The organism is uncultured Arcticibacterium sp. (assembly GCF_964021845.1).
Taxonomy (GTDB): domain Bacteria; phylum Bacteroidota; class Bacteroidia; order Cytophagales; family Spirosomataceae; genus Arcticibacterium.
Map to the genome: position 1 here is coordinate 230,687 of NZ_CAXHZC010000005.1, position 167,608 is coordinate 398,294.

Consider the following 167,608-nt stretch of genomic DNA (forward strand, 5'->3'; position numbering starts at 1 on the left):
CAATAAGAATCCAGTATTTATGGTTTAACCGAATTCTGATTTCATATTTTTTGCTCTAAACTTTTATCACAATAAAGTATTGATTTACTAATGCATTAGAAGTATAAAATCAAGAAATTCATTATATCGCCCTGTGCTGTTTGAATACGGTCTAAATTCAATTTCTAAAATTATAATTACACTTGGCTTTTTAAATGAATTTTGACTGTGTGAGTTTACAGGGTGTTGCTTTTTTTGGTTCGTTTTTTTACAATAAAAAAATGAAATCCCGGCCGGAAGGCCAGTGAAGAAATAGAAGCGAAGAATTCTTGAGATTTGCTGAAAATATTTCCTTGTACCAAATAACTATTATTGACTTTTTGATACTTATTTTTATCACAAGAAAAACCCTTTAAAATGAATCCAAAAGTTGACGACTATCTAGGCAGAATAAAAAACTGGCAAGCAGAGCTAGAAAAGCTAAGAGCCCTACTACTAGAATGTGGCTTAACAGAAGAATACAAATGGCGAGTACCATGTTACACGTATGGCGGAGCCAACATAGTCTTGTTTGGTAACTTTAAAGAGTCTTGCACTCTAAGTTTTTTCAAAGGGGTTTTGTTAAACGACGAGAAAGGAATACTAGAATTACCAGGGGAAAACTCTCAGTCGGTGAAGATGGCTCGTTTTACCAGTTTACAGCAGATAGTTGATTTAGAACCTACGCTTAAAGCCTATGTATTTGAAGCCATAGAAGTAGAAAAAGCAGGAATAAAAATAGAAAAAGCCAAAAGCAAGAAGCTAGAATTTCCAGAAGAGCTATTAAATAAATTTGAGGAAGACAAAGCTTTTAAAGAGGCATTCGAAGCCTTAACTCCTGGTCGCCAACGAGCCTATAATTTACACTTCACAGGTGCCAAACAATCAGCTACACGCACCTCCAGAATAGAAAAATATACCGACAGAATCATGAACGGAATAGGCATTAACGACTGCGTATGTGGCCATTCTAAAAGAATGCCTACTTGTGATGGCTCGCATAAGTATCTTTAATTGAAGTACTTAATGTGGGACAAAAAGTCGCACTTTGTCAGCATATGTACCATTTTTCGTGATTTTGGTACACATAGTGAATGCAGAATTATATAATGCGAAGTGATTAATTGCACTCCATAGGGAGATAGGAGTATCATTAATGGTTATGAAACTTTCACAAACGGATAATTATTTAGCTAACAGTGCTTTCTAAGGAGCTTAAACCAGTAAAACTATTAAATTAGTGTATCAGGCATGAGGGATATAGTTAAGGTATATTATATCTTATCCTTGTAACACATTAAAAAAGCACGTACAGTGTAGTTTCTTAAAAAGGAAACTTTTATCTTTACTAAAACGATTTGAATGGCAGATAAATTTAAAGTCGAATTTTCTGAAGAGGTTTTTAAATTCCTTGACTCACTTGACGAGAAAGCAAGAGATAAAATTCTTTTCAATATTGACAAGTCCAAAATTAAAGATGATAATACGTTGTTAAAAAAACTAACTTCTGAGATTTGGGAATTCAGAACACTTTTCAATAAAAAACAATATCGACTTTTTGCTTTTTGGGATAAGAGTAATAAACAAGCAACAATTGTGATAGCAACTCACGGAATTATTAAAAAAACGCAAAAGACACCCAAGAAAGAAATTGAAAAAGCTATACAAATTATGAATCAATATTTTAAAACTAAATAGGTTATGAAGACTTACAGCTTTGATGAAGTAAAAGACAAGTATCTTGGTGAAAGAGGTTCTGAAAAAAGAGAGCAATATGAATATGAACTTCGAATGGATTTAATTGGTGAGGCAATTAAAACGGCTCGAAAAGAAAGAAATCTAACACAAGAACAATTAGGGAAGTTAGTTGGTGTTCAAAAAGCACAAATCTCAAAAATTGAAAACCATTTAACTGACGCAAGATTTGATACTATCTTGAAAGTTTTTAAAGCATTAAATGCAAAAATAAATTTTCAAGTAGAATTATTAAACCAAAACGTTAAACTGGGTTAGAAATTAATAACGTTATAATATTAAGGCTCGAATACAGCAACGCAAGGCTTCGGTTCATTTGAGCCTATGTTGGGCTCAAGCCTCTAATTATAGATCTCGATAGTTATTGGGAGGGATTCAATAAAACTTCTTGTGATATATGGCTTATGAAGGGCCTAATGTTGCTTCTATTTTTAATGTTTTTTTTGGTTTCACGCGGGCTATTGGTACCCATTCATTTGCTATTCAACCATTCATAATTTCCCTTATTTTCACTCATTACTATAAATATTTGGTGAGTAATTAAGTTAAGGCTCTCTTATTATAAAGGCTTTAGCTACCTTGGATTGAATTCAATAATGTTTATAAAAATAGGCGATATAGTGCTAAATCCGAGGCTTTTGGCTCGTATCTAACTTTGTGCTTAACCGTAAGTTTCGTGTTTCGAAATCGCCTACTTTTCATATACTAACCGTTAACCACAATGAACAACCGAAATATTATGAACAAAATAATTTTATTTCTTCTAATAACACCATTTGCAAGTTTTTCTCAGAGCAAAGTGTCTTCCGAATTTATTGATTCGATAGTTAACGTATCTATGAATAAATTCCCTCAAGCAGGTGTCGCAATAGGAGTTGTTCAAGATGGTAAAATCACGCATTTAAAAGGATACGGAATCGCCTCAAAAAACTCAGAAACTTCAGTGGATGAAAATACGTTGTTTGCCATTGCTTCTAACAGTAAAGCATTTACAGCGACTGCCTTGGGTATTCTAGTTGATCAAGGTAGAATAAATTGGGAGGACAAAGTGATTGACCACATTCCAGAGTTTAGAATGTATGATTCGTACGTAACTGCCAACTTCACGATTCTGGATCTCCTAACGCATAGAAGCGGACTCGGCTTAGGTGCAGGAGATCTAATGTTCTTTCCTGATGGAGCGGATTTTACAATAGATGACATAATCGCTAGCTTTCAATATCAAACTCCTGTTTCTGATTTTAGAACTAAATACGATTACGACAATCTACTTTACATGGTAGCCGGTGAAGTGGTAAATAGAGCTAGTGGTAAGAGTTGGGACAACTTCGTACAGGACGAAATAATGGCAAAATTAGGAATGAACAGTTCTGTCGGGCTTTATCAAAATATTTCCGATAATCTGAATGTAGCTTTTCCGCACAAAACCGAAAACAACGAGATTGTAGAAATTGGAGCATACTCCAACATTGATGGTGGTTTTGGTGCAGCAGGCGGCATTTATTCTAATATTACTGACATGAGTAAATGGGTTCAGATGCATCTAAATAATGGCTTGTATGGAGACAGCTTAAACGATACTTTAATTTCAAAAAGCAATCATAAAGAACTGTGGAAGGTTCATACAAATATCAATTCCGATCCATACGGATGGGGAGTTTATAAAAGTCATTACCTAGGTTATGGACTTGGTTTTTTACTTCAAGATCAAGGAGGATATAGCGTTATTAATCACTCAGGAGGATTACCTGGTATGTTATCAATGGTGACAATGATTCCTGAATTGAATGCTGGAATTATCGTACTTACCAATTCTGCTCCAGGAGGTTTAAGTCTAGTCACACTTACGAATGAGATAAAAGACGAAATTATCGGGGCTGAAGAATTTGATTGGTTAGTCTGGGCGGAAAAGCGTTTAGCACATTCCGCTTCCGAAGCAGATTCTGTGGTTAACGCGGTTTGGGAACAAGTTGAGAAATCGAAGAAAACGAAACTTGATTTCAATAACTATATAGGCCGTTATAAAGACAATTGGTTTGGCGAGGTTGTCGTTTACGAAAAAGACGGCGTTTTGTGGTTCAAATCTCTGAGGTCACCAAAGTTAGAAGGTAAAATGAAATTTTACAAGGCGAATACATTTGCCATCGCTTGGGAGTACCAAGACATGGACTGTGATGCATTTATATCCTTCCAATTAGATGAAAATGGGAACGGAACATCTGCTTCAATGAAGGGGATTTCTCCAGCGATAGATTTTAGTTTCGACTTTCAGGATTTAGATTTGATAAAAATTATAGACTAAAGTGGTTAACAAAACCTAAACTGCTTTAAAACGGAGTTTAGACAAAACGTTATACCAAACGTTACTAAAACATTCGAAAAAACTACCACCTCTCCCAAGGGTACCTTTTCTTTACCTTTTTGCCGCCGTCAGCTCCCGGTACAAAATCCGTGTCTGGGTTACTTTCGCCTTTAATATAAGTGGCAGGCCACCCGCACCTCAAGAATTGAAAATTACACCCAACGAATCATGAACGGAATAGGCATTAACGACTGCGTATGTGGACACTCCAAGAGAATGCCTAGCTGTGATGGCTCGCATAAGTATCTTTGAGCTTGTTGCGTAGACAAGACTGGTAATTTTATCTGCTGAAATGAGCTTGTTTTATTAAAGACTGGGTTCTATAATTTGTGGGAATTTCTCATAGGTAGGGATATCTAAGAGTATAAAAAAAGGGGTCTCAAAAATGAGATCCCTTTAATCTTCTACTTGATTACGTTCTCACAAGGAGAAGAGGCTTTAACAAGTCTATATGCTACAAATGTACCACTTATTTATAATTTTAGATTTGAAATTTTTAGGAATTAATCTAGCAAGTGAAGATTGACCAAAGGTTTATTCTAATCTTGATGATGTCGGATTGAATGAATTTATTACCGCTGAAATTCCTATTCAAAATCATCTCGTAAGATGACTCATTGCTAATCTTGAGAAGATTAAAAGCATTATTAACAGTTAAGAAACGTTTACAAACGGATATTTATTTAGCTTAAAGTGTTTCCTATGCAGTTTAAATGAATAAAAAACTATTAGCTTAGTGTATCATACAAGATGGATATAGTTAATATGGATTATATCCGATCGTTGTGGTTAATGAAGAAAACAAAGAAACTAAGTGAATAAAACAATATTTGAAATCACCAAAATGGACTGTCCTTCAGAAGAAAATCTGATTCGAATGAAATTGGACGGAATTTCGGGTATTGCGAATTTGGACTTTGATATTGAGAACCGAAAAATGACGGTTTTTCACAGCGGAGAAATTGACCAAATCGAAAAGTCTATTATCGAACTTAATTTAGGTGGGAAGAAAATATCGACTGAACAGACCGATCAAACTGACTTTGAAGAAAACAAGAACCAAAAAAAGCTTCTTTGGTCTGTACTTGTAATCAATTTTGCTTTTTTCATAATCGAAATGACAACAGGACTGTTTTCAAAATCTATGGGACTTGTTGCCGATAGTTTGGATATGCTTGCGGACAGCTTTGTGTATGGAATTAGCCTATTTGCTGTTGGAGGAACGCTGATAAAGAAAAAGCGGATTGCAAAACTTGCAGGATACTTTCAAATCACACTTGCGATTATCGGATTTGTAGAAGTTCTAAGAAGATTTATCGGAGACGAGAAACTGCCTAATTTTTCAACAATGATTATCGTTTCGATTTTTGCACTTATTGCAAATGGAATTTGTCTTTACATTTTACAAAAGTCAAAAAGTAAAGATGAAGCACATATGAAAGCAAGCATGATTTTCACTTCAAATGATGTGATTATCAATTTAGGTGTAATAATCGCAGGAATTATGGTGAATTGGTTAAGTTCCAATAAACCTGATTTGATAATCGGAACTATCGTATTCGCTTTGGTAATTCAAGGAGCTTTTAGGATATTGAAATTAAGTAAATGAAAAACACTAACCACAACAATTAGGCTCGAATGCAGCGAAGTAAGGCCCTTCGATAAACTCAGGACAGGCTCTGGTTCATTTGAGCCTATTGATTAAGATTTAATAAGAGTTTTCGTTTTTTGTAAAAAGCCCCCTACCACCTCTCCCAAGGATACCTTTTCTTAGCTTTTTTCTTTTTACCATCTTCACCAGGGACAAAATCTGTACCCGGGTTATTTTCGCCTTTGTCTTTATCCCATAAGTAATGCACACGGTGGGGTAGGCCGTATCTCGGAGAGAAAACGCCCGCTACTTGGTCGTTATGCCTATGTTCGTATTTTGACCTACAGGTATCCATAGGGCATCTGGGTGCCCAGCAAGACGCCAAAACTCCCATTAGAAATAACAAGGAAACCGAATATTTTATAACCTTAATCATAGTGTACTCTTTTCTATATCGGTAAGCATAACCTAAAACCTGCGGTCTTACTTAAAAACAAACCTTTGGAGGCTAAATCTCGGCTAGGTCTTTTAAAACTAAAACTATTTTTTACCTGAACGGCCTCTAAATCATTAGTTTCAGAACTGTATTGACCTACGCCTATGCCCACAAAACCATCAATGAAAAACCATTTGGTAATAATAAAATGGTTGCCAAATTTGACATGCAAGGCACGCTCTATATAATTGACATCAAAGGGGCCAATACCTTCTACCTGCGTACCGCCATAGTTTTCTAAGTTTGGCGTAGCAGCATATTTTAAGTCTTTCTGAACGTATTCTAAAGCATAATATCGGCCAAATGGCTTTTTATCTAAAGCGTAAAAAGGGTACCAGTCAGAAAAGTAACCTCTTATCTCTCCTCTAATTATTTTGGTCTCTTGCTCAGGGTGATTTGCTTTTTGGTCTTTATTAAACGACCAGTCGCCTTTTCCTTTTCCGTAATCAAAACCGAAACTGAATTTTCCAAATGGAGGAGCAAGTTCTACGCCGTATTGCAGCACATTATCTCTACCTAAAACTGCCGTAGGCGTGACTTTAAGCAGTAAAAACGGCTGGTGCGAAAAAGACACAGGTTTCTTTCTGTTCGTTTCCAGGGTATTGTCCGTTTGACTAAAGAATTGAGCCTGAGCGGTATTAAAAATAAGAAAGCAAAAAAGTAGTCTGATAGTCATTAATTATGGAAAGTCGGAATACGGTAAAAACGATATTGCTCATCGTTTTATTTCCAAATAAGATGCCATTTCTTGCAAATCTTACAATTGGCAAGGATTTAGATGTAAACTTTATGAAATAAGTTTTCGTTAAATTTGTAGCATGAAGAGAACGGTTCTCAAATCATTGGCGGTTTTTATGGCTCTAAATATACTTTTTAGTGCCACAGGACTTGCTATGTTTGAGCATACCTGCCATGCTATTGGGCTTACTACCAACAGTTTTACAGAAGAAGATTCCTGCTCTATGGAATCTCATACGGTGGAGGCTAATGATGGCCAGCTAAGCTTTAAGCAAAATGAATGCTGTGAAACACACGCTCATTTTAAAAATGTTGACTTAGAAATCAGTTCATCTTTTCAGCAGGTGGTGTGGCCAGCATTAAAATTAGAAGAAATTTCTAATTATTTCAGTTTCGCTACAGCTCCAAAGGCGTTCCAACTTCAACCTTCTTATGACTTCATGGCCAATGCTCCACCAGAGAGCGGGCGTCAGATATTAATAAAAGTCCAGTCATTTCTGATATAGAGATAATTCTTATTCGATTGTAAATCAATTGTTTAATTAAATTATCTCATGAAATATATATTACTTTTTACAGTATTAGTTTGTAATACTTCGGCCTTTGGCCAACAAATAAACGGCTCTGTTTTAGAAAACAGTCAACAGCCTTTAGTAGGAGCAGTGGTAAAATGGCTTTCAGAGCCAATCAATGCTACTTTAACCGACGAAAACGGTGAGTTCTCCATGCCCAAAACTACAGGGCAACATCAATTAATCATCAGCTATTTAGGTTATAAAACCGACACTGTGATGGCAGACGGTGAGGGGCCTTTTACGTTTTATTTGACCCAAGATAATAATGATTTGAACGAAGTGGTGGTCAAAAGCAGCAGCACTGTTATTGATAGAATATCGCCTATTCAAACGCAAATTATTACCACCAAAGAGTTGGAAAAATCTGCCTGCTGTAACCTTTCAGAGAGTTTTGAGACTAATGCCACCGTTTCTGTGAGTTTTTCGGATGCCATTACGGGGGCAAGGCAGCTTCAAATGCTGGGTCTGTCGGGTAAGTTTATTCAAACCAACATTGAAAACATGCCTGGCGTAAGAGGGCTGACTATACCTTTTGGGCTAAATTATATTCCTGGTACTTGGGTGCAGTCTATTGATGTTATAAAGGGTACTTCGTCTCTAGTTAATGGCTATGAGTCTATGTCGGGAACTATAAATGTGGAGCTGCAAAAGCCAGATTTGGCAGAGCCTGTTTACCTAAATTTATATACCAATGAACTAGGCAGAGGAGAGGTAAACCTTAATTTGGCTAAGAGTTTAGGCGAAAAATGGTCTGTTGGCTTACTAAGTCACGGTTCTTTCTTGAAAAATGAAGTTGATAGAAATAATGACGGTTTCAAGGATTTGCCAACGTACGACCAGTTCAACCTACTAAACCGTTGGAAATATCAAGGAGAGCAGTTTGTTGGACAGTTTGGTGTAAACTATCTAAAAGAGAACAGAGAAGGTGGGCAAATGAATGATGGCCGTTTCGCTAATCCATATTTGTTTGAAAACGAGAGTGAAAAGTTGACCATGTTTGCCAAACTGGCCAAGCTCTTCCCAGATGCACCTTTTAGAGGTTTGGGTTTGATAATGAATGCCTCTTTTTATGATTCTGAGTCTACTTTTGGGCTTAATCCTTATATAGCAAAAGAAAATAGCTTTTATAGTAATTTGATTTATCAAGACATTTTAGGGAACACTAATCACGCCTATAAAACGGGTTTCAGTTTCTTGGCAGACGAGTATGATGAAAGCTACGCCAATTTTAATAATCCTATGGAGCTAAGTCGTCAAGAATTAGTACCTGGGGCGTTTTTTGAATACACGTATAATAAGCTAGAGAAAACCATTTTGGTGGCAGGTATAAGAGTTGACCAGCATAACCTTTTTGGAACACAAGTGACTCCAAGACTACACTTTAAGCAGGATTTTGGAGATAACAGCACTTGGCGGCTGTCCGTAGGAAAAGGCTTTAGAGCACCTACACCTTTGGCGGAGAACTTCGGGAAGTTGGTAAGCAATAGAGTAGTTACTTTTGATGACCCTATTGCCCCAGAAATTTCTTGGAATTATGGTACCAGCTGGACCAAGGATTTTGGAAGAAATTCTTTTACGGTAGATGTGTATCATACAGAATTTAGTCAGCATTTAATGATGGATATGGAAGAGGTAGGGCAGCTGTTATTTTATAACACTACTAACCGTTCTTTCTCCACCAGTGCTCAGGCAGAGGTCAATATTATTCCTAATGACAGATGGGAGCTAAAAGCCGCTTACAGGTGGCTGAGTGTGAAACAAACGTTTTTGGGAGGCTCCGATGGGAAGAGTTTGCGAGAAAAAATGTTTGTGCCTAAGTCATTGGCCTTGATAAATGTGGCCTACGCTTTACCTTATAATAAATGGAAGGCTGACGCCACACTAACCTATAAAGGGAAGCAAAGAATTCCGGATATTGAATTGGATAAATACTCTGATGGTTTTGTAACATTAAACAGTCAGGTTACAAGAAATTTTGTGAGGTGGGAATACTATTTAGGTGCTGAAAATATATTAAATTATAAGCAAGACAACCCGATAATTTCAGCCGGAAACCCTGATGATGCTACTTTTGATGCAGGGCAAATTTGGGGACCAGTGGTGGGTAGAACAGTTTATGTAGGCGTGAGATATAAACTGAAGTAAAATTAGGGTCACTTTTGAATAAAGAAATAATTTTGATGAATTCCTTATATCTCCCTGTACTGTTTGAATACGGTCAAAATTTTGGCTTCTAATATCATAACAATACCTAATTTCTTTAGAAATTTTGAGTGTATGAGTTTACAGGGTGCTGTTTTTTTTGGTTCGTTTTTTTTCGAAAAAAAATGAAACCCCGGCTGGGAAGCCAGCAGAATAAAAGTAAGCGATTTCTCATAAAATTTGAGGAAGATTATCTATTTAGTAGGATGACAGTGAAATGAAGATAAAATGCAGACACTAAAGATAAAAAACATGGTTTGCGACCGATGTATTATGAGTGTGAAAACACTTTTAGATACCTCTGGTATAGCCTATGGCGATATAGAGCTAGGTAGCGTTCCGCTCAAAAAAGAATTGAGTGCAGCGAAGCAAAAGAGCTTAGCAGAGGAGCTTGAAAGTTTGGGATTTGAGTTACTTTTAGATAAAGATTATCAATATGTGGAAGCTGTCAAAAATGCTGTTACCAAATTGATTCATCAACAAGAAAGTGCATTGAAAAAATATACTATTTCTGCATATATTGAAGAAATGGTAGGCAAAGACTATAAATGGTTAAGCAGTCTTTTTTCTAACAAAGTGGGGGATACCATAGAGCATTATGTGATAGAGCAAAAAATAGAAAGAGTAAAAGAACTTATTACATATGATGAATTGACAATAAGTGAGATAGCTGAAAGTTTACATTATAGCAGTGTGGCACATTTGTCAAACCAATTTAAGAAAATAGTAGGGGTGACCCCAAGTAATTATAAAACAACAGGCAAGCGTAAACCGCTTGATAAAATTTAAATACAATGATGAAAAGCAAATTAGTTTTAAGCGTTCTTTTTTTAGGTCTTTTGGGTGCCTGCTCAAGCGAAAGCGGCGATACAGAAATGTCTGGTTCTGAAGAACTAGCTCATGTGCACTATGCCTGCCCAATGGAGTGCGAAGCTGACAAGGTTTATGAAGAAGCTGGCAAGTGCCCAGTATGTAAAATGGATTTAGCAGAAGTTAGTTCTGATGGCGAATAGCCATTTGATTAACAGTTTATTAGTAAATGTTTAAATAGAAAATAAGTAGATTAGGATATGAAAAAAATAATAGGATTTTTAGTTCTTGGGTTTTTGATGAGTTTTGGAGCTAAAGCTCAAAGTTTCGCTAAATATGATAATGTAGTTAGCATTCAAACATCAGCTATATGTAAAATGTGTAAGGACAGAATTGAAAGAGATTTGAGCCTTACCAAAGGGGTAGAAAAAGCGGACCTAAACCTAGATGATAAAGTGGTGACAGTAGCTTTTAATGCCAAGAAAACCGATGCCGCTAAAATCAAAGAAGCCATCACAAAAATAGGGTATGATGCAGACGAAATAGTAGCCGACCAAAAAGCCCACGACAGATTACCAGACTGCTGCCAAAAAACAGCAAAGCCGCATGATGATTAAGTAATATTCATCAAAAAAAATAATAGATGGGTACATAGACAAATCATATAGGTAGATAGACTACCGTTGTGATTTTGTCTAAGTACCCTTTTTTTTTAAGCGTTAGGTCTTATTTTTGAAAAACAACAAAACCAATTCTAAATGATTCGTATTCTTTTTGTTCTTATGTTTTTCAGTTGCTCGGTAATGGCACAAAGCCTAAATGACCAAGTGGGTGGCTGGTATATGTATTTCTGGAATACAAAATTTAAAAACTCGCAATTTGGCATGCAGGGCGATATACAACACAGAAACTGGGCTGTGGCAGGTGATTTGGAACAGCTATTATTACGAGGAGGATTTACGTATTCCCCTAAAAATAATAATGTGAAATTCACCTTAGGTTATGGACATATAACCTCAGGAGCCATGGGAAAGGGTGATAAATCTACAAGTACAGAAAGCAGAATTTATCAGGAAGCTCTTTTGCCTCATAAGGTAGGCAATCGGTTTTATTTTACACATCGTTTTAGGTTTGAGCAGCGTTGGGTAGCAGACCTAGATACCAGAACTAGATATCGCTATAACCTTTTCTTAAACGTGCCATTAAATCAGCCAGATTTAAAGAAAGGTGCGGTGTATATAGCTTTATATAATGAGTTGTTTGTAAACGGCCAAAAAGGAAAAGAAACTAACAATTTCTCTGTAGAGCTTTTTGATAGAAATAGATTCTACTCAGGTTTAGGGTATTCAATATGCGATAATCTACGAATGCAAGGAGCATTTATGACACAGACGACCAATAGTGTTAAGAAAAGACAAATTCAGCTTAGTTTGCATCACGCTTTTTAGGCTTGTTTGAAATATTTGTCTTTAAGAATTATAGGCTCACACTATTATTAATTCTATTTGCCATCTTAATTATTTGTCACAATTTTGGCTTTATATGCCAAAATTCCGCCAAATGGATGGTATTTATAAGGTGCTTTAAGAGGGGTTTTACCCCTCTCTATTAGTGTTATACCCCGCTGGGGTATTGATGATTTTAATTTTATCAAATTTGCTTTAAGCTGAATTAAAAATAGCTCCAGCGGAGCGATATGTTAGTAGCGAGGGGTGTAACCCCTCGTGAAAGCCAAAGGAAAGATTCCGTTTGGTGTGATTTTTTAATACTATCATCTGAGAAGAAAGAGAAACGGAATGAATCTTTATTTCGCCCTGTACTGTTTGAATACGGTCTAAATTCAACGGAAAAGTTATAAATAAAGGAGGATTGTAATAAGAATTTTGACTGTGTGAGTTTACAGGGTGTTGCTTTTTTTGTTTCGTTTTTTTACAATAAAAAAATGAAATCCATGCTGGAAAGCGAAACGAGTAAATGGGGCTTTGTAACGGATTTAATTTAAATAACCTCCCCCTTAAACCCAGCTTTTTCTAGGGTATTAACGATTACCTCTGATGTAATATCATCTCCCTCTATCGTCAAAATTTTATAAGGGTTTTCCGTATCAACTTTCCATTGGTCTACTTCATCTAATTGATTCAGGAAAGGCGTAACTGTTTTGATACAGTTGCCACAGTTTATGTTGGTTTTGAATTGTAATTCTTTCATTGTCTAAAGTTTTATTGCTTTTAATCTAAGGCTGTTTAACACCACGCTTACAGAACTAAATGCCATGGCGGCACCTGCTATCATTGGGTTTATCATAAAACCATTTACAGGATATAAAATTCCTGCAGCTAGCGGAATTCCAATAATATTATAAATAAATGCCCAAAAAAGATTCTGCTTCACGGTGTTCATAGTCTTTTTAGAGAGTTTGATGGCATCGGGTATTTTGATAAGGTCATTAGAGATGATAGCTATTTTTGCCACATCTAGAGCTATGTCGGAACCAGAACCCATGGCTATTCCTACATCCGCCTGAGCAAGTGACACGGTGTCATTTATGCCATCACCTACCATAGCCACTTTTTTACCCTCGGCTTGTAGTTTTTTGATGAATTCACTTTTGTCAGAAGGGAGGCAATTGGCTTTAAAAGTTTCAATGCCAACAGACTTTGAGACTGCCGCAGCCGTATTTTTATTATCGCCTGTAAGCATAATGACATCAAGGCCTTGCTGGAGTATTTTAGAGATAGCGGCTGCAGAAGATTCCTTGATGCTATCTTCTATGGCTATAATGCCAAGTATTTCGGTCTGGTTTGATAATGCCACCACGGTTTTCCCCTCGTTTTGAAGTTGGCTTATGTCTTGTTTAACGCTGTCAGACGAAATGTTTTCTACATAAGAAGGTTTAGTGATAAGGTAAGTTTGATTTTGGTAGCTTCCTTTTACACCAACTCCTGTGATAGATTCAAAATCAGAAATTTCAATACTTTCTTCCGCTTTGAAGTGCTTAGCTATGGCAGTAGCCAAAGGATGTTCAGATGCTACTTCTAGGCTTTTTACTAAGCTTTTTTGAAAACTTAATTCCTTATAGAATTTAACTTTGGTGACAGAAGGTTTGCCTTCGGTTATGGTTCCTGTTTTGTCTAAAACTATGGTGTCTATGTGTTGAGCATGCTCTAAGCTTTCGGCGTCTTTAATTAAGAAACCATTCTCAGCAGCTTTACCTACGCCCACCATAATAGCGGTAGGAGTGGCCAGTCCCAATGCACATGGACAGGCTATTACCAAAACAGATAGAGCTGAAAGCATCCCTAAAGCCAATTTGTTTTCTGCACCTAGGCTTAGCCAAAGCACAAAAGTCAAAATGGAAATTAAGATTACTGTAGGTACAAAAATACGGGCGACTTTATCCACTGTTTTTTGAATTGGAGCTTTGCTGCCTTGAGCATCTTCCACCATACTAATGATTTGAGAAAGGTAAGTGTCTTTGCCAATTTTCTTTGCCAAGATTCTCAGACTTCCTTTTTGATTGATAGTACCTGCAAAAACCTTGGATTTCTTTGATTTGAAAAGGGGCATTGGTTCGCCGCTAATGCTGCTTTCGTCTATGTAAGATTCTCCTTTTTTGACCGTGCCGTCTACAGGTATTTTTTCACCTGGTTTCACCACCAAAAGGTCACCCTCTATCACATCTTTTATAGCTAAGGTTTCTTCTTCGCCATTTCTAATGACTATTACTGTTTTGGGCTGTAAGCCAATCAGTTTTTTCAAAGCATCTGAGGTTCCTGACTTTGCTTTTTCCTCTAACCATTTACCTATCAAAATAAAGAATATCACCACCCCAGCGGCTTCGAAGTATACATGAGCTTCTAGTCCCTTGTTTGTGAAGTAGGTTGGGTAAAAGGTATTGAAAAGGCTGAAAGCGTAGGCTATACCCGTACTGAGAGCCACTAGGGTATCCATATTGACTTCGCCACGTTTGCCATGTTTCAAGGCATTGATAAAAAATGACCGTCCGAATATGAATAAAACGGGTGTGGCCAAAGCAAACATGATATAAGATGCGTAAGGCCAGTGCATACCAAACATGCCAATTATCAATAGCGGAACAGAGAATATACCTGCCCAGATGGTGTTTTTCTTAGCTTTTTGAAGCTGACTTTCTTTCGCTTCTTCGAAGGACTCGTCTTCATCAATCACGAGGTCATAGCCTATGGCTTGTATCTGTTTTTTTAGGAGACTTAAATCCGTGCTTTCGCTGTCTATAGTGATATAAGCCTTCTCGTTGGCATAGTTTACGGCTGCTTTTGTTACTCCGGGAGTATCTTGAAGCAGACGTTCCACACTTCCTGCACAGTTTGCACAGGTCATGCCTAAAACGGGTATTTGGTGATTGGCTTCCATATTAATCTTCTATTTTTACAAAACTAAGAGGCTTTCTGTTCGTTCTTGTTATACTATTCACTTTTAGAATTGTAAGATTTACTTTATGAAAATTTATCATTTAAGCATTTTTTTACTCGCTCCTTTTGCGGAGTCTTGCATGTATCCTCAGACGCAATCCACAGGAACCACCACAGAAGAGGTGATAGTGCGAGGCGAAGCATCTTCTGAAAACGCCAGAGTAGGAAAAGGGATTTCAATTACAGACCAAGAAGCTTTCACAAAGGGTGAACTCTATCTGGAAAGTGGGGCTAAAAGTTTGAAAACAGCCTCACTGCTAAACCTTAAAGTTGATTCTCGTGAAAACCTTTTATTGACAGACAGCCAGTGGGATGAAGTTTGGAAAGACGATTTAAATCATAAGAAGGTTGTTTTCTGGGAAACCGAGCATTTTAGAGAGGTAAGAGATAATAAGCTTAAAGATGCCAATGTGGAAGCCATGCGAGGTTTTGATTTTGCTCCGGTGGTTTTACAAATGGAAAATATCCTACCTTGGAATGGTGGGCCTTTTGTTCAGCATTTTGTACATATTCCAGGTGAAAATAGAAACCACTGGAAAGAAGGAAACTTGGAGTACTTCTTTATGCCGGATGATTTTCCTGATGAAATAAGTAATACACATTTACCTCAATTTTATAAGTATTTTCCCGACTATAGTTTGCCAAAAAACAAGTTAGGCATGACTAGTTTCATGATATACGATGACGAAAGTAACTCCGCAGGCAGAAAAGGCTATACATTTACCAACAGTTTTGTGTCTCCTAAAGAGCAGCGAGTTTATTATGATTATGATGAGTGGCTTTATAAAAGCGGAGCACCGCCAGCCTATTCGGTTTCGCAAGAAGAAGTGAATGCATGGCTAGATAAGGTAGATGAGGATTTACTATACAGGAATTTTGAAAAGTATGTACTTAATAGGTATCAAAATGTAGGGCATTTAGTGCTTAATTGGGAAGCTTTACGTAGCCCGTACGGCAAATCCATTTATAAGTTAGAGCGTTGCTTGAACGCTTTCAAAGCAAAATACCCAAACACTACATTGTCACTTTGGCCACATGGTTTGTTTTTTCTGAATAGGGTTAACATAGAAGGGAATAATTATAAGTATGAGTTAACTAACGATATAAAGTTTACTGGTAATCTGGGTCAATGGGATACGCAACAAAACGCAAAGAGTCCGTTTTCTATTAACAGTTTTTACCTGAATAATGCCGATATCAATTATGTGGGAGGCTATTTAAATTATCCTACCAATTATGGCTACGTACAGCACATGCTTCTGCAGCACATGATGAATAAGAAGTTTCAACCTAATAAACAGAGTATTTTGATGTGGTGGCATAATCAAGAATACGTTGGGGGCTTTGAAATGGGTAAAGAATGGTTTACAGATAGTAAGGGAAGAACACTCTCTGTGGATACTAAACCTATGGTGTTTCCGTCGGCTATGCATAATGCTGCTGTTTGGGCTTTTGCTTTTTGCGATGGTGGAGAGTTATGGTCGGTTCCGTATAGCAGAAGAGAACAAAATGATTATTTAGGAGCAGCCACGGAGGTTTATGATATCAAAGGAAATAAAGTTGCTACTTCATTTTCTCCTAAACTTACAGGGCAGTATGCTATTCAAAATTATAGAAATATTGACCGATGGGAAGGAGGCAAATGGGCAGTAAGTGTCAATGCCGATATTATTGAAGCTAATACTAACTGGGAATTTGTTTCATCTGCTAGAGAAAATGGTAGATTTACTGCTGGCGATGCAATTTTACCATCTTATTCACTTTATGATAAAACTCAGCTGGTAGCTGTAAAATATAACGAAGCAGGTACAGAGGCGTTACTTTTAGTTTATGATGCATGGAATGACCCGCTGAAACAGGAAAAGATAAAAGTCAAATTAAACGGAAAAGTGGTTTCTGTAGATGTTTTTGGGCGTTATACGTCGGTAGTAAGAGTAACCGATTTATAAGAACACAATTAAGTTAATGAAGAAAACAGTAGAACTAAAACAATTAAAATTTTCAAACTTAGAGGCGAATTTGCAGTCGTTTTTACGCTTATCTGTAAACGCAACTGAAAAATCCTTTGCCCCATATTCAGAGTTTTATGTAGGCTGTGCTGTAGAGCTAGAAAATAGTGAGGTGGTATTGGGAGCAAACCAGGAGAATTCTTCTTTCCCGTCTGGCTTATGTGCTGAGCGAGTAGCTCTTTTTCAATGTGCTAAAGACCTTCATAATAAAGTAAAACGAATAGTGGTACACGCAAAATCTGAGAAGTATGAAGTGCCAAATCCATTGGTACCGTGTGCTGGCTGCTTACAGGTAATATCTGATATTAGAAACCGGCAAAAACAGCCCATTGAAATATGGATGTGGGACGGCAAGGATGACGTTTTTATGGCAGATGACGTACAGGAGTTTCTTCCTTTCCATTTTGAGTTAAAGAAAAACGAAGCCTAGACTGGTTTTAATTCTATCCTTTGAAATGAAGATTCCCGTTTAATGTTTTCTGGTGTAATGTAGAGTCTTATCAAAGAGAATTTCAATTCACCAGGAAAACTATCTTTTTCTATGGAATTGCTAATATAAGAATGGAAATAATCATCAGTAGGAAAGAGGAAGTAGTCTAAAGGTGTGTTTTCTATTTCTTGCAGTATGCCTTTATCTGCCTTGCTCTTATTGATAACTACTAGCTCATATTTGATGTCTTTTAAGATACTATCTATAGTTTCTCTAACTTCTAGGAGTTTAGTGTTGGAAAAGGATGTTTCTGAAAGGATTAATATCTTTAGGCGAGCGTAATGAAACCTGAAATATTCTTCATATTTCCTTAAGGCGTATAAGTAGTGCAAATGTTCGTATTGCATGCCTATCATGCCCTTATTCTCTATTTTGACCTCATGGTTAATAGGAATAACTGCCGAGTCCATTTCTAAGTTTTGATAGAGTTCTTTAATGAAAGCACTCATGATAGAATCACTTTTAAAGGAGGTGATTCCTATAGAGACTGAAATATAATTTCCCTTATTAAGGAATTCTATTAGTTTCAGTGATTCTCCTTTTTCAAAAAGGAAAGCTTCTACGTTTTGATAGCTATCAAGAGAGTTACTTAATTCCTCTTGAAGTTGGCATAGTCTTGCATAGGAATCATCTCGGTTGTCGTCTTCTACCAAATGGAAAAGGTGAATGTCACATTCAAAGCTCCATACGTTAAATAGTAGTGTTTCTAGTGATATTTCAGAAGATTTAGAAAAGTCTGTACAGAAACCAATCTTAACAGCTTTGCTCATGAAATAACATAATTTAGTCTGATTCTTGGGTAAGGGTCAACACCGTTTTTTATGTTTTGAATAATTTCAGGATTAACGTAGCTTCGATATAGTGAAAAATTCCACGTCAGATTTTGATCATTATTTTTTATTAAGTTGAGCATGAATTGTTCAAAGTAGTCACCTTTGAAAACAATGAGGTAATCTATACCATCTTTTCTTATTTCTTCTTTAAGGTTTTCCAAGCAGTTACTTCTATCATGATTTATTATTTTGTAATCAAGGTCTGGCATAATCGTCTTGATTTTTTCCTCAAATTCTGCTAAAACCTTTTTTTCAAGAACTGTATCTGATAGAAGGAAGATGGTGATTTTGGTATGTAAAAACTTGTAAAACTCCTCAAAAAGGCTTGTCAAATAGAGGTTATCCAGGTTTTCAGAATCAACAACTATGGTTGAACGGTTTTCTATTTTAAGTTGGTGCCCCTGAGGAATAAGTGTTAAGTCTTTATTGACTTTTTCAGTTAGAAGGGAAATAAAAGAACTTTTTTTCCCTGAAACTTTAAATGGCATTCCTGAAGCAATAATTTGATAATTAGAGGTATTCAAAATATCAATCATTTGGTCAAACTCATCTTTATTAAATAGTTTGCCGAAAATGTGCTGGCTTTCACTGGCTGAATACTTAGTTTCCTCTACCAAGTTATCTAACTTTTCCTGAGCCTCAAATTCCTCTTCATTTTGAACAAAGTGAATCAGATGGATATTACATTGAAAATCCCAAGTATTAAACATAATACTCTCCAGAGAGTCTTTTGAAACATCCGAAAAGTTAGTACAAAAAGCAATATTTATAATTTCTGACATGGTTCTCTTGCAACCCTTAGCGATTAATAAAAATACGAAGCATAAAATTACCTTTCTAATAATGCAGACCAAATCCAACCAATAGAATGGGTAGTAAGTGTATTATTCTAATTATTAGGTAAAGCGGTTTATAGCTTTTGATAAATGCAAAGATATGTTGTAACTTGTTAATATTCAATCTATTTACTGTTTTTTGTTGTTTTGGATTACTTTAAGCTGAAAGCTTTTAAATAGACTTTTCCTGTTTGAATTTCTTATTTCGCAATCTTGAATTATTTAACGGTAACATTCTTTGTGGGCATTTTTTTTGATATTGTTCTTGGTTTCATGCAATTTTTAAATTTTCAAATGGGTGAGAAGTATTAGTTTTTCGTTTATTGTATTCGTTCTAGGCATATTAGTTGTATTATTCCTATATTCTTTTTGTCTGATATTTTGATTATAGCCTTTTCAAGATCACCTGAATGGTCAAGATTTTAATGGGTTTCTTCCTTAGTTAAAGGTGATTCTATGAAAAGCTATGAGCAGTATAAAGTTTTCTAGACTGTAATTGTTACTAGCCTAAATAGATAGTGGAAGCAAAAAAAAGTGTAGACCAGTTAAGGTCTACACATAGTTTGTGAAGTGTTTTGTTGATAAAGTGTACTTTTTTATTGTGAAATGTAATCCTCCTCAAAGGTTTTTAGTTGGAGTTTTTCAGTTGCCGCTTCGCCGTATTTGAGATTCTCTAATAATTCGTCATTTATCCAAACTCTTGCTAAAGTGAATTTGTGTATACCGGGTAAAATAGCAGCTTCTAATTTACCATGAACCACATCTTCTAAGTAATCATCATTAAAATATATAAAATAATCAATAGGTGATTCTAATACGGAGTATAGGATTAACTCTTGTGTAACAGCTTTCTCGAAGTTAACAATTTGAATATCTATTCCTGGTAAAATTTTGGCAGTAAATTCAGTTATCATCTCATTGTCATCTTTTGATAACAAATCATCAGAGATTATAACTAATTTGAGTTTGGCAAAATAGAATTTAAAGAACTCTTCAGACTTTTTTAATGCATATAATTTTTCAAGGTTCTCAAATTCCAAAGCGATCATACCTCTATTTTCTATTTTAACTTGATGACTTAGAGGTATTATGATTAAATCTTTTTTTATGTGATAATAAAAGTTGTAAAGAATGTTACCTGGCTTCCATTCTGTTTCTGAGCTGGAGACCCCAATCATTAAACAAAAGTAGTCTTCATTATTTAAATGACTAAGAAGTAACTTTTCTTCTTCTGTGCTGAATATCTTCGATTTAATTTGATGTCCGTTTTCTAAATTAAAGTCAAGCTCTTTTTTTAAACCTTCCATTTCTGACTTAGAATATTCCATATTATCCTTTTCTGAAAGGCATAAAATATCCAAATCAAAATCAAATCCCCAAGTGTTAAAAATAAGAGTATTTAAAGCTACCCGAGATTCATTTGAGAAGTCGGTATAGAAAGCTATTTTAACTTTGTTAGACATATCTTTAAGTGAATGTTTCTACAAAGGTATTTCTTTAATTGGTTGAAAACAAGGGTTTAATGAATTAGAAGGTCGACGAAACATGAAAATCAGGAGATGATAAAATAGAAAAAATCTCATGAACCTTATTTAGTATACGAGATGTTCTGCGTAAAATTCAATTTCAATCGATTGCGTAGAAAACTTGAAAAAATCAGTTTTTTTTTAATGTTTTTTATCCATTCGTCGAAAAAAAAGGGGGAACTGTATAAAAGTGAAGATTTACACAAGCGGATTTTATCATCTTTGTAAATCACAAATCAAGATATTTCAATATGAAGAATTTTTCGTTAATCGCCTTTTTCGTTTTTTGCTCTTTTATAGCTAGTGCTCAAGTCTGGAATGTTGACAAATCACACTCGAGTGTAAGTTTTGAAATTACACACATGATGCTTTCTGATGTGAGTGGAAAGTTTAAAGTGTATGATGCAAAAATCACTTCTTCTAAAGAAGACTTATCTGACGCTGTTTTTGAATTCAGTGCAGATGTTGCCAGTATTGATACGGACAATGAAAGAAGAGACGGACACTTGCAAGCTGAAGAATACTTCAATGCTGCCGATCATCCAAAAATCACCTTTAAAAGTACGTCTTTTAAGAAAGTGTCGGGCGGAAAATATACAATGCTCGGTAACCTTACTATGAAAGGTAAAACGGCTCCTGTAACATTAGCGGTAACACTTAAAGGACCCGTTACTCATCCAAGAAATCAGAAACTAATGATTGGTTTGAAAGCAATTGGTGAATTGGATCGTACCACTTTTGGTATTGGTGATAGCCCAGCGGCTTCTTTAGGTCATGAAGTTCAGATAGTAGTAGCAGGTGAATTTGTGAAAGAATAATGACAAAATATTATTTTATAAGCCAGTGTCTTTTGACGCTGGCTTTTTTTGTTTAAAAGCTCAGAAACATAATGTAGTTTGGATTGGAATGCCTAGCCGAGATTTGGAAATCATACTTTCCTACTATTTCAAAGCCTATTTTTGAGTAAAAACCGATTGCTTTAGAATTTTCTATCCATGTAGCGAGCCATATGCCGGTTTGCTTTTCTTTTTGAGCGTAGTCTCTATTAAATGTAAAAAGCTCTAGCCCCAGCCTTTTGCCATGAAAATCTTTACTGAGGTATATTCTGTCTAAAGAAGCCGTGTTCGGCAATTTCAGATTGGCTGGTTTTTTATTAAGAATCAATTTAGAAAAGCCAGCAGGTTCATTATTGTGGTAAATAATGTGGTAGATGTTTTCTTGGTCTCGTAATTCTTTTTTAAGAGCGTCTTCTGTGTAATGTTTATTTATATAGAGGTCAATATCCTCTTTCTTGGCACTGCGACCATGCGTTTCTAGCCATGCGGTCTTTCCTATTTTTAGAATTTGAGAGGAATGCTCTTCTGTAGCTCTAATTATTAATGTCATAAAGCAGGTTGTTCTTAAATCAAGAGCCGATAATAAAACAAAAGACTTTATAAAAGAAAAAAGCAAATAGGTTTCCCCATTTGCTTCCAATAAAATATTGTTTAATTTCTAAACCACCGGTTTCCAACCTTTTTCATAAGACCTGCCCCAAAGCTGCATAGCTTCGGCATCATTTGGTTTTCCTGTAGTAGTGTCACATGTAAGTGTTTTGCCAGTTTTTTGAGCCATGTTTCCTAAATGGCAAAGCAAAGTACTTTTTACGGCCTCATCTATAGGTGAGTTAAGGGCTTCTCCTTTTTGGATGGCATCCACAAAGTTTTGCATATGGTAATTGTCCATTCCAGTAATACCTAAAGTATCTACAGAAGAGCTACTGTTTCGCTCGTTTTCAGACTTTATGATATTGTTGGCTTTGTCATAAATAATATAACCGCCTCTATCTACCACAGCTGTTCCGTTGGTGCCGTAAATCCAGGTTCCTCTTCCTCCCGGTCTGCCATGTACGTCCATACCGTTAGCACTTTTTCCTTCCCAGCTTAGCATTTTACCTTCTGCAAACTCAAAAGACACATTTTGAGTATCGTAAAATTCCCAATCGTCTTTCTGTGTAAATCTTCCACCTGCTGATGAAACTTTTGATGGCAAGTCTACACCAAGAGCATATCTAGCAATATCCATTTCGTGCAGACCATTGTTGCTTATTTCGCCCGTGCCCCAGTGCCAAAACCAATGCCAATTATAATGTACATAATTGTCTTTATATTCTTTTCTAGGTGCTGGCCCTTGCCATAAATCCCAGTTTAACTCACTTGGTACTGGTGCTATTTTTCCTGTGCCTATACTTCCACGGTTGTTTTCATACCATGCCTTGGCATAATATACATCGCCTATTATTCCTTCACGCAAATCACGAACAAGGCTTCTAGAAGTAGGTGCAGAGCGTTGTTGATTGCCAATTTGCAATGTTTTGCCCGTTTTGGCAACTACATCTTTTAGCCAATAACCCTCTTCTGGGTTATGACAGCAAGGTTTCTCTAAATAAACGTCTTTACCTGCCTGCATGGCTAAAATAGCCATAGGGGCATGCCAATGGTCAGGGGCAGCAATGGTTAACACGTCCAAATCTTTATTGTCTAAAACTTTTCTAAAGTCTTCGTATATTTTGGCATTGCCTAGAATGCTTTTATAGTCAGATTGAACCCTGGCAAAGGTTCTAGCGTCAGGGTCTATAAGACCAATCACATTAAGTGATTTACTTAAAGACTTTGCCATGTTTAAATGGGCTCTACCTCGTCCGTTTAGACCTGCAGTTGCCATGTTGAGCCTGTTGTTAGCACCTATAATACGGGCATAACTTTTGGCTGAAAAAGCTAAACCAGCTGCTCCCAGAGCAGATGTTTTAAGAAACTTTCTTCTAGAGTTAACGTTTGATTTCATTTTTAATAAGTAATTAGTATAACCTAGATTTTTATAAAGTTTAGGTTATGGTTGAATTTCATTTCAAAAATTAGGGATTGTATTTGACTATTGAAAATAAGCACATTCAAAAAATCCAAATCGGTAAAGAAAGAATCTGAAATCGCTTTAATATTATCATAGTAGATGTAACTCTGTATGGGAAAAAGCTTGGCGAGGTGCTAAATGGTTTTTGCTGAGCTATTATGATACGTACATCTTATACTTCTTATTTGTCGACAATTTAAAGGCCTAGCTATCAAAATATGCTCAAAATGCGTAGTATTGATGTTAGAAATTAAATAACCCTTATGAAGAAGAATATTTTTAGAGTTTCCTTGTTTGCATTTGCTGCCGTTTTGGTGTGGTCTTGCATGAAAGTCGCCAATAAACCAGGCGGTATTATTTCCAAAATTGCGGATAGCTCTAATGCACAGCTGACAGAGGATATAGAAGGTAGTACACCTATTACATTGGCAGAAGGTTTGAAAATAAACCTTTGGGCTACAGACTCGCTAGCACCGGACCCTATTGCTATGTCAATAGATGACCAAAATAGAATATATTTGACCAGAACCAATCGTCAAAAGAACTCTGAGTTTGATATTAGAGGGCATCGCGACTGGATGACAGAATCAATTTCTTTGCAGTCTGTGGAAGAGCGAAGGGCTTTTTTACGTAGGATTTTTGCTGCAGAAAACTCAGAAGAAAATGAATGGCTAAAAGATTTAAATGAAGATGGAGTTCATGACTGGCGTGACTTAACCGTGGAGAAAGATGAAATCTGGCGATTAGAAGACACCGACGGTGACGGAAGAGCGGATGTGTCTACTCAAGTGCTAAGAGACTTTCATGAAGAAATTACTGACGTGGCTGGTGCAGTTTTAATTAGAAGAAATGACGCTTTTATTGGAATTGGTCCTGATTTATGGAGAATAGAAGACACAAATAAAGATGGCTTTTATGACAAAAAAACGTCAATTGCCACTGGATTTAACATTCATATTGGCTTTGGTGGCCACGGAATGTCAGGTTTAATAGAAGGACCTGATGGAAAGATTTATTGGGGAATAGGTGACCCAGGATTAAGCTTTACAGACCAAGCCGGCAAAAAACATCATTATCCTAATCAAGGAGTGATAGTAAGGTGTAACCCTGATGGTTCAGACTTCGAGGTTTTTTCTCATGGTCACAGAAATACGCATGAATTTGTTTTTGATGCCTACGGTAATATCATAAGCTCAGATAATGACGGTGACCACCGTGGGGAGTCTGAAAGATTAGTACATATAGTAGAAGGAAGTGATTCTGGATGGCGTATTAACTGGCAGTTTGGTAAATATACCGATGACAAAAATAATGGCTACAAAGTATGGATGGACGAAGAAATGTACAAGCCACGATGGGATGGTCAGGCCGCGTACTTTTTACCACCAATCAGAAATTATCATAATGGTCCTACAGGAATGCAGTTTAACCCGGGGACAGCTTTGGGGTCAAATTGGCTTAATAAGTTTTTCTTAGTTGAGTTTACCGGAGCTCCTTCTAGAGCCCACATTTGGTCATTTGACTTAAAACCTAAAGGTGCCAGTTTTGACTTTAATTCTGAGGTTGATATGGTAGGTGGTGTTTTGGCTACTGGTATCCGATTTGGAACAGATGGAGCTCTTTATGCTGCGGACTGGATTAACGGTTGGGATACTAAGAATTACGGCCGCGTTTGGAAGATTGACACGAAAGAAACAGACCTTGCCACAGAACGAGCAGAAACGAAAAGGTTGATGACCCTAGATTATGCATGGCAAACGCCAGAGCAATTATATAAGTTACTTTTCAATCCAGACATGAGGATTCGTCAGAAAGCTCAGTTTGCTTTGGTTGATGCCAATCAAACGAAGACATTGCTGAAAGCCATTGCTCAAAAAGAAAATCAACTGGTTAGAGTGCATGGATTGTGGGGAATGGGTCAAATAGCAGCGAAGGATAAGAATGCAGCAAGTCAAATAGTAACTTATTTGAATGATGGTGATGGAGAGATAGTTGCTCAAACGGCCAAGGTAATTGGTGATGTGAAGTTTGAAGGTGCGGGTGAAAAACTAATCGGATTATTGAAATCTTCAAACCCTAGAGTTCAGTTTTATGCTGCTCAGGCTTTAGGTAGAACCATGGCAATAGCGGCGGCGGATGATTTAATTAAAATGATTGAGGTCAATAACGATGAAGATAATTACCTGAGACATGCTGCTGTTTTAGCATTAAGCAGAATAGGAAATAAAGCACCAGTTTATGCTATGCAAAAAAGCTCATCAAAGGCTGTTAGAACTGCTGGTGTTTTGGTGCTAAGAAAATGGCAAGACCCTAAAGTGGCGGAGTATCTTAATGACTCCGAAGAATATATAGTAGCCGAAGCGGCAAGAGCTATTAATGATGATTTCTCAGTAGAAGCTGCTTTACCAGCATTGGCAGAACTAATAAATAGACCAAATTTAACATCAGAGGTTATTCTTAGAAGAGCTATTAATGCTGCACTAAGAGTAGGTGGAGATAAACAACTAAATGATGTTTTAGCTTATGCTCAAAGTAGTACAGCTCCAAAGGCCATGAAAGCAGAAGCTTTAGCCGCTCTAGGAAACTGGGCAGAACCATCTGTTTTAGATAGAGTAGACGGAAGATACAGAGGCGAAGTAAAAAGAGATGGAGAGAAAATTAGAAACTTGGTTATTCCTAAAATGGCCAGCTTCCTAGATTCTAAAGATCCTGCGGTTTTAGGAGCAGCATCTCAATTATTGAGAGATTTAGGCATTAGAGGTTTTAATAATTCACTGGCTGATATTTATGACAAAATTTCTTCAAGTGATGTAAAATCGAGTATTTTGACATCATTGGCTGCATTGAAGTATCCTCAAATTAGCAGCATGGTTAATAAAGCATTAGCAGATAAAAGCAGAGCGGTCAGAACAACGGCTCTAGGTATGCTAAGTGAGGTTAACATCTCAATGGAGTTATTACCAGAAATGGTAAACAGTGTATTGGAAAAAGGAAGCCAAAGAGAGCAGCAGAAGCTAATTCAAAGTTTGGGTATGATGCCAGCAGAGAAGACGTCAGAGGTTTTGAGTAGTTTGATAGACAAGTTAAGTGCTAAAGAATTGCCAGCAGCCCTTACGCTAGATTTATCCGAAGCTGTAGGAGCAGGTGATTCACATGCCTTGAAAGAAAAATTGGCTGCGGCTATGCCTAAAGGTAATATTTTAGATGAATATGCAGGTGTGATGAATGGAGGTAACCGCTATCAAGGTGGAAGATATTTTAATAATAACTCTACGGGGCAGTGCATCAGATGTCATGTGGTGAATGGTCAAGGTGGCACCGTAGGACCAGATTTAAGCAGCATTGGTAAAACACTTACACGTGAGCAAATAGTAGAAGCACTGGTAGACCCAAGTGCAAGGTTATCCCCTGGTTACGGTACTATTTACTTAACCTTAAAAGATGGTCAAGAAGTTACAGGAATCTTAGCAGAAGAAAGAGCAGATGAGCTTATAATAACTACGGGTGATGCCGAACCGCTTGAAATTCCAATATCGAGAATAGCAAAGAGAGAAAATATGCCATCAGGTATGCCGCCTATGGGTAGCATCATGAGCAAAAGAGACATGAGAGACGTGGTAGAGTACTTAGCGAACTTGAAGAAATAAGAAAGGGCTCTTTAAAATGAAAATCCGCATTTCAGTAATTCTGAAATGCGGATTTTTTTGTATTAAAATGCTCGTGTCTAATCAATGAAATCTTAGTGCTATATTCAAAGAGCCAGAAAAGCACTCACTCAAAAATATACATCTCATTCACATTCTTTTTAACCCTAAAAAGCCGAATAACTCCAAAGATTAAAATAAAGGGAAAGAGGCTTATAAATGTCCAGCCAAGCCAACTGATTTCTGTAAAATAATCAAGTTTTAAAAAGGTGAGTCCCGTCACTAAAAAAACAAAAGATGTTCTGAAGTACGCGAGGAAAGTTCTTTCATTTGCTAAATGCGTTCTTTCAATAGCCAGTTTGTCACGGAGTATAAGTTCAGATTTTTCTTGCATGACGTGAATATAATAATTCACTTTTAAGATTTAGCTTTGAGTTATTGATAAACACCTGATTTTAATCAAAAATACGCTTTGCAGCCCTGTTGCATGGCTTTCTGCTATAAATTTGTGATGGTTACTAGGTCAAAAGACGTAAGACAAAAGAGAGAAGACTCTTGGGGGTGTAAGACGGTGGTCTATAAGATATAAGACGAAAGACATCGGACTTGTTGGATAAAGACATCAATCATGATACCCCCAGCATCTAGCATCAGGCATCATTCACCAGACATCCAACAACAAACATCAAACAAAAAAATCATGTCAGGACATCATCATCACGGACAAGCTCATGGACATCATCACGGTACGGAGAATATTTCAACTGCTTTTTGGTTGAATTTGTCTTTTACCATTATTGAAATCATAGGTGGTTTTTTTACAAATTCGGTTGCCATTCTTTCTGATGCTTTGCATGATTTGGGCGACAGCCTTTCATTGGGTCTTGCTTGGTATTTTCAGAAGAAGTCAAACAAAGGAAGTGATAAAACTTATACGTATGGTTATAAGCGTTTTTCATTAGTTGGGGCTTTGGTAAATTCCATTGTACTGGTGGTAGGTTCAGTTTTTATGCTGACAGAGGCTATTCCTCGTATTATGAACCCTGAAAGTTCTAATGCCAAAGGAATGATGCTGCTGGCTGTTTTGGGTATTGCGGTTAATGGTGCTGCGGTTTTTAAATTAAAGAAAGGGACTTCTTTAAATGAACGGGCGGTGATGCTTCACCTAATGGAAGATGTGCTTGGCTGGGTTGCTGTGCTAATCGGTGCAGTTTTGATGTATTTTTTCAAATGGAAAATAATTGACCCGCTTTTGTCAATTGGCATAACAGCTTATGTGCTTTTTAATGTTTACGGAAACCTGAAAAGCGTTTTTAGAGTGATTTTACAAGGCACACCAGAGAATTTTGAAGTGGAAGATATCAAAGCAAAGCTTAAGACTATTCAAGGTGTTTTAGATGTGCATGATTTACATGTTTGGTCTATGGATGGCGAGTTTAATGTCATGACTGTTCACGCAGTAGTTAAAGAGAAAGCTAACCGTGCCGCTATGAAAAAAGCAATCAGGCATGAGTTACAACACATGGATGTAGAACACGTAACTATAGAGATGGAATTTGAAAACGAAGACTGCGGCATGGAAAATTGCTGTGAAGCTTAACTCTTAAAACACTATTTTATAGGTACTCTGCGTTAGTTTGGCGAGAATTTTGTCTTTATTTCAAAAACAAATTATGACACATGAAAACGCTAATTACGGCTTTACTTCTTACGCTAATGTTTGGCTGCAAAGCTGACGAAGACCTCCCCAAGGGCACGCTAGACGGCAACCTTTATTTTCCTTCTGAAACAGAATGGGAAAAGGTAGATAAATCTCTTTTAGGTATTTCCGACCAAGAACTGGAGGCTTTAAAGGCTTTTTTAGAAATCAATAACACCAGAGCTTTCCTGATTTTAAAAGATGGTAAAATAGTGGTAGAGGAGTATTTTGGAAAGGAAATTTTGACCTCGAATGACTTTAGCCAAGAAAGTTTATGGTATTGGGCATCTGCTGGTAAAACTTTAGTTTCTTTTTCTGTAGGCTTGGCTCAGGAGCAAGGTTTACTGAATATTGAAGATAAAACCTCTAAATATCTAGGGGAACACTGGACGGCACTTCCATTAGAAAAAGAGAACCTTATTACTGTTAAAAATCAACTCAATATGACCTCCGGTTTAGATATTGACGTAGCAGATTCTCATTGTTTTGAACCAAACTGTTTGCAATATAAGGCCGATGCAGGCACCCGATGGGACTATCATAACGGTTCTTATACATCGCTACACAATGTGGTGAGTAGTGCCGTGGGAGAGAGTTTTGATTCTTTTTACCAGGAAAACCTTAGAGATAAAATAGGGATGACAGGCTTTTGGCAGTTTGTGGATAATGATAATGTCTACTTTTCTGATGCGAGGTCATTTGCAAGGTTTGGTTTGTTGATGTTAAATAATGGTGATTGGGATGGTGAAACTATCATGTCAGATAAAACCTATTTTAATGAAATGATTAATACCTCTCAAAACCTTAATGAGGCCTATGGTTACCTGTGGTGGTTAAATGGAAAGTCTAGCGGGATGGTGCCGAGTATTCAAACCGTTTTTCCTACAATGTTAAGCCCCACGGCTCCGGTAGATATGATAGCCGCTATGGGTTTAAATGGTCAGTTGTTAAACATAATACCTTCTGAAAACTTGGTGGTTTTAAGAATGGGAGATTCTCCAAGCGGGCAGATTGGACTTAATTTTCAAAACGACCTTTGGAGAGAGCTGAGTGAGATGCTCGATTAGGTATTATTTCTGAATCCGTATCTTTAAAAGGTATTTTCTAAATTTGGTTTAAAATCATTGAAATGACCTTTAAAGAAATAGTAGAAAGCCGGCGTTCTATCAGGAAATTTGATACGGAACATGTGTTTAAGCATGAAAGGGTGACCGAAGCACTTCGATTAGCGATACTTTCGCCTAACTCTTCAAACCTCCAGACTTGGGAGTTTTACAGAGTGAAATCGGCCGATAAACTTAAAGAACTTTCAGAAGCTTGTTTAAATCAGGGTGCGGCCAGAACGGCATCTGAGATGGTGGTTTTTGTGAGTAGGCAAGACCTATGGGAAAAGCGAGCCAACTGGAACGCTCAGCAGATTAAAAACAAGGTAGGGGATAGGCAGGAGCTCAGCAAGCGAGAGAAAAGAGGTATTCATTATTATGAAACTATGATGAAGCTCTTTTATGATAATTCGCTATGGCCGCTAAATTCTATTTTCAGACGTTTGGTTTTGCTCTGGAGAGTGCTAAACGGTAAGCCAATGATGCGTTTCACGAGAAAGCAGGATAGTAAAGTAGTTTCTAATAAATCTGTGGCAATAGCCGCCCAAACATTCATGCTAGCCATGAAAGACCAGGGATATGACACATGCCCTATGGAAGGCTTTGATTCGGCTTGGGTTAGAAAGGCTCTTGATTTACCAAAGTCTGCCGACGTAAGTATTATAGTAGCCTGCGGCAAAGGCCTGCCAGAGGGAATTACTAACGAACGCTTACGATTACCTTATGGAGAGGTTGTTTTTGAGGTTTGAAATAATGATAAAAGCTCCATTTAATTTAATAAATGGAGCTATAGTCGGAAATTATTAAGCGACCTTTAGGAATTTATTTTACTGTTCCTGGTTTTCTTTTATTAGCTCCTTCAATGGAAGATAAGTCGTCTCCTAAGTCGGCCCTCGCTTCCTCTGCTAAAATCATTAACCTTTCTATTACCTCAGGAAAGTCTTCCTTTAAATCATAAGTCTCACCTGGGTCTGTATTTAGGTTGAACAACTGCATTTCGTATGGATGGTTCCTTTTAGGGGCACCCATAAAGCCGTCCTTACCAAACTTGGTGTTTTCATAAGTTAAGCCTGGATGAGGCAATATTAGTTTCCAATTTCCTTCCCTAACTGCTTCCAAATTATTCTTACCATAATAATAGTAGAACTGCTTTCTTGGATTAAGAGAAGTATCCTCGGTTAAGGCAGAAAGCAAATTAATTCCATCAATTTTTTTCTCGGGAAGCTGAGCTCCGACGGCACTTGCTAAAGTTGGAAAAAGGTCAATAGTGCTACTTAGTTTATTGAATACAGCTCCACCTTCAATCATTTTAGGCCATCTGATTAAACAAGGCACTCTCATACCACCTTCAAAACTAACTTGCTTTCCTTCTCTGAAACCGCCAGCTGAACCAGCATGGTTTCCAAAAGTTAGCCATGGACCATTATCACTAGTGAAAATAACTATAGTGTTTTCGTCCAAACCATTTTCTTTTAAACTATTCATTATTTGTCCTACAGACTCATCAATTTCCATCATTAAATCACCAAATAGCCCTTGGTTACTTTTACCTTCAAATTCGGTTGGTACAGCTATAGGAACATGCGGCATATTATGAGCTAAGTAAATAAAGAAAGGGTTTTCTTTATTTGCCTTGATATAATCGATAGTACCATTTGTATAGGTTGAGACTAGTTCAGCTTGATCTTCTAAGGTTTTCATCTCTTTCACTTTTTCTTTTCCGTCTAAGAGATATAATGGCGGCATTTTAGACCTCCAATGACTGGTATCTGTAGCCACTTTTCCATCAAAGCCAACGGGCCACATGTCATTTGAGTATGGCAAACCTAAATACTTGTCGAAACCATTATTTAAAGGTGAAAACTCATCGTTATCACCTAAATGCCATTTACCAAACATTGCGGTATTATAGCCTACACTCTTAAACATTTCGGCAATAGTGGTTTCTTCTTGATTTAGACCAATTGGCGAATTAGGAAATAGTGCCCCTGTAATTCCAACTCTATTTGGATAACAGCCTGTTAAAAGAGCGGCTCTAGAAGCTGAACAAACGGCCTGAGCGGCTAGAAAATTTGTCAACCGCACACCTTCAGTTCCTAATCTGTCAATATTGGGGGTACTAAATCCAGTAGCACCATAGCTTGATAAATCTCCATAGCCCATATCATCCATAAAGATGAGAATGACATTCGGTTTCGAGTTCTTTGTTTTCTCGGTTGTACAAGATTGAAAAATGCAAAGAGCGAATAAAGCAATTAATATATTTTTCATTATTTTTTCTTAATATCCGTCGTTTTGAACCATTTTTTCATTAGAATCTATCTCTCTCTGCGGTATTGGAAACCTTTGCATATGGTCTTTAGCGGGTTTACCTCTTTCTACAGCACTTGAAATGAAGGTTCCATATCTTATTTGGTCTTCTCTACTTTTACCTTCAAAGAAGAATTCCATGGCTCTTTCCTTGATAAGTGCTTGTCTGAAGCTTTCTGTATCTAAGGAAGCCATTTCTAATGACCCAATACCCGATCTGTTTCTAACTTGATTTAATATGTCGACAGATTCTTGATTGATGCCGTTTAGCTCGTTCAAAGCTTCTGCTCTAGCCAAAAGTATGTCTGCATATCTTAATTCTGGAATATCTATACCATTCTGAGCACTTGCTTGGTCAGGGTCTAACTCATATTTATAGGGGAAGGATTTATTATTACCATAGCCATATATGGTTTGGCCAGATACATTGACATATTCTGTAATAAATAACTCCTTTCTTTTATCATTTTCCTCAAAGGAATCTATAAAGGCGTCATAGAAGTAAGTATTAGCCGCGTAAATAGTTTGACCAGGGAGGCTAGGGTAGTCTGTTGGAAGGGTTAAAGCAGTGGTTTGGTTCCCTGCCACATTTACCACCGAAGGGTGTACCATAATCATTTCTTTATTTCCTTCATTGGTTATTTGGAATAGACCTTTATAGTCAGGGAACAATTCATATTGATTTAAGTCTATGACACTTTTGGCAGTTTCAGCTGCCCGAGTCCATTCTTTTTGGTTTAAATACCATTTAACCAGTGTACCAAGTGCCGAACCCTTCGTAGCTCTTCCGTACTCACTTTGAACTAGCGGCAGGTCGTTTGCTGCTTCCGTCAGGTTAGTTTCCACAAAGTTCTGGAATTCCTCTTCACTAGCCTTGGCTTTAATTATATCAGGGTCAGTTGATGAGGCGAATAATGGGCCAGGACCAAAAAGTTTGTAAATTCGACTATAGCTGAAGGCTCTAATGAATTTGGCTTCAGCGGTTCTTGTTTTTATAAACTCAGCGGAAGCCGTTACGTTTTGAATGTTGTCCAAAACTAGGTTTGCATCCCTAATAGCACTGTACTTCCTATTCCATTCTGAGTTTAAGGCTGAATTATTTGCATCCCAAGTGAAGTTAGAAAGAGGTGCAAGCCATGCATTGACACTACCGCCTAAACCCCAGCATTCTCCAGTAGTAAAGCCAGATAGCGTTAAAGATTCAAAGGCGTCGTTTCCGCGGGACGAAAGAGCATTGGCGTAGGCTGAGTTTAAAACTTTGTCTACTCCACCTGAGGTGGAAAGTATAATTGAAGGATCTAATTCAGAATAAACTTCTTCCTCCAAAATATCTTCACAAGAATTTAATGATGTTAAACTGAGGGCACATAAGGCCGTCAATATTATTATTTTTCTCATAATATTATTACTTAATGTTTTGAGTTAAATTAAAAACCAATGTTAGCCCCTAACTGAATAGATTTGGCTACTGGGTAGGCGTTGTAGTCAATTTTCATATTGTTACGCCCAAATGCCGAAGCTTCAGGATCCCAACCTAGATAGTTGGTGAAAGTCAGGAGGTTTTGCCCTGTGAGACTAAGGTTTATACTAGAAAATTTTCCGTTAGGTTTGATTGGAACACTGTAGTTCAGTTGCAAGGTTTTTAATCTCAAATAAGAGGCGTCTTGAACAGTTAAGGAGTTAACCATTCCTCCTCCATAAGATGTTGGCAACACTCCTGAAGGCCATTTAGCATCTAAATTTTCAGGGATCCATCTATCTAGGTATATTTCGGCTATTCTGTTTCTTCTAAAGTTTATAGGGTACATGGCCTCTATTACGTTCACGTTTACTAGTGACTGCTTAAATGCTCCGTAAAAGAAAATGTCAAGGCTTAGGTTTTTATAAGCTAAGTTATTCCTCAGACCAAGTGTTAGTTTCGGAAATGGGTTACCTAATATTTTTTGATCTTCAGGGTTAATTTTACCATCATTATTTAAATCAGTAAAAATAGGATACCCTGGTTTAGAGTTAGGCTGTGCCGAATTGTCAATTTGCTCCTGATTTTGGAAAATTCCAGTTAATTCGTACCCATAATATGAGCTTACTGGAGAGCCTGGCTCAATGATTCCAGTATTTCCAACATACTCAATGTTACCAACTCTAATGCTTGATAAATCACCCAGAGAAGTCACCTCGTTTTTAATAGAGGAAATATTGAAGGATGATATCCATTTAAAATCATCGTTATTAATGTTGGTAGAATTTATCATAAATTCAATACCACTATTTCGCATTGCACCTACATTACTAAGAATAGTAGAATATCCAGATGAATTTGGAAGAGGAAGGTTGAGTAATAAGTCTTTAGTGTCTTTTATGAAGAAGTCTAAAGAACCGTTAATTCTACTATTTAGCATGGCGAAATCTAAACCTGCATTATATTGCTCAGCAACTTCCCATTTTAAATCAGGATTCGCAATCCTGGAAGGGGCAATGGCACTTGAAGTTGAATTGTTTAAAACTGCAGCGGTAGCAGGGATTAGGGTAGAAATGGAGTTATAGTTACCTACATCTTGGTTACCTGTTTGCCCCCAACTTAAACGGAGTTTTAAATCATCAAAAGTGCTTCTAAGTATGTTGTCTTCGCTCATTCTCCAAGCAAATGCGAATGAAGGGAAATAACCGTATTTGTTATTTGTACCAAACTTAGATGAACCATCTGCTCTTATAGAAGCTGTGAAGAGATATTTCCCATTTATGTTATAGTTAACTCTACTTAAATAAGATAGCAAGGTGCTTTCAATAGTATTACTTGAGAGGTTGTCATTGTTGGTGTCACCAAAGTTCAGGTTATTGGTAGATAAATTATCAGACGGAAATCCCTGGATTTCTCCAGAAAAAGAACGTGTTAAGAAGTTTTGATAAGTAACCCCAGCAAGTACATTTAAGGTGTTCTTATTGAATTGTTTATTATAATTCATGGTGTACTCTCCTAAGTAATTAGACAAGTCAAGCGTAGAGATGTTGGCTATACCATTTGCTGAGCTTCCAAAAATGGTTTTCGTATTGTTATAAATATCTCTACGAACATTTGTAACATCATTTCCGAGGTTAAGTTTAGCACTTAGAGAATTATTGATTTTATAATCCAGAACTAAATTCCCGAAAGTTCTACTTGACTTAGTATCAATGTCTATACCTTCCAAAAGAGATACTGGATTATTGACAGTAATATTAGCAGAGCGAGTTAAATTACCATCTGCATCGTAGATAGCTTCTGTTGGGTCATATGCTAGAGCCGAGTTGATTGGTCCACTTCTTTCGTTATTATGAATACCATCAGAGTTTGATTGGTCTTTAATAGTGGTGGTGTTAAGGTTAAGTGATACACTGAATTTATCCGTAATCTCTTGATTTAAGTTCAACCTTGTTCCAAATCTACCCATTCCGGAATTCTTCACGGTACCCACCTGGTTAAAGTAATTCATAGAAACATAGTAACCTGTTTTCCCAGATTTTCCCGAAATGGAAACATTGTGACTGTTAATTGCAGCTGGCCTAAAAATTTGACTTTGCCAATCTGTCCCAGCACCTATTTTACTTATTTCATCTGCCGTAAATGCAGGCACGCCATTTATTTCTTGCGAAAGGCTATTGGTTACATCAATGTATTCCTGAGTATTAAGAACATCCATTCCTTTAGGTTGCAGTTGAATACCCGTAGTCATATCATAGCCGACTTTTGGTTTACCGCTCTTACCCTTTTTGGTCGTTATTAAGACCACGCCATTTGCACCACGTGCACCATAAATAGCTGTGGAAGATGCATCCTTTAAAATCTCTATAGATTCAATGTCATTAGGGTTTAAAGCATTAAGTGGGTTCTTTGGGTTAAGATTTCCGCTTACACCGGCGGTAATTCCAGTTCCTGTAGAACCTAATGTGGTGGAGTTATCAATAGGAAATCCATCAATGACATAAAGAGGCTCATTACTAGCATTAATAGAGGTAGCCCCTCTAATTCTAATAGACATTCCACCTCCTGGTTCTCCGCTTGTTTGAGAAACCTGAACACCAGAAACCCTACCTTGAATAATTTGGTCAGGAGAAGAATTTGCCCCTTTGTTTGCGTCTTCTGGTTTGAGGGAAGAAACAGCACCAGTAACATCACTTTTTTTAACGGTGGCGTATCCTACTACTATTACTTCGTCTAAAAGGCTAGTTTCCTCTTTTAGAATAATATTTAGTACGATATTACTTCCTACTTCGATTTCTTGCTTAATGTAACCAATAAAGCTAACCACCAGTACATCTCCATCTTCTACATTACTCAGGCTGTAGTCTCCATTAATGTCTGTGGATACACCATTGGTAGTTCCTTTGATAACCACCGTGGCTCCAATGACAGGTTCTCCAGATTCGTCTTTTATATTCCCTTTTAGGTTTTTAGCCATGGTTATAAGAAGGTCAATTTGCTCAAAGCGACTTTTTAATTTGAGCTTACTGGTATTCTTTCGAATAGGTTTTAAAACCACTTTCTTTCCTGATATGATATAGGTGATATCCAAGGGAACAAAGAGCTTATTAAAAACAGTTTGAAGTTCTGTGTTTTCAAGGTGTAAAGTTACTTTTCTATTGGAGTTTATAAGTCCTGAACTGTAAATGAAATTTACAATGGACTTATTTTCAATCTGTTTAAGTACGTTTTCAATAGGTTCTTGAACAGCGTTGATACTTACTTTTTGTTCAAGGATATCCTGAGTATATCCGTCATTTGCAAAGGACATACTGAAAAAAACTGCTGAAAGAATAAGCTGGCTTATTGTTATTCGCATTAATTTTTCAAATAATCTACGCGGTCGTAGTATTTTATTCATAATTTTAAATGTTTATGTTAAGATATTTTTAGCAAAAACCTCCGTTTCACTCTGAAAGGCCAATTTCTAGTTACGGAGAGTAAAATTTTGGGGTATTTAATACCCCAAAATTTACTATGAGGAGTTATTCATCATAATTATTTTGGTTAGGGTTGACAGCCGTTTGACTTTATGGTTATTATTTCATGTGATACTTCGTATTCGGCATTTAAAGCAAAACAAATGAGTCTAATCTTCTCTAATAGAGGCTCATCAGTAAGAAGTGCTGTAAGTTTACAGTTTTGTAGCTCTTGTTTGTTATAGTTTATCTCAACACTATATACGTCCTTTAATTTTTCAAGCACTTCTATTGCCGGGGTCTTTTCAAAATTAAACTTGACGGATTGAATAGCCACATCTGACTTTTTAGGAATTATAGAAGTGGGAACTGATAATTTATAATCCTTGCGTTTAAACGAAAGACTTTCATTAGGCATAAGGATTAGTCCTTCCAGTTTTTTAATTTTCATCTTTTTCGCCTTGTTTTTATCTTTTTGCGTAAAAACTTCAACCTGACCAGTTTTGACGATAACATGAGTTTCCTCACTTTCTGGAGCCGCTTTAATGGTAAAACTAGTGCCCAAAACTTTTGTTATGATTTCGTTTGCAAAAACATAAAAAGGCTTTTCCTTATCTTTTGTAATTTCAAAGAATGCCTCACCAGACAAAATAACTTCTCTGTTGATGGTATTAAACTTTTTAGGAGAGTAGCTTATTTTGCTATCTGGCTGCAGTAAGATGGAGCTTTCATCTGGTAAACTAACTAAAATGGGACTGTCAGTAAGGTTTATTTTTTCATAAATCTCTCCGGTTTCTTTTTGCGAACTTTGGATGAGTTTATTATATGAAACCTTATTGTTCTTAAAGTCATACTTCTTCATAATAAAAATAGAAGCTATAAAAAGAGAGGCGGCGGCAGCTAAAAAAAGTATAGCTTTTAGACTCCAAGGTTTTGGTTCAATAATTTTTATAGTTTCATTTTCATCGGTGTTATTAATGGTATCTAAAAGCTTGGAAAATGCAACGTCCGCTTCTGTTTGGATTTGAGGCTGTGAAGACTCCCATTCGTCTAAGTATTGAAAGTAGACTTCTTGGTTTGCGGTATCATGAAGCCATTCTTCAATAAGCTTGTTTTGAAGAGAGGAGGTTTTCCCGTCAAAGAAGTCGAAGAAAATATTTTTTGTAAGTGATGAATTCATTTGCTTTTCTCTATAGGACAAGTTTTTGTTTTTAAACCCCACATTGATATAATCAATTATGGGTTATGCGGTCCATTCGGTTTTTAGTTGTTCTTTTAGTTTGGATAGTGCTCTACTTATAAGTCTTTCTACTGCACTGACAGTTATATCAAGTTCCTTTGCTATTTCTGAGTATTTTTTTCCTTCTAACCTGTGGAGTTGAAATGCTTTTCTTGATTGTTTTGGTAGTTTTTGAATAACTCTATCAATTTTTGTTGTGAGTTCTTGAAGCTGTAATATTTCATCCGGTTTCAATAAAGAGCTCTTTGTATTAGAAATGGGGATATTCTCGAGAGAGTCTGGTTCTCTGGCGGTTTTGTTAAGCTCGTGTTTGATATAATTATAAGCTCTATTTCTTACTGAAGTATATAAATATGAGCGGTATGAGGTTTTTATATCAAGGTAAATGTTTTTCTGCCAGAACTGAGCAAAAACTTCAGAGACAATGTCTTCCGCCACTTGCTTGGCATATACAAACCTAATTGCTTGGTTACAGAGATTTTGGTAATACTTACGAAACAAAAGTTCAAAGCCTTTGGCAGGAGACTTTATGAATTCTTGTTGAATAAGATATTCGTCAGAAATTAATTTTACAGCATTACTACCCTCCTCAAATAGAGAAATCTTTTGACTTCCTTCGATTTCTCTTTGATTAGATTTTTTTTGCTCGTTAGGTAACATGTAATATGTTTTTGTACTTAAGTAAGACAAAATTAAACTATTCTACCCCACACTGCTTTCTGTTTTTTTTGAGAAAAAGTTTTCAGCTCACCTTTTAGTTTGTTTATACTATCAAATATTAGTTGAGCGAGCTAGGATGTAGTTGTGAACTATATAGCTCTTGCTCAAACAAATAGGTGTCGTACTTTGAAAACTCGGAAAATGGGTATAAGAAATTTGGATTTGGACAGACATGAATTTCTTAAAATGAATAAAAGTACTACGGAGTGAAAATCAAAAATGAAGCAAGTTTACACTCTTCTTGATTCTGACGAAGGCATTGTCATGTACCAATAATGAGATTAGCTGATCTTTCCTCCAAGCTAAAAAAGTACATCATGAATATCAGGATGCTTATCAAAATAGCTTTTCGCGAAAGGACAAAGCGGCATTATTTTGACATTTTCCTTTCTGGCAAAAGCTACACCTTCTTTAACTAGTTCTTTGCCAATTCCTCTGCCATTAAATCCTTCATTTACGCCAGTATGGTCTATGATGAATTTTGCTGTTCCAGCCCAAGTGTAGGTCATTTCGCCGGCCTCTATTCCATGCAGGTATGCTTTAAATACACCTTTACTTTCGCTACTGGCAGTTTGTATAATTTCTAAATCCTTATTCATTGACTATACTTAAGGCACCAGATGGGCATTTGGCTACTTGAGCTATGATTTCTTTGCCAGAAGCATTTTCGGGTGTAATCCAAGGTCTCGCTTTTGGATTATAAACTTGAGGCAATGTTTTAACACAAACTCCTGCGTGAATGCATTTGTCTGCTTGCCAGAGTATAGTAACTTCTCCGTTAGAATATGTTTTGTTTTTCATGGTTTGAATATTTTAAAATGAAATTACAATATTCTACCTAGATTATTTAATAAAACATCAGGGGTTTAAACCTTACTTCACAAAACAATCAATCTCCAATTTGGCTGTATCGCTGATAAGGAAGTTACCCATACTGTCACCAATTTTATAGGCTTCTCTGCTTACCTCTAGTTCACCATTAAAGTGGTTGTCTGTATATGTGAAATTGATTATTTCTTCTTTTGTGATGCCATGCATGCTCAGTTTTCCTTTGGCTTCATAGCCTTCTGGTGTTTTGAAAATGTCATTTGACACAAAACATATTTTGGGGTAGTTTTCTACATCAAAGAATCCTGCTTCTGTTAGGGTTTTATCTCTGCTTTTGTTTTTGGTACTTACCGTAGCGGCATTTACACAAACGTTAAAACTAGCATTTTCTAAATTGGCTTCGTCAAATTTTATGGTTCCGCTCATGTCTGAAAATGTTCCTTTTACGGAGCTAATTTTCATATTACCAATCTTAAATTTGACCAGTGACTTTGTTTTGTCAATGCTTTGGGCTTGAAGATTAAGAGATAATGCAGCAGTAAATATTATTAGTAGTAGCTTTTTCATATAGAATACTTATTGAATGATATTTTGAATTGATATAGGTTAAACGTTTCTAAGCCTTTTAACATTCAAATTGCATCTAATTTTTGCAAGATTACTTTGGAATGATTTCGAATAACCTTCACATTCCAAAGTGCCATCTACTATTTCGATTGCAGCCTGGTTCAAGTCTTTTGATATACTTATTCCACAAGCTAATCTGAAATTGTTGACTAATTGACTAAATATTTTTCCAATGTTGTCTTATCGGTGAATTTCAGGATGCTTGTTTTTTGAATTGTGAAATACCAAATAAGGCCAGAGAAATGATTTTCAGGGCTTCTACACCTACATAGTAAAAGTGAAGGTTTGATGGAGGTACTACTTGGTTTAGAATGTGCATTTCTGCTCTAGCATCTAATGCAGGCAGTAACCATATAGTCTGAATTATTAAGGCAATGAGCGGGATGTAGAAGCTAATCTTGTTAAAACTTAATAGGGCCCTGGAGTTTATGAATGTGGATATAAGAATTGCTATGGCAAACACCCATTCTACTTTATTTAAGGCATTAAAAACTAATCTACCTATTCCTAAACCTAGCGAAAGTGTAATGCCGGGAGCTTGGAATTTTAGCCATGCTTCTAGAAAGCTAATAGAGCATACAAAACCAATCCAGAGGAAAACAGAAATAACAATAATAGGATTTTTGACAGTACTCATAATACCTTGTATTGAGGATTGTTCCTGAAATATTCAATTTTAGAATGAAACATTTCGGCCATTCTTTGGCCTTGCTTCTTAGCTTTTACGGCCTTTTTGCCGGTATAAAGCTCATCTACTGTTTCATAGAAGAGTTTTAACCATTGGTCAAAATGTGATTTGTCAACAGGTAACTGAGCATGAGGAACAAAAGGGCTTCCGTGGTAAGTATGCTCTTCTAATAAAACAGTTTGCCAGAAGCGGTACATTTTGTCAAGATGTTCTGGCCATCTATCTTTTATCCGCTCATTGAAAATAGGCCCTAGCGTACTATCTTCCCTTACTTTCTGATAGAAGCCGTCTACCAAAATTTTGATGTCCTCAATATTTGAGATTTCTCTCTTAGTAGTGTCCATATTTAATTTTGGATGGTTTTATCCAGTATTATTTTTCCCACTTTATTTCGTTTTTTATTTCTTCGCCAGTGGCCAGTTCCTTGATGTTATGAATTGTCGTTATTGCAATTTGGTCAAGAGCCTCTTTGGTGAAAAAGCCTTGGTGGGAAGTTATCAAAACATTAGGAAAGCTAATAAGACGTTGAATTTGTTCGTCTTGAATAACACTTTCAGACAAATCTTTAAAGAAAAGCTTATCTTCTTGCTCGTACACGTCTATTCCTAGATAGCCCAATTTCTTGCTTTTCAAGGCCTCAATGGCCGCTGCCGTATCAATCACTCCACCACGACTGGTGTTAATTAACATGGCACCTTCTTTTATTATTGAAAATGCTTTCTCGTCAAAAAGGTGAAAAGTCTTTGGCGTAAGCGGGCAGTGAAGAGAAATAATATCCGATTGTTTAAGAATGTTATCCATGCTTTCAAACTGAACTCCCGCCTTTTTGAGGTTGTCAGATTCTACCATGTCAAAAGCCAGTACTTTACAGCCAAAACCCAACATTATTTTACAGAATATAGCTCCTATTTCTCCCGTGCCAATCACCCCTATGGTCTTATTATAAAGGTCAAAACCTGTTAAGTTTTGAAGCGAAAAGTTTCCTTCTCTTACTCTGTTGTATGCTTTATGAGTTTTCCTGTTTAGGGTTAAAATGAGGGCTACGGCATGCTCCGCTATGGCGTGAGGAGAATAAGCCGGCACGTTCACTACTTTGATGTTATGGGCGGCGGCTGTCTCTAAATCTACATTATTATAACCTGTACATCGCATTGCTATGGCCTTTACGCCATTTTCAGCAAGTGCCTCTATGGTTTGCTTATCTAGTTTGTCATTAACAAAAGCACAAACTACATCATAACCTTTGCTAAGGGAGACTGTGGCGGTATTTAAGGCCGCTTCAAAATAATTGATCTCAAAGTTTTCCTTAAATTTTTCTAAATATTCTTTGTCGTAAGACTGTGTACTAAAAACTGCTATTTTCATGGATTGCGTTTATCGGATTACAATACACGAATTTACCAATTTCGATTTTTAACAGCTCAAGAATAGTCTATAAACTATAGCGAATATGACCAAAGTCATTTAAGAGCCAGGTTCATTTCGATAAATCTCAGATTTTACCTTTTGAATTTGATTATAGAGCCAAAAACTATATTGCCCTGCCCAAAGAAGAAGTCTTGGCTAGCCTTATCGGCAGAAGACTGCGTAGTGGTAATGTCTGGCATGTTAATATAACCGCCTTTTAACTCAGATTGTATAAAGAAACCATCAAAGAAAGTTATGTTTAAGCCTACCGTTCCATCCAGTCCGAAGCCGGAAAGGTGAAACTCGTCATTTCTTTCTCTGTTAAGTAAAGTAGTGTTGGTTCTTGGGTATAAAACACCTACACCAGCTCCTAAAACAGCGTTTACGGTTACTTTGTTAAAATCTAGTAATTCTTGTGAACGCCTCAAAGCTACGTTTATATAATTTAGGCCATCTGTGTGTTCAAACTTGAGAAAGTCCTCCGTGAGTTTAATATCCTCATTATCATAAGAGCCATCATAGTAAGTGCCAGAGTTGGCAATGTCACCAGTAATTTTCACGTTTTGGTCGGCTTGCATAACATATTTCATGTGGTCTACGCCAAACGAAATATGCCAGTTCTTTTTAATGAAATACCCTATTCTGAAATTATACTGCGGAATAGTGATGTTTTTTGGGTTAATATATTGATCTACACTAAATGGTGTTTGTCTGTCTTTGGCAATCACATCTTTTAACAAGAAGTTATAATCAACTCCCGAAAAGGTAATGTCAGACTTTGAAAAAGCACCTGCGTTCCAACCGCCATAAAAATAAAACCTATGGAACTCTTCTTTCTGGTCACTATAGTGAGGACTTTGGGCAATACTCTTAAAAGAAAACATACTTAAAAGAGTTAAAATGATAGTGAATCTCATTAATTTTTCTGCGACGACCTCTTTAGAAGGTTATAAATATTTAAGTACTACAAAAAAAATGAGATGCTAGTTTCAAATTGTACTATAATTATAAATCGGTCAATTAGCGAATATGAGATTTTTCTAAAATATGGATCTAAAAAATATGCAGTAAACCCTTGATATAGAAGGAGTTTTCTGTTGGTTGATTGTAGTTGTAAAAGGAGAGACTCTATAAAAAAAACAAAAATATATTAGTGAAGCTCATTATTTAGGCTGTATTTAAAATGCTTAAAATATTTCCTATTTCAATTCACTAATTCGCACTTTCTTGGTTTTTAGTTTTGTATTATTTAGAGAAGCTATAAGTTTATGAGCTTTGGCCGTAGGCACTGCCACAAAAGCACAATCTTGTTTTAATTCAATATTGCCTAGTTCATCTCTTTCAAGTTTTCCTTGTTTGAAAAATAGTCCGGCTATGTCGCCTTTAGAGATTTTATCTTTTCTACCACCAGACACAAAAAGCGTAGTCCATTCTTCTTGATCTATTTCTTGCTCGATGCTCTCCAATTTCAGTTCTTTTATGCCCTGAATAAACTGTGGTAGGCTTTCGTCTTTTCCTCTTAAAACATAGGCTGTCCCTTCACTTTGCATACGTGCGGTTCTTCCGTTTCGGTGTGTAAATTCATCTTCTCTTGGCGGAAGCTGGTAATGAATAATATAATCCAAAGCTGGTACATCTATTCCCCTAGCAGCTAAGTCTGTAGCGACTAAGATTTTACTTGACCCATTTCTAAATTTTATCAAGGCCCTTTCACGGTCTATCTGTTCCATTCCACCAAAAAAGCATTCATGGTTAATACGTTTTCTTTCCAGAAAGGTGCTCACACTTCCAATGGTGTCTTTTAGGTTACAAAATATAATACCATTTGCATTTCCTACATGAGCTATAAGATTGGCAAGGGCTTCCAGTTTATTTTTAGTAGGTGAGTTTACCAATTGAAGCTTTAGCTTACTCTGTACTTCATCTAAAAAGTTAATTTCCTTAGGCTCTTGTAGTTTTAAAAAGGCCGGTATTTGTGCTTTTTGGGTAGCGGAGGTTAATATTTTTTTGTCTAAAAAAGGTAGAGCTTCCACAATCTCCATCATCTCTTTTTCAAAACCGGTTTCCAGCGATTTGTCAAACTCGTCTAAGACTAGCGTTTTGATAAATTCGGTAGAAATATTCTCTCGTCTGATATGGTCGGCTACTCGGCCTGGCGTACCTATTAATATGGCAGGCGTGTGCTTTAACTCCATTTTATCTTTTGAGCCTGAGCGTCCACCATAAACGGCGTTGATTTTATAACCACTACCCATTTCTCTAGTTACTTGCTCTATTTGAATAGCAAGTTCTCTTGAGGGTACTAAAATTAGAGCTTGAATTTCTTCAGATTCTGGGTCTAGGTTAGCAATTAAGGGCAGCAAAAAAGCCAAAGTTTTACCAGAACCAGTAGGAGATAGCAGCACCACTTCATTATGGCTTTTAATAGCCTTTTGGGTTTCAATCTGCATTTCATTAAGCTTTTCAATGCCTAATTTGTCAATGATTTCTTGCTGCTCTTTTTTCATGCTACAAAGCTATCCATTTTTGGTAGTCTTACCAGCTTATTTTTCTGATGTAATGACAAGGCTTTATGTAATAGAATTCGGTTTTTGGCTGAATATCCCAGTTTTTCTTTTGAAACATTAACAATTATAAAAGCCCAAAGGGGGTAGACTATCTTTCTTATTGCCTACTTTGTAAACTTCATAACAAACTAAAGAACAAGAATGAGAGGAGAAGGAGTGAAATTTAACATCCGAAGTAAGCCCGAATTTTTCAGAGAAGTAGTAAAAAGAGTCAACTCTCACTTTAAAACCAATAATATTTCTAAGCATGGAAATGCGGGTATGGTTTTTAAAACCATCTTTATGTGTGGCCTGTACTTTATCCCTTATGGCTTTATATTAAGTGGTATGGTGCCTTCAATGGCTGCTAATATGGGGCTTTGGGCTTTGATGGGTTTTGGAATGTCGGGCATAGGATTGGCGGTGATGCATGATGCTAACCATGGTTCGTATTCTAAAAATAAAAATGTCAATAGTTTTGTTGGGCTTATTATAAATTTTGTGGGTGGATATCACGTAAACTGGAAAATTCAGCATAATGTGCTTCATCATACTTTTACAAATATTCAAGGTTTTGATGATGATATCTCAAAAAACAATTCCTTAAGGCTGTCGCCGCACCAAAAACACCTTGATTTCCATAAGTTTCAGATTTTCTATGCTCCATTCTTATATAGTTTACTATCGCTTTACTGGTTCTTGGGAAAAGATATAGAGCAAACCATCAAATACGGCAAAGAGAATTTAGTACAAGAGCAAGGGATTTCAGTAAGAAGAGCGGCTTTAGAGATATTTTTTGCAAAATCCCTTTATCTTATAATTTTCATTGTGTTGCCAATAGCCCTATCAAGTATAGTATGGTGGCAAACGTTATTAGGATTTTTACTAATGCATGCCATTTGTGGTCAAGTGTTAGCTTTGATTTTTCAATGTGCACATGTGTTGGAAGAAACAGATTTCTTTATTCCGGATGATTCAGGAAACTTGGAAAACAGTTTTGCTATTCATCAAATGCGAACCACAGCCAATTTTGCCAATGGAAGTACGCTCTTCTCATGGTTTATTGGCGGACTGAATTATCAAATAGAACATCATTTGTTTCCTAACATTTGCCATGTCCACTACAAAGACATTTCAAAAATTGTGAAAGCTACCGCATTAGAATATGATGTACCTTATAATCACCACAAAACGTTTTATGGAGCGTTGAAGAGTCATTTTACGGTATTGAATAGGCTTGGCGTGGGGGCTGTTTAGGTTATTTTTCAATGGTGCTTTTGAATGATTTTTTTTTAGTTTGGCTTCGTGCTAGTTTTTTTTTTAGCAAAGCCTTATTTTTAAGTTCAAAAGCACTGTTCACTATACTTTAGGAGTCCATTTATGGTGCTAAAATCTACATCTCAAAATGAAAAATAGCACATTAATATACTTGATTTTCGGAGTATCCCTTGTTCTTACATCTTGCAAGGAAAAAGATATTGGTCCCTTTGTAACTATTAAGAATGTTGATTTCGAGAAATATCTTGTAGACGAGGGACTTGATTCAGATGGGATGGTTAATGGGAGAATTTTAGAACTAGAAATACTAAGTATAGACAGTTTGAATTATCAAAGTTTTCTATCAGAGGATATGCAGGCCGATAGAGCTCATTTTAGACATTTAAGCTATTTGAGTTCTAATTTTGAAATTGGGTGGCAAGATTTAGAGCAGTTTACAGGCCTAGAAAAACTTCATCTTAGGGGAGGTTATGAAAATAGCGGAAATGTGGTTCTAAACATCCCTGGTTTACAGGAATTAACATTTCAATCATGGAAAGTAGATTCGCTTGACTTAAAAGATTTGGAACATTTGAACTATTTGTCGATATCAGATTCTCGTGACCTAAGACAGATTAGCCTTCCAAAAACACCTTCTCTAAACTATTTACACATTGGAGGTTCACGGATTAAAGAGATAGATTTTGCCTGTATAAATAGGTCGTCGTGGCTTAGAGAAGTGAATTTCTCAGATAATCTTCATATCAATTCAATGAATTTTGAAAATTGCACAAGCCTTCAACGCGTGTACTGCACGGGTAATACTTATTTGAAACATCTAGATGTTTCTGATGCAAAGAATTTGACTGAATTACATACTGAAGGCAGCTATATAGATGAAATATGTGTGAGAGATTTAGAACAAGCTGAAAAGCGAAATGGCCTTATTCTTTATTATGAGCATACTATTCCGAAGTATGCCTTTACAAAGGCTGATAAAACTAAATATGTTGAATGTTCCGAATAATTATATTCTCATAGATATAGCCTCAATTGACAAAACTAATTCTGCTGTCTTTATCTATATCAATAAGTTGGTCTTTTAATCTTACCACAGGTTTTAAACCATTTTTGCTAGTAATGGTAGCTTTAACCAAGGCTCCATCTTCCCAAACGATATCTAAAGTATAGTCACCTCTGGCTTTGACGCCACTAATTTTTCCTGTTTTAAACTCTTCAGGGAGTGCTGGCAATAGGTGAATTTCATTCAAATGACTTTGCACTATCATTTCTGCTATACAGCCGGGCAGTGCGGCAGAACCATCTAGTTGCCAATTACAATGCATGCCATCTTCTTCTGTATGCATTTCTGGTCCGCCTTGGCCGCTGTAAGGAGCATGTTGGTAAGTAAGTCCGTTTTCAAAACCCTCTTCTGTGAGCATCTCATTCATGATTTTTGAAGCTCGCTCGCCATCCATAAGCCTTGTCCAAGCCCACATTCTGTGAGCTCTTGCCCAGTTTCCTCCAGAGGCATCTTCTTGCTCCATATACCTGCCATCTCCACGCATGTCTAAAGATTTTTTAGCGGCTTTCGCAAATTCTGGGTTCAGCGTAGGGTGTATTTGTTTTCCGGGTGCCACTGCATATAAGTGAGCTATGTGCCTATGATGTGTTTCAGGATTGTCAATATCTTGATACCACTCTTGCAGCTGTCCGTGTTTTCCTATTTTTAAGGGAAGTAGCTTTTCTCTAGCTGCTAAAAGCGAATCTGCAAAAGCATTTTCGTTTAAGATTTTGGCCGCTTCAGCGGTATTGGTAAACAAATCCCAAAGCATTTCCATATCTTGATAAACACCGGGTAGGTTGTACTGATAGTCTTCACTTTCAAAATCATGAAAGGCAGGATTTAGGCCATCTTTGGTCATTAAGGCTCCATGTTCTGCCGAAACTGCTGGGCTGGTAATGTTGTAACCTTTATAAGGCACCATGTTTTGAAGCCAAAAAGTGGCTTGTCCTTTTAGTAGGGGATATGCCTGGTTTTTTAAATAAGCTTGGTCTTGACTAAAGGAGTATTGCTCCCATACATGCTGACAGTGCCACACGCCGCCCATAGGATACATGCCCCACCTAATGCCTCCAATAGGAGCAGCATGGCCCCAAATGTTCCCTATACTATGGCTCACCCAGCCATCTGTTCCGTAAACGCGATTAGCTATTTCTTTTCCTGAAATACTTAGGTTTTCAATCCAGTCAATATAAGGCTGCTGACATTCTAATAAGTCTAAAGGTCCGCTAGACCAGTAAATTTCCTGCACGTTTATGTTACTTTGGTAATTTCCTGCCCATGGAGCAAAATCAAAAGCATTCCAAACGCCTTGTAGATTAGCAGGGAGTGTCCCCGGCCTAGAAGAACTTATTAACATATATCGGCCTAAATTAAAGGCCATTTGTTTGTAACCAACGTCTTTACCACTGGCTTTTAATTTCTCAAAACGCTCATTGGTCGGTAGTTTATCTAATTCTGGATTAGTTTCTAAAGCTAGGTTTACTCGCTTATAAAGGCTCTGATAATCTTTAATATGGTCTGTTTTTAAAGCTGTATAACCTTTAGCAATGGCCTTATCTAAAACCGCTCTATTTTTTGATTCAGGAGCTTCGCCAATGTACCTCGGGTATTCCATTTTATAGTTGGTACTCATGGTAACATAAAGCTCCACAGAATTGGCACCTCTTAGGGTAAGTTTGTCTCCTTCTTTGCCTAATACGCCACCGTCATTTTTAACTTCAATTAATACATTGAAAGGGCGTTCGTTGCCATTAATAAAACCTTTAATTTCAAATACATTGTCTTTTATGTCAACAGAAGACGTTTTTTGAATGATGCTACTGCCTAAGTTTAGGTCAATGCTGTTTTCTTTGTTGGCAGTGTATTTAAGTACTAAAACTTTGTCAGGGTAGGAGCAGAAGTACTCCCTATCGTATTTAGTTTCTGCTTTTTGATAAGTTACCGTACCTAATGATTTGGCTAAGTTTAGCTCTCTTTTGTAGCTGCTATATTCTTTGGTATCGTTTGGGAACTCTATTTTTAACTCGCCAATACTTGTGAAAAAGCCATACATTTTGGTATCTCCCATAAACTCTTCCATCATTAGTTTATCGGCCTTTGGTATGTCGCCATTTACCACAGCTTCTCTAATTTTAGGAATACTAGCTTTAGCTTTTGGATTCACGCCTGCTTTTTCCCATTCGCCATTTGCGGGAGCTCCTGTCCACATGCTGGCGTCTGTAATGGCAATTATTTCTTCGTCTACTCCACCTAAAAAACTTGCTCCAAAATATCCATTTCCAAGATGCATGGCTTGGCTGTTCCAGTATTGACCAGGATACTCAAACCAAAGTTTTTCGTTTTTACTTTCTTGTATTACCTCTCTGTTACAGGAAAATAACAAAAACAGTAGACCAAATTTCAATAGTTTCATAATAGGGTTCCGAATGGTTTAATTTTCAATCCAAGACATTCTTATTGCCCAGTCGTCTAGGAATTGTTTTCTAAATTTATTTACAGTTTTAGCTCCAGCTTTATCGTTCTCATAAAGAGAATCTACAGGGTTGTCGGTCCAAAAATTGGCACCATGGTCTGTAGGGACAAAAGCACCACCCCAACTTTCAGATTCAGGATTATTTGGGTCTCCGTTTAGTAGATAAAGTAAAGAAGGTGTATCACCCATTTTTATATCTTCCTTTTTTTGCCAAAACAAATTCCCTAATGCTCCGTGGTCTTTTAAATGAGTTTTCGGAAATGAAACGTTTGAGTAATCATCTTCTTTAAATCCACCCATATACATACCTCTAAAAGTGGTGTTGTTTTCTATCCACCATAAATCTGGATGTGCATTATAGAGGTAATTTCGTGAACTAGTGTCCTGCACTGTATTCCATGAACCAATAGAGTAAATTCGAATATTTTTCTTTATGTCAGGACTAGCATGAACGGCCTGTGCCACATCTGTTAAAGAGCCCCATGCCAGTATATAAAGTGGCTCGTTAGAAAGTTCTTTGGCTTGGCTAATAATTAGCTGTGCTCCTTCACTTAAGTTTTCTGGCTCCGTAGTAAGTTGAACTTCTGTAGATCCTTGTTTGGTGATGCTATATAGGTACTCAGGCATAGGGAAATCGTCATTATGCATGAGTAGTTTTTCATAGTCATGGGCATAAGCCTCTATCACTTCATCAATGTGCTCTTTTCTGCCTTCATACGGTGGCGAACTTATGAGCCCTTTTAAGTTTAGCCGGTCGGCATACATAAAAAGGTGAACCATAGACTGATAGTCGTCAGGGTCGCTGCCGCCAATATCCGTACTGATAATGACATTTGGCCTTTTATCTTGGCAGCTAATCATAGAAAAACTTACTAGTAGTATTAGAAACGAAGTTTTAATAGTTTTCATTTTAGCCTAGTACGTTTGTGAAATTTTATCAAACAGTAGCATTTCAGCGTAAAATTGCCAATCAAAATTGATGCTTTGATTAGCCAAATGTGCATGATGGTCTTGGTCTAAAATATAGTCGGCGGGCTTGTTTAAGTTTCTGGTTTTGCTGTAAACGGCTTCCAGTTCGTTTCGGACTTTGTTAAACTCTTCTTCAAGGTTTTTGACCTTACTCAAACTTCCTGCTTCGTTATTACTATTGTCAAGCTCTTTAAAGGCCATTAACACTTTTGCGGGGTAAGCGGTTAGTTCATTAACTTGCTCATATACCTCAAGCGTATAAAGGTTTCTGGTGGTCATTGATTTCATTTCATCTATTTGGTCTGCCACTTGCTCATAACTTATCAGTATTTCTTCTGCTTTGTCAAGCCTTTCCTCGTTTTCAGAAGTCCAAGCACCCTTGTTTTTTAAGTCTGGTAAAGAAATGACGCCTTCCTCTAGCGGGTTCTCCATTTTTTTGAGGTAATTCCTTTTATTTCCTTTCAACAGAATGTTTTTCCAAAGCCCTACTTGAATTTCTAAATCGTCAATAAAAGCATATTTAGGAGCACTTAATTCATGCGAAAACTCACGCTGCCTGTGGGTAGTTTTTATTTCCTCTATAGTTCTTTTATCACCTGCCCAAGAGTATTCTGCAAAAGCAAGAATGCCACGCATATACAGTTCAAAATGTGGGGAATCATCGTCCCAAAGTGTTAATAGGATTCTGTTAAGATTGTTGTCAATAGAAGCATTAACAAATGACCTGATATTATTCATGTTACTTTCTTGCTGTGGCATAAGCACCCATCTAGTTTGTCCTGCGGTGGCTCCCATTACTTGTAAATCATGGTCAATAAACCATTTCATGGCCTTGCTATTACCCAGAGCGTCAGAGTTACTGTAGTTCCATCGCATATAAATGCAGTTTTTAGGAAGTTTATCTACAAAGGCAGCCAGTTTGTGTTCATTTTCAGCCCAGATTTTATCTATCTCTTCTTGGCTTAGGTCTGAGTCAAACATTGAATCATAAACACCGGAGTCTTTAAGTGGCATGTCATCCCAAAAAATAGGAATTCGGTTATTTTCTTCGGCAAATTTGCAAACCTTTTCCAGCCACATGAGCTGAAGGTCTAAAGATGTTTTTCCGCTGTTTCTACCTGTTGTATGTACTTCATCGCCACCAATGTGCAGGTATTTGCCATCTGGTAAAGCTGCCAAAGCGTCTCTATAAAGGTCAAACTGTAGGTCGTACGTTTTAGGGTCTAATGGATTAAATGCCCAGTCGTTTTCTGGGTCGTCACGTAGATGCTTATACTTCTCATGTTTTAATATGAAAGAAGCATGGCCAAGTCCTTGAATCAAAGGGCTTATTTTAATGTGTCTTTCAGATGCATATTTGCTTAAAGCTTGCCACTCTTCTACAGAAAGGGCATCTGCCGAAGAAACAGTTGGTTGGCTTTTATATTCAAGTTTGTCTTCAACTTCCGCAATTATCGCATTGACTTTATAGGCGGCTAATTTGTCAATTATCGCATAGTAATAGTCAAGTGTTTCTCTATGATGCTTCATGTCTAAATGCACTGCACGGTATGAAAGTACCGGATAGTCTTTAATGGTGCATATAGGAAGGTTAACCTTCTGGTCTTTGGCGTCAATTAGCAACTGCTCTAAGGTTTTAAAAGCATAAAACAGTCCTGCTTCATCTTTGGCTTTTATTTCAATTTGATTCTCTGAAATATCTAATTGATAACCGTCTTCACTTAGGTCTAAAGTATTGTCAATAGCATAGGTGATTTGAGCTTCGGCTTTATTTGGAGTAGAAACTAGGTCACTTAAAACATTGCTGACTATCGGCATTTTAACAGCATCTAAAGCGTAAATATTTTTAAGACTATTATGGGCTAGAGCACTTACTCCCTTAATTTCGAATTCTTGTGGTAAAGGCAGAATTTTAAAGTCGCCCGTTCTCTTAATAGGTTCGCATGAAGCGATAATGATACTGAGAAGAAGGAGAGAATAACCGATGTATTTTTTCATGAAATTATGTTTAATTCGGGTTTGATATTAGCGTTTACAAACGTCGCTGTTTATTGGTCTGCTATTTGATTTTTTTGTAACAATTTTGGCTTTTAATGGCTGAAATGCCACTAAAAAGCTTAGCTGCGGAACCTTACATTTGGACTGGTTTACGCACAGGTCCTTATTAATATTATAACCCGCTGAGGTAGGTTTAACTAAACTTTTTAATTTAAAACTCACATTATTTAGTGATGTACTCACTTTTTTGCATCCATTGAAATAATGGTTGCATCCACTCCGACGGAGGAATTGACAAGACAAAACCATGATCTCCCTTAGGGAAAAGGTGCATTTCGGCAGGTATTTGATGCTTCACTAAGTTTTCATAAAAACGTAGACTGTTAGCTACCGGCACTAGGGTGTCGTCTCCAGTATGAGTTAGCCAAGTAGGAGGGGTGTTTTCGTTTATTTGTTGGTCGTTTGAAAATAGGTCTAGCTTTTCTTGACTAGGTTTTTCCCCTAATAATAGCCTTTTAGAGCCGCCATGTGCTAAACCATTTTGCATGCTTATTACAGGGTAAATTAGTATCATGAAGTCAGGGCGAAGAGAAGTATTATTTGGATTGGGAATGTATGACTTATTGAAGTGAGTGCCTGCCGTTGAGGCTAAATGCCCACCGGCAGAGAAACCCATGATACCAATGTTGTTTGGGGCAATGTTCCATTCAGCGGCACGCTCTCTTACTGTTTTTATAGCTTGTTGGGCATCCTGCAAAGGTCCTATAGAAGTATCATGCATTATAGAGTCGCTCGGTAGTCTATATTTTAAAATAAAGGCAGTTATGCCCTTTCTATTAAACTCTTTGGCTATTTCTGTTCCTTCTTTCCTATAGCTTTCCATTGCATAGCCTCCTCCTGGGCAAATGATTACAGCAGCTTTTTTGTTGTTTGATTTTTTGGGGCTATAAACCTCTAATGTAGGTTGAGAAACTTTCCAATACCCCACTAAGAGGCCGTCTTTTTCTCTTTTCTCCTCTTGCATTTTGTAGGGCTTGCTGTTTGGTGTTTCACCAGAGTAAAGCGGAATTACTTCTTGGGAGTGGGCAGCGAAATGATATAAGAGAAAGGTAAGGAATAGGATGTTTTTCATGCTTAAATTTTATAATAGGGTATCGTAGTTTTAAAATTAGCAAAGAAATTGACAAGGATAGGTATGTGAAGAGGAAGTTTGCCCAGCTATAAAAAAGAAAAAGCTTCCGAAGTTTCGGAAGCTCTTGTCTAACCCCTAAAATAAACCACTATTTTAAGATTTTATATAGCTAGGTTTTTAACCCATGTATAATCTGTGTTGGAATTACATGCATATAACGCAGGGAGGGTGGTGAGATGTTGTATAAAAACTGATATTTTATTTAACGGCGGTTTCATTAACAATCGTTAACAATAGACAAAGCAAACCTTCCTAGCCAGGGGGCATCTAAGAGGCATATATTTCAATTTTAACAATTACAATTATGAAAAAGCTAATAACACTAATCGCCGTAATGACCATGATAGTAAGTACTAGTATGGCACAATATCAAAACAGGAATAACCGAGGAGGAGATGTTCTTGCGAGTACCAAGTATTCAAAGAATTATGGCAAGAATAATAAAAGCAATGCCCGCGAGATAAATTCTTTTCAGAGGCAAGCCCGCGAAAGTATAGCACAAGGAATAGTGGCAGGTACCATTAATTCTAATGAAGCTAAAAGGCTTTTAGAAGTAGCGGAAAGAATAGAAGCAAAAGAAAATAGATTTCTAAGAAATGGCAGATTGACAGGGCGTGAGAGCAATGAGCTTAAAAGGGATATTGATTCTTTGAATAAAATGATAAGAAGAGAGATACGTGACAGAGATGTGGCCAACGTAGACAGGAATAATAGATATAGCAGAGGAGTGAATTACAGAAGATAATTCAGACGAAAAGAATTGAGTAATAGTTTTGAGTAAATGTTAAACGGGCAGCCTTCTGGGTTGCCTGTTTTTTTTATGCCTGAAACAAATCAGGAATTTCCTCTAAAGAAGTGATTTTAAGGTTGGCAAGGTCAAACTTACTCTCCTCAAACTCTTCTTTGGCCGGAACGGCAATAACCTGTGCTCCTGACGCCACAGCACCTTTTACACCATTAAAAGAGTCTTCCAATATCAGGCAATGTTCTATGGGCGTGTTAAGGTTTTTAGCTACTGTTAAGTAAACGGCTGGGTCAGGTTTATTGAATTTTTCTAACTCAGCAGAATGGTAAAACTCGTACTTATCCATTAAATTAAACTTTTCCAAGACCATTTTAATCATGTCCATTGGAGATGCAGAGGCAAGACCAATTCTATAATTGCGGGCCTTTGCCCATTCTAGCGTAGTTAATACCCCTGGCATTATTGGGGCAGTTTCTTTTATGGCTTTGGTGGCTTCTGCAAATAGTTCAGTTTCCACGGCCATGAAATCAGGATTTTCCCAAGGTTTTATGGCGTACCAATATTGAATAACATCTTTGACTGGCTTTCCAGTAGTTTCAATGCACTGTTCGGTACTTAGATTTAAGCCAACTTTGCCAAAAACTATTTTCTCAGCAATATGCCAGCAAGGTTCTGAATTCACCACTAAGCCATCCATATCAAAAATGACAGCTCTTACTTTTGTAATATCAATTGACATAGTTTTTTAGGCTTCTTCTGTGCTTAATTGTTTGTCGTATAGTTCTTTATAAACACCATTTTTGGCTAAAAGTGCTTCGTGTGAACCTGCTTCTACTATAGCCCCTTCGTCCAAAACTATAATGTTTTGAGCAAGCTTTGCGGAACTCACCCTATGAGAAATGATGATAGAGGTTCTGTCCTGCATGATTCTTTCCAAATTACCCAAAATGATATTTTCGGTATTGGTATCTACAGCAGAAAGGCAATCATCTAAAATCAATATTTTTGGTTCTCTCACTATGGCTCTTGCTATAGAAAGACGCTGCTTTTGACCACCTGAAAGTGTAACACCTCTTTCGCCTATTTGGGTGTCAAAACCTTGTTCAAAGTCTATAATGTTTTGATACAAATCCGCATCTTTAGCAGCTTGCTCTATGGCTTCGTGTTCTATTTCGGGACTACCAAACCTTACATTATTAGCTATGCTATCTGAGAATAAGAAAACATCTTGAGGCACATAGCCCATTTGAGACCTTAGGTTTTGAATATTGTAGTCTTTGATGTTTCTATGGTCAATGTTGATATTACCAGAGGTGGTATCATACATTCGGAGGAGCAAATTAGCCAAAGTACTTTTACCAGAACCTGTGGTTCCTAAAATGGCCACTGACTCGCCAGGGGCTATACTCAGGTTAAAGTCTTTTAAGGCATGAATGCCAGAATCTGGATATGTGAAGTTTACTTTTTCAAAAGAAATGGCTCCTTGAATATCCGCGGTAATGTTTTTCTCCGAAACTATATCGTTTTTTATCGCTAGGTATTCATTGATTCTTTCTTGAGAGGCAGCCGCCTGCTGAATTTGACTGGTGGTCCAACCCAAAGCTATTAAAGGCCACGTAAGCATAAACACGTACATGATAAATTCAGTAATATTTCCTGGCGTAAGAGTTCCTGCTATAATTTCCTGCCCACCCACAAAAACACAGATAACCGTACTCAAACCTATCAAGAACATTACCAGCGGGAAAAACATAGCGTCTATCTTGGTAAGGTCTAATTGCTTATCGCGGTACATGTTGCTTTCCACTTTAAAACGCTCCCAAGAGCTTTTTTCCATAGCAAAGGCTTTCAAAACTCTTATTCCACTGAAAGCTTCTTGAACGTAATTTGAAAGTTTAGATAGGCTTTTTTGAATTAAAGCAGAGCGTTTGTTTACTCTACTACTCACCATGAAAATACTTATGGAAAGTATAGGCATAGGCAGAAGAACCCACCAGGTTAACCTAGCGTTTACAGAAAACATATAGCTCAAAATAAGCACTACTAAAGTTACCATGTTAAGTAAATACATGATGGAGGGGCCAATGTACATTCTAACTTTTCCTACATCTTCAGACACGCGTGTCATTAAATCTCCTGTGGAATGCTGCCTGTAAAAGCTTAAAGGGAGGGTTTGATAGTGTTGGAAAATCTCGTTCTTCATGTCGTACTCTATATGACGTGACATCACAATCAGCGTTTGACGAACCAGAAAAAGGAAAAGCCCTTTTAAAATGGCCATGCCTAAAATCAAAAAACCGTATACACTTAGGCTATATATGAAAACGTCATACATGCTATTTTGTATTTGCGTGCCGCTATACATAAAATAGATGTCGATATTTTCTTTAACCAAATCTAATGCGTGACGAACCACCTGTGCTGGCACCACACCAAAAATATTAGAAATAAGCGTAAAAAGGGTACCTAAAATAAGGTACCACTTATATTTTAAAAGATATTTATTAAGATGAGCTAAGCTTTTCATTCAGTCTTTTGAGTGCTGCTAAAAATGTTCTTTTTGCCAAACTTCATTATTGGCTTTATAATTAAACGGAGCGATTGGTCGTACGTTACATAATTCCACACCCAGTTTATGAAAATCAATACTTTGTTTTTTACGCCAAGGATGGAAAACAAATGTACCACCATCCATACATACCAGGCAAAAGTGCCTTGGAAACGCCAAAATGGAAGGTCAACCACTGCTAAATGTCTTCCGACTGTAGCCATAGAGCCTAAATCTTTGTATTTGAATGGCTTGGTTTTTTCTCCTTTAATTAACTGGTGAAGATTGTCCGCCAGTAATTCTCCTTGCTGAATAGCCGGTTGAGCTACCATAGGATGGCCATAAGGAAGCTCATCAGAAGTCATTTGGGCTATGTCGCCAATGGCAAAAATGTCATCATAAGAGGCTACTTGGTTTATTTCATTCACTTCTAAGCGACCATTTCTGGTATAAGAAGTTTCATTCAAGCCTTCAATCTTGTTACTCTTAATTCCTGCCGCCCAAACCACATTATTGGTTCTAATCTTAGCTCCTTTGTTAGTGACTGCATATCTACCGTCAAAATCTACTATTCTTTCGCCAATCCTTAATTCCACACCTAAGTCTTCTAGATAGTCTTTTCCTTTGTCTGCCGCTTGGTCTGACATACTTGGTAAAACACCTTTGGAAGACTGAAAGAGATAGATTTTCATGTTTTCAAAATCTAACTCTGGGTAATCCTTTGGAAGGATAATCTTACGCATTTCTGCTAGTGTACCAGAAATCTCCACACCTGTGGGACCACCACCTACCACTACTACAGACATCATTCCCTCTTGTTCCTCTCGCTTGGGTTCAGAAAGAGCCTCTTCAAAGTTTTGAAGCACTCTGTTTCTAAGGTAAATAGCTTCCGATATAGATTTCATTGGCATGGCATTCTTTTGAATGTTTTCCATGCCATAATAATTGGTATCGGCACCCATGGCTAACACCAGGTAATCGTAATTTATAACACCAATGTCAGTACTGAGCTGCTTTATGTTAGTGTCAACAGCATTTACAGAGGTAATTCTTATATGTGCATTGCTATGATTTTGGAAAACCTTTCTTAATGGAAAGGAAATAGAGCTAGGCTCCAAACCAGCCATGGCTACTTGATAAAAAAGCGGTTGAAACTGGTGGTAGTTGTTCTTGTCAATAAGCACCACCTGCATGTCTTTTTTGCAAAGCTTTTGAGCCAAAGCCAATCCTCCAAAACCAGCTCCTACAATTACAACTCGCTTTTGATTAGTTTCTGGAATATTTGCAAACATAGACGGGTATCTGTTTCTAAACTTTATTGCTTTGTTTTATAAGTCGGCTGCGGCTACTTTGTCAATTATCTTTTGATAATATGCTTCGTATTGTGGTACCACATTTTTGATATCAAATTCTTTTGCTTTTGCCAAGGCATTTGCCTTAAAAGTGTCCAGGTTTTCGTCAGCCAGTACAAATAACGCATTTTTTGCCATATCATCAATATCGCCAATTTCACTCATAAAACCTGTTACTCCCTGAATATTAACTTCTGGAATACCACCTGCATTTGATGTGATGATAGGTACTTGGCAAGCCATGGCTTCCAGTGCCGCTAGTCCGAAGCTCTCTTTTTCAGAAGGCATAAAAAACAGGTCGGCTACGGAAAGTACTTCTTCAATAGCGTCTAGTTTCCCTATGAATCTAATGTCGTCGCATAGTTCCATGTCTCGGCACATTTTTTCCATTTTGACCCTTTCTGGTCCATCACCTATCAGGAGTAGTTTGGAAGGTATTTTTTGTTTAACAATACCGAAGGTTTTTATAATGTCACCTATTCTTTTAACTTTTCTGAAGTTAGAGATGTGAACCAAAAGTTTCTCTCCTTCAGGACAGATTATCTTTTTAAAATGGTCTTTCTGCTGTTTGTGAAAACGCGTCATGTCCACAAAGTTCGGGATAACCTCTATCTCGTTTGTAATGTCAAAAGTGCTAAGTGTTTCTTGTTTTAATGAATCGGAAACAGCTGTTACACCGTCAGATTTATTAATACTGAAATTAACCATTGGTTTGTAGGTTCTATCTCTTCCTACCACCGTAATATCGGTACCGTGTAGGGTAGTCACTACAGGAATGTTGATACCATGTGTTTTTAGAATTTCTTTAGCTAAAAAGGCTGATGTAGCGTGCGGAATGGCGTAATGTACATGGAGCAGGTCTAACTTTTCATACCTAACCACATCTACCATCTTGCTAGCGAGAGCCGACTCATAAGGTGGATATTGAAAAAGAGGATAATCTGAAATGTTAACCTCGTGGTAAAAAAGATTTTCGTTAAAGAAATCTAGTCTAATGGGTTGGGTGTAGGTCATGAAATGAACCTGATGCCCGTTTTGAGCTAATTGTTTTCCTAGTTCTGTGGCTATCACACCACTTCCACCAAATGTGGGATAGCAAACTATTCCTATTCTCATTTTTTTTGTTTTGAGCCTTGAAGATTAATGAACTTGCGATTAAATAAATAAGTTCTTCATCTATTCACGCAGTACTAACGTCAGAGGACATTCAATTAATTCCAAGAATTGCACGTTAGTCGTATTAAATTATCAATTTCGTGTTTTAAATCAATATCTAATGCTTCTAGTCTTAAAGTTTCTTGAGCTTATTCGCTGGAAAAACCTGCTGATTATTGTGCTTACGCAATATGCCGCTAAAGTCTTCTTAGTAGGGAAGGGGCAAGGAGTAGTAGAGGCTGTTTTAGATGAAAAACAATTTCTGATTACCCTTTGCACAGTTTTGGTAGCTGCCGCAGGTTATATTATTAATGATTATTTCGATATTAAAATAGACCAAGTTAATAAACCAGAAGAGGTGGTGATAGGTCGTTTTATACGTCGGAGACATGCGATGTTTGCACATCAATTTTTGAATATTTCGGCTGCCGTCATTTCTTTTACCATCAGTTTTAAGGTTTTTATAATTAATGTTTTGGCCATGACTTTACTTTGGGTTTATGCCAGTGTGTTTAAGAAAAAACCATTTATAGGTAATTTTATGGTGGCTGGGCTTACAGGTGCATCTTTGGTGGTGATGGCCGTTTACTACACAGATAATGATTTACTCATTAATATTTACGCTCTTTTTGCTTTTGGAATCACGCTTATTAGAGAGATAATTAAAGATATAGAGGATATAAGAGGCGATAAGAAGTTTGGAAGCACCACGCTTCCAATTATTTGGGGAATCAGAAGAACCAAGTATTTGCTTTTTATATTTATGTTTTGGTTTGTTACTGCTGTAATTTCTATGGGAGTGGCTCTGCAAAACAAGAAACTGCTTATAGCTTTTGTTCTTTTGGGTATTCCCTTCTTTTATATGGCATATCGTCTTTATTTTGCAGACAGAAAAAAGCATTTTGCTCAGTTAAGCTTTTGGTCCAAAGTGGTGATGATTTTGGGAATTTTGAGTATGATGTTTGTTTAAAAATCGGTTCAATTTAACGTTTCATATGACTAAGAAAATTGCAGTTTTTGCTTCAGGTGGTGGGTCAAATGCAGAGGCCATTGCTGATTATTTTAAGGGTAATGAGGAGGTAGAAATTAGCTACTTTTTGACTAATAAAGCAGATGCAGGAGTTATTAAAAGAGGGCGAAGGTTAAATATTCCTACGCTTGTCTTTTCAAAAAAGAACTTTAATGAGTCTGAACAGATTGTAGATTTTTTAAAATCTCAAAACATAGATTTGGTAGTTTTAGCAGGCTTTTTATGGCTGATTCCAAGTTCACTTATTAAAGCTTTTCCAAATAAAATCGTTAATATTCATCCTGCCTTATTGCCAAAATATGGTGGTAAAGGCATGTGGGGGCATCATGTGCATGAGGCTGTGGTGGCAAACAAAGAAACTGAGAGTGGTATTACCATTCATTACGTCAATGAAAACTACGACGAGGGCGAAACCATCTTTCAAGCAAAATGTACCGTTTTGCCAGAAGATAAGCCTGAGCAAGTAGCTGCCAATGTGCTTAAACTAGAGCATTACCATTTTCCAAGAGTGATTGAGGAGGTTTTGAAGACTATTTAAGAGACTTCATTTTCTTGAACTTCTTAAAATAAATTAGCGGAAGCTCTCTATAGTTTATCTGATGGTGCTCTATCCAAATGGTGATAAGGCGTTCTGATAAGAAACCAAAAATTCTTTCTTGGTAGCCTGTATATTTATGGAGGTCAAATGCCTTTTCTAGCTTAAAAAGTATATCAAAAAGCCAGGTCATTAGTTCATTAAAAGCATCATACTTAAGAATGAACATATTATTAGCAAACAATCTGTTTCCTTCTAATACCTTTTCAAAGCTTGTCATATAGGCTGGATAGTCTTCTTTTAGAATTCTTTCGATGGCCTTTAAATCTTCCAGATTATGGTAACGTCTATAATGCTCTTTTATACTGTACTTAAACTTTCGCCTGGTTGGCATGATGGCCTCATATTCATTTAGAATCTCTTTTATTTCCGCAGGACTAAGTATTTTTTCTTCCCAAAATTTAGGATTTCCTGTGTATATAAGGCCAAAACGTTTCTTATGAAGCCCTATCAAATAGTATGAAAGTCGTTTGAGTTTGTAGAAAAAAGGCTCAGAAACTGCCGTGAAGTGCCTTCTATAATGCGTGCTTCCTATAATATCAGAGTTCTCATTTTTCCATATCCAGTATAAACCAGTTAGTTCGCTGTAATACTTGTTTTTAGCAGAGATATTATCTCCGGTATCGTCTGTTTTAAAACCATGCTCCGCCGGTCTGTTTTGGTTACCAACCAACAAGTTAACCATTTCTTCTCCTTTGGAGAGAATAGGGCTTGGACGAAAATGGAAGATGAATATTTTAATATTGCAAAAGTTTTTGACTGCAAAAATGCTTCAATTTTTTGATAAAAGGGCATTTATTTAAATGGCAATATTCGTTTTAAAAATGATTTTTTAACCAAACTACGGTTTCTCTCCAGTTCTTTTATTACCAAATCACTCTTCCATTCTTTCGGTATTTTGGCCTTTAATAGGTTTTCCCATTCTACTCTTTGTTTGCTAGAAAGGTCATAAAATACTTTCTTCTTTAGTAATGGGTAGCCTTGATTAATTAATTCTTTTGGTTTAATATGGGCTAGATTTTTAGCGTAATCATTTGCTGTTTTGATATAAGTATAAGACTTAAGTCCGGCTTTTAAGAGATGTTGGCTAAAACCAATTTCCCATTTGTTGATAATAGCTCTCCTTAAAGCTTTTTGATTTTCTTCTTTAAAAACAGAGTCAACATCAAAGTAATCTAGAAATATAGAAAGAGCCTTAATGGCTGATTCATTCAACACTATAAAATGACTTTGAACATGATAATTATTCTCGTGTGTAGAGAACCAAGGCTTTTCGTTTGAATCTATTAAACCCCAAAAGTCCACGTCTTGCTTTCTGCCATCTTTAAAAACATTTTCTAAATTATTTATTAAAATATTGCTGTCGTTAACAATAGTTATTTCAGAGTATGTATTTAAACGTTTAGTAATTGCAAATTTGTAAAACATGCCAAAGTCATAGCCTTCATTTTTTTCAAAATGCAGATGAACATTTTCTTTGAAATCCGCTATTACATCAATGTCTCTTTTATTTGTAAGTAATCTTACCTCATCAAAATGAGTAGCAAGCTCATTCACATAAATCTGAACATTATGTGGTATACAGTTCCGTTCACTATAGTGAATGAATACACAAATGGAATTTTTCTTTGTTGGCACGACTAGTTTATTTCTGGTAGATATGGTTAGGATGCTAAAATTGTCACTATCCTTTAAATCAATTTTATGCAATATTGATTTAACCTACGCTAGTCTAGCCCATTAAGTTTTGCTTTTATTTATTATTCGGTAGGTAAGAACCACTGTTTCTCTCTTATTTTCGTCAAAATGGAGCATTACTTCTTTTCAGTTTATTGAAAATCAGGCCAATATTTTTTAATTTTTTTTCTTAGAAAGGAAACACTTCGAGCTAGCTGCTCCATGCCGTCTACACCATCTTCAATACTAATCCATCCATCAAAACCTACTCTTTTAAGCTCAGTGAAAATAGCGTCATAATCATTTAGACCTTTTCCTATCTCGCCGTGGCTTAGTCTTTTTGCGTAACCTACAGAGCCGCCCTCTTCGTTTTTTAAGTCTTCTATAGTTCCAGAAATTAAATATCTATCGCTGGCGTGCATAGTCACTACTCTGTCAGAAACTCTGTAGAGTAACTCTAGCGGGTCTTCCCCTGCCAGAAAGGTGTTGCTAGGGTCGTAGTTTACACCAAAATTTGGATGGTCTATCTTATTAACAAGGGCACAGAATACGTCCATTTGCTGAGCAAATTCGGGATACTCCCAAAAGTCGTCTTTGTAGTGATTTTCTAGAATGAGGGTAATGCCTTTTTCTGCAGCTAATGGCAAACAGGCTTCTATGCAAGAGGCGGCTAAAGACACGCCTTCGTCAATACTTAGTTCTGGTCTTCGCTGTCCGCTTAATACTCGGCAGTAAGAACCACCAAGAATATGTGTCATTTGAATCCATCTTTTCTGTTTTTCTATCTCTTTCTCACGAAAAGCAGCTTCAGGATGGGTGAAATCAGGAGAACAGCATAACATAGGAATTGTTTTTCCGTGGCTTTCTACTTCTTTTCTGAATTTAGGCCAGTTGCTTTCGTCTTCCATTTCTAGAAAACCGGCATACCATTCTAAACCACTAATATCTAATTTTACGGCAAGTTCTATCCATTCAGAAACCTTCATAGTACCTTCTTTACAGAGTTCTTGCATAAAGGCTTTTGGGAAAGCTGCGAGTTTGGGCATTTTTTTATTTTTTAGTTTAATTATGAGAACCGTTCCAGGTTTTTGGTAAGTTTCTTCCAATCATGGGAAATTGTTCCCAATCAAATATTTGAGCACTAAGCGGCCCACAATCATCAGAAATTAATAGGCAAGCGGCAGCCGCTATTTCTTCTGGTTTAAAAAGACGTTTAGACGGAGCGAAAATAGAAGGAAGTTCTTTATACCAATCGTCTTTCATGCCCTGTTGAGATTTTATGTTTTTCTCATTGTCTGTCAATACCCAACCTGGGTTTATTTGATTTACTCGTACTCCTTTTTCTCTAAAAAGGCTGTCGCCCAAATTCCTTGTCAAAGTCATTAAAGCTCCTTTAGAAATACTGTAGGCTAATAAATCAGGTTCTCCACCCCAAGCATTGATAGAACCAATATTTAATACGCATCCCCCGCTTTTTGATAGTTCTTCTGTAGCGGCTCGAATAATAGCCAAAGGTGCTATGGTATTAACTTCTAAAATGTTTTTGAGAAAAGTGCTATCTGTTGTTTCTAGATTAGAAGATGCTATGGTGGCAGCATTATTTATAAGAACGTCTATTTTTTTATAAGCTTCAAGGGCCTTTTTTATCAGTAGGCTTGGAGCATCAGGGGTAGTAATGTCAATGGTAATGGCTAAGGCATTTTCAGTCCCGAGCTCTTTAACTAGTTCCATTCCTAGCTCGTGGTCAAGGCCATTTAGTATTACTTTTCCTCCTTCTTTAACCACCATTTGGGCTATGGCTTTGCCAATACCGGTATAGGAACCCGTAATTAAGACTACTTTATTTTTCAGTCTCATGTTAAACGGGTTTTAGTACACTTTTAATTACTTTTCCAGCGTGCATTTGTTCAAATGCTTCATGCCAGTCTGTGGTTTCCCATACACCACCAATAATTGGTTTAACATCTAGTTTTCCGCTAGTAAGCAGGGCAATCACTTTTTCCCAAATAGGCCAGTTATGACTGAAACTTCCCTGAAGTGTTACATTCTTTTGGACTAAAGCATCTATTGAAAAGTTTAAGGGCTGTGGTCCCCAACCTACTTTCGTAATTTGACCTTTAGGTCTAACTAGATCAAGAGCTATTTTAAGGGTTTGACTAATACCGGCGGCGTCTATCACGCAGTCGGCACCAAGTCCATCATATTCGGTTGCCCAAGGTTTTGCATCGCCAATAATAGTGGTGAAACCATAGCTTTTAGCTGTTTCTAACCTGCCTTTGTCAGATTCTAAGCCAACCAAAGCTACATCTGCACCGCATAGCTGAGCCATAGCAGCACATAATATACCTATAGTGCCTGGCCCTAAAACCACCACACGGTCTCCTGGACGAATATTTGAGTTCATGACCACGGCATTGTAAGCTACAGAGCATGGCTCTGTTAAGCATGCTTGTTCAAAAGGAAGGCTGTCAGGTACCTGATGGAGGCATCTAGCGGGTACTTTTACGTATTTGGTCATGGCACCGTTTACACCATAACCAAAACCCTTTCTGTCTGGGTCGAGGTTGTAAAGGCCTTGTTTATTGAGTGGGCTTGCTTCATTAATTTGTGCGGCGGTTTCACTTACCACTCTGTCGCCCTCTTTCCAGTTGGTGACGTTTTTTCCAAGTTCAATAATTCTTCCGCCAAACTCATGGCCAAGAACTACCGGATAGTTTACATGCCAACTATGGTCTGAAGTCCATTGATGTAGGTCGCTACCACAAACGCCTACATTTGCTACTTCTAGTAAAACGTCGGTTTCTCCTATGATTGGTTTTTCTATTTCTCTTATTTCTACACTTCCTTGTTTTGAAGAAAAATTAACAACGGCTGCTGATTTCATTATAGTAATTTATGGTTTTGGGTTGAATTTATTAGACATTGCCGTAGGCATGAATTTTATCACAAATAAGCCTTAATGAGCTCTCCAAGTCTCCGGAGGCTGTTTTGAATGCATCGGCATCAATAGTTAAAGGAGCACCAAGAACTACTAATGGAGCTCCATAAGACGGACACGCTATGGCTTGCTCTAGTGATAGGCCGCCAACCGCCTGAACGGGTATATTGACAGCATTTACTACCTCTCTTAATTGGTCAAGAGGATTTGGCATTTTAAGACCTTGGGCCGCTATGCCGCGTCTTTCGTCGTAGCCAATATGATGTATCACGTAATCACAGCCTAAATCTTCTAAACGCTTAGCTCCGGCTATCATGTCTGGGCAACCTAGGTTGTCTCCCATTACTTCTACGCCGTAATCTTTGCCTGCTTTTACCACCACTTTTATAGTTTCTTCATGGGCTCTAGCCATTACTACCACGTGTGTGGCTCCAGCTTTTGCCATCATTTCGGCTTCTAAGTAGCCACCATCCATGGTTTTTAAATCTGCTACTATAGGTATTTTGGGGAAAGCTTCTCTAAGCTTTCTGACACCATGGAGGCCTTCGGCCAAAATTAAAGGAGTGCCGGCTTCTAACCAGTCTACGCCAGCTCTTAGGGCTAGGGCGGCGGTTTCTAGGGCTTCATCAATATTAGTTAAATCCAGGGATATTTGGACTATTGGTTTCATGGCTTTATAGGAATAGGTTGAATTTTATTAACACAGATAATTTAATAGAAATAGAATTATTTCCTGAATAATTATCAGTATTTGATATGAAAGTAGGGCTATTTCCTAGTTATGCCAATTGAATAGGATGAAAAATATAGTAAAGGAGGTTTGAACTATAACGTATATGTGGTTTGTGTAGATGAAATATATTTTTGTCAAAAAGGTTATCTATTGCCTACGTTTTCTTGCTGTATTTCGTAAGCCTTGTCTACAATGCTTTTAATGATTTTGTCTAAGTCATGAGTGCTTTCTTCTAAATGGTTTAGAAGTTGATTTTTCTCACTATCTATAAGTGTGGGGTCAGTTTTAATGAGTTGGCTAATAGCAAGGATGTTAGCTACTGGTTTTCTTACTTCATGGCTCTGCTGCCATGCTATTTGCTTAAGGGCTTTGTTTTGTTCTAGAACCTGGTTTCTTGATTTTTCTAGGGAGTTTGCTTGCGGATAATAAATGTACCTTACCTCTAAAGCGATTATGATAATAGAGAATAAAGCTAAAATTATTTCTAGTAAAACTATTCCTGAAATCTTCTCTTGAGACTTCATTTCCAAAGCATTTACAATGGCGTCCATTTCTTCCAGTAATAATTGCTGATTCTGATTAATGCTTTCTAGGTTTAGCTCACTGCTTTGTTGAAAATTTGAAATAATGTTGCCTGTAAAAGTATATCGCTCATTGAGCTTTTCTAGCATTTTAACTATTTCAGGAGATTTAATGCCATTGAGTGACAATTCTTTACTACCATGAATAAGTGCCAAATGAGAAGTTTTAGCTAGGTCAAATGTTTCTTTGAGGGTCTTAAATTCAATTGAGTTTTGAGATAGTTGATAGAATTGAAGATTAAGCCGCTGGCTAAGCATCCTTTGCCTGCCCGAAATATTTATGTGTTTAGCATCTTGTTTAATAGTAGCTAAAGCATACTGAATTAGCATTTGGTTGATAAAAATCAAGCCAACAGTCAGTAAGACACCAAAAATGTATTTCCGCTTCATATAATTCAATCAAGTGTGGACTGCAAAAGAAGGACTATCTGAATTTTACAAGGAGGAAATTAGAAAAATACCCCCAAGTTAAATACGAAGCCACGAATACCTAAATATGGTACAGTTTTAATGGCATTGATTTCGGCTCGTTCTTCACCTACTGTAACATCAAAATATGAGTCGCTAAGCTTAAATCGGTCTACTATTTTATCTTCTAGGTAGGCTCTGTCACTTTCATCTAGTCTTGATAAGATAGACGTTTCTACTTTTGCGTAAACGCTTTTTGCTCCGCCAAAGTGGGGACCCACTAGAATAAAGTCTAAGACAAATCGCTCTCCTAATTTAAATTGTTTACCCACCATTAATCCTCCTGAAATAGCTTTGATGTCAAAATTGATGGGTACCTTATCAAGGGTATAAACAGTGCCGTCATAACGTGCCTCTAAGGAGGCTGGAACTAGAGCTTCAAAGTTTTCAAACTGACCAAATACGCTTATGAAGAAGCGGTTTCTTTTATCTCCAAAATAGTATTTCAGCTCAGGTGAAAGACTTTTTACGCCAATCTGAGCAAGATCTACAAATATGTATTCGAAATCTACACCGGTGATACCAATGCCATGTTTTTTTGCGAGTTTATCAAATTCCTCCCCAAATGGTATTGATTTTTGAGGACGGTAAATAAAAGAATTGGCAAAAGATAAATTAGGAGTCAAAGCTCTTTCGTAATTAACAGAAATAATACCAGTTACTAAACCAGATGCATTTACTTTTAAACTGTTTTTAAAGTCTGACTGAGCAGAAAGAAACAAAGGAAAAGCACAAAGAAGAAAAATGATTTTACGCAAGACTTAAAAGTTTAATTGACCCAAAACCTGTTTGGTATATGTTATTTGTTTTTGACTTAAATCTAAGTGTGTCACAAAACGTACCAAATGCTTACCAAAGGTTACGCATTTAACATTTTGTTTATCTAGCTCACTAACGAAGTCTTTGGCCAAAATACTATTGACTAACTCAAAAATGACAATATTGGTTTTAATCGGATACACTTTTTTAAGCCACGATTTACCTTCTGCCGCTGCACCTATCTCTAAGGCGTCTACATGGTCTTCTTTTAAACGCTCCACATTATTATCTAAAGCATAAATTCCGGCGGCTGCTAATAGCCCAGCTTGCCGCCAGCCACCTCCCCAAGCTTTTCGTTGTCTTCGGGCTTTTTCTATTAACCTTTTGGAACCTATTAGTACTGAGCCAACAGGGCAACCAAGCCCTTTTGATAGACAAATAGAAATACTATCGAAAATCTGACCATAGTCTCTGGGGCTTTCTTTCGTTTCTACCAATGCATTAAATAGCCTGGCTCCATCAAGGTGAAGTTTTAGGTTATTTTCTTCACAAACTTCTTTTATCTTCTTGATTTCATCAAAGTCATAATAAACTCCGCCGCCTTTATTCATGGTGTTTTCGAGGCATACCATAGCAGAAGGCGGAAAATGAATGTCGTCGCTTGGGTTGATGGCTTCGGTGATATCCTCTGCTCTTAAAAGTCCAGATTCACTTTCGATGGTTTTGGTGGTTGCTAAAGAGTTAGACGCTATACCACCTGCTTCATAAAGATAGACGTGAGCTTTGTCGGCACATATCACCTGTGTTCCGGGAGAAGTTTGAGCCTTTATAGCCAGTTGGTTTGCCATAGTGCCAGATGCACAAAAAAGTGCGGCTTCCATACCAAATAGCTTTGCTACTTTGGTTTCTAAGGCGTTTACGGTAGGGTCGTCACCAAAAACATCATCACCAAGGGCTGCCGAAAACATGGCTTCTTTCATGCCTGAGGTAGGCTGAGTAATGGTGTCACTTCTAAAGTCTGCTATCATTAAAACAAGAATTATAATGTGCCACAAAATTAATCATGCTGGGCTGAATGTCTTAATTTTAAAAAAGAGTTTATCTTTCGGATCTATTTCCGTAAAAAGAAGTAAGTAGAAATGTAAAGGCTGACTGATAGTTAATTAGAGAAAATTATTCTAAACCGTAGATAAATTGATAAACGAATTTTTTACAAAAGTTAAAGAGAACCCATATTTACAGAAGTTCCTCAAGGCTTCTATCGCTCTTTATCAAAAGGTTTTTAAGTTTAGTGTGTTTAACAGAACGGAGTTCAAAATAGCTTCATTAAAAAGTAAGTTTCTTAGACTACTTTATACATTCGGTTTGCTTCTGGTAGCTTTTGTTTTTGCTTTAGAGAGTAATTTTTTGTGGCTTTTTGGCGACATGCCCACAATGAATGAAGCTAGAAACACCAAACTAGCAGTGCCTTCTGAAATATACTCGGCTGACGAAAAACTTCTAGGTTTGTTTTATGTAGAAAACCGTAGTCCTGTTGCTTATGAAGAGATTGATTCTTTAACCATAAAGGCTCTGATATCTACAGAAGATGCAAGGTTTTACCTCCATAACGGATTAGACATTGTCTCGCTCTCCGGAGCTGTTTTTTCTACCTTAACTGGAGACAAAAGGGGAGGAAGTACCATTCATCAGCAATTGGTCAAAAATATTTTTAATACTCGGCATAAGAACTCAAGAGGCTTATTAGGCTACATCCCTGGTCTTTCTACCTTAGTAGCTAAAATTAAAGAATGGGATACTGCTATTAAGATTGACTTTTTCTTTGAAAAGAATGAGATATTAGCACTGTATCTCAATGCAGTCGATTTTGGTGATAATACCTTTGGCATTAAGCTGGCAAGCGAGCATTTCTTTTCAAAAGCACCGCAAGATTTAGAACTGCATGAAACAGCACTCCTAATAGGAATACTTAAAGGCACGAGCTATTATAGTCCCAAAAGAAGACCTGAAAGAGCTCTAGAAAGAAGAAATGTGGTGCTAGAGCAAATGCTGAAATATAATGACATTGACAGTGTAGCCTATGAAAAAGCCATTAAAAAACCATTGGGTCTGAAAATTACCGAGATTAATAAAGAAGAATCTAGTGCTCCGTATTTCAGAACCATGCTCAGACCACTTTTGATGGAGTGGTGTGATGAAAATGACTATAATTTATTTGCCGATGGTTTAAAAATATACACCACTATTAATTCCAAAATGCAGACAAATGCAGAAGATGCGGTAAAAAGCCATTTGACAGAAATTCAACGTAGCTTAGATTATGAGCAGGGGGCTTACAAATATTGGTTTAAGAAAAAGATAGCAGAAGAAAAAGCTGCTTTTAAAAGAGAGAATCCAAGAGAAAAGGAAGTTCCTGAAATGCCTACGGAGGCAGTACTGAACAAGTTGATTAAACAGTCGGGCTCTTATAAAAACTTCAGGAGTGCAGGATTGACAGAAGCGGAGGCTCTGGAAGCCATGGCAAAACCACATCCAACAGTTTTGGCAACGCATGCTGGAGAAAAGAAAATGACTATTTCGGCCTTAGATTCTGTAATGTATATGTCACAGTTTTTGCAGGCAGGTCTTTTGAGTATTGACCCCACTAATCTTCATGTACGGGCTTATGTAGGTGGGAGTAATTATGATTATTTTAAATATGACCATGTGGTGCAAGCAGGCAGGCAGCCTGGAAGTGCCTTTAAACCTATAATTTATGCATCGGCTTTAGAAAATGGCTACGCGGCCTGCACTACAGTGATAGACAAACCTTTTACTATAGAAACCAGTATAGGAGGCAAACAAACCACTTGGGCACCAAAAAACTCTAATGGTTCATACAGCTACGCTCCGGTTAATTTGAGAAAAGCTTTAGGAAGAAGCATAAATTCTGTAGCCATAAGGGTGCTTCAAGATGTAGGAACTAGCAAGGTGATAAAAATGGCTGAGAACTTGGGTATACATTCAAAACTAGATAATAACCTTTCTCTAGCTCTAGGAACTAGTAATGTGACGTTGTTGGAACTGACAAGAGCATATTTACCATTTGCTAATCAAGGTTTAAGTGGCGATGTGGTTTTGTTTGATAAAATTTTGGATAAAACTGGCGAAGTGGTTTACGAACATAAACAAGAATTAAAGCAAGTTTTAGCCCCTGAGCATGCTTATGAAATGTCTTACCTGTTACGCGGTGCTGTAGAAGAAGGCGGTGGAACCGCAAGACGGCTTTACAACTATGGAATACCATATAACAACGAAATAGGAGGTAAAACCGGAACAACGAACGACTATGTAGACGCTTGGTTTATGGGTGTAACCGCCAATCTAGTAACAGGTGTTTGGGTAGGCTGTGATGATAGTCGAATTCATTTTACTTCAGGGAACGGGGCAGGAGGAAGGGCTGCTTTACCCATTTTTGGGAAGTTTATGCAGGCGTCTTATGCGGATAAAGAAATAGGGCTAGAAAAAACTACATTTTTTAAACCTGAAGATTACGACAGCGGTTTATTGAACTGTCACTTTGTTCCTGTAGAAGTTGACTCTACTCTGAGTGATAGCCTAGCGGTCAATCAAGATTCGCTCTTGATTCAGAGAAGAGAGGAGTTTAAAGCTTTAGATGTTCAGGAAATTGAAATAAAACAACCAACCTTAGAGTAGTTACTTTTTAGAATCTTTCTAGATTATTTTTATATGCAACAGTACAGACCAAAATAGGTCTTTTTACTGTATGGAAAATTGTATATTTACATACAATACCTTTACTACGAACCTATTAATACATTATGCCGAATTACAACTTAACCGTAAACAACACCCGCTATAAAATAGAAGCGGAAGAAGATATGCCGCTTTTATGGGCTATCAGAGACCTAGTGGGTCTTAAAGGAACTAAATATGGCTGCGGAATAGCTCAGTGCGGAGCATGTACCGTTCATTTGGATGGTTCTCCAGTCAGAAGCTGCCAAATGCCAGTAGGCTCTATATCCAAGAAACAAAAAATTACGACCATAGAAGGCATTGGCACAGAAGAAACCCTTCATGCCGTGCAAGACGCTTGGATAGAAGAGCAAGTACCGCAGTGTGGGTATTGCCAGTCTGGTCAGATAATGTCTGCGGTGGCTCTATTAGAGCAAACACCAAAGCCTACAGAAGAAGATATTACAAGCTATATGAATGGAAATTTATGTAGATGTGGAACCTATGATAGAATCAAAAAAGCTATCAACAGAGCGTCGGGTCAATTGTCAAACGAAGAACTAGGAAAACGATAAAATCATGAGCAATAAAAATACAAGAAGAGACTTTTTGAAAGTTTCATCCATCGGTAGTTTGGGATTGGTTTTAGGCGTTAATTCTTTAGCGAATGCTGCAGCGGTAAAGAAGATTCCTGTAAAAGTGCTGGAATTGGAGATTAACCCTTTCATTATCATTTCTACGGACGACACCATCACGCTGGTAAATAGCCGCCCAGATATGGGGCAAGGTTCCACCCAAGCAGTACCATCCATTTTGGCAGAAGAGCTAGAGGTAGATTTAAGCAAGGTCAAAATAATCCAGTCGGACGGAAAAGCTAAATACGGCTCTCAGCAGTCTGGAGGAAGTAGCACTGTAAGAGGCTTATGGAACAACCTGCGTAAAACAGGTGCTGCCGCCAAAGAAATGCTTATAGAAACTGCCGCTAAAAGGTGGAAAGTGTCAACTGACCAGTGCTATGCTGAATTGGGTAAAGTGTATTTGAAAGGTTCTGATAAGGTATTTACGTACGGTGAATTGGCAGAAGAAGCCAACCTTTTGGAAGTACCAAAGAACCCAAAACTAAAAGACAGCAAAGATTTCAAATATTTAGGCAAATTCCATAAAAGACTAGACGTACCTAGTCGTGTGACTGGAAAAGCCGTTTTCGGAATTGATGTAGTGCTGCCGGGTATGCTTTACGCAGCCAGTGTGCATGCACCGTCTATCGAAGGTAAAATACTGAGTATTGATGATGCTGCTGCAATGAAAGTAGCTGGCGTTCAGAAAGTTATCCGAAGTAAAAGTTTTTACCCTGGTGGCGAAAATGAATCTGTGGCTGTAGTTGCTAATAATTACTGGTCGGCCTTAAAAGCCAGTAGGTTATTGGATATCACTTGGTCAAATGGAGATTTGGCTAAGACGCTTAATTCTGATAAATACTTTGCAGACATGTATAAAGCTGCTGAGTCTGAAGGCGTGCGTTATGAAGAAGATGGTGACTTCAATGCTTACTATAAAGCCTCTGAAAATACGCTTGAAGGAATTTACGAAACACCGTTTTTGTCTCATGCGGCCATAGAGCCTGTGAATGCTACGGCTCATGTGAAGCCTGATGGTTCTGTGGAGGTTTGGGCACCTATTCAGGGACCAGACGGAGCCATAGGAGATGCTGCAGGAGTTTTAGGGATTTCACCTGATAAAGTAAAAATCAATCCTACACTTTTGGGAGGTTCTTTTGGGCGTAAAGCCTTTATGAATTTCATGAAAGAAGCTATTGATATTTCAAGACAAGTAGAAGCTCCTGTAAAACTAATATGGGCTAGAGAAGAAGATATGGCTCAAGGGCCATACAGACCTGCCATGTTGAGTAAAATGCAAGGTGTGATTGGTAAAGGAAATACCCTAGACGCTTTGAGTCACCAAGCCATTGGCGAGTCTATTCAAGGGCAGCACTGGAACGCACTTTTGCCTTACAAAGCGGATGGCTGGTTAGGTGGAGAGCTTTCTCAAGAGAATCATAAATACAAATTTGGAACGCATAAAGTAACTTATAGCCGCGTAGAAACGCCAATTCCAATACTTTGGTGGAGGTCTGTATATGCGTCTAATTTTGGTTGGGGACAGGAGTGTTTTATAGACGAGATGGCTCATAAAGCAGGAAAAGACCCGTTAGCCGCTAGAAAAGAACTGCTAAAAGGCAATGAAAGAGACCTTAAAGTGATTCAAAAACTAGAAGACGAACTGTCAAAAAGTGAATTACCCACTGGACATGCCATAGGCGTGGCCATGTTCCGTTCTTTTGCTACCATGAGTGCAGCAGCTGTGGAGGTCAAAAAAGGAGAAAACGGTATAGAAGTAGTTAAAGTTACTTCGGTGATAGACTGTGGTCAATACGTAAACCCTGACCACGTAAAAGCTCAAACAGAAGGTAACATAGTGATGGGAATATCTGCAGCGGTAAAAGGCGGCATCACATTCTCAAACGGCAAATGCGACCAAAGTAATTTCCATGATTATCAGTTCATGCGTATGGCCGAAATGCCAAAAGTGGCTGTTCACATCATAGAAAACCAAGAAGCACCAGGAGGGGTAGGAGAGCCAGGCTTACCGCCAATAGCACCAGCCCTAGGAAATGCCATTTTCAACCTAACAGGCGAAAGACAAAGGAAATTGCCTTTGGATTTAGCTTAGAAGTTAGATTTTATGTTAATATTTTGAATCCGCATGCCGTTTGGTGTGCGGATTTTTTTGTTCGACATTAAATAGTAGTTGAGTTGTTGATGAGGTTAGGAAGATCATATTAACGGCTTTATCTTTACCAGAAAGAGTGTTCAAAAATATGGTAGAAATATTTAATATGGCAGTTAGGGTAAGTTATTAACTGTCAGGCCCCCGCCTACTGAGGGCAGGTAGCGAAGACCCTGCCTGTCCTCCTTTCTGGCGGATAAATTGGCAGACTGGGAGGTCCTTTTATAGTTCAAGGACTTAGGTAAGACCTGCACAATTGCTTCCTAAGGAAACTAGCTGCTCTATTCCTCATTAGTTTCCAACTTTTCGTCAAAACGCTTATCTAAAAGGTTCAACCTTTTAAGGTTATTTCCACAGACAAAGTAAACATCTTTAGTAAATGATATTTCGGTTCCTTCAGGGTTAATGGAAGTCACTTCAGTTAATACTTGGTCTGAGCCTTCCCAGGCAATTTGTAGTTTGTTAGCCGCCTTGTCAAAAGTCCAGTTTCCCTTTATGTAGGTCTGGTTATTTTCTGCTAATACCGTGGCAGTTTTATCTTTTCTGAATAATACTTCGACGGTACATGCACGGCTATTTTTACTTTGCCAAAAGTAACCATCAGCAGTTAATAGCTTTTCGAAATCATCCAATTGGTTTTGAGTGATGGTGGTAGAAGTTTCTTTTTTGCTTGTCTGGTTTCTATTGCAGCCAATCGCCACAATCATTGTCAAAAAGAGCGTAAGGTATTTGAAGTTTTTCATTTTGTTGATTTCTCATTCTGTTAAGCTTTGGAAGCCATATTGCCGAATATACGAGGTTAAACCTGCCTTTCCGCCTAGCGAAGGAGAAATCGGTTGACCAAGAGGATTGATGAGGTAATTGGAGTTAGGAAGTGGGACGAATTTTTAACTTGAATGAAAACCACTCTTTTTGAATTAAAAGGTGAGAAGCGTTTTAAGTGGCTGTAATATGGGCTCTGTCACCCAAATGTCATATCGCATTTCTCAAATGACGTATCAAATACAATGTGTAAATTTGAATAGTATTTAAGTTCAAATAACCTTTGCATCGAATTTAGAGGAATGATGAAACAGCCAGATTTAGGTAAGAAAATTTTAGCATTGAGATTGGCCAAAGGCTTAACGCAAACCGAGCTTGCAGATGAATGTAATGTGAGTTTACGTACTATTCAACGCATAGAAGCAGCGGAAGTAACACCAAGGAGTTATACGGTAAAGCTAATTTTTGACACGCTAGATTATGATTTCTATAGTGCCGAGGCTAAACCAGCAGCAAGGCCAGCTATCCTGAAAGAGAATACCCAAAATACGGTAGCATCATTTTCTGAAAAATCGAATGGTATTTTGAATATTAAAACAAAGGAAATGAAAGCGATAGTTTATGTGAGTGTATTATGTGTGGCATTGGCGGCATTATTTTTTGGGATAGCAGAATACCGAAACGCCGGGATTGATAGAGTAGATCAAGCTCGTGCTACCAATATGAATCCGAATTTTGTACGGTGGTTTAACGCTGGGCAAATGGACTCCTTGGGTTCTGTTTACTTGCCAGATGCTTATATCATGCCGATTGACCATGAAAGAATTCAGGGAAGACAGGAAATTATTAGTTACCATCAAGACCTTTATGATATGGGTTTTCGTATGGTTAGCAATGTGCAGGAAGAACTTATAAAGTCTGATTCTATTGCGGTAGAAAGGGGATACTGGAAAGGTGTAAATAATGGTAGTTTTTCTGGCTACTATTTAACGCAGTATAGACTTGTGGATGGGCATTGGTATATTGAAAATGACATGTCTAGTGCGGCTGATTAAGATTATTTACTAAAAAAGGAAGACTCATTAAGTCCTCCTTTCAAATAGTGGTAGTGAATGAGGCTATAAATTTTTCCCAACAAAATCGTTGAACGTTTCTTTCATCTCAACGAACAGCTTTTTAAAAGTCTCCATTCTGTCTGCTAAATCAGTTTTCTCGCTCATTTTCCTGTGGTCCGAGGCCACAGGATTTGCCTTTATATTAGCTTCAATGGCGTCTTCTGAAATTTGAATATCATGATTAAGAATGTCAATCTGTTCCTTTTGGATGATAAATTGATTTTGGAACTGCTCTACGGCTTTCTTTAAATCATGGTTGGTGTTTTGAATGCTGACTTCTGAAAGCCGATTTCTAAGGCTAATTAAATTATTGCTGTAAAAGGCTAATTCTTCTTGCCATGTTTTATGGTCTTTGTGCAGGTCTAATAAATACTCCTTTTCCATGTTTTTCTTTGTTTTTGTTATTTCAAAGAAATGGAATGTATGGCTTTCATAACATGAGGGTAGTCAGCAAAGGTGATGTCACTCATCAGAAGATTGTGATCATAAATAAACCTGCTCAAAATCATATTATTAAAGTGACTATTTGAAGAACTTGGTGTTAACAAAAAGGAGAATCATGAAGAAAATAATATTAGCGACCGACTTTTCAAAAGGAGCTTCAAAAGCAGAAGAAATGGCCATAGCCATAGCTAAAAAGCATATATCTAATATTATTCTTTTGTACTGCTTTACACCTACTTATGTAGACCCTACCATGCCCGGCGGAATGGTTATTGTTTTAGATGAAGGAAAAGAAAAACAGCTGGAAGATAAGCTTTCTAGAAAAGCTAGAAGTATTCAGGAGCAAGGTGTTCGGACTACTTTCAGGCTAAGCACTGGAAGTGTATCTGATGGAATTAAAACTTTGGTGGAAGAAGAAGCTGCCGATTTTGCTATTCTAGGGAAAACAGGAGCGTCTGGTTTTTTAGATAAAATATTAGGCAGTACTGCGGAGTATGTGATAAATAACATTAAGATTCCTTTATTGGTGGTGCCAGAAAATACAAAATCTATTGATGTTGATAGGATTCAATATGCCACCGAATTAGAATACGACGAAAATGAAATATTAGAAGAGGTCTTTGAGATAGCTAGAAAGTTAAAAGCGGAGGTTGATTTTGTCAATGTGTTATCTGATAAAAAATTAGACCTGGTAGACAATGCTAAACTGATTGACGATATGAAAAAAAGCTTTCCAAACGAGCGATTAAACATTCAGTCTATTCGGTCAAATAGCGTTGAAAAAGCTATTCTGGAGCTTTCTGAGTCAAAGGAAAATACTGCTTTAGTGGTGGCATCTCACCACAGAGGTTTTTTAGAGGGTCTTCTTAAGCCCAGTGTGAGTAAGAGTCTTATTGCTAGAACCAATGTGCCAACATTTGTTTTTCATTTTGAGTAGCAAATCCTTGATTGATGCAAGAGTGGAAAGGAGTAAGCTTTGCTGCGTGACGATTTTGGCTATTAGTTTCAGTACGCAGTAGGGGCAAGTGGGGCACTTGTTATCGTAAATATCTTTAAACCTTAATAGAGAATGGTTCCTCAGCACTTTGTGGTTGATAGCGGTAAAGCCAATTAAATATAAAGCCGATGTCAAAAAGTATTGACACCGGCTTTTTTGTTGGCAAAACTGCCTGAGAAATCAGTTTTTAGAATACTCCAATAAAGTGACTTCCTTCTATGTTTACTAGCTCCGCACCTTTAGTTACTTCGCCAGTTTCTGTGTTTACTACGTAAATGTTTCCGTTTTGACCTACGGCTGCTTGCGTTAGGTAGATGTCATTTCCGTCCACCACAAAACCTTGGTATTGGAATAAGTAGAAATCAGGGTCATAAGGAATAGCATCAATTTTTTGAGCAGTTTTAGTATTTAAGTCTACTAGAGCAAAAAATCCTTGAGCACCAGCTACACCATCTGCAGAGCCATTATGACGGTAAGCTACTACTGCTTTTCCGTTTGCTGCTGGTCTCCAAGCTAAAACGTAAGCACCTTCTACGCCCAAGGCATCATCAAGGTTGAAATCATAAGAGTTATCATACTGGTTATTTGCATCAATTTTTAAGATATGAGAACCTTCTGGGTCGCTTTGGTTTGCTTGGTATACACTTCCATTGTATTCGAAAGCATTGATACTACGGTATCCGTTGGTGTTTCCGTACCCTACAGTAGAGGTAATTACAGTTGGGTTTAGTAAAGAAGGATAATCTAAAACGATGGTTTTTGAACCTAAAATTTCATAGCCGCTATCACTTTCAGCAGTATTAGGATCTACTTTACTTAAACGGGCACCAATATATAATTTATCTCCAGCAGCATTTAAAGTAGGCATGTCAATTCTTGAGAAATAGTAGCCATTAGCTTCCTCTTCTGCCGTTAAAGGCACACTATGCTCTTGAAATTCTTTAATAACAGAATTTTCAAGGTCTAATGTTACCACACCAATCTTAGCATCAGTACGAACGTATGTGTCGTCTGTAGCGTCATCTGGGGTACCATTGTCATTGATTTCATGCTCTGTAGAAACGTATACAGCAGCTCCAGTTTTATCACCATCAAATAACTTAATCCATCTTGGTGCTGTTCCTACATAAGGAGCAATACTCACAGGAGAACCCGTTGGAGTGAAAGTTTGACCACCTTCTACCGTATATTTAGTATAGTTTCCACCGGTATCTCCAGCATAACTAATGTTAAAGATAGTTTTACCATCTTCAGAAGATTGTAATCTTGCAGTTCTGTTAGAAGGTGCTATAAATCCGTTGTTAAATGGGTCTATAGAGATATTTGGGTTTTTGGCGTCTTCGCTGCTGATAGAATAAATTAGCGTTCCTCCGTTTCCATCACCTGGGTTTTCTCCCATTTTGGCGGCAGCTACAGTAATCCATCTAGTTTCTTCTGGTTCAGGCTCTGGTTCAACAACGGGATCGTCGTTCGTAGTACAGGCGTTTAAAAGGCCAAAAGTTGCTAGTACGGCCAGTGTTTTATTATTTAGAATTGTTTTTATCATCGCTGTTTAGAATATTAAAATTTATTAATCGAATAGTTAAGTTTTAAGTAAAAAGCTCTTCCTGGTTTCTGTACAGACAGGTTGTCATATACAGGTTTATCAAATATATTTTTAATGTCAAAACTCGCTACAACCCTGTTTTTTGGGAAGGCATAGCTAAGTCCAAAATCTTGTGCTAGTTGCTGAGGAACGTTGAAAAAGTCATTGCCTACTGTGTTGGTTCCCTGTGATGTGATGTATGAAAAGGCATCAGTAAAGTACATGGTGTAGAAAAGGTTTAATCGAGAATTTTTCTGAATTAAATCTTTAAATGAGTAGCGTAAGCTACCATTCATAGTAAAAAATGGTGTGTTTGGTACATCTATTTCTATACCTCTATTAATTACTTTTAGGTCAAAGCGAGATATGTTGAAGTTAAGTCCAAAGTTTCTGTTGTAATTATAGTTTAACTGGGCATCTATTCCTTTTGAAGTAGCTGTACCTTGATTAACATAGAGTATTAATTCATCATCCACGTTTAATGATGTTTCAATAGGCAAGCCTATACGATCTTTAATATTTCTAGCAAAAAGGTTAGTAGAAACCACAAAGTTATGTTTGCGTATAGCAAAGGTTCCTAAACGAAATCCCAGATTATAGTTTCGGCTTTGTTCAGGATTAATGCTTGAATTTGCTATAACATTGTCGCCATCATCACCAAACACTTCGGTTTCACTCGGTAGCCTTACCGCTTTTTCCGCGGAAGTTAAAAGGGTTATTTTTGAATTAAGAGCGTAAGATAGAGCAAAACCATAGCCATTATGTTTCTTATTACTACTTACTGTCTCATCCACTATTTTACTTTTACCATCTACACCTTTTTCAATAGTGGGGTCTATGCTTATGGTTTCTTGCTGGTAGTATTTTCCAAACAAGCTTGTCTTAAGCCTATCATCTAAAGCAGATAGCTCGTAGGTTAAAGAATAGATGTTTTTATTTAAATCTCTAGTGCCTTTAAAGGTGTTTTCTAAAACGGAACGCAAAGCATCACTATCTTCTCTATCTACTCCACTGTATACATGGTTTACTAAGAATTTGTGATGCTTATTGATAGCATAGGAGAGCCCTGTTCTGATAGATGCTACATTTCTATCAATTTTGGTCAGTGTAGGTCCTCCTTCTTGCTGAGAACCCCAAGAGTAATTATACTCATTTCCTCTAAAGTCAATGGCTCTTTGACCATTCCAGCTGTAAGCTGCAGCTACCGTATCATTAACAATTCGGTTTCTCTTACCATAAGTGCCGTTCACATTAACATCTAGGCCATCAATCAGAAAGTCTCTCTTTTGATAAGTTAAAGTACTTAACAAAGCCTCTGATTCTAAAAACCTTCCTTTATATGGGATGATGGTCATGAAAGCTCCATGTTGTACTTCTTTATAATCGTCGGAGCCTGTTAAGCCTATTAGAAATTGGTCTGCCCATTTTACATCTGTAAAACCAATTTGAGCCATTCCGCCGGTGGAGCGATAGGCATCATTAAACCTTCTAGCAGTAATAGGCGTTTGTACTCCGCCTAAACCAGTAACCACTACGCTTCTTCCAGATACCTTATAATCATTGTCAGAGTAGTTATGAAAGGCAGAGGCTTTTACCGTAAAGCCAGATTTTTTATAGCGATACAGCCCATTAACACTTGTTTGAAAGGTGTTAAAAGAGCCATAAGAGGCCGATGCGTTAAAATTACTTTGTGCACTTTTATGAAGCACTATATTAATGGCTCCGCCCAATGCATCGTCTGCTAAATGGCCAGGAACCACGCCTTTGTAAACTTCAATGTTCTTTATCATTGAAGGCGGTATACTATTTAGGTTAAATGAAGAGCCATAAATGGAGATAGGAATTCCGTCAATAAAAATACGTACCGAATTTCCAGATAATCCGTTTAAACTATAGCGTACTTCTGAGCCCAAGCCACCGTTTTGACGAATTTTGACACCTACTGTGGTATTTAGCAATTCGTTCGTTTGAATATTTCTGAGACTAGCTTCCTTAGTCTTAATTATATTTACCGCAAAGCCCTGAGTTTCCTTTTCTGTTTCTTCTGATTTGCCCAAAACGTTGACTTCGTCAAGGCTTTCTGTTTTTTCTTCTAAAACAAAATTGACCTTAGTTTGAAAGTTCTTATTATTGAGCTTAATAGTTTTCATCACTGTGTTATAGCCAATAAAATTGACCAGAACGGTATGCTCGCCAAAAGGGACTTTGTCAATGATGTATGCTCCATTGTCGTCAGAACTAATGCCAATGTTCAGTTTCTTTATCAAAACCGTGGCATAAGGCATTGGTTTTCCTGAAGCATCATGTATAGTGCCCGATATGGTTCCTGTAGCTTCTAGCCCTTGAGCATTCCAGAAGATTAGGAGAAATATGGCTGTAAAAAGTCCTTTCATTTGAATAAAAAACACTAGTATTCTTATTTATACTAAGTCTAAATAAATAACTTTGCAAAAGTAACTGAAGAATGGCAGCTGTAATACCGCGAAAGGAACTTTTAAGTACGCAAAAGGAAGTAATGAGAATAGAAGAAGAAGATGGTAAACGCATAATGTATAGAGAGGTATGCGTAAAGGAGCTTTTAAAAGATTCTTACGTAGGTGACTGCATCAGGTTTAATACCGTAGAAGTATCCAAAAATGACAATGCGGCTTATATAAGTGGAGTAGATTTTACCACAAACAAATTTCCCTTTAAGCCAAATACCGCTATAAGTATTTCAAGTGATGAGGCATTGATTAAAATTCATTTCTCATTAGAAGGCACCTACAGCTATCAGCCATTAACGCATATTAAGTATTTGGTTCAAATTCCAGAGAATCATTGTAACATGTTTTATTACCCAGCCACAGAGGGGAGAGAGATTTATTATGAAGAAAACACAAAGGCTTTTGAGCTATATGTAAAACCGTCTGTTTTAAAGGAGCTTTTAGGAGCAGGATATAAACGTTGGCTAGAGAAATTAGAAGGGGCAATTAAGAATTCAAATACTTATTTACATTGGGATAAAAGCACATTTATACCACCTCACATACGAAATAGAATTCTGGAGGTTTTACAGTGTCCTTATAAGGGAGAGGTCAGAAAGCGATACATAGAAAGTAGCTTAACCTTACTCTTAATTGAGTTTTTACTTGGCAGGGAATCAATAGCGGTAACCAAGAATAGGGCAAAACTGCCAAATTCGGATTATTTGGCTTTGGTAAAAGTGGAGACCTATATTAGGAAAAACCTTCAAAAACAGCTTAGAATAATAGACTTGGCTGAATTAGCGGGATTCAATGCCACCAAACTGAAGAGAGATTTCAAGAAGGTATATGGTCTAACTATTTTTAAGCACATCACATCTTTACGAATGGAACGTGCTATTAAGTTAATAACAGAAGAAGGTGTCCCAATAGCTCAGGCCTCTTATGAAGTAGGTTTTTCACATCCCCAACATTTCACCACCGCCTTTAAAAGAACCATGGGATATTTACCAAGCCAATTAAAACCAATGGAAACTTAATTTGTCACGTTTTTTGAGCATCAAACTTTGAGTAGAAAAAGTGTTCTTAATTCATTATTCCGCAAATAGTTCAGGTAAAAATAATGACAGCTGTGGTATTAGCGTGACTAATATTAGTACGAATAAACTCACAAAAAGGAATGGGAGGGCCGCTTTACTCACCTTTGTAATAGAAGTTTTGCCGATACTGGAGGCTACAAATAAACAAACGCCCACAGGTGGAGTGGTTAGCCCAATGATTAAATTTAGAACGGCTATAACCGCAAAGTGAATTGGGTCAACCCCAACAGTAATGGCCACTTTTAATAGGATGGGAAACAAAATAAGCAGAGCAGCTACGGTCTCCATAAAAGTACCAACAAAGATTAGCAAGAGGTTTATTAAAAGCAGTACTACATACTTATTTGTGCTAAAATCTAGAATTTCATTGGATATATACTGAGGCATTCTTTCGGTTATAAGAATCCATCCAAATAAATTGGCAAAACCTACAAGAACCATTAGAGAGGCTGAGGTCTTCATAGAGTCTAAAACAATAATTTGTACTTTTTTAAAACTCAGGTTTTTATAAACGTACCGTCCAATGATAAACGCGTAAAGAACCGCAATAATAGAAGCCTCTGTTGGCGTGAAGACTCCTCCAATAATCCCAAATAGAATTATTATAGTCATTAATAAAGCCCAAAAGGTGTCAATTAAGCTAGTGCCTATTTGCTTTAAAGTATTTTTGGCATGTTTAGGATAATTCCTTTTTACAGAAATAAAATAAGCCACAAGCATAAGCCCAACTCCAAGGAGAAAGCCAGGAAAGGCTCCAGCTAAAAAGAGTTTTCCTACCGATAATCCACTTAATGTGGCTGCAATAATCATAGGAACGCTAGGAGGGATTATTGGTCCTACAGTGGAGGAAGATGCTGTAACAGCACAAGAAAACCCCTCATCATAACCTTCTTTTTTCATTGCAGGAATGAGTACAGACCCAATACTTGCCGTGTCTGAAACCGCGGTGCCTGAAATACCCGCGAATAACATGGATGCACCTATGTTAGCTAAAGACAAACCTCCCCTTATATGACCCAAAAGGTGATTACAGAAGGTAATGATTTTGGCAGTTAATCCTCCGTGATTCATTAGGTTTCCGGCTAAGATAAATCCAGGGATACTTAAGAGTACAAAGACATCTATTCCTGAGAACATTTTCATCGGAATGATTATTAGAGGGATGTTTTCACCAATAATGTAAACCAAACAAGCGAGGCCTAAGGCAAAAGCAATAGGGAATCTTAAAACCAAAGCCAAAAGGAAAACAATAAATACTAACCAAATCATTTCAATCTTTTTAATAGTGCTAGGAAAGAGTAATATGCCATAGTAGCCGACATTATAACCATACAGAAAAAGGTTAGGCTCATTGATGTGCCCATACTTGCGGATTTTTCAGGGAGTCCTAGCTTTACGAATAAGACTGCGTGATAAAACATAAGACCAAATAGAACAAAAATAACTAGGTGTATAAACAACAAAATTTTGTCTTGAATGCTTGGCTTCAACCGTTCAAAGAATACATCTAGGTAGACGAAATAATTGTCTTTCAAAGCTAAACCTGAGGCAAATGAAATGGTATAAATGAAGAATAAACGAGAAGCTTCCTCTGTCCATGCAGGAGTATTAGACATGAAAAATCGGGCATAAATTTGCAAAGCTACGCTTGCAATAAGGCCAAATGTGCTAATTAGTGTTCCATATTTCAGAAATTTTCCAATTACTTTTTTAATCATCTAATTGCTCTTTTGATTCAATTATTTCTTGGTAGACTTCCTGCATTTCAGGCGATAAACTTTCGTAAATAGCCTTTTCACATTTTTTAGCAAAAGCCGCTTTATCTACCTTAATAAATTCCATTCCCCTTTTCTGTAATTCTTCCTTAACACTAGCTTCACTTTCAAGAAATAGTTTGTGCTCATAGGCTTGCATATCCTTAGCAGCCTCAAGAAATATCACTTTTAAATCTTCTGGCATTCTTTGAAATTGCTTTTCACCTATTAATGGATACCCCCAGCTCATGACATGCTCTGTTTCATTAACGTACTTTTGAACTTCCGGAAACCCGGCACTCAAAATAAGAGAATAGGGGTTTTCAAGACCTTCTATGGTGCCCTGCTGTAAAGAAGTAAATACTTCGGAAAGTGCCATTGGCGTGGGTTTGGCCCCCATGGCACTCCAAGCCGTGACGAAAGAAGGCACGCTAGGAACTCTAAGAATTAGACCATTTAAGTCGTCTGGATGCCTTATTGGTCTATTTGAGGTTAATTGACGAGGGCCACGTACAAAATAAGTGATGGGTCTAAGACCGGTACCCTCAATTATTTCTTTTTCAATTCGCTTTCCTATCGGACCATTAATGAGCTTTTCCTGTTCTTCATAATTTTGGATAAGATAGGGCAATTCGCAAAAAGCGGCTATATCGACCCAGTTGCTAAGTAATGACCCTGAAATGGTCATTTCAATAACCTCTGCTTGAATCATCCTTAATGATTCCATTTCTTTGGCCAATTGTTCAGAAGGATATACTTCTAGTTTTATTCTGCCTTGGGAGCGTTCTTGCAGTATTTCTCCAAAGTACATAAATGCTTTATACCAATTATGTTCCTCATTGAAAATTATACTAGCCCGTAACAAAACCTCAGGCTCATTTTTGCTTTTACATTGGAGGTTAGAAAAGCTTAAGAAAATCAAGCTCAAAAAGAGCAGAATTTTACGGGTTCTAAACGACTTCGAAAGAAAAGTATTCCGGTTGGTTTTCATGAAATATTATATTCCACGAATGTAATAATGAATATGATATTATTGAATGAAAATATTGAATTTTAACTAGACAAGAACTCGACTTAAGCTAGAATTTTGACTAAATGAGCTTATTTGAGAAGTTTTTGATGTTTTAGTACTGACTTAAGGGTATGAGTAAATAGCTACCCGGCCATAGCTAAAACCTACCCATGAATACCCTCCGACTTGCCATAATTAGCAATAACTTCTGACTCAAAAGCTAGCCATTCTCTCCAGCGTGTTTCCACATCAATTCCCACTCCATACTTACGAGCGTAGGTGATAAAGGTGGTATAATGACCAGCTTCACTTTCCATCAGTTCCCAGTAGAATTTTGATAACTCTTCGTCTGCAATGTTTTGTGAGAGTACTTTAAATCGCTCGCAACTACGAGCCTCTATCATAGCCGAAAAAAGTAGTCGTTCCACTAAACCGGATACTCTAGTGCCATTATTGCTTCTTTTCATGTATTGAGCTAATTCGCCTACATAATGGTCTTTACGTTCTTTAGCAAGCTTTAATCCTTTCTTTTTGATTATTTCATGCACCATTTGAAAGTGCTCAATTTCTTCTTTGGCAAGAGCCAGCAAGTCTGTAACTAAATCCGGATATTCTGGATTATTAACTACTATAGTAATGGCATTAGTAGCCGCTTTTTGTTCACACCAAGCATGGTCAGAGAGAATCTCTTCAATGTTTTTCTCAACAATATTAACCCATCGAGGGTCAGTTGGTAATTCTAGGCGTAATACAGACATACAGTAATTGATAAAATTGAAAATAAGCGGAGGTTTTGGTTAAAACAGTATCAGAAAACCATAACCATGACAAAGTAAAAGATTTGTTCCTGCATGCCTCGTATATTTTTAATTTATGTTTGTACTAAACGGGCTTGCTATACATAAGGAATATCAGGATTCTCTCTTAGAAGCATTAGCTAGGAAGTGTTAATTCTACTTTCTATATCCTATATTATTCTTGTTCTGAAAATGGCCATTAGCTAGGTCTCCATCACAAGCTTTAAGAAGTAAGGCTTGTAAAGTTTTCAGCTTTTCTGGTTCTGCTGTTGATAGGTCATTTTCTTCTTTAAAATCATCTGGTAGATAGTATAACGCTGTCGCATCCCTTTTGAGGTCTGTTCTTATTTTCCAGCCGTCGTTCATGATGAGGGTAGGCCCCGTAAAAGAAGAGTAAACCACATAATCATGTTCTTGCTCATTTCCTTCACCAATTAGCTCTTTAAAGAAAGAAAGCCCATCAGTTTTATAATCTTTATCAAAGCCCGTTATCTCTGCTATTGTTGGCATTATATCATAATTGGACACCAGTCTTTTGCTCGTTATTCCTTCTACAATTTTCCCTGGCCATCTCACTAATAGTGGGATATTAATGCCACCCTGTAGGTTACTTCTTTTCATACCCGCTCTTCCTCCGTTTCCATTAAAAACATCTCCACCTAAGTCGCTGTAGTATTTATTCTCCAAATCATTAAAGCGTTCTCCCGTTTGCATGTTGGTATAGGGTTTCAGTACGCGGCCTTCTAGTCCATAATAAATTTCGTGGCCATTATCAGCCGCAAAAATCACAATAGTATTTTCATCAAGATTTAGAGCTTCTAGTTTGTTCAATATCTGACCTACATTATCATCCAGCATTTTCACCATGGAAGCGTATTCTTTCTCTATCTGCGTTAAACGGTTGTCGTTAATAAAGTCAGAATGTACTTCTGGAATAGAAACAGGGCCATGTGGCAGCTGTGTAGGAAAATATAGGAAAAAAGGGTTTTCCTGATTGCTCTCTATAAAGTTTATCACCTTATCCATAAATAGATTTTGAGAATAGACCTTTTTGCCCTCCATATTCCATCTTTCCTCAAAAGCCTCTTTGGTTTCTGGTTCTTTTGACTTTCCAGAATTTAAGAGTGTATTTCCCTCTATTTTAATCAAATTACCATCTTCAAAAAGGAATGGAGGATAAAAGCCATGTGCTCTTTCGTGGTCTAGATATCCAAAGTAATGGCCCCAGCCATGGCGTTTCATTTGCATATTAGTGGCTGCAAAACCCCATTCTAGTTTACCAAATTGAGCTGTTTTGTAACCCATATTTTGAGCCACTTCACCTAAAAATACTTGTTCTTCAGGAATAGGCGAAAGCACACTGTTGATGGTGTTTTCAATTTCGTTTAGGTTTGATTGGTTCGCTTTCTTATAAATGCCTCCATGTGTCACTTCGAATCTGTTTTCATGACAATCATGCAGACCAGTAATCAGTGAAGCTCTGGACGGAGCACAAAGCATATTGGCGTAAGCATTTTCAAAACGCATACCTTCGGCAGCAAGTCTATCAATGTTTGGTGTTTTTATGCTTTCTTGCCCTTCATGCCCTAGCATGCCAATTCCTAAATCATCGGCGTAAATTAATATAACGTTAGGCTGTTCAGTGCTTTTTTGAGTACTGGTGCATGATGATATAATACCTATAAGAATAAATAATAGCCAGTTGGTTTTCATTGATAAAAGAGAGGTTGGTAAGTGCGTAATGAACGCTAAGCTAATGCAATATAAAGTAACAAGCAGTGCCTGTATTTGGCTAAGAAAAAAGGTGGGGCAATCAAGAATGTGCTTTTCTAGACTTTAAATGCATTATTTTGCCTTTGCTTACAATTTTTGACAAAAACTGATAAGCGTAAAATGAGCCATTTGAATACCCAATTGAGACATAAAGAAGCTATCTCAATGCCCTTTATTTGCCATTTCAGAGGGTAATACCCCAAACTGCTCTTTGAATAATTTCCTGAAATACTTTTGGTCGTTAAAGCCAACTTCAAAAGCCGCCTGTGCTACACCCAGTTTCTCGTCTACTATGAGTTTGGCGGCACGCTTTAATTTATACGTTCTAATATATTGGTTAATATTTTGTCCTGTTATAGCTTTCAGTTTCCTAAACATGGAGGTTCGGCTCATGCCCATTAGTTGAGAAATGGTATCTACATCAGCCTTTTGATTGGCTATTTGCTCCAAAATTATTTTTTCTAGGCCGCTTAAAAACTGTTGCTCTCTCTTAATGTCATTTTTCTGCCTTTCGGTCAAAGTATCATCTGGCTCTTCTGTTTTGTTATAATAAGTTCTTAAGCGAGTTTTAGCATCTAATAAATTATGTATTCTGGCTAGTAGTATTTTTCTGCTAAAGGGTTTAGTAATATAGTCATCTGCACCTTTTTCTAAACCACTTGTAATGCTTTCTTCACTGTCTTTGGCAGATAGTAATATCACTGGAATATGCGTTGTGGCTGCTTGACTCTTTAAAACGCCACATAAATCTATGCCGTTTCTTTCTGGCATCATCACGTCAGAAATAATGAGGTCAGGAATGTGTTTACTGGCTTGCTCTAAACCAATATTACCGTTTTCTGCGAAAATTAAGTTGAAGTCGGTCTTTAAAAGACCTGCCAAATACGAGAGTATTTGCGGATTATCATCAATAAGAAGAACCAGCGGTCTTCCATCATTCTGATGTAAGTTCTCAAAGTTCGTTTCATCATTCTCCGTAATTTCAGGAAGCCATAAGTCTGCTTTTGAATTTTCTGTTTCCTGCACTAGGTTTTCTGTGGCTAAAAACTTTGGAATACTTACGGTGAAAGTACAACCTCCACCTTTTTCTGAAACTAGCTCTATACTTCCGTCGTGTTCTTCCACGAAGCGTTTGGTAAGTGCGAGCCCAATTCCGGTACCTTTTTGAAGTGATTTTTTTGAGCCAGCCTGATAATACCAGTCAAAAACCATGCTTTGATGAGCGAGTTCTATTCCTGGTCCATTGTCTTGTACTATGATTTGAAAGACCGTTTCTTCTTCCTTTAAATATATGTTAACTTCCTGACCAGCGATACAATATTTCAATGCATTTGATAGTAGATTATTTACTACGATTTGCATTTTTTCTAAGTCAAAGGCCGTTTCAAAATCCTTTTTAGGGAAATGTGTGTTTAGTTTAATCTTATTATGATTGGCCAATGGTTGATACAGTTCAACCCATTGACTTAGTTTTTCCACTATGAAATAGTTTGTGGGTTTTAGCTGGCTTAGGTCTAGTTCTGTTTTCCTAAATTCTAGAAGCTTGCTAATCATGTGGTATAGGTAGCGAGCATTTCGCTGAACCATTTTAAAACTCTTCTGCTGTACATTGTCTTTTGGGTCTTCGGCTAGGTCATCTACAGACGCCATTATCAAAGTCAAAGGCGTTTTAAGTTCGTGCGAAAATCCAGTAAAAAATCGAACTCTTTCTTCGTTCAGCTCGCTTTCTAATTGTCGCTGTTTCTTTTCAAACAGCAGCGAGTTTTTAAGCTTTAATCGCTCATTATAGTACCTGAAAATCATACGACTTAGTGCCAATATTATGATGGCATAAAGCAGATAAGCCCACATAGTTCTCCAAAAAGGAGGTTTGATGCTAATTTTTAGACTGTTTTCAATGTAGTTTCCTGTATTGTTTAAAGACCGCACTTTCAAGATATAATTACCAGACGGAATGTTGGAGAAATTGGCCGTTCCTACCTCATTGGTTTCTATCCACTGCTCATGAAAATTTTCTAACTTATAAGCATATTTCTCATTGGTAATTCTTGGGTATTTGAGATTGACAAAGTCTAGTGAAAAAGGACTTTGATTATAGGCAAGCTCTAAAGAGTTGAGGTAGGAGATGTCATTTGGCAGAAAGGTAGCTTGACTAGAATCGCCTGCAATAATGGTTTTATTTAAAACTCGCAGGTCGGTAAATACCAAAGGATAATTATATGACTGCTGATGAAGGGTTTGTGGGTCAAAAATGTTTAAGCCCTTATTTCCTCCCATATAAATTTGACCGTCTTGGTCGCAGTAGCCTGCTCCAATATTGAATTCACTTTTCTGAATATTATTAAAAGTATTCAGGTTTCCTATATGGTTACTTTCGGGGTTAAAGTAGCAGATACCATTAAAAGAGCCAATCCAGATAAGTCCATTTTTGTCTGGTGTAAGACTATGGATGGTATTATTATTAAGGCCGTCTTCTATAGTGAAAAGATCTGTTTTTTTAGTTTGGGTGTCAAACCTGAATAGTCCATTATCTCTGGTTCCTGCCAGTAATTCGTTCTCACTTAGCCAGCACATGCTGTAAATTACAGTGCCCGGAATATTCCTATTAGTCTCATTATTATAAATTTCCTTCTCGTTATCTTTTGGGTTAAACTTGACTATCCCTGAGCCATAAGTGGCAAGCCAAAGGTTTTGTTCTGTGTCTTCTAATATCTCTCTGATATCAAGCTTACCAAGTTCTTCAATGTATTCAAAAGTTTCATTTTTTTCATTAAACCTATACAGCCCGCCTCGGTTAGTTCCTACCCAAATAGTGCCGTCTTTACTTTCTACAATCTTTCTAACATCATTTCCGTCGGCCTGTAGGCCTTGAAGAAAGTATTGACAAATTCCAGTTTCTGGATTTAAAAGGTTGAGTCCTCCTTGGTAAGTCCCTACCCAAACACGTTTTTTTGAGTCCTCTAATAAACTCAGGACGTAGTTATTTGAAAGTGATTTTTTATCTTCCCTATGTTGAAAGGTCTTAACTACACCTTTTGAAGGATTGTAGTAATCCAATCCACCGCCATCGGTTCCTATCCAAATGTTTTCAGTATTTGATTTACCAAAAGAGGCAATTCTGTTGTGAGCGAGGGTGTTCGTATTTGATAGGTTTCTAGTAAGTAGTTTGATGGGTTCACCATTAGGATTGACAAAATTCACACCCGTGCTAGTACCAATCCACATATTACCATCTACCGCCATTTTAAGAGCAGAGACTGTTCTGTTAAATACGCTAGAGCCATCTGTTTCAGGAAGAAACCATCTGATTTGATATGCTTGCTTAGCGTTTAAAATACTTTCTGGTTTCAGTATGTTTAAGCCTCCATTTCTGGTTCCTATCCAAAGGTTTCCGGCTTTGTCTTTTTCAAAACAAAGTATGTTGTCGTCACTTAGTCCAGTTTTAGAACTGTTTGTTTTGTCAACAGTAATCAGTTTACCCTCTAACGTTAGTATTTGAATGCCCTTGGCGGTTCCTATCCACAGATTTCCTTCTTTGTCGGTATAGAGGCAGTTTACATTCTCATCTATTCTTTTAAAAGGAATTCTATTTACTTCCTTAGTCCTAAGGTTTATTTTGTTTAATCCGTCATTAAACGTTCCCACCCAAAGTATACTGTCGCCCTGCATGCTGAGGTCAGAAATTTCACTAGATGACAGGCTTTTTTTATTTCCAAGTTCGGGTCTGAAAGTGGCTAGGGTCTTATTGTCTTTTATAATTTGAAGTCCATCGTCATAAACGCCAAGTATGAGTTCATTGTCTGGACCAATAATAACCGTACTTATATTGTCTCCTATGAGTCCATTATTTTTGTGGAGCTGATAAAAGTGATTGACTTTTGGGTCAAAGATATTGAGGCCATTTCCGCCGGTTAATAGCAGTTGACCTGCATTGTTTTTGACAATTCGCTCAATAAAGTTATCTGAAGGACCTTTGTTGGGAAGAGCATTGTTTTTCAAAATCACTTTGAAATTTTTACCATCATACCTGTTAAGTCCTTCTGAAGTGGCTATCCACATAAAACCAAGAGCGTCTTGCTCTATATCGTTTACCACATTATGTGATAAGCCAGATTCTACATCCATCAGGTAGAAAGTGAGGGCAGACGGCCCCTTTGTGTTAAACAAGCTACTATGATTCTGTGCTAAGGATGAACTTTGAAAAATCAATAAAAGTAAAATGTTAACTAAAATCCTCATACGCCTCTAATGCCCTTTTGCTTGTCAAAAATCCTACTATAATTAGGAATAATGCAAAGATGAACGATTTATCCCTCTTTTAATAACGATTTGTACCCTCTGTTCTGTTGCCAAGCCCTCTAATATTGCAGTAGGAAATAAAGCACAAATATTCTTCAAATAGTGATAGCGGAATATTTGGACTTAACAGACCCTCAAATATTATTTAACATATAAAGTTTTAAAAGATGCCAACAAGATTACGATTGAAAGTCTGGCCGTTTTGTGTAATGCTACTGGCATTACTCTTAGGAAGAGGCCCAGATGTGCACGGTCAAACAAGCTCCGTTAGCGGAACTGTTTTAGACGAAACAGGGGAAACGCTTCCGGGTGTTTCTGTTTTAATAAAGAGTACTACCACAGGTACTATTACAGATATGGATGGGAAGTTTCAGCTAAACACTTCTGGAATAGAAAGCCCTATATTAACCTTTTCCTATATAGGCTATAAGGCAAAGGAAATTGTTCTCAACGGACAAACCCAATTAGAGGTGAGTTTAGAATCAGATTTACAAACCCTTAGTGAAGTAGTAGTGGTAGGTTATGGAGAGCAAAAGAAAGCTACTCTAACCGGTTCTGTTTCTCAAATAGAAGGTAAAGCACTAGAGAGTAGCCCACAGCCTAATTTGTCAAACTCCTTAGCAGGTAGATTTTCTGGTATTATTGCTAATAATCGCTCTGGTGAGCCGGGTTATGATGGTTCTAGTTTTACCATTCGTGGTTTAGCTACTACAGGAAATAATGATGTGTTAGTGGTAGTAGATGGTGTTCCTGGTCAAATAGGAGGTTTAGAAAGGCTGTCGCCAAACGACATTGAAAGTGTTTCTATTCTTAAAGATGCTTCTGCTGCTATTTATGGTTCTAGAGCCGCAAATGGTGTTATTTTGGTTACCACTAAAAGAGGGAAAAGTGGAAAACCAACGGTATCTTATAACTTTAACCAAGGCTTTTCTTCGCCAACACGTCTTCCAGACATGGCGGATGCAGCTATCTACGGTCAAATAAGAAACGAAATAGCTTATTATAACAATAACGCTAACGGTTTAAACCAGGTTTATTCTGAATCAGAAATTGCAAATTTTGCAAATGGTTCTGACCCGGTTAACTACCCAAATACGGATTGGGCAGCAGCCACTTTAAAAAATGTAGCTCTTCAAAATCAGCATAACCTTAGTGTTAGGGGAGGTACTGATGCCGTAAGTTATTTCCTTTCTTTAGGTAAGTCTGGTCAAGAAGGACTTTACAAGAATGGAGCTACCGAGTATAATCAGTATAACTTTAGAGCCAACATTGACGCCGACATAACCGAAAGGTTAAAAGTAGGTTTCTCACTTTCTGGTAGAAAAGAAGACAGACAGTACCCTACATCAGGTGCAAATGATTTGTTTCGTAATATTTACAGAGCATATCCTACACAAGCGGCAGTATATCCTAATGGGTTGCCATCGTCTGGTATAGAAAACTCTAATCCTGTGGTAATGGCTACAGAAACAGCAGGAATTAATAAAAACCCAAATTACGTATTTAACGGGGTATTAAGAGCGAGTTATAAATTACCGTTTTTAGATGGTCTTTCTGTAGATGGTTTTTACTCCATAGATGAAAACTCTAATAGAAAAAGCAATTTCCTGACACCGTATACTTTGTATAACTATAACAGCGGCTCGGGTGCTTATGACCCTGTGGTAGTAGGTGGAGATGCAGACCAGCAAGCGGCATTGTTTGAAGAGCATTATAATCAATCAATGATTGTAAGTAATATTAAGTTAAACTATAAGAATTACTTCGCAGGTCATTATGTAGATGTGTTTGTAGGTTATGAGCAAAGCTCAAACAGCTCGCACACATTAGGAGCTTCAAGGCTTCATTTTCCTACTACAGAAACTCCAGAACTATCACAAGGTGGTGCTGCAGCCTCTGATTATAATAACTACGGAAGCAGCTATAACTTTACTAGAAAGAGTTATTTAGGCCGTTTTCTTTATAACTATAATGAGAAATACATGGCAGAGATTCAGTTAAGAGCTGATGGCTCTTCTAACTTCCCTAAAGAGAGTCGTTATGGTTTCTTCCCATCTGTTTCTGCTGGGTATAGAATTTCTGAAGAACCATGGTTTCAAAACAACCAAAGCTTCTTTAATGACTTAAAAATCAGAGCTTCTTACGGTGAACTAGGTAATGATAATGTAGGCCAGTTTCAGTACTATGATAACTATTCTTTCAATAATCGTTACCTGATAGGCGATGTGGTAAGCACGGGAATTGACCTAACTAGATTAGGAAACCCTAACATTACATGGGAAGTAGCTAAGAAAACAGATATTGCATTGAACGCGGTTTGGTTGAAAAACTTTACTACGGAAGTGATTTACTTTAGACAAAATAGAAGCGATATTTTGACCACAAGAAATGCCTCTATTCCGGGTACGTCTGGAATTGTGAATCCTTATGATGCGGAAACATTAGTTCCGGCAGAGAATATTGGTGAAGTAAAAAGTAGTGGTATAGAGTCTTCTGTTGGCTATAATAAGAACGGTGATTTCAGTTTCGGCATAGCCGCAAACTTTACATACGCTAAAAATGAGCTAGTTTTTAAAGATGAAGCTCCTGGTGTTTTAGATTATCAACGAGAAACTGGAAGGTCATTAAATACATATTTGCTTTATAACGCTATAGGTATTTTCAGAAGTCAAGAAGAGTTAGATGCTTACCCACACGTGGCAGGAGCTCAAGTAGGCGATTTAATTTATGAAGATTATAATGGAGACGGAAATATTTCTGCAGATGACCAAGTACGTACCGAGTACGGAAATATTCCTCAAATGACTTTCGGCTTAACGCTTCAAGCAGCTTACAGAAACTTCGATTTCTCTGCAATACTTTCTGGTCAAGCACAGGTTAATCAGTATGTTTTACCTGAGTCAGGAACCATCGGGAACTATTATAGCAGCTGGGCAGATAACCGTTATAGCCCTTCTAATACGGAAGGAACTTACCCGCGTGTAAGTGAGCGTTCTTCTTCTGCCATTAGTGGTGGTCTTTACAGAAATAATTTCTGGTTAAATGATGCTGCTTTTGTAAGGTTGAAAAATATTCAGCTTGGTTACACATTGCCTGAAAGCATTTTAGAAAGAGCAAATATTGCCTCTCTAAGAATTTATACCAATGCTTTTAATCTGTTGACACTTACAGGTGTTAAAGATTTTGACCCAGAGGGTTCTAGTGAAAGCGGTCAGTTTTACCCGCAACAGAAGATATTTAACCTAGGTCTGAACATTCAATTTTAGAATAATTAGAAATGAAAAATAAAAAAATTATAATACCGCTATTGGCCATAGGGCTTTCAGCGATAACAGCCATCAGCTGTAAGGAAGACTTTTTAGATGTAGTTCCTACAGACAGAGTATCGGATGCATCTATATTAAATGACTCTACGCTTTTTGAAAGTTATGTAATTAACAGATACTTAGGCGTAAGATTGACTAACAAAGAGGGCGACGGAAACGTACCTGGCTTTGGTAGAGGTTTTGAATATGCACTTTGGAGTTCATTGACAGATGAGTCTATCTATAACAATGACGACAACACTTGGTTTATTCAGCAAGGGCAACTTTCTCCTGAAAATACGGGTATTGCAGGTACTTTGTGGGGTCGTTCTTACAGAAGTATTAGAGAGTGTAATTATGCACTTACTAATATTGACCAAGTAGGAATGAGCCAGTCTTATCAGAATATTTTGACAGCAGAGCTAAGATTTATCAGAGCCTTCCGTTATCATGATTTGATTAGAAATTATGGAGAAGTGGTATTAATGGGCGATAAGGTTTCTCAACTTGGAGAAGACTTTGCTGACCCAGCATTTTTCACCAGAGCGTCTATAGAAGAAGGTTTAGCATATGTTACGGCAGAATTAGACGCAGCAGCGGCAGATTTGCCTGCTCAAAACTCTAATAGCTGGAAAGAGGGTAGAGCTACAAAAGGAGCAGCATTGGCATTAAATGCTCGTCTTAAACTTTATGCAGCCAGCCCTTTATATACCGGTGGTCAAAACGATACACAGAAATGGCAAGAAGCTGCTCAAGCAGCCAAAGCGGTCATGGATATGCAGCAGTACAGTTTATATCAAGGAGGTTATGGCGAGCTTTTCTTAACGCCAAATAGCAATGAAGAAATGATTTTTGCTAGATACTATAACATCAATTCTAGACATACTGCATTAGAGATAGCTAATGGCCCTAACGGGTATGATGGCTGGGCAGGTAATGTGCCGCTTCAAAATCTAGTAGATGATTATGAAATGATGGATGGGAGCGATTTCTCATGGGATAACCCAGAGCAAGCTGCCGCTCCTTATGAAAACCGTGACCCTAGATTTTATGAGACTGTACTTTATAATGGTGCAGATTATAGAGACAGAAAAGTGGAAACGTTTATTCCTGGAGGAAGAGATAGTAAAGATGGTCCTGCAAACTGGAATACCACCAAAAGTGGCTATTACCTAAAGAAGTTTGTGGATGAGCGTTTACCAATTCAAAACCCATGGAACGTAGCAGGAACGCAAAACTGGATTTATTTCCGTTATGCAGAAATATTACTAAACTATGCGGAGGCTCAAAACGAGGCGGTAGGTCCAGATGCAAGTGTTTATGATGCCATAAACAGTATTAGAAGCAGAAGTGGCGTAGAAATGCCAAACCTTCCAGAAGGACTTAGTCAAGATGAAATGAGAGAGCGAATTCAGCGTGAAAGAAGAATTGAACTTGCTTTTGAAGAGCACAGGTTCTATGATGTTCGTCGTTGGATGATTGCTGACCAAGTTGAAAATACGCCAGCCTATGGTATTGAAATAGTGAAAGCTGAAGATGGTACCTTGACGTATAACAGAATGGTGAGTTTACAAGGAAAAAGCTTTAGCACGCAGCATTATTGGTTGCCTATTCCTAGAGCAGAGGTTTTGGCATCAAATAATCAGTTGAAACAAAATCCAGGATATAACTAAAAAGAGAAAAGGGGGATGAAAGTCCTCCTTTTTTATAAATTTATTTTATGTTAAAACTTATTAGAAAATTCAGGATTTCGGCATACAGTGTTATTCTGTTAGGCTCGCTATCTTTCTTTAGCTTTACTTCTTGTGGCTCAGACTCTTTACAAACTAGCCCGGTAATAAACCCTGAAATAGATAATGCAATAAAAGTAAACGCCTTGACCGATAGGCGGTATCAAGAAATTGAAAACTTTGGTGCATCTGATGCATGGGCTTGTGCTTTTGTGGGAGAATGGCCTTCGGCAAAAAAAGAAGCCATTGCAGAGCTATTATTTAGTAAAGAATTAGATAACAGTGGGAATCCGAAAGGTATTGGTCTATCGCTTTGGCGATTCAATTTAGGAGCAGGAAGTGCAGAACAGGGTGCCGCATCAGACATTAAAGACGAATGGCGAAGAGGGGAGTCCTTCTTAAACGCTGACGGTACTTATGACTGGACTCGCCAAGCTGGTCAGGTTTGGTTTGCGGAAGAAGCAAAAAAGTATGGTGTAGAAAAGCTTCTGGCTTTTACGAATAGTCCGCCGGTTTCTATGACCAGAAATGGTAAGGCTTATGCCAATAATAGTGTAACCAATTTAGCGGCAGAAAACTATCAAGATTTTGCCAAGTATTTAAGCACAGTCCTAAAAAACTTAAAAGAAAGAGGGCTGGAGATAGATTACATTAGCCCAATTAATGAACCGCAGTGGGACTGGTCAAAGCCAAATCAAGAAGGAACGCCGTTTTACAATAATGAAATAGCGGGTGTAGTAAGAGCATTAGATGCGGCTTTAGAAGCTGACGGATTGAATACAACCATCGATTTAGCAGAAGCAGGGAAAATTAATTACCTTTTTGAAGATGCTGATAAGCCAGGAATAGGAAGCCAAATTCAGGCTTTTTTCAATGAAAGTTCTGCCGATTATATTGGCAATCTGAGGCATGTGGCTCGCAACCTTTCTGCTCACAGTTATTTTACTACATCGCCTTTTCAGTCTTCTGTGGAGATGAGAAGCAAGCTTAAAACGGAAATAGAGAAAGTACCAGATTTAAGCCTTTGGATGAGTGAGTACTGTATTTTAGGTGGAAATAGTGGAGAGATACAAGGTAACGGAAGAGATTTAGGTATTACCCCAGCATTATATGTGGCTCGTGTTATTCATAATGATTTGGCCGTGGCTAATGCCTCCGCTTGGAACTGGTGGACTGCCGTGTCAGGCTATGATTATAAAGATGGCTTAGTATACGTAGATAAGAACAATACTGACGGAAATTATTACGAGTCTAAAATACTTTGGGCTTTAGGAAATTATAGCCGATTTATCCGTCCTGGTTTTGAAAGAGTGGAGGTTTCTATTGACGGGAAGTTTACCCAAAACGAAGACTTCTTGGTGTCTGCTTATGAAGAGCCAGAAACTAAAGAAATGGTTTATGTATTTGTGAATTCAGGTACCAAAGCCATGGCTATAGCCCTAAATACTGATGGGAATAAGGCAAAAACTTCTAAAGCTTATGTCACTTCTGAAACTGCAGATTTGGCAGAAATGCAAATAGCGGAATCAGGTGAACTTAGTATTCCAGCCGAATCTGTGGTGACGGTTTTGGTGAATAATTGATGAAAATCTATTCTATTTAAATAATGCCAATTATCGAAGTTTGGCTAATTAAGACCCTTTGGCTTTGCTGAAGGGTCTTTTTTGTGTTTCGCGGAGGTAGTTTGTCGAACTTATCTTAGGTTTTATTATCTTGAAGTTCTAAAATAAAAACTATGGAACCAGCACTACAAACCATGATAGACAATATGCCTGAAAAAACAGGTAAGTCTCTTGCAGAATGGAAAACAATTTTAGCATCAAAGAACTTTGCGAAGCACGGCGAAGCCATGAGTTTTTTGAAAAAGGAACACGGTGTTACCCATGGTTTTGCCAATACTATTATCCAGCTCTCAAAAGACAAGCAGGACAGTCCTGAAGACTTGGTAAGCAAACAATACACAGGTAAAGAAGTTTTAAAACCAATTTATGATAAACTCCTAGAAGTGATTTTGGCATTCGGAAATGATATTACCAAAACACCTAAAAAGGACTCGGTTAGTTTGATAAGAAAAAGGCAGTTTGCACTCATAAAACCAGCCACCAAAACCCGAATAGATTTAGGCCTTAAGCTAAAAGGAAAACCGGAAACAGAAAGATTGGGCAACTCTGGTCCTTTCGGGACTATGTGCACGCATCGCGTCAAATTAGAAACAGCTACAGAGGTAGATGAAGAATTGATTTCTTGGCTTAGGGAGGCTTATGAGGTGAGTGTGTAGGATGTTTGCTTTGTGAATCTTTATCACCTGATTTCTGTCTGTTATCAGACAGAAAGACCTTAAGCTGGCAGGCATTATTTAAAAGCCATTGTTTGATTTAAAAGCTCTACTTTAAATGTGATTGTTTTATTGCCATTTTTGGGAAAAGTCTTGGGCTTATTCGACAGTGTATTGTATAGTTTCTAAATCAATTTCAGTATTGCTTTCAATCACTTGTGAACTATTTTCAATCATCGATTCATAAGATTGTGAAGATTTAACAAACCGAACGCTGGTGTTAGAAAATTTATCAAGACTTATCCATGGAAACTTTGATAAAAACTCCTCAGGAAGTTTCATTGGTTTAAATTCGTTCAATGGACTGAAAAAGCTCCATAATATATTTTTTTTAAGTTCTGCATCTGAGAGGATGAAGTTAATTTCTTTCCAATCATGATCTATGTCCGTCTCAATAGCAAAAGAAGGAAGTGGTTTGGCTGCTATTTTATAGGAAACTTTATCCAGAACGTTGAAAGGTTCAGGAACTGAGCCTGTTTTATGATAGAAAAATTGATAATTTCCCGCGGAAAATGAAATTCTTGTATCATATTTTGGGAATCGATTTAAATAACCAATCTGTAAGTTTCCATAGTTTTTTGATTCACCCATTGGAGGTACTTGGAAGTAATTATTGAAAATATTGAAGTACTCTAACCCGTCACTTTGATAGGCTTTTACATTAATACGTGGGTCATTTACATTAGGTAGATTGAGGCTAAGGATTTTGTCAAAATCCTCCAAGTCATCTAAGTTTAGTCTGAAGCTTTGACTAGAATCTAAACCCTCCCAAAAGCGATATTTTAATTTCCCATCAGCTAAAACTGAATAGAAAGCATCATTTGCATTTTCGAATATTTCCCATTTAATAAACCTCCTGGGATATCCTGATAGTTTGGTAATGGAGGTATTCGTGTGGTCTTTATTGCCAAGGACTTCCATTCTGAGGTCATCATAGTAGTCTACTTCAAGCTCAAGGTCACCAATTTTAGCACCTGCTTCTTGCCTTTCTAACGCACTGCTTCCTTGAAGATTCCAACGAGAATCTCTTAAAAGATTTTCGAATGTCCTTAGATTATAATCAAAATATATCCCTTTATTATAATAGTTGAAAAAAGTAACGTTTATTCTATCGTTAGGGACGGGAAGTGTAGATTTAAATTCAAACTCTTCTCCTAATTCTATTTGTTTAAAATCTAAGAGTTCACCGTTGATATCATTAATAAATACCCATTTTTCATAAAATTCACCATAGCTAGGTTTGACTGAAAGTGTGAAAATATTGTTGGATTTTTCTGATTCAATATCTTTTTTTTCGCATGAAAAAAGTAGGAAAAGAATCAATAACTGGATTAAGTTTCTAGTTTTCATTATCTGTTTTCGTGTGATATACTCTTACGATTTCAAAAACTATGCTAAAATCGTATTAGTAAGATAGAAGAATAAGAATGGAAAGTTAAGAGAAAACGTGTAATTAGTTTGATGAGAATGCCTTTTAATTGGCTTTTTGCGAGCTCCTAGCTGCTAAATACGTTTTTTTTCAGTTTAGGTGGTAGATTTAAAACGAGGGATATTGAAATATCTTACAAATTCCATTTTCCCCAAACCTTCAATTCCCATAAAGCGTTTATACTTCCGTAGTCTTTTATAGAAATCAATTCAGAAAAATATCAGCCATGAGCGACCTTCAAGAATTCCAGAAATTAGTTATAGCCAATGCCTCAGAGGTAAAAGGTTTGTCAATTGGTGATACCGCTCCCGACTTTACCTTGCCAAATGCTTTTGGAAAAAGTGTTTCATTATCAAACAGCTTAAAAGAGGGCTTTGTCATTATTAAGTTTTATCGCGGCGAATGGTGTCCTATCTGTAACCTTGACCTTAGAGAAATACAGAAGCATTTGCCAGAGATTCAGGCATTGGGTGCGACTTTGTTTGCTATTAGTCCTCAAAGCCCTGATGATGCACTTACCGCTACGCAAAAGAATGAACTAGGCTACGAAGTACTTAGTGATGCCCATCAGGAAGTAATAAAGGCTTATAATTTACAGTTTGACCCAGGAGATGATTATCATCAAAGACGTGATTTGACGAAAGAAAACGGTGACGGTTCTAAAACACTTCCTGTTCCAGCTACTTTTATTATTGATAAAAGTGGGAAAGTGGTAGCAGGTCATGTAGAAGCAGATTATACGCAAAGAATGTCTGCACTGGAAGTGGTAGAAGCTTTGAAAGCATTGAAGGGTTAAATGTTAGGTAGCGAACTACCCAACATTTTTTCATGCTAGCTTTTAGTTTGGTGCTCCTATAACGTGTACTGGTTTTCGATCAGAGCCGCTTGTTCTAGCTTTTTGCTCCACGAAATAAGGCTGAAAGGTGTAAGATGAGTTTCGGTCCCACTTTACATTCGTTTTAGGCAAATACTTTTTTAGCTTTTCTATTTCATTTTGGTAAGCTAAATTCTGAGCTTGATTGATAAATTCATTCGGGTCTTCTCTGTGATCATAAAACTCTTGTGTGCCATCTTCATATTGAATGTATCTGAAATCCTTTGACTTTACCGTGTGATTATTCATTCCAAATGTGGTAATGGCTACAGAGGCATCCTCTTGTTTCTCTATCATTGTTGTAAGCAAACTCTTTCCTTCATTTCTTTCATACGCAGGAAGTTCACATAAGTCTAGCAGTGTAGGGTAAATAGAGAGTAACTCAGCGGGTTGATCAATTATTTTACCTTTTGGGAGGTTTGGACCAGCAAAAAGTAAAGGAGTTTTGGTGGCAGCATTCCATAAAGCATGTTTCGCAAAAGTTCCTTTTTCTCCTAATCTATAACCATGGTCAGACCATAGAACAATGACCGTATTGTCGGCATATTCACTCTTATCCAGAGCTTCTATTAAACGGCCTATTTCATAATCTACAAAACTAATACATGCCAAGTAGGCTTGTAGGATTTTTGGCCATTCGCCACTTTCAATAGCCCAGTCTGTCGTGGGCATCATGGGTAAATCATTTATTTGCAGAGCAATATTGGGCACATCATTTAAATCGTCTGCTCTATAAGGCAATGTTTTTATACTGTCTAATGGATGCAAGTCAAACCATTTTTGAGGAACGTATAAAGGAACATGAACACGCAAAAAACCTACGCCCATAAAGAAAGGTTTGTTGTATTCAGTATCTAGCCGCTCCATGGCCCAGTTAACAGATTGATGGTCTGGCATCAAAGAATCGGCTTCTGGAAATGCTCCCCAATCGGTGCTTGTTCTGCCATATTTTGTTCTATCTGATGTGCCAAAGCCATCCCAGACAATTCTTTCTTCAGGATATGGACCAAAGCCTTTTACTCTTCCTGCTGATTCTTCAAAAACACCATTAGGTGCATGGTCATGAAACAGTTTTCCAATGCCCATGGTATGATAGCCGTTATTCTTGAAATATTCAGGAAGCATGATTATTTCTTTAGTGGCCGGGTTTTCAGAACGAATTTTATTATCGTCAATCATCCCATAAATACCCGTGGTAGAAGGACGCAGCCCAGTCATTATTGATGCCCTTGATGGCCCACATAATGGAGCTTGACAGTGTGCATCAGAAAACATTACGCCTCTGGCCGCTAACCTATCTAGATTTGGAGTTTTGGTATTAGAAAACTTATCTAAAACACCAAGCATGGTATTAAGGTCATCTACGGCTATAAATAGCACATTCGGTTTTTCCTTTTTAACAGATGTACACTTGGCACAAAGTGCTATTACAAACAAAGACAGAATGATTTTTTGAATGATTTTCATATTCATCGATTTACGAAACTTCAATAGCTATGGTCAGTTCTTTTGTGCCCTGCTCAAAGTAGGCAATTATTGGCACTGCTTCCATTCCAGGCACCATGTTGAAGGTTCTTCCTTTAGGCGTTTCTTTAATTTTTAAGGGAACACTTGACTTAATACTTACTAAACCTTCAGGCTTTTGAATAGTAATAAGACTAGCATTTGGCTGTTTTACAGCCTCTCCATTTTGAGATATAATTGGGAGAACAAATGCCGTTTGTTCTTTAATATTCTGTCTTGTTTTGGCCGAAATTGACAAGCTGTCCTCTGAACATTCGTAAGAGAGTTCAAAGTCTGATGCAGTACCTTTTATTACCTCGTTTGATTCATTTTTAAGCTGAGAAATGGCATTTAGTTTAATTTCATTATTGACGTCTTCTGTTTTTATGGTAGCGGCCCTATCAAAAATATTAGAATACCATACCTCGTCTTTAAAGGTTTCTACACGTGGTGTAAGTGCAAAATCTTCACCCGGGTTTGGTTGTTGATTATAGACTTCTACTAATTTATAAATAGCCATACTGGCCGCCACGAGTAGGCCAACTTTATTATGATACAACACCGATAAAGCTCCACCTGTAGCCTGACGGTAATGGCCATCTTTATAAATGGCATCATAGGCAGTGACTGTTCCTCGCCAATTACCACGAGCAAAAAGGGAAGTGTCAAGCTCTGGAAAGTGCTTTACTCCATTTGCTAGCGTCCTTGGTAGGGGCGTTCTTGTGTTTATTTCAGGAAGTTCGTCCCATCTATCCAGCATAGCTGCTAGGTTTTTGGCGTGTGCAAAAGTGTGATGAATACAAGGCTTAATCCTATGCGAAACATAGTGAATACCACCATGCAGTAAACCATCTGTGGTGCATCGTTTAAGTAGTTCTGTGTTTTTTACCGCAGCAGTACCAAATGCTGGGTTTTTGTGAGCCATCATACCAAATGCAGGCTGGCAGCCATCTGCAGTTCTGCTTCCCCAGTAAGTCCATTTAAATTGACGCGTACCCCAACTGTTGTCCCAACCTCCGTCAGGAAGCATGAATTCTAGGTGACCGTTAAGCGATTTGGTAAGCAGTGTTAAGAGGTCTTCATCGTTTTCATGAAGAGCATACATTACCAAACTATTTAAAGATTCCTCTACATTATAGCCTAAATCTACAGCATTTAACCCTTTCTCGCTTAATTTATCACTAGGTTTTCCTTCCCCATATAGTAGGTAGTTTGGCGTGGTGAAAAATGCCTTCACTTCTTCCGCAAATTCTTTACTTCGTGCTATATAAGTATCGTTTTTAAGCACCCTGCCTATAAGGTTAAGGCCATAAACAGCGGTAGCAGGATAATTAATATTAGTAAATGAAATTGTAAATTTTTCATAAATAAATTCAGCAGCATGCTGCAAACGTTCCATCCACTTTTCACGCCTGACGTCGTCAAGTAAATTACCATGATAATGAAGAGCTTCTGCTAGTGCTATCGCACCAAAAATAGTAATACCGTTCCATGATTTAGGGTCTAAAGTGTTTGTCCAGCTGCCGTCAGGCAGTGTTACTATTTCAGCCCATTCTAAAGCTGCAATACCGGCATCTAAGTACTTCTTTTCACCCGTGGCGGTGGCCATATGAAAGAAAGGGTATACAGCATCCATACTTCTACCATGAATGGTTTCGCATGCTGGACATTCCAACATACCATGTACTTTAGCATCAGATGGGTTATTTACTTGATGTTTAATCATGCCATCACACCATTCTTTTAAAAGGTCTTCTGCAAGTTTTTTAAAAGCTAATGAGTTCGATTCGTCTGTTTGCGAATTGCACCCAATAAGTGGGAAACTCAAGCCAATAGCTGCCAAGGTAGAGCGTTGGATAAATTCTTTACGGTTCATTATATTCAGATATTTCAATAGGTTGTAAAATAGCTAGAGATAGACTATCCAAATTTGGAAATTCTGGCTTTTAACTCCATCCTAAGCTATCCTAAACTGTCCAATGCTGTCTTTTTGAATATTTCCGCTAGAGATTATTGGCCTATTCTATCAATTTTCAGAACAAGTTTTGTGTTTTCCCATAATTGGCTGAAAAGTAAAGCTTTATAAGAACGTATAAAGTTATCTTAAGAAATGTAGCATGGTATACGTCGGGAACGTCCAACGCTACGCCCGACCTGACATTTGATGTGCTTGTGCGTCTGAAACCCACCGTTAGTTTGGGCGAAGCCCCTGCCGGTCGGCAGGCTGGGAGAACAGTCCTTTTTGAAGTTTAGTTATTTCACTACCCCTAAATCACCCCCTCTAAAACCTCCCAAACATTTTTGGCCAATATTTTATGCCCCTCTAGAGTTGGGTGAATGCCGTCTGATTGGTTTAGAGAAGGAACTCCGCCTACACCGTCTAGTAGGAAAGGAATCAATTTGACGTCGTTTACTTTAGCTAAATCTGTCCAGATATTTTTAAATTCTGCGGTGTAGTCTTGACCCATGTTTGGTGGAATTTGCATACCTGCTAAAACTATTTTTGTGTCTGGGTTTTTCTCCCAAACTAGGTCTATTATTGCCTGCAAATTAGCCTTAGTTTCTTTTAATGGAATTCCTCTTAATCCGTCGTTTGCACCTAGTTCTAATACAAAAACATCTATTTTTTGATTTAGCACCCAGTCTAACCTTGATAAACCTCCTGACGTGGTTTCTCCACTTAATCCAGCATTGATAACGCTGTAACCTAGGTCTAAAGAGTCTAAAGTCTTTTGAATAATGGCCGGAAAAGCACCGTCCATACCTACTCCATAGCCAGCCGTCAAACTATTTCCAAAAAACAGTATGGATTTGGAATTTTTCTCTTCTTCCATCATGTTCTCTTCCTGAACATTTTCTGAAGTTTCCGCTGTATTCTCATTTGAGCCGCAGGCGATTAAAACTAGAGCAAAGAAAAATAATGGAAGCTTATTCATTTAGAAGGTCGATTTTGAATTACAAATTATGACAAAAATATTAAAGGTTAGCCAGCTTGGGAAATCATATAACAGCGGCTCAAAGACTCTAACAGTATTAAATGATATTTCGTTTGAAGTAACGGCAGGTGCTACCTTTTCCATAGTAGGGCCATCAGGCAGCGGAAAAACTACGCTGTTAGGTCTTTGTGCAGGTTTAGACAAAGCAGGCACGGGAAGCGTGGAGCTTTGCGGCAAAGCCTTAGAAAGCCTAGATGAAGACCAAAGAGCTTTATTAAGAAACGAGGAAGTAGGTTTTATTTTCCAAGATTTTCAATTGTTACCCACACTCACCGCTTTAGAAAATGTATCAGTCCCATTAGAACTGCAAGGTGCTAAAGAAGCAAGCGAGCGAGCCAAAGAGCTTTTAGAGAAAGTAGGTTTAGGAGATAGAGTGCATCATTATCCGTCACAGCTTTCTGGCGGGGAGCAACAGCGAGTAGCCTTAGCCAGAGCTTTTTCAACCAAACCATCTATATTATTTGCAGATGAACCAACAGGGAACCTTGACGAAGAAACCGGGGAGAAGGTGGTAAAACTGCTTTTTGAGCTGAATAAAGAGGCGGGAACAACTTTGGTAATTGTAACCCATGATTTAGAATTAGCTAAAAGGACACAGCAGGTCTTGCGACTAAAAGGCGGTAAAATTTTATCAAACGAAACTAATTCAGTAGCCTAATGCAGCATTCAAAAGCAAATTTTAATTGGCTGCTAAAAATGGCTTGGCGTGATGGGAAGGCGAGTGGTAAAAGGCTGCTGCTTTTTATGGCGTCCATCATTTTGGGTATTGCTGCCGTGGTTTCTATACAGTCTTTTAGTAAAAACTTAGAGGAGAATATTGGCTTGCAGTCAAAGGCTCTCATGGGAGCAGATTATTTGATTGACAGCAAACAAGTGCCCACAGAGAGTGTGCAGGCAATCATAGATTCCTTACAGCCCGTTGGAAATGAAGTTAGTTTTGCCTCTATGGCCGCTTTTCCTGGAAAGTCTGCCAATAAACTGGTGCAAGTAAGAGGAATAGGTGGAGGTTTTCCTATTTATGGAGAACTGGAAACTGTGCCAGCTTCCGCCGCTAAGGCTTATCAAAGTGGAAACGGGGCTTTGGTAGATGCTACGGTAATGCTTCAGTTTGGTTTAGAAGTAGGGGATAGCGTTAAAGTGGGGAATAGCACTTTCCCAATTATCGGCACGCTAAAATCTGCTCCTGGGAGCAATGTTTTTTCTACCACCATGGCACCCCCTGTGGTTTTGCCTTATGAGGCTATGGAAAAGACTGGTTTGCTGCAGTTAGGAAGCCGTGTAACTTATAACTATTATTTCAAAGCAGCTCCAGAACTGGATATTGACGCTTTAGATGATGCTGTAGACCCAAGATTAGATGCAGAAAATGCCGATTTTGATTCGCATACTTCTGTAAGTGAACGTTTGGGGAGAAACTATGAGAATTTTGCTAAGTTCTTAAACTTAGTGGCTTTTATTGCTCTATTATTGGGCTGTGTAGGAATAGCTAGTTCTGTGCATATATATATCAAAGAAAAACTAAGAGCGGTAGCTGTTTTAAAATGTATAGGTGCTACCAGAAGGCAGTCTTTCTTGATTTACCTAATCCAAATAGCAGGCTTGGGTTTACTAGGTGGTATTTTAGGTACCTTGGCAGGTTTGGGCTTGCAGGCCTTGTTCCCATTGTTTATTCAAGATTTATTGCCCTTTGATGTGGAGATTAGTATAAGCATTCAGCCTATTATTATGGGCTTGCTTTTGGGTGTGTTTATGTCGGTGCTTTTTGCATTGCTTCCCTTATTGAAAACTTGGTTTGTGTCTCCTCTACAGGTTTTACGGGTGCAAGAAGAGGATAGTTCTGAAAGTAGAAATGCAAGTGGATTGGTGCTTTTGGCTATTGTCGTTTTTATCTTTCTGTTTTCCTTGTGGTTTCTTGAAAGTTGGAAATATGCCCTAGGTTTTGTAGGAGGAATTTTGGTGACTTTCTCTATCCTAGCAGCGGTCTCTTATTTATTTATGCAAGGCATTAAAAAGTATTTTCCTCATTCTTGGGGTTTTACGGCACGCCAAAGTTTATTGAATTTGTTCAGGCCAAATAACCAAACCATGGTTTTGATTTTGGCAATTGGTGTTGGTAGCTTTTTGATTAGCACACTTTACTTTTCTAAAGATATTTTGCTTGCTAAAACCTCGTTAGAAAATAGTGCTGATAGTCCTAACATGATTTTGTTGGACATTCAGAATAATCAAAAGGCGGAGGTGGCTGATGCCATCAAAAACAAAGAACTTCAAGTAATTGATAATATCCCGATTATCACCATGCGAGTGCACAGCATCAATGGCGTTTCGGCAGACATTATTAGAGAAGATACTATTTCAAAAAGAGGGAAATGGATAGTAAACCATGAGTTTAGAACTACTTACAGAGATTCGCTGATTGCTTCAGAATCAATGGCATCAGGAGAATGGCCTATCAAAAGAGCGGGCAATGGATTAATTCCGATTTCGGTTTCTGATAATTTAGCCAAGGATGCTCATTTGGCGGTTGGCGATACGGTCGTTTTCAATGTGCAGGGCGTTTTGATGAATACCTATGTCGGCGGAGTTCGAACGGTAGATTGGCAAAGAATGCAGCTAAACTTTTCAGTGGTTTTTCCTTCTGGTATTTTAGAAAACGCCCCTCAGTTTACGGTAATGAGTACAAATGCTCCTGACGAGCAGGTTTCAGCCAAGCTTCAGCAGGAATTGGTTTCTAACTTTCCGAATGTAACCATCTTAGATTTAAGACAAGTTTTGGATACCGTGCAGGGCATTCTAGACAAGATATCTTGGGTGATTAACTTCATGGCATTTTTCAGTATTCTGACAGGTATTATAGTCTTGATTGGTTCTGTGAGAACGAGCAAATACCAACGAATTAAGGAAAGTGTTTTATTAAGAACTTTAGGTGCAAAGAGCAAGCAGATTTTGAAAATAACAGCCTTAGAATACTTATATCTAGGGGTTTTAGGAACTGGAATTGGGATTTTCTTATCTTTAGTAGCTAGTCAATTATTAGCCATTTTTGTTTTTAAAGCAGCCTTTGTGCCATCATTAGTACCGTTTTTGGTTTTGCTTCCAGGAATTACGGGTATTGTATTATTAATAGGATTAAGCAACAGCAGAAGTGTTTTAAATAGCCCACCGCTAGAGGTCTTAAGAAAAGAAGCAGGTTGAATAAAATTTAATGTTGGGCTCGTAGGCCTATTTTCATACTTTCTTAAAAGGAGTTGAATGTTAGAATTATCGCAGCATATTATAACCTAAAACTATAGAGAGTGCTTTATATTCTGATGGCCAATCAGGGTATAGTTTGGTAATACTTCTCTTGGTACGATACTGTAGTTCTATACTAAGATTATTATTGTGTTTGAAGCCTAAGCCAAATACAAAGTTCTCTTTTGAATTGATGTTTAGAGTGGGACCAGGCGAAAAGGTAATATCTGACTTAAAAGGAAAGTCATAAACGAATAGAACATTAGTGAACACTTGGTTCTTTTCGTTTAGGAAAAAATAGTGTCTAATACCTGCAGGTAATTCTATTGATTTATAATTCACCTCGGAAGAGTAAGACATAGCCTCTGATTCTTCAATAGCACTAAAAGATTGGAACGTCGGTTCTACCAAAATGGCCCATTTGTCTTTATTAAATGGTAGAATGAATTCAGCTTCAGCTCCTATTCTTAAACTTAGTTTTGTGCCATAATCAACGTTATAATTGGTAGAGAAAGTGTTTCGGAGAATATATGAAGTACTATTAAGTCCTGGTCTAATATTAAGGTTAAAAACCTTTCTCACTTCTTTCGAATTGTAATTAGTGATATCAGTATTTTGACAGTTGTTATACTTTACAAAAAGGTTTATCAAATCGTCTTTGGAGTATTTAAGGTTTTCAAATTGTCTTTGATCAATATTGGAACATCTAAGATGTATATATAGCTGCTGTCTGTACTTATTGTTTATTAAAATGTGTTTCGCATTTTCTTGGTAATTTCTATATCGCTTGTAAATGAGCGGCTCTATTTGTCCTTCATTAGGGTTAAAAAAGTATCGTCTTTGGTTTCCTTTCTCATAAAAAAATAAGGAAGTTTTTCCTTCTACTAAAACTTTCAAAAATTGGTTCTCATTTTTGAAGTCAGGTTCTTTTTTGTTTGAGAGGTGGTTTATGTCATCGCTTGATTGATCAATGTTTACATTGGTTCTTACATATTTGGATATCCCTTCTACACTAAACTCAGAAGCATTCTCAATTTTTATTATTTGACTTGTTGCATTTTCTGAAAGCTTAAATTCAATTTCGGTTGGATTATTTTTCCAATCAAGGTCTTTTATTAATCCAGTTATTTTTTGATTGTCATTAGTAATGTAGTAGCCTTTTTCAAAAGAAATTTGAGCATTTCCAGTTATTGAAAAAAGTAGTAATGAAAGCAAAATAAGAAGCTTTTTCATTAGTTGTGTTTAGTGTTTTGTAACAGACAGATTTTGTATCGAAGATAGTAGTTTTGGTTTACAAAAATGAAGCCTGCCTTACTGGTAGAAGTTTTTGCGTATGCGAAAGCTCTTTTTTTAGCGACTTGTTTAATTCTTATAAGCTTATGGGAAAGAAAATAGACGCTTAGGTGGATGTTTGACTTGTTGTGTGTTTATATACTAGGTGACTTATGAAACTTAGCTTTAAGGCCAAAATAAGATAAGAGACGGTTTTGATACTTCCTGAAAGTGAAGCTAAATCCGTCTCTTAATCTATGTGTTAAACCCCAAATTGTCTCAAATGGTGGTCGGTGTGTTTATAAACAAAAACACCAATTTGCTCCTTATTCATTTTACCAAAGAAAGGGTGCACAAAACTTTCCGTAGTGAAGGAATTATAGCTTTCTAAAAGGTCAATCCATTTGGCTTGCTCGGCTTTAAAATTGCCCGAACCTTTTACTACCATGGCAGGGTGTGTAGGTTGATTTCTCTTAACAGGACTGTCGTCTTTTAAAATGCCTTTTAAGGCCATTGGGCCAAATAATCGGCCTATGAAGAGTCTTTTGTAAGTCTTTTTTCCAAGGAACATTTCTTCACCTAAAGAGCCGTGTTTTAACATTTGATAGACGTTCATTTTGCCCCAAAGGTTTTGGTTTTCTGCGGTTAAATTATTGATTCTTTGAATCAGTTCCTTACGTGTATTCGTATCAAAAATCGTTTTCATTTTAACTTTGTTTTAAATATTCATAGGAATAATATTTCTTACTTCTATAGTACCGCCCATTAAGAGAATAGGACATTTTTTTGCCAATTGAAGAGCACGCTCTAAAGTGGGGGCTTTTAAAATCATATTGCCACTCATGCTTTCATGCTGGCAAATATTAATTTCATCCTTGATAGAGTAATCAGCCGTTATTTGTTTACCATCAAAACCTAATTGATGTGTACTTACAAGCTTGCCTTGCATAGCAATATTGGCAATGAAATCACTCCATTGTTTCTGCGTTTGGAGTAATTGCTCTGGTGAAGGTGCTGCGTGGCTTGGATTTAAGCGGAAAAGCAGCATAAATTCTTTTAACTGTTCCATATAGAGATTTATTAATTAATGATGAAACAAAGGTGATGTTTCAACAAATTATAAATCTTGTCATATGGCAAGAAAACCTATTTGCCCGCTATTTCTTTTCTAATGCGACTTAATGAAGTGTCTGTAACGCCCAGGTAGGTGGCTATTTGTTTTAAAGACACGTTTTGTATGATGTGTGGTTTTTCTTTTAGAAGTTTCATGTATCGGTCTTTAGCCTGGTCGGCAATCATAGAAATACTATGACTTTTTAGAGCAAAGTAACTGCCCACTAAGGTGGTTCTGCCTTGTTCTCTGAAACTTTTAATGCTATGAAATAGCTGCTGAAATGTGTCAAAATCTAACTGCCAACAAACACAATCTGAAAGAGCCTGTATATGCTCACGAGTTGGGTTTCGTAGAAAAAAAGAGGGCCAATCAATGACAATATCTCCCACTGAAAAAAAATTGGTGGTGATGTCGTTGCCTTCAGTATCTATCACATAAGAGCGAGTAAAGCCCTGCTCTATAAACCAGTAATGATTGGCTGTTTGACCTTCACGTAGTAGGAAATCGTTTTTGCTGAAAGTGATTTTTTTAAACTTAGGAATTATGGTTTCAAGCTCCTCCGAGCTAAGGTCAGCACCTTTAAAAACATTATTTAAGAAATGGTTTGGCGTCATTCTGTAGCGTTAAGAAAAGTCAAGAATCATTTTAAAGCACGAAAATAAGGGATATGCTTTGCAATTAAACTGTTTCTTGGATGACTTAACAGTAAAATGAACACACTCAATTGGAAACTAAAGTATGATTAGGGGCTAGCAAGGGTAAAATAACAACTAAGGTTCTTTGTTTTGGTAAAAACAGCTTTTGTATTGTTTCCGTTTAACTTCTTCTTATGGCATTGGATTTAAGCTAATTTTTAATTTCCTACAATTTCTCTTTCGAAAAGAACCAATTCTTTTCATTCTAAATCATTAGCAAATTTGCAGTTGTAAATTCTGTTACGATATCCATCTTACAAGAATTTTGATATCTGGATGTACTTTGGTGTAAATGGTATCACCTGCTTCGCAAATGTCTTCTCTTTCTTCCTTGATTTAAGTTTAGTAATATTCGTGATTTGCGTTTGTTTGGAGGCGAGTGTTATTGATCAAAAAAAATCTTAAACTTCGTGTTTAGTATTTTTCTCTTTTCAGCTTTAGCTGCACGCTTTTCTTTCAAGGTTTATCTTTTTCTTTAGACATGATTCTTGATGTGAAAAAACTATGTATTTAGGTACCACAAAGCTTAGTACTTTTAAATATTTTACACCAAGAATAAGTATTCTTAAATATGTCTCATGTTTCAGATATTACTACTAAAAAAAGAGGCGTAGGAGATGATAAATCTTCCAAATCAGCTCAAAGCTGTACAAACTGATATTTTACCGTTTTAAGAAAAAGTAAGTGTATTTTAATCGCAGCGATACGTATAATTGGCGGAAGCTTGTCTGATTCTACCTTGAAAAACCTTTACAATGTCAGCCTTGGTAGGGTAATTATTTGAGTTATAGGTGTAGTCTGTAGATAACTCCGTTTTTCCATTATCATTTGTAATGGTCGACGAAGTGACATTGTTTTTATTTACAAAGTTCGTGTAGTTGTTATCCCCCTGAATTAGCGTATATACCATAAAGTAAGATAATATCTGTCCTAATCGTTGGTCTAAAAATGGACTTTTCTTATCGTCAAAAGTATGATTTACTAGCAATACCTCGTCGGTAAAATCTGTCTTTCTCAGTACTCTAGTTACATTATCATTCTCATTGTATTCTAGAACCACATCGGCAGGCTGGTTAAAAATTGGTAAACTAAGCGATAAAGCCGTTAATCTATTTTTAGCATCATATGTCATGGTGGTAGGATAATCAAACGGTCCTCTTGCATCTTGCCCTTTAAAGTTTATTCTAGAAAGATTACCTTTTCCATCAAAAGTGAATATGATTTTTGAACTTGGGTCAATAGTCAGTTCGGCACCTGTGAGAAGGTTTCCGTTATATAAAAGTTTATCAAAACTCGGTAAGTTTCCTTTGATGGTGAGAGCACGATCTTCGTCATACTCTACCACAAATGTTAAACCGTCTGAACTGTCCAGTGTTTTGATTTTACAATCATCACTCAGTGTAGGGCCTTCCTCTTCATTTCCATCAAAAGGAACAATATTTAAATCGACTATTTTATTACAGCCGATAGTAGTGATTAGGAGAAAGAATAATATGATTCTATACATTTTAAGCAAGTTGACCTTTATCATGTAGAAACTTATTACACAAATATTGTGCTAAAGTATTCCAAAACAAAAAAGAGGTTGACCAATATTGGCCAACCCCTCATTTTATAAGTCTTAAAGTGAGAATGAATTACATCATTCCACCCATTCCTCCACCAGGAGGCATGTGAGCATGGTCACCACCTTTCTCTTCTGGAATATCAGAAACTACAGCTTCTGTAGTTAATAATAAACCTGAGATAGAAGCAGCATTCTCAAGAGCCAAACGAGTTACTTTAGTTGGGTCAATAATACCCGCCTTGATAAGATCTTCGTATTTGTCTTCACGAGCATTATAACCATATGCACCTTTACCGTTTTTAACTTCCATTACTACTACAGAACCTTCTCCGCCGCAGTTAGCTACTATAGTTCTTAATGGAGCTTCAATAGCTTGTCTTATGATAGCAATACCTGTTTCCTCATCAGGAGTAGAACCTTCAAGACCTTCAAGAGCAGCTTGAGCTCTGATAAGGGCAACCCCACCACCAGCTACAATACCTTCTTCTACTGCCGCACGGGTAGCGTGAAGTGCATCGTCTACTCTATCTTTCTTTTCTTTCATTTCTACCTCAGTAGCTGCACCTATATAAATAATGGCAACACCACCAGATAATTTAGCTAAACGCTCTTGAAGTTTTTCTCTGTCGTAGTCAGATGTAGTCGTTTCAATCTGAGCTTTGATTTGATTAACTCTTCCAGCAATAGCATCTTTATCACCGCTTCCGTTAACAACAGTTGTGTTGTCTTTGTCTACAATGATTTTTTCTGCTTGACCCAATAATGTGATGTCAGCATTTTCTAATTTGAATCCTCTTTCTTCAGAGATTACAGTTCCGCCAGTTAAAACAGCGATGTCTTCTAACATTGCTTTTCTTCTGTCACCAAAACCTGGAGCTTTAACAGCACAGATTTTCAATGAACCACGGATTTTGTTAACTACAAGTGTAGCAAGAGCTTCACCGTCAACATCTTCTGCGATAATCATTAAAGGACGAGAAGTTTGAGCAACTGCCTCTAATACAGGAAGAAGTTCTTTCATAGAAGATACTTTCTTCTCAGAAATAAGGATGAATGGGTTCTCCATTTCAGCTTCCATTTTCTCTGCATTAGTAACAAAGTATGGAGAAAGGTAACCTCTGTCAAACTGCATTCCTTCCACAGTTTTTACTTCAGTTTCTGTTCCACGAGCTTCTTCTACAGTAATTACACCTTCTTTTCCTACTTTTTCCATCGCATCAGAAATCATTTGACCGATTTCAGCGTCGTTGTTTGCAGAAATAGAAGCTACTTGTGTAACCTCTTTTGAAGTAGAGATAGCGTTTGACTGTTTTGCCAAACTTCCAACAATAGCATGAACAGCTTTGTCAATACCTCTTTTAAGATCCATTGGGTTAGCACCTGCAGCTACGTTTTTAGCACCAATAGTGTAAATAGCTTGAGCTAATACAGTGGCAGTAGTAGTACCGTCACCAGCTTGGTCAGCAGTTTTAGAAGCAACTTCTTTAACCAACTGAGCTCCCATGTTTTCAATAACATCTTTAAGCTCAATTTCTTTTGCTACCGTAACACCATCTTTAGTGATAGCAGGCGAACCGAATTTTTTATCTATGATAACATTTCTTCCTTTTGGTCCTAATGTTACTTTGACAGCATTGGCAAGGGTGTCAATTCCCTTTTTCATTCTATCTCTAGCTTCGGTATCGAAGTGAATTTGTTTTGCCATGATTTCTTTAAAATTTTATGTTTTGAATAATTTAGTTTCCTAGCACAAACTAGGTCGACTTTTCATTCCTTTCCTTTGGGTCAGGTTATAACGGTGTCTAAACCTTATACTATTGCGAAAATATCTGACTCACGCATGATCAAATACTCTTTTCCTTCTACACTAAGCTCTGTGCCAGAATATTTTCCGTAAAGTACATTGTCACCAACTTTCACAGTAACTGGTTCATCTTTTTTTCCTGGGCCTACAGCCACTACAACTCCTTTTTGAGGTTTTTCTTTTGCAGTATCAGGTATGATGATTCCGAATGCTGTTTTCTCTTCAGCAGCCGAAGCTTCTACTAATACTCTGTCCGCTAAGGGTTTCACGTTTACTGACATAGTTTTTATTAAGTTTTAAATTGTTTTATCGGTTATAAACACATCAACAGATGAACAAACTATCTGCCAAAGGGTGACAAAGGTATACTTTCCTGCCATTTTTTCAGGTTGCGTACTTTCTTTGTAGTTTCAGACCTGACAGGCTTCCTCATGACGGCGTTTAATTATGCTATAATGTCACATTTAAATAATTTATATGACAAAAAAAATAGCCCAAGCACTGCTTGGGCTATTCATAAAATATTTTTGCTTGACTATTCAGCAGGAGCTTCTATTGGAGCTGTTAAACCTGGAGTAGGAGTGGTGCTTGGTAAAGTAGGAGCAGTAGGAGCAGCTTGAGAACTTTCTACATCAAGAGCACTATTACCTGCAGAGGTTTGAGTGTTTTGTAAATACAAACCTGTAAAAAGAGACCCCACAATTATGAATGTGAAGAAACCCCAAGTAAGCTTTTCTAAGATATCACCGGTTTTTTGAACACCAAACATTTGTGAGGTAGCACCGCCACCAAACTCGCTTGATAATCCACCACCTTTTGGGTTTTGAACTAAAATTACCACTATCAGCAATAATGCTGCAATGACCATCAAAATTAAGATTGTATTTATCATCTATTCTAAAATTATAATTCTCGTTTTTCTAAAACTGGCTGCAAAATAAATACTTTTTTCTTACAAAAGCATTACACCTGAGCCATAACTTATTCTGAAATGATTTAAGAAGGGGCGTTTACCGCTTTATAATGCTTGAGAAAGAGCTTGATTTTTTCTTCAAGGCTGTAATTATCTATTTCTTCTTGCCTAATAGTTTTTACTTTGACGCTTTCTGGTTCATAAAATATTCTTTTGCCGTTCCATATAGCCCGCTCCTTTTCAAAGTTTTCTCCACTTGCACCAAATTGTTCTCCAACCAGAATAAAAGCCTTTCTCAAGAGGTCAAAGTCTGGAAATCTATCCAATAGCTCCGCCAATTTTTCAAAATCAAGTGGTGTAGCTTTCTCTGGTTCATTGCATAGTTTGAGAAGTAGTTCCGTATCATTGCTCTTTACCATTGTGCAGCCGTATCGTTAAAAATATTAAGAACTAACTGGTCTATAATGGTTGGAACTAAACGCCCTTCCACATCACTTAGAGATTGCTCCTGCGGAAAATCTTGGTAAAAAGAAAACTCTTTATCAAAGCTATCGTCTTCGTTTTGGGTATTTTGAAAAGTAACTTCTACCGCGACTGTAAGCCTGTTAGAAGCCGCTTGGTCAGTAGCACTGGTAGCTACAGGTGTCATTTCATAAGTAATGATAGAACCTGCTAAAAACAAGTCGCCATCATTCGGAACTAACTTAAGGTTAGTATTTCGCTGGTAATATTCTTTCAATGCTTCATTAAAATCAATTGCCAAGTTTTGAGGTCCACCGGCAGTGGCCACACCGAAGTTTTGAATAGTAATAGTTTCTAAATCAGGAGATAAGGATGTTCCTGTAAAAGAGTAGATACCACAACTTTCAAAACAAAAAGAGAAGAATAGCAGAATACAAATTTTGGACATTGACAAATTTGATGCTTTATGAGTACTATTTTTCATCTTCAATATCATACTGTTTTATTTTACGATATAATGTTCTTTCAGATATGCCTAAGTCCATGGCAGCATATTTTCTTTTGAAGTTGTTTTTACGCAAAGCCTTTAGAATCATTTCATTCTCATTTTTCTCTAGTGAAAGCGACTCTTCTTCCATTTCGTGTGTAATGTCTTCAATATTGTTACGCTTGCCTTGAAGGTTGTCAATAGTCACTACGGTTTTATCGTCTTCTTTAGTATAAATAGGGTAAGGACTTTCTTCTTCTATTTCGCTCGAAACCGTAGCCAAACCAGTGCCTTCACTTTGGAGCTCTTGAAACAGTCCAGCATTTTCATGCACAAACTCATCACTTACATGTCCACCTTTAAGCATACCCAAAACCAGTTTTTTGAGTTCGGTTACATCTTTACGCATGTCAAAGAGTACTTTATAAAGTATTTCTCTTTCTGAAATGTCACTACTCTCTTGACCGCCAAACTGTCTTATTAAAGCAGGTAAACGGCTTGTTTGGTTTTTAGGAATGTACTTTTCTAAAGATTCTGCATTGATAATACGCGAAGGTTCTAGAAGTGTTATTTGCTCTGCAATATTTTTTAATTGACGAATATTTCCAGGGAAACGAAATGAAGTCAGTACTTTCCTAGCAGCTTCAGTTAATTCTACTGGCTCAATATGGTTTTTTTCAGCAAAGTCAGAAGTAAACTTTATAAATAGTAGCTCCATGTCAAAACCTCTATCTCTCAATGGAGGTACAGAAATAGGCACAGTATTTAGTCTATAATAAAGGTCTTCTCTGAATTTTCCTCGTTCCACAGCCTCCATAAGGTTGACATTGGTGGCAGCCACTACACGAACATTGGTTTTCTTAACCTTTGAAGAGCCTACTTGAATAAATTCTCCATTCTCAAGTACTCGCAAAAGCCTTGATTGTGTACCTATCGGCATTTCACCTATCTCATCCAGAAATATTGTTCCCGAATCTGTAGTTTCAAAGTAACCTTTTCTGTCATCTAATGCTCCTGTGAAAGCTCCTTTGGTATGTCCAAAAAGTTCAGAGTCAATGGTTCCTTCTGGAATAGCTCCGCAGTTGATAGCAATGAATGGTCCGTGTTTTCTTGAGCTTAAGCCATGAATTATTTTAGAAAAAGATTCTTTACCACTTCCACTTTCACCACTAATTAAAACTGTTAAATCAGTAGGAGCTACCTGAACAGCAATATTAAGAGCGTAGTTAAGTGATGAAGCATTACCTATAATGCCAAATCTGTTTTTAACAGCTTGTATTTCTGGGGTATTGCTATTTGTCATATTAAACGAGTTCTTCAGTTAAGGCTATGCCCTTTAAAGTGGCGGATGTACATTCGGTAATTTTTACGTGTACATAATCACCCTTTTTGAAATTATCTTTAGGAATAATAACCATTTTGTTGTCATCCGTGCGACCTTGCAAAAAGTCGTCTGAACGTTTACTAGTACCTTCAATCAAAATTTTCTGGGTAGTACCTAAAGAAAGATTGTTTCTTTCCAATGCATGGCCACGCTGTTTTTGAATAATGTCATCCAGCCTTCTTTTCTTAATTTCTAGCGTTACATCATCTTCAAATTTTTTGGCAGCAGGCGTACCAGGTCTTTCAGAATAGTAGTACATATAACCGTAGTCATATTTTACATAGTCCATTAGGCTTAAGGTGTCTTGATGGTCTTCTTCTGTTTCAGTGCAGAAACCAGCAATCATGTCATGAGAAATACCACATTCGTTACCCAAAATTTCTCGAATTTTATCAATACGCTCCATATACCATTCTCTGGTATAGGTTCTGTTCATTAAATCTAAAATCCTGTTACTACCGCTTTGAGCAGGCAAATGGATATAATTACATACGTTATCATACTTTTTAATAGTATATAAAACCTCGTCTGTAATATCCTTTGGGTGAGAGGTAGAGAATCGTACTCTAAGTAATGGGTCAATATCCGCTACTAAAGCCAAAAGCTGAGCAAAGTTAGTTTCAACTTCGCCAGATTCGTTTTTCCATTTGTAAGAATCAACATTCTGGCCTAACAAGGTTACTTCACGGTATCCCTTATCAAAAAGGTCTTGAGCTTCCGCTACAATAGTGCTGGCACTTCGGCTTCTTTCGCGTCCTCTAGTATAAGGTACTACACAAAAGCTACACATATTATCACAGCCTCGCATAATTGACACAAAGGCTGTAACGCCGTTAGAACCAAGTCTTACCGGAGTTATATCTGCGTAGGTTTCTTCTCTTGATAAGAAAACGTTGACAGCTTTTTGACCACCCTCTACTTCATTAATAAGATTTGGTAAATCGCGGTAAGCATCTGGGCCTACCACCATGTCTACTATTTTTTCTTCTTCTAGTAATTGCGTTTTTAATCTTTCGGCCATACAGCCTAAAACACCCACTTTTACTCCTTTACGTCCTCTATTCCTAGCATTTATAAGGGCAAGTCTTTTTCTGACTTTTTGCTCGGCATTATCTCTAATGGAGCAGGTATTTAACAAAATTAAAGAGGCTTCATATTCTTTTGAGGTAGTGGTATAGCCTTCATCTCTTAGTATAGAGGTTACTACTTCGCTATCTGCAAAGTTCATGGCACAGCCATAACTTTCAATAAAGAGCTTTTTAGTCCCTACAGTTTCCTCATCCACAGAAAATCTAGCTTGTTCTAAACCAGCTTTTTCTTCGTCCGAGAGCACCTTTGCTTTTCCTTTTAAATCTTCCATGTATCCTTGCTTTTCCAAATTCAAATGCAAAGATACAAATGGCTGACAGAATGTCAGTCTATACAACCCAATTATTGTACGAAAGGTTAAAAAGGATTGTATGGCGGCTGTCTAAAAAATCAAATTTCAAAAAATGGTAGTTAGAATACAGCTTTTTTTACTGCAGCTACGTACTTTTAAGGACGATTACTTAATAAGAAACTATGAATTACAAACTTTTACTCAGCTTTTTGATTCTACCGTTTTACCATTTGTATGGTCAAACACAGATTACGGGAACGGTTAAAGGCGAAGGAGATGACTTTGGCTTACCCGGTGTAACGGTGCAGCTTCAGGGTACCCAAACTGGAACACAAACCGATGCGGAAGGAAAGTACAAGATTATGGCTAGTAAAGGTCAGAGCCTAGTTTTCTCTTTTATCGGCATGGAAAGAAAGGAGCTTTTGGTAGGAAATCAAAGCGTCATTGACGTATTGCTGATGGAGCAGGCTAATCAATTAAATGAAGTAGTAGTTTTAACAGCATTGGGTTTAGAAAGAAAAAAAGATGATGACCTTAGTTCATCAACTTTAATAGATGCCGCAGCTATTAAGCGTTCTGGCGAGTCAGGAGTAATACAGGGTCTTTCTGGAAAAACATCAGGACTGACCATTGTAAGAAATTCAGGAGACCCGGGAGCAGGAGCTTACATTCAAATAAGGGGACAAAATACTATTTCAGGGAGTTCGTCTCCTTTAATTATTCTTGATGGTGTTCCTATTTCAAACAGTAGTTCTGGCGGTGGTGTAGATGGGGTAGTGGGTCAATCTAGATTAAATGATATAAACCCAGACGATATTGCCAATGTAACCGTATTAAAAGGTGCAGCAGCTGCGGCTGTTTGGGGTACTGGAGCTGCGAATGGAGTAATAGTAATTCAAACTAAAAGAGGGAACCCTAGAGGAAAGAAAGTGACAGTAGACTTTACCAATATGACAAGTTTTGATGTCATTAATAGAGAGTTTGAACGTCAAGATAAGTTCGGACAAGGTAATCCTCTGTTACATGAAACAGGTAGAGCAAGGGATGCTTACACGTATATATGGAACCCTACATCAAGACTTTCTTGGGGAGATAGAATAGCAGACCGTATTGGAGGAGATGATGATGTTAGGGTAGGGAATAAGCGTTTTGAAGCGGCAGACGGTAATGTATATTTTCCTATTCTTACCAAGAATTCAACAAATACCTATTTGGACTCAAATAGAGACCAAGTTTTTCAAACAGGTTTTACATGGAATAAGTCTGTTAGCTTAAATTTTAATACAAACTCGGGGTCTACTTTTATGAGCTTTTCTAATTGGGACCAAAAAGGAATATTAAAAGCAAACTCTGATTACACTAGAACTACGGCTAGGTTAAATAACGAAACTAAACTGACCGATAAAATTAAGATAAGAGTGAATAGTAGTGTGACGCACTCTACATCTAACAGAATTCAGCAAGGGTCTAATTTGAATGGTTTTTATCTAGGTTACTTAAGAACACCAGCCGATTTTGACAACCGTGACTATATAGGAACTTATTATGACAACGATAATGTGGCTACGCAAAATGCTCATCGTTCGTACATTGGGAATGATAGAAACTTAACTTATTTGGGAGAAGGAGCTCCATTTTATCCAAATCCAGGTTGGGTAGTTAATCAACAAGAGAACCCAAGTGAATTGCATCGTTTCCTTTTTAATCCGGAATTTAACTGGAACATTATGAAAGGAATAAGTTTCACAGCCAGATATGGTTTTGACTATTACAACCAAACGAGAGATTCATGGTTTCCTGTAAACTCTTCGGGAGACCTTTTTGAAGGTTCTTATGGTAGAAGCGAAACCACCGAAAGAAATACGTCTGTTAATGCTTTCCTGAATGGAACACACCTAATTAATTCAGATTTGAACTTCTCTTGGATTACTGGAGTACAATTTGAAGACGGTTTTTATACAAGTTTAGGAGGTAACTCCACCATCTTTACTAATCCTTTTGTGGGTGATTTAAGAACTTTCGGTAATGCAGAAGCTGCCAACGAAACACCAAGTTTAACCAGGCTTCGTCAAAGGAAGTCAGGTGTTTATGCAGTACTGAATTCTGAATTTAAGAATCAATTTTATTTTGAATTAACAGGTCGATACGAATTGCCATCCACTTTAACAAAACCAGTATTTTATCCTAGTGCTTCGCTTGGTTGGGTATTTACTGAACAATTTAATAGCAATTTGGTAACTTTTGGTAAAGTGCGAGCTTCTTACGGTGAAGTGGGAATTGAACCTATTTCTTATGCCAATCAAACTTCTTATGCAGCTTTTGACAGAGGAAGCTCTTGGGGTGATGCCTTGTCGGCTGCAGTTTACGGGAACCCATTTGGGCGTAGTTCTAATTCAGGAAACCCTGGCTTAACACCAGAAAGAGTAAGAGAATACGAGGTAGGAACTGATGTTCGTTTTTTCAATGACAAAGTTTCGCTTGGAGTTACGTATTATGATAGAAAAACAGACAAAGCACTTTTAGCAGTTGATTTAGCTCCATCCACAGGATTTACCAGTGTGTGGGATAATGCCGCGGTAATTACCAATAAAGGTTTAGAAGTAGACATGGGTTTTAGAATTGCTAAGTTTAAAGACATTGAGTGGCGAATTGATGCTAACTTCTCTACCAATAAAAACATGGTGGAATCGCTCAGCGGTGTAAAATCTGTTACGCTTAACGGTTTTACTGGCACATCGTCTCGTGTAGTGGAAGGCGAACCTTTTGCAGCATTGTGGGGAGGTAAATGGGCAAGAGATGATAGAGGAAATATTGTTTTAAATGCTAATGGCTTTCCAGAAGTAGCCGAGGAAGAAGGTGTTATAGGTGACCCAAACCCTAAATGGAAAGGTGGTTTGGGCTCAAATATCAGCTGGAAAGGGTTGAGCTTGTCATTCCAATTTGAAACATTCCAAGGAAACGACATTTGGGCTGGAACTGAAAGTATCTTAAAGTATTTTGGTGTGCATCCTGAAACGGCAAATGAGTTTTTTACAGAAACGGACATGAGAACAGTAGATGGTAGAATAGTAGCTGCTGGAACTTTAGTAAGAGGGAATGTGACTGATTTTGGAGCAGGGAATGTACTTCTGGATTCGGAATGGTATACAGGTGTAGGTGGTGGTTTTGGTACGGTATCGGAGCCGTTTATTGTTGACGGTAGTTGGACTAAGCTAAGGGAAGTTACCCTAGCTTATGATTTACCTCAAAATTTAATTTCAAAGGCAAAATTGAGCAGAGCGTCATTATCCTTATCAGGAAGAAACCTATTTATATGGTCTCCGCTACAGTATGTTGACCCTGAGGTAAATTTAACGGGTAGCTCAAAAGGAAGAGGTTTAGAATACTTTACCAACCCAGGGACGGGTTCGTACATTATATCATTAAAATTAGGAATTTAAGAGATGAAGAGATTAGTAATTATAGCACTTAGTTTATTTGTTTTTTCCTGTGAAAAGTATTCAGAAGGTTTAAATGTAGACCCAAATAACTTTACAGATGCTCCTGGAGAGTCTATCATAGGGCAAGCTAACCTTACCTGGGTACTCATAACGGAGGGAGAAGCTTCTAGAATGGCAGGTATCTTTTCTGACCAATACACTGGCTTTAGTAATCAGTTTATAAATTATAACGTTTACGATGTCAAATCATCTGACTTTGACGGAATCTGGAATAATAACTATGCTGGGGGAATAGCTCAAACCAGAATTGTTCAGGAAAAAGCGATTGCCGCAGGTAATAATCGTTTGTTAGGTGTAGCTCAAATAGTGGAAGCTGTGATGGGTGCTGATTTGGCGGCATTGTTTGGCGATGTACCTTTTTCTCAAAGTGCCTTGCCAGTAGATTTTCCAGACCCTGCTTTTGATGATCAGTTAGCTGTTTTTGAAGCTGCTCAAAATTTACTGTCTTTAGGAATTGAGAATGTAGGCAATGCCAAAGTGAGCGATTTATATGGGAGCCCTATTTTTGTAGAGAATAATGCCACGTGGGCAGAAGTGGCTCACACATTAAAAGCAAGATATTATTTGATTACAAAAAACTATGCAGCCGCACGTGATGAAGCCAAACTTGGAATTTCTGGTAATCAAAGAAGTTTATTGTCGTTTCATTCAGATATTTCTGGGCAAGAGAATCTTTATTATCAATTTGGTATAGAGCAGCGTGGCGGGTATTTGACAGCCACAAGGTCTCATCTAAGAAAACTAATAAACCTTTCAGATATTTCGGTTGACCGCCTTCTGTATACACCAGGAGAAGAAGCAAGAACTGCTCATTATTTCTCAGGAAACGAGTTAAATTATAATGAGGGTGGATATTTTGCAAAAGACGCTTCTTATCCAATAGTAGATTGGTATGAAAATCAATTGATTTTGGCTGAAGCTGAATACAGATTAGGAAACGAAGAAGGAGCTAAAGCTGCATTTAATGCTGTTAGGCGTGAATTAGCTGTAAAATATAATGCAGATTTCCCAGAGATTTCTATCGGCGGAAATACTTTGTTGAGGGTTATTTTAGAAGAAAAGTATATTACCATGGTGGGTTCTCCGCAGGTTTATAGTGACCTCAGAAGAACCAACAATCTGGTGGGAGTACCCGTAAAGAGTAGTACAGCTCCTAACATACCTCAGCGTTTTTTATATCCAGAGGTTGAAATCAATACCAATAAAAGTTTTCCAGGGGTTATTGGGCTTTATATTCCCACTAAAGTTAACGAGTAAATTGGCTTATTAGCGGTTAAAGAAATACAGAGCTTTTAATTACAGCTCTGTATACCTACTTTTGCACCCTCATTTCAAAAAATATACTAGCGAATGTTAACCATTCACAATCTCTCTTTTTATTTCGGAGGACGTGCCATCTTTGAAGAAGCAAGTTTACAAGTTAAACCTAAGGATAAAATAGGTTTGATTGGGCTCAACGGAAAAGGTAAGTCTACATTATTAAAACTCATAGTGGGGGAGTACCAGCCTGACGGCGGCAGTATTTCAAAAGCTGGGGATGTTACTTTTGGTTTTTTGAATCAAGATTTATTGTCCTACGAATCTGAAGAGTCTATCTTACTGGTAGCTATGCAGGGTTTTGAAAGAGAGTTAGAGCTCCAAAGCAAGATTGACCAAGTACTTCATGAAATGGAGGTCAATTATTCTGACCAGCTAGTAGAGAAATTGGGCGACTTACAGGAAGAGTTTGATATTCTTGGTGGATATACCATTCATGCCAGAGCAGAAGCTATTTTAGAGGGCTTAGGTTTTAAAACAGCCGATTTAAATAAACCACTTAAGGAGTTTTCTGGAGGGTGGAGAATGCGTGTAATGTTAGCAAAGCTTTTATTACAAAAGCCTTCGGTACTTCTTTTAGATGAGCCTACCAACCACCTAGATTTACCTACTATTGAGTGGATTGAAAAGTATATATTAAATTATGAAAATGCGGTAATAGTGGTTTCGCATGATAGAGCATTTTTAGATAATGTCACCACCACTACAGTAGAGGTATCAAATGCTAAACTAGTTCATTATCCGGGTAATTATTCTTTCTTTTTAGAAGAGAAAGAGCTGAGAAATGAAATTCAGAAAGGTGCTTATGAAAACCAACAAGCTGAAATAAGACAAACAGAGCGTTTTATTGAGCGTTTTAAAGCAAAAGCCACCAAATCTAGACAAGTACAGTCTAGAGTGAAAGCTCTGGCAAGAATGGACGTGATAGACGAAGTGCTTAGCGATGACGCTAAAGTGCATTTTAGGTTCAAATTTGGTACACAGCCAGGAAGGCACGTCATGCGTTTAGACGATATTTCTAAAGCTTATGGCGATAAGGTTATTCTCAAAAATACTACAGCACATATAGAAAGAGGCGATAAGATTGCCTTGATAGGTGCCAATGGAAAAGGTAAGTCTACGCTTCTAAGAATTATAGCAGGTACAGAGAATCATGAAGGCAAGAGAATTCTTGGTCATAACGTTAATTTCTCTTTTTATGCACAGCATCAATTAGAGTCGCTTCATATTAACGAAAGCATGTTAGAGGAGCTTAAATACGCTGACCCATCAAAATCAGAAACGGAGTTAAGGTCGGTTTTAGGTTGTTTCTTGTTTACTGGAGAAGATGTTTTTAAGAAAATCAAAGTGCTTTCTGGTGGTGAGAAATCTAGGGTAGCTTTGGCAAAAGTATTAATATCTGAAGCCAACTTCCTTTTATTAGATGAGCCTACCAACCACCTTGACATGCAGTCGGTAAACATTTTGGTGCAGGCCTTAGGTCAATACGAAGGTACTTATGTGGTAGTTTCTCACGATAGGCACTTTGTTTCTCAAGTGGCCAATAAGATTTGGTACATTGACGAGAATGAAATAAAGGTATACCCAGGAACCTTAGCCGAGTATAATAGATGGATAGCAGAGAGAGAAGCTAATGGCATAGTTTCGGAGCCAACAGCTACAGAGATAAAATCTGAATTATCAAAGAAAAAGAGCTCTCACAGAGATAAGTCCAAAGACGATATAAAGAAAATAGAAAAAGAAGTGGAGGCTCTGGAAGAAAAAATTGAGAGCCTAGAAGAGCAAAAAAAGAAAATAGAGGCAAACCTTGCCACTGAAGAAGTCTTTAGTAATCCAGATAAATTGGCCCAAGAAAATAAGAAATATGATAAGGTAAAGTTTAACCTTAAACAGACCAATGAAAATTGGGAAGCAAAGATGCTAGAGTTGGAGGATTAATTAACCACCAACTTCTTAGTAATTTTCTCTCCTTTTGAACTTGTAAATTGTAGGAAGTACAACCCTTCTTCTAAGTCAGAAGAAGTGTGAAAGCTTTGTCCTAAGATATTTTTAATAGCTTTTAGCTCTAATGATTCACTCTTTTGAATATTCAAAGTCTCACCAGCGGCTAATGGATTAGGGTATATGCTTACATAACTCCCATTCACATCATAAAGTACCTGAATGATTTTGGAAAAGTCTGCTGTACCGTCAAAATCTGTTTGCTTTAAGCGATAGTAATTTGACCCTTCAAATGGTCTGGTGTCAACAAAGTCATAGTTGTTAAGGACTTCGGAGTTTCCTGCACCATCAATACGAGCAATAGTTTCAAAATTCACAGCATTTCTGCTTTTTTGAACTTCGAAGCCTTGGTTATTACTCTCTGTGGAGGTTTGCCAGTTTAGGTTGATTGCGTCAATTTTTAGCTTACCAGTGAAAGAAGTGTAATTAACAGCGAAAGAACCTGTTGAAAGGTTTGAATTTGAAGCAAAATCAGTTCCATTGACGTTAGAATCAGTTCCGCCTGATCTATAGACGACACTGTTGTTACTACCAGAAGGGGCTGCCGAGCCACCCTCAAACGCATTGGCCGTACCATAGCCAACAAAATCAATTAGTCCAGCGGATGGGCCCAAAGTTGGGTCACTTGTACCATCTAAAGAGGTTGTATTACTCATTAAAGCCAATTTCCCTGAAGAAGCAGCTATACCACCTGAGCTAAAAGACGTCGATGTTAAATCTGGTGTAGGCGTGGCAAAACCAGAAGTTCCTGTGGTGGGAATAGTTATAAAATAATAGTCTCCAGCGGCAATAGAAACATTAGGTAAGACCTGCTCAGCCCAAGATGTACCTGAGGACGAGGCGTACTGTAAGCTATGATTGTTTAGAGAGGCAGGAGCCCCACCAGAATTATACAAAACTACGAAGTCGTTATTGTAGGTAGCACCACTATTTCCGCCTCCACCATACAATTCAAAAATGAGGATTTGAGCATTTAAGTTGAATGCACAAAAAAGAAAAAACAGTATAAAGCACTTTTTCATAAATAAAGGGGTTTTACTAGCACTATGAACAAAATACTCAGTGTACTAATACTTAAAATTATTAGTTTTCAAGCATTCAGCCAAACTTACGAGCGTACAGACAATAAAGTTTACGATGCAGACATAAAAACTGTTCAGTTTTATGCCTTTGGGAATGGAGCCCAAATGCCCGGTTTAAGCTCAAGAGTTTTAAGTTTGAATAATAACGACAGAATGGTCTTAGAGTTTGATGATTTAAGTGGCTCTTACAGGCAATTTCACGTCAAAATTCAACATTGTAATTTAGATTGGACGGAATCAAGGCTGAGTGAATTGGAGTATTTGACCGAGTTTAACGATTTTATAATAAACGATTATCAGATTTCGCAAAACACCAAGATTCCATACTTTCATTATGGTTTTATTTTACCAGAACTTAAGATATCGGGAAATTACACGCTGTTATTGTATGAAGATTACCTCTCTGATGCTCCTTTAGCTAGTTTACAGTTTTCTGTGGTTAATCCTTTAGTTGGGATTTCTGGAAACATTCAAACTGCTCAAGACCCCGCTTTATGGCAATCGCATGAGCAGATTAACTTTGAGTTAAATTATGGAAACTATCAAGTGAGTAATCCAAGAAACGACTTTCAAATTTTCATAAGACAGAATTATAGAGGAGAAACTACCAGAACAAATTTCAAAGCAACTTCGGTTAATGCAGGCACACGAACTTTAGCGTATCGTTTTTTCAATAATGAAAACACTTTCCCCGCAGGAAATGAATTTCGATATGTGGACTTGCGAAGCAACTTTAATAAAGGCGGTAACATTGCCGAGATTCAGCAAGGCTATGAAGATAATATTTGGCTAGTTCCACAAAAAACTAGGTCAGAAAAAACTTACTTGGAGGCTGTTGACCTAAATGGAAGATTTGTTATTCAAACGCTTGATGGCGATGAGCCCTCAATTAATGCAGATTATATGCATGTTCATGCGGCTTTTCTGACAGATAAAATTAATAATAGCGATAAGATTTGCCTTTTAGGCGGCTTTAATCAATTTGACTGTGACAACGGAGGTGAGCTGTTTTTTAATCCTGAAATTGATGCTTATGAAACAACATTTTTGCTTAAACAAGGCATGTATGACTTTCAGTTTGCATTAGTGGATGCATCAGGTAAAAGTAATTTCGCGGTATTTGAAGGTGACTTTTCTAGTACTAGAAATAGTTACGAAATATTCGTTTACCATAAACCCCCAGGAGCCAAATCTGAATTACTGGTGGGTTATACAGTCATAGAAGAATAATGGCTACTTCTTAGCTATAGCTTCTTTCTTGTTTTGACGCTTATCCAAAGTCATTAAGAAGGAGGGTAACAGTACTAAATTTGATATCATGCCTATCAATAAGGTCATTGACACCAGTAATCCTAAGAAAACCGTGCCTTTGAAACCTGAGACCACATAGATGCCGAAACCAAAGAAAAGTATAATGGCCGTGTAGAACATACTTATTCCTGAGAGTTTTATAGTCTGGCTTACCGCTTCAGAAATGGTTTTTCCACTTTCAATTTCCTCTTTGTATTTGGTCAAAAAGTAGATAGTACCATCAGAGGCTATACCAAAAGCAATACTGAAAATCAATATAGTAGTAGGCTTTAATGGTATGCTAAAAAAGCCCATAATACCGGCTGTAATTATGAGGGGTATTATACTTGGAATGGTAGAGATTAAGATGGTTCTAACATTTAAAAATTGCGTAGCCATAACCAAACTAACCAGAATTATAGCTAAAATGGTACTGTCTCTCAGGTTGCGTAGGAGGTAGTCATTCCCTTTGGTAAATACTACGCCATTTCCTGTCAATTTAGCATCAATCTGCTCTTCTTCTGGAAGCCACTCTTCAAAGTCCTTGTCAAAATTAAAAATGGTATCAGTTTTGGCTTGCAAGTTCGCCACCATTTCTCCCATTCTTACGGTACCTACATCACCACTTTGATAGCTTATTCTGGTAAACCTTCGGGTACTATCCATGAAAGAACTCATCAGTTTTTCGTTTCCGTCTGCCATTCCTGCGTAGGCAGCTAATTTATTTAGCTCCAAGGCTCCTGGTAGTCTATAGTATTTTTCATCTCCGCCTCTATATCCTTGATAAACAAATTTAATAGCCTCTACCACCGAAATCGGTTTGGTTAGTTCTGGGTATTTAGCAAACTCACGCTGTACCAATCTTATCTTAGTCAATACTTCTGGGTCTAAGGCACCATTTTCTGTTTTGGTGTCTATACTAACCTCTATTGGTACTATGCCTTTGAAGTTTTCTTCAATAAACTTTAAGTCGGTAAAAACGGGGTCATTGGCAGGCAAATCATCAACAATATGACCTATGCTTTTGATTTTAGTCATTCCGAAAACCGAAAGAGCAATGAGAATACCAATAATCCAATAGAGTTTTGTTCGCCTGTGGTGAACCACAAAGTCAACCTTTTCTAAGATTTTGCTGATGTTTTTGTTCTCTAAATGTCTTACATGTTTGGCCTTTGGTTTAGGATTGTAAGAGAAAATAATTGGGATGAGCACCAGAGACAAAGCCCAAGTAGCCATAACCGCTATAGACGCTACCAAACCAAATTCTAACAGCAGCGGGCTACCAGTGAAATAGAATACAAAAAAGCCAATGAAAGTAGTCAAATTGGCAATGAAGGTGGTTTTACCAATCTTCTCAATGGATATCTTTAATGCCGCTATCTGGTTTTTACATTTCAGGTATTCTTCTTGATATTTATTGATTAAGAAGATAGAGTTCGGAATTCCAATCACCACTATGATGGAGGGGATAAGCCCTGTTAAAAGTGTGATTTTATAACCGAAAATCTGAATTAATCCAACAGACCAAAGCACCGAAATAGCAATGACCAGCAGTGCAAAGAATACAACACGGAAAGACCTGAAAAACAGGAAAAGGATAATGGCGGTAACTAAGAAAGCCAGAATCATGAACTTAGCCACTTCCAAACTCACTTTTGACATGAAATTAGTTCTGACAAATGGCATTCCGGAGAAATGTGGTTCTATACCAGTAGTTTCACCAAACTCCCTTGCAAGCTTTTCTACACCACCTGTGATTGACATGCGGCTTTTGGAGTTCATCTTCTCTTGGTCAAACGTCACGGCCATTAAGTGAGCAGTGCCATCTTCATTGAATAAGAAGCCTTTATAAAATGGGTATTTGTCAATCTTGGCTTTTATGGAGTCCACTTCCGCCTGAGAACTTGGCTTTTCGGGAGATATTTTAATGAAGTTAAACTTCTTTTCTACTTCATCTGGTCTTATCTCAAATAGGTTACAAATAGAGGCTACATTCTTAATCCCATCTATTTTTTTGAGGTCTTGACCTAAATCATACCATTGATTATAAGTCTGTAAATTGTAGATGTCGTCGGTTTTAATGGCTATCACCATCACGTTGCCATCTTCACCATATCTGTCCTTGAAGGTTTCGTAGCGTTGGTAGTGCTCGTCAGTTTGGGGAAGGATTTTGGGTAACTCATAAGAGAGCTGCAGCTGGGTGGTCATGAAGACCATAAAACCCGTAATGATACTAATGACCACTATCCAAGCAATCCTATTTTTTAGAATTAGGTCAGCTACTTTTTCCCAGAAATTTTGAAAGAAAGGAATTCTCTTTTTAGACGACATGCAAACACTCAGTGATTAGGTTTTTAAGGCGGCTGCAAAGGTACGAAAAAATGGGAGTTGGTTTAAATTATAGTTCTATATGCCTTAAAGCAAATGTATTTTCATTCAAGTACTAAGGTTTTCCACTTTTCAGATTCGGCAAATTCTTTCACAATTCTATTTCGTTTTGTTAGAAGTTCTGTGATATATTTTTTGAGAAATAATCTGTCGGCTAATTTTCCTAAGATTCCGAAAGGCGATTTATAATCAAAAATATCCATCATCAAAGTTTCGCCATTCGACTCCGTAAAGTGGTGTTCATGTTTAAATTCTTTAAATGCTCCGGTTAGCATTTCGTCTGCAAAATATTTTGGTCGGTCATATTCTGTTATTATTGAAGTCAGGTTTTGATAAACCCCAAAGTGTTTGGCTCTCCAAGTTACACTTTCACTCATTCCTATTAATCCACTCGTTTTTCCTGCTATTGCTTGTTCTTTTGTATGCTTAGTAGATATTTTATGTAAATCGATACTCCTGGAGAGGTCAAATACCACATTTCTGTCAGCTTTTATTCTTGTGTGAAGTTCAACTTTAGGCATATCAATTCTCTAATTAGTACAAATCCACCTTCTTAAACGGAATCAAGGCAAAAATAACGGCTGGCACATAAAAGGTTTCTCTGTCTATGAGGTTATCGGTTAAAATACCAGAACTACCCATTTTCTGCTTGCTGTTTTGGATTCCGTGAACTAGTTCATCGGCCTTGCCGAGTTCGTAGCCTTGCTTTACTAGTTCTATAGTTTTTTGAGGAAGAAAGAATCCCGCTGTTCTGCCTTTACCGAGTTTGTCTTTTGACAAGATTACTATCCAAGCCATAACTTCCATTTCTTCTCCATGGGCTATGTTACCGCCTTCTAGGCCTACCCAGTAATCTGCATCTGGCTGAAGTTTCCTGGCTGCCACGGCTCTATTATAAGCACCATCATACGTTTCTTGTGAGCCCATGGGTTGGTCAGGTACACCAGAAGGAACGGAAACGCCCTCAAAATTAATATTGACACCCGGGAAGTTTAATTCAAAGCCTTTTCGAGCGGCTGAAATTTTGACAGGATTTTTTGAGGCTACTATTACTTTCATTTGTTCATTAAAGCTTCTGCTACAGAAAGGTCGTCTGGCGTAGTGATTTTGATATTTTTATACTCACCTTCCATTAAATGTACGGTATGGCCTGCATGTTCAAACACAGATGCGTCGTCTGTAAAATGTGCTAATTCGCCTAAGTCGTAAGCTTCTTTGATAAGTTTTAAATTGAAGGTTTGTGGTGTTTGAATTAACTGAAGTTTACTTCGGTCTATGACTTTACTTTCACCGTTTTCATCTAATTGACGAACAGAGTCTTTGACCGCAACGGCTAAAATGGAAGAATTTACTTCTGCGGCTTGTTTAAAAGAGGCTTCTATTTTCTCAACAGAAATGAGCGGTCGCACACCATCATGAATGGCGACCAAGCCTCTTGTTTCATTGATGGCGTTTAAGCCATTATTGACAGATTGAAACCTCGTGGCTCCACCTGCTACACTTTTGATTTGACCTGCGGCCACGGCGTTTTTTAGTAATTCATTACTTTCAATTATCTCCTCCCAAAAAAACATATCACTCTTAGGCAGCACTACAATAATTCTATTATCAGGAATTTCTAGAAATTTCTCAATGGTGTGAGATAAGATAGGTTTGTCAAATAGAGGGAGAAATTGTTTGGCAATAACACTCTTCATTCTGCTTCCAGAACCGCCCGCTACAATAACCGAAAATATAGATTTGCTCATTTTATCAAAAAAAATAGCCTGCTCGTAAAAAGCAGGCTATCAAATATAAAAAGAAAATCTTCTTAAATAATCAACATCACGTCGCCGTAAGTAAAGAATTTGTATTCTTCTTTGATGGCTTCTGCGTAAGCCTTCATGATTAAATCATAGCCACCAAATGCACATGCCGACATAAGAACGATAGACTGTGGCAAATGGAAGTTAGTTAAACATGCATTACCTATTTTAAAATCAAACGGTGGGAAGATGAATTTATCTGTCCAGCCATTATCAATAGGGTTTAGTCTGTCTTTAGCAGAAACAGATGACTCTAAACTTTTTAAGGCGGTACTTCCAACGGCACAAATTCGCTTATTGTTATCTAAAGCATTGTTTACTATATCGCAGGTTTTTTGCGGAATAGCGAAGTTTTCAGAGTCTGTTTTGTGTTTAGTTAAATCTTCTACGTCTACACCTCTAAAAGTTCCAATTCCAATGTGCAATGTAATAGGAGAGAAGGTAACACCTTCAATTTCCATTCTACGCATTACGTTTTTAGTAAAGTGCATTCCGGCAGTAGGGGCAGATATTGCTCCTTCTTCTTCTGCAAAGATGGTTTGGAAACGCTCTCTATCTAACTCTGTAACATCTCTGTCAATAACTTCTTTAGGGATTGGGGTTTCGCCCAGTTCATGAATGGTTTGCATCATTTCATCATGATCGCCATCAAATAGGAAACGAATAGTACGACCTCTCGAAGTGGTGTTGTCAATAACCTCAGCTACTAAATCACTTTCACCAAAGTATAGTTTATTACCAACTCTTATTTTTCTGGCAGGGTCTACCAAAACATCCCAAAGTCTCATTTCTCTGTTAAGCTCACGAAGAAGGAAAACTTCAATCTTGGCACCAGTTTTTTCTTTAGAACCGTATAGTCTTGCTGGGAAAACCTTGGTATTATTAGTTACCATGACATCTCCTTCGCCAAAATAGTCAACAATGTCCTTAAACATTTTATGCTCTATTTTACCACTGTCCTTATGAACTACCATCATTTTTGCTCCATCTCGCTCTTCGCCAGGATGCATCGCAATAAGGTTTTGAGGAAGATCAAATTTGAATTGCGAAAGTTTCATTCGCGTTACATTGGACATTGTCATTCTTATATATTAAGTTTAATCTGGATTGCCAGAGGTACTACTGTTTTAATAATCAGCGTGCAAAGGTACGATATCGGGATAGCCGTTGTCAAGGAAAAGGCTATATTTAATCGAATATTGAAGAAAAAAGTTTGAAAAAGTGGATTAGATTTTTATTTTGCCCTGAAGGTAAGATACAGCCTTCCCAGCTATCAGAACTCTATCATCTAAAAGTTGGCAGTGTAGCTCTCCCTTTCTTTTTGAAATTTGCTCAGCATATAAACTGTTCTTATTAAGTTTTTTAGCCCAAAAAGGTATTAAGGAAGTATGTGCAGAACCCGTAACGGGGTCTTCGTCTATACCCGCCGCTGGTGCAAAAAACCTGCTTACAAAGTCGGCTTTTGTTCCTTTTGCGGTACAAATAATACCCCTGGACTTTATCTTTTTCAAAACGGCAAAATTAGGGTCTAAGTCCTTTATTTCCTCTTCTGAATCAAATACGAGGAAGAAATCTTCCCCAGCTTTGAGTGTTTCTGAGGGTTTAATATTAAAACCTTCTAAAAAAACTTGTGGAATGTCAGAGTCAATTACTGGAGTAGATGGAAAGTTCATCTCTAAAAAGCCATGCTTCTTTTTTACTATTAGCTCTCCACTTTTTGACATGAATTTAATTTGGTCTTCTTGAAAACCAAGATGCTCATAAATAACATGGGCTGTTGCTAAGGTAGCATGCCCACATAATGCCACTTCCACCGCAGGAGTAAACCATCTGATATGGAAATATTCCCCTTCTTTGACAAAATAGGCAGTTTCAGAAAGATTATTTTCTTGGGCTATCTGCTGCATAATATCATCAGATAGCCAAAACTCAAGGGGGATAATGGCCGCAGGATTTCCGCCAAATAGATTAGAAGTAAAAGCGTCTACTTGATAGATATCTAGTGTCATTTTCTTCTTAGTTTGAATGTGGTAAGATATATCATTAAAGCACCTAAAGAGCAAAGGTATATTACGTTTCTAGAGTCAATAAGGCCTCTGCCTAATGATGAATAATGAAACTGTAAGCTTATGAAGTCTACAAGGTATTGTGCCGTTCCTTTTAGCAATTGCGATAATTGATGAATACCATCATAGAAAAAGTAGCAAATGAAGGCTCCTATGATAAAAGCAATTACTTGGTTCTCTGTAAATGAGGAAATAGCTAGGCCAATAGCTGTAAAAACGCCGGCTAAGAGTATCAAACCAAAATATGAGCCCATCACAGCTCCTGTATCAATATTGCCCTGTGGGCTCCCCAAATTAGATATAGAAAAATAGTAAACCAGTGTAGGAAGAATAGCGAGAATGATTAAAACCCATGCCGCTAAAAATTTACCTAGCACTATAGCTAACCTACTTAGTGGCTTGGTCATTAAGAACTCTATGGTGCCAGTTTTGTACTCTTCTGAAAAAGTACGCATGGTAATGGCCGGTACTAAAATGGCCAAGATAAATGGGGTCAAACTAAAGAATGAACCCATTTCGGCGTAGCCATAGTCTAGTATGTTAGAATCTGGAAAAACCCAGAGAATGAGTCCTGTGAAAATTAAAAAAAGCACAATGACTATATACGCGATGAGCGAATTTAAATAGCCATTGAGCTCCTTTCTGAATATTGAAATCATAAATTAAAAAACGGGTTTGTTTTTTTTCATGATGGCTGCCACCACTAGCGAAATTAAGAACGCAAAAAAGATAGAGCCTAATACGCCCATGATAAACATCATGCCGCCGCCACTAAACTTTTCAGTCATTTGCAAAGCTTGGTCTATTTGCTCTTCACCAAGGCCTGATTCTTCCATTTTTTCTATTTGGAAGTCTTTAACTTGTTCTAAAAACGTACTATCTATTACAGTGGTATAAAGCATGCCCCATAAAGAGCTAATTAAGGCTGATATGGCTCCTATAAGCATACCTACACTTAATCCTTCACCATAAGTCATAAATTCACCATTTGCTTCTCTGTATTCTTTCATGCCCAAAACCAGAAAGATTACTAATGGGATTACTGAGAGGAGAGAAGCACCAGTGCTTTTCCACATTCCCGTGACATTGATAATAGTACTTAAAATGATGGTAGCTAGAGCACAAATTACGCCCCATTTAAGGGCAATTCTAGCAGAAGAAGGTTTTTGTTCCATGTCTGAAAAAGTTTTAAAGGGTTTAAGAAATGGCGTCTCTTTGTTTTCTTAGTGCCATAGATATAAGCATGATAGCTACTATGGAAAACTGTTTGAACATCAAGTCGTCTAGAATAACTTGATAAGGCTTAGCTTTATCAAAGGCTTCTAATTGCAATTTATAACTTTCTTCGTTTAAAAATTTACTTAGCTCTTCTTTACGACCAATTAAAAATTCTTTACCTCCAGAAATCCAGCTTTCAAAAGGTGTAGGGTCTATCCATTTTATAAAACAATAAATGGCTAAGCCAGTAACTAGGGCTGCTATCAAATTGGTCAAAAAACCTATGGTAAAACCTTCATAGAAGTGTATGAAGCCGCCATTTCTACTTTTGTAAAACCAAATGGCTAAAAAAATGATTAGGACATTAATTACAATATCAGGTCTTCTGTTTTGAAGAGGGTTAACTTCTCCTGCATAAAGCATTAAGAAGAATAAGAAACAGAGAATTCCGGCAGCAAGGCCAAAAATGAGGCTGAATAAGTATACTTTTTTATTCAAGTGCGTTGGTTTTAAAAGATTTCAGAGAAGCCTTTATGGAAGGTAGCGTATATTTTACCTTTTAATTCTTTCCCTATAAAAGGCGAATTCTTCGATTTTGAAATGATGTCTTTCAGTTCAAAGTTTATTTTTTCATCAGGATTAAAAACGGTCAAATTAGCTAATTCTCCTTCTGCTATTTTGGGTTGCGTTTTATTCAATAGCTTCCTTGGGTTTTCTGTGAAAGAGGCTATAATGGTTTCTAACTCTTGGTCGCCGTGGGTAAGGGCCGCAGCAAAAGCAGTCTGCAAACCTATAACACCAAAACTGGCAAGGTCAAACTCCATATTTTTATGCTCTTCGTCTAGCGGATGGTGGTCAGAAACTATGGCGTCAATGGTGCCGTCTGCCAGTCCTTTCTGAAGTGCTTTGATGTCTTTCTTTGACCTGAAAGGAGGATTTACCTTTAAGTTAGTATCAAAGCCTGCCAAATCTTCATCCGTAAAAGCCAACTGATGTGCGGCTATATCACAGCTTACAGCTAAGCCTTTTTGCTTGGCTACTCTTATGAGCTTTACCGCTGCTGCCGTAGAGATACAAGAAAAGTGTAGCAATGAATTATCATGCTCTAAATCGGCGTATTCCAAGAGTTTTAAATCTCTCATTACCATAAGTTCTTCTGCCTCAGAAGGAATTCCTTTAGTACCCATCATGGTACTGGTAATGCCTTCATGCATTTGGCCAAAAGCCGCTAAGGTAGGTTCCTCGGCTCTGTTAATTAATAGAGCTTTTTTTGGATATAGGTATTGCAGCGTTTTGTAAAGAATATCCGAATTCCAGAGTGGTTTGGAGCCATCAGTAAATGCTGTTACGCCTGCGGCTAATAAATCCCACATTTCTGTAAAATCTTCTCCCGCGGTATCTTTTGTTACAGCAGCTGTAGGGAGTAAAGAGGTTAAGCTTCTTTCTGAAAAATGCTGAAAGTACTTTACAGACTCCTTGCTTTGAATGATAGGAGTGGTATTTGGCATAATGGCCACTTCTGTAAATCCACCTTTGGCAGCTGCCGCCGAAAGGCTCTCCAAACTTTCCATTGACTCAAAGCCTGGCTCCATACTGAAAGCTCGCATATCCATAAAACCAACAGAAACATGTAAGCCCTTGGCGTCAATGGTTTTACTGACAGTTGTACTGATATTGCCAATTTCTTTAATGACACCTTTGTCAATAAGAATATCAACTACCTTTAAATGGTAAGCAGAATTTGGAGCTATTACTTTGGCTTTCTTTATTAAAACCTTCATACTAATCAAAAAAAAAGCCCTTAAGGGCTAAATGATTTATTGACCAATTAAATTTTTATATGTTTCGCTGTCCAGTAAACTGTCCAAATCAGAAACATCTTTTAATTCCATTTTGATAATCCAACCTTCTTCATAAGGGTCTTCATTTATCTTTTCTGGCTCGTCTTCTAGCAGTTCATTAAACTCAATGATTTTACCATCAACAGGAAGAAATAAGTCAGAAACTGTTTTTACAGCTTCAATAGTTCCGAACACTTCTTCAGCAGCTAGTTCTTCATCAACAGTTTCTACTTCTACAAAAACTATATCGCCAAGTTCTCCTTGAGCAAATTCAGTGATACCGATTTTTGCGATGTTGCCTTCTTCCAGCTTAATCCATTCGTGGTCTTTCGTGTATTTCAGTTCCGATGGGAATTCCATATAATTCTGTTGATATAAATAATGTGCCGCAATTTACGTCAATTCCTGTTTTGAGCAAAGCGGTTTTTATTTTAATCTCTGAAGCTCTAAAAGCTTTTAAAGGTCAGAACTTAGGCTAAAGCTTTATCAATCCGCTAGGTTAAACTTCATGTTTAATCCACCTACTGTTCTTCTGGTTTCGTAAGAAAGGGAAGTGAAAGGTTTGTTCACAAATCGTTCGAAATAGAAGCCCATGCTGAGTTTCTTATTGAACTGATACTGCACCTGTGGTTTTATCTGCAAATTATAATTTCCTTGGATAGGTACAGCATCGCCATCTAATCTTCTTTGAAGAGCAGTTACGTCTCTTATAGTAACATCAAAACGGAAGTTCAGGTCATTAGTAAGAATGATATTGTTACCGTCACGCCCTCTAAAAGGTAATTTGACATTGTTTTTCTTAAAGCCAATCCCAAAGACTACATCGTTAGAATTATATTCGGCTACCTGTGAATTAGCTAGGTTTAATGCTGCTCTTCTTTCTCTGTTAAAATCTATACGCCCACTGATGTTTGCTTTAGTAGTAAACTGTACACCTATTAATGGAGAAAAACGCTCTTCCATGGTAATGCTACTCATGATAAATACGGGAGAGAAGTATTGATATAGTGACAACTGAGAACCGAGTGAATAGCCGTTATTATCTAAACCAATCATATCATAATCGCTATAAAGGAGCGAGCTGGTAAAGTTTCCTACGCTGTATGTAGAAGAGTAACTGTGACTTAATGTGATATTCTCAAATAACTTATTGAATAAAGGGAGTTTCTCTAATCCATTATAGTCTACTCGCCAGTTTGGCAGAGGAAATTGTAAGAATGGATTGAATGTTGATTGTCCTTTTTTAGTAACCTTATCAAAAAGCTTGTCAACATCTTTACCACTATATGCTGCAAAGAATGCTGGAATAAGAACGTCTTGTGAGTTTGGGTCATAAGTACCTCCTTCTCCTGAGGTATTGAGATCTTGAAGTTTTGTGATTACCTCAGATCTGTAAGCTTTCATTTTGTCAAAGATATCGTACTGGTAATTGTCACTAGGATCTTTACTCATTTTAGTAAAGCCAGTCTTGAAAGACCAGAAAGACATACTGAAAGTACCGTTTCTGAAAGGGTTTAAAGCTTGGAAATCTCCACCGCTTTCTGTTGGGCGATAAATCTCTTGGTAAGAATCGCCTTTGCTATAATTACCTCTTATCTGCATTCTAAAACCTTTGAAAGGTTCTAGGTTCGTGCTAAAGTCAAACTTCTTTTGACGAGTTTGAGTGAAAGGGTCGTTTCTTATGGCACTGCGTGAAAGCCAATCTTCCGCACCTGCGGTTCTATGAATATCTCTTTTTTGACTTCCTAAAAGGGCAAAGGGTAATCCAGGGACTGCACCGTCTTTAGAAAGACCCATGAAGTTAACTTCTGGCAAGAATCCTGGTAAAATAGTAGTCTCTACTATGGAGTAATTAAAGTTTATACCACGCACCGTCATTAAGAGGCGAGTAAATGTTTTTAAGAAATCAGAGGTTGGTAAGATGATTTCTTCATCATCTCCGGGTGCTCTTGTAAAACGCTCTTTGGGCTGGTTGGGTGAGTTAGCAAACTTCAAATACTTTAATTTGTTGTAAAGCTTTACCAAATCAATTCTACCCTGAATGGCTAACTCACGTCCATTTTCAATGAAATTGCCATACGTGTCACCATTAAAATCTGATAAGCTTTCATTGTTAGCATAATCAAATGAGTTGGCTCTGTATTGATAGTCTGTGTTAAACCTACTGTTGGCGTTTATCCAGTCTAGGAAAAAGAATTTGTCTAATGGTAGTTTATAAGTTAACTGAAGTCCTTGGGTATAGTTTTTGGCTCTGCCCGACGAGAATATACCTTGCCAAATACTTTCCTGTGCTTCGCCATACTCCTCGTCTATAATTGAATTCATTCTAGCATTATAAGTCATGGAGATAGACTTGGTCAAATCCCATTGCAGGTCATAATACCTATTGGTTAAGAAATACTTGATATAGTTCGGTTCAATACTTGGCAGTACTTCTCCTGGGCTTTCAGTTTGTTCTGCACTTCTGTAGGCGGTTTTTGTGAAACTTCTATTGAAGTCGGTTCGAAATGCAATGAGGTTCGGGATAGGGGAGAAGTTCAAAGCTTTAATCCAAGCATACTTAGGTTTGTCAAGGCTTTCCTTGTCTTTAAAAGGTTCCCAAAGGGTGGTTTTAGGTTGAAACTGGTAGGATAAAGCCCCTGACTTTTGCTCTGCTAAATATTCGTCAATTAGGATATTGCTCCTACTAATACTGCTTTGGGCATAGGATACCGAGAAATTCTCAATGTCGTAAATGTGACTTTTAGCGTTAGGGTTAGTTTTGATTTTTCTAACGTTAGCTAGGTTGAAACCTTTGTTTACATTTCGGTCAATTACCAAGTCTTTGTACCTACGTTTTTCAGCATCTGTATCAAATTGAGCTAAGGCGTTTTCTAATACAATGTCTGGGTCTAATGGGTCAAAATGTGGTACCACTTCTTGAATATCATAATTCATGAAAAGTGGAATGCTTAAGCCCCAGCTTTGCGGGAAAAACTTATCAAGTTCTAAAGATGAAGCAATTCCAAAACCTTGAGATGTTTCTTGCGAGCGGCTAGAGATTCTATCTTGTACACCACCAAAACCAAACGTATTGATGTTTCCACTTACAGAGATAGTTCCTAAGTCGGCTAGTTTTATATCTGCAGCTAACACCGCTGCTTCTCCTTTTGTATCATCAAAACCGTTAGCTCTTAACTCATTCATCCAAACGGTGAACTTTGCTGTTGGTTCTATTTTAGAAGCATTTTCAGGGTTACTAACCCCCAGCATAGTAACTAAAATGTTACTTAAATCAGGATTACCCACTACCGTAATTTTGTAAGTTCTAGGGATAATGGCTCCTGCATCTGTTGGTAAGCTATTTACAGTTACATACTCAGAGTATGGTTTGTCTAAAGCTATTTCAGGGTCTGAGCCAAGTTTAGAATTTCGCCTTACTTTTAAGTCTCTAAATTCATCAATAGGAATATCAAACTCGTTTTCTTCAGGCCAAACATCTTCTGGAATAATGGCTCCAATAGGCGTTGCTTTTAAATTCTCAATTTCTACTTCGTAGTAATTAGTTTTGCTATCCGTACCCAAACGCATGAAAGCACCAGCGTAATTATCTTGGTTTTGCTCGTTTTCTGCATGTACAAACATCTGAACTCGCTTGTACATGTTAAGATCTAAATCGGTGTTTTTAAAGATGGCTCTTTTGTCGCCTTGCTCTAAGGCTTCCACAGCCAAACTTACAGACTGCTCATTAAACTGGCGGAAACTTTGCTGAGAGAAATCTCTATCTCTTTGGAACCCAGGAGGAACCACATATGGTGTTTGGCCATCTTTAATATTACAGTCTCCATCTTCTGTACAGCCATTTTCTTCAATAGAAACTGTACTCACTTTAAACCCTGTAGTGTTACTGTTTGGCTCAGGAATATTTACAAAAGAGTTGTTATTTAAATCTTCAGTGTAAGCACGGTAAGAGTTAGAAACTAGCTGCAATGCTGCAAAACGCAAGACAACTGGCTCTTTCCATTCAGACATCACCATTCGCATAAACCTTACAGATTTAAAGCCCGTAATGCCACCCACAGCTTGAGCCTTGGTAGAATCTGACCTAAGTGGAACTCTAAACAAATACCAATCAGCTTTGCCGGAAGAAACTTTGTCAATGATGTAACCATTTCCTACAGATAAACCATCTTCAGCAAGTGGGATATCATAGTTCCAATAGCTTTCTACGTCACTAATAGTGTTGTCTTGGTTAAGGTCTTCTTTATCTGCTACAGCAGAAGAGGCCGGCGTAACCACGTCTGTTTGGTTAATGGCAGGAGAGTTATTCTCCATACCTAGGTAATTTTTATAACGCTCTACTATAAATTGGTCGGTACCGTAAGCATTGTCCAAGAAAAATTTAAAATCATCGCCAGATGGATCATTTATTATTTCATCTAAAGCCTCTTGGTTTGTAACGGTTGTTTTTACCTTGTCAAGGTACTCTTTGATATGCTCAAAGTTTCTTTCTTCTTCATTACTCAGTCCATCAAGGCCAACATCTTGTTTTCTTAGGCTGTTTTCTTCAGAAGTAGAATTATCAAAGGCATCTGTTAAAAACTGGATGGTAGGAGCTTTTCCCCAATTGGTAATATCTGGTTGGGAAGCAGTTTCAGCGAATGTCGGAATTCCATTTTCAAAATTGAAACGGCTATCAGGAATAACATCTTCAGAAATATCACCCAATTGTATACTTAAAACACCACCAGTTTGATTAGTTGTTCCTAAAGCAGTTCTACCGTCCTTTACTTCGTCTTGGAAGGGATTTAAAAGCCAAAATTCTAAATACTCTACATTAGAATTATCAAAATCGGCATCAAAAGTAATACCACGAGAAATGGCTCCAAAATTCTCTTCAGGTTTTTGAAGTAGTCCATCAGGAGTTAAGTTTGGATTGTAATTATACATTCCTCTTTCTTCTGGAAAGTAGGATACATCTAAAATAGCTGTGGGTAGATTCTGACCTAAAACGGCTCTAGAGCGACCCGGGAAAATATCTTGTATTTGATAAGACTTTTCATATAAATTGTCTTGAGCCTCGTTTGTGATTTCTTCGGGAACTAAGCCATTTCCACCTCCAAATCCGGAGGTTATAAAAGTGGACTGGTCAATAGTATAAACCGACATCTTTGCTCGCTTATAATTATAACCATAAGTTGGTACAGTAAGGTCTTTAAACTTATCTGGTGTAGAGCCTAGTCTCCACTTTCTAGGCTGTCTGGTTAAATCATTAATGTTTCTGGCGGCCTCAAAATCATCAATCATAGCATTGCCATTGATTTTCTTATTGTTAACGCCTGGAATTAGCTGAGCAAATTCCGCACTAAGAATTATAGAAGAAGGTTCTTTTGTCTGTATTAAAGGCAGCTTGTCAAGCAATCTTGTGAAACCGTTTCCTTCTCTTTTGAAATTGACATCAAAACCCCAAAGTGTATTATTAACTGGTTCGTTGCCTATGGCTGTTCTTGTTAAGAAACCTGGTGTGTTTTCTTTTAAGTCCATCATGGTAGCACCTAGTCTTAGTGACTTATTGACGGAATAGTCAAGTCTTAAACCAAACAATCTTCTAATTTGAGCTTGAAACAAATCGGGACGTTCGTAGTCTATTCTGATAGATCTACCTGAAGCTAAAATACTTGGATTTACTATTCTGATTCTCCCAATTTGAGAATCTACCATATAATCTGTTCCTTGTTGTAATTCTGTACCACCTGAGTAAACTCTTACAGAGGCTCCTGAAGCTCCAAGTGGAAGAGGGATTTCAGAGCTTTTACTTTGAACAGAACCCGCTATGTAAAACTTGTTTTTAGTATTTACCTGCTGAGCATCAGATATCGTTTTGTTATATAATTCTTCAAAAACGTATTTCTGTTTTAAAGTTGCTTCGGTTACGTCGTTAAATTGACTGCCTAAATAAGAGCCAAATGGCTCTAAAACGGGGAAGAAGATGGTTCCGCGGTTTTCATTAATGGTAATACCTTCTACGTAATCAAAGTTTCCGTCTATTTGCTGGTCATTGTTATAGTTCAGTCGGTCTAGTCCAAAAACGGCAATAAGTGGTTTATCTTTTAGGTTTACACCTTCTTGGAGGTTAGGAACGTCCATTCCTGTGGCGTCATCTTTATAAATTATTCTTAGCTGAAAACCCTCCCGGTCAATTTGACCTTGTGAAAGGGAATAGACGTTTTTCATCATCAAATCCCACATTGGATGGTCAAGCTTATTTCTTATCGTAGAAGATTTCAGCAACTTCATCATAATGACGTCATCTTCTTTTCGAATAGAATAATCTTCCGTTAGTTCACCTACTTGAAACCTTTCTCCGTTAATAGTATATTCATAAGAAACAGCTAAGATTTCATCGTTTCTTAATGGAGTTAAAAGAGAAACATAACCAAGCTGTTGGTTAAAATCAAACTCTCTATCTGTAAGTCTTTTGGCTCCTCTAAGTATTTCAAAATCTTCACCTTTTTTAAGCCCTCTTGACTCTAAGGCGGTGTTTGTATTGTCAATTTGACGAAAGTCTTCGTTTTCATTGACTAATAATTGGTTTAAAGAATTGGCGTCATTTGATGCCGGACTACCCTCACCGTTAGAAACGGTTGCCACCTTGTTATATGGTTTTGGCTCACCTAAGTCTGTAAGCCCCACTAAGTTTCTGTTACTGTTAACGGAGTTGGTCCTGTTAGTTACATAAACTTCTACTCTGGTTATTAAAACGCCCGAAGTAACCATCGGTAGAGATTTTAAACTAGCTTCATACCTGTCTCTAAAGAAATGCGATAAGAAAAAGTGACGATTTTCATCATATTCATCAGAGCGAATTTCAAAAGGTCTATTTTGAGCACCGCCATTGATTAAGATAGACTCTGTACGAGAACGCTGCTGTGCTACTACGGTAGACACGTTTAGTTTACCAAACCTTAACCCTGCTTTTACACCAAAGAGGTTTTCAACACCAGGAATTAATTGGCTATTGACAGGGAAGCTCACATTACCAGCTTCAAGCGACTGAAGAATATCTTCAGGGTCAGATTTGAAATTCAGTTTAAACTGATTCTCAAAATTAAAGGCAGACTTGGTATCAAAATTTCCTAAGATACCCATTTTTTCGCGGTACGGGTTTCTGTTTTCAAGGGCATTTGCACCTTGGGTAAGTTTTTTTAATTCGCTTAAGCCACCGCCTTGGTTATTTCCACCAAAACCACCTTGTCCTCCCTGAAGGTCGTTTTCTCCTTCGTTGGCATTATTATTAAAGTTGATAGAAATTTGCTGGTCAAAGTCGAAAATTGGTCTTTTACGTAAGAAAAGAGGTGTCTCTGGATTATTTAAAAATTGGCTTCCTGCTCTTAAATCAATGGAAATAAAACCATTAGGTTTAAACTCTGGTACTTTTCCTCCAAATAGCTTATCAACCAATGGAGATTTTTTTAAGAGAGGAGATAGGCCACGTCCGCTGGTATTGCTATTTCCATCTTGAAGTCTTTCATAGTCACGTAAAATACTTTTTCTTACCATGGCATTTTGAATACTAGAGTATTCATTAAAACTCATGGAAGTGGGTATTTTGGAGGTTATATCTTCTCCTATTTTTTCGTCAACATTTATTTTGTCACTCTCAGGCTCATAAATGACCGAAGTTTGAAGAGCTTTAGGATAAAGATTTAATAGGGGTGACTTAGGAAGGTCAAAGTTAAATCTGTCCAGATAACTGTCTTTCCACCTAAAAGCAGGTTTAGTTCCCGTTTTGTAAATACTGGAGTCTGCGGCAGCAGGGCTTCGGTTTATCTGCTGAGAAAAAGCAGAGTTTCCTAAAGCTAGTATTACTAGCGGTATAACAATAAATTTAATTAAAGAAGTATAGTTTTTGAGCATACAGAAATGGTCAGCCTGCTATGTTTTGTGTTTAAACGACTAAAATCCTGCCATTATTCTTTTCAAATGGGAGTTTTGCCTTGCTTTTTTATCTAAGGGCAAGTTTTATCAATTCTTCAAGCGAAACATCGCCTCCGGTTCTACGTAAAATAGTGTCAATATTTTTCTCTGCGGCACTTTTTGGGATCCCCAATGTAACCAGTGCCGATAAAGCTTCTCCTCTTAAGGTTAAATTTTGAGAAGCAAAGACTGTTGGGTTAACACCTGTGGCAACCAGCTCTTTTTTCAATTTGTCTTTTAATTCTATAATGGCTCTTTGGGCGGTTTTAGCACCAATCCCCTTCACACCTTGAATAGTTTTAACATCTTCAGAGACTATAGCCTGTACTATTTCTTCGGATGATAAAGAGGATAACATAACAATGGCTATACTAGGTCCTATACCAGAAACCGAAATTAAATGTTCGAAAAGCTCTTTTTCTGCATGTTTAGAAAAACCAAAAAGCGTTTGAGAGTCTTCTCTTACTATTAAAAGGGTATGAAGTTTTACTAATTCATCCGTTTCCTTTAAAGACGAATAAGTCTGTAAAGAGATTTTAACAAAATAACCAACACCTCCAACATCAATTAAAACATGTGTGGGGTCTTTGTGTGCCAAGCGACCGTTAAGAAAAGCAATCATTTAAAGCGGTTAATATATGAACCACAAATATAATGAAAATGTAAGGTCAATTATCTCCCAGGTCTGAACAAGACCTTTTGAAGTTCATTTTCTTCTATTTCACCAGAATACCGCCAGACCTGCTTGCCTTTATTGAAATAAATGAAAGTAGGGGTTTCTGTAGCTTTAAAATGTTCCGTAATCGCTAGTTCTTTACTGGCGTCAATTTTTAGTAGTTTTATTCCGCTTTTATTACCCGTATTTTTCCTGATAATAGGCTCCATAACTTTACAATGACTGCACCATGGAGCACTTAAAAAAACGAAAACCTTGTCATCCGTATTTATAGCTTGCATAAGGTTTTCTAAAGTGAAAGCTGCTATGGGCTTCGTGTCAAGTCTCGAAGAAACATAAGGTTTGCTAGAAGCTGTCCAGTTAGAAAAGCCTCCAGATAAATAGTAAACCTCCTGAAAACCTAGGCCTTTTAAGAAAATAGAGGCATTTTTAGCATCAATGGTGGTAGAGGAATAAAGGAACAGGGCTTGTTTTTTGTCAAATTTAGATGTCATTAGTTCGTCAAAATCTACGCGTCCATAGTCTAGGTTAATAGCCTTTTTTATATGACCTCTATGAAATAGGTCTTCTGAACGAAGGTCTAAAAGTGAAGCCGAAGGATTTTCCTTAAACGCTTTTTGAAAAATGGAAGGATTTAAGCCGGTTAGGTCTTGACCAAAACTGCTTAAACTCAGCAGAAGGAGAACAATAGAATATTTCATTTGACAGTATTAAATAATTAACAACAAAGCTCCTCAATTCTTATTATGTAATGTGCATTAATAATTATTTATTTACTTTGTGCAGATTTAAGGAAATGCCGCTAGTAAGTAGAAGCTTTCCAATATAAAGTTGTATTTGTTAAAGTAAAATAATAAGAATGAGTCAAATTGCAAGAGTACATGCCAGACAGATTTTGGATTCTAGAGGAAATCCTACTGTAGAGGTAGACGTAAGAACTGTTAATGGATATGTGGGCCGTGCTGCTGTTCCTTCTGGAGCGAGTACAGGTGTTCATGAGGCTGTAGAGCTAAGAGATAACGACAAAAACACGTACGTAGGTAAAGGTGTTTTGAAGGCTATCGAAAATGTTAATACAGTGATAGCGGAGTCTGTTTTAGGTATGAACGTTTTGGAGCAAAATTTAATTGACCAAACGATGATTGACCTTGATGGTACTGCCAACAAAGGGAAATTAGGAGCAAATGCTATTTTGGGTGTTTCTTTGGCAGTAGCTAAAGCAGCAGCTCAAGAAGCAGACTTACCATTATATAGATATTTAGGTGGTGTTAATGCTAATACATTACCAGTACCAATGATGAACATCATTAATGGTGGTTCTCACGCTGATAACTCTATCGACTTTCAAGAGTTTATGGTAATGCCAGCAAAGGCAGATACTTTCTCTGAGTCTTTAAGAATGGGAGTTGAAGTATTTCACAACCTTAAGAAAGTTTTAAGTGCGAAAGGATTTTCTACTAACGTAGGAGACGAAGGAGGATTTGCTCCAAATATCGGTTCTAATGAAGAAGCGATTGAAACTATCCTTACTGCCATTGAAAAAGCTGGATATAAGCCAGGCGAAGATGTTTTCATAGCTATGGATGCTGCTTCTTCTGAGTTTTATAACAAAGAAACAGGTCTTTATGAGTTCAAAAAATCTTCTGGTCAGAAATTGACTTCTGAAGAAATGGCGGCTTATTGGGATAGTTGGGCTGATAAATACCCAATCGTTTCTATTGAAGACGGAATGGATGAAGATGACTGGGCTGGATGGGCTGAGCATACTAGACTTTCTGGAAAGAAAATTCAATTAGTAGGTGACGATTTGTTCGTAACAAACGTGAAACGTCTTTCTACTGGAATTGAGCAAAGCATTGCTAACTCTATCTTAATTAAAGTTAACCAAATTGGTTCTTTAACAGAGACTATTGATACTGTAAACTTGGCTCATAAAAACCAGTATACATCTGTAATGTCTCACCGTTCTGGTGAAACTGAAGATGCTACAATTGCTGATTTAGCTGTAGCTCTTAACACAGGTCAAATCAAAACTGGTTCTGCTTCTCGTTCTGATAGAATGGCGAAATACAACCAATTATTAAGAATTGAAGAGGAATTAGGAGCTTCTGCTAATTTCCCAGGTTTGAAATTTAGAGGATAATTCGTGTAAACGAATTACAAATTCAAATTGAGAAAAAGCCATCTGAGAAATCAGATGGTTTTTTTTGTGGCCAAAACCAAGACGAAAATCACGTCAATCTTCAAAACAGAAAATATTTAATTTCTAAATAGCTCTAACGCTGGTTATCAGGAGAAATATATCTTTGATTTCATTGGTGAAGAAGATTGACTTGAAATTAAATTAGGTGCTATTACGCATTTGTTAATCTTTACGTAAATTTGATTTCCTAATAAAAAATACGTGCAATGAATAATAACCTTCCAGAGTTCCTTAAAAAGAACAGTTTCTACGTGTATAGTTTCGGCTTTTTGTTGGTTTGGCTCACTTTTTTTGACGGTGCTAACCTAATTACACAATTCAAGTATTGGCAAAAACTAAAGAGCTACGAAAGCCAGATTGAGTATTATGATGAAGAGTTAGTCAAAGTTAAAGCTAAAGAAAAAGGCATTTTGAATAACTTGGATGCCCTAGAGAAGTTCGGTCGTGAAAAGTATTTGATGAAGAAGGAGGGGGAAACAGTTTTTGTTTTAGTTGATGAAGACGGTGATTTGATGGAAGAAGTGGAGTAGTTAAACACTGATTTATATAAAGAATTTATAAGCCTTGTCAGGAATCTTTTGATTTCATTGGACAAGGCTTTATTTTTTAAAAAGCATAAGCTTATCTTTAATTTCAAGATTGAATAATAATTATGGTAAAAGTACTTTTTGTGTGTTTGGGTAATATCTGTAGGTCACCTTTAGGGGAAGCATCTTTCAGAGAAATTGTGAGAAGGAGAGGGCTTTCAGATTTTTTTGAAGTCGATTCTGCAGGAACGGCTGGTTATCATATTGGAAAAACGCCTGATAGAAGGAGTCTCGAGGTTTTAGAAGAGAATAATTTGGTGACAAGTCATGTGGGCCGAAAATTGTCTGAAGAAGACTTTGATGTTTTTGACCATATCGCAGTCATGGACGAGGCTAACTTTGAATACGTACATAACATGTATCATAAAGCCAAAAACATGCCGCCGCCAGCAGAAAAACTGTTTTTGATAAGAGACTTTGACCCAGAAGTCAGGGGAATTCAGGAAGTGCCAGACCCATATTATGAATCACATAAAGCCTTTCAAGAAGTCTATAAAATCCTTTGGCGAAGTAATGAAGCTCTACTGGAGCATTTAATGGAAATGCATAATATAGTGGAACCTTCAGACGAAGAAGAATAAATGAATATTAAAGAAACGTTACTACGAGATAGGTCAAAAGCTACATGTGAGCGAATTGTAGCTTATATTGATTACGATACTCGAAAATGTCAAGAATGGGCTGATTGTTTCTTTTCTAATAATTCTATTTTAAGTCAAAAGGCCGCTTGGGTATTGCATTTTATTACCGATGAAACACCAGAAATGGTAGAGGTTTATCAGAACGACTTTCTGAATAAATTAAAGGAAACAGACCTTCATGATGCCGTTGTCAGAGCTATTTGTAGGCATTGGGGAGAGCATGGCTTTCCAGAAGATATAGAGGGCGATGTCTATGATGTTTGTCTAAAATATCTTCAAGATAGTTCATCCATAGCCATAAAGGCACACGCCATGTACGCTTGTAATCGATTGGCCCAAAAATATCCTGAGTTAAAGCAAGAATTTAAATTAGTTTTAGAAGAACTAATGTTGAAATATGGAGATGAATCTCCTGCCATAAGAAGCAGGAGTTCTAAACTACTTAAGCGTCTTTAGCCATCCCAATGGAGGCCATAGCAGCACCTATAATACCAGCTTCGTTTCTGGTTTCAGCTACTACCAAGTTTATATCATCAGAGAAATGAGGATATAGTTTATCCCATTTTTTGCTGGCTCCGCCACCCACTATCATTAAGTCAGGCGAGCACACTCTTTTTACGTATTTGAAAAAATAGTTTAAGCGTTCCGCCCACTCGTCATTACTGAGGTTCTTATTTTTTCTTATAGAATCCGCAGCATATTTTTCCACAGGCGTATTTTTTTTGTAACGTAAATGACCCAGTTCGAAATTAGGAATCAGCTGCCCATTATAGAACACTCCTGAACCTATGCCCGTCCCTAGCGTAACCGTTACCACCAAGCCATCTTTTCCTTTTCCTGAGCCATAATGCATTTCGGCTAAGCCAGCTGCATCAGCATCGTTTATGACTTTAAAATCATTTCCACAAACTTCTTTGAAAAGCTTGTCAATGTGTACGTTCACCCAGTCTTTATGAAGGTTACTTTGTGATTTACACTGGCCATTTGCTACAATGGTAGGAAAACCTACACCAACTGGGCCTTTCCAGTTAAAGTGGTCAAGTACCTCTTTAACAGCCAACGCCATAGTTCCTGGAAGTGCTGGTCTGGGAGTTTCTACTCTAAATCTTTCTGCCATTAATTCACCTGTTTCTACATTTACAGGTGCACCTTTAATTCCCGAACCTCCTACATCAATTCCAAATAACTCCATACGTGACTTTGTTGTTTTTTGTGCAATTTATCATTTTTGATCAAGTCATTATTAAGCTTCGCCCAATAAATTGCCATATCGGTGAAAATTAAATGAGAAATTTTGCTCTGTCAAGTAGTTTAAAAGTTCGATTCTTCCATTTGGACTTGGCTTACCATCATAAATCTGAACAGATTTCTTGTGACATAGTAATCTTAGCTCTTCCATGTTTTCTGTAGCCAAAGAACGAATAACCGTATCATGGTTTATTTCTTCTTCAGAAAGGTCATAAGGAGCTTTAGTTTCCGTTTTTAGACCGAGCACCTTACACGCAATTTTGACTAAATCTAAATCGTGTTCGTTCGTTTTTTCATCAGCCAAAATTAGAACCTTTTCAGGCTTCATATAACTGTTAAGATTATACTGCCCCCTTAGTTTGGCGTAGTCTATTTCTTTTTCAAAAAGCTCGGTTGCCCATTTTTTATAACTTTGCTCTGCTTCTGCCAAAGTTGCTTCTTTTTTAGCAGGAGTTAGAAACTGCAGAACATAATTTAGACCGCCCGCTTTCATTCCAAAACCAAAGTTAGATGCTTTCATGCCACCAAATGGTTGCCTTTCTACTATAGCACCTGTGGTAGGTCTGTTTACATAAAGGTTACCTGCTTTTATCTTGCTTTTCCAGAAAGCCACCTCGTTTTTGTCTAAAGATTCTAGTCCAGAAGTTAAACCATAGTCCACACCATTTACCAAGTCAATAGCCTCTTCTAGGTTTGTTGCCTTCATTACAGACAGGATTGGCCCGAAAAGCTCATTTTGATATTCATAACTTTCCGTGGTAATTCCCCATTTAATACCAGGACTTAAAAAGAAGTCTCCTTTTCTTACTGGTTTAACCAACCAGTCTTCATCCGCAGTGTTTTCAAGAACGTGCAAGATTTTCTCGGGAATAGGAACAGCCAATGGGCCAACTTGAGTCTCTAGATTCCAAGGGTTGCCATGAAACTTGCTTTCGGCAGCATCTTTCAAAAGATTTTTGAAATGTTCATCTTCAAAAATCTCCTTTTCTAAAATAAGCAAAGAAGTGGCAGAACATTTTTGGCCTGCATTTCCAAATGCACTTTGAACCACATTTTTAATGGCTTGCTCTCTATCTGCTAATGCAGAAACTATGGTACTATTTTTTCCACCAGTTTCAGCAAAAAGGTTAAGCGTAGGGTTTCTGTTTAAGAGAAACTGAGCAGTATCTGTACTTCCTGTGAGTATGACTGCGTCAAAAGTGTTTCCGCTTGCTAGAAACGGGTCAAGGTTGCTTTCCTCGGTAGGTAGAAAGGCGAAAATATCGGTAGAGATACCTGCGTCAAATAAACATTTACTGGTCAAATAGGCAGTAGCCGTGGCATTAGAAGAAGGTTTAAGAATTGCTCTTTTACCCGCTGCCAAAGATGCTAAAACACCACCAATAGGGATAGCAACCGGGAAGTTCCAAGGCGAAAGGATTAGATTGACCCCTTCTTTGTGAGTAATTTCAATTTCTTTAGAAAGCTGTAAAATAGATTCTGCATAATAATTAGCAAAATCTACCGCTTCAGAAACTTCTACATCTACTTCTGCAGTAGTTTTCCCTAATTCGGCTATTGCTACAGAGATTAGTAATCCACGGTTTTTCTCTATTTCTACAGCCACTTTGCGTAGCATTTCTGCTCTTGTATGTACAGACTCATTATGCCAGTTGGTTTCCGTTTTTAGGAAATTATGGTAATCATTTTCTGATGCCATCTGGTACGACCAGTTTGGCATGCCGTTCCAACCTTCCAGCTGAACAGTATTGTTACTATCACTGTTTGGCACCACAGGAATTAAGCTTGGCAAATTCTCATTCCAGTTAATTCTTACAGCTTCTATCCAGTCTCTATTCACCTGTAAAGTCCAGTCAGTGTTGGCTACGTTATAAAAATGCTCTTGTGGAATAAACGTTTCCGTGTTTCTATTTTGACCTCTCTTTGCTGTGGTAGACACCGTTTCTATAAGTTCTGCGGAGCTTAAAAATTGTCTTTTAATTTCATTCCATTTGTCAGAACCCACTTCTAGACCAAAACCTTCTTTAAGGAAGTTGCCGTCTTGTGTTCCTTCGTCTAATCTTCTTACTAAATATGCCATGGCAGAGTTATAGTTCTCTTTTTTGACAATAGGCGTATAAAGTAAAATATGGGCTTTTTGTGAAGCTAAACTCTTTACAGTTTCGTTTGCCATGCCTTCTAGCATTTCAAAATCTACATAATCATAAAGGTTCTTTTTTTGAACGAAGTGAAGGCCAAAAGCAAGGTCAAAGATATTGTGCGACGCAATACCAAGGTTTAATGCCTTTAGTTTATCGAGCGAAAGAGCTTGGAGGAGTAGTTTCTTGAAATTGGCGTCAGTATGTACTTTTTGGGTATATGGAGCCACTTCCCAATCTTCTAGCGAAGCTTCGGTCATTTCCATTTCCATGTTGGCACCCTTTACCAATCTCACTTTAACTGGCGAACCACCTTGTTTTACTCTTTCAGTGGCCCAGTTTTGAAGTTTTACTAACTCATCAAACGTATCAGGAAGGTAAGCTTGTAAAACAATACCGGCTCTAAGGTTTTTATACTTCTCTAATGAGAGAGTTCTGGTAAACGTGTCAACTGTCATTTGAAGATCACGATACTCCTCCATGTCTAAATTCACAAACTTCCAGACACCCGTTTCTTGGTGAATTAAATAGAGCTCGTCATAAATGGTAGATAGTTTTTCTACCAAAAGAGCCACGGAATGCTCATAAGCCAAAGACGTAATTTGAGAATAAATTGTAGAAATCTTAATAGAGATATAATCTACATCATTTTGACGAAGTAAATCTTTGTATTGTTGAATTCTTTCTTCTGCTTCGTTTTCTCCTATTAAAGCTTCGCCAATAAGGTTGACGTTAAGTTGTATACCTTCACTCTTTCTTTGAGCGGCATGTTTGGTAAATCTGCTTTTACCCACAAAATACACAATGGAGTTTGTTACTTGCTGGATTTGTGAAAGCATTAAAGGCATGCTAATAGACGGGAAGTAATGACCTATACTTCTATATAGCTTCACCAGAATACGCTCAAATGAATTAAAAAGCCCCTTGTGGTCCTTTCCTGAATTAAAAAGGCCTAAGACATAGTCTGAAACTCTTTTGTTATTTTTAGACCTAAAGGCTACGTCCATCAATCTGATGAGAAAGTGTTTAGAAGATGGCGACTTAATGATGGGGTCCATTCTGTCGGCAAAATCATTTTTCTCTGTTGAGTTAGAGCCATTTTGAAGTTCCTCTGCCAAAAGAAGAACTTCTTGCATTTCTTTGTTATTTAGCATGTAATGAAATAGCATGCACCATGGAAATGATGCTTTATTGATGAATTGTAATAAAACGCAAATCTAGATTAATTCTTTCGATTTTGAACTTATCAAATTAGAAGAATCAATAGAGATACGGAAGGCATTTCTATCGAGTTGCCATTTTTACTAAAAAATTATCCAGAAAACTACGAACCTTCGAAGAAGATTCTGGTTCATAGCGATTTACGGCTATCATAAAAGCATAAGCTACGCCTTGTTTATCTTTAAAGTAACCAGCGAAAGCCCTGGTGCTTTCTATAGAGCCACTTTTAGCATGAACTCTTCCTCCCGTTCTTTTTTGTCGGTCTTTATAACGTACGCTTCCCTCACGCCCTAAAACAGGAATTGTGTTTAGAAAAGTATCATATTCCTTCTCTTTACTCATTGCCGTCAAAATATTGGTCATGTTTGTGGCCGTAATATAACCTGAGGGAGAAAGCCCACTTCCGTCTTTAGGGTTAAAACCTGCTAGGTCTGGTACACGTTCTGCCCAGTGAGTTTTCAGAGATTTTATAGCGTCATTGAAATTCTCGAAACCGACATCAGCTAAAGAGGCTGTATGAAGAAAAGCGTCTGCATAGAGGTTTATGCTAGAGAAATTACAGTCTTGGCTTAGCTCACCTAGGGTTTGAGAGAGAAACCTTTTGATAAGATGCTTTTCTACTTGCGGACTTGGCAGGTCTGTTGCTAAAGGTGTCAAATGTTTGTCGGCCACCTCTATTCCGTTCTTTTCTAACATCCTTATAAGTTCTATTCTAAAAAGTTTTGCTGGATTCGGAATAGAGCCTTTTACCGGGAAATTCCTTTTTCCTAAGGGCACGGTACCTTTTAAAACTAGTACCTCAGAGTTTGGATTGCTATAAATGTAAACTTGGTCGCCGCTGTTTGACGGTCCGGTTTTTACCAAATTTATTATTTGCCAATCGGGGTCAAAAGGAACTAGACTTTTTACTGAAGAATTGGCTCCAATGGAATTTCCTGGGTTAAAATAAACTTTGAAGTAATTCTCATTAATGTTAAACTTATGAGGGATGGCTCCATAATAATTCCCCATGTCTCCCCATATCCAGGAGTCAGGTGCGTCAAACTCAAAAGCGGTGTTATCATTAATAATAACATTACCGTCAATTTGCTTTATGCCTAATGTGTTTAATGTTTGGAAAATGTCATCCAATACTTGATTATATGGGTTGCGGCCTCTTTCAGAGCCAAAGCTTGGGTCGCCGTTTCCTTCAATGATAAGGTCACCAGTCAATATGTTATTTCTTATTTCACCAGAGTAAAGGATGTCTGTTTTATAACGAAAACTGGAACCAAGTTTATTTAAAACAGTGGCGGTCGTAATCAGTTTTAAAGTGCTGGCGGAGTTAACGCCTTTGTCTTCATTAAAAGAAAGTACAGGTTTATTGTCAGAAACCCGGTGTATAGATGCCGCTACTATACCATGCTCTATTCCATCACTTACCTGAAACCTTTTAAGTTCGGTAAGAAGGTCGCTTTGAATGGCAGAAAATTGAAGTAGAATTAATGCGAAAATTGTCATTTATCAGTTTGATAAGCTTTTGTAATAGGGCTAAATATACTTGTCAAGTCGCACTTTTACTTAAGAATTGAGAATTTATCTAGACTTTAATGGGTCATAACTCCATAATACTTGATACAATAAATAATTTACTAAAACTTAAATCAATACCTTTGCTTTCTTGCAATCCTTCAACAAGCGATAAACAATTTGATGAAACTTTCCTTTTATGGAGCGGCCAGACAGGTCACCGGAAGTACTTTTTTATTAGAACTAGACGACGACTACCGTATCCTTATAGACTGTGGTACTGATTTAAGCGGAAAAGAAAAGACAGAAGAAGAATCTGAGGATTCCTTTGGTTTGTTTCCTTTTGACGCCAGTATGGTAAACCTGGTAATGCTTACTCATGCTCATATAGACCATAGTGGTCAAATTCCTAACCTTTACCGTGAAGGCTATGAAGGACAGGTTTTGTGTACTGAACCTACCTTAGACCTTTCTGAAATTTTGCTTTATGATGCGGCTTCACTTTATCAAAGAAAGCTAAAGGCTATAGAGAAGAATAAAAAGTATTCTAAAAAGAGAAAAGCTATAAAATCAGGGCCATATTATCTTTCTAGCCAGGTTAATCATGCCATGGATAATTTTGTGCCGCTGTCTTATAATAACCGTTTTAAGTTTAAAGATAAAGGTTGGGTTACTTTTCTACCAGCAGGCCATTTACTAGGAGCTGCTCATATTTTATTAGAAGTAGAAAATAACGGAAAAATGGAGACCATTTGTTTTTCTGGTGACGTAGGAAGGCGTAATTATCCATTATTGCCAGACCCTTACCCAGTTCCTGATGTCGACTATTTGGTATGTGAAACTACCTATGGAGATAGGCAGCATGAAGATAATGAAGATGCCGAAAAAAGACTGAAAGAGATTATTCAAGAATGCTGTATTGATGTGCCCGGAAGGTTAATTATCCCAACTTTTAGTGTGGGAAGAACACAGGCACTACTTTATACGCTGAATAAGCTTTATGACAAACATGAAATAGAGCCTATCAAAGTGTTTACAGATAGCCCGTTGGCAAGAAAAAGCACAGAAATACACGAAAAATATAGTAGGTATTTAAATGATGAGGCTAGAGAAATAAAACACTTAGATGATACGCTTTTTGATTTTGAAAACTTACATTATTTAAAAACCAATCAAGAGTCTCAGAGTATTGCTTATCATAATGAAGCCTGCATAATTATATCTTCTTCAGGGATGATTACGGGTGGGAGGATAGAACATCATATAGCGGAAAACATTGAAAATCCTTATGCTACAGTTTTATTTATAGGCTATGCTACGGAAGGAACTATTGGCTACCGTCTCAGAAATAAAGAGATTTCGGAGATTACTATTCGTGGAACTAGAAAAGATGTGAATGCCAATATTAGAAGCACGGATGTGTTTAGCGGGCATGGTGATTTAGAAGATTTGGTACATTTTGCGAAGCAGCAAAATCCAGAAAAACTGAAGAAAGTATTTCTGGTTCATGGCGAAATAGACTCTATGTTAAATTTCAAAACTGTGCTAGAGTCAGAAGGTTTTAAAAACATTGAAATTCCGGAAAAGGGGGAAGTCTTTGAAATTTGATTTAATTTTGAATTTGAAATGTTGCCAAAAGTCTTTGAGGCAACCTTTGTATGCATAAATTGCGTTTAGAAAATAAAGTGAACTTATAATAAAGAATGAGAACATTATTAGAATTTGAAAAGCCAATAGCGGAGCTTGAATCTAAATTGGAAGACATGAAAACCCTGGCCTCGGAAAATAACGTAGATGTTAGCTCGGCTGTAAGAAATCTTTCAAATAGTATAGAGGAGTTGAGAAAAGACACTTTCAGTAATTTGACTAGATGGCAAAGAGTTCAGCTTTCACGTCACCCAGATAGACCTTATTCTTTAGACTATATAGAGTTGCTATGTGATGAGTTTCACGAGCTTCATGGTGATAGAAACGTTAAAGACGACCCAGCAATAGTCAGTGGTTTAGCTAATATTGATGGAAAATCTGTTATGATTATTGGCCAGCAAAAAGGCCGTAAAACTAAAGAAAGACAATACAGGAATTTTGGTATGCCAAATCCTGAGGGCTACAGAAAAGCACTCAGAATGATGAAAATGGCTGAGAAGTTTAATATTCCAATTGTTACTTTGATAGATACTCCCGGTGCTTTTCCAGGATTAGAAGCGGAAGAAAGAGGTCAAGGGGAAGCCATTGCCAGAAACCTAAAAGAAATGATGACCCTGAACGTTCCTGTTATTTGTATAGTGATAGGAGAAGGAGCTTCAGGTGGAGCTTTAGGGATAGGAATTGGGGATAGAGTTTTGATGTTAGAAAACTCTTGGTACTCGGTTATTTCTCCAGAAAACTGCTCTACTATACTTTGGAAAAGTTGGGACTTTAAGGAGCAAGCGGCTGATGCCCTAAAACTTACTGCAGAAGACATGATGGGTTTTGGTCTGGTAGATGATATAGTGAAAGAACCTCGTGGGGGAGCTCACTTAGACTTTGAAACTATGGGTAAAACACTTAAAAAGACCATTTTGTCTGAAATAAAAGCTTTGAATAAGCTTAATCCAGAGGAGAGAATTAGTAAAAGAATTGATAAATTTTGCTCCATGGGAGTGGTAGTAGAGTAAGGATGGGGAATTACAAGGCTGTTCTTTTTGATTTCGGTAATGTCATTATCAATATTGACCCTGAACTTACCTTAAAAGCTTTTTCTGAAATTTCCGGTAAGTCTGTTGCGAGAGTAAAAGACAAACTGGAAATGAGCCAGCTTAATAGAAGGTATGAAACGGGGCTTTTTGAGGATGAGGAGTTTAGAGAAATAGTACGTCAAACCATCGGTTATCCATTTAGCGATAAAGAGGTGGATGACGCTTGGAATGCCCTTTTGCAAGATTTACCGCCTTATAGAATAAGCCTAATTCTAGAGTTGAAAGATAAATATCCCGTTTATTTGCTAAGCAATACCAATAGCATTCATATCAAAAAGTGCGACCAAATATTTAGAGACCAGTTTGGAATACCAAATGTGAAGGCTCTATTTACAAAGGCTTTCTATTCTTACGAAATGGGGCTTTGGAAACCTGATAAAGAAATATACAACACCGTTTTGAGGGATATTGAACAAAAAGCGGAGGATGTACTGTTTATAGATGACAATGCCGCCAATATAGCTTCGGCAGCAGAAATGGGCTTTCAAACTATATTGATGGACCCAAAAAACGACGATGTCATCAATCATTTTAAAATTTAATGAAGAAGCATAAAACGCTTATAATTCAATTAACCTTATTCATAGTAACTGTCATAGTCACCACATTTGCAGGAATGGAGTGGGTAACGGGTAAAACGGTCATAGTAGAAGGCTTAGACTGGGAATTGTTAGAAAAGGGTTTTATCTGGTATGCTTTTCCATTTTTGGCTTTTCTTACGGTGCATGAGTTTGGGCATTATTTTGTGGCCAAATGGCGAAAAGTAAAAGTGACACTTCCGTATTACATCCCCATGTGGATTCCAGGTGTTTCCTTCGGAACAATGGGGGCCTTGATTCGTATCAAAGAAGTTATAAAGACTAAGCTTAATTATTTTGATATTGGTGTGGCAGGGCCTTTGGCAGGTTTTGTGGTGGCTTTTGGCTTTCTAGCTTATGGTTATGCAAACTTACCAGAGAAGGAATTTATTTTTGACATACATCCTGAATATGAGCAGTATGGCGAAAACTATGGAGAATACGCCTATCAGCCAGTTTATGCCTTGGATGAATATGGGAAAGTAGACAGCACTCAGCTAGTAGAGGTAGGGGCTTTTAAGTTAGGAGACAGTATTTTAAGCAAATTGATAAAAGACACCTTTGCTGATGAGAAATTACTACCACACCCTAATGAGTTAATACATTATCCTTTTATTCTTGCGGGTTTTCTAGGCCTATTTTTCACGGCTTTAAATCTAATGCCTATTGGTCAGTTAGATGGTGGACATATCTTGTTTTCCCTGATTGGAGAAAAAAAATTTAATAAGGTTTCACCCGTTCTGTTCACCAGTTTCGTGTTTTTTGCTGGTTTAGGTTTTTATAAAGTAGATGAATTAAACGAGCTGTTTTATAAAGAGGGTTTTCAGGCTCTCTGGAATTTCTTGTTTTATGTGTTTGCCGTTTATGTGTCTTTTAGCAGAGTCACTCCAAACGTGAAAACCAACCTTATCATAGCTTTATCGGTGATATTGTTACAGCTATGTGTTTCTTATTTGTTTCCTGATATAGAGGGTTATTCAGGTTTTTTGGCCTTTTCTGTTCTCTTGGGGAGGTTTTTAGGCATATATCATCCTCCTGTAATTGATAAGAAACCATTAAATACCACGCGAGTAGTATTAGGGTGGATTAGTCTTTTAATTTTCGTACTTTGCTTCAGCCCTTACCCATTTTATTAAATCAGTGATAGCTAGATTCTTCTTTGCCTTATTTAGATGGAAACTTATTGGTACTATTCCAATAGACCTTAAAAAGGGGGTTATAGCAGTATGTCCGCATACCTCATGGCTTGATTTTCCTGTTGGTCTTATGGCCAGGGGAGCTATGAGGCGTAAAATTGGTTATTTGGGTAAAGCAGAATTGTTTAATTCACCAGTTGGCTTTCTGTTCAAATGGCTGGGTGGAACGCCCGTTATAAGAAACGCTAACATGAATATGGTAGAAAGTTACGCCATTACCATTAAAGGTGCTGATGACATGCTTTTTGCTTTGGCTCCTGAAGGAACTAGGAAAAATGTAGCTAAACTAAAAACTGGTTTTTACTACATGGCCGTAGGGGGTGAAATACCGATTATTCCTGTAGGTTTCGACTTTAAAAGAAAAGAAGTAATAATTAGCGAACCTTTTATGCCAACTGGCGATTTTGAAAAGGATATGAAAAAACACTTTGTACCTTTCTTTAAGACAATACATAATGTCAAAAAAGATTGGCTTACGAATTATGAAAATGGCATATTTGCCTGATAATTAATTACAGAACAATTTTAAGGAAGTATTTGAGGGAAATTACCTCAATTCTTACGTTTACTTTCAATGAAAGATACTACCAAATTAATCAAGATACAGACAGAGAGAACACAGCATGGAGAGCACTCTACGCCAATGTTTTTGACATCAAGTTTTACATTTGAAGATGCTGGGCATGGCAAAGCACTTTTCAATAATGAAGTAGAAGGGAATATTTATTCAAGATACTCTAATCCGTCGGTGCAAGAGTTTATTGATAAGGTTTGTATGCTGGAAGGTTTAGAAACTGGTTTTGCCACCGCCTCAGGAATGGCAGCGGTCTTTGCTGGTTTTGCTGCTCATTTGGAGTCAGGCGACCATCTAATTTCTAGCAAAGCTCTTTTTGGTTCTGCTCATCAAATTATTACGCAAATACTTCCTAAATGGGGTATCACGCATACTTATTTGGAAGTTAACGCTACCGAAGAGGACTGGAATAATGCGGTGCAGGAAAACACTAAGATGATTTACTGCGAGACGCCATCTAACCCAGGTTTAGACTTGGTAGACTTAGAAATGCTAGGTAAAGTGGCTAAAAAGCATGATTTGATATATTATATTGATAATTGTTTTGCTACTCCGGTAATTCAAAAACCTGCGGATTTTGGAGCAGATTTGATAGTACATTCCGCTACCAAATTCATGGACGGGCAAGGTAGAGTAATGGGTGGAATCATAGTAGGTACGCCAGAGCGTATGGAAAAAGTAACTTTTTTTTGTAGACATACGGGTCCTGCTCTTTCTCCATTTAATGCTTGGGTACTTTCTAAAAGTTTGGAAACACTACATTTAAGAGTAGATAAGCATTGTGATAACGCTTTAAAACTTGCGGAAGCTTTGCAAGGTTTGGAAGGAGTGTCAAAGGTTAATTATCCTTTTTTAGATTCGCATCCACAGTCGGCTTTGGCTAAGAAACAGATGAAAAGTGGAGGTGCACTGGTAACTATAGATTTAGAAGGTGGCTTTGAACGAATTGTTCGCTTTACCAAATTGTTAACCATACCAAGTAAAACCTCAAATTTAGGAGATACCAGAACTACCATCACAAATCCTAACACCACAACTCACTCAAAAGTGGCTCAGGAGATTAAAGATGAGTTAGGCATTACAGAGGGGCTTATGAGGGTTTCCGTTGGTTTAGAAGATATTGATGATTTAATAGAAGATTTTAAGCAGGCGATTTTAGGGTCGAAATGAGATTCTAGAGTTAAGATTAATGACAAAAGACAAAAGATTTTTCTGGTCAATTGCGAGTCTAGTATCTATTGTCTGAAAAGTCTAAAAAAGGAAAAAATGAAAGTACAATTAACAAGAGTAGATGACGCCTTCCACTTAACGGGCAAGGGCTCATCAGATAGTTTAGTACATATAGATGCCTCTGAAAAAGTAGGTGGGCATAATGCTGGTAGCCGACCAATGGAGCTTCTATTGATGGGCTTGGGCGGTTGTGCCTCTATAGACGTTGTGATTATTTTGCAAAAGCAAAAGCAAGTGATAGAGGATTTCGATGTCATTATTTCTGGAGAGAGAGAGACCATCGAAGGAACGCAAATGTCGCCTTTCAGAAGTATTAATGTGCACTTTGAAGTGAAAGGGCAGATAGATGCTAAGAAAATGAAAAAGGCGATTACCATGTCAATGGAGAAATACTGCTCGGCTACCGCCCAATTCCAGAGTTCAGCTGAGATAACGCATAGTTTTGAGATTTTGAGAGGGTAGGATGTTTGATGTCAGAAGTTATGGATAATTTAACCAACTGAACTAAAAACAAACTGAATGGGAATATTTGGAAACATATTTGGAAGTAAAAAACTAAAAATGATTGACTCTGATTTTGGAGAAATTGAGAGTTTTAGCGTTCGCGGAAATAATGTGGGTTGGAAATTTAAAAAACGTTTTTTGGATTCTGATGTTGAAATTTTAATTGATGGAACTAAAGAAAGTATATCTGAAGATCAAAAAAGGATTTTAAAAAATGCTTTGAATAAAGAGTCGAAAATCAAATCTGAATCTGAAAACGCTTTAAAAGAACAATTTTATAATGCGGAAATGAAATTTGTATCGATTGAAAAACATTTCGACGTGAATAGTATTTCAGTAGGAGACAGTGGATTTGAATTAGCATTTCAGGAAAAAAAAGACCCTTATTATTACTTCAATGTTCATTTTGAGAATAACAAACAAGTTGGTGTTTCTATAGATGGATAATTTAGATCTAAATCATAGCTAATAAGTGCTAACTTAAAAAGTTTGTGCCTTTTTATAAGCCATGTTTCATACACAAACCGTTTCGCGATTATTAAGTACTTTTAATTAAATATAATTTTCTAGCGAAAAAACAACAGACATCAGACAACGAGCAACAGACAAAAAAACAAATGAAACAATACCAAAACCTCCTAAAACATATTCTGGCAGAAGGTGCCATGAAAACTGACCGTACTGGTACAGGTACTAAGAGTGTTTTTGGCTATCAGATGCGTTTCAATTTGCAAGAAGGTTTTCCTTTGGTAACGACCAAGAAGATTCACATTCCATCTGTGGTGCATGAGTTGCTCTGGTTTATTGCTGGTGACACCAATATCAAATACCTTACAGAGAATAAAGTAAGAATTTGGAACGAGTGGGCTGACGAAAACGGTGATTTAGGACCTGTTTACGGTAAACAATGGCGTTCATGGCCAAAACCAAATGGAGGTACTATAGATCAATTAAAAACGGTTATTGAACAAATCAAAACTTCACCAGACTCCAGAAGAATCATAGTTTCGGCATGGAATGTAGGCGAGCTTTCAGAAATGGCTCTGATGCCTTGTCATGCATTATTTCAGTTTTATGTGGCTGATGGCAAACTGTCATGCCAACTATATCAGCGTAGTTCCGATGTGTTTTTGGGTGTGCCATTTAATATAGCCTCCTATGCATTGCTTACGCACATGATAGCTCAAGAATGTAATTTAGAAGTAGGTGACTTTGTTTGGACAAGTGGAGATACACATATTTACACAAATCATTTTGAGCAGGTAAACGAACAATTAACAAGAACGCCAAAAGCATTACCTAAGTTGGTGCTTAATCCTGATATTAAATCAGTCTTCGATTTCAAATTTGAAGATATCAAAATAGAAAACTACGACCCATATCCCTTGATAAAAGGGAAGGTGGCTGTTTAATGACAATTTTGTAATGATTTTGGCAAAAGGCCCAAAACCCCGCCAAACGAATTAAATTATTGATATTTGTTTCTATTAATATATCGCTCCGCTGGAGCTCAAAGGAAAATCAATTATATTTAAATTTCTTACTAACCAAATACTGTTTGAAGGACATTTGTGATTTCGGATTTCAATGTTTTAATCAAATTGATTATGCCAATCGAAATTCCAATTGTACAAGTTTATTTGGTTAATGGTTTTTGGTTCGTTTTTGCCCAAACAAAAATGAATGCCCGTCCCTGTCTGCCGACAGGCAGGCGGCAGGACAGCCAGGAATAAGGTGTAAAACAATAAGGATACTTTAGAGAGCTAAGGTATGATTATTTATATCTAAAAGAACAGTTTGTCATGATTTTGGCAAACACGCCAAAATCCCGCCAAACGAATTAAATTTTGCTATTTGTTTCTATTAATATATCGCTCCGCTGGAGCCAAAAAGAAATCAATTATAATTAAATTCCATACTAACCAAATACTGTTTGAAGGACAGTTGTAATTTCGGATTTCACTGTTTTAATCAAATAGATTATATCAATCGAAATTCCAATTGTACAAGTTTATTTGGTTAATGGTTTTTGGTTCGTTTTTGCCCAAACAAAAATGAATGCCCGTCCCTGTCTGCCGACAGGCAGGCGGCAGGACAGCCAGGAATAAGGTGTAAAACAATAAGGATACTTTAGAGAGCTAAGGT

The 167,608-nt window shown here is 37.4% G+C and carries 138 protein-coding genes (1 of these 138 only partly in view); 54 read left to right on the plus strand and 84 right to left on the minus strand.

The window, feature by feature from the left end:
- The 6 genes from AADJ06_RS15450 to AADJ06_RS15475 all read left to right on the plus strand — a co-directional run.
- Positions 1-28: the 3' end of a patatin-like phospholipase family protein gene (locus AADJ06_RS15450; protein WP_341227381.1), read on the plus strand. The gene continues 1,604 nt to the left of window position 1, outside the view; the window shows 28 of its 1,632 coding nt (coding positions 1,605-1,632); the start codon falls outside the window, past its left edge; it ends in the stop codon at positions 26-28.
- 368 nt (positions 29-396) lie between these two features.
- On the plus strand, positions 397-1,032 hold the full coding sequence (locus AADJ06_RS15455) for a YdeI/OmpD-associated family protein (RefSeq protein ID WP_341227382.1): 636 nt from the start codon (positions 397-399) through the stop codon (positions 1,030-1,032).
- 348 nt (positions 1,033-1,380) lie between these two features.
- Entirely contained in the window at positions 1,381-1,716 is a 336-nt protein-coding gene (locus AADJ06_RS15460) for a type II toxin-antitoxin system RelE/ParE family toxin (protein ID WP_341227383.1), read from the plus strand.
- A 3-nt stretch (positions 1,717-1,719) separates the two neighbouring features.
- A complete protein-coding gene (locus AADJ06_RS15465; protein WP_341227384.1) occupies positions 1,720-2,031 on the plus strand; it encodes a helix-turn-helix transcriptional regulator in 312 nt (103 codons plus the stop codon).
- A 481-nt stretch (positions 2,032-2,512) separates the two neighbouring features.
- Complete coding sequence (locus AADJ06_RS15470; RefSeq protein WP_341227385.1) at positions 2,513-4,075, plus strand: serine hydrolase; 1,563 nt, start codon at positions 2,513-2,515, stop codon at positions 4,073-4,075.
- Between the two features lie 874 nt (positions 4,076-4,949).
- Positions 4,950-5,744: a cation transporter gene (locus AADJ06_RS15475; protein WP_341227386.1), complete on the plus strand. Its 795-nt coding sequence runs from the start codon at positions 4,950-4,952 to the stop codon at positions 5,742-5,744.
- 133 nt (positions 5,745-5,877) lie between these two features.
- On the opposite strand, the gene AADJ06_RS15480 is transcribed toward AADJ06_RS15475, so the two are convergent.
- Both AADJ06_RS15480 and AADJ06_RS15485 read right to left on the minus strand, forming a co-directional pair.
- Positions 5,878-6,162 carry a hypothetical protein gene (locus tag AADJ06_RS15480; protein ID WP_341227387.1) on the minus strand — a complete coding sequence of 95 codons (285 nt, stop codon included), beginning with the start codon at positions 6,160-6,162 and terminating at the stop codon, positions 5,878-5,880.
- Between the two features lie 13 nt (positions 6,163-6,175).
- Positions 6,176-6,898: a hypothetical protein gene (locus AADJ06_RS15485; RefSeq protein ID WP_341227388.1), complete on the minus strand. Its 723-nt coding sequence runs from the start codon at positions 6,896-6,898 to the stop codon at positions 6,176-6,178.
- A gap of 142 nt (positions 6,899-7,040) precedes the next feature.
- Here AADJ06_RS15485 and AADJ06_RS15490 point away from each other — a divergent pair, with 142 nt between their 5' ends.
- From AADJ06_RS15490 to AADJ06_RS15515, 6 genes are all read left to right on the plus strand, one after another.
- The gene (locus tag AADJ06_RS15490; RefSeq protein WP_341227389.1) at positions 7,041-7,466 is read left to right on the plus strand and encodes a hypothetical protein; all 426 of its coding nucleotides are present in this window, start codon (positions 7,041-7,043) and stop codon (positions 7,464-7,466) included.
- Between the two features lie 48 nt (positions 7,467-7,514).
- Positions 7,515-9,680 carry a TonB-dependent receptor gene (locus AADJ06_RS15495; RefSeq protein ID WP_341227390.1) on the plus strand — a complete coding sequence of 722 codons (2,166 nt, stop codon included), beginning with the start codon at positions 7,515-7,517 and terminating at the stop codon, positions 9,678-9,680.
- Between the two features lie 285 nt (positions 9,681-9,965).
- Positions 9,966-10,526, plus strand: coding sequence for an AraC family transcriptional regulator (locus AADJ06_RS15500; RefSeq protein ID WP_341227391.1), 561 nt, complete (start codon positions 9,966-9,968; stop codon positions 10,524-10,526).
- A 5-nt stretch (positions 10,527-10,531) separates the two neighbouring features.
- Complete coding sequence (locus AADJ06_RS15505; RefSeq protein ID WP_341227392.1) at positions 10,532-10,750, plus strand: heavy metal-binding domain-containing protein; 219 nt, start codon at positions 10,532-10,534, stop codon at positions 10,748-10,750.
- A 57-nt stretch (positions 10,751-10,807) separates the two neighbouring features.
- A complete protein-coding gene (locus AADJ06_RS15510; RefSeq protein ID WP_341227393.1) occupies positions 10,808-11,164 on the plus strand; it encodes a heavy metal-associated domain-containing protein in 357 nt (118 codons plus the stop codon).
- Positions 11,165-11,305: 141 nt separating this feature from the next.
- Complete coding sequence (locus tag AADJ06_RS15515; protein WP_341227394.1) at positions 11,306-11,995, plus strand: DUF2490 domain-containing protein; 690 nt, start codon at positions 11,306-11,308, stop codon at positions 11,993-11,995.
- Between the two features lie 550 nt (positions 11,996-12,545).
- On the opposite strand, the gene AADJ06_RS15520 is transcribed toward AADJ06_RS15515, so the two are convergent.
- Positions 12,546-12,755 (minus strand): heavy-metal-associated domain-containing protein, encoded by a 210-nt coding sequence (locus AADJ06_RS15520; protein WP_341227395.1) that lies wholly within the window; start codon positions 12,753-12,755, stop codon positions 12,546-12,548.
- Between the two features lie 3 nt (positions 12,756-12,758).
- Positions 12,759-14,939: a heavy metal translocating P-type ATPase gene (locus AADJ06_RS15525; RefSeq protein WP_341227396.1), complete on the minus strand. Its 2,181-nt coding sequence runs from the start codon at positions 14,937-14,939 to the stop codon at positions 12,759-12,761.
- Positions 14,940-15,024: 85 nt separating this feature from the next.
- On the opposite strand from AADJ06_RS15525, the gene AADJ06_RS15530 reads away from it, so the two are divergent.
- Both AADJ06_RS15530 and AADJ06_RS15535 read left to right on the plus strand, forming a co-directional pair.
- Complete coding sequence (locus AADJ06_RS15530) at positions 15,025-16,947, plus strand: hypothetical protein (RefSeq protein WP_341227397.1); 1,923 nt, start codon at positions 15,025-15,027, stop codon at positions 16,945-16,947.
- Between the two features lie 16 nt (positions 16,948-16,963).
- Entirely contained in the window at positions 16,964-17,437 is a 474-nt protein-coding gene (locus AADJ06_RS15535) for a cytidine deaminase (protein WP_341227398.1), read from the plus strand.
- On the opposite strand, the gene AADJ06_RS15540 is transcribed toward AADJ06_RS15535, so the two are convergent.
- The 3 genes from AADJ06_RS15540 to AADJ06_RS15550 form a co-directional block, all read right to left on the minus strand.
- On the minus strand, positions 17,434-18,267 hold the full coding sequence (locus tag AADJ06_RS15540; protein ID WP_341227399.1) for a hypothetical protein: 834 nt from the start codon (positions 18,265-18,267) through the stop codon (positions 17,434-17,436). The two genes, AADJ06_RS15535 and AADJ06_RS15540, sit on opposite strands and share 4 nt — an antisense overlap.
- Positions 18,264-19,112, minus strand: coding sequence for a hypothetical protein (locus tag AADJ06_RS15545; protein ID WP_341227400.1), 849 nt, complete (start codon positions 19,110-19,112; stop codon positions 18,264-18,266). Before AADJ06_RS15545 ends, AADJ06_RS15540 begins: the two co-directional genes overlap by 4 nt.
- A 650-nt stretch (positions 19,113-19,762) precedes the next feature.
- The gene (locus tag AADJ06_RS15550) at positions 19,763-20,629 is read right to left on the minus strand and encodes a hypothetical protein (RefSeq protein ID WP_341227401.1); all 867 of its coding nucleotides are present in this window, start codon (positions 20,627-20,629) and stop codon (positions 19,763-19,765) included.
- A gap of 314 nt (positions 20,630-20,943) precedes the next feature.
- On the opposite strand from AADJ06_RS15550, the gene AADJ06_RS15555 reads away from it, so the two are divergent.
- Complete coding sequence (locus AADJ06_RS15555) at positions 20,944-21,510, plus strand: YceI family protein (protein WP_341227402.1); 567 nt, start codon at positions 20,944-20,946, stop codon at positions 21,508-21,510.
- A gap of 52 nt (positions 21,511-21,562) precedes the next feature.
- Here the strand turns inward: AADJ06_RS15555 and AADJ06_RS15560 are convergent, their stop codons facing one another.
- Together AADJ06_RS15560 and AADJ06_RS15565 are read right to left on the minus strand one after the other, a co-directional pair.
- Positions 21,563-22,078 carry a GNAT family N-acetyltransferase gene (locus AADJ06_RS15560; protein WP_341227403.1) on the minus strand — a complete coding sequence of 172 codons (516 nt, stop codon included), beginning with the start codon at positions 22,076-22,078 and terminating at the stop codon, positions 21,563-21,565.
- A gap of 108 nt (positions 22,079-22,186) precedes the next feature.
- A complete protein-coding gene (locus AADJ06_RS15565; RefSeq protein ID WP_341227404.1) occupies positions 22,187-23,515 on the minus strand; it encodes a Gfo/Idh/MocA family oxidoreductase in 1,329 nt (442 codons plus the stop codon).
- Positions 23,516-23,844: 329 nt separating this feature from the next.
- Here AADJ06_RS15565 and AADJ06_RS15570 point away from each other — a divergent pair, with 329 nt between their 5' ends.
- Positions 23,845-27,228, plus strand: coding sequence for a HEAT repeat domain-containing protein (locus AADJ06_RS15570; RefSeq protein ID WP_341227405.1), 3,384 nt, complete (start codon positions 23,845-23,847; stop codon positions 27,226-27,228).
- 124 nt (positions 27,229-27,352) lie between these two features.
- Here the strand turns inward: AADJ06_RS15570 and AADJ06_RS15575 are convergent, their stop codons facing one another.
- Complete coding sequence (locus AADJ06_RS15575; RefSeq protein ID WP_341227516.1) at positions 27,353-27,619, minus strand: DUF202 domain-containing protein; 267 nt, start codon at positions 27,617-27,619, stop codon at positions 27,353-27,355.
- 234 nt (positions 27,620-27,853) lie between these two features.
- On the opposite strand from AADJ06_RS15575, the gene AADJ06_RS15580 reads away from it, so the two are divergent.
- The 3 genes from AADJ06_RS15580 to AADJ06_RS15590 all read left to right on the plus strand — a co-directional run bounded on the left by AADJ06_RS15580 (position 27,854) and on the right by AADJ06_RS15590 (position 30,776).
- Positions 27,854-28,825 (plus strand): cation diffusion facilitator family transporter, encoded by a 972-nt coding sequence (locus AADJ06_RS15580; RefSeq protein WP_341227406.1) that lies wholly within the window; start codon positions 27,854-27,856, stop codon positions 28,823-28,825.
- An 80-nt stretch (positions 28,826-28,905) separates the two neighbouring features.
- Positions 28,906-29,991, plus strand: a complete 1,086-nt coding sequence (locus AADJ06_RS15585) for a serine hydrolase (RefSeq protein WP_341227407.1) — start codon at positions 28,906-28,908, stop codon at positions 29,989-29,991.
- A gap of 62 nt (positions 29,992-30,053) precedes the next feature.
- The gene (locus AADJ06_RS15590; RefSeq protein ID WP_341227408.1) at positions 30,054-30,776 is read left to right on the plus strand and encodes a nitroreductase family protein; all 723 of its coding nucleotides are present in this window, start codon (positions 30,054-30,056) and stop codon (positions 30,774-30,776) included.
- 73 nt (positions 30,777-30,849) lie between these two features.
- Here AADJ06_RS15590 and AADJ06_RS15595 read toward each other — a convergent pair whose 3' ends face one another.
- From AADJ06_RS15595 to AADJ06_RS15655, 13 genes are all read right to left on the minus strand, one after another.
- Positions 30,850-32,298 (minus strand): sulfatase, encoded by a 1,449-nt coding sequence (locus tag AADJ06_RS15595; RefSeq protein WP_341227409.1) that lies wholly within the window; start codon positions 32,296-32,298, stop codon positions 30,850-30,852.
- A 9-nt stretch (positions 32,299-32,307) separates the two neighbouring features.
- A complete protein-coding gene (locus tag AADJ06_RS15600) occupies positions 32,308-33,735 on the minus strand; it encodes a RagB/SusD family nutrient uptake outer membrane protein (protein WP_341227410.1) in 1,428 nt (475 codons plus the stop codon).
- 29 nt (positions 33,736-33,764) lie between these two features.
- Complete coding sequence (locus AADJ06_RS15605; RefSeq protein WP_341227411.1) at positions 33,765-37,196, minus strand: TonB-dependent receptor; 3,432 nt, start codon at positions 37,194-37,196, stop codon at positions 33,765-33,767.
- Between the two features lie 146 nt (positions 37,197-37,342).
- On the minus strand, positions 37,343-38,434 hold the full coding sequence (locus AADJ06_RS15610) for a FecR family protein (protein WP_341227412.1): 1,092 nt from the start codon (positions 38,432-38,434) through the stop codon (positions 37,343-37,345).
- 63 nt (positions 38,435-38,497) lie between these two features.
- Complete coding sequence (locus AADJ06_RS15615) at positions 38,498-39,154, minus strand: RNA polymerase sigma-70 factor (protein ID WP_341227413.1); 657 nt, start codon at positions 39,152-39,154, stop codon at positions 38,498-38,500.
- A 362-nt stretch (positions 39,155-39,516) separates the two neighbouring features.
- Positions 39,517-39,813, minus strand: coding sequence for a GNAT family N-acetyltransferase (locus AADJ06_RS15620; RefSeq protein WP_341227414.1), 297 nt, complete (start codon positions 39,811-39,813; stop codon positions 39,517-39,519).
- Positions 39,806-40,015 carry a (4Fe-4S)-binding protein gene (locus tag AADJ06_RS15625; protein ID WP_341227415.1) on the minus strand — a complete coding sequence of 70 codons (210 nt, stop codon included), beginning with the start codon at positions 40,013-40,015 and terminating at the stop codon, positions 39,806-39,808. Before AADJ06_RS15625 ends, AADJ06_RS15620 begins: the two co-directional genes overlap by 8 nt.
- A gap of 72 nt (positions 40,016-40,087) precedes the next feature.
- Positions 40,088-40,609: a YceI family protein gene (locus AADJ06_RS15630; RefSeq protein ID WP_341227416.1), complete on the minus strand. Its 522-nt coding sequence runs from the start codon at positions 40,607-40,609 to the stop codon at positions 40,088-40,090.
- Positions 40,610-40,862: 253 nt separating this feature from the next.
- Positions 40,863-41,306 carry a hypothetical protein gene (locus tag AADJ06_RS15635; protein ID WP_341227417.1) on the minus strand — a complete coding sequence of 148 codons (444 nt, stop codon included), beginning with the start codon at positions 41,304-41,306 and terminating at the stop codon, positions 40,863-40,865.
- Positions 41,303-41,701: a group III truncated hemoglobin gene (locus AADJ06_RS15640; RefSeq protein ID WP_341227418.1), complete on the minus strand. Its 399-nt coding sequence runs from the start codon at positions 41,699-41,701 to the stop codon at positions 41,303-41,305. Before AADJ06_RS15640 ends, AADJ06_RS15635 begins: the two co-directional genes overlap by 4 nt.
- A gap of 28 nt (positions 41,702-41,729) precedes the next feature.
- Positions 41,730-42,722, minus strand: a complete 993-nt coding sequence (locus AADJ06_RS15645) for a 2-hydroxyacid dehydrogenase (protein WP_341227419.1) — start codon at positions 42,720-42,722, stop codon at positions 41,730-41,732.
- 134 nt (positions 42,723-42,856) lie between these two features.
- Positions 42,857-43,681 carry a hypothetical protein gene (locus AADJ06_RS15650; protein ID WP_341227420.1) on the minus strand — a complete coding sequence of 275 codons (825 nt, stop codon included), beginning with the start codon at positions 43,679-43,681 and terminating at the stop codon, positions 42,857-42,859.
- Between the two features lie 282 nt (positions 43,682-43,963).
- Complete coding sequence (locus tag AADJ06_RS15655; protein ID WP_341227421.1) at positions 43,964-45,271, minus strand: DEAD/DEAH box helicase; 1,308 nt, start codon at positions 45,269-45,271, stop codon at positions 43,964-43,966.
- Positions 45,272-45,472: 201 nt separating this feature from the next.
- Between AADJ06_RS15655 and AADJ06_RS15660 the strand changes: the two genes are divergently transcribed.
- Positions 45,473-46,567, plus strand: coding sequence for an acyl-CoA desaturase (locus AADJ06_RS15660; RefSeq protein WP_341227422.1), 1,095 nt, complete (start codon positions 45,473-45,475; stop codon positions 46,565-46,567).
- 148 nt (positions 46,568-46,715) lie between these two features.
- Entirely contained in the window at positions 46,716-47,594 is an 879-nt protein-coding gene (locus AADJ06_RS15665; RefSeq protein WP_341227423.1) for a hypothetical protein, read from the plus strand.
- A gap of 22 nt (positions 47,595-47,616) precedes the next feature.
- Here AADJ06_RS15665 and AADJ06_RS15670 read toward each other — a convergent pair whose 3' ends face one another.
- From AADJ06_RS15670 to AADJ06_RS15685, 4 genes are all read right to left on the minus strand, one after another.
- Positions 47,617-50,046 carry a glycoside hydrolase family 95 protein gene (locus tag AADJ06_RS15670; RefSeq protein ID WP_341227424.1) on the minus strand — a complete coding sequence of 810 codons (2,430 nt, stop codon included), beginning with the start codon at positions 50,044-50,046 and terminating at the stop codon, positions 47,617-47,619.
- A gap of 18 nt (positions 50,047-50,064) precedes the next feature.
- The gene (locus AADJ06_RS15675; protein ID WP_341227425.1) at positions 50,065-51,015 is read right to left on the minus strand and encodes a DUF1593 domain-containing protein; all 951 of its coding nucleotides are present in this window, start codon (positions 51,013-51,015) and stop codon (positions 50,065-50,067) included.
- A gap of 6 nt (positions 51,016-51,021) precedes the next feature.
- A complete protein-coding gene (locus AADJ06_RS15680; protein WP_341227426.1) occupies positions 51,022-53,073 on the minus strand; it encodes a glycoside hydrolase family 20 zincin-like fold domain-containing protein in 2,052 nt (683 codons plus the stop codon).
- A 223-nt stretch (positions 53,074-53,296) separates the two neighbouring features.
- Positions 53,297-54,205, minus strand: a complete 909-nt coding sequence (locus AADJ06_RS15685; protein ID WP_341227427.1) for an alpha/beta hydrolase — start codon at positions 54,203-54,205, stop codon at positions 53,297-53,299.
- A gap of 364 nt (positions 54,206-54,569) precedes the next feature.
- On the opposite strand from AADJ06_RS15685, the gene AADJ06_RS15690 reads away from it, so the two are divergent.
- Positions 54,570-55,010, plus strand: coding sequence for a hypothetical protein (locus tag AADJ06_RS15690; protein ID WP_341227428.1), 441 nt, complete (start codon positions 54,570-54,572; stop codon positions 55,008-55,010).
- A 73-nt stretch (positions 55,011-55,083) separates the two neighbouring features.
- On the opposite strand, the gene hxpB is transcribed toward AADJ06_RS15690, so the two are convergent.
- The 4 genes from hxpB to bshA are packed head-to-tail and all read right to left on the minus strand — an operon-like array spanning position 55,084 to position 60,026.
- Positions 55,084-55,749 (minus strand): hexitol phosphatase HxpB, encoded by a 666-nt coding sequence (gene hxpB / locus AADJ06_RS15695; protein WP_341227429.1) that lies wholly within the window; start codon positions 55,747-55,749, stop codon positions 55,084-55,086.
- Between the two features lie 6 nt (positions 55,750-55,755).
- Positions 55,756-57,537, minus strand: coding sequence for an ABC transporter ATP-binding protein (locus tag AADJ06_RS15700; protein WP_341227430.1), 1,782 nt, complete (start codon positions 57,535-57,537; stop codon positions 55,756-55,758).
- A complete protein-coding gene (locus AADJ06_RS15705) occupies positions 57,534-58,850 on the minus strand; it encodes an NAD(P)/FAD-dependent oxidoreductase (RefSeq protein WP_341227431.1) in 1,317 nt (438 codons plus the stop codon). The genes AADJ06_RS15700 and AADJ06_RS15705 overlap by 4 nt, the downstream gene beginning before the upstream one ends.
- Before the next feature lie 36 nt (positions 58,851-58,886).
- Positions 58,887-60,026, minus strand: a complete 1,140-nt coding sequence (gene bshA, locus AADJ06_RS15710) for an N-acetyl-alpha-D-glucosaminyl L-malate synthase BshA (protein WP_341227432.1) — start codon at positions 60,024-60,026, stop codon at positions 58,887-58,889.
- Between the two features lie 160 nt (positions 60,027-60,186).
- On the opposite strand from bshA, the gene AADJ06_RS15715 reads away from it, so the two are divergent.
- Together AADJ06_RS15715 and purN are read left to right on the plus strand one after the other, a co-directional pair.
- Entirely contained in the window at positions 60,187-61,035 is an 849-nt protein-coding gene (locus AADJ06_RS15715; RefSeq protein WP_341227433.1) for a geranylgeranylglycerol-phosphate geranylgeranyltransferase, read from the plus strand.
- A gap of 25 nt (positions 61,036-61,060) precedes the next feature.
- On the plus strand, positions 61,061-61,633 hold the full coding sequence (purN, locus tag AADJ06_RS15720; RefSeq protein WP_341227434.1) for a phosphoribosylglycinamide formyltransferase: 573 nt from the start codon (positions 61,061-61,063) through the stop codon (positions 61,631-61,633).
- Here the strand turns inward: purN and AADJ06_RS15725 are convergent.
- From AADJ06_RS15725 to AADJ06_RS15765, 9 genes are all read right to left on the minus strand, one after another.
- Complete coding sequence (locus AADJ06_RS15725) at positions 61,626-62,459, minus strand: DUF4422 domain-containing protein (protein ID WP_341227517.1); 834 nt, start codon at positions 62,457-62,459, stop codon at positions 61,626-61,628. The two genes, purN and AADJ06_RS15725, sit on opposite strands and share 8 nt — an antisense overlap.
- A gap of 26 nt (positions 62,460-62,485) precedes the next feature.
- Positions 62,486-63,247, minus strand: a complete 762-nt coding sequence (locus tag AADJ06_RS15730) for a rhamnan synthesis F family protein (protein ID WP_341227435.1) — start codon at positions 63,245-63,247, stop codon at positions 62,486-62,488.
- Between the two features lie 272 nt (positions 63,248-63,519).
- On the minus strand, positions 63,520-64,413 hold the full coding sequence (locus AADJ06_RS15735; RefSeq protein ID WP_341227436.1) for a sugar phosphate isomerase/epimerase family protein: 894 nt from the start codon (positions 64,411-64,413) through the stop codon (positions 63,520-63,522).
- A gap of 16 nt (positions 64,414-64,429) precedes the next feature.
- The gene (locus AADJ06_RS15740) at positions 64,430-65,224 is read right to left on the minus strand and encodes an SDR family oxidoreductase (RefSeq protein ID WP_341227437.1); all 795 of its coding nucleotides are present in this window, start codon (positions 65,222-65,224) and stop codon (positions 64,430-64,432) included.
- Position 65,225: 1 nt separating this feature from the next.
- The gene (locus AADJ06_RS15745) at positions 65,226-66,251 is read right to left on the minus strand and encodes a zinc-binding dehydrogenase (protein ID WP_341227438.1); all 1,026 of its coding nucleotides are present in this window, start codon (positions 66,249-66,251) and stop codon (positions 65,226-65,228) included.
- A 31-nt stretch (positions 66,252-66,282) separates the two neighbouring features.
- On the minus strand, positions 66,283-66,975 hold the full coding sequence (locus AADJ06_RS15750) for an orotidine 5'-phosphate decarboxylase / HUMPS family protein (RefSeq protein ID WP_341227439.1): 693 nt from the start codon (positions 66,973-66,975) through the stop codon (positions 66,283-66,285).
- A gap of 206 nt (positions 66,976-67,181) precedes the next feature.
- A complete protein-coding gene (locus AADJ06_RS15755; protein ID WP_341227440.1) occupies positions 67,182-68,009 on the minus strand; it encodes a type IV pili methyl-accepting chemotaxis transducer N-terminal domain-containing protein in 828 nt (275 codons plus the stop codon).
- Between the two features lie 59 nt (positions 68,010-68,068).
- Complete coding sequence (locus AADJ06_RS15760; RefSeq protein ID WP_341227441.1) at positions 68,069-68,845, minus strand: DUF3575 domain-containing protein; 777 nt, start codon at positions 68,843-68,845, stop codon at positions 68,069-68,071.
- 3 nt (positions 68,846-68,848) lie between these two features.
- Positions 68,849-69,874, minus strand: a complete 1,026-nt coding sequence (locus AADJ06_RS15765) for a GntG family PLP-dependent aldolase (RefSeq protein ID WP_341227442.1) — start codon at positions 69,872-69,874, stop codon at positions 68,849-68,851.
- Positions 69,875-70,040: 166 nt separating this feature from the next.
- On the opposite strand from AADJ06_RS15765, the gene AADJ06_RS15770 reads away from it, so the two are divergent.
- The 3 genes from AADJ06_RS15770 to AADJ06_RS15780 all read left to right on the plus strand — a co-directional run bounded on the left by AADJ06_RS15770 (position 70,041) and on the right by AADJ06_RS15780 (position 75,311).
- A complete protein-coding gene (locus tag AADJ06_RS15770) occupies positions 70,041-72,542 on the plus strand; it encodes a transglycosylase domain-containing protein (protein ID WP_341227443.1) in 2,502 nt (833 codons plus the stop codon).
- 125 nt (positions 72,543-72,667) lie between these two features.
- On the plus strand, positions 72,668-73,156 hold the full coding sequence (locus tag AADJ06_RS15775; RefSeq protein ID WP_341227444.1) for a (2Fe-2S)-binding protein: 489 nt from the start codon (positions 72,668-72,670) through the stop codon (positions 73,154-73,156).
- Between the two features lie 4 nt (positions 73,157-73,160).
- Positions 73,161-75,311, plus strand: a complete 2,151-nt coding sequence (locus AADJ06_RS15780) for a molybdopterin cofactor-binding domain-containing protein (RefSeq protein ID WP_341227445.1) — start codon at positions 73,161-73,163, stop codon at positions 75,309-75,311.
- Positions 75,312-75,649: 338 nt separating this feature from the next.
- On the opposite strand, the gene AADJ06_RS15785 is transcribed toward AADJ06_RS15780, so the two are convergent.
- Positions 75,650-76,111, minus strand: coding sequence for a hypothetical protein (locus AADJ06_RS15785; protein WP_341227446.1), 462 nt, complete (start codon positions 76,109-76,111; stop codon positions 75,650-75,652).
- Positions 76,112-76,432: 321 nt separating this feature from the next.
- Here AADJ06_RS15785 and AADJ06_RS15790 point away from each other — a divergent pair, with 321 nt between their 5' ends.
- Positions 76,433-77,185, plus strand: a complete 753-nt coding sequence (locus AADJ06_RS15790; RefSeq protein WP_341227447.1) for a helix-turn-helix domain-containing protein — start codon at positions 76,433-76,435, stop codon at positions 77,183-77,185.
- Positions 77,186-77,248: 63 nt separating this feature from the next.
- On the opposite strand, the gene AADJ06_RS15795 is transcribed toward AADJ06_RS15790, so the two are convergent.
- Entirely contained in the window at positions 77,249-77,629 is a 381-nt protein-coding gene (locus AADJ06_RS15795; protein ID WP_341227448.1) for a hypothetical protein, read from the minus strand.
- 175 nt (positions 77,630-77,804) lie between these two features.
- Between AADJ06_RS15795 and AADJ06_RS15800 the strand changes: the two genes are divergently transcribed.
- Positions 77,805-78,626 carry a universal stress protein gene (locus tag AADJ06_RS15800; protein ID WP_341227449.1) on the plus strand — a complete coding sequence of 274 codons (822 nt, stop codon included), beginning with the start codon at positions 77,805-77,807 and terminating at the stop codon, positions 78,624-78,626.
- Positions 78,627-78,873: 247 nt separating this feature from the next.
- On the opposite strand, the gene AADJ06_RS15805 is transcribed toward AADJ06_RS15800, so the two are convergent.
- Both AADJ06_RS15805 and AADJ06_RS15810 read right to left on the minus strand, forming a co-directional pair.
- Positions 78,874-80,232 carry a hypothetical protein gene (locus AADJ06_RS15805; RefSeq protein WP_341227450.1) on the minus strand — a complete coding sequence of 453 codons (1,359 nt, stop codon included), beginning with the start codon at positions 80,230-80,232 and terminating at the stop codon, positions 78,874-78,876.
- 14 nt (positions 80,233-80,246) lie between these two features.
- The gene (locus tag AADJ06_RS15810; RefSeq protein WP_341227451.1) at positions 80,247-82,664 is read right to left on the minus strand and encodes a TonB-dependent receptor; all 2,418 of its coding nucleotides are present in this window, start codon (positions 82,662-82,664) and stop codon (positions 80,247-80,249) included.
- A 71-nt stretch (positions 82,665-82,735) separates the two neighbouring features.
- Between AADJ06_RS15810 and AADJ06_RS15815 the strand changes: the two genes are divergently transcribed.
- On the plus strand, positions 82,736-83,776 hold the full coding sequence (locus AADJ06_RS15815; protein ID WP_341227452.1) for an AraC family transcriptional regulator: 1,041 nt from the start codon (positions 82,736-82,738) through the stop codon (positions 83,774-83,776).
- 54 nt (positions 83,777-83,830) lie between these two features.
- On the opposite strand, the gene AADJ06_RS15820 is transcribed toward AADJ06_RS15815, so the two are convergent.
- From AADJ06_RS15820 to AADJ06_RS15845, 6 genes are all read right to left on the minus strand, one after another.
- A complete protein-coding gene (locus AADJ06_RS15820) occupies positions 83,831-85,105 on the minus strand; it encodes a TRAP transporter large permease (protein ID WP_341227453.1) in 1,275 nt (424 codons plus the stop codon).
- The gene (locus AADJ06_RS15825) at positions 85,102-85,554 is read right to left on the minus strand and encodes a TRAP transporter small permease (RefSeq protein ID WP_341227454.1); all 453 of its coding nucleotides are present in this window, start codon (positions 85,552-85,554) and stop codon (positions 85,102-85,104) included. The genes AADJ06_RS15820 and AADJ06_RS15825 overlap by 4 nt, the downstream gene beginning before the upstream one ends.
- A complete protein-coding gene (locus AADJ06_RS15830) occupies positions 85,547-86,581 on the minus strand; it encodes a TRAP transporter substrate-binding protein (RefSeq protein ID WP_341227455.1) in 1,035 nt (344 codons plus the stop codon). The genes AADJ06_RS15825 and AADJ06_RS15830 overlap by 8 nt, the downstream gene beginning before the upstream one ends.
- Positions 86,582-86,766: 185 nt before the next feature.
- Positions 86,767-87,360, minus strand: coding sequence for a tRNA-(ms[2]io[6]A)-hydroxylase (locus AADJ06_RS15835; RefSeq protein ID WP_341227456.1), 594 nt, complete (start codon positions 87,358-87,360; stop codon positions 86,767-86,769).
- A gap of 195 nt (positions 87,361-87,555) precedes the next feature.
- Positions 87,556-89,112: a sulfatase-like hydrolase/transferase gene (locus AADJ06_RS15840; protein ID WP_341227457.1), complete on the minus strand. Its 1,557-nt coding sequence runs from the start codon at positions 89,110-89,112 to the stop codon at positions 87,556-87,558.
- Between the two features lie 222 nt (positions 89,113-89,334).
- A complete protein-coding gene (locus AADJ06_RS15845; protein WP_341227458.1) occupies positions 89,335-93,339 on the minus strand; it encodes a two-component regulator propeller domain-containing protein in 4,005 nt (1,334 codons plus the stop codon).
- A 299-nt stretch (positions 93,340-93,638) separates the two neighbouring features.
- Here AADJ06_RS15845 and AADJ06_RS15850 point away from each other — a divergent pair, with 299 nt between their 5' ends.
- The 4 genes from AADJ06_RS15850 (at position 93,639) to AADJ06_RS15865 (ending at position 100,784) form a co-directional block, all read left to right on the plus strand.
- On the plus strand, positions 93,639-96,737 hold the full coding sequence (locus AADJ06_RS15850; RefSeq protein WP_341227459.1) for a TonB-dependent receptor: 3,099 nt from the start codon (positions 93,639-93,641) through the stop codon (positions 96,735-96,737).
- An 11-nt stretch (positions 96,738-96,748) separates the two neighbouring features.
- A complete protein-coding gene (locus tag AADJ06_RS15855; protein ID WP_341227460.1) occupies positions 96,749-98,449 on the plus strand; it encodes a RagB/SusD family nutrient uptake outer membrane protein in 1,701 nt (566 codons plus the stop codon).
- 47 nt (positions 98,450-98,496) lie between these two features.
- Positions 98,497-100,089: a glycoside hydrolase gene (locus AADJ06_RS15860; RefSeq protein WP_341227461.1), complete on the plus strand. Its 1,593-nt coding sequence runs from the start codon at positions 98,497-98,499 to the stop codon at positions 100,087-100,089.
- 152 nt (positions 100,090-100,241) lie between these two features.
- Complete coding sequence (locus AADJ06_RS15865; RefSeq protein WP_341227462.1) at positions 100,242-100,784, plus strand: DUF4287 domain-containing protein; 543 nt, start codon at positions 100,242-100,244, stop codon at positions 100,782-100,784.
- A 156-nt stretch (positions 100,785-100,940) separates the two neighbouring features.
- On the opposite strand, the gene AADJ06_RS15870 is transcribed toward AADJ06_RS15865, so the two are convergent.
- The gene (locus AADJ06_RS15870) at positions 100,941-102,191 is read right to left on the minus strand and encodes a hypothetical protein (RefSeq protein ID WP_341227463.1); all 1,251 of its coding nucleotides are present in this window, start codon (positions 102,189-102,191) and stop codon (positions 100,941-100,943) included.
- Between the two features lie 305 nt (positions 102,192-102,496).
- Here AADJ06_RS15870 and AADJ06_RS15875 point away from each other — a divergent pair, with 305 nt between their 5' ends.
- Positions 102,497-103,066 carry a peroxiredoxin-like family protein gene (locus AADJ06_RS15875; RefSeq protein ID WP_341227464.1) on the plus strand — a complete coding sequence of 190 codons (570 nt, stop codon included), beginning with the start codon at positions 102,497-102,499 and terminating at the stop codon, positions 103,064-103,066.
- 42 nt (positions 103,067-103,108) lie between these two features.
- Here AADJ06_RS15875 and AADJ06_RS15880 read toward each other — a convergent pair whose 3' ends face one another.
- The 3 genes from AADJ06_RS15880 to AADJ06_RS15890 all read right to left on the minus strand — a co-directional run bounded on the left by AADJ06_RS15880 (position 103,109) and on the right by AADJ06_RS15890 (position 107,484).
- Positions 103,109-104,611 (minus strand): sulfatase, encoded by a 1,503-nt coding sequence (locus tag AADJ06_RS15880; RefSeq protein ID WP_341227465.1) that lies wholly within the window; start codon positions 104,609-104,611, stop codon positions 103,109-103,111.
- Between the two features lie 10 nt (positions 104,612-104,621).
- On the minus strand, positions 104,622-106,523 hold the full coding sequence (locus AADJ06_RS15885) for a hypothetical protein (RefSeq protein ID WP_341227466.1): 1,902 nt from the start codon (positions 106,521-106,523) through the stop codon (positions 104,622-104,624).
- A gap of 391 nt (positions 106,524-106,914) precedes the next feature.
- Entirely contained in the window at positions 106,915-107,484 is a 570-nt protein-coding gene (locus tag AADJ06_RS15890; protein WP_341227518.1) for an arylesterase, read from the minus strand.
- Positions 107,485-107,611: 127 nt separating this feature from the next.
- On the opposite strand from AADJ06_RS15890, the gene AADJ06_RS15895 reads away from it, so the two are divergent.
- Positions 107,612-108,301, plus strand: coding sequence for an ABC transporter ATP-binding protein (locus tag AADJ06_RS15895; protein ID WP_341227467.1), 690 nt, complete (start codon positions 107,612-107,614; stop codon positions 108,299-108,301).
- Positions 108,301-110,838 carry an FtsX-like permease family protein gene (locus AADJ06_RS15900; protein WP_341227468.1) on the plus strand — a complete coding sequence of 846 codons (2,538 nt, stop codon included), beginning with the start codon at positions 108,301-108,303 and terminating at the stop codon, positions 110,836-110,838. The genes AADJ06_RS15895 and AADJ06_RS15900 overlap by 1 nt, the downstream gene beginning before the upstream one ends.
- Before the next feature lie 66 nt (positions 110,839-110,904).
- On the opposite strand, the gene AADJ06_RS15905 is transcribed toward AADJ06_RS15900, so the two are convergent.
- The 12 genes from AADJ06_RS15905 to miaB form a co-directional block, all read right to left on the minus strand.
- Positions 110,905-112,110 carry a tRNA modification GTPase gene (locus tag AADJ06_RS15905; protein WP_341227469.1) on the minus strand — a complete coding sequence of 402 codons (1,206 nt, stop codon included), beginning with the start codon at positions 112,108-112,110 and terminating at the stop codon, positions 110,905-110,907.
- Between the two features lie 301 nt (positions 112,111-112,411).
- Entirely contained in the window at positions 112,412-112,855 is a 444-nt protein-coding gene (locus tag AADJ06_RS15910) for a DUF1569 domain-containing protein (RefSeq protein ID WP_341227470.1), read from the minus strand.
- 12 nt (positions 112,856-112,867) lie between these two features.
- Positions 112,868-113,218: a hypothetical protein gene (locus AADJ06_RS15915; RefSeq protein ID WP_341227471.1), complete on the minus strand. Its 351-nt coding sequence runs from the start codon at positions 113,216-113,218 to the stop codon at positions 112,868-112,870.
- Between the two features lie 77 nt (positions 113,219-113,295).
- Positions 113,296-113,877, minus strand: a complete 582-nt coding sequence (locus AADJ06_RS15920) for a cyclic nucleotide-binding domain-containing protein (RefSeq protein ID WP_341227472.1) — start codon at positions 113,875-113,877, stop codon at positions 113,296-113,298.
- Between the two features lie 772 nt (positions 113,878-114,649).
- The gene (locus AADJ06_RS15925) at positions 114,650-115,465 is read right to left on the minus strand and encodes a hypothetical protein (RefSeq protein WP_341227473.1); all 816 of its coding nucleotides are present in this window, start codon (positions 115,463-115,465) and stop codon (positions 114,650-114,652) included.
- 130 nt (positions 115,466-115,595) lie between these two features.
- Positions 115,596-117,230: a chaperonin GroEL gene (groL, locus tag AADJ06_RS15930; protein ID WP_341227474.1), complete on the minus strand. Its 1,635-nt coding sequence runs from the start codon at positions 117,228-117,230 to the stop codon at positions 115,596-115,598.
- Between the two features lie 104 nt (positions 117,231-117,334).
- Positions 117,335-117,610 carry a co-chaperone GroES gene (locus AADJ06_RS15935; protein WP_341227475.1) on the minus strand — a complete coding sequence of 92 codons (276 nt, stop codon included), beginning with the start codon at positions 117,608-117,610 and terminating at the stop codon, positions 117,335-117,337.
- A 254-nt stretch (positions 117,611-117,864) separates the two neighbouring features.
- Complete coding sequence (gene secG / locus AADJ06_RS15940) at positions 117,865-118,221, minus strand: preprotein translocase subunit SecG (RefSeq protein WP_341227476.1); 357 nt, start codon at positions 118,219-118,221, stop codon at positions 117,865-117,867.
- A 104-nt stretch (positions 118,222-118,325) separates the two neighbouring features.
- The gene (locus AADJ06_RS15945; protein WP_341227477.1) at positions 118,326-118,661 is read right to left on the minus strand and encodes a hypothetical protein; all 336 of its coding nucleotides are present in this window, start codon (positions 118,659-118,661) and stop codon (positions 118,326-118,328) included.
- On the minus strand, positions 118,655-119,152 hold the full coding sequence (locus AADJ06_RS15950; RefSeq protein ID WP_341227478.1) for an LptE family protein: 498 nt from the start codon (positions 119,150-119,152) through the stop codon (positions 118,655-118,657). The genes AADJ06_RS15945 and AADJ06_RS15950 overlap by 7 nt, the downstream gene beginning before the upstream one ends.
- A gap of 25 nt (positions 119,153-119,177) precedes the next feature.
- The gene (locus AADJ06_RS15955; RefSeq protein WP_341227479.1) at positions 119,178-120,494 is read right to left on the minus strand and encodes a sigma-54 dependent transcriptional regulator; all 1,317 of its coding nucleotides are present in this window, start codon (positions 120,492-120,494) and stop codon (positions 119,178-119,180) included.
- Between the two features lies 1 nt (position 120,495).
- Positions 120,496-121,935, minus strand: a complete 1,440-nt coding sequence (miaB, locus tag AADJ06_RS15960) for a tRNA (N6-isopentenyl adenosine(37)-C2)-methylthiotransferase MiaB (RefSeq protein ID WP_341227480.1) — start codon at positions 121,933-121,935, stop codon at positions 120,496-120,498.
- 203 nt (positions 121,936-122,138) lie between these two features.
- Between miaB and AADJ06_RS15965 the strand changes: the two genes are divergently transcribed.
- The 3 genes from AADJ06_RS15965 to AADJ06_RS15975 all read left to right on the plus strand — a co-directional run bounded on the left by AADJ06_RS15965 (position 122,139) and on the right by AADJ06_RS15975 (position 128,711).
- Entirely contained in the window at positions 122,139-125,396 is a 3,258-nt protein-coding gene (locus AADJ06_RS15965; RefSeq protein ID WP_341227481.1) for a SusC/RagA family TonB-linked outer membrane protein, read from the plus strand.
- Positions 125,397-125,399: 3 nt separating this feature from the next.
- On the plus strand, positions 125,400-126,713 hold the full coding sequence (locus tag AADJ06_RS15970; protein WP_341227482.1) for a SusD/RagB family nutrient-binding outer membrane lipoprotein: 1,314 nt from the start codon (positions 125,400-125,402) through the stop codon (positions 126,711-126,713).
- Between the two features lie 93 nt (positions 126,714-126,806).
- Entirely contained in the window at positions 126,807-128,711 is a 1,905-nt protein-coding gene (locus tag AADJ06_RS15975) for an ABC-F family ATP-binding cassette domain-containing protein (RefSeq protein ID WP_341227483.1), read from the plus strand.
- Here AADJ06_RS15975 and AADJ06_RS15980 read toward each other — a convergent pair.
- Complete coding sequence (locus AADJ06_RS15980) at positions 128,708-129,796, minus strand: lamin tail domain-containing protein (RefSeq protein ID WP_341227484.1); 1,089 nt, start codon at positions 129,794-129,796, stop codon at positions 128,708-128,710. The genes AADJ06_RS15975 and AADJ06_RS15980 overlap by 4 nt on opposite strands.
- A 24-nt stretch (positions 129,797-129,820) precedes the next feature.
- On the opposite strand from AADJ06_RS15980, the gene AADJ06_RS15985 reads away from it, so the two are divergent.
- A complete protein-coding gene (locus AADJ06_RS15985; RefSeq protein WP_341227485.1) occupies positions 129,821-131,086 on the plus strand; it encodes a DUF5103 domain-containing protein in 1,266 nt (421 codons plus the stop codon).
- A 3-nt stretch (positions 131,087-131,089) separates the two neighbouring features.
- On the opposite strand, the gene AADJ06_RS15990 is transcribed toward AADJ06_RS15985, so the two are convergent.
- The 14 genes from AADJ06_RS15990 to AADJ06_RS16055 form a co-directional block, all read right to left on the minus strand.
- Positions 131,090-133,477: an MMPL family transporter gene (locus AADJ06_RS15990; RefSeq protein WP_341227486.1), complete on the minus strand. Its 2,388-nt coding sequence runs from the start codon at positions 133,475-133,477 to the stop codon at positions 131,090-131,092.
- Between the two features lie 101 nt (positions 133,478-133,578).
- Complete coding sequence (locus AADJ06_RS15995; RefSeq protein ID WP_341227487.1) at positions 133,579-134,055, minus strand: SRPBCC family protein; 477 nt, start codon at positions 134,053-134,055, stop codon at positions 133,579-133,581.
- Positions 134,056-134,068: 13 nt separating this feature from the next.
- Positions 134,069-134,593 carry an inosine/xanthosine triphosphatase gene (gene yjjX, locus AADJ06_RS16000; protein WP_341227488.1) on the minus strand — a complete coding sequence of 175 codons (525 nt, stop codon included), beginning with the start codon at positions 134,591-134,593 and terminating at the stop codon, positions 134,069-134,071.
- A complete protein-coding gene (locus tag AADJ06_RS16005) occupies positions 134,590-135,282 on the minus strand; it encodes a 2-C-methyl-D-erythritol 4-phosphate cytidylyltransferase (protein ID WP_341227489.1) in 693 nt (230 codons plus the stop codon). The genes yjjX and AADJ06_RS16005 overlap by 4 nt, the downstream gene beginning before the upstream one ends.
- Positions 135,283-135,344: 62 nt before the next feature.
- Complete coding sequence (gene queA / locus AADJ06_RS16010) at positions 135,345-136,397, minus strand: tRNA preQ1(34) S-adenosylmethionine ribosyltransferase-isomerase QueA (protein ID WP_341227519.1); 1,053 nt, start codon at positions 136,395-136,397, stop codon at positions 135,345-135,347.
- 168 nt (positions 136,398-136,565) lie between these two features.
- Positions 136,566-137,348, minus strand: a complete 783-nt coding sequence (locus AADJ06_RS16015) for a PhzF family phenazine biosynthesis protein (RefSeq protein ID WP_341227490.1) — start codon at positions 137,346-137,348, stop codon at positions 136,566-136,568.
- Positions 137,345-138,064, minus strand: a complete 720-nt coding sequence (gene gldF, locus AADJ06_RS16020; protein WP_341227491.1) for a gliding motility-associated ABC transporter permease subunit GldF — start codon at positions 138,062-138,064, stop codon at positions 137,345-137,347. Before gldF ends, AADJ06_RS16015 begins: the two co-directional genes overlap by 4 nt.
- Before the next feature lie 3 nt (positions 138,065-138,067).
- On the minus strand, positions 138,068-138,580 hold the full coding sequence (locus AADJ06_RS16025; RefSeq protein ID WP_341227492.1) for a DUF4199 domain-containing protein: 513 nt from the start codon (positions 138,578-138,580) through the stop codon (positions 138,068-138,070).
- Between the two features lie 22 nt (positions 138,581-138,602).
- The gene (locus AADJ06_RS16030; protein ID WP_341227493.1) at positions 138,603-139,121 is read right to left on the minus strand and encodes a DUF4199 domain-containing protein; all 519 of its coding nucleotides are present in this window, start codon (positions 139,119-139,121) and stop codon (positions 138,603-138,605) included.
- 11 nt (positions 139,122-139,132) lie between these two features.
- Positions 139,133-140,404, minus strand: coding sequence for a dihydroorotase (locus tag AADJ06_RS16035; protein ID WP_341227494.1), 1,272 nt, complete (start codon positions 140,402-140,404; stop codon positions 139,133-139,135).
- Between the two features lie 36 nt (positions 140,405-140,440).
- Positions 140,441-140,824, minus strand: coding sequence for a glycine cleavage system protein GcvH (gene gcvH, locus AADJ06_RS16040; RefSeq protein ID WP_341227495.1), 384 nt, complete (start codon positions 140,822-140,824; stop codon positions 140,441-140,443).
- 126 nt (positions 140,825-140,950) lie between these two features.
- Positions 140,951-148,360 carry a cell surface protein SprA gene (sprA, locus tag AADJ06_RS16045; protein WP_341227496.1) on the minus strand — a complete coding sequence of 2,470 codons (7,410 nt, stop codon included), beginning with the start codon at positions 148,358-148,360 and terminating at the stop codon, positions 140,951-140,953.
- Positions 148,361-148,448: 88 nt separating this feature from the next.
- A complete protein-coding gene (gene ruvA / locus AADJ06_RS16050) occupies positions 148,449-149,042 on the minus strand; it encodes a Holliday junction branch migration protein RuvA (protein ID WP_341227497.1) in 594 nt (197 codons plus the stop codon).
- A 50-nt stretch (positions 149,043-149,092) separates the two neighbouring features.
- Positions 149,093-149,797: a rhodanese-like domain-containing protein gene (locus tag AADJ06_RS16055; RefSeq protein ID WP_341227498.1), complete on the minus strand. Its 705-nt coding sequence runs from the start codon at positions 149,795-149,797 to the stop codon at positions 149,093-149,095.
- Positions 149,798-149,955: 158 nt separating this feature from the next.
- Here AADJ06_RS16055 and eno point away from each other — a divergent pair, with 158 nt between their 5' ends.
- The 4 genes from eno (at position 149,956) to AADJ06_RS16075 (ending at position 152,983) form a co-directional block, all read left to right on the plus strand.
- The gene (gene eno, locus AADJ06_RS16060) at positions 149,956-151,239 is read left to right on the plus strand and encodes a phosphopyruvate hydratase (RefSeq protein WP_341227499.1); all 1,284 of its coding nucleotides are present in this window, start codon (positions 149,956-149,958) and stop codon (positions 151,237-151,239) included.
- Between the two features lie 266 nt (positions 151,240-151,505).
- Entirely contained in the window at positions 151,506-151,829 is a 324-nt protein-coding gene (locus AADJ06_RS16065) for a septum formation initiator family protein (protein WP_341227500.1), read from the plus strand.
- 122 nt (positions 151,830-151,951) lie between these two features.
- Positions 151,952-152,467 (plus strand): low molecular weight protein-tyrosine-phosphatase, encoded by a 516-nt coding sequence (locus AADJ06_RS16070; protein WP_341227501.1) that lies wholly within the window; start codon positions 151,952-151,954, stop codon positions 152,465-152,467.
- Positions 152,468-152,983: a hypothetical protein gene (locus tag AADJ06_RS16075; protein ID WP_341227502.1), complete on the plus strand. Its 516-nt coding sequence runs from the start codon at positions 152,468-152,470 to the stop codon at positions 152,981-152,983.
- Here the strand turns inward: AADJ06_RS16075 and AADJ06_RS16080 are convergent.
- The 3 genes from AADJ06_RS16080 to dacB form a co-directional block, all read right to left on the minus strand.
- On the minus strand, positions 152,970-153,719 hold the full coding sequence (locus AADJ06_RS16080) for an ROK family protein (RefSeq protein WP_341227503.1): 750 nt from the start codon (positions 153,717-153,719) through the stop codon (positions 152,970-152,972). The genes AADJ06_RS16075 and AADJ06_RS16080 overlap by 14 nt on opposite strands.
- A 51-nt stretch (positions 153,720-153,770) precedes the next feature.
- Positions 153,771-157,049: a proline dehydrogenase family protein gene (locus tag AADJ06_RS16085; protein WP_341227504.1), complete on the minus strand. Its 3,279-nt coding sequence runs from the start codon at positions 157,047-157,049 to the stop codon at positions 153,771-153,773.
- A gap of 148 nt (positions 157,050-157,197) precedes the next feature.
- Positions 157,198-158,634 (minus strand): D-alanyl-D-alanine carboxypeptidase/D-alanyl-D-alanine-endopeptidase, encoded by a 1,437-nt coding sequence (gene dacB / locus AADJ06_RS16090; protein WP_341227505.1) that lies wholly within the window; start codon positions 158,632-158,634, stop codon positions 157,198-157,200.
- A 192-nt stretch (positions 158,635-158,826) separates the two neighbouring features.
- On the opposite strand from dacB, the gene AADJ06_RS16095 reads away from it, so the two are divergent.
- From AADJ06_RS16095 to AADJ06_RS16135, 9 genes are all read left to right on the plus strand, one after another.
- Positions 158,827-160,251 (plus strand): MBL fold metallo-hydrolase, encoded by a 1,425-nt coding sequence (locus AADJ06_RS16095; protein ID WP_341227506.1) that lies wholly within the window; start codon positions 158,827-158,829, stop codon positions 160,249-160,251.
- Positions 160,252-160,346: 95 nt separating this feature from the next.
- A complete protein-coding gene (locus AADJ06_RS16100; protein ID WP_341227507.1) occupies positions 160,347-161,300 on the plus strand; it encodes an acetyl-CoA carboxylase carboxyltransferase subunit alpha in 954 nt (317 codons plus the stop codon).
- 2 nt (positions 161,301-161,302) lie between these two features.
- The gene (locus AADJ06_RS16105) at positions 161,303-161,923 is read left to right on the plus strand and encodes an HAD family phosphatase (RefSeq protein ID WP_341227508.1); all 621 of its coding nucleotides are present in this window, start codon (positions 161,303-161,305) and stop codon (positions 161,921-161,923) included.
- The gene (locus tag AADJ06_RS16110; RefSeq protein ID WP_341227509.1) at positions 161,923-163,095 is read left to right on the plus strand and encodes a site-2 protease family protein; all 1,173 of its coding nucleotides are present in this window, start codon (positions 161,923-161,925) and stop codon (positions 163,093-163,095) included. The genes AADJ06_RS16105 and AADJ06_RS16110 overlap by 1 nt, the downstream gene beginning before the upstream one ends.
- Positions 163,096-163,099: 4 nt before the next feature.
- On the plus strand, positions 163,100-163,660 hold the full coding sequence (locus AADJ06_RS16115) for a 1-acyl-sn-glycerol-3-phosphate acyltransferase (RefSeq protein WP_341227510.1): 561 nt from the start codon (positions 163,100-163,102) through the stop codon (positions 163,658-163,660).
- Between the two features lie 69 nt (positions 163,661-163,729).
- On the plus strand, positions 163,730-164,899 hold the full coding sequence (locus AADJ06_RS16120; protein WP_341227511.1) for an aminotransferase class I/II-fold pyridoxal phosphate-dependent enzyme: 1,170 nt from the start codon (positions 163,730-163,732) through the stop codon (positions 164,897-164,899).
- A 96-nt stretch (positions 164,900-164,995) separates the two neighbouring features.
- The gene (locus AADJ06_RS16125) at positions 164,996-165,421 is read left to right on the plus strand and encodes an OsmC family protein (protein ID WP_341227512.1); all 426 of its coding nucleotides are present in this window, start codon (positions 164,996-164,998) and stop codon (positions 165,419-165,421) included.
- Positions 165,422-165,478: 57 nt separating this feature from the next.
- Positions 165,479-165,910, plus strand: a complete 432-nt coding sequence (locus AADJ06_RS16130; protein WP_341227513.1) for a hypothetical protein — start codon at positions 165,479-165,481, stop codon at positions 165,908-165,910.
- 170 nt (positions 165,911-166,080) lie between these two features.
- Positions 166,081-166,875, plus strand: a complete 795-nt coding sequence (locus AADJ06_RS16135) for a thymidylate synthase (protein ID WP_341227514.1) — start codon at positions 166,081-166,083, stop codon at positions 166,873-166,875.
- Positions 166,876-167,608 lie beyond the last annotated feature (733 nt).

Excerpts from the sequence above, each read along its gene's own strand:
- AADJ06_RS15455 (WP_341227382.1), top strand. The coding sequence starts at position 397 with ATGAATCCAAAAGTTGACGACTATCTAGGCAGAATAAAAAACTGGCAA.
- AADJ06_RS15460 (WP_341227383.1), top strand. The coding sequence starts at position 1,381 with ATGGCAGATAAATTTAAAGTCGAATTTTCTGAAGAGGTTTTTAAATTC.
- AADJ06_RS15465 (WP_341227384.1), top strand. The coding sequence starts at position 1,720 with ATGAAGACTTACAGCTTTGATGAAGTAAAAGACAAGTATCTTGGTGAA.
- AADJ06_RS15470 (WP_341227385.1), top strand. The coding sequence starts at position 2,513 with ATGAACAAAATAATTTTATTTCTTCTAATAACACCATTTGCAAGTTTT.
- AADJ06_RS15480 (WP_341227387.1), bottom strand. The coding sequence starts at position 6,162 with ATGATTAAGGTTATAAAATATTCGGTTTCCTTGTTATTTCTAATGGGA.
- AADJ06_RS15485 (WP_341227388.1), bottom strand. The coding sequence starts at position 6,898 with ATGACTATCAGACTACTTTTTTGCTTTCTTATTTTTAATACCGCTCAG.
- AADJ06_RS15490 (WP_341227389.1), top strand. The coding sequence starts at position 7,041 with ATGAAGAGAACGGTTCTCAAATCATTGGCGGTTTTTATGGCTCTAAAT.
- AADJ06_RS15495 (WP_341227390.1), top strand. The coding sequence starts at position 7,515 with ATGAAATATATATTACTTTTTACAGTATTAGTTTGTAATACTTCGGCC.
- AADJ06_RS15500 (WP_341227391.1), top strand. The coding sequence starts at position 9,966 with ATGCAGACACTAAAGATAAAAAACATGGTTTGCGACCGATGTATTATG.
- AADJ06_RS15505 (WP_341227392.1), top strand. The coding sequence starts at position 10,532 with ATGATGAAAAGCAAATTAGTTTTAAGCGTTCTTTTTTTAGGTCTTTTG.
- AADJ06_RS15510 (WP_341227393.1), top strand. The coding sequence starts at position 10,808 with ATGAAAAAAATAATAGGATTTTTAGTTCTTGGGTTTTTGATGAGTTTT.
- AADJ06_RS15515 (WP_341227394.1), top strand. The coding sequence starts at position 11,306 with ATGATTCGTATTCTTTTTGTTCTTATGTTTTTCAGTTGCTCGGTAATG.
- AADJ06_RS15520 (WP_341227395.1), bottom strand. The coding sequence starts at position 12,755 with ATGAAAGAATTACAATTCAAAACCAACATAAACTGTGGCAACTGTATC.
- AADJ06_RS15525 (WP_341227396.1), bottom strand. The coding sequence starts at position 14,939 with ATGGAAGCCAATCACCAAATACCCGTTTTAGGCATGACCTGTGCAAAC.
- AADJ06_RS15530 (WP_341227397.1), top strand. The coding sequence starts at position 15,025 with ATGAAAATTTATCATTTAAGCATTTTTTTACTCGCTCCTTTTGCGGAG.
- AADJ06_RS15535 (WP_341227398.1), top strand. The coding sequence starts at position 16,964 with ATGAAGAAAACAGTAGAACTAAAACAATTAAAATTTTCAAACTTAGAG.
- AADJ06_RS15540 (WP_341227399.1), bottom strand. The coding sequence starts at position 18,267 with ATGAGCAAAGCTGTTAAGATTGGTTTCTGTACAGACTTTTCTAAATCT.
- AADJ06_RS15545 (WP_341227400.1), bottom strand. The coding sequence starts at position 19,112 with ATGTCAGAAATTATAAATATTGCTTTTTGTACTAACTTTTCGGATGTT.
- AADJ06_RS15550 (WP_341227401.1), bottom strand. The coding sequence starts at position 20,629 with ATGTCTAACAAAGTTAAAATAGCTTTCTATACCGACTTCTCAAATGAA.
- AADJ06_RS15555 (WP_341227402.1), top strand. The coding sequence starts at position 20,944 with ATGAAGAATTTTTCGTTAATCGCCTTTTTCGTTTTTTGCTCTTTTATA.
- AADJ06_RS15560 (WP_341227403.1), bottom strand. The coding sequence starts at position 22,078 with ATGACATTAATAATTAGAGCTACAGAAGAGCATTCCTCTCAAATTCTA.
- AADJ06_RS15565 (WP_341227404.1), bottom strand. The coding sequence starts at position 23,515 with ATGAAATCAAACGTTAACTCTAGAAGAAAGTTTCTTAAAACATCTGCT.
- AADJ06_RS15570 (WP_341227405.1), top strand. The coding sequence starts at position 23,845 with ATGAAGAAGAATATTTTTAGAGTTTCCTTGTTTGCATTTGCTGCCGTT.
- AADJ06_RS15575 (WP_341227516.1), bottom strand. The coding sequence starts at position 27,619 with ATGCAAGAAAAATCTGAACTTATACTCCGTGACAAACTGGCTATTGAA.
- AADJ06_RS15580 (WP_341227406.1), top strand. The coding sequence starts at position 27,854 with ATGATACCCCCAGCATCTAGCATCAGGCATCATTCACCAGACATCCAA.
- AADJ06_RS15585 (WP_341227407.1), top strand. The coding sequence starts at position 28,906 with ATGAAAACGCTAATTACGGCTTTACTTCTTACGCTAATGTTTGGCTGC.
- AADJ06_RS15590 (WP_341227408.1), top strand. The coding sequence starts at position 30,054 with ATGACCTTTAAAGAAATAGTAGAAAGCCGGCGTTCTATCAGGAAATTT.
- AADJ06_RS15595 (WP_341227409.1), bottom strand. The coding sequence starts at position 32,298 with ATGAAAAATATATTAATTGCTTTATTCGCTCTTTGCATTTTTCAATCT.
- AADJ06_RS15600 (WP_341227410.1), bottom strand. The coding sequence starts at position 33,735 with ATGAGAAAAATAATAATATTGACGGCCTTATGTGCCCTCAGTTTAACA.
- AADJ06_RS15605 (WP_341227411.1), bottom strand. The coding sequence starts at position 37,196 with ATGAATAAAATACTACGACCGCGTAGATTATTTGAAAAATTAATGCGA.
- AADJ06_RS15610 (WP_341227412.1), bottom strand. The coding sequence starts at position 38,434 with ATGAATTCATCACTTACAAAAAATATTTTCTTCGACTTCTTTGACGGG.
- AADJ06_RS15615 (WP_341227413.1), bottom strand. The coding sequence starts at position 39,154 with ATGTTACCTAACGAGCAAAAAAAATCTAATCAAAGAGAAATCGAAGGA.
- AADJ06_RS15620 (WP_341227414.1), bottom strand. The coding sequence starts at position 39,813 with ATGAATAAGGATTTAGAAATTATACAAACTGCCAGTAGCGAAAGTAAA.
- AADJ06_RS15625 (WP_341227415.1), bottom strand. The coding sequence starts at position 40,015 with ATGAAAAACAAAACATATTCTAACGGAGAAGTTACTATACTCTGGCAA.
- AADJ06_RS15630 (WP_341227416.1), bottom strand. The coding sequence starts at position 40,609 with ATGAAAAAGCTACTACTAATAATATTTACTGCTGCATTATCTCTTAAT.
- AADJ06_RS15635 (WP_341227417.1), bottom strand. The coding sequence starts at position 41,306 with ATGAGTACTGTCAAAAATCCTATTATTGTTATTTCTGTTTTCCTCTGG.
- AADJ06_RS15640 (WP_341227418.1), bottom strand. The coding sequence starts at position 41,701 with ATGGACACTACTAAGAGAGAAATCTCAAATATTGAGGACATCAAAATT.
- AADJ06_RS15645 (WP_341227419.1), bottom strand. The coding sequence starts at position 42,722 with ATGAAAATAGCAGTTTTTAGTACACAGTCTTACGACAAAGAATATTTA.
- AADJ06_RS15650 (WP_341227420.1), bottom strand. The coding sequence starts at position 43,681 with ATGAGATTCACTATCATTTTAACTCTTTTAAGTATGTTTTCTTTTAAG.
- AADJ06_RS15655 (WP_341227421.1), bottom strand. The coding sequence starts at position 45,271 with ATGAAAAAAGAGCAGCAAGAAATCATTGACAAATTAGGCATTGAAAAG.
- AADJ06_RS15660 (WP_341227422.1), top strand. The coding sequence starts at position 45,473 with ATGAGAGGAGAAGGAGTGAAATTTAACATCCGAAGTAAGCCCGAATTT.
- AADJ06_RS15665 (WP_341227423.1), top strand. The coding sequence starts at position 46,716 with ATGAAAAATAGCACATTAATATACTTGATTTTCGGAGTATCCCTTGTT.
- AADJ06_RS15670 (WP_341227424.1), bottom strand. The coding sequence starts at position 50,046 with ATGAAACTATTGAAATTTGGTCTACTGTTTTTGTTATTTTCCTGTAAC.
- AADJ06_RS15675 (WP_341227425.1), bottom strand. The coding sequence starts at position 51,015 with ATGAAAACTATTAAAACTTCGTTTCTAATACTACTAGTAAGTTTTTCT.
- AADJ06_RS15680 (WP_341227426.1), bottom strand. The coding sequence starts at position 53,073 with ATGAAAAAATACATCGGTTATTCTCTCCTTCTTCTCAGTATCATTATC.
- AADJ06_RS15685 (WP_341227427.1), bottom strand. The coding sequence starts at position 54,205 with ATGAAAAACATCCTATTCCTTACCTTTCTCTTATATCATTTCGCTGCC.
- AADJ06_RS15690 (WP_341227428.1), top strand. The coding sequence starts at position 54,570 with ATGAAAAAGCTAATAACACTAATCGCCGTAATGACCATGATAGTAAGT.
- hxpB (WP_341227429.1), bottom strand. The coding sequence starts at position 55,749 with ATGTCAATTGATATTACAAAAGTAAGAGCTGTCATTTTTGATATGGAT.
- AADJ06_RS15700 (WP_341227430.1), bottom strand. The coding sequence starts at position 57,537 with ATGAAAAGCTTAGCTCATCTTAATAAATATCTTTTAAAATATAAGTGG.
- AADJ06_RS15705 (WP_341227431.1), bottom strand. The coding sequence starts at position 58,850 with ATGTTTGCAAATATTCCAGAAACTAATCAAAAGCGAGTTGTAATTGTA.
- bshA (WP_341227432.1), bottom strand. The coding sequence starts at position 60,026 with ATGAGAATAGGAATAGTTTGCTATCCCACATTTGGTGGAAGTGGTGTG.
- AADJ06_RS15715 (WP_341227433.1), top strand. The coding sequence starts at position 60,187 with ATGCTTCTAGTCTTAAAGTTTCTTGAGCTTATTCGCTGGAAAAACCTG.
- purN (WP_341227434.1), top strand. The coding sequence starts at position 61,061 with ATGACTAAGAAAATTGCAGTTTTTGCTTCAGGTGGTGGGTCAAATGCA.
- AADJ06_RS15735 (WP_341227436.1), bottom strand. The coding sequence starts at position 64,413 with ATGCCCAAACTCGCAGCTTTCCCAAAAGCCTTTATGCAAGAACTCTGT.
- AADJ06_RS15740 (WP_341227437.1), bottom strand. The coding sequence starts at position 65,224 with ATGAGACTGAAAAATAAAGTAGTCTTAATTACGGGTTCCTATACCGGT.
- AADJ06_RS15745 (WP_341227438.1), bottom strand. The coding sequence starts at position 66,251 with ATGAAATCAGCAGCCGTTGTTAATTTTTCTTCAAAACAAGGAAGTGTA.
- AADJ06_RS15750 (WP_341227439.1), bottom strand. The coding sequence starts at position 66,975 with ATGAAACCAATAGTCCAAATATCCCTGGATTTAACTAATATTGATGAA.
- AADJ06_RS15755 (WP_341227440.1), bottom strand. The coding sequence starts at position 68,009 with ATGAAGCGGAAATACATTTTTGGTGTCTTACTGACTGTTGGCTTGATT.
- AADJ06_RS15765 (WP_341227442.1), bottom strand. The coding sequence starts at position 69,874 with ATGATAGCAGACTTTAGAAGTGACACCATTACTCAGCCTACCTCAGGC.
- AADJ06_RS15775 (WP_341227444.1), top strand. The coding sequence starts at position 72,668 with ATGCCGAATTACAACTTAACCGTAAACAACACCCGCTATAAAATAGAA.
- AADJ06_RS15780 (WP_341227445.1), top strand. The coding sequence starts at position 73,161 with ATGAGCAATAAAAATACAAGAAGAGACTTTTTGAAAGTTTCATCCATC.
- AADJ06_RS15785 (WP_341227446.1), bottom strand. The coding sequence starts at position 76,111 with ATGAAAAACTTCAAATACCTTACGCTCTTTTTGACAATGATTGTGGCG.
- AADJ06_RS15790 (WP_341227447.1), top strand. The coding sequence starts at position 76,433 with ATGATGAAACAGCCAGATTTAGGTAAGAAAATTTTAGCATTGAGATTG.
- AADJ06_RS15795 (WP_341227448.1), bottom strand. The coding sequence starts at position 77,629 with ATGGAAAAGGAGTATTTATTAGACCTGCACAAAGACCATAAAACATGG.
- AADJ06_RS15800 (WP_341227449.1), top strand. The coding sequence starts at position 77,805 with ATGAAGAAAATAATATTAGCGACCGACTTTTCAAAAGGAGCTTCAAAA.
- AADJ06_RS15805 (WP_341227450.1), bottom strand. The coding sequence starts at position 80,232 with ATGATAAAAACAATTCTAAATAATAAAACACTGGCCGTACTAGCAACT.
- AADJ06_RS15810 (WP_341227451.1), bottom strand. The coding sequence starts at position 82,664 with ATGAAAGGACTTTTTACAGCCATATTTCTCCTAATCTTCTGGAATGCT.
- AADJ06_RS15815 (WP_341227452.1), top strand. The coding sequence starts at position 82,736 with ATGGCAGCTGTAATACCGCGAAAGGAACTTTTAAGTACGCAAAAGGAA.
- AADJ06_RS15820 (WP_341227453.1), bottom strand. The coding sequence starts at position 85,105 with ATGATTTGGTTAGTATTTATTGTTTTCCTTTTGGCTTTGGTTTTAAGA.
- AADJ06_RS15825 (WP_341227454.1), bottom strand. The coding sequence starts at position 85,554 with ATGATTAAAAAAGTAATTGGAAAATTTCTGAAATATGGAACACTAATT.
- AADJ06_RS15830 (WP_341227455.1), bottom strand. The coding sequence starts at position 86,581 with ATGAAAACCAACCGGAATACTTTTCTTTCGAAGTCGTTTAGAACCCGT.
- AADJ06_RS15835 (WP_341227456.1), bottom strand. The coding sequence starts at position 87,360 with ATGTCTGTATTACGCCTAGAATTACCAACTGACCCTCGATGGGTTAAT.
- AADJ06_RS15840 (WP_341227457.1), bottom strand. The coding sequence starts at position 89,112 with ATGAAAACCAACTGGCTATTATTTATTCTTATAGGTATTATATCATCA.
- AADJ06_RS15850 (WP_341227459.1), top strand. The coding sequence starts at position 93,639 with ATGCCAACAAGATTACGATTGAAAGTCTGGCCGTTTTGTGTAATGCTA.
- AADJ06_RS15855 (WP_341227460.1), top strand. The coding sequence starts at position 96,749 with ATGAAAAATAAAAAAATTATAATACCGCTATTGGCCATAGGGCTTTCA.
- AADJ06_RS15860 (WP_341227461.1), top strand. The coding sequence starts at position 98,497 with ATGTTAAAACTTATTAGAAAATTCAGGATTTCGGCATACAGTGTTATT.
- AADJ06_RS15865 (WP_341227462.1), top strand. The coding sequence starts at position 100,242 with ATGGAACCAGCACTACAAACCATGATAGACAATATGCCTGAAAAAACA.
- AADJ06_RS15870 (WP_341227463.1), bottom strand. The coding sequence starts at position 102,191 with ATGAAAACTAGAAACTTAATCCAGTTATTGATTCTTTTCCTACTTTTT.
- AADJ06_RS15875 (WP_341227464.1), top strand. The coding sequence starts at position 102,497 with ATGAGCGACCTTCAAGAATTCCAGAAATTAGTTATAGCCAATGCCTCA.
- AADJ06_RS15880 (WP_341227465.1), bottom strand. The coding sequence starts at position 104,611 with ATGAAAATCATTCAAAAAATCATTCTGTCTTTGTTTGTAATAGCACTT.
- AADJ06_RS15885 (WP_341227466.1), bottom strand. The coding sequence starts at position 106,523 with ATGAACCGTAAAGAATTTATCCAACGCTCTACCTTGGCAGCTATTGGC.
- AADJ06_RS15890 (WP_341227518.1), bottom strand. The coding sequence starts at position 107,484 with ATGATGGAAGAAGAGAAAAATTCCAAATCCATACTGTTTTTTGGAAAT.
- AADJ06_RS15895 (WP_341227467.1), top strand. The coding sequence starts at position 107,612 with ATGACAAAAATATTAAAGGTTAGCCAGCTTGGGAAATCATATAACAGC.
- AADJ06_RS15900 (WP_341227468.1), top strand. The coding sequence starts at position 108,301 with ATGCAGCATTCAAAAGCAAATTTTAATTGGCTGCTAAAAATGGCTTGG.
- AADJ06_RS15905 (WP_341227469.1), bottom strand. The coding sequence starts at position 112,110 with ATGAAAAAGCTTCTTATTTTGCTTTCATTACTACTTTTTTCAATAACT.
- AADJ06_RS15910 (WP_341227470.1), bottom strand. The coding sequence starts at position 112,855 with ATGAAAACGATTTTTGATACGAATACACGTAAGGAACTGATTCAAAGA.
- AADJ06_RS15915 (WP_341227471.1), bottom strand. The coding sequence starts at position 113,218 with ATGGAACAGTTAAAAGAATTTATGCTGCTTTTCCGCTTAAATCCAAGC.
- AADJ06_RS15920 (WP_341227472.1), bottom strand. The coding sequence starts at position 113,877 with ATGACGCCAAACCATTTCTTAAATAATGTTTTTAAAGGTGCTGACCTT.
- AADJ06_RS15925 (WP_341227473.1), bottom strand. The coding sequence starts at position 115,465 with ATGTATAGAATCATATTATTCTTTCTCCTAATCACTACTATCGGCTGT.
- groL (WP_341227474.1), bottom strand. The coding sequence starts at position 117,230 with ATGGCAAAACAAATTCACTTCGATACCGAAGCTAGAGATAGAATGAAA.
- AADJ06_RS15935 (WP_341227475.1), bottom strand. The coding sequence starts at position 117,610 with ATGTCAGTAAACGTGAAACCCTTAGCGGACAGAGTATTAGTAGAAGCT.
- secG (WP_341227476.1), bottom strand. The coding sequence starts at position 118,221 with ATGATAAATACAATCTTAATTTTGATGGTCATTGCAGCATTATTGCTG.
- AADJ06_RS15945 (WP_341227477.1), bottom strand. The coding sequence starts at position 118,661 with ATGGTAAAGAGCAATGATACGGAACTACTTCTCAAACTATGCAATGAA.
- AADJ06_RS15950 (WP_341227478.1), bottom strand. The coding sequence starts at position 119,152 with ATGTCCAAAATTTGTATTCTGCTATTCTTCTCTTTTTGTTTTGAAAGT.
- AADJ06_RS15955 (WP_341227479.1), bottom strand. The coding sequence starts at position 120,494 with ATGACAAATAGCAATACCCCAGAAATACAAGCTGTTAAAAACAGATTT.
- miaB (WP_341227480.1), bottom strand. The coding sequence starts at position 121,935 with ATGGAAGATTTAAAAGGAAAAGCAAAGGTGCTCTCGGACGAAGAAAAA.
- AADJ06_RS15965 (WP_341227481.1), top strand. The coding sequence starts at position 122,139 with ATGAATTACAAACTTTTACTCAGCTTTTTGATTCTACCGTTTTACCAT.
- AADJ06_RS15970 (WP_341227482.1), top strand. The coding sequence starts at position 125,400 with ATGAAGAGATTAGTAATTATAGCACTTAGTTTATTTGTTTTTTCCTGT.
- AADJ06_RS15975 (WP_341227483.1), top strand. The coding sequence starts at position 126,807 with ATGTTAACCATTCACAATCTCTCTTTTTATTTCGGAGGACGTGCCATC.
- AADJ06_RS15980 (WP_341227484.1), bottom strand. The coding sequence starts at position 129,796 with ATGAAAAAGTGCTTTATACTGTTTTTTCTTTTTTGTGCATTCAACTTA.
- AADJ06_RS15985 (WP_341227485.1), top strand. The coding sequence starts at position 129,821 with ATGAACAAAATACTCAGTGTACTAATACTTAAAATTATTAGTTTTCAA.
- AADJ06_RS15990 (WP_341227486.1), bottom strand. The coding sequence starts at position 133,477 with ATGTCGTCTAAAAAGAGAATTCCTTTCTTTCAAAATTTCTGGGAAAAA.
- AADJ06_RS15995 (WP_341227487.1), bottom strand. The coding sequence starts at position 134,055 with ATGCCTAAAGTTGAACTTCACACAAGAATAAAAGCTGACAGAAATGTG.
- yjjX (WP_341227488.1), bottom strand. The coding sequence starts at position 134,593 with ATGAAAGTAATAGTAGCCTCAAAAAATCCTGTCAAAATTTCAGCCGCT.
- AADJ06_RS16005 (WP_341227489.1), bottom strand. The coding sequence starts at position 135,282 with ATGAGCAAATCTATATTTTCGGTTATTGTAGCGGGCGGTTCTGGAAGC.
- queA (WP_341227519.1), bottom strand. The coding sequence starts at position 136,397 with ATGAAACTTTCGCAATTCAAATTTGATCTTCCTCAAAACCTTATTGCG.
- AADJ06_RS16015 (WP_341227490.1), bottom strand. The coding sequence starts at position 137,348 with ATGACACTAGATATCTATCAAGTAGACGCTTTTACTTCTAATCTATTT.
- gldF (WP_341227491.1), bottom strand. The coding sequence starts at position 138,064 with ATGATTTCAATATTCAGAAAGGAGCTCAATGGCTATTTAAATTCGCTC.
- AADJ06_RS16025 (WP_341227492.1), bottom strand. The coding sequence starts at position 138,580 with ATGGAACAAAAACCTTCTTCTGCTAGAATTGCCCTTAAATGGGGCGTA.
- AADJ06_RS16035 (WP_341227494.1), bottom strand. The coding sequence starts at position 140,404 with ATGAAGGTTTTAATAAAGAAAGCCAAAGTAATAGCTCCAAATTCTGCT.
- gcvH (WP_341227495.1), bottom strand. The coding sequence starts at position 140,824 with ATGGAATTCCCATCGGAACTGAAATACACGAAAGACCACGAATGGATT.
- sprA (WP_341227496.1), bottom strand. The coding sequence starts at position 148,360 with ATGCTCAAAAACTATACTTCTTTAATTAAATTTATTGTTATACCGCTA.
- ruvA (WP_341227497.1), bottom strand. The coding sequence starts at position 149,042 with ATGATTGCTTTTCTTAACGGTCGCTTGGCACACAAAGACCCCACACAT.
- AADJ06_RS16055 (WP_341227498.1), bottom strand. The coding sequence starts at position 149,797 with ATGAAATATTCTATTGTTCTCCTTCTGCTGAGTTTAAGCAGTTTTGGT.
- eno (WP_341227499.1), top strand. The coding sequence starts at position 149,956 with ATGAGTCAAATTGCAAGAGTACATGCCAGACAGATTTTGGATTCTAGA.
- AADJ06_RS16065 (WP_341227500.1), top strand. The coding sequence starts at position 151,506 with ATGAATAATAACCTTCCAGAGTTCCTTAAAAAGAACAGTTTCTACGTG.
- AADJ06_RS16070 (WP_341227501.1), top strand. The coding sequence starts at position 151,952 with ATGGTAAAAGTACTTTTTGTGTGTTTGGGTAATATCTGTAGGTCACCT.
- AADJ06_RS16075 (WP_341227502.1), top strand. The coding sequence starts at position 152,468 with ATGAATATTAAAGAAACGTTACTACGAGATAGGTCAAAAGCTACATGT.
- AADJ06_RS16080 (WP_341227503.1), bottom strand. The coding sequence starts at position 153,719 with ATGGAGTTATTTGGAATTGATGTAGGAGGTTCGGGAATTAAAGGTGCA.
- AADJ06_RS16085 (WP_341227504.1), bottom strand. The coding sequence starts at position 157,049 with ATGCAAGAAGTTCTTCTTTTGGCAGAGGAACTTCAAAATGGCTCTAAC.
- dacB (WP_341227505.1), bottom strand. The coding sequence starts at position 158,634 with ATGACAATTTTCGCATTAATTCTACTTCAATTTTCTGCCATTCAAAGC.
- AADJ06_RS16095 (WP_341227506.1), top strand. The coding sequence starts at position 158,827 with ATGAAACTTTCCTTTTATGGAGCGGCCAGACAGGTCACCGGAAGTACT.
- AADJ06_RS16100 (WP_341227507.1), top strand. The coding sequence starts at position 160,347 with ATGAGAACATTATTAGAATTTGAAAAGCCAATAGCGGAGCTTGAATCT.
- AADJ06_RS16105 (WP_341227508.1), top strand. The coding sequence starts at position 161,303 with ATGGGGAATTACAAGGCTGTTCTTTTTGATTTCGGTAATGTCATTATC.
- AADJ06_RS16110 (WP_341227509.1), top strand. The coding sequence starts at position 161,923 with ATGAAGAAGCATAAAACGCTTATAATTCAATTAACCTTATTCATAGTA.
- AADJ06_RS16120 (WP_341227511.1), top strand. The coding sequence starts at position 163,730 with ATGAAAGATACTACCAAATTAATCAAGATACAGACAGAGAGAACACAG.
- AADJ06_RS16125 (WP_341227512.1), top strand. The coding sequence starts at position 164,996 with ATGAAAGTACAATTAACAAGAGTAGATGACGCCTTCCACTTAACGGGC.
- AADJ06_RS16130 (WP_341227513.1), top strand. The coding sequence starts at position 165,479 with ATGGGAATATTTGGAAACATATTTGGAAGTAAAAAACTAAAAATGATT.
- AADJ06_RS16135 (WP_341227514.1), top strand. The coding sequence starts at position 166,081 with ATGAAACAATACCAAAACCTCCTAAAACATATTCTGGCAGAAGGTGCC.